We start from the raw sequence: 195,000 nt of genomic DNA on the forward strand, positions 1-195,000 counted from the left end.
CGGCCATCAAGGTGATGGGCATGATGGGTGGTAACGGTGGCGATCTGCAGACCCGCGCCCTGCGCTACCTCTATCCCGAGAAAATCTTCCAGCAGTTCGAAGGCGACAACGCCACCTGGACCCAGTTCGACCCGCGTGTTGACTGGTTGCTGGAGCTGCTGCTCTCTGCCCGCCAGCAGAAGGTGCTGGTGATCTGCTCCGAAGCGGCCACCGCCATCGCGCTGGAAGAGGCGCTGCGCACCCGTGAAGGGATCCGCGGCACCGTATTCCATGAAGGGATGTCCATCCTTGAGCGGGATAAGGCCTCTGCCTATTTTGCGCAAGAGGATGGTGGCGCCCAGGTGCTGCTCTGCTCCGAGATCGGTTCAGAGGGTCGCAACTTCCAGTTTGCCAGTCATCTGGTGCTGTTCGATCTGCCGCTCAACCCGGATCTGCTGGAACAGCGGATCGGTCGACTGGATCGTATCGGTCAGCAGAATACCGTCGAGATCCACGTTCCCTATCTGGAGGGCACCTCCCAGCGCGCCCTGCAGCTCTGGTATCACGATGGCCTGGACGCATTCGAGCAGACCTGCCCGACCGCTCGCCCGGTATTCGAAGCGGTGCGTGACGAGCTGTTCGAGCTGCTGGCCGCCAACACCGGCGATCAGGCGACCCTCGACGCCCTGCTGATCAAGACCCGCGAACTGCACGAGCCACTCAAGGCCCGTCTGGAGCAGGGTCGCGATCGCCTGCTGGAGATCCACTCCAGCGGTGGTGCCGCCGCCCAGCAGCTGGTCGACAAGCTGGCCGCCGAAGATGACGACACCGGCATGATCTCCTTCGCCCTCAAGATGTTCGACGAGATCGGCGTCAATCAGGATGACCGTGGCGAGAACGCGCTGGTGCTGACTCCCGGGGATCACATGCTGGTCTCCAGCTTCCCGGGCCTGCCGCAAGACGGCATGACCATCACCTTCGATCGCAACACCGCCTTGTCGCGGGATGATATGGCGCTGCTCTCCTGGGATCACCCCATGATGCGCGGCGGTATCGACCTGATCCTGGGCTCCGAGATCGGTGCAACCTCGGTAGCACTGCTCAAGAACAAGGCGCTGCCCATCGGCTCCATCCTGCTTGAGCTGATCTACGTTGCCGAGTCTGCGGCCCATCCCCAGCTCTACCGTTTCATGCCGCCGACACCGATCCGTCTGCTGATGGACAAGAACGGCCAGAATCTGGGCGAAAAAGTGGCGTTCGATGCCTTCAACCGCCAGCTGACGCCGGTCAACCGCCACCTTGGCAGCAAGCTGGTGACTGCGTCCCAGCCGGTGATCCACGGTCTGATTGGCAAGGGCCAGGCCATTGCCGAAGAACTGAAGGCCGGGATTGTCGACAAGGCCCGCGCCCAGATGGCGCAGACCCTGCAGCAGGATCTCGATCGTCTGGAAGCGCTCAAGGCAGTCAACCCGAACGTGCGCGACAGCGAACTGGATTATCTGCGCAATCTGCAGGCAGAATTGCACCACCTGATCGATCAGACCCAACTCAAGCTGGATGCCATCCGCTTTATCGTGGTCACCCATAACTGACGCGATACTGAAGAGACATGACCGGCTCATGCTGGATGCCATGCCCTTTATGATTGTGGTTACTCATAACTGATGGGGCTTGCCCCCACCTTCTGATGCGAGACATTTATGTTTGAATACTCACCGCCTCTGGAACCCTGGCTCGATATCCTGTTCAAGGACAAGGACATCATGGTGGTCAACAAGCCCACTGGCCTGCTAAGCGTCCCCGGGCGCGGCCCCGAGAATGAAGACAGCGTCCTGCATCGGGTGAAACAGCAACACCCCAAGGCAGCGGCGGCTCATCGCCTCGACATGTCCACCACTGGCGTCATTGTCATTCCCCTCAATCCCAACTCTCATCGGGAGCTGAGTCGGCAATTTCGCGAGCGGGAGACCGAGAAGCACTACCTCGCCTGGGTGTGGGGCGAGCCGGAGGCAGAGTCGGGACAGGTTGACCTGCCGCTCTGCGTCGACTGGCCCAACCGCCCGAAGCAGAAGGTGGATCACGAGGAGGGGCGTCACGCCCTGACCCTGTGGCAAAAACTGAAGGTGGAGAACGGCAACAGCCTGATCAAGCTGACCCCCATCACAGGTCGCTCGCACCAGCTGCGCGTCCATATGCTGGAGCTGGGGCACCCGATCCTGGGTGACAACCTCTACGCCCATCCGGATGCGCTGGCGGCAGCGCCCCATCTCTACCTGCATGCGGCCAGCCTGACCATCAGCCACCCCCGCAGTGGCGAGCGGATGACCTTCGAGGCGCCGGCCCCCTTTCCGCTCTGATCCGAAGGGATGTGAAGCAAATCGCAGATATAAAAAACGGCAACCTCGGGTTGCCGTTCTTGTTTGTGGTTTAACACATTATGAGCGAGGTGATGGCGGGTTATCCATGTCGCTAGCGACTTCCAGCAACCCCCTGGCTTGCAAGGCATGAGCAGCTCCTTGGCGATCTGCGTCATCCTTGTTCTGGCCCAGTTTGAATTTGCCAACCAGCCGCTCTATCTCGATCTCAATGCCGACGACGGCCTGCACCATGGTTTCCATATATTCTCTCGGCGCATCCGCCATTTTCCATGGGGTCGGTTCTCCGGCCTCATGATGACGAGTCAGATTTGCCAGTAAACGACGGATAAAACGAGCATCATCACGAATTTTGATGCAGCCGTGAGCATGCACCACGCTGTAGTTCCAGGTCGGCACCTGCTTGTGATGATCATGCTTGCTCGGATACCAGCTGGGAGAGATGTAGGCATCGGCAGCCTTGAAGATCACCAGCACGTTGTCCCCATCCCGCACCTCTTGCCAGAGCGGATTGTTGCGTGCGACATGGGCACGCAAGACTCCCTGCCCTCCGGTTTCCTTTGCAAACTCGAATGGCAGATGGTTGGCATCCAGCCCCTGTGAGCCGTGGGTGATCAGAGCTCCTAGCGGATGTGCCTGTATCAGTTGATGCAGGGCCTCGGGGTCATCGGTGGCGAAATGAGGTGGCAGATACATGCAGATTCCTTCTATCGAGCGCTGACATCCATTCAACAACTACAGCCATCCAGTCAGCGGGACAAGCCATTTCGGGCGCAAAAAAAGAGGGCTGGTGCCCTCTCTCTGCGTTAACGGTAATTAGCTGCGCTTTGCCAACCAGGTTTCGGCGGCGGTGAGTGCCGCTTCTACCTCCTCACGGGCAACGCCACCTTTGGCGACCCGCTTGGCGAGGGTCGCTTCCAGCTCCAGATTGGGGTAGACGTCGAACTCGATCACCGGGCTGAAGCGCTGGAATTCGCCGATGGAGAGTTCTTCCAGCGGACGACCCACGCTGATGGCGAATACCACGGTTTCGCCGACGATATGGTGCGCTTCACGGAACGGAATGCCCTTGGCTACCAGATAGTCCGCCAGCTCGGTGGCGTTGGCGTAGCCGCCTTGCGCCGCTGCCATGGTGCGCTCGCCATTGACCTTCAGATCGATCAGCACCAGCGCCGCCATATCGAGGCAGTCGTGCCAGGTGTCGAGGGCATCGAACAGCCCCTCCTTGTCTTCCTGCATGTCCTTGTTGTAGGCCAGCGGCAGCGCCTTGAGGCTCATCAGCATGCCCATCTGGGCGCCGACCACCCGGCCGGTCTTGCCGCGGATCAGCTCCAGTGCATCGGGGTTCTTCTTCTGCGGCATCAGTGAGGAGCCTGAGGTCACCGCATCGGAGAGCTCGACAAAGCCCGCCTCGCCAGTGTTGTAGAAGATGAGATCTTCGGCAAAGCGCGACAGGTGGGTCATGGAGAGGGACGCCACATGCATCAGCTCCACCACGTGATCTCGATCGGAGACCGAATCCAGACTGTTGCGGGTGGCGCCACCAAAGCCCATGTCCAGCGCCAGCGCTTCGCGGTCGATAGCATAGGCGGTGCCCGCCAGCGCGCCACAACCGAGCGGGCTGGTGTCTAGGCGTTTCAGCGCATCCTGCAGGCGGGAGTAGTCCCGCTCGAGCATCTCCACATAGGCCAGCGCCCAGTGAGCGAAGGTGACTGGTTGGGCCCGCTGCAGGTGGGTGTAACCGGGCAGCACCGCGGCCTGATTGGCGCGCGCCGAGGCGACCAGTCCCTGCTGCAGGGCGGTGATGGAGCCGAGCAGCAGCTCGCCCTGCGCCTTGCACCAGAGTTTCAAGTCGGTGGCGACCTGATCGTTGCGCGAGCGGCCGGTGTGCAGCTTCTTGCCGAGATCGCCGACGGCGGCAATCAGCTGGCTCTCGACCCAGGAGTGGATATCTTCGGCGTCCGAGCTCAGTATCTGCTGGGGATCCTGCTGCACCGAGGCGAGCAGCACCTCCATCGCCTGTTGTAGTTTGCCCTGCTCATCGGCAGTCAATACGCCCACTTTCACCAGCGCTTTGGCCCAGGCCATGGATCCCTGAATATCCTGCTCCGCCAAGCGGTAATCGAACCGCAAGGAATCGTTGAACTGCTTGAACCGGCTATCGGCTCCCTGACTGAAGCGTCCACCCCAAAGTGCCATACTGCTCTCCTTGAATGCGTTGTCGGCGGCGCCCTTGCGCCTGCCGTACTGGCGCAGCCCCTTGGCCTGCGCGCAAAAATCTTGCCCTGTATTTTTCTGCATAACAGTGCTGTGGTAAGCGACGCTATTGCCGTTAAACACGTCACATCCAGCAACTACGAACCGCTCCCCTCTCCCTCTGGGAGAGGGCTAGGGTGAGGGTAATTCCCCCTCATCCCCGACCCTTCTCCCCTTTTTCAAGTAAGCGGGAGAAGGGAGAAAATACGTCAGCATCATATTCACACAGCCCCTGTTATCGCACAGCAGCGACCGGGGTGCTGCCGCGCTGCTCACACCCCATTGATACAAGAGGGGGCAATGCCCCCTCTTCGGTACCAGCAGATTAACTCCAGCGGCTTAGCCGTGGGTATGGTCGCCACCGATGGCCTGATGCTGTTCCTTCATGGCGCGGATCCGGCTGGCCAGAGTGTAGAGACGGATAAAGCCTTCGGCATGGCTCTGGTCATACACTTCGTCGGCGCCGAAGGTGGCGAAGTCTTCGGAGTAGAGGCTGTTCGGCGATTTCTTCTGCACCGCGGTGACCTGACCCTTGTACATCTTCAGGATGACTTCACCGTCGAGATCTTCGGCGATGGCGTTGGCAGAGGCGACGATCGCCTTGCACAGCGGAGTGAACCAGCGACCGTCATAGACCAGATGGGAGAACTCGGCACCCAGCTTTTCCCGCCAGGCGCGGGTCGGGCGATCCAGTACCAGCTCTTCCACGGCGCGCAGCGCGGCGACCATCACGGTACCGCCCGGGGTCTCGTAGCAGCCGCGGGACTTCATCCCAACCATCCGGTTTTCGGTGATGTCGATGCGGCCCACGCCGTGCTTGCCGGCACGCTCGTTCAGGGTCATCAGGATCTGGTGCGGGCTGAGCGGCTGGTCGTCAACGGCCACCACCTCACCCTGCGCCACGGTCAGCTTGACGTACTCCGGCTGATCCGGTGCCTGCTCGGCCGGGACGGTCCACTGCCAGACCGCTTCGGACGGCTCGTTCCAGGTGCTCTCCAGCTCGCCACCCTCGGTGGAGATGTGCCAGGCGTTGGCGTCGCGGCTGTAGATCTTCTTCAGGGTCGCCTTGCAGGGGATGCCGCGGGTCTCCAGATAGGCCAGCAGATCTTCCCGGGAGCGCATGTCCCAGATCCGCCACGGGGCGATCACTTTCAGCTGGGGCGCCAGCGCAGCGACCGCACCTTCGAAACGCACCTGATCGTTGCCCTTGCCGGTACAACCGTGGGAGATGGCATCAGCCCCTTCCGCCAGCGCGGCCTCGACCATCGCCTTGGCGATGATCGGGCGGGCCATGGAGGTGCCCAGCAGATAGGTGCCCTCATAGACGGCGCCAGTCTTCAGGGTCGGGTAGACGTACTCTTTGACGAACTCTTCGCGCAGATCCTTGATGATGCACTTGGTGGCGCCGGAGGCGATGGCCTTCTGCTCGATCCCTTCCAGATCGTCGCGCTCCTGACCGACGTCAGCCACGAAGGCGATGATTTCGGCGTCATAGTGCTCTTTCAGCCAGGGAATGATGGCCGAGGTATCCAGTCCACCCGAGTAAGCCAGTACGATCTTGTTGATTCCGCTCATGTTACTTCTCTCCGTGATGATTCGATGATGATTCAATAAAAGGGTCGTGATTCAGGTTGATTGCCGCGTTACTTGCCACCGAGAAGGGTCAGCAACACGGCGTTCTGGATATGCATCCGGTTTTCGGCCTCGTCCATGATGAGGGAGGCGGGGCCATCCATCACCTGCGAGGTGATCTCCAGCTCCCGATGGGCCGGTTGGCAGTGCAGCACATGCTGGATGCCGGTGCGCTCGAGCAAGGCCTGGTTGATCTGATAAGGCATAAAGAGGTCTTTGACCTGCTCCATCGGGGTGTTGTCGCCCATGGAGACCCAGGTATCTGTGTAGGCCACGTCGAACCCTTCGATATCTGCCACGTCATCGCTGATGTGGATGGTTGCCCCCGACTTGGCCGCCAGCGCCTGCGCTTGCAGGAAGATCTGGGTATCCGGGCCGTGGCCTTTCGGGCAGATCAGGGTGACGTCGGTGCCGAGGGTGGCCCCCAGCAGCAGCAGAGAGTGGCTGACGTTGTTGCCATCACCGAGGTAGGCGAGTTTCACCTTCGACAGATCGTCGTAGTGCTCGGCAATGGTCATAAAGTCGGCCAGCCCCTGACAGGGGTGGTAGAGGTTGCACAGGCTGTTCACCACCGGCACTGTGCCGTGCTCCGCCAGCTCGACCAGGGTCTGGTGATCGAACACCCGGGCGACAATGGCATCACACCAGCGCGACAGGTTGGCGGCGAAATCCTTCACCGACTCCCGCTTGCCCAGCGCGCCGTTTTGCTGATCCAGATAGACGCTGTGGCCTCCCAGCTTGGCGATACCGATGTCGAAGGTGACCCGGGTGCGCAGGGAGGGCTTCTCGAACAGGGTGACCACGCTCTTGCCCGCCAGCGCCTGGCTGTACTTCTTCGGGTCGGCCTTGACCGCTTTGCCCAGCGCAATCAGCGCTTCGATCTGGGCTTTGTTCAGATCACTGTCTTTCAGAAGATGTTGCATCGGATGTTCCTTGTTCCGGTGGAGATCAAATGGCTACCTGGGTGCCGACCGCGCCGCCAGCCAGCAGCTTGAGCAGCTGATCCGGGTAGCGCCAGCTGGCGACACAGACCGGCTTGCCGAGGGTCTCGGCGGCGTGCAGAGCCGCTTCAACCTTGACCGCCATGCCATCCGTGATCACCCCTTTCTCCATCAAATCCAGCGCGGTCAGCTTGTCGAGCTGGGGCACCAGCTTGCCCTTGCCATCGAGGATGCCGCTCACATCGGAGAGCATCACCAGATCGGCACCGAGCGCCTCGGCAATGGCGGTGGCCGCCTGATCTGCGTTGACGTTCATCAGCTGCCCCTCGGCGGTGATGCCGATGGAGCTCACTACCGGCAAGAAGCCCTGACCGAGGATGCCCGCTACCAGCGCCGGGTTGCCCGGCTTGCATTCGCCGACCGCGCCGAGATCCGGGTCGAGCTGGGTCACCTGACAGAGGCCGCCATCCGCCAGGCAGAGCCCCACCGCCGGAATGCCGGTGGCGATCGCCTTGGCCATCATCTGCTTGTTGGCAGTGCCCGCCAGCGCCCCGGCAATAAAGGGGATCTGCTCGAACGGGGTTACCCGCAAGCCATTCTTCTTGGTGGAGGTGAGGCCCAGCCCCTTGAGCAGGTCATCCACCAGACAGCCACCGCCGTGCACCAGCACCAGCGGACGGTGCTGATCGTCGAGAAAGGTTTTGAGGGTGGCGAACAGGGCGGTCAGCGCCTCGTCGTTCTCGATAAGGGCGCCGCCCAGCTTGATTACCAACGTCTGTTTGTCCATGTTCGAGATCCTTCCTAAGTCCTTAAATCAGGCCGGTGGCCGGTTCAAATCCAAATTTGATATTTATGCACTGCATGGCTTGCGAGGCGGCGCCCTTGAGCAGGTTGTCGATGGCCGAGACCACCACCAGCATGCTGCCCTGCTGTTGCCAGGCGATGTCGCAGTATGGGGTGCCCGCGACGCCGCGAATGGAGGGCATCTGGCCGGTGAGGCGCACCAGCGACTTGCCTTCGTAAGCCTTGAGGAAGGCCTGATCCACCTGGGTGGGGGTCACACCGTCCGCCAGCTGCACATAGATGGTGGCCAGAATGCCGCGCACATAGTTGCCAAGGTGGGGCTGGAACAGCACCTCCTTGCCGAGGTGGTGGCTGATCTCCGGCTGGTGTCTGTGATTGAAGGTGCCGTAAGGGTTAAGGCTCACTTCGCAGAAGCTGGTGTTGATGGCCGCCTTGCGCCCGGCGCCGGAGACCCCGGAGACGGCGTTGATGATCGGCTGCCACCCCTTGGCAATCAGCCCATCCTGCTGCAGCGGCTTGAGGGCGCACAGCGAGGCGGTCGGGTAGCAACCCGGCACCGCAATCAGCTGGGCGGTAGCGATGGCATCGGCGTTCCACTCGGCCAGGCCATAGACGGCCTGATCCAGCCACTGTTCGCTGTCATGGGTGAAGCCGTAGAAGCTGTCGTAGAAGCCCTGATCCTTGACCCGGAAGGCGCCGGAGAGATCGAACACCGGCAGCCCCTTGGCGAGAAACTTGGGGGCAAGCGTGGCGCTCACTTCGTGGGCGGTGGCCAGCAGCACCAGATCGGCCTGGGTCAGGATCCGGGTCATGCCGTCGTCGTCCAGCGGCAGCAGAGGCTGATCGAGGGCACCGACCCACTGGGGATGCAGGGAAGAGAACCGCTTGTGGGCATCCTGACTGCCGGCCGAGACATAGAGGCCGAACAGTTTGAGTTGTGGATGGTTCTGTACCAGTGCGGCCAGTTCGGCCCCCGCGTAGCCACTGGCACCGACGATAACGGTGTTAAGCATGTTGAATATTCCAAGTCAGAGTTCGAGATTCACAGCATGACGCTGCAGTGCATGGGGTTCGTTCACCCCGGTGCACCGTCTTGATAAAACAAGTGCGGAGGGGCAATTCAGGCGGGTGTGTGTCGTCGGTTATAGATCAGGTGACAGAACATTAACTTTCCCTTACAACTAGAAGCCTTTGTTGATGAGCCAGATATTCAGGTAAAATTACAGAATATTCATGCACTCACTTTGCATTTGTATTTTCTAACAGAAACATTCCGGGGACGCAAGGAGGAGCTGATGGCCAATCTGGATTTTTTTTCACTTTATAAGAATATTATTGCGATTCCCTCTATCAGCAGCACGGATCCCAAGTGGGATCAGAGCAACGAGGCGGTGATCCGGCTGCTGGCCGACTGGTTCGGTCAGCTCGGTTTTCAGTGCGAGGTAACGGCACTCCCCGATCTGCCAGGCAAGTTCAATCTGGTGGCGACGATGGGTCAGGGCGAGGGCGGTCTGCTGCTGGCGGGTCACACCGATACGGTGCCGTTCGATGAGGGGGGCTGGAGCAAGGATCCCTTCAAGGTGACCGAAGAGGGCAACCGCCTCTATGGCCTCGGCACCATCGATATGAAGGGCTTCTTCGCCTTTATCGTCGAGGCGCTGAAAGAGATCGACCTAACCAAGATCAGCAAGCCGCTGCGCATCCTCGCCACCGCTGATGAAGAGACCACCATGGCGGGGGCCCGCGCCATCGCCGCCGCTGCCGAGCTGAAACCCGACTACGCGGTGATTGGCGAGCCGACCGGACTGGTGCCTGTGGTGGCCCACAAGGGCCATATGTCGGAGGCAATCCGCATTACCGGCAAGAGCGGTCACAGCTCGGATCCCGCCAACGGCGTCAACGCGCTGGAGATCATGCACAAGGCGATGGGACAGGTGCTGCGCTTGCAGCAGGATCTGAAAGATCGCTACGCCGATCACCGCTTTGCCGTGCCGCAGCCGACCCTGAACCTCGGTTACATTCAGGGTGGTGACAGCCCGAACCGCATCTGCGGCTGCTGCGAGCTGCATATCGACCTGCGACCCACCCCGCAGGTGGGGCCGATTGAGCTGATGGGGATGCTGAAAGAGGCGCTCTCTCCCATCGAGATCCACCAACCCGGCTGCCTGCATCTGCAACATCTGCACGAGCCCATTCCCGCCTACGCCTGCGCCGACGACTCTGTGCTGGTGCGCGAAGCAGAGAAGGCGAGCGGTCGCGCCGCCGAGTCGGTCAACTACTGCACCGAGGCGCCGTTTATCCAGCAGCTTGGTTGCGAGACCATCGTCATGGGCCCCGGTCATATCACCCAGGCGCATCAGCCGGATGAGTATCTCGACCTCTCCTTCGTCAAGCCGACCACCACAGTGTTGCAACACCTGATCAGACGTTTTTGCCTGTAGCCGCGGCGATGAAAGGGGCGTAAAACTGTAAGTAAGTTACATAACAAGCCGGTTGTGGAGTGGTGATGGAAATACATGTTCTGAATCGGCCTGTTATTTGACCTTGCGCAGACAATCTGGGTAGATTGTCACCCTAAGATGACGGAGCATATGTTGTAATCGCACAACAATAAGTGAGGCTGTCATGCACCCCGGATGGGTGTCAGGCACCAACAAGATAAGGATGTGGAATGAACGAAAAGTACGCCGCACTACGCGCCAACGTAGGTATGCTGGGTCAGCTGCTGGGTAAATCCATCAAGGATCATCAGGGTCAGGCCTTTCTCGACAAGATCGAAACCATTCGCCAATTGGCCAAGTCCTCCCGCAAGGGCAATGAATCAGACCGGGAACGTCTGCTCGATACCCTGCGCACCCTGAGCGATGATGAACTGCTGCCGGTGGCGCGCGCCTTCAGCCAGTTCCTCAATCTGGCCAACGTGGCGGAACAGTTCCACACCATCTCCCGTCGCTGCGAAGAGCAGGTCTGCACCCCGGATCCGCTGGAGCAGATGTTCGACAAGCTGAAAGCCTCCAACCTGTCGCAAGAGGCCATCATTCAGGCCGTGCGCGAGCTGGATATCGATCTGGTGCTGACCGCTCACCCGACCGAGGTGACCCGTCGCACCCTGATCCACAAGCATGTGCAGCTCAACGACTGCCTCGAAGCGCTGGAGCTCTCCGACCTGCTGCCCCGCGAGCGGGACAAGATCCTCAATCGCATCGAGCAGCTCATCAATCAGGCATGGCACACCAACGAGATCCGCGAACAGCGCCCGACCCCGGTCGACGAGGCCAAGTGGGGCTTCGCGGTGGTGGAGAACAGCCTGTGGCCAGCTATTCCCGAATTCATGCGCAATCTGGACGAGCGTCTGCAACACCATCTGGGTGTGCGGCTGCCGCTGGATGCCGCGCCGGTCAAGTTCACCTCCTGGATGGGCGGTGACCGTGACGGCAACCCCTTCGTCACCGCCAAGGTGACTGCCGAAGTGCTGGAGCTGGGCCGCTGGATGGCGGTGAGCCTGTTCTACAAAGACATCAAGGAGCTCACCTCCGAGCTCTCCATGTCCGACTGTACCGACGCCGTGCGCGCTCGCGTTGGCGATCACCCCGAGCCCTACCGCGCGCTGGTGCGCGAGCTGCGTGAAGCGCTGCGAGAAACCAAGGAGCATTTGACCGCCAAGGTGCAGGGCCAGGCGAGCGAGAGTCAGGATCTGGTCAAGACCACCGCCCAGCTGCGCGAGCCGCTGGAGCTCTGCTACCACTCATTGCACGCCTGCGGCATGGGCAACATCGCCGATGGCATGCTGCTGGATGTGCTGCGCAAGGTCGCCTGTTTCGGTATCCATCTGGTCAAGCTTGATATCCGTCAGGATGGCGAGCGTCACGGGCTGGTCTTCTCCGAGCTGACCCGCTATCTGGGGCTGGGTGACTACGCCGAGTGGAGCGAGGATGACAAGCAGGCCTTCCTGCTCAATGAACTGAACTCCCGCCGCCCGCTCATTCCTCACGACTGGGAGCCGAGCGCCGAGGTGCGCGAGACGCTGGATACCTGTCAGGTCATCGCCCAGCACGACCCCGATGCGTTCGGCATCTACATCATCTCCATGGCCGGTGCGCCATCGGACGTGCTGTCGGTGCAACTGTTGCTCAAAGAGGCGGGCTGCAAGTTCCGCATGCCGGTCGCCCCGCTATTTGAAACCCAGGATGACCTGATGGCAGGCACCGCCGTGATGGAGCGTCTGCTCTCGGTGGACTGGTATCGCGGCTACATTCAGGGCCGTCAGTACGTGATGATCGGTTACTCCGACTCCGCCAAGGATGCGGGCATGATGGCCGCTGGCTGGGCCCAGTACGCCGCCATGGAATCCCTGGTGGGGCTGGCCGAAGCCAATAACATCCGCCTCACCCTGTTCCATGGCCGTGGCGGTACCGTCGGTCGTGGTGGTGCGCCTGCCCATCAGGCCATCCTCTCCCAGCCGCCGGGATCCCTGCGCGGCGGTCTGCGTACCACCGAACAGGGGGAGATGATCCGCTTCAAGTTCGGTCTGCCGAAAGTGGCGATCAAGAGTCTGGAGCTCTACACCAGCGCCGTGCTGGAAGGGAACCTGCTGCCACCGCCCAAGCCGAAAGAGTGCTGGCGCGAGGTGATGGAACAGCTGGCCGCCGACTCCTGCGATCACTACCGCAGTATCGTGCGTGGTCATCCGGACTTCGTCCCTTACTTCCGTGCCGCCACCCCGGAGATGGAGCTCGGCAAGCTGCCGCTCGGATCGCGCCCTGCCAAGCGCAAGCCCAACGGCGGCGTCGAGAGCCTGCGCGCCATTCCGTGGATCTTTGCCTGGACCCAGAACCGCCTGATGCTGCCGGCCTGGCTCGGTGCCCACAAGGCGCTGCAACAGGCCATCGACGGCGGCAAGCTGGCGGTGCTGGAAGAGATGAGCGCCCAGTGGCCCTTCTTCCGCACTCGCCTCGAAATGCTGGAGATGGTATTCCTCAAGGCGGACGTCTGGCTCGCCGAGTACTACGACACCCGTCTGGTGCCGCAGGAGCTGTGGGGCCTTGGCAAGCAGTTGCGTCAGGAGCTCGCCGAATCCATCGAGGTGGTGCTGAAACTGAGCCCGCGCGGGGATCTGCTGGAGGATCAGCCCTGGATCAAGGAGTCCATCAAGCTGCGCAACCCCTACACAGACCCGCTCAACGTGCTGCAGGCCGAGCTGCTCAACCGCTCCCGCAACCACCCGGAGACTCTGCACCCCGAGCTGGACAAGGCGCTGATGGTCACCATCGCCGGTATCGCCGCAGGGATGCGTAACACCGGTTGATGGTCGGGGCGATCACGCTCCCCTCAATGACAAAGGGCGCCTCGGCCTGTCTCTTATACACAAATCCCCAAGCATCGCTTGGGGATTTTTTTGAACCTTTTCCCTTCTCCGTGATCTGACTCTTTTGCCATCCCTTATCACGGCTCTAATATGCATCTCACCCAACTCGAACAATGGGCATTCGACCAGTTTGGCCATGCCAATCTCAAGGACCCCAGACGCACTGAACGTCTCGTCAAACTCGCCACCGCCCTTGCTCAACAACCCGGAGATTGCGTGTCACAACTTCCCCTCTCACCCGCCGACATGGAAGGCTCATATCGCTTTATTCGCAACCACCATGTCAATGCCGATGCCATTGCTGATGCAGGCTTTGCCACCACCGCAGCCCTAGCCAGGGACTACGACCTGTTGCTGGCACTGGAAGATACCACGGCCCTGACCTTCAACCATGCCAGCGTCCATGATGAGCTGGGGCACACCAATCAAGGCAGTAGTCGCGCTCTGCTGGCTCACTCCGTCTTGTTGTTTGCTCCGCATAAATCGCAGGTGGTCGGCATGATTGCACAGCGTATCTGGACCCGTGATGTCAGCAAGCGGGGAGAGAGCCACCGGCATGCCACCCGGCCTTACAAGGAGAAAGAGAGTCGCAAGTGGGAGGAGGCATCCGTGGCCTTTGCCGCCCGTCTCGGCACTCAGATGGCCAACGTTATCTCGGTCTGTGACCGGGAAGCGGATATCTACGAATATCTGCATTACAAGCAGAGCAACCAACAACGCTTTGTGGTGCGCTCGATGCAAAGTCGCTGTATCGAAGAGCATGACCACAAGCTCTACGACTATGCCCGGCAGTGCCACTCTGCCGGCACCAAGGTCGTCAAAATACCGCAGCGGGGCGGCAGAAAAGCCAGAGAGGCCGTGCTCGACATCAAGTTTACCAAAGTCACCCTAAAGGCTCCGGCCAACAAGCGTAACGAGCCGGATATCCCGCTCTACTACGTGGGATGCATTGAGCAGGGCGATGCCTCTGACCGGCTGGAGTGGCACCTGCTGACTAGTGAAGCCGTGACCGACGATGCACAGGCCCGCAAGGTTATCGGCTATTACGAGCGGCGCTGGCTTATCGAGGATTATCACAAGGTCTGGAAGAGTGCCGGCACTCGGGTAGAAACCTTAAGGATGCAGAGCATGGATAACCTGAAGCGGATGTGCGTCATCTTGTCGTTTATCGCGGTGCGTCTGTTGCAATTGAGGTTTATCAACGAGGAGTCATCGGCACAGAATCAAAGCTGCGAAACGGTGATAGGCCCGACGGGGTGGAAGCTGCTTTGGCGAAAGGTAGAGAAAACGCCGTTGCCAACCAAGGTGCCGGATATGAGATGGGCGTACCGGAGCCTGGCCAAGCTGGGGGGCTGGAAGGACACTAAACGAACGGGGCGGGCTTCAATAGCGGCATTATGGGAGGGCTGGTTTCGACTCCAGACCCTCCTGGAAGGCTACGAACTGGCGCAGTCTCTTGAGCACCAATAGTTGTGATCAAGAGACAGGCCTCGGCGCCCTTTGTCATCTCTATACGGCCCGCTGGCGCCACCTTGCCGCAAGAATATTGGCCGTCAGGCGTTGTAGCGTTAGGGAATAGTGAATCGCTGGCCTGTCGGTTCGATTAGCACAGCGTAATCGGACGATCGAGCGTCTGTTGTTCCAGCTATTGCTGCGAGTCAACGGCGGCCCTTATCTACGATCTGCGTTGCCCGGACGGTATCTCGCACAAATCAAACGGGGCGACCATCTGGTCGCCCTTTTTGTGTGCATCGGCTTTAGTCGAGCAGGCCGCTGGCGCTCTGGCCCGCCATCAGCAAGCCGATGGCCAGCACGCTGAACCAAACCAGAGTCGCGCTCACCAGCAGGTAGCCGCTGGCGACGAACAGGCCATCCCGTTGCAACATGCCGGTGCAGAGCAGCAGGATGGCCCAGGCAGGCATGGCGTTGGTAAACGGGATGGCGCCCAGGGGCAGCATCAGCAGCAGGGCGGCCAGCATGATCAGCAGGCCGTTGCAGCGGTTGACCGTGCTGCTGCCGGTCAACACCAGCAGGCGCGGGCGGATCACGCGATCGACCCGGGCCAGCAGATCCGCCCCCTTGTGCAGGGTGGGCTTGAGCTGGTCGGCGGCGAAGCGGCGCTCCATCAGCATAGCGGGCAGCCAGGGCACCCGGTTGAGGGTGATGCCGATGCCGATAAAGAGGATCAGCAGGCCGAACGGGGTACTGACGCCGGGGATGGAGACCGGCAGCAGAAAGGGGACGGTGAGCAGCACGCAAAACAGCAACATGCCCTGTTCACCCACCAGCACGAGCATCTGGCGCAGGCTGATATGGCTCTCCTCGATGGCGTGCGCGGTGGCCCGCAGGGTATCCGCGAGGGTGGTTTTGGGGTCGTTGAGTTGCGCGGCAACCATTCCCTGATGTCCTTTTGAGTGGTGATAACGGGCCCCGCTGACCCGATTTGGTGCCAGCATACGTGGTAGAGGTTAACCGTCGATGAATGGTGGCGGGTGGCGCATCGCGGCGGCAGACATGCTGCTCGGGAGTGGCGACGGCGAAGGATAAATCGCGCCATGAAAGTGATCCGGTACAGCCGCCGTTTTTCGGCTACAGCGCCGCCATCTACGTCGAGAAGAGCGACGAGGTGGTGCAACCGGCGCCGTGTTCAGCCTGCTCGATTCACGGCAAGGGCCGCGCTCCGGCAGCTGGAGCCCCTTTTTCATTCACTATGTTGCACTCGTGGCCAGTCCTATCACGCCTCGTTGGTCGTCGGTGTAGCCCACACAGCGCAGTTTCTGCCCGCCTCCTTGGCACCATAGAGTGCCTGATCCACTCGCTTGAACAGCGAGGCCGCCGACTCCTTGGGTTCGCTGATCCCCACTCCGAGGCTGACTGTTAGGGGATGGGCCGGGTTGGAGGCGATGGTGCGGGTCGCCGCAAGCAGGGTGTTGGCCAACTGCTGCAATTCGGCTTTGTTGGCGACGGGCAGCAGCAGGGCAAACTCTTCACCGCCAACGCGGGCCGCCAGCGCCTCGGGCGGGCAGTGCCGTTGCAACAGCTCGCCAAACTGCTGCAACACCCGATCCCCGATATCGTGACCGTAGTTGTCATTGATCACCTTGAAGTGATCGAGATCCAGCAGGATGAGCGCATGCCCCTCCCCCTGCTTCAGAAACAGCTGCTGATGAAAGTAGCGCCGGTTTGGCAGCTGGGTCAGATCGTCGAACAGCGCCTGCTGTCTGAGCTGGGTATTGATGTGGAAGAGGTAGTGCATGGTGCTCAGGATGCCGATGCTGCTGAGCAGGATGCCGCTGGAGCGCAGCAGATCCTCGGCATAGATGGCTAGCCAGAGTGGCTGTGCCACCAGCTCGTCCATGATGTCGACGGTGGCCCCTATGATCCACAACATCAGGCCGCAGGAGAGCAGGCGGTAGGTGTGGGTGGGCAAATGGGCACACTGCACCACCCAGAACAGGAACAGCATGGTGAGTCCGTTGATCACCTCAAAGCCAACGCTGATGACATGGAGGCGAGCGAACGGGAAATGGGGCAGCAGCAACAGATGAAGGGCCATGATGGCCAGCATCACTCCCCCCAGCAGCGCGATGTGGACACGATGCTCCCAGTCAAGATGGCGGTAGTGAGAGAGGCTGATGTAGAGACGATCGAACTGCATGGTGTTCCTCTGATTGGGCCTACCATCACCTTGCACACAAGGGGCTGTGTAATGGTATGCCTTAGTCGGATAACAGGAAACGGCGGGTCTCAGTGTAAACGAACAGGCCTGCAGCACGCGATATCGATGACGCCAGCTTGTGGGCTCGCGCCGGGTTTGCGCCCTTCTGGTGCGCGAACGATAGCCTGCCCTGTCACAGGGCGCCACTGGGCAGGTTAGCGCAGCGAGTGCGCCAAATTGGTGCGCCAATGATGCCATCCGCAGTTAATAACATGATTTAAAAGAATTTAAATTTATGGCCCGCTTTATGCTTTTACCTATCAGACAGTCTCTTGCAGTCATCGGCGGCAGACGCTGTGAACAGGACGTGGCAAGAGAGATCCCCGTGCCGGGCACGGTGTGATTCTGGCGGGTTGCAGCAACACCCTGCGGCTCGCCACAGATTCAATCAGGAAAACGGCGCCGGTCTCGGACCGGTACGACAGGGAAGGAGAGTGCTCTATGGTCAAAAAATGGATGATGGCGGGTCTGACGATGTTGCCTGCCTTGCTGGTTACCCCAAGTTGGGCCGATGAGGTCGCTCAGGTACAGGCTGCGGTGGCACCGGTTGCCACCATGACAATCAACAAGGGGGACAACACCTGGATGCTACTCTCGGCGGCACTGGTGATCCTGATGTCGATCCCCGGTCTCGCCCTCTTCTACGGTGGTCTGGTGCGGGCCAAGAACATGCTAAGTGTGCTGATGCAGGTCTTTACCCTGTTCTGCCTCATCTGCGTGCTTTGGGTGATTTACGGCTATTCGCTGGCCTTTACCGAGGGGGGCAATTTCTACGGCTCCTTCAGCAAGGTGCTGCTCAAGGGGGTGACGCCTGACTCCATCGCTGCCACCTTCAGCAAGGGTGTCGGTATCAGCGAGCTAATCTATGTGGTGTTCCAGGGGGCCTTTGCCGCCATCACCTGCGGCCTCATTGTGGGGGCGTTTGCCGAACGCATCAAGTTCGCCGCCGTGCTGCTCTTCTCGGTGATCTGGTTCACCTTCGCCTACATCCCGCTGGCTCATATGGTGTGGTACTGGGCGGGCCCGGATGCCTATACCAGCGCCGAGGCTGCCGCCACGGCGACCGCGACAGCCGGTTATCTGTTCCAGCATGGTGCGCTGGACTTTGCAGGCGGCACCGTGGTGCACATCAATGCCGCCGTGGCGGGTCTGGTGGGCGCCTATCTGGTGGGCAAGCGTCTGGGCTACGGTCGTGACCCCATGACCCCGCACAGCCTGACCATGACCATGATCGGTGCCTCCCTGCTCTGGTTTGGCTGGTTCGGTTTCAACGCTGGCTCCGCACTGGAAGCCAACGGTATCGCGGCACTCGCCTTTATCAACACCTGGGTGGCACCGGCTGCGGCTGCGCTCTCCTGGACGTTGGCCGAGTGGATGATGAAAGGGCGCCCCTCTCTGCTGGGTGCCGCCTCTGGCGCGGTATCCGGTCTGGTGGTGATCACCCCGGCGGCCGGTTTCGTCGGCGTGGGTGGAGGTCTGATTATGGGTCTGATCAGTGGCGTGGCGGGTCTGTGGGGCGTCCACGGTCTCAAGCGCCTGCTGGGTGCCGATGACAGTCTGGATGTGTTTGGTGTGCACGGGGTGTGCGGCATTCTCGGCGCCCTGCTGACTGGCGTCTTTGCCAGCCCGGATCTGGGCGGCACCGGGGTGTGGGACTATGTCACCAATCAGGTTGCCGAGGGTTACTCCATCCTGGCTCAGGTGAAGATCCAGGCTATCGGGGTGGGTGTCACCCTGCTCTGGTCCGGTGCCGTGGCGGCGATTGCCTTCAAGGCGGTCGACATGCTGGTGGGTCTGCGGGTGAATGGCGATGCCGAGCGGGAAGGGCTGGATGTCACCTCCCACGGCGAGAAGGCTTACAGCATGTAATCCCGAATACCAGACAACAAAAAACCGCCGGGATCGGCGGTTTTTTTATGACTCGAGCGCTGCAAAGCCTGAGTTCACACTCTTAGTTCACGACGGCCACGTTGATGCTGCCATTGCCCTGGGTCATGCGCACCCGCGCGCCCGGGGTGAAGGTGGGGCTGGCTTTCTGCACCACCACGATGGCTTCGCCATTCTCTTTCTTGATCTCCAACTCGACACCGTCGACCTGATTCATCTTGTTGCCGATGGCTTTGCCTGCCGCCGCACCGGCGAGCGCTGCGCCTGCTGCTGCGATATCGCGGCCGGTGCCGCCACCAACAGTGCTGCCAAGCAGGCCGCCGACCACGGCGCCACCAATGGTGCCGAGCAGGGAGTCCTCATCGGCCTGGATTTGCACCGGGCGAGTGGAGACAATGGTGCCGTAGCTGACGGTCTGCACCTGTTTGGCGCGATCTTTGGTGTAGACGTCGCCGGAGTAGGTATCACTGTTGGCACAACCGGTGATGGTGGTCGCGGCCAGCAAGGCAATAAGGGTCATACGCTTCAACATGGTGGGCCTCCTGGGCGGTATGCAATTAGAACGGTCAGGTTGATGAGGGCACTCTACGCCAACCTCATCACACATGAAATCGACAAAATGTAATCAATTATTCGTTCTGTAACTGGTTTTGTCCTTGAATCGCAGCTGTACCTGAGAGTTTTTTAGCCAACACCAGACGCGCCTCAGCGGGGCCGAAATAGTCGGCCACCTCCGCCACCAGTTGGTAGCCGAGCCGGTAATAGAGGCGCTGGGCCGGATTGGCCGGATCAACGGTGAGTCGCAGTTCGCCGATCTGTGGCTGTAGCGCCTGCTGGTTTTCCTCCATCTGGCGCATCATCCGCTCTGCGAGGCCAAAGCCGCGAGCCTCGGGCAGTACGGCCAGCGAGAGCACCCAGCCGTGCGACCGATTCTGACCAAAACCACCCAGTACATAACCCACCAGTTGCCCCTCGTATTCGGCTACCAACAACAGGTCGGGCCACAAATCCATCGCCTGACGGAAAAAGAAGGCGGGATAAACATCGTCGCCAAATACCTTGGCATCGATCTGCCAGATGGCGTGCATGTCGGCGTGGGTGGCGGTGCGTAGCAAAGGTGGGGTGTGGTACATCAGGACTCCATCGACAATAAACGGGTCGGCAAGGGCCGTTGACCTCGGAGTCAACGACAGAACAGGAGTCATAGGGTATCGGCCATCCCCTGCCGGATGCAAGGGAGTGGCGGCAGGGGCCGACTCTGGGGCAATTTGGGGGCGTTGCGCCAATCATCGAGCAGGTGGCGGAAGGTGAGCCAAGGGTGGTGCAGCAACATACGCGGGCCTCACCACATCATCACTGGCTGGTTTTGGGGGTGATACAGGTCAAAGGGGGATGAAAAACAGGGCCCGCAGGCCCTGTGTCATCAGATCAGGCTGGTTGCCTGCGCCAGCCAGGCGAGATCCTCGCCCTCGAGCAGCGGGCTCAGACGGCGGAACACCTCGACGTGGTATTCGTTGATCCAGCGGAACTCGGCCGGGCTCAGCAGGCTGCGGTCGATCAGGCGAGTATCGAACGGCACATAGGTCAGCCGCTCGAAGCCCAGCATCGGCAGCTCGCCACTCTGCTCCAGCTCGCTCACTACCACCAGGTTTTCGCAGCGGATACCAAAACCATCTTCCCGGTAGTAGCCCGGCTCGTTGGAGAGCACCATGCCCGGCTGCAGCGCCACCATGTTCCCTTTCGGGGCGATGCGCTGGGGTCCTTCGTGGACACTCAGGAAGTGGCCGACGCCGTGGCCTGTGCCGTGATCATAGTTGTAGCCGGCCTGCCACAGCGGCATGCGGGCCAGCACATCGAGCTGGATACCGGCAGTGCCACGGGGAAAGCGGGCCTGATCCAGTGCGATATGACCCTGCAGTACCCGGGTAAACATCGCTTTCTGCTCATCGCTCACCTCACCCACCTTGATGGTGCGGGTGATGTCGGTGGTGCCATCCATATACTGGGCGCCGGAGTCCAGCAGATAGAGGCCATCCTGGCCGAACGCACGCGGCACACCATTGGTGTGGTGGTAGTGGCACATGGCGGCATTGGGGCCGAGCGCGGAGATGGTATCGAAGCTCGGCTCGACGTAGTGCGCCTGCTCGCGGCGAAACGCTTCCACCTGATCGGCCAGGGTGCCTTCATCCACCCCCTCGAACTCGCCGGAGGCGACCAGTCGATCCAGCCAGGCGAGGAAGCGGGTCATGGCGACACCATCGCGCAGATGGGCGGCGCGCATGCCGGTCAGCTCGATTTCGTTCTTGCATGCTTTAGGCAGCATGGTCGGATCTTGGCCAGCCACCAGCATAGCGCCCGCCTCTTCCATAATGAGCTGGGTCCAGGCGTTAGCGCTGTCCGGATCGGCCAGCACCTTCTGCTGATCTTCACCGATGCGCTGCAGCACGTCACCCAGCTTGTCGATGGGGTAGACGGAGACGTCTTGGCCAACGTGTTGGGTGAAGGCGAAACAGTCGATTTTGTCGGTGTCGACGAAGAAATCCATGCTGGTATTGGCGTAGAGCACCGCAAAACCCAGCACCACCGGCAGGCGGTCGATGTCGCGGCCACGCAGGTTGAGCAACCAGTTGATGGGCTCGGCCTGGGTCAGCAGTACCGCATCCAGCCCGCGCTTGCGCAGATCGCTCGCCAGCAGTTCACGCTTGGCCTGACTGGACTGGCCCGCCAGCTCCTCGCTATAGAGGATGACCGGGCTCTTGGTCGGCTCGGGGCGATCGCTCCAGTGCTGGTCGATGGGATTTTGCTCGACGCGGATCAGCTCGATACCATGCTCGGCCAGCACGGCGTTGGCACTCTTGTACCAGCTCAGGCTGTGCAGACGGGGATCGAAGCCAACCCGTGAACCTGACGGCAACTGCTCGGCCAACCACTGCACATGGGGATGTTCAATGAGGTGGAGGAATTCAAACAGTGCGGCGGGGGTTTGCATCCGCGCCTGCACCGTGTAGCGACCATCGACAAAGAGGGCTGCCCGCTGGGTCATGATGATGGCGACGCCGGCAGAGCCGTTGAAACCGGTGATCCAGTCAAGCCGCTCGGCATAAGCGGGGATGTACTCGCCGAGGTGCTCATCATCGTGGGGGACGATAAAGGCGTCCAACTCCTGCATGGCCAGCTCGGCCCTGACTTGGGCGACGCGGGTTTCAATAATCTCGAAATGATTCATGTCGTTAGTGCCAGATGGTTGCTATATGAGTGTTCAGTTTTTATGGCCGCTGGCCAGGATCCGCTTGATCGACTGGCCTGCTGCTTCGATATGCTGCCTGAGCAGAACCACCGCCTCGTGCTTGCGCCGGGCGCGGCACAGTTCGAGCAATTGGGCGTGTTCACGCTCCGCCTTGTCCACGCCACCCAGTGCAAACAGCAGCTCGAAGCGGACATAGCGGTCACAGCTCAGATTGATCTGGGCGATGAGATCCAGTGCCTGGGGGCGATCGGCTGCCTGATAGAGGGTGGCGTGAAAGCTGTGGTTCAACTCGGCCCAATGTTCGATCTGGGTGCCTGACTCCAGGGCGTGATCAAACTGGGCGAGGATCGCCTCCGCTTGCGCGAAGGTGGCTTCCGTCATCTTGTCGACGGCGTGAAACAGGGTATCGGCTTCCAGCAGTGCTCGCAAATAAAAGAGCTCTTCGATGGCCGAGGCGTCCAGCATGGTGACCACGGCGCCGCGATGGGCCTCGAACTTCACCAGCCCCTGCGCTTCCAGCTGCATCAGGGCTTCGCGCACCGGAATGCGGCTCACGGCCAGCTCTTTGGCGATGGCATCCTGACGCAAGGGGGCGCCAGCGGGGAACTCCCCACGGAGGATCCGGCCACGGAGGTTTTCCATCACCATCTGGGTTCGGGTCTTGTAGGGTGGGGTCATGGTCGGGTCACGAGTGAGCGTTACAAAATTGTATATTGTATAAAGTTTAGCTGAATCTACCCCGTCAGGACTAGCAAGGCAAGGTTTCGGGGTCTGTCGCGGCGTAGCGGGTAGCGTTCGGGGCTGCCATAAAAAAAATGCCGGTCAGCGTGGCTGACCGGCATGATGTCATGGATACGAAGCGCGACTATTACAGTTGCGGGCCTGCCGCAACCAGACGTTTGCCTTCGTCGTTATCGGTGAAGCGCTCGAAGTTCTTGATGAAACGGCCTGCCAGATCGACGGCCTTGGCATCCCACTCGGCCTTCTCGGCGTAAGTGTCGCGCGGGTCGAGGATCGCCGGGTTCACATCGTGCAGCGCGGTCGGGATCTCCAGATTGAAGATTGGCAGCACCTTGGTCTCGGCCTTCTCGATGGAGCCATCCAGGATGGCATCGATGATGGCGCGGGTATCCTTGATGGAGATGCGCTTGCCGGTGCCGTTCCAGCCGGTGTTGACCAGATAGGCCTCTGCACCTGCCGCTTCCATCCGTTTCACCAGCTCCTGACCGTACTTGGTCGGGTGCAGGGAGAGGAAGGCTGCGCCGAAGCAGGAGGAGAAGGTCGGAGTCGGCTCGGTGATGCCGCGCTCGGTACCGGCCAGTTTGGCGGTGAAGCCAGACAGGAAGTGGTATTTGGTCTGCTCCTTGGTCAGTTTGGAGACCGGGGGCAGCACGCCGAAGGCGTCGGCAGTCAGGAAGATCACCTTGGTGGCGTGACCTGCCTTGGAGACCGGCTTGACGATGTTGTCGATATGATAGATGGGGTAGGAGACGCGGGTGTTCTCGGTCTTGGAGCCATCATCGAAGTCGATGGTGCCATCGGCAGCAACGGTCACGTTCTCCAGCAGCGCATCGCGACGGATGGCGTGGTAGATGTCCGGCTCCGCCTCTTCGGAGAGCTTGATAGTCTTGGCGTAGCAGCCGCCTTCGAAGTTGAACACGCCGTGGTCATCCCAGCCGTGCTCGTCATCGCCGATCAGCTGACGCTTGGGATCGGTGGAGAGGGTGGTCTTGCCGGTGCCGGAGAGGCCGAAGAAGATGGCAACGTCGCCGTCCTGACCCACGTTGGCGGAGCAGTGCATGGAGGCAATGCCGCGCAGGGGCAGGAAGTAGTTCATCATGGAGAACATGCCCTTCTTCATCTCGCCACCGTACCAGGTGCCACCGATGAGCTGCATCTTCTCGGTCATGTTGAAGGCAACAAAGTTCTCGGAGTTGAGACCCTGCTCCTTCCAGTTCGGGTTGGTGCACTTGGCACCGTTCATCACCACGAAGTCAGGCTTGAAGGTTTTCAGCTCTTCATCGCTCGGGCGGATGAACATGTTTTTCACGAAGTGTGCCTGCCAAGCCACCTCGGTGATGATGCGCACGGCCAGACGGGTATCCGGGTTGGCACCGCAAAAACCATCGACCACAAACAGGCGCTTGCCGGAGAGCTGTTTGGTAACCAGCGCCTTCAGATGTGACCATACTTCCGGGGTAATGGCTTTGTTATCGTTTTTACCCTGGTCAGACCACCACACAGTATCCTGGGTAGTGGCATCTTTGACGATATATTTATCTTTCGGGGAGCGACCGGTGAAGATACCGGTGTTGACGTTGACGGCGCCCAGTTCGGTCACCACACCGCGCTCGAACCCTTCCAGGTCAGCACGTGTCTCTTCCGCGAAAAGCTGCTCGTAAGAGGGGTTGCGAACGATTTCTTGGCTGTTTTTGATGCCGTACTGGTCCAGTCCTAATTGTTGGGCCAGGGTGGGTTCTGCCACGATTGTCATTGTATTCTCCTGGGTTCAGAGGTTGGTAGGGTTCTATCTGACGGTCATCCTATCACTTAGGTGGTAGAGTTTAGCGATCGCCATCAAACTTTATAAAATAGGGTATTTTTTTGTTATTAAAGTTAAAGGCGGGTTTTGCCCGCCTTTAATTAGTGTAACTGGTTTGCATCATTGCCGGGAGCCCTGCTGAACAGGGTTTCGACATCGATCCCATTAAATTGGTACTGGGCGCCGCAATAATCACAGTGCATGTCGATCTTGCCGAGCTCCTGCACCATCTCCATTACCTCTTCCTTTTCTATCTGCAACAGGGCCCCTTCGCAGCGCTCGCGGGAGCAGGTGCAGCGGAACTCGACCGCCTGCGGATCGAACACCCGCACCTTGTCCTGATGGTAGAGACGGTAGAGGATCTCTTCTGCCTGCAGGCCGAACAGCTCTTCATCCTTGATGGTGCTGGTGAGCTGGGTCAGGTGATCGAAATCGTTGCTGTGATCCTCGCTCTGGGCGGGCAGCTCCTGCAGCATGATGCCGGCAGCACGCGGTTCGCCTTCATGGTAGCCGGTACGGATCCACAACTTGGTGGCCAGCTGTTCGGAGCGGGCGAAGTAGTGCTCCAGGCAGCCCGCCAGGGTATCGGCGTCCAGCGCGATGATGCCCTGATAGCGCTCGCCCTGCTCCGGGGTGATGGTGATGATCAGCTGGCCGTTGCCAATCAGGCTCTGCAGCTTGCCATCGCTCGGCAGCTCGCCTTCATAGCGGGCCACGCCGCGCAGCTGCTGGTTGTTGTCACCATTGATCACGGCCAGACGCACCGGGCCATCGCCCTGCAGTTGCACTGTGATGGAGCCTTCAAACTTGAGGGTGGCGGTCAGCAGGCTGGTGGCGACCAGCAGTTCGCCCAGCAGTTTTTGCACCTGCACCGGGTAGTTCTGGGCTTCCACTACGTGGCGGTAGGTGTGATCCAGCTGGACCAGCTCGCCACGCACTTCGTACTCTTCAAACAGATAGCGATACAGCAGATCTTGGTTGCTCATCATGTATTCCTGGCTTTTCGGTGAGGTAAATCGGGCGGGCTGGGGTTGCTGCCAGCCCGGTATCAAATCGGGGTCGGTCAGTACTGTTTGACCTTGAGCAACTGGCGTCGCTCCTGCTTGTCGGGGCGGCGCTCGGGGCTGGGGGCAAACTGGCTATTGAAGCGGCGTGCCTCGCTGTTCTCGGCCCGTTTTTTCAGGCTCTCGGCGGTCTCTTCATAGAGCTGCTGGGCCAGCGGGGCCGATTTGCGCTGCTCGCTCAAGGCCAGCACCCGCACTTCCCGTTCGTCCTGTCCCTGCCAGAAGCGGATCAGTGCCCCCACTTCCACCTGTTTGCCCGGTTTGCTGCGCTGACCATTGTAGTGCACCTTGCCCCCGTCTATCTGATCCCGCGCAATGGAGCGGGTCTTGTAGAAACGGGCCGCCCACAGCCACTTGTCGAGACGAACCTCGAGGGCACTTTCCGGATGATTGGCCATGAACCGGCTCCATAACGGGGAAAAGGGGTGGTCGATTATACCAGAGGCGGGCCGCTGGATAGAAACCGGCCGGCAGCGAAGGCGTGCCCCGCTGTTGTCCTGACCACGCAACATATGGGCAGTTTGCTGATTAACAAGGGAAAAGCGGGGGATCTGGCCGTAAGGGGTAGATTGCCTGCCATATGTTGCATAAAAGATGTCGCCCCTCGCGGGGCGCCATCGTTCAGTGCAATTGGCCGGTCAGGTCGGTGATCAGAAGCGATCCTGCGGTTCGACTTTCTTCTCTTCCTTACCTTCGCTGTGGGCGATGGCGGTGCGGATGAGGTCAACCCCGGCACGGATAATCAGCACCCCCATGTTGACCAGCTTGACGCAGACCCACATGAAGGTGATGAGCAGGATCAGCTTGAGCACGGTCTGGAAGGCTTCCAGAAAGTTCTGCTCCAGCTGGGCGGTCAGGCCGTTGGCGCTGGTCATCAGCCAGGTGTAGACCTCGCGCACGAACGGGATGCGGCTTGGCATCTCCAGCACATCCAGTGCGGCAGGGAGCGCCTGGAAGATGACGATGCTGCCGAACAGGATCAAAATGACACCGATGGCGATGCCAAGGAAAAAGCCGAACTGTCTCATGGAGGGCTCCAGCGTTTGCTGCATGACATTGAAGATAGCCGCCAATAGTAGGGAGTGCCCTGCTTCATCGCAATCTTCCATGCACCGCCAGCGCGGTCGGAACGGCAGTGATCCGGCCGCTACCGTTGCCCAACTATCTGATTTCTGGGAGGCTTGTCGCCATTGTGCATAGGGAAAGCAAATTGATGTCGAGAACCCTCCTTTTACTGTTGCTGACGCTGGTTGCCGCTGTGCCTGCGGTGAGTGCCGAACTGGCGGCCCCCACGGCGGCCGCCTGCGCCATCCGCCATCAGGATCAACTGCTGCTGGTGCAGGATCGCATCTCCTCCCGCTACAGCCTGAGCGGCGGTTATATCGATGGCGGCGAGAGCCCGCAGCAGGCGGCGCTGCGCGAGCTGTATGAAGAGACCGGCTTGCACGGCGAAATCGTCGAGGATCTTGGCCGCTGGCAGAAAGCGCAGGTCTTTGCCTGCCGCACCTTGGAACCTATTGTCGCTCAGCAAGACACCGTGTTTGTCTCGATCCTGAAGGCCCCCAATCTGGGGGGCGAAATCCTTAACGCCCGCTTGATCGCGGTGGACAAGCTGCCCCGCGAGCAGCGCCGCTTCCCGGATCAGCTCGACTGGCTGCAAGCCCGACTTGATCAAGTGCCCGAGAGCGAGGTGCACTGGCAGGCCGATTTCGTGGCGCAGGGCAATGCGCTGCATCAGGCCGAGATCCCGCTGATGCTGCGCCTGCAGCAGTGGCTGGGGCCCGATGCGTGGTGGCTGTCGGTCAGCAATCTGTTTGGTTCAGGCGGCTTTCAGCTTGCCCTGATACCTTTGTTGCTCCCACTGCTGGGGTGGTCGCGGCTGCGCCAACTGCTGTTCGCCATGCTCTGGCTTGGGCTGCTGGTGCAAGCGGGCAAGGAGGGGATTGGCTGGCCACGCCCCTTCCATCTGCAACCGCTGCTGGCGGCCCAGAGCGTGCAAGGCTTTGGTATGCCGAGTGGCCATACCGCCTCGGCGCTGCTGTTCTGGGGGGCGCTGCTTGGTTGGCTATGGCCGACCCACCGCTGGCGGGCGATCTCGCTGGCGCTGCTGCTGGCGCTGGTCACCGGTCTGGCGCGGGTCTGGCTTGGGGTGCACTTTATCTCCGACGTGGCGGTTGGGCTGCTGATAGGCGGCTTGCTGCTGGCTGCTCGCCCCTGCTGGCGACTGGATGGGGGTGTGGCAGGCTGGCTGCTACTGATTGCAACCAGCCTGCTGATCGCAGGCTTGGCCCAGTCGGCCCATCTGGCCGGGATTGGGCTGGCAGCATTCGGCCTCTGGCTCGGTGGGCTGGCACCCTTGCCCCGTGACGGTTATTCGCCGCTGTTGACCGGTGGTGTGACGCTGGCGGGGGGCACAGTGATCGGGGCGGGACTGTGGGCGCTGCCACTGTTGACCAGCAGCTCGCTGGCCATTCTGCTTGGTCAGCTATCGCTCTTTTTCGGGCTGGGGCTCTGGTTGAGCGCTGGCCTCTGGTGGATACTCTCTTTCTTGCAATGCGACACACGACCCAAGGGCAACGGCTCTGACAAGGGAACGCTATGAATGTGAAAAAAGTGGATTTGGCCAAGATAACCCTGGGAGTGCTGTTTATCAGCATCCTGATTATCTCCTGTTTCATGGTATTGCAGCCCTTCCTGCCTGCGCTGGTGTGGGCCACCATGATCACCATCGCCACCTGGCCGCTGATGCTGATGATGCAACGGCTGTTGTGGGGCAAGCGTTCACTGGCAGCCCTGTTTATGACGCTGGTGCTGCTGCTGATATTTGTCATCCCGCTCTTTATGGCATTGGCCAATGTGGCGGAGAAGGCGCCGATGCTGATCGAGCTGGGCACCCATATCAGCCACTCACCACCGCCGGAGCTACTCTGGCTGCAACAGATCCCGCTGGTGGGCAGCAAGCTCTATGAGTTCTGGCAGCAAATTCTGGCGAGCGGTGGTCAGGTGCTGTTTGCCAAGCTGGCGCCCTATTTCGGTCAGACAGCCCGCTGGCTGGCCGCTCAGGCCGGTAATCTGGGGCTGCTGTTCGTCCACTTCCTGCTGACGGTCGGTATCTGCGGCCTGCTCTATCACTCCGGTGAAGTGGTGGCGACCGGCATTCGCCGTTTTGCCCAACGGTTGGCAGGCCAACGGGGTGACAATGCCACCGTGCTGGCCTCCCAAGCGATCCGCGCTGTGGCGATGGGGGTGGTGGTGACCGCGCTGGTGCAATCCTCGGTGGCCGGTGTCGGCCTGCTGATTGCCGGTATCCCCTACGCCATGATTTTGGTGGTGGTGATGTTCCTGCTGATCGTTGCCCAGATCGGCCCTTTCCCGGTGCTACTGGCCTGTATCGGCTACCTCTACTGGAGCGGCGACACCACCTGGGGCACCTTCCTGCTGGTGTGGTCACTGATTGCGGGCACCATGGACAACTTCCTGCGCCCGTTCCTGATCAAGCGTGGTGCCGACCTGCCGCTTATCCTGATCCTGGTGGGGGTTATCGGTGGCTTGCTGACCATGGGGATCATCGGTCTGTTTATCGGCCCCGTGGTGCTGGCGGTGGGCTACACCCTGCTGGATGCCTGGATCAAGGAAGATAACCAACCGGCGAGCGACGTCACCCCATCACCCAAGGCTGAGTGAAGATTTCGCCACAAATAGCGAATGCAACGAGCCGCCATCTGCGGCTCTTCTTTTGTTTATGGCAATAGCATCGGGTTGGTTGATGCCGTGGATGCCACGGCAAACAGGATGTTCAGCTTGGTTCCACCAGCGACACTCATCCCTCCGGCTTGCATCCCCCGCGACACAGGCGCAGACTGTTTGGCCTTGTTTTTATGCGATTCGATTCAAGGCAACCATCATGACTCCTGCCATCAATCTACTGAAGAAGCTCAAGATCCCCCATAAACTCTACCCCTACGAGTGCGAGGCCCACGACGATTTCGGCAAACATGCCGCGATCCAGCTCGGGTTGCCGGAGGCGCAGGTATTCAAGACCCTGATCGTCCACCACGACAAGCAGGCAGTGGTCGCCATCGTTCCCTCATCCTGCATGTGCAGCCTGAAGCAGCTGGCCAGGGCGACCGGCCTCAAGAAGGTGGAAATGATGAAGCCGGCGGAAGCCGAGAAGCTGACCGGCTATAAGGTGGGCGGCATCAGTCCGTTGGCCCAGAAGAAGCTGCTGCCCACCGTGCTGGACGAGTCGGCCATGCTGTTTGACGAGATCTTGGTAAGCGGTGGCAAGCGCGGCCTCTCGGTCGGCGTCGCACCGCAGGATATGCTTCGCCTTCTGAAGTGGATCGCCGCGCCTATCGGTGAAGAGTAAGCGGCGAAGCCTGATGCCTGCACACCAGGACGCGCTGCCTCTCGCGGGTGAGCCGCGGTCAGCCATCAAGACTGCGTGGTTCAGCCTTTCAGCCAGCTACGAATGCGGTTGGCATCACCGACCGGGGTGCGTTTGCCCACCGAGTTGAGTAGCACGATGGCGAGCTCGCGGCTGTCCGGTTTGGCGCGCATCACCAGACAACGGCCTGCTTCGTCAGTGAAGCCGGTTTTGGAGAGGCGCACGTCCCAATCCGGGTTTTTCACCAGCGGGTTGGTGTTGTTGAACATCAGGCTGTAGGCGGGGGTGCTGAAGCGCATCTCTCGGTTCTCATCCTGGGTGAACTGGCGGATCAGCGGCTGGCGATAGGCGGCGGCGGCCAGCTTGCCCAGATCCTGAGCGGTGGAGACGTTGCGGGTGGAGAGGCCGGTGGAGTCGTAGAAGTGGCTATTGCGCATCCCGAGCGCTCTGGCCTTGTTGTTCATGGCCCGCACGAAGGCGCTGCGCCCGCCCGGATAGTGACGTGCCAGTGCCGAGGCCATCCGGTTCTCTGACGACATCAGCGCCAGATGCAGGGCATCGCGACGGGTCACCTTGGTGCCCATGCGGATGCGGGAATGAGTGTGTTTGACCCGATCCAGATCGTTCTTGTCGACCGTGATGGTCTGGTTGAGATTCTGTTTGGCATCCAGCACCACCAGCGCGGTCATCAGCTTGGTGAGTGAAGCGATGGGACGTACCTTGGTGGCATTCTTCTGGTAGAGCGTCTTGCCCGTTTTTACATCCACGACCAGGGCGCTGCTTGAGCGTACGTCCAGTTTGGCTGGGTTGGGTGCCGCGCTGACCGCAGGCAATCCCAGCATTCCCATCAACCCGACAACTAGCGCTGCTGCGCGAATCCGACACCACATACAACCGACTCCATTCCCATCCAAAAAAAGGCGCTAGATTCACTCATTTTTACCCCGGCTTGACAAGGGCCGCGCGGGACTATTTCTGATATTTGCGCAAAATAGGCGATCAAAAAAGCCCTCTGGCGAGGGCTTTCGGGTCGGGCGTTGGGCGAGGGATCAATCCCGCGGCTGCGCGGCCTTGCGTTTGCTGATCCAGCGCCAGACCAGCGCCACCATACCACCCACCAGCAGAACCACCGGCAGATAGATGATGATGTTGAAGAACTGGGTCTGGTATTCGGCTGCCAGCTTGGTGTGGCTCAGGTAGTAGCCGGTGCCGACCAGCGGGCAGATCCACATGATGGAGCTGATCAGATTGACGATGAGAAAGCGCCCCTGCGGCAGCTCGGTGGCGCCGACGATATAGGGGTAGGCGGTACGCACGAAGGCGATATAGCGCGCGGTGATCAGGGTAATGATCCCGTACTTGTCCAGCAGGTGATAGACCCTCTGCTGGTGTCGCTCTTCAACATGGGACATCAACCGATGGTAGAGCTGGGTATGGCCGAGGAATCGCCCCTGCATGTAACCGAGCCAGGTGCCGACAAAGGTGGCCATGATCAGCAGCGGGATCACCCCGAGCGACAGCACATCCTGATAGATGAGCACACCGGTGAGGATCAGCAGGCTGTCACCGGGCAGAAAGGCGGTAGGAATGAATCCGTTTTCCAGTACCAGAAACATCAAAATCACACCACAGATCATGAAGGCCATCTTGGGATCGGAAAGGGTGTTCAAATCGTGATTCATAAAGGCGTGAGCCAGTTGGTAAAACTGCTCCATACTTGCAAACTCCGCAGGTTAGCTGGGTTGATCGGTCAAGGGCATGGCGAGCACCTTGTCGATGCGCAGGCCATCCATGTCAACAATTTCCAGTTGCCACTGTTCCAGTGTCACCAGGTCTCCGGTGTGTGGAACACGACCAAGGAGCAGCATGATAAGCCCTCCGAGGGTGTGATAGTGATGTTTTTCTTCTTCTGGTAGACGAACCAGCTCCAGACAGTCCTTCAACTCCGGCAGCGGGATCAGGCCATCGAGCAGCCAGCTGCCGTCGGCGCGCCGGAAAGCCCAGTTGTCACTGCCATCCTCCTGCTGGAAATCCCCCGCCAGCGCCTCCAGCAGATCCTGCTGGGTGACCAGCCCCTGCAATTCGCCATACTCATCCACCACCAGCACCATCTGCTCGCTGTGGGTGCGGAAGTGGTTGAGCAGCTCGACGCCGTTGAGGGTCTCGGGCAGCAGACTGCCCTCCTGGGTCAGGGCCGCCAGATCGATGGGCTCCCCCTTGATATAGGCGTGCAGCACCTTGCTGACGTTGATGATACCCACCAACTCTGACAGGTTGCCATCGCAGACCGGGAAATAGCTGTGGCGATACTCCACCAGTCGCTGCAGGTTGGCCTCCAGCGGCAGCGCCAGATCCAGATAGCGGATATCACTGCGCGGCACCATCAGGGAGGAGAGGCTGCGCTCGTCGAGACGGAACACGTTGCGCAGCATGGTGTGTTCATGATCTTCGATCACCCCGGCTTCCGATCCTTCCACCAGCATGGCGTGGATCTCCTCCTCGGTGACATTGTTACTGCCATTCTGGTTGACCCGCAGCAGCCGCAGGCTGGCATTGGTGGAGGCAGACAGCAGCCAGACGAAAGGGCGAGTCAGGGTGGCGAGTAAGTGCATGGGGCGGGCCATCAGGCAGGCGATGCGCTCGGCATTGAGCTGGCCGAGCCGCTTGGGCACCAGCTCCCCCACCACGATGGAGAGGTAAGTGACCACCACCACCACGATGACGGTGGCGATCAGGCCGCTGCTCTTGGCCGGGAGTCCCCACTCCTGCAACCAGAGCGAGAAAGGCTGGGCAAGTAGCGATTCGCCATAAATACCGTTGAGCAGGCCGATGCTGGTAATGCCGATCTGGACGGCAGAGAGAAAATGGGTCGGATCTTCGCCCAGTTTGAGGGCGATGGCGGCAGAGCGGCTGCCTTCAGAGGCAAGCTTGCCGAGGCGAGCCTTGCGTGCGGTGACGATGGCGATTTCTGACATGGCGAAGACGCCATTAAGCAAAATCAATCCCAGCAGGATCAATATTTCCATACCGCAACAGCACTCCTTGAGTGGATAAGATCGCTGGCAGTGTAATGAATTTGGCGGTGATGCGCTTGTGAAAGCGGGTGATCCGGCTCGCTAATTTGCTGACGAGAGTCCGCTATGGCGAGAAAAGGGGCAAGGATGGAACCAACGAGACGGAGCGCGCGGCGAGGTGGATGCCACGGGATGGAAAAGGGCGGGAAGTCCCGCCCTTGCTCATCACGGTTCAACCAACCCTCATCAGAACTGCTGGAACCAGCGCTGGATCTGGGCCGGATCCTTGCTCTGGGTCAGGGAGAGCATCAGCAGGATGCGGGATTTTTGCGGGTTGAGGGTACCGGAGGCCACGAAGCCGTATTTGGCATCATCGATCTCGGCATCCAGGGTGGTGGCGCCAGTCGGCACGCGGGCGGAACGCACCACCCGGATACCATCCTTGCTCGCCTTGGCCAGGGTATCGAACAGGGTGTGGTAGAGGTTGCCGTTGCCTACCCCGGCGCTGACGATGCCGTCGAACTTGGCATCCATCATCGCCTTGGCCGGCAGATCGGTGGCGTTGGCATAGCTGTAGACGATGCCCACTTGCGGCAGCTTGTCGAGCTTGCTCACGTCAAACGGCGTCTTGCTGGTGTGCTGGCGGGCCGGGCTGCGCTGATAGTCGATCTTGCCGTTGTGAATGTAACCCAGCGGGCCGAAGTTAGGGGAGGCGAAGGTCTGCACGCCGGTGGTGTTGGTCTTGGTGACGTCGCGGGCATCGAGCACTGTATCGTTCATCGCCACCATCACGCCACGGCCCTTGGAGGCGGGATCGGAGGCGGTCACCACGGCGTTGTAGAGGTTCATCGGGCCGTCAGCACTCATGGCGGTGGAGGGGCGCATGGCACCAACCAGCACTACCGGCTTGTCGCTCTTGACGGTCAGATTGAGGAAGTAGGCCGTCTCCTCCATGGTGTCGGTGCCGTGGGTGATGACGATGCCATCTACGTCATCCTTGGCCAGCAGCTCGTTGACCCGCTTGGCCAGTTTGAGCCACACCTCGTCGTTCATGTCCTGGGAGCCGATCTTGACCACCTGCTCACCCTGCACGTCAGCGACGTTCTTCATCTCGGGAACGGCGGCGATCAGGGTTTCGATGGCCACCTTGCCTGCCTCGTAGTTGGACTGGGTGGCCGACTGGCCTGCCCCGGCAATGGTGCCGCCGGTGGCCAGAATATGAACGTTGGGCAGGGCCATCGCCATCGGGGAGAGGGTCAGGCCAACGATGGCGGCGAGCAGGGTCTTGCGGATCGGTAGGGTCATGCTGCAAATCCTTATGGTTGGAATAATTGCAGCAATTTTGCCCATTTAAACAGCAATGTCTGTGATAAAACTCACCAAAATACCGATAAGAACAGATTTTTAACCTGTTTTATACCTCTATGGTGATAAATCAATCTACCTGAAAGCCCTGGGCTTCGATCAGGGCGATCAGCGTCTGTTGGTCGAGAGAGCCCTCCACCCGCGCGGTGCGGCTGGGGAAATCCACCTCGGCAGCGGTGACCTCGGGTCTGGCCAGCAGCGCTTTTTGCAAACTGGCGGCGCAGCCACCACAGGACATGCCGGACACGGTGAGTTCGATGGTCATGGGATACCTCCTCTGTTGATTGACTGTCAGCGTAATGCTGCCGCCTCCGGCAAGGTCAAGCAGTCAGTACATCATGCTCAGATAGTTCATCAGGGTTACTCCCAGCCGATGTGCGGATGAGGTCAGGACATCAACCCCAGGTAGTTCATCAGGGCGGCCCCCAGACTGGTGGTGATCAGCGAGCCCAGCGTGGTGGTGGCGATGATATTGGCGGCCAGCACGCTGTCGCCCCCCATGGCGCGGGTCATCACATAGCTGGCGGCGGCGGTGGGGGTGGAGCTGATTAGGAACAGGATGCCGAGCGCCTGCGGGCTGAAGCCCAGTGCCCAGGCCCCCATCACCAGCAGCACCGGGATGCAGAACAGCCGGTTGGCGGTAGCCCAGCCGGTCAGCAGGGCGCCGCCGCGCAGGGCCTTGAGGTTGAGGCTGGCGCCGGTGCAGAGCAGCGCCAGCGGCAGGGTCATGTTGGCGAAGTAGTTGCCGGTGGTGATCACCAGCTGGGGCAGCTCGATGCCGAGCAGGCCGAACGGCAGGGCCGCCACGATGGCGATGATCAGCGGGTTTTTGGCGATCCCCCTGAGGATCGGCTTGATCCCCTTGCTGCCACCAAGGCTGCGGGTCAGGGTGATCACCGCGAGCACGTTGTAGAGCACGGTGACCGAGCCCACCAGCAGGGCGGCAGCACCGATCCCCTCAGCGCCGTAGGCGTTCTGCACATAGGCCAGCCCCATGATCCCCATGTTGCCGCGAAAGCTACCCTGCACGAAGATGCCGCGCTGGCGCCGCTCGGGGATGAAGCGGGCCGCCAGCAGCTCTAGCAGCAGAAAGCCGGTGAGGGTGCCGAGCAGGCCATAGAGGATGAGCCAGGGGCTCGGCATGGTGGAAAAATCGGTGCGCACCATGCTGAGGAACAAGAGGGCGGGCAGGGTCACCTGGAACACCAGACGGGAGGCAGACTCGACGAAACTGTCGGGCAACAGACCCAGCTGCTTGAGCCAGATGCCAAGCAGCAGCACCACGCAGATGGGGCCTGTAATAGAGAGGGAGAAGTGCAGACTGGCCAGCAGACTCATGATGGATGTCCTGTGCGATAGACGGGGCCCGTGACGGAGAGAGATTGAAGCAGACTGGCCAATAGACCCATGATGCGCGTCCTGTGCGATGGCGAATGGCACGGCGTTCGCCGGGGCCAAAAGGGCATTCTAACGCCATGGGCTTGTATTCACAGGGGTTAATCACAACAATGTGGGCAATTCCACCGCCGAGCCCCTGTGAGCCACTTTATGGACAAAAAACTGACCATCCTCGATATCGCCCGACTCAGTGGCGTCGGCAAGTCGACCGTCTCCCGGGTGCTCAACCAGGACCCCAAGGTGAAGCAGGCTACGCGCGAGCGGGTGGAGCAGGTCATCGCCGAGCACGGCTTCGTGCCGAGCAAATCGGCGCGGGCCATGCGCAGCCAGAGCCAGCAGGTGGTGGGGATCATCGTCTCGCGGCTCGACTCCAGCTCGGAAAACCAGGCGGTGCGCGGCATGCTGGAGACTCTCTACCAGCGCGGCTACGATGCTGTGCTGATGGAGAGCAAGTTCTCCCCCTCCAAGGTGCAGGAGCATCTGGCGGTGCTGGAGCGGCGCGGGGTGGATGGCATTATCCTGTTCGCTTTCAACGATCTCGACTATGCCGCCATGGCGCCGCTGAAAGAGAAGCTGGTGCTGGTCGCCCGCGAATATCCCGGTTTCTCCTCGGTCTGCTTCGACGATGCCGGCGCGGTGTGTACCATGCTGGCGCAGTTGGCAAGCCGTGGTGCCCGCGACATCGCCTATCTGGGGGTGGATGCCTCGGATCTCACCACCGGCCAGCGTCGCCTCGACGCCTATCTCGCTTACTGTGCAGAGCAGGGGTTGCACCCGCGCAGCGCCCTCGGCGATCTCAGCCTGCAGAGCGGCTACCGGCTGGCGGCCGAGCTGCTTACTCCCACCACCCAGGCGCTGGTCTGCGCCAGCGATACCCTCGCTATTGGCGCGGCGAAATACCTGCAGGAGCAGGGGCGTAGCGAGGTGCTGGTGACCGGCCTTGGCAACAACCCCATGCTCAGTTTCCTCTTCCCCAACGCCCTTAGTCTCGATCTGGGCTACAAGGGGGCGGGTGAGCAGGCAGCCCGTCAGCTGCTCGATCAGATCGAGCAGGAGCAGCCGCCACTGGCAACCATAGCCCCCTGCCGAACCCTGTGAGCCCCATCACAACCAGCTGAACAAAAAACGCGCTTTTTGTGACCTTGGCCACGAAATGGGAACGTTCCCATTTTGATCAAGCGAGATTGTCGGCATGCTAAATGGGAACGATACCAAGAATGCTCGGGCCACAAAGAGTGGCCCTCAAGAGCGATGCAGACCACGATTCAATGGCGTCACAGAGGGAAGACCCATGTCCAAGATCAACGCACAGCACCTGGCCACCCTGATCGACAAGATCGGCGGCCAGGAGAACATCGCCACCGTCAGCCACTGCCTGACCCGGTTGCGCTTCGTCCTCAGCGATCCGGCCAAGGCCGACAGCAAGGCCATCGAAACCATCCCGGCGGTGAAGGGGAGCTTCACCCAGGGCGGTCAGTTCCAGGTGGTGATCGGCAACGAGGTAGAGCAGTGGTACAAGGCGCTGACCGAACAGCTCGGCGTCAGCGGCGGCAGCAAGGAGGCCGCCAAGCAGGCGGCGCGCCAGAACATGAATCCGCTGGAGCGGGGCATCTCCCATCTGGCGGAGATCTTCGTGCCGCTGTTGCCCGCCATCATCACCGGCGGTCTGATCCTGGGCTTTCGCAACGTCATCGGCGACATCAAGATGTTCGACGACGGTACTCATACCCTCACCGAGATCAGCCAGTTCTGGGCTCAGGTGCATGCCTTCCTCTGGCTGCTGGGCGAGGCGATCTTCCACTTCCTGCCGGTCGGCGTCTGCTGGTCTGCGGTGAAGAAGATGGGCGGTTCCGAGATCCTGGGTATCGTGCTGGGCATCACGCTGGTGTCGCCGCAGCTGATGAACGCCTATGGCATCGGCCAGCAGAGCCCGGAAGTGTGGGACTTCGGCCTGTTCGTGATCCAGAAGGTGGGTTATCAGGCGCAGGTCATTCCGGCGCTATTGGCGGGTGTATTCCTGGCCTGGGTGGAGACCAACCTCAAGCGGATCATTCCGGCCTATCTCTATCTGGTGATTGTGCCGTTTGTCTCGCTGCTGCTGGCGGTGATCGTGGCTCACGCCTTTATCGGCCCGTTCGGCCGCTGGATTGGTGAGGGCGTCGGCTTCGCTGCCAAGGCGGCCATGACCGGCTCCTTCGCTCCTATCGGTGCCGCCCTGTTCGGATTCCTCTACGCGCCGCTGGTCATAACCGGCATCCACCACACCACCAACGCGGTGGATCTGCAGCTGATGCAGAGCATGGGCGGCACCCCGATTTGGCCGCTGATCGCGCTCTCCAATATCGCGCAGGCTTCTGCCGTGGTGGGTATCATTCTGATTAGCCGCAAGGAGAACGAACGGGAGATCTCGGTGCCTGCCGCCATCTCCGCCTATCTCGGGGTGACCGAACCGGCCATGTACGGTATCAACCTCAAGTACAAGTTCCCCATGCTGTGCGCTATGGTGGGTTCCAGCCTTGCGGCCCTTATCTGCGGTTTCGCCGGGGTGATGGCCAACGGCATCGGAGTAGGCGGCCTGCCGGGCATCCTCTCCATTCAGCCGCAATACTGGGCGGTGTTTGCCATCGCCATGCTGGTCGCCATCGTGGTGCCGGTGGTGCTGACCCTGCTGGTTTACAAGCGCCAGCAAGCGGCCGGCAAGCTGGCCGAAGCCAGCGCCTGAATCTGATTGTCAGGGCGACCCAACGGATCGCCCTCTCCCATTTCAATTTGTGACAAGAGAAAGAGCCATGAGCCAAACACCCTGGTGGCAGAGCGCCGTGATTTACCAGATTTACCCCAAGAGCTTTCAGGATTCCGGCGCCCGTGGCACCGGCGATCTCAAGGGGATCATGGCCCGCCTCGATTACCTCAAGACGCTGGGGGTCGATGCCCTCTGGCTGACCCCGGTTTACGTCTCGCCGCAGGTGGACAACGGCTACGACATCGCCGACTACCTTGCCATCGACCCCGCCTACGGCACCATGGCTGATTTCGAGGCGCTGCTGGCTGCCGCCCACGCGCGCGATATCCGCATCGTGATGGATATTGTGGTCAACCACACCTCCACCGAGCACGCCTGGTTCAAGTCGGCGCTGGGGGACAAGAACAGCCCCTACCGTGACTACTACATCTGGCGCGATCCGGTGGATGGCGGCGTGCCCAACAACTGGCAATCCAAGTTTGGCGGCAGCGCCTGGGAGCTGGATGAGCTCACCGGTCAGTACTACCTGCACCTGTTTGCCCGCGAGCAGGCGGATCTCAACTGGGAAAACCCGGCGGTACGTGCCGAGGTGAAAAACATCATCCACTTCTGGGCCAAGAAGGGAGTGGATGGGTTCCGCCTCGACGTCATCAACCTTATCTCCAAGGATCAGGCGTTCCCGAATGACGAGATAGGCGATGGCCGCCGCTTCTACACCGACGGGCCGCGCATCCACGAATTCCTGCAGGATGTGAGCCGCGACGTGTTTGCCCCGGTGGGAGCCATGACGGTGGGGGAGATGTCCTCTACTTCGCTGGAGCACTGCCAGCGCTATGGCGCGCTCAATGGCTCCGAGCTCTCCATGGTGTTCAACTTCCACCATCTGAAGGTGGATTACCCCAACGGCGACAAGTGGACCAAGGCGCCGTTCGATTTCCTCGAACTCAAGCGTATCTTCAACCACTGGCAGAGCGGCATGCACGGCAAGGGGTGGTCGGCGCTGTTCTGGTGCAACCACGATCAGCCGCGCATCGTCTCCCGTTTCGGCGATGAGGGCGAGCATCGGGTCGTGGCCGCCAAGATGCTGGCCAGCACGCTGCACGGCCTGCAAGGCACCCCCTACATCTATCAGGGGGAGGAGATCGGCATGACCAACCCCGGCTATCAGCGCATCGATGACTATCAGGATGTAGAGAGCCGCAACATCTTCGCTATCAAGCAGGCCGAAGGAGTGAGCGAGGCCGAGATCCTGGCCATTCTCGGTGCCAAGTCCCGCGACAACTCGCGCACCCCGATGCAGTGGAGCGCTGCGCCCAACGCCGGTTTTACCAACGGGACGCCCTGGCTCAAGCCCGCCGCCAACTATTCCGAGATCAATGCCGAGGCGGCGCTGGCCGACCAGCACTCGGTGTTCTGGCACTATCGTGATCTCATTGCGCTGCGCAAGGCGCACCCCATCTTCACTCAGGGGGATTATCAGGAGTTGCTGACGGGGCACCCGCAGATCTGGGCCTATGCCCGCCGCGCCAACGGTCAGACCCTGCTGGTCGTAAGCAACTTCTACGGCGAGCCGGTTGAGTTTGCCTTGCCTGATGAACTGCAAAGCGGGCAAGGTCGGCTGCTGCTCGGCAACTACCCGGATAGCCCGGCCCAACCGCAATCGGCTATGCTGCGCCCTTATGAATCCCTGATCTGGCTGATGGAGTAGGTAATGGAGAAGGTGGTGCGTGGTGCCGAGTGGCAGAAGATGGTTGCGGGGGAGCCTTATGATGCGGGCGATCCCGAGCTGAAAGCGGCGCGCGAGCGCTGCCGCAGGCTCTATCACACCTTCAACACCAGCTGGCAGGAGAAACCGGCGCGGGATGCTTTGCTTCACGAGCTGCTTGGTAGTCGCGGCCAGGAGTGCGCTATCAATCCGCCGTTCTTCTGCGATTATGGTGCCAATATCTTCGTGGGGGAGAACTTCTACGCCAACGTGGGCTGCACCATCCTCGATGTCTGCGAGGTGCACATTGGCGACAACGTGCTGCTGGCGCCCGGGGTACAGATCTACACTGCGGCTCACCCGGTGGCGGTGGCGCCTCGCATCAAGGGGGTGGAGTTCGGCAAGCCGGTGCGGATCGGTCACAACGTCTGGATTGGCGGCTGCACAGTTATCTGCCCCGGCGTCACCATCGGCGATAACAGCGTCATCGGCGCAGGCTCGGTAGTGACCAAGGATGTGCCCGCCAACGTAGTGGCGGCTGGCAACCCCTGCAAGGTGCTGCGGCCGATGACGGCACAAGAGCTTGAAGGGGTCATCTAGCGGTGAACAGGGGCCATGCCTGTTGCGCTATCTAATTGATAAAAAAGCGACTGTCAGATTATTTTGCATTCAGTGCTTATGTTCAGGACCGCTCGGCCGATACTGTTGAGTGCAGGAGGAACCCAATGGATATATCAAGTTCTGCAAATGCGTCGTTTGGTTCTGCGTTGATGGCGGCCAGTCTGGCCAAGAAACAGCAAACTCAAGAGGGCGAAGCTGCGCTGAAGCTGCTGCAAAACGCAGCGCAATCAGCGCCGGTTGCACCGACATCGGCCAACTCTTCTCTGGGAAGCAAGATCGATATTCGCGTCTGACCCTAATGAAAAAGCCCCCATCTCGCGATGGGGGCTTTTTATTGCCGCCACCGTTCACGCACTGGCATTCAGCAGTTTGCCAACCCCCTCCCCCTTGCCATTGGGCAGGATCTGTTTAAAAGCGCCGAGCAGCTGATCGAGATTGAGATCGCTGGCACCAAGGGTGCCCTTGAGGGTATCGAGTTCGCTTTGCAGCGCATCGAGGCGGGTACTCTGGGTGCCGTTGGCCAACTGGCTACAGGCGCTATCGATGGCGGCAGGAAGGGATTGGCCGCTATTCTCCTGCCCCAGAGTCTGCATCAGCTCACCCATAAAGTGGTTGATGGCTGGGCGATTTTGCTCGCTATTGGCATCCTTGATGCCGAGTCGCTGAAACAGACTCTGGACGGTCGGCAGCAGGCGCTCCTCCTGCACGGTTTGCTGCACAGGCTGGGGATTGGCACTGCTGCCGAGCAGCTGACTGCCCAGCTTGAGGGCGATTGAGGCAAGGGGAAGCAGGGTACTGATCATGATATCTCTCCGCGATGGCAGCCCTTGGTGGTGATGTGAGAAGGAATGCATAAGCGGGGCCAGAACGATGAAAAAAACGCCAGCCATAGCCAACTCATTGAGCCGCCCCGCGATTTGAATCGCTGCCTCGTGCTTGGGCATGACCAAAGTGGGCATCAGGAGGGCATCGGGCGGCCAGCAACTGCCGCTGGGGATCAGCGCGGCAAAGGGGCATTGCCGGAGCAAACCGGGAGCGGCGGGATGTCCTTATTCTCCACGCCAGCCATCCCCGCAAGCACACCTTTTTCATTCATGAAACTTATGACCATTAAGAACATGTAAATTTTCTTATCTAACATGTTCGCGCATGATGGCTCCCAAACCGGATTTGCCGTTGCCGCTATGCTGTCCGGCAGCCGCTCCCCCTCGCCTCTTTCGATTCTGGAGTCGTTATGTCACTGATTACCCCCCATATCTCCCCCGAAGTCAGCCAACTGGCCCCCGGCTTTCGCGCCCTGAGCATCACGGTAAAGGCCGCGACCGTGGTTGACCCGAAGGTGGGGGCGCGCGCTCTTGATGAAGCCTGCACCGCCATGCTGAGCGCCGATGTGCCGTGGGCAGAGGCGCACATCGCTGCCTGGGGCGATCTGTTCAGAAAGTTCGGCGCCAAGCCGCAGCGGACTCCCTGCTCCGCCGAGGCCCTGAGAAAACGGGTCGCCCGCGACGGCAACCTGCCAGCCATCGATCCCGTGGTCGATCTATACAACGCCATCAGCATCCGCTACGCCATTCCGGTCGGAGGCGAAAACCTGCTCGCCTATGAGGGGCTGCCGCGACTGGTGGTGGCAGATGGCAGCGAGCTGTTCGATACCATGAAAGGGGGCGAGCCCGCCCACGAATCTCCGGAACCCGGCGAGGTGGTCTGGCGGGATGAAAAGGGGGTCACCTGTCGGCGCTGGAACTGGCGGCAGGGTGTACGTACCCGACTAAGTGTCAATTCGGGCCAGATGTGGTTCATTCTGGAGAGCCTGCCCGAGATGCCGCTGGCTGCCTTGTATGAGGCTGGAGATAAGCTGATTGCAGGACTGAGGGAGATGATGCCGGCAGCGGTGATCGCACAGAGCCTGCTCGGCGATGTTGAGTAAACCGAAGGACGAGCCAACTCGTCACCGATAGATACAGAGAGGGGCGCCGCAGCGCCCCTCTCTCTTTTCACCCTGCTCAGCCCAGCAGCAGATAGAGCTGGTGCGCCGCAACCCCGGCACTCAAGCCGCCGATGGTGTGGGCGACGATGGCGCGGGAGGTGAGGTGGCGATAGCCGAGGGCATCGAGCATGGCGGTGTGGGTGCTTAAAAAGCCGCTCCAGCACATCCCCATGGCGGTAAACACCGCGACCTCGTTACCGGTGATCCACCCCTTGGCGATAAAGGGAGGCACCAGCGACATGGCGGCACCGACCGCACCGAGCGAGGTAGCCGGGAAGGCGACCAGCTCCGGTTGTTGGAAGCCAAACAGCAGGTCAAACAGCCAGCCCACCTTAGCAGCCAGCACCGGCAGCAGCGCAACCCCCTGGAAGGCTTCACCGGTATAACCCTTCTCCCCCGGGCCGAAGGTCAGCAGCATCACGAAAGTGCTGATGATCAGCACCCCGGGGATCACCGCCATCCCCAGCTCCACGCCCGATTTGCCACCATCGAGCAATGAGTTGAGGATCCGCAGCCAGCCGGGGGCAGCCTCTTTGGTCACCCCAACCTTGGAGCCATTGCCCGCTGGTTGCTCATCGATCAGCACTTCCCCCACCAAGGGGCGGATCATCCGCTGCATCAGTCGGGTAGAGACCACCGAGCCCACCAGAGCGCCGAGCAGCCCGATCAGCGCCGCGCTGGCGGTGGATTCACCGCTCGGCAACTGCAGAGTGGCCATAAAGGTGACCACGATCAGCCCCATGCCAAAGGCGGTGCCGAAGTTAGTGAGCGACACCAGTTGCCAGGGGGTGAAGCCTTTGCGAAAGCGGCTGTCCTTGGCGAGGCTGATCACCGCCGGGTTGTCGGAGAAGAAAGTCATCAGCGCCGCCAGCGCGGTGCGGCCGGGCAGACGAAACACCGGCTTCATCAGCGGGGCCAGCAGTACCTCCAGCAGGCGGATCACCCCGAACTCGCTCAACAGCTGGCTCAGGGCGCCGGAGAGCACTGTGATGCCCATGATAAAGAGCACGGTATTGAGCAGCAGCTGGTGGGCGGTATTGAACAGGGTATTGACCATGGCCGAGAGGCCCATCTGGCTGCCGAGGTAACCGAACAGGCTGCCGAGAATAAGCAGCACCAGCACCGGCTCCAGCCAGTCCCGAATAGCGGAAAGTCGCCCCTTTGACTCTATAACTACATGATTTTCCATATCTATCCTGCGGTTCATCTGTGCGTGTGTGGTTGTTTTTATGGTTGTTAACGGGCTGGGCCCAATAGAAAAAAGCCCTTGTCTTGCGACAAGGGCTTTTTGAATTGGCTCCTCCTACTGGACTTGAACCAGTGACATACGGATTAACAGTCCGCCGTTCTACCGACTGAACTAAGGAGGAATTGTACTTCGGAGACCAGATATCGCTATCTCATCAACCTTAATTGGTGCCCAGAGACGGAATCGAACCGCCGACACGGGGATTTTCAATCCCCTGCTCTACCGACTGAGCTATCTGGGCAAATGGTGCCGGCTACCGGAATCGAACTGGTGACCTACTGATTACAAGTCAGTTGCTCTACCTACTGAGCTAAGCCGGCACACTTTAAACCATTGTGCATGAACAAATTTTTATTTCATGGCACCAAAATTGGTGCCCAGAGACGGAATCGAACCGCCGACACGGGGATTTTCAATCCCCTGCTCTACCGACTGAGCTATCTGGGCGTGGGCGCTATTAAACGGATTTTAAGGCGGATGGTCAACGGGAAATTTCACTTTTTGTCTCGTTCGTCTTTTTTTTGCGCAACATCGCCCATTTCTGCCACTTCCTCGGCACAGGCCGCGCCTTTTCGCCCCCAGACTCTGGGTTCCTCTCCCTTGAGCAGGCGGGAGATGTTCTCATGATGGCGGATCAGAATGAGGCAGGAGAGCAGCGAGACTGGCAGGGTATATTCGGGTTTGAGCAGGTAGGTAAAAAGCGGTGTCAGCAGCACGGTAATGATGGAGGCCAGTGAGGAGTAGCCGCTCACCAGCAGCACCAGCAGCCAGGTGCCGATCACGGCCCCCCCCATGGTGAAGCCGATGGGCATCATGGTGCCCAGTGCCGTGGCGACCCCTTTGCCACCGCGAAAATGAAAGAAGATGGGGTACATGTGACCGAGGCAGGCGGCGACCCCGATAAAGCCGAGGTAGACGGGTTTGATCTGCAGATACCAAGCGAGATAGACGGGCACAGTCCCCTTGAGGACATCGAGCAGCAGCACCACCAGCGCCGCCAGCCGACCACCAAGACGCAGCACATTGGTCGCCCCCGGATTGTGGGAGCCATGATCCCGCGGGTCGGGCAGACCACTGCAGCGGGAGACCAGCACAGCACTGGATAGTGACCCCCCCAGGTAGGCCAGAATAATCATCAAAATCGTCAGGGCCGTCATCTTGGTCGTTTTTACCACGATATGAATGGGGTATGATGCGGGCCACATACGCTGGCATGGGCCCATGCCCACCCAGAGCGCCTCGGCAAGCCTGTTGCCCGGCCAGCATCCCTGCGCTGTCATCACAGCCCATCAAGAGTAAAGAAGAAGTACAGTCATGGACAAGGTGTTTATTCGCGGACTCGAAGTTTTGACCACCATAGGTGTATATGAGTGGGAGAAAGGCATTCGCCAGAAGCTCCGTTTTGACCTCGAGATGGGGTTCGACAACCGCCCCGCCGCCGCAACCGACGACATCAATCTGGCACTGGATTATGCCGACCTCTCCAACAAGATTTGCGAGCATGTCAGCGGTAAGGTGGTCGAACTGGTCGAGACCATGGCCGAACAGGTTGCCATGCTGGTGTTGGCCGATGAGCGGGTGCAGTGGGTCAAGGTGACCCTCACCAAGCCGGGCGCCGTGCCCAATGCCGCCGGGGTCGGCGTCGAGATCCTGCGCCATCGCACGCCAGCCGCGAGCAGCAACTGATGACCACCCTCTATATCAGCCTCGGCTCCAACATCGAGCGGGATCGCCATATCCGTGCCGGACTCGATGCGCTGCACGCCGAGTTTGGCGAGCTGCGGGTCTCCCGGGTATTTGAAAGCGAGGCGGTCGGCTTCAACGGCCGCCCCTTCTACAACCTGGTAGTGGCGGCCGACACCGACCTGCCGCTGGCCACCGTCTGCCAGCGACTGCGGGCCATGGAGTTCGCCCACGGCCGCGAGCCAGATGCCAAAAAATTCGCCCCGCGCACCCTGGATCTCGATCTGCTGCTCTATGGCGACCTTGTCTGCGACACCCCGCTGGTGCTGCCGCGCGGTGAAGTGCTCACCAACGCCTTCGTGCTGTGGCCGCTGGCCGAGCTGGCCCCCGCCCTGCGCCACCCCGCCGATGGCCGCACCATGGGCGAGCTGTGGCAAGCCTATGACAAGGCCTCCCAGCAACTGCGCCCCATTCCCTTTCACTGGGAAGCGTGCGAATTGCAGCATCACTGATCCACAAGGGCGCCTCACGGCGCCCTTGTGGTTTATCGCGAAATGAAGAGGGCCCGACCCTGCGAGGCTGGCAGGATAGCGCCCACGACAGGAAAACCCCATGCCACTTGATACCATTCACCATTTCAACTGCCAGCTGCTGGCCGAACTGCCCCACCAGCGCTATGAGCACGAACCCATCCTCGATTACGCTACCGACGAACGGGTCAAGGCCCGCCTCGGCTGGCAGGCGGAGTTCAGCAAGACCCTGTTTCTCAAGTTCAAGGATGGCCGCTTCGCCCTGCTGCTGACCCACAGGGACGGGCGGCTCGACAACAAGGCGGTCAAGGCCGCGCTCGGGGCCAAGCCCTCCATCTGCAGCGCCGAGGAGATGCAGGCGGAGATCGGCTGCCTGCCGGGGGCCGTCTGCCCCTTCCTGCCGCGCGCCGATATTCCGCTACTGGTTGACCCGCAACTGCTCAACCACACCGCCTTCACCTGGACTCCGGGCCACCCGGATCAGACCTTTCTGCTGGCGACCGTGCATCTGGCCGGGGTGCTGGCGCAGCTCCCCTGCGAGGTCAGCTATCTGCCTGCCCCGACGGCGTAGCCCCATCGCGCGCCAGCTGGGCGAAGATCAGTGCCGCCAGCATGGAGAGTAACCCGACGCAGAGGTAGGTAAGGTGGAATCCTGCCAGCCACTGGCCGTTGGCGGCTGAGGTGCCCGCCGAGAAGAGCCCGAGCAGGCTGGCGGCGATCGCCACCCCCAAGCTCATGGAGAGCTGCATCACCACCGAGAGCAGACCGTTGCCGCTGCTGGCCAGGGCCGGGCTCAACTCCCGCAGGGTCAGGGTATTCATGGCGGAGAACTGCAGCGAGTTGATGGCGCCAAAGATCGCCAGCCAGGCAAGCAGGACCCAGTGCGGCAACTGGTTGTCGATCAAGTAGAAGCTGGCGATCATCGCCCCCAGCAACAGGGTGTTGCCGACCAGAATACGGCGATAGCCCACCTTGGGAATCAGCTTGTTCACCAGCGTCTTGGTCAGCATGGCGCCAATCACGGTGGGGATCATGGTCATCCCCGCCTTGCTCGGCGAAAAACCAAGCCCCAGTTGCAGAAACAGCGGGGTGAGGAACGGCATGGCACCGCTGCCGAGGCGGGCAAACAGGTTGCCCCAGATGCCGATAGCGAAGGAGCTGGTTTTGAACAGCGCCAGACTGAACAGCGGCTGCTCCGCATTGGCGGCATAGAGCCAGTAACTCGCCATCGCTGCCAGCCCGAAAATGAGCGCAAACAGCGCCCAACCGGTGGAGATGCTGTGCTCCCCCAACCCCTGCAAGCCGACCGACACCAGTACCATGCCGACACTGAACATCACAAATCCCTGCCAGTCGAAACGGGCGGTCTGTTGGCGCAGCTCCGGCATAAAGTGCCAGCTGGCGAGAAAGCCGAGCAGCCCCACCGGCAGGTTGATGAGAAACACCCAGTGCCAGCTTGCCACCTCCACCAGCCAACCACCGAGCGCCGGCCCCATCAGCGGGCCGAGCAGCCCCGGGATGGTGACGAACGACATCACCCGCAGCAGCTCGTGTTTGTCATAGACCCGCAGCACTGCCAGTCGCCCCACCGGCATCAGCAGCGCACCGCCGATCCCCTGCAACACCCGGGCCGCCACCAGCATGAAAAGGGTGTTGGAGGCGGCGCAGGCGAGCGAGCCCAGCGTAAAGAGCGAGATGGCGGCCAGATAGATGCGGCGGGTGCCGAATCGGTCCGCCAGCCAGCCGGAGGCCGGGATCAGCAACGCCACTGTCAGCATGTAGGCGATGATCACCGACTGCATCTGCAGCGGGCTCTCCCCCAGCGTCTCGGCCATGCTCGGCAGGGCGGTATTGAGGATGGTGGCATCCAGCGCCTGCATAAAGAAACCGACTGCCGCCAGCAGGGGCAACCACTTGCGCTGGGCAGGGGTCACCCCGAGTGAAACTTCCGCCATAACAAACCACCTCCACTTCGGGAATAAAAAAGACCCGCTCTCGTTGTTACGGGCGGGTCATGACAGACATCAGGCGTCCGGTTGGCCGAGCATGGCTTTGAGCCGCTCTTCCAGAGTGGGCTCGGGGGCCTTGAGGGTCGCCATAAAGAGCTGCTCGATACCGGCCTTGTCCTGACTCTTCACGATAAACACCAGTCTGGACTGAGCCTTGCCCTCCGGCCAGTCGCCCAGCGCCTGCAGCGGATAGAGCTGGCCGTGAACGCCGTGGATCACCACCGGCTGGCTCTCCCCTTCCAGCTGCAAGATCCCCTTGAGGCGCAGCAGGGCATCGCCATATTGCGCCTGCACCGCATCGATGGCGGCCAGCAGACGAGAGGGCTTGAGCGGCTCACCGATACGCAAAGAGAAACTCTCGATGCTGCCGTGCTCGAAGTGGGTGGGCGCCGCGGTGCCCACCTTGGCGGCGAACGGTTGCATCTTCGGCTGCATGGGTGACGCCAGCCCCTGCTTGGGGGATTCGGTGCGCAGCCAGGCCAGCAGCTGGCGCACATCGCGCCCCGCTGCCTCATTGTAGGCGCCCAGCTTATCCAGCACCGCTGGCGACAGTTCGCCATTGGTCACCCGCTCGATGGGGGCGGCCGGATTGAGGGCCGCCAGCTGGGCTTCGACCCGCGCCAGTTGCTCGCTATCAACCAAATCGCCCTTGCTCACCACCAGCAGATCCGCCAGCGCTACCTGCTTCACCGCCTCATACTGGGCCGCCAACTGCTGCTCGATATGACCGGCATCCACCACGGTGACGGTGCCATCGAAGCGGTAGCGCTGAGCGATAAAGCCCTCTTCCCTCAACGTGAAGAGCACGGGGGCCGGATCCGCGAGGCCAGTGGTCTCGATAATCAGCCGCTTGAACGGTTTGATCTTGCGCTGAATGGCCTTCATAAACAGCCCCTGCAACGCCTCCACCAGAGAGCCCTGCACCGAGCAGCAGATGCAGCCGGAGTCGAGCAGCATCACCTGCTCATCCACCTGTTGCACCAGATGGTGATCCAGCCCCACCGAGCCGAACTCGTTGATCAGCACTGCGCACTCGCCAAGCTCCGGCTGCTTGACCCAGTGGTTGAGCAGAGTTGTCTTGCCGCTGCCAAGAAAGCCGGTCAGCAGGGTCACAGGGATACGAGTATCTTGCATATCGGTCATGTCAGATCCTTACCGGTTTGCAAACAGGTCGCTGAGCCAGCGGTTTTCAAAGCGGCCATGGGGGTCGAGCTCGGCTTTCAACGCCACGAAGTCGTTCCAGCGCGGCAGCAGGGCCGGGAAGTCGTAGAGATCCATCACCAGATGCTTGCCAAAATGGGGAATACCGCCAAGCGGCACCAGCAGTTGCTGCAACTCGCGCATCTGCTCCATGGAGCCGTTGACGAAGGTGCCGTCCGCCGCCAGATAGACCAGAAAACCGATCCAGCAGACCGACTGATCATAAGCTGCACTGAGCCAGGCCTCTGAAGGGCCGGTGCAGCGCAGGATAAAGGGGTAGTGCAATACGCCCGGGTTGGTCTGCTGCCAGGCCTGCAGGGTCTCCAGTGCCTCGTTCATCCGATGGAGCGGTACCGCCACCTCGCAGTTGATCTGGGGGGCAGGGATCCCCTTGCAGAGGATCTGGTAGACGTTGCCCACCAGATCGGAGGCATCCTTGAAGCGGCGCACCGTCTCGAAGTGCTCCCCCGCCAACGCCTCATCCTTGGTGTCTTTGGCCATCTTCTGCAGGGTGGCGTCGATCGTGGCATTAAGAGCAGCGTTCATGCGGGTGTCGATATCGCCATCAAGCAGCAACGGCTCGCTGCCGCCAGCGCGGTAGCGGGCAACCTCCTCATCGGAGGCGGGATCCACCAGCCAGATGTGGCTCTCGCCGGTCCAGGCAAACCACCAGCTCTTCACAAAGCCGTGCTCGCGGTTGAGCCGCTCGTTGTGCTCCAAGAGGAATGGGTAGTCGGTGGTGAACTTGGTGCAGCGCATGATGCGGTTGGGCACGGTACGCAGTGTGACGTCGAGCAGGATGCCGAGCATCCCCATCCCCATCACGAAGGCGCCGAAGCGCGGATCTGTGCGATCCACCCGGATGATGTCGCCATTGGCCAGCATCAACGTCATCGCCGCCACCGCATCGCACAGGGCAGACTGGTGCAGCCCCTGACCGTGGGTGCCGGTGCTGAGGGCGCCGCCCAGGGTCTGGATGCCGATAACGCCGGGGGATGCGGGCAGCATCCGCTCCATGGCGATCAGCTCGGCGTAGACGGTATCGAGCGGCGTCCCCGCCTGATAGGTCACGGTATCGGCCGTTTTCGCCAACTGGCCGCGTAGGTGGTGCAAGTCCACCAGCAGCGCCTGACTGCCCTCGGCATAGACGCTGTGAATGGGTTCAAAAGAGAGGCCGGAGCCGATAAGGCGCAGCTTGCGCTCGGGGTGTTCCCGCAGCAGCGCCTGCAGCTCATCGCGGGTTTTCGGGCGCCACACCTGATCCAGCGCCCCGAGCGGGTTGGTTCTCGACCAGTTGAACAGCACCTCCCGATTACCGATCGCCTTGATGCTGTGAAATGCCTGGAACTGCACCGTCATACCACCCCTAACACTGGTCGCTTGAGAAAAGAGCGTCAATTCTACCGAAAATCACCGAAAGAGGGACAAAAAAGCGCCCCGGCATCGGCCGGGGCGTGTCAGAGGTATAGGCTACGGCCATGATTGCCGAGCCATTCAGGCTGGGATCCGCCTTATACCGCTTGCTGCAGGATCACCGCATCGGCCTTCTTGGTGTAAGAGGCGATTTCGTTGAAGTTGAGGTAGCGATAGGTATCTGCCGCAGTGGCATCGAGCGCCTTGGCGTATTGCAGGTACTCTGCCACGGTCGGGATCTTGCCGAGGATGGCGGCCACCGCTGCCAGCTCCGCAGAGGCCAGATAGACGTTGGCACCTTTACCCAGACGGTTCGGGAAGTTACGGGTGGAGGTGGAGACCACGGAGGCCCCTTCCGCTACCCGCGCCTGGTTACCCATGCAGAGGGAACAACCCGGGATCTCGATGCGGGCACCGACCCGGCCGAAGATGCCGTAGTAGCCCTCTTCGGTCAGCTGATCCTTGTCCATCTTGGTCGGTGGCGCGATCCACATGCGGGTCGGCAGCTCGCCCTGATACTTCTCGAGCAGTTTGCCGGCGGCGCGGAAGTGACCGATGTTGGTCATGCAGGAGCCAATGAACACCTCATCGATCTTGTCGCCAGCCACGTCGCTCAGCAGACGGGCATCATCCGGATCGTTCGGCGCACAGAGGATCGGCTCCTTGATGGTGGCCAGATCGATCTCGATGATTTCGGCGTACTCGGCATCCTTGTCCGCTTCCATCAGGGTCGGGTTGGCCAGCCACTCTTCCATCCCCTTGATGCGACGGGTGATGGTGCGTACGTCGCCGTAGCCTTCGGAGAGCATCCATTTCAGCATCACGATATTGGACTTCAGATACTCGATGATCGGCTCTTTATCCAGCTTGATGGTGCAACCGGCAGCGGAACGCTCGGCGCTGGCATCTGCCAGCTCGAACGCTTGCTCTACTTTCAGGGTCGGCAGACCTTCGATCTCGAGGATGCGGCCGGAGAAGATGTTCTTCTTGCCCGCTTTCTCGACGGTCAGCAGCCCTTTCTGGATGGCGGCGTAGGGGATGGCATGGACCAGATCACGCAGGGTGATGCCCGGCTGCAGCTCGCCCTTGAAGCGCACCAGCACCGATTCCGGCATGTCCAGCGGCATCACGCCGGTAGCGGCGGCGAACGCCACCAGACCGGAGCCCGCCGGGAAGGAGATGCCGATGGGGAAACGGGTATGGGAGTCACCACCGGTACCCACGGTATCCGGCAGCAGCATGCGGTTCAGCCAGGAGTGGATGACACCGTCACCCGGACGCAGGCTCACACCGCCGCGGTTCATGATGAAGTCCGGCAGGGTGTGGTGGGTCTGCACGTCGATGGGCTTGGGATAGGCCGCGGTGTGGCAGAAGGACTGCATGGTCAGATCGGCGGAGAAGCCGAGGCAGGCCAGATCTTTGAGCTCGTCGCGGGTCATCGGGCCCGTGGTGTCCTGGGAGCCGACCGTGGTCATCTTGGGCTCGCAGTAGGTGCCCGGGCGAATGCCCTTCACGCCGCACGCCTTGCCCACCATCTTCTGGGCCAGGGTGAAGCCCTTGCCGGTGTCGGCGACAGGCTGCGGACGACGGAACACGGTGGAGAACGGCAGACCCAGCGCCTCGCGGGCCTTGTCGGTCAGGCCACGACCGATGATCAGCGGGATACGGCCACCGGCGCGCACTTCGTCGATCAGCACGTCGGTTTTCAGTTCAAACTGCGCCAGCACCTGTTCGGTGCCGTGTTTGCAGATCTTGCCGGCATAGGGGTAGATGTCGATCACATCGCCCATTTCCAGCTTGGAGACGTCCACTTCGATGGGCAGGGCGCCGGCATCTTCCATGGTGTTGAAGAAGATCGGGGCAATCTTGCCACCCAGACAGACACCGCCAGCGCGCTTGTTCGGCACGAATGGAATGTCGTCGCCCATAAACCAGAGCACCGAGTTGGTGGCAGATTTACGGGAAGAGCCGGTACCGACCACGTCACCCACATAGGCCAGCGGGAATCCCTTCTCTTTCAGGGCATCGATGGTCTTGATGGGGCCGACAGCGCCATCCTTGTCGGGGGTGATGCCGGGACGGGCGTTTTTCAGCATCGCCAGGGCGTGCAGCGGAATATCGGGGCGGGACCAGGCATCCGGCGCAGGAGAGAGGTCGTCGGTGTTGGTTTCGCCGGTCACCTTGAACACGGTGACGGTGATCTTCTCGGCCAGCTCCGGGCGCGAGAGGAACCACTCGGCATCGGCCCAGGATTGCATCACCTGTTTGGCGTGAGCATTGCCCGCTTTGGCCTTCTCCTCCACGTCGTGGAAGGAGTCGAACATCAGCAGGGTGTGGGAGAGCCCCTTGGCGGCAAGCGGCGCCAGCGTGGCGTGATCCAGCAGGTCGATCAGCGGCTGAATGTTGTAACCACCCTGCATGGTGCCCAGCAGTTCAACGGCTTCGGCGGAGCTCAGGATGGGAGAGTGGGCTTCGCCCTTGGCGACAGCGGTGAGAAAACCGGCTTTGACATAGGCCGCTTCATCAACACCGGGGGGAATTCGGGAAGACAACAGCTCTTTCAGAAAATCTTGTTCGCCAGCGGGCGGGTTCTTGAGCAATTCAACCAGGGCGGCGACCTGCTCTGCATCCAGAGGTTTGGCAACCACGCCCTCAGCGGCACGTTCTGCGACGTGTTTACGGTATGTTTCAAGCACGACTAATTCCTCTTTGGTCTTTTTTTGGGGTTCGCCCACGCTCGCGGCGATCGTCCTTGCGGGACACCCCGTAGGGTGCTCCCCACTATATAAGTTTTAACGACTAATTAAAATCCAAACCCTGTTTACTTATTCATCACAAAATCGTAACCAACTAAACAGGCAGGCATTTTTTGAAAATTAATTGACTGCCACCAACCAGAGTTAACAAATTGGCATCATTTCAGCATTATTCGAACGTACTGCCCAATTGCAGATAGAAGACGTCATTGCCCCCCTCCGCCATGCCGTAGCCAAGGAACACCGGGCCAAGGAAGCTCTCCACCCCGACATACACCGAACCGGCGGTAAACGAGCTTTCCAGACTGATATCCTCACCCTTGTTCCAGACCCCGCCCTGCTCCAGAGATCCACCCAGATAGAGCGGCATCTTGAGAGCACCGAAGTCATTGTCCGCCACCCGATAGATGTAGCGCAGGCCGCCAAGCAGGCTGTAGCGGCCGCTCAGCTGGTAGCGCTGGAAACCGGAGAGACGGAACAAGCCACCCAGATCCTGAATATGCAGCGGCACCACCTCTTCACTGCCCGAGCCCCCCCCTTCTAGGATCAGGTTGAGGCTATGCCGGTCCCATGACCAGGGCTTGATCATGGAGAGGTGATAGTTCCAGCCTTCACTGCCGCCATCTTCCGGCGTGAGACCCTCCACACTGACGTGGGCGTGGCCCAGTTTCATGTCCCATTTCACCCCCTGATAAGGGAAATAGCGGCTATCCAGATTGTCGTGTTCAAAGCGGACATAGGGGCCCCACGCCATGGCATCCATCTCGAGCCCCTTGACGTTCTTCACATCAATCGTGCCCAGCTGTCCCGTCAGCCCCATCGACAGCCTGCTCCAGGGCTGGCGGTTCCAGCCCACCGCCAGATCCGCGCTGAAGAAGGAGTATTCGGAGTCGAGATAGCTTCTCGCGACCGTCTCGGGATCCGGATTGGGGAAAAACAGGCGACGCAGGGTTTGGTCATAGGCCAGACTCGCCTCACCATAGAAGGTCTGGGAGGGTTCGAGCGGGGTATAGAAGTCGGTCTTGATATGTTTGGCCGTACCCAGTGACGCCTCGGTCAGCCACTCGGCCCCCCACTCGTTGACGTTGGTGAGGGTGTAAGAAGTACCGACGTTGTAGTTGGAGGTGTTCTCGAAGTCATCGGTGAAACCAAACTGGAAGTTGAGGTAGCCCGGCCCCCAGTTCTTCTCGCTGGCATCCACCAGCAGCACGTTCTCCCCATCGCGCTCCTCTACCTCATAGGTGATGCGGTCAAACGACTCAAGGGCATAGAGGCGGCGAATGCCCGCCTCCAGACTCTCGTTGGTTTGCACCTTGTCCGGCCGCACCTTGAGCATGGCGCGCACCGTCTCGTCAGAGAGGCGTGACTTGTTGATGATCTCCACCTTGTCGATGAAGTAGGCGGGCTGGCCACTGCGCTCGGCACGGCGACTCAGCTTCTGGTTGCGATAGGCGTTGTACTGCGCCTTGGTGAGCGACAGCTTATCGAGTTGCAGCGACGCCTTGTCAGCTGCAGCCTCACCCATCTTGATCCCCTCCGGCATGCGGGCAAAGTCGGCGATCCCCATATCGCCAAACTCGGGCACCAGCAGAATATCCTTGGGCCCCATGAGTGCCTTCTGCTTGTCGGTGCCCACCTGGGTCATGTAGGTGGTGAGCTGATCGATCATCGCCAGACCCGACTTGAGGGACTCGCGGGTACGCAGCTTGGCGCCGATATCCACCGCGATCACCACATCGGCCCCCATCGCCTTGGCGACATCGACCGGCATGTTGTTGACGCTACCGCCGTCCGCCAGGATGTGCCCCTCCCACTCCACCGGCTTGAGCGCGCCGGGGATCGACATGGAAGCCTGCATCGCCTTGGCGAGGCTGCCGTGATCCAGCACGAAGGGGGTGACCGTCTCCATATCGGTCGCCATGGCGCGGTAAGGGATGGCCAGATCGTCAAAACTTACCTGCACCGGCAGGTTGGAGGTGGCCCCCCGCAGCAGACTGGCCATGGATTGGCCCTGGAAGAAACCGTCCGGCAGCTGGGTGGTGTCACCATTCACCCCGATGTCGGTGCGCAGCTGATACTGCTCGTTCTGCTGCTTCTTGCGCAGCGACAGCTCGTCGCGACCGACCTTGTCCTGATACCCCTTGTTCCAGTCGATAGCCAGGGTGGTGCGCTCCACCTCCTCGGCGCTGAGCCCCATGGCGTACATCCCGGCCACATAAGAGCCCATGCTGGTACCGACTATGATGTCGACCGGGATGCGCTTCTGCTCCAGCACCTTGAGAATGCCGATATGGGCCGAGCCCTTGGCGCCGCCGCCGCTCAGGACCAGTGCCACCTTGGGGCGGCCACCATCAGCGGCCTGCACCAGCAGCGGCATGGCCGCCAGCATTACCAAAAGCAGACGGGTCCATCCCGCACCTAAGCTGCGCATCATTTTTTCCATATTATTCAGAGGGTCAGTCACCAGGGATGGCCTCTACTATAAGGGGCCGGGCCGTTAGCGCAACCGTCAATCCGCATCCCGAATGGCCAGCTCGTGGGAAGTGCGCGCCGTCGCCCCCGTGAGCGCAAACGTAATCCACAAATAAAGGGCCGCCAGCCTCATGGCCGGGGCTGCGCTGCCGCTAATATGAGCATCGTCAATCCTCCACCTTTTGAGCACGTTTATGCTGGCAACCCTTACTCTCAAACAGAAAATACTGGCCACGGTCACCCTGGCAGTGGTCGTCTCATGCCTGCTGGTAGGCTACTTCAGCCAGCGCTCGGCGCAGCAATTGATAGAAACCCGGATGTTCGAGCAGGAGCTGCCCAACCTGACCCAGCGCATCGGCAAGGAGATCGAGAAGGATCTCACCTCGGTCGCTGGCGCCGCCAGACAACTGGCCAACGATCGCTTCGTGCTGGACTGGGTGGCCCGCGGCATGCCCAAGGAGCAGGAAGCGATCCTGATCAACCAGCTCAAGGACATGGCGGCCCAATACGGGCTGGTCACCGCCTCTTTCGCCGATCGCCAGACCGCCGCCTACTACAACCAGGATGGCTTTCTGCGCAACCTGACGCCGGAGCAGGATGCCTGGTTCTACGGCTACACCAAGAGCCAGCAAGACCTGATGCTCAGCATCTTTCGCGAGAGCAACGGCGAGGTGAAGCTGTTCGTCAACTTCCAGCAGCTTAATGGTCGTGGCCTCGCCGGCCTCGCCAAGTCCCTCGACAGCATGGTCAACATGCTCGCCAACTTCCGCATCGGCGACAGCGGCTTGGTGTTCATGACCGACGCCAGCGGCAAGGTGAAACTGCACCCCGACGCCAGCCGTATCGACCGGGACAGCCTGGCCCAGCTGGCAAGCGGTAGCAGCAATCTGCTGAACAAGCAGCCCTTCGCCGCTACCCACGCCGAGATCGACGGCCAGCCGGTAGTGCTGGCCAGCAGCTATATCCCGCTGCTCGACTGGTATCTGGTGGCCCAGGTGCCGGAGGCTGAGATCTATGCCGAGCTGGACAGCGCCCGCCTGCACATCCTGCTGGTGAGCCTGGCCATCGCAGCCGGCATGGGGCTGCTCGGTATGCTGCTGGCCGGCTCGGTCAGTCGTCCGCTCAACCAACTGGCCAGCCTGTTCAAGGAGCTGGGCAGCGGTGATGGGGATCTCACCCAGCGCCTCAAAGTGGAAGGGCGTGACGAGCTGAGTCAGGTCGCCACCGGCTTCAATAACTTCGTCGCCAAGATCCACGCCTCCATCGAGCAGGTGGCAGAGAACTCCCGCCAGCTCGCTGCCACCGCCAACGAGGTGGCCAACAAGGCGCAGCTGACCCAGCACAACTGTACCGCCCAGCGCGACCGTACCGTGCAGGTGGCCACCGCCATCCACGAGATGGGTGCCACTGTGGGCGAGATCGCCGGTAACGCCTCGCTGGCAGCGGACGTTGCCAAACAGGCCAACAATCAGGCCGATGCGGGGGCCGTGGTAGTGGCGCAGGCGCGCCAAGGCATCGTTGGCCTCTCCGGGGAGATCGAGCAAGTCGCTGGCGTGATCGAGTCGCTGGCGAGCCAGACCGACTCCATCGGCAGCATCCTCGAAACCATCCGCAGCATCTCGGAGCAGACCAACCTGCTGGCACTGAACGCCGCCATCGAGGCCGCGCGCGCCGGTGAGCAGGGTCGCGGCTTCGCCGTGGTGGCAGATGAGGTGCGCAATCTGGCCAACCGCTCCGCCGCCTCCACCACCGAGATCCAGGGAATGATCAACCGCTTGCAGGAGCAGAGTGCCCGCGCCGTCAGCGCCATGGCCCAAGGGCGCAACCAGAGTCTGGAGGTAGTGAGTCAGGCCGATGAGGCCAACGCCGCCCTCGGCCAGATCAGTGCCCACATCACCCAGATCAACGACATGAATATCCAGGTCGCCACCGCCACCGAGGAGCAATCCAGCGTGGTCGGCGAGATCAACCGCAACGTGGAAGATATCAACCAGCTCACAATGGAGACCGCCGATATCGCCCACCAGCTGACCGAATCGAGCCGCAGCCTGCAGCAGCTCTCAGGTCAACTCGACAAGCTGGTCGGCAACTTCCGTCTGTAACCTGTTACTTCCTGTTGATGACTCACCAGAGGGCGCTGCGGCGCCCTCTGTCATAGCCACGGCAAACGGTGACGCACGACCATTCAAATGCCGTTATGCGACCCTCGAAATGCCTCATAATCAGCAAAAGACAGGAGGAGTTATGGGCAAGCTGATCGTAATGATATTGCTGGGGGGAGTGCTCGGCGCCTGCAGCAGCGGGCCGGTGCGGGTGCATGGTGCCGATGTGAGTGTGGACGACACCCGGATCCGGGTCAGCGATGGCAGTGGTGGCGGTTACGGCACCTTCTGTCCACCTGGTCAGGCCAAGAAGGGGCGCTGCTGACCGCCGGGTACCGAAAGACAGACAACAAAAAGCCGCTCATTCGAGCGGCTTTTTTATCCAAGCGGGGAAGAAAATTACTTTTTCTTCTTGGCCTTGGCGTTCGGCAGGTCGGTGATGGAGCCTTCGAACACTTCGGCAGCCAGACCCACGGACTCGTGCAGCGTCGGGTGAGCGTGGATGGTCAGCGCGATATCTTCGGCGTCGGCACCCATCTCGATGGCCAGACCAATTTCACCCAGCAGTTCACCACCGTTGGTGCCGACGATGGCACCACCGATGACACGGCCGCTCTCCTTGTCGAAGATCAGCTTGGTCATGCCGTCAGAGCAGTCGGACGCGATGGCACGACCGGAAGCAGCCCACGGGAAAGTGGCGACTTCGAAGTTCAGGCCCTGTTGCTTGGCTTCCTTCTCGGTCAGACCAACCCATGCCATCTCTGGCTCGGTGTAGGCGATGGACGGGATCACTTTCGGGTCGAAGTAGTGCTTCTTGCCGGCGATCACTTCGGCGGCCACGTGACCTTCGTGGACACCTTTGTGCGCCAGCATCGGCTGACCCACGATGTCACCGATGGCGTGGATGTGGGCCACGTTGGTACGCAGCTGCTTGTCCACCTCGATGAAACCGCGCTCGGTCACGGCAACGCCAGCCTTCTCGGCATCCAGCATCTTGCCGTTCGGCACCCGACCTACGGCAACCAGCACGTTGTCGTAACGAACCGGCTCGGCCGGAGCGTGCTTGCCTTCGTAGGAGACGTACAGGCCGTCTTCGCGCGCTTCAACTGCGGTGACCTTGGTCTCCAGCATGATGTTGAATTTCTTGGCCACACGCTTGGTGTAGATCTTGACGATGTCTTTGTCGGCAGCCGGAACCAGCTGGTCGGCAAATTCCACCACGTCGATCTCGGAACCCAGAGAGGAGTAAACGGTCCCCATCTCCAGACCGATGATGCCACCACCGATAACCAGCAGTTTGCCGGGAACGGTTTTCAGCTCCAGCGCATCGGTAGAGTCCCATACGCGCGGGTCATCATGGGGGATGAACGGCAGCTTCACCGGACGGGAACCGGCCGCGATGATGGCGTTGTCGAAGGTCACTGTGGTCTTGCCCTCTTCCCCGGTCACTTCCAGGGTATTCGGGCCGGTGAACTTGCCGAAGCCGTTCACAACCTGAACTTTGCGCATCTTGGCCATGCCAGCCAGACCGCCGGTCAGCTGGTTGATAACCTTCTCTTTCCACAGACGGATCTTGTCGATGTCGGTCTGCGGCGCACCGAAGACGATGCCGTGCTCGGCCAGCGCCTTGGCTTCTTCAATCACTTTGGCAACGTGCAGCAGCGCCTTGGAGGGAATGCAGCCCACGTTCAGGCAGACGCCACCCAGGGTGGAGTAACGCTCGACGATAATAGTATCCAGACCCAGATCGGCTGCACGGAAAGCAGCGGAATAACCGGCAGGGCCAGCACCCAGTACTACGACCTGGGTTTTGATTTCTTTACTCATCATGACCTCTTTGTCGTTCTTATATCCCCGGACAGCGCAGTCTTATGCCTTTTTTTCCTTGTAAAACAAGAGGCCGCTGCAGCCGCGAAAAAAACGGGGCAAGTTTACGATCATGTTAATGAAATGAGAAGTAAAAAGGGCAGGCTCTGGGCCCGCCCTCTCACTTACAGGACCAGTCGACGAATGTCGGACAGCACGCCGTTCATGGTGGTGATGAAGCGAGCCCCATCGGCACCATCGATCACGCGGTGGTCGTAGCTCAGAGCCAGCGGCAGCATCAGGCGCGGCGCGAACTCTTTACCGTTCCACTTCGGCTTCATCTCGGACTTGGAGACACCGAGGATAGCCACTTCCGGCGCGTTGACGATCGGGGTAAAGCTGGTACCGCCGATGCCACCCAGGCTGGAGATGGTGAAGCAACCGCCCTGCATATCGGCCGCGGTCAGCTTGCCGGCACGAGCCTTCTTGGAGATCTCGGCCAGATCGCGAGAGAGCTCCATGATGCCCTTCTTGTTCACATCGCGCACCACAGGCACCACCAGACCGTTGGGGGTATCGACCGCCACACCGATATGGATGTACTTCTTCATAATCAGCTTGCTGCCATCTTCGGACAGGGAGCTGCAGAAGCGCGGGTGAGCTTCCAGCGCCTTGGCGGCGGCTTTCAGGATGAACACCAGCGGGGTGATCTTCACGTCTGCCTTCTGCTTCTCGAGCATCGCATTCTGCTCTTTGCGGAACGCTTCCAGCTCGGTGGTATCGGCTTCGTCGAACTGGGTGACATGAGGGATCATGACCCAGTTACGGTGCAGGTTCGGACCGGAGATCTTCTGGATGCGGGTCAGTTCGACCTCTTCCACATCACCGAACTTGCTGAAGTCTACCTTCGGCCACGGCAGGACACCCAGACCGTTGCCACCGGCTACGCCGGCAGAGGCAGGAGCGGACTCGGCACGCTTGATGGCATCCTTCACGTAGGCTTGTACGTCTTCTTTGACGATACGGCCCTTGCGACCGGAGGCTTTCACCTTGGCCAGGTTGACGCCAAACTCGCGCGCCAGACGGCGTACTGCCGGAGAGGCGTGTACATAAGCGTCATTGGCAACGAAATCGGTCGCAGCGGCAGCAGCCTGGGCAACCGGAGCCGGAGCAGCGGCAACAGGGGCTGCAGCGACCGGAGCGGCAGCTTGAGCAACCGGCGCGGCAGCAGGGGCAGCGCCAGCCACTTCGAATACCATGATCAGGGAACCGGTGGAGACCTTGTCACCTGCCTTCACCTTGATCTCTTTGACCACACCGGCGAACGGCGCAGGCACTTCCATGGAGGCCTTGTCACCTTCCACGGCGATCAGGGACTGGTCGGCTTCAACCTTGTCACCCACCGCAACCATGATCTCGGTGACTTCCACTTCGTCGCCACCGATATCCGGTACGTTGACCTCTTTGGCCGCAGCGGCAACCGGGGCTGCAGCCACGGGCGCGGCAGCTTGAGCCGGTGCAGCAACGGCAGCAGGCGCAGCGCCAGCCACTTCAAATACCATCACCAGAGAGCCGGTAGAGACCTTGGCACCAGCGGCAACCTTGATCTCGACCACGCGGCCTGCGAACGGTGCCGGTACTTCCATGGAGGCCTTGTCACCTTCCACGGCAATGATGGACTGGTCAGCTTCTACCATGTCGCCCACGGCAACCATGATTTCAGTCACGTCCACTTCGTCGTCACCGATGTCCGGTACGTGCACATCTTTGCGCACGGCAGCGGCAGGTGCGGCGGCCGGAGCAGCAGCAACCGGTGCAGCCACTTCAGCAGGGGCGGCAGCGCCTTCGGCTTCGAAGACCATGATCTGGGAACCGGTGGCAACCTTGTCGCCCACCTTGATCAGGATCTCTTTGACGATACCGGCGGACGGGGCCGGAACTTCCATGGAGGCCTTGTCGCCTTCTACCGCGATGATGGACTGGTCCAGCTCGACCTTGTCACCCACGGCCACCATGATCTCGGTGACTTCAACTTCATCGGCGCCGATATCCGGCACCATAATCTGTTTGGACATTGTGCTTTATCCTCTTGCGTCGATCCGCATGACTGGCTGATGCCGCCACGCACATCTCGCGTTAACCGTTTTAAACCCTGGCAGGGTCGCGCCGCATGACGGCGCGACCCTTGATCCACTTACGCGTACAGCGGGTTGACCTTGTCGGCATCGATGCCGTACTTGGCGATGGCATCGGCCACAACCTGCTTGTCGATCTCGCCGCGCTTGGCCAGTTCGGTCAGGGCAGCAACCACCACGTAGAACTCGTTCACTTCGAAGTGACGACGCAGGTTGGCACGGCTGTCGGAACGGCCGTAACCGTCGGTACCCAGCACGCGGTAGTTCTCGGTCGGAACAAAGGCACGAACCTGATCGGCGAAGGACTTCATGTAGTCAGTCGCAGCGATGGTGGCTTCGGAACCCAGTACCTGAGCGATGTAGGGAACACGCGCCTCAGAGGTCGGGTGCAGCATATTCCAGCGATCCGCGTCCTGACCGTCACGAGCCAGCTCGTTGAAGGAGGTGACGCTGAATACATCGGAACCGATGCCGTACTCGCTGGCCAGGATCTGGGCAGCCTTGCGCACGTGACCCAGGATGGAACCACAACCCAGCAGCTGAACTTTCGCCTTGGCACCGGCGACGGATTCCAGCTTGTAGATACCCTTGCGGATGCCTTCCTCGGCGCCTTCCGGCATGGCCGGCATGGCATAGTTCTCGTTCAGGGTGGTGATGTAGTAGAACACGTTCTCCGGGTTCTCACCGTACATGCGGCGCAAGCCGTCCTGTACGATCACCGCCACTTCATAGGCGTAGGACGGGTCGTAGGAGATGCAGTTCGGGATGGTGTTCGCCAGGATGTGGCTGTGACCATCTTCGTGCTGCAAACCTTCGCCGTTCAGGGTAGTACGACCGGAGGTCGCACCCAGCAGGAAGCCACGGGCTTGCTGGTCACCGGCTGCCCACGCCATGTCGCCGATCCGCTGGAAGCCGAACATGGAGTAGTAGATGTAGAACGGGATCATCGGGCAGTCGTTGGTGCTGTAAGAGGTCGCAGCTGCCAGCCAGGAGGACATGGCGCCCAGCTCGTTGATACCGTCTTGCAGAACCTGACCCTGCTTGTCTTCCTTGTAGTAGGAGACGATGTCGCGGTCTTGCGGGGTGTACTGCTGACCGTGCGGGCTGTAGATACCGATCTGGCGGAACAGACCTTCCATACCGAAGGTACGGGCTTCGTCAGCCAGGATCGGAACGATGCGCTTGCCGATGGACTTGTCTTTCAGCATCACGTTCAGGGAACGCACGAACGCCATGGTGGTGGAGATTTCGCGCGCCTGCTCGCCCAGCAGCGGACCGAAGGCATCCAGTGCCGGGATTTCCAGCTTGGTGGTGCTTTCGCGCAGACGGGTCGGCACATAGCCTTTCAGGGCAGTGCGACGGTCGTGCAGGTATTTGTGCTCGGCAGAACCGGCTTCGATCTTCAGGTAAGGCAGATCGGCCAGTTGCTCGTCGGCCACCGGCAGGTTGAAGCGGTCACGCAGGTGACGCACGGAGTCCAGCTCCATCTTCTTGACCTGGTGAGCGATGTTCTTGCCTTCGGCCGCTTCACCCATGCCGTAACCCTTGATGGTCTTGGCCAGAATAACGGTCGGCTTGCCCTTGGTCTGGGTCGCCTTGTTGAATGCGGCGAACAGTTTGCGAGGATCGTGACCACCGCGGTTCAGAGCGAAGATCTCCTCGTCGGTCATGTCTTTGACCAGCGCGGCAGTTTCCGGATAACGGTTGAAGAAGTGCTCGCGGATGTAGCCACCGTCGCGGGACTTCATGGTCTGGTAGTCACCGTCCACGGTCTCGTTCATCAGCTGGATCAGCTTGCCGGAAGTGTCTTTCTTCAGCAGCTCATCCCACTTGCGACCCCAGATCACCTTGGTCACATCCCAACCGGCGCCAGCGAACAGGCCTTCCAGCTCGTTGATCACCTTGCCGTTACCGACAACCGGACCATCCAGACGCTGCAGGTTGCAGTTAACCACAAACACCAGGTTGTCGAGCTTTTCACGCACGGCAACGGTCAGGGCACCCTTGGCTTCCGGCTCGTCCATCTCGCCATCACCCAGGAAGGCGTAAACAGTCTGCTCGGAGCAATCCTTGATACCACGGTCGGTCAGGTACTTCAGGAAGCGAGCCTGATAGATGGCGGCGATGGGGCCCAGACCCATGGATACGGTCGGGAACTGCCAGAAGTCCGGCATCAGTTTCGGGTGCGGATAGGAAGGGATACCCTTGCCGTCCACTTCCTGACGGAAGTTGTCCAGCTGCTCTTCGGTCAGACGACCTTCAGCGAAGGCGCGAGCATAGATGCCCGGGGAGATGTGACCCTGGAAGTAGACCAGATCGCCACCATCCTTCTCGTTGCGAGCACGGAAGAAGTGGTTGAAGCAGACATCATAGATGGTCGCAGAAGAGGCGAAGGAGGACATGTGACCACCCAGGTCCAGGTCTTTCTTGGACGCGCGCAGCACGATCATCATGGCGTTCCAGCGGATGATGGCGCGAATGCGGCGCTCCATCTCCAGGTCACCCGGGTAGTCCGGCTCGTCGCTGGACGGGATGGTGTTGATGTAATCGCGATTTGCCTTGGCAGCCACGTCTACACCGCTTGCGCGGGCTTTCTCGGCCAACTGTTCAAGGATGAACGATGCGCGTTGCGGACCCTCTTCACGCAGCAGGGATTCCAGAGAGGCAAGCCACTCCAGCGTTTCTATCGGGTCCACATCGTTCTTCAGGATATCAGACATGGCTGGTTCCTATGTTGTTGTGATTGCACGGCATTGCACGACGAAGGGCGCAAGCATTCGACAATAGAGCCTTGTGGGATTAGTTTTCCTGCTGACGGATCCGACGCATGGATCGCTGGATCCGGCTGTCTTCCCTCTGCATATCCAACAAGGTGTCCTCGATAAAGGCCAGATGCTCATGACAAGCTGTTCTGGCCCGCTCCGGAGCCCCCGAAAGAATAGCCTCGATCAGATTCGCGCGATGGCGACGGATCTTGGCTACCACTCCCGGGCGGCGATTCAAAATCTCGTTATTCTGCAGAATGTTCTGCTCGAGCATCGGGCTCATGGCCCGCAGCAGGTGCAGCAGCACCACGTTGTGGGACGCCTCGGCCACCGCCAGATAGAACTGGGTGACAGCTGCCGATTCGGCCACCAGCGAACCCGACTGGCCCGCATCGATGATGGTGGTTTGCACCTGACGAATGCGCTCGAAATCAGATTCTGTTCCCCGCAAGGCCGCGTAGTAGGCACAGATGCCTTCCAGCGCGTGGCGAAACTCCAGCAGGTCATACCGGGCTTCCGGGTGGGTACTGAGCAGTTCAAACAGCGGATCGGCGATCCCCTTGCTCAGGGCATTCTGCACATAGGTGCCGCCGCCCTGACGGCGATAAAGCAACCCGCGCGCCTCCAGCCGCTGGATGGCTTCGCGCAGGGAGGGGCGCGATACCTGAAACTGGATGGCGAGTTCCCGCTCGGGCGGCAATTTCTGCCCCGGTTGCAGGCTGCCTTCCAGAATCATCTGTTCCAGCTCGGCGACAATGGAGTCGGCTAACTTGGGTTGTGTAATCTTGCGATAGGGCATGAGGCTACTTTGTTAAATTGGTATTACCAATTCTATGAATGGGGCGGAAATTAGCAGAGGCCTTTTGAAAAGTCCACCCAAAAGATGATCTGAGTCAAGAATCACCGAGGTCACTTGCGGGGCAAAACAGGGCAAACATGATGTAGCTCATAGAAAATGGTCTGACCAATATTTTTGACTGCGCTCACAAATAACATTTGCGCAACCAGAGACAACAATGGCCTGCCAGATCGGCAAGCCATTGATTTTAAAATCCAAACTCAATTTGAATAATTGCTTTAGCTGTTTAGCAGCTGCCGGTAGTAATCCCACTGAAAACTGACTCCGGGATCCGTCTTGCGCCCCGGTGCGATGTCGCAATGACCGACAATTTTTTCGTGGGTAATCGCCGGATAGCGCGCTGAAATGGCTCGAGTGAGCCCCGCCAGCGCCCGGTACTGGGCCTCGGTATAGGGGGTTTCGTCGGTTCCTTCCAGCTCGATACCGATAGAGAAGTCATTGCATGCCTCTCGCCCCTGCCAGCTCGAGACACCTGCATGCCAGGCGCGCGCGCCAAACGGCACATACTGCACCAGCTCGCCATCGCGGCGGATCAGGCAGTGGGCCGAGACCCGCAACTGATGGATACCGGCAAAATAGGGGTGAGCCTCGGGGTCGAGCCGCCCCATAAAGAGATCGTCGATAAAGGGGCCGCCAAACTCGCCCGGCGGCAGGCTGATGCCATGCACCACCAGCAGGGAGATATCGTCCGGCGCGGCCCGTTCGTTGTGATGGGGAGAAGGCACCCGGCGCGCCTGCAGGCACCAGCCCGCCGGGTCGATAGTCAGATCATCGGATTGCATAAGGCTCCTTGTGGGGCGGGAATGGTGAGTCGTGATTCGGGACCCGGGATTCGGGATTCGGGATTCGGGATTCGATCATTCACGATTCCCGAGTCCCGAATCACCATTCACGAATCACCATTCCCAAATCCCGATTTACCATTCACCTCGCACGCTACCACCAAGCGGGCACGGCGGGCAATGTGATAGGGTATCGCCATCGCCACTACCGGAGCCCCGCCATGTCCCCTTTCACCCGCCAACCACCACCGGGCGGCGCGCCCCGGCTGGCTCGCCGCTTCTGGCTGCTGGCCTGGCTCTCTTTGATGGGCCTGCTGACCCTCTATTTTCACTCCCGCTCGCAACCGAGCGTCACCGCCAGCGGCGAGCTGCTGCTGCGGGCCGACCAGAGCGGCCACTATCGTCTGGCGGGGGCCATCAACGGTCAGCCGGTGCAACTGCTGCTCGATACCGGTGCCACCCGCATCACCATCCCGCAACAGGTTGCCGAGCGGCTCGGCCTGACCGCCCATGGCAGCAGCCAGGTCAATACCGCCGCGGGGCAGATCCGGGTCGGCAACGGCACCATCGAAACGCTGGCGATGGGGCCATTGACCTTGTACGATCTGGCCATCTTTATCAATCCGGCGGCAGACGGTGACGAAGTGCTGGTTGGCATGAACGCCCTCGGTCGGCTGGAGCTGGTTCAAAAAGAGCGGCAGTTGCTGCTCAGACCCTTGCAGGAATAAGAGATGTTTCAACAGGATGTCAGTCGCGCCGTGCGCGCCGCACTACTCGAAGATCTGGGCGATGCCCTCACCACGCTGGACCAACCGGACGCCAGCGCCGATATCACCGCCCAGCTGATCCCGGCCGATCGGCTGGCCAGCGCCCGGGTCATCACCCGCGAAGCCGGCGTATTCTGTGGCCAGCCCTGGGTGGATGAGGTCTTCTTGCAGCTGAAGGCCCAGCTCGGCGGCGAGGTGAAGGTGGAGTGGCAGGTGCAGGATGGCGAAGTGCTCTCCCCCAATCAGGAGCTGTTCCGCCTCCATGGCCCGGCCCGCCTGCTGCTGACCGGCGAGCGCAATGCGCTGAACTTTGTCCAGACCCTCTCCGGCGTTGCTACCCTCACCGCCCGCTATGTGGCCGAGCTGGAAGGCACCGACTGCCGGCTGCTCGACACCCGCAAGACCATCCCTGGCCTGCGCACCGCCCAGAAGTACGCGGTCACCTGCGGCGGCGGCAAGAATCACCGCATCGGCCTCTATGACGCCTATCTGATCAAAGAGAACCATATCCTCGCCTGTGGCGGCATCGCCGAGGCGATTAACGAGGCGCGCCGTCTTAATCCGGGCAAGCCGGTGGAGGTGGAAGTGGAATCGCTGGCCGAGCTGGAACAGGCGCTGGCAGCACACGCCGATATCGTGATGCTCGATAACTTCGAGCTGGCCATGATGCGTGAAGCGGTCGCCATCAATCAGGGCCGCGCCAAGCTCGAAGTCTCCGGCAATGTGACGCTGGATACCCTGGCGGAATTTGCCGCCACCGGCGTCGATTTTATCTCGGTCGGGGCGCTCACCAAGCATCTGCGGGCGCTCGATCTCTCGATGCGTTTTCTCCCTGCCGAGAGCCAACAGTGAACCGAATCACCGGGGCCTGAGCCAATACGCGGGCCAAGCGGATAAACAACTTGCAAAAGGCGCCCTGGGCGCCTTTTCTTTATGCAGGGATCCCTCAGCAAAGGAGTGTAAAGATGGATCCGCTCCCCCCATAGAAAAGAGTCGATAGAAGCCAGTTGTTTTATGATGCCTATCAAATTTTTGCTAAATGACAGAAAAGTGGTTAACAAAGGCAGCAATCTCTGTTGCCACCCCTGACAGCTCGGATAAGATACTGACGTGCGGGTGATTTTCTACCGCCACTTCCCAGGAACCAAGGATAAAAGGACAGTTGAAATGAAAAAACAATCGGGTTTTACCCTTATTGAATTGATGATCGTGGTCGCGATCGTGGCCATTCTGGCGGCGGTGGCACTGCCGGCGTATCAGAACTACACCAAAAAAGCCAAGATGACGGAGTTGGTCTCCGCTTCTGGCGCAGCAAAACTTGCAGTCGAAGTTTGTGTTCAGACAAATGGTGTTACAGCTTGTACCGCTGGTAGCTACGGCATTCCGGGCGCAGCACCTTCTCCTGCCGTTTCTACTGGTGTTGAAACTACAGCTGCAGTCTCTGGCAACCAGTACACAATCACATCTGAAGTAAAAGACACAGCCCTTTCTCCGCTTGCTGCTGGCGATAAATATGTGCTCACAGGCACAGTGCAAAGTACTGGCCAAGTAACATGGGCTGCTGCATGTAAAAACGGCACAACAGACCTTGATTACTGCCCTGCTAAATAAATGACCTCTAGCCCTAATAGCGGCCTGGCGTTAAGCCTGGCCGCCTCTTCACTGATCAGTGAAGAGGAGTCCCAGCGCTATCTAAGCCAGGCCAGGGCCCAGCGCAAACCCTTTGTCACCTTTCTGATTGAGAACAGCATCCTCGACAGCAAGGCGCTGGCCGATTTTTGCGAGCTGGAGTATGGGGTACCTCTGCTGGATCTTGCCGCCTTCGACTTGGCCGAGATCCCGCAGAAGTTCCTCAATCAAAAGCTGATTGAGAAACACCATGTGCTGCCCATCTACACCCAGGGCCACACCCTCTATATCGCCATGTCGGATCCGACCAATGTCTCGGCACTGGAGGATTTCGGCTTCAGCTTCGGCCTGCATACCGAGGCGCTGCTGGTGGAGGAGAACAAGCTCACCGCCGCCATCGGCAAGCTGCTGGAGAGCGAAAACGACGCCCTCGGCATGGATGATATCGACGAAGCGGAGATTTCGGATCTCGAGGTCTCCGACGAGAGCAGCCGGCTTGACGAGAGCGTCAACACCACCGATGATGACGCGCCCATCGTCAAATACATCAACAAGATCCTGATGGATGCCATCAAGCGCGGCGCCTCCGACCTGCACTTCGAACCCTATGAGTTCAAGTATCGGGTGCGCTTTCGCATCGATGGCATTCTGCACGAAATTGCCACCCCGCCGGTCAATCTGGCCAATCGCTTCTCCGCCCGCCTCAAGGTGATGGCGCGGCTCGATATCGCCGAGCGGCGGCTGCCGCAGGATGGCCGCATCAAGCTGAAGCTGTCGCGCACCAAGTCGATGGATATGCGGGTCAACACCCTGCCCACCATGTGGGGGGAGAAGATCGTGATCCGGCTGCTCGACTCCTCGGCGGCGCGGCTCAATATCGAGCAACTCGGCTTTGACGACCGGCAGAAGACACAATACCTGCGGGCGCTGTCGAAGCCACAAGGGATGATCCTGGTCACCGGCCCCACCGGCTCGGGCAAAACGGTGTCGCTCTATACCGGCCTCAATATTCTCAACACCACCGAGGTGAATATCTCCACCGCCGAAGATCCGGTGGAGATCAACCTGCCCGGCGTCAACCAGGTGCAGGTTAACCCCAAGGCGGGGCTGACCTTCGCCAGCGCCCTGCGATCTTTCTTGCGGCAAGACCCGGATGTGGTGATGGTGGGGGAGATCCGCGATCTGGAGACCGCCGAGATCGCCATCAAGGCGGCGCAGACCGGCCACCTGGTGCTCTCCACCCTGCACACCAACTCCGCCGCCGAGACCCTGACCCGGATGATGAACATGGGGGTGCCCGCCTTCAACATCGCCTCCTCGGTGACCCTGATCATGGCCCAGCGGCTGGCCCGCAAACTGTGCGACCACTGCAAGGCGCCTGAAGTGGTGCCGGAAGCCGAATTGCTGGAGCTGGGCTTTACCCCGCAGCAGTTGGCGGCCGGGCTGCGGCTGTTCAAACCGGTCGGGTGCAAGGAGTGTTCGGGCGGCTACAAGGGGCGGGTCGGCATCTACGAAATCATGCTGATGTCGGAAAACATCGCCAAACTGATCATGCAGGGCGCCAACTCGCTGCAAATCGCGGCGATCGCCCAGAAGGAGGGGATGCGGACGCTGCGCACCTCGGGATTGGAGAAGGCCAGACTCGGCGTCACCAGTCTGGCCGAGGTCAACCGGGTCACCACCAACTAATTCGCGTGGCGAAATGGTTGCCGATAATAGTGAATTCGTTGTTCGTTGTTCGTTGTTCGTTGTTCGTAGGTTCGATTAGCGTAGCGTAATCGGACAATCGCGTAATCGGACAATCGCCTAACCGGACAATCGCGTAATCGCGTAACCGGACAGTCGAGTAGATACACAGCTTTGTAGGTTCGATTCACGCCTGGTAATCGGACATCGGTATCATAAGGGCTGACGCCCTACCCCATTGCAGGATGCAAAGATGGCAACCCTAACGAAAAAGAACAATGCCCCCAAGAAAGTGTTCGCCTTCAGCTGGCACGGGGTAAACCGCAAGGGGCAGAAAGTCTCCGGCCAACTGCAGGCCGACAGCATCAACACCGTCAAGAGCGAGCTGCGCAAGCAGGGGGTCAACGTCACCAAGGTGACCAAGAAATCCCAGGGGCTCTTCTCCAAGGGCGGCGCCAAGATCAAACCGATGGATATCGCCATCGTCTCCCGTCAGATCACCACCATGCTCTCCGCTGGCGTACCACTGGTGCAGAGCCTGCAGATCATCGCGCGCAGCCACGAGAAAATCTCGATGCGCGAGCTGATGGGACAGGTTGCCGCCGATGTGGAGACCGGCACCCCCATGTCGGAGGCGCTGCGCCGTCACCCCCGCTACTTTGACGCTCTCTACTGCGATCTGGTGGAAGCGGGGGAGCAATCCGGTGCGCTGGAGACCATCTACGACCGTATCGCCACCTATCGGGAAAAGTCAGAAGCACTCAAGTCGAAGATCAAGAAGGCGATGTTCTACCCCACCATGGTCATTCTGGTGGCCATCGTGGTGACCTCCATCCTGCTGCTGTTCGTCATTCCGCAGTTCGAGGATATCTTCAAGAGCTTTGGCGCCGAGCTGCCGATCTTCACCCAGTTTGTCATCGGCATCTCCCGCTTTATGCAGAACTGGTGGTATGTCTTCTTTGGTGGCACGGCCATTGGCATCTTCCTCTACGTGCGGGCCTGGCGCGCCTCCCAGAAGGTGAGAGACAATACCGACAAGTTTGTGCTGACCATTCCGGTGGTCGGGATGATCCTGCACAAGGCGGCCATGGCCCGTTTTGCCCGCACCCTGTCGACCACCTTCTCCGCCGGTATCCCGCTGGTGGATGCGCTGATCTCGGCGGCTGGCGCCTCCGGTAACTATGTCTATCGCACCGCTGTCATGGCCATCCGCAACGAGGTGGTGGCGGGCATGCAGATCAACGTGGCGATGCGCACCGTCGATCTCTTCCCCGACATGGTGATCCAGATGGTGATGATCGGTGAAGAGTCCGGCGCCATCGATGATATGCTCTCCAAGGTTGCCACCATCTTCGAGCAGGAGGTTGACGATCTGGTCGATGGCCTCACCAGCCTGCTGGAACCCCTCATCATGGTGGTGCTCGGGGTGCTGGTCGGCGGCATGGTTATCGCCATGTACCTGCCCATCTTCAAACTTGGCGACGTGGTGGGGTAGTGAATCGAGAATGCTTAATGCTTAATGCTTAATGCTTAATGCTTAATGCTGAATCGGGATTCGGGATTCGGGATTCGATCATTCACGATTAACGACTCACCATTCACGACTAACGACATTCAACACTCAACACTCAACCGACCTGACAGAGGTTTTTGCCGATGACCATGGTTATCGAGCTGGCGGCCGCGCTGCCCTGGCTCTACTTCTCGCTGGTTTTTCTGTTCTCCCTGATGATCGGCAGCTTCCTCAACGTAGTGATCCACCGCTTGCCCATCATGCTGGAGCGGGAGTGGCAGACCGAGTATCGCAGCTACTTCGCCCCCGATGAGGACACCCCCGCGCCAGAGCGCTACAACCTGATGGTACCGCGCTCTGCATGCCCTCACTGTGGCCACGCCATCACCGCGCTGGAGAACATCCCGCTGCTGAGCTGGCTCTGGCTCAAAGGGCGTTGCCGCGACTGTCAGGCCCCCATCTCGGCCCGCTACCCACTGGTGGAGCTGCTGACCGCCCTGCTCTCGGTGGCTGTTGCCATGGTGGTTACACCGGGTTGGGGCACGCTGGCCGCTCTGCTGCTCACCTGGGTGCTGGTGGCCCTCACCTTTATCGATCTCGACAAGATGTTGCTGCCCGACCAGCTCACCCTGCCACTGCTGTGGGGCGGGCTGCTGTTCAATCTGGCAGGTGGCTTCGTGCCGCTGGCTGATGCCGTAATTGGCGCCATGGCGGGCTATCTGGTGCTCTGGAGCCTCTACTGGGCCTTCAAGCTGCTGACCGGCAAGGAGGGGATGGGCTATGGCGACTTCAAGCTGCTGGCGGCGCTGGGCGCCTGGCTCGGTTGGCAGGCGCTGCCCATTATTCTGCTGCTCTCCTCCCTGGTCGGCGCCGTGATCGGCATCAGCCTGATCACCTTGCAAAAACACCATCAGGGCAAGCCCATCCCCTTCGGCCCCTACCTGGCCATCGCCGGCTGGATCGCCCTGCTGTGGGGCGATACCATCACCCGCTGGTATCTCTCTACCCTGCTCTGAGCAAGAGGCCCCCATGTATGTAGTTGCTATCACCGGTGGTATCGGCAGCGGCAAGACCACTATCGCCAATCAGTTTGCCGCGCTGGGTATCGAGGTGGTGGATGCCGATGTGATCGCCCGCGAGGTCGTTGAGCCGGGCACCCCGGCCCTGGCCGCCATCGCCGATCATTTTGGCCCCGAGGTGATCGATCCGAGCGGTCAACTCGATCGTCGTACCCTGCGCGAGCGGGTCTTCAGCGACCCACAGGCCAAGGCGTGGCTCAATGCCCTGCTGCACCCGCTCATTCGCAGCGAGATGCTGCGCCAGTGTGCCGCGGCTCGCTCACCTTACTGCCTGCTGGTGGTGCCGCTGCTGGTGGAGAACAAACTCACCGGCCTTGCCAACCGGGTGCTGGTGATCGATGTGGACGAAGCCACCCAGATTGAGCGCACCTGCCGCCGGGATGGGGTATCGGCCGAGCAGGCCAAGGCCATCATCGCGGCCCAGGCGAGCCGGTCGGCGCGCCTCGCCGCAGCGGATGATGTCATCGAAAACCACAATGGCGGCGAAATGGCGATTAACATGCGGATTTTGGCGCTGCACAAGACATATCTGGCAATTGCCTCTCAACAAGCCCGCCAAGTGTGAGTACACTAGGCCGGTTTATGACTGGCCAGGATTAGGCATGATTTACGACTTTCCCCTCAATGAAAAAAGCCGGACCTATCTTCGTCTGGAGTCCCTGTTTTCCCAAATCCGCGACAATCTGGAGAGTGAGCAATCCTGGACACATATCGCCTTCTTCAAGGGGCTGTTCGATCTGCAGGAGTTGCTGGAGCGTGGTGATCTGCGTGCCGATCTCATCAAGGATCTGGAGCGGCTGGGCCAGCGTCTGAGCCACTGGGCCAGCCTGCCCGGCGTCGACCTGGTGCAGATTAAACAGATGCAGCAGGAGAGTAGCCAACTCTCTCGCGACCTGCTCAACGCGCCTCGCCCGGGAGCCCGCCTGAAAGAGGATCGCCTGCTCGGCTCCATCCGCCAGCGCTTCTCCATTCCAGGTGGCCTGTGTGCCTTTGATGTGCCGCAGTTGCATCACTGGCTGGGTACCCCGACCATCACCCGTCACCAGCAGATGCAGGACTGGCTGAGCGACATCACCCTGCTGATGAATGCCATTACCTTGCTGCTGCGCCTGTGGCGCGAGTCCGGCGCGTTCAGTGAACAGGTTGCCAACAACGGTTTCTTTCAGGACACCGCCGAGAGCGCCGAGCTTATCCGCATCAGACTGCCGGGCAATCTGCTCTGCTATCCGACCCTGAGCGGCCACAAGAACCGCTTCGCCCTGCGCTTTCTGCCCACCGCAGAACAGCCGATTGGCGATGTGCCGTTCCAGCTCGCCTGCTGCTAAGGAGACATCCAGATGGTCACCAAGGTCAAATGCCCGACTTGCCAAACCGAGTCGGAAATTGGCGTCCGCAACCCTTTACCATTCACTTGCTGCTAAAGAGGCATCCTAAATGGTCACCAAGGTCAAATGCCCGACTTGCCAAACCGAGTTGGAGTGGGGCCCACAGAGTCCGTTCCGCCCCTTCTGCAGCAAGCGCTGCCAGCTGATCGATCTCGGCGAATGGGCTGATGAAGAGAAGCGCATTCCGGGCGAGATCAACCCGGATCTGCTGCCGGAGCCGGAAGAGGGCGATCAGTGGCTATGAGCCAAAGATCACTCATCTCCGTAGCATGAAAAAAAGCGCCCGCGCCATGCCTCGCTCTGATGAGGGGATGGATTCAGGGTTGATTGGGGTATCGGGCGAGACGCAGGTTGGCGCTGAGCATAGCGAAACCCAACCTAAGATTTAGCCAAACATGCGATTTAGCCCAACTTCCGAGATGAACATAAAAAGGGGAACCTCGCGGTTCCCCTTTTTCATGCCTGATCATCTTCCGCTGGTCACAGCATCTGCTTGAGGCGATAGAGCAGATCGAGCGCCTGACGCGGGGTCAGCTCGTCCGGGCGCACCGCTTCCAGCTCTTCCACCACCGGATGGTTCTGCGGGGCGAGAGTCACCGGAGCCGGGCGGCGTTCACCGGCGGCCACCGGGGTGGCGCTCTCCAGCTCGTGCAGTTTGTGCCGGGCCTGCTGGATCACCGATTTCGGTACCCCGGCCAGCGCAGCGACTTGCAGGCCGTAGGAGCGGCTGGCTGCCCCCTCCTGCACCGCATGCATAAAGGCGATGGTGTCGCCGTGCTCCACTGCATCGAGGTGGACGTTGGCCAGCCCGCTCATCAGCTCCGGCAAGCGGGTCAGCTCGAAGTAGTGGGTGGCGAACAGGGTGTAGGCGCCAATCTTGCTCGCCAGCTGCTCGGCGCAGGCCCACGCCAGCGAGAGGCCGTCGTAGGTGCTGGTGCCGCGGCCAATCTCGTCCATCAGCACCAGACTGCGGGCGGTGGCGTTGTTGAGAATATTGGCGGTTTCGGTCATCTCCACCATAAAGGTGGAGCGGCCGGAGGCGAGATCGTCTGACGCCCCGATGCGGGTGAAGATACGGTCGATGGGGCCGATGCGGGCGCTGTCGGCGGGCACGAAGGCGCCGATATGGGCCAGCAGCACGATCAGCGCGGTCTGGCGCATGTAGGTCGATTTACCGCCCATGTTGGGGCCTGTGATGATCAGCATCCGCCGCTCCCGCTCCAGCCGGATCGGGTTGGCGATGAAGGGGTCGGTCATCACCTGCTCCACCACCGGATGGCGGCCCGCTTCGATCAGGATCTGATCCTCATCGATGAGGGTCGGACAGCGGTAGTCGAGAGTCTCGGCCCGCTCGGCCAGATTGGCCAGCACGTCCAGCTCCGCCAGTGCGGCGGCCGATTCTTGCAGATCGCCGAGGTGCGGCAGCAGGGCATCGAGCAGCTCTTCGTAGAGTCGCTTCTCCAGCGCCAGCGCCTGGGCCTGGGCGGTGAGCACCTTGTCCTCGTATTTCTTCAGCTCATCGATGATGTAGCGTTCGTTGTTCTTGAGGGTCTGGCGGCGGATGTAGTGGGCCGGCACCAGATGGCTGTTGGCGCGGCTCACCTCGATATAGAAGCCGTGCACCTTGTTGTAACCCACCTTGAGGGTGTTGATGCCGGTCAGCAGCTTCTCCCGCTCCTCGATGCGGGCGAGGCTGGCGGTGGCGCCGTTGGCCAGATCCCGCAGCTCGTCCAGCTCCTGATTGAAGCCGTCACGGATAACGCCGCCATCGCGGATCAGCACCGGCGGCACCTCCATCACCGCGCGTTCCAGCAGGTCGAGCAGTTCGGGGAAGGTGCTGGCGCGCTCGGCCAGCTGTTGCACCGCTTCGTGCTCGTTATCCGCCAGCAGGCGCTGCAACTCGGGCAACTGGGCAAAGGCCTGACGCAGGCGGGTGAGGTCGCGCGGGCGGGCCGAGCGAAGGGCGAGACGCGCCAGCACCCTCTCCACATCCCCCACCTGACGCAGCAGACTGCCCAGCTCGTCGTAGAGGTTCTGCACGATCAACTCCTTGATGGTGCTCTGGCGGCCTTTCAGGATCACCCGATCGCGGATCGGCTGGTGGATCCAGCGCTTGAGCAGGCGGCTGCCCATGGGGGTGGCGGTGCGATCCAGCACCTCGGCCAGGGTATTCTCATAGCCTCCCGCCAGATTCTGGGTCAGCTCCAGATTGCGGCGGGTGGCGGCATCCATGATGACCGCGTGATCCGGCTGCTCGAGGCGCACGTTGCGGATATGGGGCAGCGCAGTGCGCTGGGTATCCTTGACGTACTGCATCAGGCAACCGGCGGCGCACAGGGCGGTCTCGCTCTTGTCGACGCCAAAGCCCACCAGATCCTGGGTGCCGAACTGCTGGCAGAGCAGCTTGCGAGCGGTGCCCAGCTCAAACTCCCACTCGGGGCGGCGACGCAGGCCGCGGCGACCCTCGACATGGTGCAGAAACTCGAACGATTCGGGATAGAGCAGCTCGGCCGGATTGGTGCGCTGCAGCTCCGCCAGTAAAGTCTCTTCTTTCTCGAACTGATTGATGAAGAAGCGGCCGGAGCCGATGTCCATGGTGCCGAAGCCGAAGCGGCGGCCATCGTGGTAGACGGCGGCGATCAGGTTGTCCTGCCGCTCGCTGAGCAGCGCCTCGTCAGAGACGGTGCCCGGGGTGATGATGCGGATCACCTTGCGCTCCACCGGCCCCTTGCTGGTGGCGGGATCCCCCACCTGTTCGCAGATGGCGGCCGACTCGCCGAGCTGCACCAGCTTGGCCAGATAACCCTCGATGGCATGATAGGGCACGCCTGCCATCGGGATGGGGCTGCCGGCCGACTGGCCGCGCTTGGTCAGGGAGATATCGAGCAGTTGGGAGGCCTTGCGGGCATCGTCATAGAACAGCTCATAGAAGTCGCCCATCCGGTAGAACAGCAGGATCTCCGGGTTCTCGGCCTTGAGGCCAAGGTACTGCTGCATCATGGGCGTGTGTTGCTGTAGATTCTCTATTGTTATCAATGTCGATTCGCCATTAAGTTGCTGTTCTTGCTCTAATATTTTTCTTTATTAAGGCTCGGGGTGGTTCAATTTTTCTCATCCAGGCGCACTGAATCTTGCTTTAAGACGTTGCTTGACGCGTCGGTTCCTGTGATGGTGAACCAGGTTAAAATGACAACCTACGCGCAGGCTCTCATAGCAAAACGATATGAAAGGATGTCAGTGATGAGTGCGCTCCAGAATAGCAAACCGCTTTCTTACAAGGCAATTGAGTCGATGCAGCCAGGAGACATGAAACATCGCGCCTTGCCACGCAGGATCATGGCGGTGGTGTTCTGATGATGTTGTCAAACTGGCTATCGAGGGTGGAGAGATATCCGGCCCGATGGATCGGGCCGGATGGAGGGCTCAGTGGGTACGCAGCAGTCTGCGGGTGAACGGCAGGGCCGCCAGCAGATGATAGGCCAGCAGAGACGACCCCAGCAGCAGCGGCACCTTGGCGATCTCCCACTGGATGGATGCACCCTGCGGGCCAAACATGAAGAGCCAGACCACCAGCATCATGTGCAGACAGTAGATCCCGAGCACTTTGGGAGCCTGGCGCTCCAGCCAGCTGCCCTTGCCCCATTCGGGGTTGGCCAGCAGTAGACCAAACAGACCGAGGGCCCAGGGAAGGGAGCCGAGCAGGAAGTCGTGGCGGGTGAGCGGCACCCCAGCGAAGTGCTGCAGCGCCCAGGCTTCACAGCCATAGAGCGCCACGCCCGCCAGCAGCAGTTGCCAGCCGGTGCTGGCATCCGGTTGCCACTGACGCTGGCGCAGCAGGGCCCCCAGCGCCACAAACAGCAGGGAGAAGAAGGGGCCGTTACGGGTGAGCAGTGGCCACTCGGCGCCCAGTAGCGGTTTGGCATAGGAGCCCCCCAGCAACGCCAGCAGGTAGAGGCCAAGACCCAGCCAGAGAGCGAGCGCTGGCCTGCCAAGCCGGTAGCAGAGTGCCAGCAGGGTCACCGCCATGATCAGGGCTGGCAGGAACCAGAGGTGGATCATGCCGCCCACCAGCCAGCCGTTGAGGGGGTCGGCGAGCTGGAACTGCCACTGCCCGCGCAGGGAGGCCAGATAGCCTTGCTGCACGGCAGCCAGCGGATTGAACGGCACCAGCAGGTAGACCAGACTCCACGCCAGCCAGAGCAGCAGCAAGGGGCGGCAGTAGCGCCAGGCTACGGTCAGCGGCGCCTCGCGAGTCAGTCTCGGCTGCAGAAAGTAACCGGCACAGAGGAAAAACAGCGGCACGGCAAAGCGGCATAGCTGGTTGATGGCGCCGCTCAGCCAGAGCCAGGATCCGCTTCCCCACAGGGTGGGATTGAACGGATTGGCGAAGGGGGAGACGTGAATGGTCATCACGGCCAGAATGGCCAGCACCCGCCCGCACTCGATACTGGAAATACGCATGGTGGCTCGTCGTTACAGGGATGGTAACGGCACGCTAAAACCCTTGCTGGCGACTTACAACCAATTGATTTTATTAGTGTGAATCACGCTGTTGAGTAGTTACGTTTTGTAACTGGATGGCGGAAGGTGTTACCTGTAACGGGAGCAAGCTCCCGTTTTTTGAGCGCGGTCATGGAGAATAAAAAAGGGCCGATTGGCCCTTTTTTGATGCTTTTTGATGGCTACCGGCTCAAGCCAGCAGGCCCTGTAGCCGTGCCACAATCGGGCCATTGGCATCGGGAAAGTGATAGTTGTGCAACTCTGCCACCGGCACCCACAGACACTCCTGCCCCTCCTTACCAAACGGTTCGCCGCTAAAATGGGTCACCTTCCAGATATCGAGCAAGACCTGCTTCTCGGGGTAGTCGTGCTGCAACTCCATGAAGGGAGCACAATCCTGCACCCGGATACCGATCTCTTCCCACAGCTCCCGATCCAGCGCGGTGAGCAGATCCTCGCCCGACTCCACCTTGCCACCGGGAAACTCCCAACGATCCCCCTGATGACGGTCGGAGGAGCGTCTGGCGATGAAGATATCGCCCCGTTCATTCTCGATGACGCCAACCGCCACCCAGATCCGCTTTTTCTGTTCCATCTTGTTACCTTTACACGCTATGCATGACCGGACCGTTAGATGAACCCAACCTCCGGTTGGGTGAGCGGCCGATGATGCCTGATATCCGATTTCCTTTCGTCAAGTGGCGCCACCCCGGTGACTTTGCCACCCTCTGACAAAAACAAGGCGGGCACCGGGCCCGCCTTGTCATGGCATTACGTCGATCAGGTCAACTGACCGTGGCAATGCTTGTACTTCTTGCCGGAGCCACACGGGCAGGGATCGTTGCGACCGATCTTCTGCTCGTCGCGCACAAAGGTGGTGTGACCCTCTTCGCCTGCGGCCTCTTCATCGGCCAGCTGATTCTCTGCCGCGGCGTGGGTGTAGGTACGGGGAGCGGCTTCCGCCTGCTGGCGCTGCTGCTCTTCCATCGCTTCCACATCGCGCTCCTGGACCTGAACCCGGCTCAGGATGCTGACCACATCGCGCTTGAGGGTTTCCAGCATCTGGGTGAACAGATCGAAGGATTCGCGCTTGTACTCCTGCTTGGGGTTCTTCTGGGCGTAACCGCGCAGATGGATGCCCTGACGCAGGTGATCCATGGCCGCCAGATGCTCTTTCCACAGACCATCCAGAGTTTGCAGCATCACTGCTTTCTCGAAGTTGCGCAGCACCTCTTTGCCGACCAGCTCTTCCTTGTGGGCATAGAGCTTGGTGGCTTCATCCAGAATGCGCTCGCGCAACTTCTCTTCATACAGCTTGTCATCTTCCGCCAGCCACTGTTGCAGCGGCAGGTCGAGGGCGAAGTCTGCCCTCAGACGCGTTTCCAGGCCCGGCACGTCCCACATCTCTTCCAGAGACTGGGGCGGGATGTACTCGTCAATCACCGCACCGTACACGTCGTCACGGATAAGATGAATGGTCTCGGAGATGTCGTTGGTATCCAGCAACTCATTGCGCTGCTCGTAGACCACCTTGCGCTGGTCGTTGGCCACGTCGTCAAACTCCAGCAAGCTCTTGCGGATGTCGAAGTTACGACCTTCCACCTTGCGCTGGGCGTTTTCGATCGCCTTGGTGACCCACGGGTGCTCGATGGCTTCGCCCTCTTCCATACCCAGCTTCTTCATCATGCCGGTCACGCGGTCTGAGGCGAAGATCCGCATCAGGGTATCTTCCATGGAGAGGTAGAAACGGGAGGAGCCCGGGTCACCCTGACGACCGGAACGGCCGCGCAGCTGGTTGTCGATACGACGGGATTCGTGACGCTCGGTACCGATAATGTGCAGACCACCGGCGGCCAGCACCTCATCGTGACGCACCTGCCAGGCGGCTTTCAGCTCGGCAATCTGCTCGCTGGTCGGGTTTTCCAGCTTGGCAATCTCTGCCTGCCAGTTGCCGCCCAATACGATGTCGGTACCACGACCGGCCATGTTGGTGGCGATGGTCACCGCGCCAATCTGACCCGCCTGAGCAACGATCTCCGCTTCCATAGCGTGGAACTTGGCGTTCAGCACCTTGTGCGGGATCTTCTCCTTGGTCAGGATGCCGGAGAGCAGCTCGGAGTTCTCGATGGAGACGGTACCCACCAGCACCGGCTGACCACGGGAAACGCAACCGCGAATATCTTCGACGATAGCGGCATACTTCTCATTGGCGGTCAGATAGACCAGATCGCCCATGTCCTTGCGCACCATCGGCTGGTTGGTCGGGATAACCACGGTATCCAGGCCATAAATCTGCTGGAATTCAAAGGCTTCGGTATCTGCAGTACCGGTCATGCCCGCCAGCTTGTTGTAGAGACGGAAGTAGTTCTGGAAGGTGATGGAGGCCAGCGTCTGGTTCTCGTTCTGGATCTTCACCCCTTCCTTCGCTTCAACGGCCTGATGCAGACCATCGGACCAGCGACGACCCGGCATGGTACGGCCGGTGTGCTCGTCGACGATGACGATCTCGTCTTTCTGGACGATGTAGTCCACGTTGCGCTCGAACAGGGTATGGGCGCGCAGACCGGCATTGACGTGGTGCAACAGGCTGATGTTGGAAGCGGAGAACAGGGAGTCGTTCTCGTCCAGCAGCCCCTCTTTCTTGAGCAGCTCTTCCACGAAGATCTGGCCGTTTTCGGTCAGCAGGGCCTGACGGTTCTTCTCGTCCACCGTGTAGTGACCGTCGCCGGTGTACTCTTCAGTGTCTTCCTTGTCCTGCTTGACCAGCAGCGGGATCAGCTTGTTGACGCGAATATAGAGCTCGGAGCTGTCTTCGGCCGGGCCGGAGATAATGAGCGGGGTTCGGGCTTCATCGATAAGCACCGAGTCCACCTCATCCACCAGCGCGTAGTTGAGCGGACGCTGGACGCGCTGCTCCGGCGAGAACGCCATGTTGTCGCGCAGGTAGTCAAAACCGAATTCGTTGTTGGTACCGTAGGTGATGTCGGCGGCATAGGCGTCACGCTTCTGGGACGCATCCATGCCAGGCACGTTGCAGTCGACGGTCATGCCGAGGAAGGCGAACAGCGGACGGTTTGCTTCCGCATCACGCTTGGCCAGGTAGTCGTTAACGGTCACCACGTGCACGCCACGGCCACTCAGGGCGTTCAGATAAGCCGGCAACGTTGCAGTAAGCGTCTTACCTTCACCGGTCTTCATTTCCGCGATGCGGTTGGAGTTCAGCACCATGCCACCGATCAGCTGCACGTCGAAGTGACGCATGCCGAACACCCGCTTGGAGGCTTCACGCACAGTGGCGAACGCTTCCGGCAGCAGCTGCTCCAGGGTCTCGCCCTGCTCGATACGCTGACGGTATTCAGCCGTCTTGGCCTGCAACTCGGCATCGGACAGAGCCTCGAACTGCGGCTCCATGGCATTGATCTGTTTTACAATTTTGCGCAAAGCCTTGAGCGTTCTGTCGTTCCGGCTGCCGATAATCTTGGTAAGCAGTGTGCTAATCATGGGTACCAACTATTTCTGGTTATAAAAGCGTTCCGTCACTGGAACCTGAAAAATAAAACCTAACCCCGGCTGGCACTGAGAAAGCGTGCGGGGTTGACCTGACGACCGTCTTTCAACACTTCGTAATGCAGATGGACCCCGGTCGCGCGACCGGTACGTCCCATCAAGGCAATCTTCTGACCCTGATCAACCAGGGTGCCCACCTCGACCAGCAATCTGGAGTTGTGGGCATAGCGGGTGATCAGGCCATTGCCGTGATTAATCTCCACCATATTGCCAAATTCCGGATGACGGCCCGCCCAGCTGACAATGCCGGGCCCGGTGGCCAGAATCGGGGTGCCGGGTTTGCCACGGAAATCCACCCCCTTGTGCATCTTGGCACGCCCGTTGAACGGATCGACCCGTCCACCAAACCCGGACGAGACCCAGACTCGTTCCTGTTTGACTGGCGTGCCGGAAATAAAACCGGCATCGGTGATATGGTGATTCATGATGAAAGATTCAAGTACCGACAGCTGATCTTCACGGCTGCTGAGTTGCTGGCTAAGGTGCTTCATCGAGGCTTGCAGCTCGTTGAGGTTCACTTCCAGATCTTCATCATAAGAAGGGCCACCCATCGGGGGCAGCTCTTTGAAATTGAACTCGTCGGGATCGAGATCGGCCTGCTCGGTCAATCGTTCGCCGAGGGCATTGAGACGGCCAAGCTGGCCCTGCATGGTGCCTACCTGGGCAGCCAGCATCGCCAACTGTTCACGGGCTTCGTCGCCACTCTGGTCGATGGACTGTTGCTCGGCAACGGCGAGCGCCACTTCCAGCGCCGCCATTTTCTGGTGCCAGCTCTGCCAGAGCCAACCACCACCAAGCGCCAACAGGGAGAAGAGAATACCGCCGACCCAGGCCAGACGTTGTTTGGGCAGGTGCAACTTGCGTCGCTGCTTGCCGTGGAGGATCAGGGTAATGCTCATAGAAATCAGTCTGCTCGGTCAGGTGCGGCCAGGAGCCTGCACGGGAAATAAAACCGGGAGATAATCGGTATTAAAGGATGGAGTAAACAAATGACGGAACGTCGGTGCGGAGAGAGGACCGACGTTCCGTTGCACAGCTATCAGGCCAGAACCAGACCGTTGTCGTAGTATGCGATAGGCGCTTTGTCGCCCTCACCCTCGAAGGTCACCAGTTCCCAAGCCTCCTGCTCAGCCAGCAAGGCACGCAGCAGCTTGTTGTTCAGGGCATGTCCGGTCTTGTAGGCACGGAACTCACCGATGATGCTGCGGTTACACATATAGAGGTCACCGATCGCGTCCAGCATCTTGTGCTTGACGAACTCGTCCTCATAACGCAAACCATCTTCGTTCAGCACCCGATAGTCGTCCAGTACCACGGCGTTTTCCAGGCTTCCGCCCAGCGCCAGGTTCTGGGAACGCAGGTACTCGATATCACGCATGAACCCGAAGGTACGGGCTCGGCTGATCTCTTTCACGAAGGAAGCACCGGAGAAGTCCAGCACGCAACGCTGGTTGCGCCCTGCAAAGACCGGATGCTGGAAATCGATCTCGAGATCCATCTTGAAGCCGTTGCGATAGGGGTGGAATTCCGCCCACTTGTCGCCATCTTCAACCCGGATGCTCTTCTTGATCCGCACAAACTGCTTGGCCGCATTTTGCTCACGGATCCCGACTTCCTGCAGCAGGTAGATAAAGGGATGCGCACTGCCGTCCATCACCGGGATCTCGGGCGCGTCAACCTCGACATAGAGGTTGTCGATACCCATCCCAGCCAGCGCGGCAGAGAGGTGCTCAATGGTAGAGACCCGCACACCAGCTTCGTTGACCAGAGCGGTACAGAGCACGGTATCGCGCACCTGATCGGCATTGGCTGGCAGCTCCACCACAGGATTCAGGTCGGTACGCAAGTAAACGATCCCTGTGTTCACAGGTGCCGGACGGAACGTCATAGTGACTTTCCGACCCGAATGCAGGCCGACACCAGTCGCCTGTACACTCGTTTTCAAGGTTCTTTGTCTAATCATGGGTGTACCCTAAACAGCTTAAAATCCGGACCAGATGGTCGTTGGCAGGCCATCTTAGCACATTCCTTGAACAACAAACAAACAAGAGCCATAAGAGGCTTAGTCAGCTTGCTTGCGCAGGAACGCCGGAATATCCAGGTAATCCGGTTCGCGACGAGCTTGCGGCTCGGCGTTGACCACCTTGGCCGGGGCTTCGTCCATCACGCGGCCTTGCATCATGTCGCTGACCAGCGGTTGACGTACCGGGCGCTCTTGCACCTGGCTGCTCTTGACCAGCGTGATGTCCGGCTTGCGCTCGGCACCGATACCGGTGGCAACCACGGTCACACGCAGTTCGTCGTGCATTTCCGGGTCGATGACGGTACCCACAACAACGGTAGCGTTCTCGGAAGCGAAGGCCTTGACCGCGTTACCCACGGTTTCGAACTCTTCGATGGTCATGTCCATACCGGCGGTGATGTTGACCAGGATGCCACGGGCACCGGCCAGATCCACGTCTTCCAGCAGCGGGCTGGAGATGGCTTTCTCGGCCGCTTCTTCGGCACGGTCATCACCGGAGGCGGAACCGGTACCCATCATGGCGGTACCCATTTCACGCATCACGGTACGCACGTCCGCGAAGTCGACGTTGATCAAGCCCGGACGGGTAATCAGCTCGGCAATGCCCTGTACCGCGCCAAGCAGCACATCGTTGGCCGCCTTGAAGGCGTCCAGCAGGGAAATACCGCGACCCAGCACCTTCAGCAACTTGTCGTTGGGGATGGTGATCAGGGAGTCGACGTTTTTGGAGAGCTCTTCAATACCGTGCGCGGCGAAGCCCATCCGCTTCTTCCCTTCGAAGGAGAACGGCTTGGTGACGACGGCAACGGTCAGGATGCCCATTTCGCGTGCCACTTCGGCCACGATCGGCGCAGCACCGGTACCGGTACCACCACCCATACCGGCGGCGATGAACACCATGTCGGAACCGGTCAGCAGCTCACGCAGCGCTTCCCTGTCTTCCATGGCTGCATCACGACCCACTTCCGGATTGGCTCCGGCCCCCAGACCCTTGGTGATGCCACCGCCGATCTGCAGAGTGGTGTTGGCGCTGGAGTTACGCAGTGCCTGGGCGTCGGTGTTGACAGTAATGAACTCAACGCCTTCGATGTTTTGACGAACCATGTGCTCGACAGCGTTACCGCCGCCGCCACCTACACCGATCACTTTAATGACGGCTTCGTCAGTGTGGCTATCCATAAATTCAAACATGTTGTCTCTCCGCTTTGTTTGCCTGACTCAGCAAAATTCTTAGAACTCGCCACGCAGCCAGTTGCTAACCCGTTTGACCAGGCCACCGACGCTTGCCTTGGCGGCATATTCTTTGTTGCTACCGGTGGTTTGATGGGTGCGGCCATATTGCAGCAACCCGACCGCAGTCGAGTACACCGGTGCCTGCACGTAATCACTCAAACCACGTATGTTCATGGGCTCTCCCACCCGGACCTGGCTTTGGAAGATCTGCTCTGCACACTCCACAATGCCTTCAATCTGGGCAGCGCCGCCGGTCAAGACCACACCGGCTGCCAGCTGATGCTTGACCCCCTGCGCCTTCAACTCGTTCTGTACCCGCACCAGCTCATCATTCACCATGGAGAGCAACTCGGTGTAACGGGGTTCAATCACTTCAGCCAGTGTCTGCCGTTGCAGGCTGCGCGCCGGGCGACCGCCGACACTGGGCACTTCAATATTGTCTTCCTTGCTGACCAGTCGGCCGAGGGCGCAGCCGTAGCGTACCTTGATCGCTTCTGCGTCGAGCGGCGGCGTACCGAAGGCGTAGGCGATGTCGCTGGTGACCGTGCTGCCAGCGTAAGGGATCACCTTGGTGTGGCGCAGGGCGCCGCCGGTAAACAGCGACATATCCATGGTGCCGCCACCGATGTCCACGACACAGACACCCAGCTCCTTCTCGTCTTCAGTCAACACGGCATAGCTGGAGGCCAGCGCGGAGAATATCAGTTGATCCACCCGCAAGCCGACCTTCTCCACACACTTCTCAATGTTGCGGGCCATGTCGTTGTGGCAGGTGATCAAGTGAACCTTGGCCGCCATCCGCACACCGGAGAGCCCCACCGGATTCTTGATCCCTTCCTGATAATCGATGGCGAACTCCTGGGGCAGCACGTGCAGCACGCGCAGCTCGTCGGAGAGGCGAACCGACTTGGCGGTATGGATCACGTTGTCCACATCCTCCTGGGTCACCTCTTCATCGGAGATGGGCACCATACCGGTCTCGTTACGGCAGTCGATATGCTTGCCGGACAACCCCAGATAGACCGAGCTGATCTGGCAATCTGCCATCATCTCGGCCTCTTCCACCGCACGGCGCAGTGACTTGACCACGGAGTCGAGGTCATTGACCCCGCCCTTCTCCATTCCGCGGGAAGCGTGACTGCCCATACCGATGACGTTCAATTCACCGTCCGGCAATACTTCCCCGACCAGAACCGCCACTTTGGTTGTGCCGATATCCAGTCCGACAATCAAATTCCTATCTGCGGTGTTGGTCATGCACGTTCTCTTCGCTCTTCTTCCAGCCAACTGCCATTCCGGTGTCGTATCGAAGATCCACGTAGGCAACTTGCGCACGGGGTTCGATAACCGGGAAGGCATCGATAAACCGCTGCAACCGGAGCGCAATGTCATTGCGTCCCAGGAACAGCTTGATATTGCCATCCAGGGTCAGTTCCCAGGCATGGCGAGGGGTCAAATTCACCCCCTGCAATGTGTATCCCTTGGCAGCGAGTTGCGACTCGTACTGCCGACTCTCTTTCAACACCCGGGCAGCCTGGTCATCTGGCCCTGACAACTGCAACAGCGGCGTCTTGACCCGATCCGGGGCAGTGAATACCTTGCCCTTGGTGTTGACGAAGCGGTTGCCATTCCAGCGCGCCGCTACATCCTGTTCTGTCAGGTAGATCTTGAGTTTGTTCGGCCACTTCTTTCGTACCGAAACCTGAGCTACCCATGGCAGGGCATTGAGCCGTGCCTGCAATTCATTGACATCCAACTCGAAGAAGTTGCGCAGCTCGACGCCATCCAGCACCGCCACCCGCAGCTCTTCGGTTTCCAAATACTGGTGTTGCCCCTGCAGCAACAGCTCGCTCATGGGCAACCGGTTGGCATCTGTCAACCAACCTTTAACATCCAGCGCCGTCCGGTAGCAGCCCCATATCACCAGCAGGAAAAACACTACGCCAGCGATGAAGCTACCCTTGGTGCGCCCCTGTGCCCTTGCCTCCACCCGATCGATCCCCGTGTCACGCGCTAAACCGGCCTTTGACAGACCGGCTCGCCATTATATAGGCCCCGGCTTGGCGGTCAAAATACTCATTGGGCCCTCAGGCGCCAGATTTCATGCTATCTATGCTCAATTTCATCTCTCCGAGACGACGGGCCAGTGCCCCGACGTTCCCGGCACCTTGAGTCAGCACCAAATCCCCCTCGCCAATCAGGTCGGCCAGCACGGCTGGCACGTCATCTGGCGTAGCGACGAAGATGGGTTCCAGGTTACCGCGCGAGCGAATGGAGCGGCACAGTGCCCGTCCATCAGCACCCGGGATCGGCTCCTCACCGGCAGCATAAACCTCCAGCATCACCAGCACATCTACCTTGGAGAGCACATCGGCGAAGTCCTCGTAGAGGTCGCGGGTGCGGGTATAACGGTGCGGCTGGAACACCATCACCAGGCGTTTTTCGGGCCAACCGGCACGGGCGGCGTTGATGGTGACCTTCACTTCACTCGGGTGGTGGCCATAATCGTCCACCAGCATCGCCTTGCCGCAACCCGTTTCAAACTCACCATACTGCTGGAAGCGGCGGCCAACCCCTTCAAATTTGGCCAGCGCAGCGATAATAGCTTCATCACTGACACCATCCTCTGTCGCGACAGCTATCGCCGCTGCGGCGTTCAACGCGTTGTGAATCCCCGGCAAATTGAGGGTGACCTGCAATTCACCCGCCTCTTTACGGCGAACCCGGAAACTGCAGTGGTTGGTGGTCTGGACAAAATCCAGCACCTGCACGTCGGCCTCGTCAGCGAGACCGTAGGTCAGGGTCGGGCGGGCAATCTCCGGCAACATGCCACGGATCACCGGATCATCAATGCAGACCACCGCCAGCCCGTAGAAGGGCAGATTGTGCAGAAACTCGATGAAGGTGGCCTTCAGTTTGGAGAAGTCACCGCCGTAGGTATCCATGTGATCCGCTTCGATGTTGGTCACGATAGAGACCATCGGCTGCAGATGCAGGAAAGAGGCATCGCTCTCATCCGCCTCGGCAATCAGATAGCGGCTGTTACCCAGACGAGCATTGGTCCCGGCGCTGTTGAGCAGACCACCGATGACGAAGGTCGGGTCACGGTCAGCTTCGGCATAGATGCTCGCCACCAGACTGGTGGTGGTGGTCTTGCCGTGGGTACCGGCGATGGCGATGCCATGACGGAAACGCATCAGCTCGGCCAGCATCTCGGCGCGGCGCACCACCGGGATCCGCAGTTCGCGGGCAGCCAGCAGCTCCGGGTTGTCCTGCTTGATGGCGGTAGAGACCACCACCACGCTGGCACCCTCGACGTGCTCGGCACTGTGACCGACGAAGATGTGGGCGCCCAATCCGGCCAACCGCTCGGTCACGGCGTTGCGAGCCAGATCAGAACCCGTTACCTGATACCCTTCGTTGGCAAGCACTTCGGCGATCCCGCCCATACCGGCACCACCGATGCCGATAAAGTGGATGCGACGCACGCGGCGCATTTCGGGGATCACAGTACGCAGTTTTGCCAGTTCAACCTTGGTCATAATCGTCTCTTTAGTCTGCCGCAGGCCATGTGCCGGCAACGCGCGGCTGCACGGCGGCATCAATACATACAGGTACAAGGCTGCCCGGAGTCACCGCTGCAACCTTGCTCATCAATCTTTACCACGCTGCCCTGTTGCGAGCTGTTTGCACTCATCCGCAACCCGCTCGGCCGCATCGGTGATGGCGACGCGGCGCGCCGCTTTCGCCATGTTAAACAGGGTCTCCCTGCGCCCAGCCAGCCAGGTCAAACGCGCCGCCAGTGAGGCGGTGTTCAGCTCGGACTGGGGCAGAAACTCGGCCGCACCGCCGTCGACCAGGGTCAGGGCGTTACGGGTCTGGTGATCATCCACCGCATGGGGCAGCGGCACGAAAATGGCAGCCACACCGGCGGCAGCCACTTCGGAAACGGTCAGCGCACCGGCACGGCAGACCACCAGGTCGGCCCAGGCGTAGGCACTGGCCATATCCTTGATAAATTCGCTCACCTCGGCATGGATGCCGTGCTGGGCATAGGCAGCAGACACTGTCTCGGCATTGCCATTGCCACACTGGTGACGCACGTCAATGGGCACGCCGGCCGTCGCCACCGCAGCAGGCACCTGCTCGTTGAGCACCCGGGCCCCCAGACTGCCGCCGACAATCAGCAGATGCAGCGGCTCACTGCTGCTGCGTAGTTGCGGATCCGGCAGGGCAACCACTTCGGGGCGCACCGGATTACCCACCACGGCGGTACGACGGCTCGGCGCGAAGGCGCCCGGAAATGCCATCAGCACCCGCTTGGCGATACGGGCCAGCAGCTTGTTGGTCATGCCGGCAGCGGCATTCTGCTCATGGAGCAGCAACGGGATACCGGAGAACCAGGCCGCCACACCACCCGGGCCGGAGGCAAAACCGCCCATACCGAGCACCACATCAGGGCGAACGGTTTTGAGTACCTGACGCGCCTGCAGGATCGATTTGACGATGCGATAGGGCGCAACCAGCAGTCGTTTGATGCCGTTGCCACGTACTCCCTGAATATCGATGAAGGAGATGGGATAACCGTGGGCGGGCACCAGCTCCGCCTCCATTCGGTCGGCAGTGCCGAGCCAGTGGACAGTCCAGCCCTGGGCCTTCAGGCGATCGGCCACGGCCAGACCGGGGAACACATGTCCCCCAGTACCACCGGCCATCACCAACAGAGTCTTGCTCACTAAACCTCCCGCACACGCGCCTGGGCTGTCGCCTGACGCAACTCAAAATCGATTCGAATCAACATGCTCACCGCCACCGCCATGATGATGAGACTGGAGCCACCGTAACTCACCAGCGGCAGGGTCAAGCCCTTGGTCGGCATCATGCCGCTGGCTGCGCCGACGTTGACGAAGGTCTGGAAGCTGAACCAGATGCCGATGCCGATGGCCAGATAGCCGTCATAGAGCCGCTCTGCCGCCAGCGCGCGATGCCCCAGCTTGAGCGCCTTGATCGCCAGCGCAAAAATCAGGAACAGGGCGCCCAGCACCCCAACGTAACCCAACTCTTCGCCGAGGATCGCAAACACGAAGTCGGTGTGCGCTTCCGGCAGGTACTCCATCTTCTGGATAGAGTTGCCAAGCCCTTCGCCAAACCAGCTGCCACGACCAAAGGCCATCAGCGACTGGGTCAACTGGTAGCCGCTGCCGAACGGATCGGCCCAGGGGTCCATAAAGGCGGTCACCCGCCGCATCCGGTAAGGCTCGACGATGATCAGCATTACCACGGCACCGACGCCGGCACCGATCAGGGTCACGAACTGGCCCAGCCGGGCACCGGCCAGAAACAGCATCCCGAACGAGGTAACGAACATCACCACGGTGGAACCCAGGTCAGGCTGCAGCAACAACAGGACGGCCAGCACCCCGAACACCGCCAGCGGCTTGAGGAAGCCGAGCCAGGCTTCACGCACCTCGTTCTGGCGCCGCACCAGATAACCCGCCAGATAGACAAACAGCGCCAGCTTACCGAATTCGGCAGGCTGCAGGTTGAACGGGCCGAGCGGCAACCAGCGTACCGCGCCGTTGACGTTGCGCCCCACCAGCAACACCAGCACCAGCATCAGAACGGCCAGCAGCAGCATGGGGCCATTGTGTTCCTGCCAGCGCGCCATCGGCACCTGCAGCACAAACCAGGAGATACCCAGCGCCATCATCAGAAACAGGGCGTGACGCTTCACGAACATGAAGGGATCATCCCCCAGCGCAATCCCTTCGGGGATCGATGCCGAGGCTACGATGACCACCCCAACGGCCATCAGGGAGAGCGCCAGCAGTACCAACTGCCGATCGTAGAGACCGGCAGGACGTGCCGGTAACAGCCAACGCTGCAAGAAGCCTGCGACTGCGCGAAGGGCGTTCATAACGTTTGTACCATCTCGGTGAAGCGATCGCCGCGCACCTCGAACGACTTGAACTGATCGAGGCTGGCACAGGCCGGCGCCAGCAGTACCCAGTCACCAGGCCGGGCATCTGCCGCCGCCTTGGCGACCGCGGCGGCCAGATCGGCCACCCGTTCGGTCTGCTCGCCCAGCGCCAGCAGCACGTCGGCATCCTGACCGAAGCAGTACATGTGATCGATCTGGTTGCCCAGCAGCGCCTGGATGGGGCCAAAATCCTGCCCCTTGCCCTGACCACCGGCCAGCAGCAACAGGCGCCCCTTGACCGACTCGCGCACCCCGGCCACGGCAGCCAGCGTGGCCCCCACGTTGGTGGCCTTGGAGTCGTTGATCCAGCGCACCCCGTTCACCTCGCGCACGAAACGGGCACGATGGGGCAAGCCCTCGAAACGGCGCAGCACGGTGAGCTGGGCCGCGCGGGGAATGCCGACCGCATCGCACAGTGCCATGGCGGCCAGCGCATTGGCCTGATTGTGGGCACCAACGATTTTCATCTCATCCACCGCCAGCAGCGGTTCGCCGTGCAGGGTCAGCCAGTAGCGGCCATCCAGCAGGCAGCGGCCATAGCCATTGCAGTCGAGGCCAAAGCTCTGCCATACCTGACCCACATCGGGCAGGGTCTGAGGGTCGTCGCGATTGACCAGAATGTGTTGCGAATGCTGATGGATCTCCATCTTGGCGGCGCGATAGTCGGCCATACCCTGATAGCGATCCATGTGATCTTCGGAGAGGTTCAGCACCACGGACGCGGCAGCACGCAGGCTGTAAGTGGTCTCGAGCTGGAAGCTGGAGAGCTCCAGCACGCAGAGATCCATCGGCTGCTTGAGCAAGTCCAGCGCCGGTGTGCCGATATTGCCGCCCACACCAACATTAAGTCCGGCTTCAGCCATCATCTCGCCGACCAGGGTGGTGACTGTGCTCTTGCCGTTGGAGCCGGTGATGGCGATGACTGGGGCCTGGGTCTCGCGGACAAACAGTTCGATATCCCCGATGATCTGCACGCCACGCTCGGCGGCGGCTTTCAGTTCGGGGGTCGCCAGCGCGATGCCGGGGCTCACGACGATCATGTGCGCCTGCTTGAGCAGTGCCTCGTCGAGCCCATGGTTCAACGCCACCTCAGGCGGCAGTTGATCCTTGCCGGGCGGGTTGGCGCGGGTATCCATCACCAGTGGCGTCACGCCACGGCCGAGGAAGTAATCGACACAGGAGAGTCCGGTTTTGCCCAATCCGATAATGATGACCATGGCCTTACCTCACCTTCAGGGTGGCAAGACCCAGCAGCACCAGCACCAGGGTAATGATCCAGAAGCGCACAATGACGCGCGGCTCCGGCCAGCCCTTCTTCTCGTAGTGGTGATGGATCGGCGCCATGCGGAAGATCCGCACGCCGCGCAGTTTGTAGGAACCCACCTGCAGGATCACCGAGACGGTCTCCATCACGAAGACGCCGCCCATGATCACCAGCAGAAACTCCTGACGCACCAGCACGGCGATGGTGCCAAGCGCGCCGCCCAGCGCCAGGGAACCGACGTCCCCCATGAAGACCTGGGCTGGATAGGTGTTGAACCAGAGGAAACCCAGACCCGCCCCGACGATGGCGGTACAGACGATCACCAGCTCGGAGGTATAGGGCACATAGGGAATGTGCAGGTAGCTGGCAAAGTTAACGTTACCGGTGGCCCACGCAATGAAGGCAAAACCGCCCGCCACCATTACGGTCGGCATGATGGCCAGGCCGTCGAGACCGTCGGTCAGGTTGACCGCGTTGGAGGTACCGACGATGACAAAGTAGGTCAGCACGATAAACATCAGGCCAAGCTGCGGCATCACATCCTTGAGGAAGGGCACTACCAGCTGGGTCTGACCCTCGTGGGTGGCGGTCGTATAGAGGAACACCGCCACCGCCAGCGCTACCGCAGACTGCCAGAAGTACTTCCAGCGCGCGATCAGGCCGTCGGTATTCTTGCGCACCACCTTGAGGTAATCATCGGCAAAGCCGATGGCTCCGTAGGCGCCAAGCACGAACAGCACCAGCCAGACATAGGGGTTGTCGAGGCGGCACCAGAGCAGCACAGAAGTGAAAATCGCCGCAATGATCATCAGGCCACCCATGGTCGGGGTGCCACGCTTGCTGAGGTGAGACTCGGGACCGTCGTTGCGGATCACCTGACCGAATTTCAGGATCTGCAGGCGGCGGATCAGCCGCGGCCCCATCCAGAGCGCAACCCCCAGTCCGGTGATGATCGACAGGATGGCGCGAAACGTCAGGTAGGAGAAGACGTTGAAGAAGGTGAAGTGCGGGGTGAGCAGTTCGGCCAGCCAGACTAGCATGTGGCTGACTCCTGATGGCCTTTGACCATCTCGACGATATCTTCCATGCGGGAGCCACGGGCCCCCTTGACCAGAATCGACATTTCCTGATGTGTATCTATCATTTGCGCAAGCACTTCAAACAACGACGCCTTGTTATCGAAATGTCGGCCCGCCGCGGCATCTGCGGTGTGGCGACTCTCTTCTCCCACTGTCAGCACGGCATCCAGGCCGCGCTCGCGGGCATGACGGCCAACCCGGGCGTGTTGCTCGGCAGACTCCTCACCCAGTTCCCGCATATCACCGAACACCAGCACCTTGAAGCCGCCCATGGCGGTCAGGGTATCGATGCCCGCCAGCACGGATTCCACGCTGGCATTGTAGGTATCATCCACCAGGGTCAGACCGCCCCAGCGCTGTACACAGAAGCGCCCCTTGACCGGCGCCATCTGCTCCAGCCCCGCCTTGACGGAATCGAGGGATGCGCCGAGGGCCAGACAGCCTGCGGCGGCAGCCAGTGCATTGGCCACGTTGTGGCGACCCGGGATCGCCAGAGTCAGGCTCAGCTCGCCCCGCGGGGTCACCATCACGAACTCGGCACAGCCTTGCTCGTTGAGCGCCATGTCGCGCGCGTGGAACGGCTGGCTCTGATCTTCGATGGAGAAGGCGCAGCGAATGCCGCGTTCGCGCCACTTCGGCCAGAATTCGTTGTCGGCGTTGACGATGGCGGTGCCACCATCACGCAAGCCCTCAAAAATCTCGCTCTTGGCGTGGAACACCCCTTCCAGCGAACCAAAGCCCTCCAGATGAGCCGCGGCCACGTTGTTGATGATGGCGGCATCGGGTTTGGCCAGCGAGGTGGTCCAGGCGATCTCGCCCGGATGGTTGGCACCCAGCTCCATCACTGCGAACTTGTGTTGCGGTTCGAGGCGCAGCAAGGTGAGCGGCACGCCCACCTCATTGTTGAAGTTGCCAGCGGTGGCCAGCACTTCCCCTTCATTGCGCAGGATGGCGGTCGCCATCTCCTTCACCGTGGTCTTGCCACAGCTGCCGGTAATGGCCAGCACTTTCGGATTGAAGCGCTCACGCACCAGCTTGCCGAGACGGCCCAGCCCCTTGAGGCTATCGGCCACCACCAGCTGGGGGATGGCCAGCGGCAATTCACGCTCGACCAGCAAGGCAGAGGCGCCAGCCTGAACAGCCTGCTCGCAAAAATCGTGGGCATCGAAGCGCTCGCCGCGCAGGGCAACGAACAGGGCACCCGCGCCCAGAGTGCGGGTGTCGGTACTGACAGCGGTGATCTCGCCATCGTCACCAATCAGGCGGGCATCGAGTACCTGCGCCAGCTCGGCAAGCCTGAGGGTCATCATGTGAATGACTCCAATAATGTGTGCAAGGCGGCCGCGACGGTTTCCCGGTCGCTGTAGTGCCGCTTGTCGGTTCCAATGATCTGATAATCCTCGTGACCCTTACCGGCCACCAGAATGATGTCCTGTTTGCTCGCCTGACCGATGGCCAGCGCAATAGCCTTGACCCGGTCGTGCTCCACCTGCACCGCAGCAGGATCGCGAAGACCCGCCACCATGTCGGCCATGATCCGGGCCGGCTCCTCGGTACGGGGATTGTCGTCGGTCAGGATCACACGATCCGCATACTGTTCAGCCATGGCAGCCATCATGGGGCGCTTGCCGCGATCGCGATCGCCACCACAGCCAACCAGACACCAGAGCTGGCCTGTGCAGTGCACCCGCAGGGCCTGCAATGCCTTCTCCAGCGCATCCGGGGTGTGGGCGTAATCGACCACAGCCAGCGGCGTATCGCCACCGCCAAAACACTCCATGCGCCCGGTCACCGGCTGCAATTTCGGGGCAGTTGCCAGCAGCTCATCGAAGTCATAGCCGAGTACCAGCATGACTCCCATCGCCGCCAGCACATTGCTGACGTTGAAGCGCCCGAGCAAGGGGGCGGATAATACACCATTCCCCCAGCTGGAGTTAATCTGCGCGCGAAAACCTTGTTGATGAAAATCGAGCTGCCACGCCGTTAATTGACGGCCAAAATGGTGTTCAATCGGGCCATTTACGCTGAAGGCCACCGCAGCCGGGTATTTTTCGAGCCACTTGGCACCCAACTCGTCATCATGGTTGATCACCGCATTCGACTCATCGACCAGCTGCAGCAGCTGCTCCTTGGCGGCGCCATAGGCTTCCATGGTGCCGTGATAGTCGAGGTGATCCCGGCTCAGGTTGGTGAAAACGGCAGCGGCAAACGGCAGTGCGGCAACACGGTGCTGCACCAGACCGTGGCTGGAGACCTCCATCGCCACCAGATCCGCCCCCTGCGCTTGCAGCGCAGCCAGATTGGCTTGCACCTGCACGGCGCTGCCGGTGGTGTTTTCCGCTTCGATCAGATGGCCAAACAGGCCGTTGCCGATGGTGCCCATCACACCTGCCTTGCCACCCAGCAGGGAGCGCCAGTTGGCGACCAGCAACGCAGTAGTGCTCTTGCCATTGGTGCCGGTGATCCCGACCAGCGCCAGTTTTTTGGCTGGTTGATCGTAGAAATAGCCGGAGAGCGCAGAGAGGTGAGCGGGCAGATCCCGCATCCCGATACAGGGAACCGGGGTCGATGGCGGGATAAATTCACCATCCTCCTCAAACACAACAGCGGTCGCCCCCTGAGCCACCGCCTGTTCGATAAACCGTCTGCCATCCACCTGATGGCCACGAATGGCCACGAAGAGAGAACCGGGGCCGACCCGCCGACTATCCAGCTGGATATCGGTCAGGGTGAGCGCCGGCGCCTGGATACCGAAGGGGCGCAGTAATGCATCAAGTACGCGGGACTCATGTGCGCGGGACAAGGGAAGCCTCCGTACGGGCAAGTTTGACGGGCACCGCGGGCGGCACTGCATCTGGACGAATATTGAAGAGCTGCAATACCCCGCCCATGGCCTCGGCAAACGGTGGGGTCGCCACGGCACCGCCATAGTAGGCGCTACCTTTTGGCTCGTTAATCACCACCACCATGACGAAACGGGGGTCACTGGCAGGCGCGAAACCGGCAAACCAGGCCATGTAATCCTTGCCGTAGCCACCGGCAACGGCGACCTTGGCAGTACCACTCTTGCCGCCGACCCGATAGCCCGGGACCTTGGCTTTTGGAATGGCGTTGTCGACCACATACTCCAGCGCCTGCAACATGGCAGAGGCGTTGTTGTGGTCGATCACCTGCTCCCCCTTGGGCGGCTTGGTCACCTTGACGATGGAGAGTGGCACCCGTTTGCCCTTGTTGGCCAGGGTCGCGTAGGCGGAAGCCAGCTGCAGCGGGGTGACCCGCAGGCCATAACCGAACGAGAGGGTCGCCCGCTCGATATCGGACCAGCGGCGACGCTGGGGCAGCATGCCGCTGCTCTCGCCCATCAGCCCGCTGCCGGTATCCATGCCGAAACCGAACATGCTGAGGGTGTTGATCATCTCCTGCGCCGGCATCCGCAGCGCGATGCGCGACATACCGATGTTGGAGGAGTAGCGCAAAATGTCGTAGAGGTTGGTCGCCCGATGGATACTGACGTCCTTGATCTGCTTGGCGCCGATAAAGAGTGGCCCGCCCTGGATGGTATCTTTCCAACTGGTCACACCAGCCTGCAAGGCACTGAGCAAAATCAATGGCTTGACGGTAGAACCCGGCTCGTAGGTATCGGTCACCACCCGGTTGCGTACCCGGAAACTCTGATACTGGCCGCGGTTGTTCGGGTTGTAGGAGGGGGTGTTGACCATGGCGAGCACTTCGCCGCTCTTGATATCCAGCATCACCATGGAGCCGGAGGTCGCCTTGTTCTCGTCGGTTGCCCGCTTGAGCGCGCGGTAGGCCAATGCCTGCACCCGCTGATCGATACTGAGCTGCAGGTCGTTGGCGTTCTTGCCCTCTTTGACGATGCCAAGCCGCTCGATGACCCGTCCCTGCCTGTCCTTGCGCACCCGCATTTCGCCGGGCGTCGCGGTCAGCCACTCGTTGTAACTGCGCTCAATCCCTTCAATACCGCTGCCATCGATGTTGGTCACCCCCACCAGATGGGCGCTGATCTCGCCGGCCGGGTAGAAGCGGCGCGCTTCGGGGCGCAGGTAGATGCCACCCAGCTTGAGACCCTTGATATATTCCGCCACCGCAGGGGTCACCTGACGCTGCAGATAGACGAAGCGCTTGCTGGGGTTGGCGATGCGGTGCTTGAGGGTATTGATGTCGAGCTTGAGCACGGCGGAGAGCGCCAGCCAGGCTCGCTCATTATTGATGGCGCCGGATTCGTGGACGGTCTTGGGATCGGCCCAGACCGCTTCGACCGGTACCGAGACCGCCAGCTGCTCACCATTGCGATCGGTGATCATGCCACGCACCGCCTGAGTGGAGGTGGTACGCAGGGAGCGCATATCCCCCTCCTGACGCAGACGATCCGGATTGATCACCTGGATCCAGGCCAGACGAAGGATCAGACCCACAAACGCGATGCCGATGAACACCGCAAGCGTACGAAAGCGCCACGGATAGATCGATGGCGCTTTGACCGTCGCTTTAGCAGCTTTGGCTGCAACCTTGCGTTTCATGGTTGGGTAATGACCTTTTCGGTGGTCACCAGCGGGCGACCCATCTGCAACTTGTCCATCGCCAGACTCGCCACCCGGGAGTGTTCAGCCAGGGTACCCTGCTCGAGCAGCAGATGGCGCCATTCGATATTGAGGCGGTCCTCTTCTGCCATCAGATCGTTCTGGTCGGCAGTCAGACCACGGGTCATGTTGGTCACCAGAATCACGGCAAACGCGGTCACCAGCACGGCAACCGACAGAAAAATCTGCAATTTGTGCCGCCAGAGATCACTGATGATCTCCTTGGCCAGATGAACACGCTCTTCGCTCATCGTTTACTCCGCCAGCCGCTGCGCAACACGCAGCACCGAACTGCGTGACCGGCTGTTTTCAGATACTTCGTGATCTGAAGGCTTGAGTGCCTTGCCGACCGACTTCAATTTGCGACCGCCAGCCAGCTCGGCCTCGGTCAACGGAATGCCGTAAGGCACTTCCGGCCCCTTCTCGTGCTTGCGGATGAAATGCTTCACCAATCGGTCTTCCAGCGAATGGAAGCTGATCACTGACAGGCGGCCATGGGGTGCCAGCACCTCCAGTGCACCGTTGAGCGCGGTTTCGATCTCGTCCAGCTCGCTGTTGATATAGATGCGAATGGCCTGAAAGCTGCGGGTTGCCGCATGCTTTCCCTTCTCCTTGCTCGGATTGACCCGGGCAATCATCTCCGCCAGCTGACGGGTTCGCACGTAAGGTTCGGTCACGCGGTCGTGCACAATGGCGCGGGCGATCTTCTTGGCAAAACGCTCCTCACCGAAGGTCTTCAGCACCCAGGCAATGTCGTCCACATCGGCCCTGGCCAGCCACTCGGCGGCGCTCTGGCCGGAGGTGGGGTCCATCCGCATATCGAGCGGACCATCTTTCATAAAGCTGAAACCCCGCTCGGCATCATCCAGCTGGGGTGAAGAGACCCCCAGATCCAGCAGGAAGCCATCCACCTTGCCCAACAAACCGCGCTCATCCAGATAGGAGGCGATGCCGGAGAAGGGGCCGTGCACGATTTCGAAACGGGGATCCTGGATCTTGGCCGCTTCGGCGATCGCCTGCGGGTCGCGGTCGATGGCGATCAGGCGGCCATTGGGGCCAAGGTGCTGCAGGATCAGACGAGAATGACCACCACGGCCAAAAGTACCGTCGACGTAAACACCGTCCGGCTTGATGGCCAGACCGTCAACGGCTTCGTGCAGCAGCACTGTGATGTGTTCAGCGGCTTGGGGCATTTATAAAGAGAAATCCTGTAGTCGTGGTGAGCTTGCCCAATCGTCCCCGGGCAGACCCAAGATGTCGTCATTGACCTGTTGTTGCCAGCGGGCTTCATCCCACAACTCAAACTTGTTGAGCTGGCCCACCAGCATGATTTTCTTGTCTAGCCCCGCATGGTTGCGCAGTGGCTGGCTGAGCAGCAGACGACCATTGCCATCCAGCTCGCATTCGGTTGCATGTCCCAGCAGCAGTCGCTGCAAACGGCGCTCTTGCGGATTCATGCTGGAAAGAGTCTTGAGCTTGCGTTCAACCTCTTCCCATTCATTCAGGGGATAAAGCAGCAGACAAGGATGGGCAATATCGATGGTGCAGACCAGCTGGCCGTCGCGCTCGGAGCGCAGCCAATCACGGAATTTGGTCGGAATAGCCAGCCGCCCTTTACTGTCCAGGCTGATGGCATGAGCGCCACGCAACAAATTACAGTCCCTGAAGGTGAGTGACCAGGCAGATTGCCCCTCTATAAACCACTTTGATCCACTTTTCCCCACCTTGAAGTTTAAGGACGTGCAGGGAGCTTTTCAAGCAAGGAGATGTGGCATAGGGAACATATTGACGCAGCGATTGCGGACCGCAGATTGAGTGAGTTGATTTTCCACAAGTTATTTGGCGTTAAACGCTGGTGATTAATTGAAATAAGTGAATTAACTGAGAACATGCACAATATGCGGGTGCGAACAACCAACCAGTCATCCTGTGTCCTGTCGCCATCCATCGCTGCCATTGCACTAAGCACGAAGCTATTCAATTGATTTAAAACATATAATTTCATTCAACATGGTAAGACAAAAATTATCCGACCAACGAAGCCATATTTTCTCATGCATAAAAAAGAGCCCCGCGAAAAATCGCGGGGCTCTTCGGAATGAGGTCGGAGTCGGCCTGTAAGCCGGGTTCTGTACCGGGTTGCCCCGGGTAGCAATCATTCCTCTAGGCCAGCAATCGCTCACTGGCTCAAGCAACCTACCCGCCCCCAACGCGGGCCGCGCCAATAGGGGCCTATTTGGTCTTGCTTCGGGTGGAGTTTACCGTGCCACGAACTGTTGCCAGTCGCGCGGTGCGCTCTTACCGCACCCTTTCACCCTTACCTGATCCCTTGCGGGCCATCGGCGGTTTGCTCTCTGTTGCACTGGTCGTAGGCTCACGCCCCCCAGGCGTTACCTGGCACCCTGCCCTATGAAGCCCGGACTTTCCTCCCCTCCGCCCGTCTGTCCCGAGGGACACAACGACGAAGCAGCGATTGCCCAGCCAACTCCGAGGCGCGGATTATAGCCTTGCGATACGCACGGGGTAAACCGGCAATTCCCGTTTACAGCCATTTATCGCGCTTTGGCCCCCGTTTACGGGCTGAATGCTTGTCGGCACGGCGGAACGCGCTGGCCAGAAAACAGTCTGCTGACCTATTTCACCGGCTCAATAGTGCTCGAGACCGTATTTGTAGAGGGCATTTTTCTTCACACCATGGATCTCGGCGGTCAGGGCGGCCGCTTTTTTCAGTGGCAACTCGGTCACCAGCAGCCCCAAAGTACGGATCGCCTCGGCCGGCAACTCCTCTTCATTCTTAGAGGCGCCAGCCACCACCAGCACGATCTCGCCGCGGCAGCGGTTGTCATCTTCACCGAGCCAGGTCAGCATTTCAGAGGCTGGCAGACCGTGGATCGACTCAAAGGTCTTGGTCAGTTCACGACACACCACCACCTGACGCTCGCCGAGAATGCGAGCAATCGCTTCCACGGTATCCTGCACCCGGCGCGGTGATTCGTAGAACACCAGCGAGCGGGTGTCTTCGATAACGGCTTGCAGACGATCGTCGCGTCCCTTGCTCTTGGCGGGCAAGAAACCTTCAAAGGCAAAGCGATCGGTGGGCAGACCGGCCGCGCTCAGGGCGGTAATGGCGGCGCAGGGGCCGGGCAGCGGCACCACCTTGACCCCGGCGTCGCGACAGCGGGTGACCAAGTGATAACCGGGATCGCTGATAAGCGGGGTGCCGGCATCGGAGACCAGCGCGATACGCTTGCCCTCTTTGATCCGGCCGATCAGCACATCGGCCTTCTGCTGCTCGTTGTGATCGTGCAGGGCGAAGGTTGGCACCGAGATTTGGTAGTGGCTGAGCAGGATGCCGGTATGACGGGTATCTTCGGCTGCCACCAGATCGACACTGCGTAAAATGTCCAATGCACGCTGGGTGATGTCCGCCAGATTGCCGATCGGAGTGGGGACTATATACAGGGTTGGGATGTCACTCATGGGATCTCCGAGTGCCCCGACAATTGTGTCTCCATATTGGCCCGTTTACACTATGGGGAACTTCAACACTGGTCGGGGAATGAACTTGAACCGGGTTACAAAGCAGCTAAGTGTATCACGACTCTTCGGCATCATACTCGCGGCAGTACTGCTCGCCGCCTGTGCGTCGGAGCCCAATCAACCGTCAGGGCAGTCAGGCATGCCCTCTGCGTTCTCCAATCTGACCAAGAATGCCCAGTGGTATCTTGAGCAGGTGGACCCGGCCAAGCCGGCCGAAGCCTTTACCTGGCAAATGCTGGCGGCACGCAGCTACCTGGCGCTGGGTCAGGCCAAACCGGCCTCGGCACTGTTCCAGCAACTGCAGAAGCAGGCAAAGGATCCCGTCCAGAAGACGCAGTTGCAACTGTTGCAAGCCCATCTGTTGCTGGCGCAGGGCCACGCCAATCAGGCGCTGATCCTGTTGGAAGGCAAACCCGAGGTGGTGCTGGATGCCGATACCCAGAAGGATTGGTATCGCCAGCGCGTGGTGCTGCAGCTCGACATCAACAACAAGTTTGGCGCAGCCAAGTCGCTGATTGCACTGGAGCCCTACCTCAATCAGAGCGAGCAGGCGACCAATCATCAGCAGATCTGGTCGTTGCTCAAAAGCATGACCCCCTCCACCCTGCAAGCACTGGAAGAGGCACCGGCCCCTGATGTGACCACCGGTTGGTTGCGACTGGCGGCACTGGTCAACGAGTTTGGCGCCCAGCCGAACCTGCTGGCCCGGCAGCTGGCTGGCTGGAAACGCGACTTCCCCAACCATCCGGCCCAAAAGGATATGCCGGCAGGATTGGGCGATCTGGCGGCCACTGCCAGCACCTCGGTGCAGCAGATCGCGGTGCTACTGCCCCTCTCCGGCAATCTGGAACTGCAGGGCACCGCCATCCGCAACGGTATGCTGATGTCCTACAAGGAGAATCAGGGACAATTTACCCTGAACTTCTACGACACCCAGAGCAAGTCGACCGGCGATCTTTACAAGCAGGCGATTCAGGAAGGGGCAGACATGATCATCGGCCCGCTGCTGAAAGACCGGGTCGAGGAGCTGCTCAAAGCCAATCCGACCGTGCCGGTACTGGCGCTCAACGAGCTGGACCAGCCGGTCGTCAACGACACTACCTACTACTTCTCCCTCTCTGCCGCCGCAGATGCAGCCCAGGCAGCCCAGTACCTCTACACACAGGGCTACCGCAAGCCGCTGCTGATCGCCGCCCAGGGGCGGATCGGTTACAGCAGTATCAAGGCGTTTGAACAGAGCTGGGCCAACCTGAGCCAGGATAAGCCGGTCGTCGCCACCTTCGGTGCCCGCAACGAAGTGCAGGGAATGGTCAAGAATGCCCTCAGCGGCCGCTCTACCGCCCGGGCAGGCGAAGTGGTGCAGCTCTCTGATGCCGCGCCCCGCAGCATCGATGCCGTTTATGTGGTGGCCAACAGCCTGGAAACCCGGATGATCAAGCCCTACGTGGATGTCTCGGTCAATCCGATGGGCAGCCTGCCCATCTACACCAGCGCCCGTGGCTACGACAGCGCCGCCACCGAGGTCGCCACCGAGCTCAACGGCATGCATATCGCCGATATGCCGCTACTGCTTGGCGGTTACGAGAAGCAGCGTGAGCAGATTGCCCTGCTCTGGCCGCAGACCCAGGGTGACCTGCTGCGTCTGTTTGCCATGGGCTACGATGCCGTCAGCCTGGCAGAGAACCTGCAGCAGATGCGCAAGGTGGGCGGCATGCAGCAGGCCGGCATGAGCGGTCAGCTGAGCGTGGATGCCAAGGGCAATATCATACGGATGCTGAGCTGGGGTACTTACCAGAACGGCAAACTGGTCGATGAGAACGCCGTTCAGCAGTTGGAGAAGCCTTCCAATGAAGGAACTATGGAAACGGATGCGCCAGCAGCTACCGAATCTGTTCCCCTCACCAACGAGCAAGGGACAACACTTTGAACACATCGCTGAACGCTGGTTGCAGGCCCGGGGCCTGCAACCGGTAGCTCGCAACTACCGTTGTCGTGGTGGTGAAATAGACCTCATCATGCACCAGGGCCAGACCTTGGTGTTTGTTGAGGTGCGCTACCGTGCCACCGGCAGCCATGGCGGGGCCGCCAGCTCGGTCACCCGCAGCAAACAACACAAGATCATGCTGGCAGCGCGCCACTATTTGAAGCAACATGCCATCAACGAGGCCAACCAGGCCTGCCGATTCGATGTGATTGCGTTCGAGGGCGACCAGCCAGCCTGGATCCAGAACGCATTTTAAGAGGACCCTATGACTGACCGCATCAAAGAGAACTACACCGAAAGCATCCAGACCAAGATAGCCGCCGCCGAGGCGCTGCCGGATGCCATCCATACTGCAGCTCAGATGATCACCATCTGCCTGCTCAATGGCCACAAGGTGCTGGCATGCGGTAACGGTCCTTCTGCCGCATTGGCGCAACTGTTCATCTCCGAGCTGGTCAACTGCTACGAGACCCAGCGCCCCTCCCTGCCCGGCATGGCCCTGACCCCGGATATGGCAACCATCAGCGCCATCGCCACCGACCACGGTTTTGAAGAGGTCTACGCCAAGCAGATCCGCGCACTGGGCCAGCCCGGCGACATTCTGGTGGTCATCACCACCTCCGGCCATAGCCGCAGCCTGATCAAGGCCGCCGAGGCCGCCCTCTCCCGCGATATGACCATTGTGGTGCTGAGCGGGGGTGACGGTGGTGAAATGGCAGGTCTGCTCGGGCCGAATGATGTGGAGATCCGGGTTCCCTCCGCCCGTCGGCCTCGCATTCTGGAAGTGAACCTGTTGACCCTGCACTGCCTGTGTGATCTCATCGACCAGACACTTTTCCCGCAACAGGAAGATTGAAACCATGAAAAAGCACACTATCCTGCTCGGTCTGCTGGTGAGCACCCTGCTGCTGCAAGGCTGCGCAGCCTTGGTCGTTGGCGGCGCCGCAGGGACTGCCAAGGCCTCTGGTGATCGCCGCACGCTGGGCGCGCAGTGGGATGACCAGGCCATCGAGCTGAAAGCAGCCAATCTGCTGGCCGACAACAAACCGCTCAGCGCAGCCAGCAAGATCAGCGTCTACAGCAACAACGGCCGCGTCCTGCTGGTCGGGCAGACACCTTCTGACGTTTACAAGGTTGAGGCGGGCAAAATTGTCAGTCGCATCGAAGGGGTCCGCCACGTCTACAACGAATTGCGCCTCGGCCAGCCAGCCAGCTTCACCACCCGCAGCAATGACTCCTGGATCACCTCCAAGGTGCGGGCAGACATGCTGGGCGCCAAGAACTTCGACAGCGCCAAGGTAAAGGTGGTCACCGAGAACGGCGAAGTATTCCTGATCGGTCTGGTGACGCGTCAAGAGGGGGAACAGGCAGTGCAGATCGCCCGTCACGTCAGCGGCGTGAAGCGCGTGATCAAAGCCTTCGAGTTCGCCCAGAACTAAGCAAACGCGGCATAAAAAACGCAGCCAATCGGCTGCGTTTTTTATTTGATCACCTTCAGGGTCGGACGACCACTTGGACGCGGCGGTTCCGGCTCCGGCTCCACCGGCGCTTCGGCCTGCTCCAGCCAGATATCGTAACCTGGCTCGGGCGGGAACATGGTGCCCACGCCGTTCTCCCGGGCATGGATAGCCAGCACGGCCGCCATCGGGATATAGACCTGCTGGGATACCCCGCCAAAGCGGGCACTGAAGCTGATTGCCTCGTTGTCCATGTGAAATTGCATCACGGCACGGGGCGCGATGTTCAGCACTATCTGCCCATCCTGGGCAAACTGCATCGGAACCATCACATGGGGAATGTTGACGTTGACCACCAGATGGGGGGTCAGGTCATTGTCCAGCAACCAGTCAAAGAACGCCCGTAACAAGTACGGGCGGCTCGGTGTCATTGTCGGTTCCATGCTCATACGCCAGCACGGATCTCGCGTTCGGCTTCGGTCAGGGAAGCCTGGAAGGACTCGCGCTCGAACAGACGAACCATGTAGGCCTTCAGCTCTTTGGCGCCACGACCGTTCAGGTCGATGCCAAGGCTCGGCAGACGCCACAGCAGCGGTGCCATGTAGCAATCCACCAGACCGAACTCTTCGCTCATGAAATAGGGCATTTCACCGAAGATCGGCGCGATGGCCAGCAGGTTGTCACGCAGTTCGTTGCGTGCCGCTTCAGCATCGGTACCAGCCATGATCTTGTCGGCCAGTGAGTACCAGTCCAGCTCGATGCGGTGCATCATCAGACGGCTGTTACCACGGGCAACCGGGTAAACAGGCATCAGGGGAGGATGCGGGAAGCGCTCGTCCAGATACTCCATGATGATGCGCGAGGTGTAGAGTGCCAGCTCACGATCAACCAGGGTCGGTACAGAGTTGTACGGGTTCAGCTCGGCCAGCTCATCCGGCAGATTGGCTGGGTCAACCTGGCAGATATCCACGCTAACACCCTTCTCCGCCAGGACAATACGCACCTGATGGCTGAACATATCGTTGGCACCGGAAAACAGCGTCATTACCGAACGCTTATTGGCAGCTACAGCCATTGAACCCTCCCGTCATTAAAAAGCAGAAACGGCAATGAAGCATCTTGGTCTTCATTGCCGTGCATTATATTACCCGGATCTGGTCGCTTAGTGAACGTCGCGCCAGAATTCCTTCTTCAACAGCACAGTGAAGATGAAGAAGATCACGATGAAGCCAAGCACCCAGAAGCCCATACGTTCACGCTCCTGTTGTACCGGTTCAGCCGAGTAGACCAAGAAGTTTACCAGATCCAGCACCGTCTGATCATACTCTTCGTTATTCATTTCACCATTGCCATCAGATTTGATGCTGACAACCTGATGGGTTTCCACGCCATCGACCATGTGAGTGGCAAACTCGGCACGGGGGGTACCCTGCAACGGCTCCAGTACATGGGGCATGCCCACGGACGGGAATACGGCGTTGTTCACCCCGAACGGACGGGTTTCATCCACGTAGAAGGAGCGCAGGTAGGTGTAGATCCAGTCTGCACCACGCACCCGGGCAACCAGTGTCAGATCGGGCGGCGGCGCACCAAACCACTTGGCAGCATCCTTCTCCGAGACCGAGTTTTCCATCAGGTCACCAATCTTGGCTCCATTGACGATCAGATTGTCAGCCATCAGATCGGCCGGGATCCCCAGATCCTCTGCCACCCGGTTGTAACGCTGGTACTGGGTGCTGTGGCAACCAAAGCAGTAGTTCATGAAGGTGGCGGCGCCACGCTGCAAAGAAGCCTTGTCGCTCAGGTCATAGTTGGCCTTATCCAGATGCACGGATCCGGTATTGGCAAACACCAGTGACGGCAGCAGGGTCAGCACTGCAAATATTATTCTTTTCATTTAAATGTCACCCTCTCCGGCAGCGGCTTGGTGCTTTCGTTCTTGCTATAGAAGAACAGCAGGACGAAGAACCCGAAATAACCCAAGGTACAAATTTGGGCGATCAGCGTCAGAGTCGGCGTCGACGGCAGCACCCCGAGGATACCCAGAATCACGAAGCACACCACAAACTGGGCAATGTTCAGCTTGTGCAGCTTGCTGCGATAGCGCACCGAGCGCACCTTGCAGCGATCCAGCCACGGCAGCAGGAACAGCACCACTATGGAGAGACCCATCATGATGACGCCAAGCAGCTTGTCCGGCACTGCCCGCAAAATGGCGTAGAACGGCGTGAAGTACCACACAGGCGCGATATGCGCCGGGGTTTTCAGCCCGTTGGCCACTTCAAAGTTCGGCTTCTCGAGGAAATAACCCCACATATCCGGCTTGAAGAAGATGATGGCGCAGAAGAAGAACAGGAAGCCTGCCACACCGATCATATCCTTGACGGTGAAGTAAGGGTGGAACGCTACCGCATCGAGCGGCCAGCCGTTTTCATCCTTGTGCTTCTTGATATCGATGCCATCCGGGTTGTTGGAGCCCACCTCATGCAACGCCAGAATGTGCATGGCAACCAGCATCACCAGCACCAGCGGCAACGCGATGACATGCAGCGCGAAGAAGCGGTTCAGGGTCGCACCGGAGATGACATAGTCACCACGGATCCACAGGGTCAGATCGTCACCGATGACCGGAATGGCGCCAAACAGCGAGATGATGACCTGGGCACCCCAGAATGACATCTGGCCCCAGGGCAGCAAGTAGCCCATGAAGGCTTCCGCCATCAGCACCAGGAAGATCAGCATACCGAAGATCCACAGCAGTTCCCGAGGCTTCTGATAAGAGCCATAGATCATGCCGCGGAACATGTGCAGATAGACCACCACAAAGAAGGCGGAGGCGCCAGTGGAGTGCATGTATCGCAGCAGCCAACCGTACTCCACATCGCGCATGATGTACTCCACGGAGGCAAACGCACCTTCCGCAGAGGGGTTGTAGTTCATGGTCAGCCAGATACCGGTGATGATCTGGTTGACCAGCACCAGCATGGCCAGCGAGCCGAAGAAGTACCAGAAGTTCAGGTTCTTCGGTGCCGGATACTTGGCCATATGGTCGTTGTACATGGCCGTGAGCGGGAATCGATAATCGATCCAGCCCATCAGTTTACTCAACATGGTCAGGCCTCCTTGCCATCGGCACCGACCTGGATGGTGGTGTCATTAATGAATTGATAGGGCGGAATGACCAGGTTCAGCGGTGCTGGCACCCCCTGGAACACACGGCCGGCCATGTCGAACTTGGAGCCGTGGCACGGGCAGAAGAAGCCGGACGTGACGCCCTGCACCTGCTCGCCAAAGCTGTCAGGCAGATAGGAAGGTGAACACCCAAGGTGGGTACAAATACCAACTGCGACAAAAATTTCGGGCTTGATCGATCTGTACCCGTTATGGGCATAGTCAGGCTGCTGCGGCTCTTCAGATGAGGGATCCCGCAGCTTGTCATCATGCGCGGCCAAGGCATCCAGCGTCTGTTTGGTGCGTTTCACCACCCAGACAGGCTTGCCTCGCCACTCGACACGGATGAGCTGACCCGGTTCCAACTTGCTGATATCGACTTCAACCGGCGCACCGGCTGCTTTGGCCTTGGCGCTCGGATTCCATGACTTTATAAACGGCACTGCGGTAAACGCAGCTCCTACCCCACCAACGGCAACCGTTGACCAGGTAAGAAATCTGCGGCGACCGGTATCAACTGGCGCATTGCTCATCCAAAAACTCTCCCATGTGGACTCCGCACATTCTTATAGTGTCCCTGTTCCCCATTTTTCCCGTGACAACAGCGGCGGAAGCTGGATTTACAATTGCCACAGAAAACAGGGGAAATTTTAAAGAAAAGATAACAACTTGACAAGAAAGAGCGGTGAGCAATGAAAACAATAAAGAAACAATTTTTTGTCTTTTGTGACGCGTGGTTAGCATTGATGTCGGTAATATTACCAATAAAAAAAGCCTGGCGGTTGCCAGGCTTTTTTGACACTCGAAAGAGTGAGTACCAAAAGCGAATTAACGCTTGGAGTACTGCGGACGCTTACGAGCTTTGTGCAGACCGACTTTCTTACGCTCAACCTTACGGGCATCACGAGTAACAAAGCCAGCTTTACGCAGTTCGGAACGCAGGGTTTCGTCGTACTGCATCAGAGCACGAGTGATACCGTGGCGGATCGCACCAGCTTGACCGGAGATGCCGCCACCGTTAACGGTGATGTACAGGTCCAGTTTCTCGGTCATCTCAACCAGTTCCAGCGGCTGACGAACTACCATGCGGGCAGTCGGACGGCCGAAGTACTGCTCCAGGGAGCGCTGGTTGATTACGATCTTGCCGCTACCCGCTTTGATAAATACGCGAGCAGTGGAGCTTTTGCGACGGCCGGTACCGTAGTATTGATTTTCTGCCATGTTGCCAGTTCCCGATTAGATATCCAGTACTTGAGGTTGCTGAGCAGCATGAGCATGCTCGGCGCCTGCGTAAACTTTCAGTTTACGGAACATGGCACGGCCCAGAGGACCTTTCGGCAGCATGCCTTTGACGGCAGCTTCGATTACCATTTCCGGTTTACGCTGAATCAGCTTGTCGAAGCTGATTGACTTGATACCACCCGGGAAACCGGAGTGAGCGTGGTACATTTTGTCGGTAAATTTCTTACCGGTTACGTGTACCTTCTCAGCGTTTACAACGATGATGTAATCACCGGTGTCAACGTGCGGAGTGTACTCAGCTTTGTGCTTACCACGCAGACGAGCAGCGATCTCGGTTGCGATACGACCCAGAGTTTTACCTTCTGCGTCCACAATGTACCAGTCACGTTTTACGGTTTCTGGCTTGGCAACGAAAGTTTTCATTAAGTTAAACCCAATTACCTGTTACAGACCCAATTGCTTATGGGGGCTCTCCCACAAACAACAAACGATGGCCTACCTGTACCCCTTCGAATACAAGTAAAGCTTAAAGTGTTGCTGTCTTATCGACAGCTGTAACGTGGGCCGGGCGATTATAAGTGAAGTTGCCTTAAATATCACCTGCTAATTTCACTGCCATGAAACCAGCAAATGTCGCCCGGCCCTACCTGCCGCAGATGCCCATCCGACTGGCAGGCGCGGTATTGTGACTAAGGAAGGTGCACTCTGGCAAGGTATTCGTGCGATTGCATTTCCTGAAGCCGTGAAAGACAGCGTTGGAATTCGAAATTCAGCAGCCCTTCGCCGTAGAGTTCTGCCATGGGAACCGCCGCCGACATGATGAGCTTGACGTGCCGTTCATAAAACTCATCGACCATGGCAATGAAGCGGCGAGCCGCGTCATCCGTGCCTGTGCCCATTGGCTGCACATTGGCCAGCAGAACGGTATGGAACAGCCTGGCCAGCTCGATATAGTCGTTCTGGGAGCGGGGAGTACAGCAAAGTTGCTCGAATTCCATATAGAGCACCCCTTCCCCCATCCCGAGCGACGTCAGCTGACGATGATTGACCTCGAACGTCCCCTCGCAAGCCGTGTGACCACCGGTTAATTGTTGAAAATAGTGGTCAAGATTGGCTTTTGCCTGCAAATCCAGCGGGCAGTGATAAATCTCGGCTTGTTCCAGCGTACGCAGGCGATAGTCGATACCGCCATCCACGTTAAGTACCTCGCAATGGCGCTCGATCAGCTCGATAGCTGGTAGAAAACGGGCTCGCTGCAACCCGTTGCGATAAAGATCCTGCGGCGGAAGATTTGAGGTAGCGACCAGCACGACGCCGTGGCCAAACAGCTCCTGAAACAGCGTGCCCAGCAGCATGGCGTCGGTGATGTCGGAGACAAAAAATTCGTCGAAACAGATGATGTCTGTCTCGCTGGCAAGCTTGCTGGCCACCAGTTTGAGGGGATCGGGTTGCCCGCTCAGCCCCTGCAGTTCATCGTGAATGCGGTGCATGAAGCGGTGGAAATGGCTGCGCATCTTGCGCGTCCCCGGCAGGCTGTCGAAAAAAGTATCCATCAGCCAGGTCTTGCCTCGGCCTACTCCGCCCCACATATAGATACCGAGGATCGGCTCCGGCAGCTTGGGCTTTTGCAGCCACCCCAGCAGCCCGCGGGATCTGGTCGGAGTCGGGCGCCGTAGCAAATCCTGATACAGTCGCTCCAGCCTGCTAATGGCCATCCCCTGCGCGGGGTCGGCCACAAAGCCGGGGCGCAGCAGATCCTGCTGGTATTTTTGCTGCGGTGTCATCCTTGAGCGCCTCTCCAAGTCCCTGAATCGAGGACAAAATGGTATCACGGCCTCAGGACGCACGGTATAGTGCCATCAAGGCATGGCGGTTATGACGACCGCATAAACCCACTCTGTTTTAGCTGTAACAAGGAGCATCTATGAGTCTGTTAACTGGGATCCTGCTGGCTGTCGCGGCCTTGATTATCGGTATCGTTCTCGGCCGTTTTTCGGTGCGTAGCCGCGATGCTGGCCGTCTGGAACAGGAACTGAAGAAGGCCCACAAGGAGCTCGAGAGTTATCAGGGCCAGATCAACACCCACTTCGCCGACAGTGCCGCGCTGATGGAACAACTGGCCGAGCAGTATCAGACCCTCTATCGCCACATGGCCGAACAGAGCAAATTCCTGGCCAAGGCGCAGGAACCACTGTTCCGCGAGTCATTGACAGAAGAAGCCCCTACCAATGTGGCAGAGGAGCCGGGTGTTCCGCCTCGCGACTATGCTGGCGCCTCTTCCGGGCTGCTCAAGCAGCCAAACTAGTTCCTCGCGGAACTAATTGGCCAGTCCCGTGGTCTGACCTTGACGATTGCAATGCAACTTTTTCTGGGAGCTGTTTTTCATATGCGTAAACCTCTTTCCATGCTCAGTGTGCTAGCCCTCAGTGTCGGTATCGCCATGTCTGCGGCCCCTGCTCAGGCTGCACTGCCTTCCCTGTTAGGCTCAAATCAGGAGATGCCCAGCCTGGCGCCTGTTCTCGAACAGGTCACCCCGGCGGTGGTCAATATCTCGGTTTCTGGCAAAAAAATTACCCGTCAGCGTCTGCCGGAGCAGTTCAAGTTCTTCTTCGGCCCCAACATGCCCGATGAACAGGTGAGCGAGCAGCCGTTCCAGGCGCTCGGCTCCGGTGTCATCGTCGATGCCAAGAAGGGTTACGTGATCACCAACGCCCACGTGGTTCACGAGGCGGACGAGATCAAGGTCAACCTGAAGGATGGTCGTGAATATGCGGCCAAGAAGATCGGTGAAGACAAGCAATCCGACATCGCCCTGCTGCAAATCAAGGCGGAAGATCTGGTGCAGATCAAGTTCGCCGACTCCGACGAGCTGCGGGTGGGTGACTACGCGCTGGCCATCGGCAACCCGTTTGGTCTGGGTCAGACCGTCACGTCTGGTATCGTCAGCGCGCTGGGTCGCAGCGGCCTCAACATCGAGAATCTGGAGAACTTCATCCAGACCGATGCGGCCATCAACTCCGGTAACTCCGGCGGCGCCCTGCTCAACCTGCGTGGTGAGCTGATCGGTATCAACACCGCGATTCTGGGCCCGAACGGCGGCAACATCGGCATCGGCTTTGCCATCCCCTCCAACATGGTGCGGGATCTGACCGAGCAGATCGTCAAGTACGGTGAAGTGCGCCGCGGCCAGCTGGGGATTACCGGCACCGAGCTCACCTCCGACATCGCCAAAACCTTCGGCTACAACAAGAAGGATGGTGCCTTCGTCAATCAGGTCATGCCTGATTCGGCGGCAGACAAGGCGGGCATCAAGGCCGGTGATATCATCGTCAGCATCGATGGCAAACCGGTTCGCTCCTTCGGTGAGCTGCGCGCCAAGATCGCCACCATGGGCGCTGGCAAGCAGGTCGAACTGGGGCTGATCCGCGATGGCAAGTCTCAAACTGCCAAGGTGACCCTGAAGCAGGCCGATGACAGCGAAGTGCGCGCCAGCGCGCTGCATCCGGCACTGGAAGGGGCCAAGCTGAGCACCACTACCGATCCGGTCTCCGGCGTCGCGGTGGCCGACATTGATCCTAGCTCTCCGGCCGCCGCTTCCGGCCTGCAGAAGGGTGACATCATCATCGGGGTCAACCGCCTGCGCATCAACACCCTGGGCGAGCTGACCAAGGCGCTCAAGAACAAGCCTGACGTGCTGGCGCTCAACATCCAGCGCGGTGACTCCTCGCTCTATCTGGTGATCCGCTAACACTCGGGTTGTTTGCCAACCCCTCTATCACCCGCGGCCTTCACCGCGGGTGATTTTTATCCACCGATAGTGTTATTCTCTGCGCGCAGCCTGTACGGATGAGAATGACATGAAAATTCCCCCTTTAGTCAGTTACTTGGGCAAGTCTGTCGGTTTTGGTTTGACCGTCGCGGCGCTGCTGTTGCTGCTGTTTCCCCATTTTCGCGGTGGTGCCCAACTGCCCGGCATCATCACCAATGCCCGTGAACTGAGTTTCTCCTATGCCGCCCATCGGGCAGGCCCTGCCGTCGTCAACATCTATACCCGCAGCTTTGCCCCCAACCAGGGCAATCAGGGGGAACTGCGCCCGCAGGGGCTGGGTTCCGGCGTCATCATGAACCAGCGCGGCTATGTACTGACCAACTACCATGTCATCGCCGATGCCGACCAGATCATCGTTGCGTTGCAGGATGGCCGGGTCTTCAGCGCCGAGCTGGTCGGCACCGATCAGCTCACCGACCTCGCCGTGCTCTATATCGAGTCAGACAACCTGCCGGTGATCCCGCAGGATCCGGAGCGACTGCCAGAAGTGGGGGATGTGGTGCTCGCCATCGGCAACCCCTACAACGTCGGCCAGACCATCACCCAGGGCATCATCAGCGCGACCGGCCGTACCGGCCTCTCCAGCATGGGGCCCGACAGCAATGGCCGTCAGGATCTGCTGCAAACCGATGCCGCCATCAACGAGGGCAACTCGGGGGGGGCGCTGGTCAACGGCCGTGGCGATCTGGTGGGGATCAACACCGCTACCTATCACCTCAACGGCAATCAGGAGAGCTACGGCATCAGCTTCGCCATCCCCTACCGGCTGGCAAAACGGATCATGGATGAGCTGATCGCCAACGGTCGGGTGATCCGTGGCTACCTCGGGATCTCCAGCGTCGAGATCAACCCCATAGTCGCGCGGATGATGAACCTCGGCGACCTGCGTGGGCTGGTGGTAGAGAGTCTGGATCCCAACGGCCCGGCGGCCAAAGGCGGCCTGCTGCGAGGGGATGTGCTGCTCAAGATCAACGGAGAAGCGATCAGTGGCGTGCGCAGCGCCATGGACAAGATTGTCGAGAGCCGCCCCGGTACCAAGCTGACCATCTCGATATTCCGCTCCGGCAAACCGTTGGAAGTGGTGGTCACCATAGAGGAAGACCTGCGCTATCAGCAGAAAATGGCTAGCGCGAGCGCCGCATCTACCAGCTAAAACGCCGCTCCGGCTGTGGAGCGGCGGCATGCTTGCCACGAGTGAAATGATATTGCTGAGGAGATAATCGCCCGAGACTCGGATTCATCGATACAGCAAGGAGGTCAACTATCTCCTGCTGCCATACTGCGAATCCTGAATGATTGCACAGCAGATCATTGCATTGCGGATGAGCACAAAAACGAGCAGTGACTACTCCTCGTTGAAGCCGGAGGTGAACAACTCCACCACAGCGGCCAGGGCCTCGACCTCTTCGGGGCCCTCAACCTGTACTTCCACCTGCCGCCCTTGCGCAGAATCCAGCATCAGCAGGCCGATGATGCTGTCAGCATCGGCCTCCACGCCCTCTTCATTGCGCAGCAGCACGTGGGCATCGAACCCCTGCACCAGCTCGAACAGCATCATGGCCGGTCTGGCATGAATGCCCAGCTTGTTTTTCACTTCAACCGAGGCGGAAACAGTCATCGGGTCGTCCTATTGGTCCGTCAGGATTGGGGGGCACTCTTGTCGAGTGTGCGGTGGCGGATCTGCACGTTCTTGCCAAGCAAGCGGAACGCGCTGGCCAACCGTTCTGCGATAAAGACCGAGCGGTGCTGACCGCCGGTGCAACCGATGCCGACCGTGAGGTAGCTGCGATTGTTGCGCTCCAGATGGGGCAACCAGGTCAGCAGCATGTTTTCGATCTGCTGGGTAAACAGCATCACGTCAGCCTGCGCCGAGAGGTAGTTGGCGACCGGCTCATCCTTGCCGGTAAACGGCTTGAGCTCGGGGATCCAGTGCGGGTTGGGCAGGAAGCGGGCATCGAACACGAAGTCAGCATCTTTGGGAATGCCGTACTTGAAGCCGAACGACTCGAACACCAGCACCAGTTCGTTCTCTTTCTTGCCAAGCACCCGGGTCTTGATGAGTTCGCTCAGGTCGTGAATGCTGAGGGTGGTGGTGTCGATGCGCAGGTCAGCGGTCGAGGAGATGGGCGCCAGCAGGTGGGTCTCCTCCCGAATCGCCTCATCCAGCGACAGTTTGTTGCGTGACAAAGGGTGCAAGCGGCGGCTCTCGCCATAACGCTTGAGCAGGGTTGCATTATCTGCATCGAAAAAGAAACTGGAAAACTCCACCCGCCCTTCATTCCTCACCTGAGCCAGCAGATTTTCCAGTTTCTCCGGATCGCTCGGCAGGTTGCGCACATCGATACTGACAGCCAGCTTGTCATACTGGCTCTCGACCGAGACAATTAGCTGGGGCAGCAGATTAACCGGCAGGTTGTCCACACAGTAGTAACCCAGATCTTCCAGCACTCGCAGGGCTACCGTTTTACCGGAGCCCGAACGTCCACTTACCACGATTAACTGCATCTTGTTCCCTCACGCCAAAACGGGTGTCGCATCCTTGGCCTGCGGTCAGGCCGAGGTCATGATCTGATAGAGCTCTTCATCGCTGGTTGCCTGACGCAGCTGGCGGCAGACCGCCTTGTCACCCAGCTTGGAAGCCATCAGAGAAAGGGTCTTGAGATGCTGCTTGCACTCGCTTTCAGGCACCAGCAAGGCAAACAGCAGGTCAACCGGTTGATTGTCGATGGCGTCGAAAGGAATAGGGTCGGCAAAGGTCATCAGGATCGCGGTTGGCGGGAACTCATCGTCAATGCGACCGTGGGGGATTGCAATACCGGCACCGATCCCGGTACTGCCCATTTTTTCGCGGGCCAGCAAGCATTCGAACAGCGCCTGGCGGGAGGTGCCAAGGCGTTCGGCGGCCAGCTCGCTGATGATTTCGAGGGCGCGTTTCTTGCTGGTACAAGGGACTGCACTCTTGGTGCAGTCCCGACTCAGTATGTGTTCAAGTTGCATAGTTATTTTTTATTTAACTTATCTTTGTGCTTGATGATCTGCCTGTCCAGCTTGTCGAGCAAGATGTCTATCGCAGCATACATATCGGCATGTTCAGAGTTGGCAAACACTTCGCCACCGCTGACGTGCAATTTGGCTTCCGCTATCTGGTTCAGTTTTTCCACGCTAAGCACCACATGAACATTGTTGATGTGGTCAAAGTGACGCTCGAGTTTGGCAAATTTGTTATTCACATAATCACGCAGAGCTTCGGTGATCTCGACATGGTGTCCGGTCAGGTTAATTTGCATAACATCATCCTTTTGTTTTGCCTAAACCAGGCGTTTGCGCTGATTGGAAGGTGGGATAAACAAGGATTCGCGATACTTAGCGATCGTGCGTCTCGCCACCATAATACCCTGTTCGGCCAGCAAATCCGCGATCTTGCTATCACTTAACGGCTTGGCAGGATTCTCTGCCGTCACCAGCTTCTTGATGAGCGCGCGAATTGCGGTCGATGAGCACTCTCCTCCTCCTTCGGTGTTCACATGGCTGGAGAAAAAAAACTTCAATTCGAAGATACCACGGGGGGTATGCATATACTTCTGGGTCGTCACCCGGGAGATGGTCGACTCATGCATCTCTACCGCTTCGGCGATGTCATTGAGCACCATCGGCTTCATCGCCTCTTCACCATACTCGAAAAAGCCCTGTTGCTGCTCAACAATGCAACTGGCCACTTTCAGCAGGGTGTCATTGCGACTCTCCAGGCTCTTGATGAACCATTTAGCGTCCTGCAAATGGGAGCGGATAAACTGGGTGTCGGTGCTGCTGCGGGCGTTGCGGGCCATGGCGGCATAGGTCTCGTTGACCCGGATGCGGGGAGCGGAGTCGGGATTGAGTTCAACGACCCATTTGCTGCCCTTTTTTATCACGGAGACGTCGGGGATCACGTACTGGGAGTCGCTCTGGATGATGCCGTTGCCGGGGCGCGGCTCCAGCAGCTGGATCAGGTCCAGCACCTCCTTGAGGTCGCTCTCCTTGAGTCGGGTCTTGCGGGCCAGGGTACGATAATCGCGGTTGCCGAGCAGCTCCATGTGCTCGAGGATCACCTCCTTGGCCTCATTGAGCCAGGGGGTCTGAGGATCATACTGCTCCAGCTGGATCAGCAGACACTCCTGCACCGAACGTGCGGCAATGCCGACCGGATCGAAATGCTGCACCCGCTTGAGCACCGCCTCGACCTCATCGAGTTCCACCTCTACGTCATCGCTGGTGACGGCAACCTGGATATCCTCCAGCGCAACGGTCAAATAACCGGATTCATCGATGGCATCGATGATGGCGAGCGCGATGGCGGCATCCACATCGCTGAACGGGGTGAGCCGCATCTGCCACAGCAGGTAATCCTGCAGGTTTTCGGTGGTCTCTCCCTGATAGACGCTATCTTCCCCATCATGGATGGGGCCAGCACTCTGGGCGGTACCGGCGGAGTAGACGTCGTCCCAGGTGGAATCCACCGGCAACTCGTCCGGCATCTGCTCCTGGGCCATGGCATCGCTGGAATCCAGCTGGCTGGCATCAACCGGCGCTTCCGGGCTGGTCTCTTGCGCCTCGCTCTCTTCCTGCTCCAGCAGGGGGTTGTTTTCGAGCGCTTGCTGAATTTCCTGCTGAAGTTCCAGAGTGGAGAGCTGGAGCAGACGAATCGCTTGCTGTAATTGCGGCGTCATGGTCAGGGACTGACCGAGACGCAACTGTAATGTCGGCTTCATCTACGTCGGGATATCCTTATGTTCAGCGAGGCACTCGTCAAAGGAAATGAAGGCATGCCCCCTTACTATAGACTGAATTGATCGCCCAAATAGACGCGCTTGACCTGTTCATCGGCGAGGATGTCAGCCGGTGCACCTTCGGCAATCATCTTGCCATGGCTGACGATATAGGCCTTCTCACATACGTCCAGAGTCTCTCTGACGTTGTGGTCGGTAATCAAGACGCCAAGGCCCCTATCTTTCAGATGCTGAATGATCTTCTTGATGTCTATCACAGAAATCGGATCAACCCCTGCAAAGGGTTCATCCAGCAAAATAAAACGCGGCTCGGCCGCCAGCGCACGGGCGATCTCGACCCGACGGCGCTCACCGCCGGAGAGGCTCTGACCCAGATTGTCGCGAATGTGGGTGATGTTGAACTCTTCCAGCAACTGCTGAACCTTGTCCTCACGCTCCTCGCGGCTCAACCCCTTGCGGGTCTGCATCACCCCCATCAGGTTGTCGAACACCGACAGGCGACGGAAGATGGAAGCCTCCTGCGGCAGGTAACCGATGCCGTTGCGAGCCCGCACATGCATGGGCTGCAGGCTGATGTCCTGATCGTCGATGGTGATGAGACCGGCATCGCGCTGCACCAGCCCGACGATCATGTAAAACGAGGTGGTCTTGCCCGCCCCGTTGGGGCCGAGCAGGCCGACAATCTGGCCGGTGCCTACTTCCAGGCTGACGTCACTCACCACCATGCGGCGCTTGTAGCTCTTTTGCAGGCCCACTGCTTTTAACACTGCCATGGCTTATTTTCCCTACTTCTTCTGGTCGGCGGGCTTGTCGAAATTCTCTACCTGATCCGGCAGGAACACGGTTTTGACCCGCTGGCTCGGGCTCTTGCTCTCGGCAATCATCTTCTGTTTGACGATGTCGTAGCGGATCAGATCGCCATTGACCTGGCTATCTTCCTGCTTGAGCTGACCGTTGCCAGTAATGGTCACCAGCCGGTTCTTCAGTTCGTAACGGATGGTGTTGCCGTGGGCATTGACCGGCTTGCCGTTATCCAGGATCTGGAAGAAGGTGGCGGGTTTGCCGTAGGCAGTCATCACCTCGGCCCCTTTCTCGCCGGAACGGGTCACCACCACCTTGTCAGCCTTGATCTTGATGGTGCCCTGATTGATGGTCACATCCTCTTCGAAGGTGATGCGGTTGTCCTGCATCTCGGCCACCTGCTTGACGGCATCGACGTAGACCTTCTCGGCAAAGTCGGACTCTTTGGCGGTCACTGCACCACACAACAATAGGGCTGCGAGGGCCAGATTAGCGTTTTTCATTGAAATAGATGGCATGGCCTTGATCCAGTAACTCAAAATATTTGCGGTCCAGATGGCCCTTGAGGCCAACCCCTTGGGTCTGGAAATCCCGACCCAGAATGTTCACTTCCCGGTTGCTGCGCACATCCTGTGTCACCAGATCCAGCTCCAGATAGGGGGTATCCAGTGTGGAGATGAAGGAGGTGGGCAGCAGACCATCCAGATGCACCTTATCCCGCAGGATGACGTTGTCGCCGGTGTTGAGCACGCCGGTTTCGGCGGTCACCTTCCACTCGGCGGTACCCTGATCGTCATACATGTAGACCACCGGCTTGTCGAAGGTGGCCTGCTCGAGGATCTGATAATACTCGGCGTAGGTCGACTCCAGCCGCTCGGTGCGCTTGCCGTTGATATCAAAACGGGTGGTCACCAGATCTTTGGCGACAAAATCCGGCTGATAGTTTTCGATTTTGACGGTGCTCTCCGGCACCAGCTCAACCTTGCCCAGCTGCCAGGCAACCAGCGCAACCAGAAACAGCAGGGCAAACAACAGGGTCTGTCTGCTCATACCGAGGCCTCGGGCTGATAATCGTCATGGCCCTGCGCCTGCAAAATGAGGTCACACACCTCGCGCACCGCGCCCATGCCACCGCCAAGCCGGGTCACCATATCGGCACGGCTCAGCACCAGCGGATGGGCATCAGCCACCGCGATACCCAGGCCACAGGCGGCCATCACCGGCAGATCGATGGTGTCATCGCCCATATAGGCGGCCTGTTCAGCAGTCAGCCCCAGCTTGGCCAGCAGCGCTTCGAAGTGAGGCAGCTTTTTATCAGCCCCCTGCACAACATGAGCCACCCCCAGGCTTTTCATCCGATCGCTGACGATACGGGAGTTGCGCCCGGTGATGATGGCGATCTCGATCCCGGCATTGAGCAACGCTCGCATGCCCGCACCATCGCGGGTACAGAAGGTTTTCAGCTCTTCGCCGTTGTTTCCCATGTAGATGAGGCCGTTGGAGAGCACCCCGTCCACATCGCACACCAGCAGGCGGATTTGCGCCGCCTTCTCAAACTGGCTGCGCGTCACCGGACCATAGAGGGTCGGTACGTTTTGCATCAAATGACTCCGGCTTTCAGCAGGTCGTGCATGTTGAAGGCGCCGAGTGGGCGTTTCTCTTCATCCACGACCAGTAATCCGTTGATTTTTCTCGTTTCCATCAGCTTGACGGCTTCCGCAGCCATCATCTCTGGACCTACGGTAACACAGTTGGCCGTCATCACACGGCTGATGGGGGTGTGATGGATATCGATCTGCTGGTCAAGAATGCGGCGCAAGTCGCCATCGGTAAACAGCCCGGCCAGCAGGCCATTGCCATCGACCACCGCCGTCATACCGAGCCCCTTGCGGCTCACTTCCAGCAGCGCCTGGCTGATGGTGGCATCTATCCCCACCCGGGGCAACAGCTCGCCACTGTGCATCAGGTCGCCGACCCGCAGCAACAGACGCTTGCCGAGCGACCCGCCCGGGTGAGAGAGGGCGAAGTCATCGGCGGTAAAACCGCGCGCTTCCAGCAGGGCGACCGCCAGGGCATCGCCCATCACCAGGGTTGCCGTGGTGCTGGAAGTGGGTGCCAGCCCCAGCGGGCAGGCCTCTTTTTCCACCTTGATGCACAGGTGCACGTTGGCCTCTTTGGCCATGGTAGAGGCCGGATTGCCGGTCATGCAGATGAGCGGAATACCACGGCGCTTGAGTACCGGCAGCAGGGCCAGGATTTCGTCGCTCTCGCCGGAGTTGGAGATAGCGATGATAAGGTCGCCGCTGGAGATCATCCCCAGATCGCCGTGACTCGCTTCTCCCGGGTGGAGGAAGAAGGCCGGCGTACCGGTGCTGGCGAGGGTGGCGGCGATCTTGCTACCAATATGACCCGACTTGCCCATGCCGGTGACCACTATCTTGCCACCGCAGCGCAGCACCATCTCGCACGCCTGGTCGAAGGCGTCGTTCAGATACTGATAGAGTCCATCAATGGCTTGCTTTTCTGTGTCCAGCACCGCGCGGGCACTGCGACGAAAATCGAACAGTTCAGACACTTTCTCAGGCTTTACAGACATAAAGGCACAGCTCCGGGCCGAAATTAGCTGCGGGATTATAAAAAAGTCTGCCCGGATAAGCGAATCGGATGGTAAGTCCCGCTCTCAATAACGCTCTTTGTTGCAGAAAACTGTCGTGCAAATGGGCTGGCGGCCTGTTCAATAGTTGTTCCTTGCTGTTGCTTAGACCTAGACTACCCCATAAAATTCGCACCTCATTTACACCGGATGGACAATTGTTTGAACAATGACCTGATCACCATCTCCGATCTGACCTTCAGTCACGGAGATCGGCTGTTGTATGACGGGATCAACCTGACCATTCCTCGTGGCAAGGTGACCGCCGTCATGGGCCCGAGCGGCATCGGTAAAACCACCCTGCTGCGGCTGATCGGTGGCCAGCTCAAACCGGAGTCCGGTCACATTCTGTTTGACGGGGAAGATATCCCCACCCTCTCCCGTTCGCGCCTCTATGAAGTGCGCAAGCGGATGAGCATGCTGTTCCAGAGCGGCGCCCTGTTTACCGGCATGACGGTCTACGACAACGTGGCCTTCCCGTTGCGGGAGCACTCCGGCCTGCCGGAGGAGTTGATCCACACCATCGTCATGATGAAGCTGCAGGCGGTGGGCTTGCGCGGCGCGGCGAAACTGATGCCCTCCGAGCTCTCCGGCGGCATGGCGCGTCGGGCGGCGCTGGCACGGGCCATCGCCCTAGACCCCGACCTCATCATGTATGACGAGCCGTTCGTCGGGCAGGATCCCATCACCATGGCGGTGCTGGTCAAGCTGATTAAAGAGCTGAACAATGCCCTCGGCATCACCTCTGTCATCGTCACCCACGATGTGAAAGAGGTGCTGAGCATCGCCGATTACGCCTACATCATCGCCAATCGCAAGGTGGTGGCGCACGGCACGCCGGATCAGCTGCGCGAGGAGCACAATCCCGAAGTCGAGCAGTTCCTCAAAGGATTGCCCGATGGTCCTGTTCCGTTTCATTTTCCGGCAGGCGATCTGCTACAGGATCTCTGATGTTGATAAGTCAAATAAGCAAGCTGGGGCGGGTCGGAGTGCGGTTTATCAGCTCCATCGGTCGCGCCTCCATCATGTTGTTTCATGCGTTGGCGGGCAAACCCGAGCCGCGCAAGCACTTCCCGCTGCTGATCCAGCAGCTCTATGTGGTGGGCGTGCAGTCGGTGGCCATCATTCTGGTCTCCGGCCTGTTCATCGGCATGGTGCTCTCGTTGCAGGGTTACAACGTATTGAAGGATTTCGGCGCCGAGCAGAGTCTGGGTCCGCTGGTCTCCCTCTCCCTGCTGCGGGAACTGGGGCCGGTGGTCACTGCGCTGTTGTTTGCCGGCCGTGCCGGTTCGGCCCTGACCGCTGAAATTGGCCTGATGAAGGCCACCGAGCAGCTTTCGAGCCTCGAGATGATGGCGGTCGACCCGCTGCGCCGGGTGGTGGCTCCCCGTTTCTGGGCTGGGGTCATCAGCATGCCGCTGCTGGCCTTTATGTTCAGCCTGATCGGCATCTTCGGCGGCAAGCTGGTCGGCGTGGATTGGCTCGGCGTGGACGAAGGGGGCTTCTGGTCTGCCATGCAGGCCTCAGTTGACTGGGGTGAAGACATCATGCAGGGCGCCATCAAGAGCCTGATTTTCGCCCTGGTGGTCACCTGGATTGCGCTCTTTAACGGCTATGATGCCAAGCCGACCTCGGCCGGGATCAGTCAGGCCACGACCCGTACCGTGGTCCACTCATCCCTCGCCGTGCTCGGCCTGGATTTTATACTCACAGCAGTCATGTTTGGATAAGGTAAAGATGAAGTTCAGCAAAGTAGAATTCCTGGTCGGCATCTTCATGCTGGCTGGCATCGGTGCCATTCTGGCGCTGGCCCTGCAAGTGGCCGGTTTGAGCTTCAAACCGGAAGGAGAAACCTATACCCTGCGCGCGCATTTCGATAATATCGGCGGCCTGAAAGTCCGTTCACCGGTCAAGGTCGGCGGCGTGGTGGTGGGTCGGGTCAGCGACATCGTACTGGCCCCGAAAACCCAGGTGCCCGAAGTCACCCTGATGATGCAAAAGAGCGCTGGCGAGTTTGCCGATACCAGCACCCTCTCCATCCTCACCTCCGGTCTGCTCGGCGAGCAGTACATCGGCCTGACCCCCGGCTTCAGCGATGAGGAGATGGGTACCGCCATGCTCAAGGACGGTGACCTGATTGAAGACACCAAATCCGCCATCGTGCTGGAAGATCTGATTGGCAAGTTCCTCTACAGCCAATCCTCCGACAGCAAATCAGACAGCAAGAAGGAGTAACCATGTTCAAGAAAATCGCCCTGCTGCTGGGTCTGATGACCAGCATGCTGTTTTCCCTGACCGCGCAAGCCACCGATGCCACCGATCCCTATGCGCTGGTGGATCAGGCGGCCAAGCAGACCTTCGCCCGCCTGAAGGCCGATCAGGCCCAGGTGAAGAGCAATCCGGATCACCTGCGTGTGATCATCCGCGAAGAGCTGCTACCCTATGTGGACAACCGCTTCGCCGCCTACAAGGTGCTCGGCAACCAGATTAAAGAGACCACCGAAGCGCAGCGCAATGCCTTCGTCGAGGTGTTCACCGAGTACATGGTGAGCTCCTACGCCGATGCGCTGGCCCATTTTGACAAGCAGACCGTCAAGGTTGAGCCAGGCAAAGCCCCGAACGGCAACATCACCGCCGTCAACGTCAGCGTGAAAGAGGCCGGTAAGCCGGACATCTTCCTCGAGTTCAAGCTGCGCAAGAACAGCAAGAGCGGCGAGTGGAAAGCCTTCGACATGGTAGCCGAGGGGATCAGCCTGCTCTCCGCCAAACAGAGCGAGCTGGGTGGCCTCATTCGCCAGAACGGCATCGATGCGGTGATCACCCAGTTGCGCGAACACAACGCCAAGCCGCTGGTACTCAAGAAATGATCCTGAGCGGCGATCTGCAGGCGCCACAGGTCAATGACCTGTGGCAACGCCGCGCCGAATGGTGGCAGGACGACCAGCTCGATCTCGGTGGCGTCACCACCCTCGACTCGGCCGGACTGGCCCTGCTGGTCAAATGGGCCAAAGCCGTATTAGCGCGAGGCGCCACACCGCAACTGGTGGGCGCCTCCAGTGATTTCTATACCCTGGCCAACCTCTACGGGGTGGCCGGGCTGTTGCAGTCAACCCCGCTCACAACTGAGGACACATAATGCAAGTCTCTGAAATTGAATCGATACTCCTTGAGGCGCTGCCATTGTCCGAAGTCCATGTCAAAGGGGACGGTAGTCACTACCAAGTGATCGCCGTCGGTGACATGTTTGATGGCATGAGCCGGGTCAAGAAGCAGCAGGCCATCTATGCCCCGCTGATGGACAAGATCGCCAGCAACGCCATTCACGCCCTCTCCATCAAGGCGTTCACCGACGCCGAGTGGAAACGCGAACGTAAATTCCTATTGCCCTCCTGATTTGGTAACAAAGTAAAAATGGACAAATTCAAAATCGATGGTCGTTGTACTCTCAACGGCGAAGTGACCATCTCCGGCGCCAAAAACGCTGCCCTGCCGATCCTGTTCGCGACCCTGCTCTGTGATGAAGAGGTACACCTCTCCAACGTGCCGCGCCTGAAAGATGTGGGCACCACCATCAAGCTGCTGGAGATGCTGGGCGCGACCACCAAGGTCAACGGCAACGTCACCGTGCTGACCGGTGCGGTGAACAACCACGTCGCCCCCTACGAGCTGGTGAAGACCATGCGCGCCTCCATTCTGGCGCTGGGCCCGCTGGCCGCCCGTTTCGGTGCTGCCGACGTCTCCCTGCCAGGCGGTTGCGCCATCGGTGCCCGTCCGGTCAACCTGCACGTCCATGGCCTGGAGCTGATGGGTGCCAAGATCGCCATCGAAGATGGTTACATCAAGGCCCGTGTCGATGGCCGTCTGAAAGGCGCCCACATCCTGATGGACATGGTCTCTGTCACCGGCACCGAAAATCTGATGATGGCCGCCACCCTGGCGGATGGCCGTACCGTGATCGAAAACGCCGCGCGCGAGCCGGAAGTGGTCGATCTGGCCAACTTCCTCAATACCCTGGGTGCCCAAATTCAGGGCGCGGGCACCGACACCCTGACCATCGATGGTGTCGAGCGTCTGCACGGCGGCAACTACAGCGTCCAACCTGACCGCATCGAAACCGGTACCTTCCTGGTGGGTGCAGCGGTCACCGGCGGCAAGATCACCTGCCGCAAGACAGATCCTTCCCTGCTGGAGGCGGTACTGGTCAAGCTGGAAGAGGCTGGCGCCCTGATTGAGAAGGGTGACGACTGGATCACCCTCGACATGACTGGCCGCACCCTCAAGCCGGTCACCATCAAGACCGCCCCCTATCCGGCCTTCCCGACCGACATGCAGGCCCAGTTCACCGTGCTGAACGCCGTCGCCAAAGGTACCGGCATGGTCACCGAGACCATCTTCGAGAACCGCTTCATGCACGTTCCCGAGCTGGTTCGGATGGGCGCAGACATCGAACTGCAGGGCAATGTTGCTATCTGCCGCGACACCGAGCAACTCAAGGGTGCCCAGGTGATGGCGACCGATCTGCGCGCCTCCGCCAGTCTGGTGCTGGCCGGCTTCGTTGCAGAAGGCTCTACCATCGTCGACCGTATCTATCACATCGACCGTGGCTACGAAGACATCGAGCAGAAGCTGCAGGGTCTGGGTGGCCGCATCGAGCGCATCAAGGGCTGATAACCTCTTGATCGCTGGCCAATAAAAAGGCCCCCTCGCGTTGGCGAGGGGGCCTTTTTCATAACTGCAGTTCCCTTGAGAGGGGGATCAGTGACCCGCCAGCTTCATATTTTCCACCAGCACCGAGCCGGTCTTGAGGCTGGAGCGCTCATCCTCGTCACGGCCCACCGCCACGATATGGCTGAACATCTCGGCCAGATTGCCGGCGATGGTGATCTCCTCGACCGGATAGGCTATTTCGCCATTCTCGACCCAGAAACCGGCAGCGCCGCGGGAGTAGTCGCCATTGACGATATTGACCCCCTGCCCCATCAGCTCGGTCACCAGCAGACCGGTGCCCATCTCTTTCAGCATGCCCTGAAAATCCTGGCCGGTATTGGAAACCTGCCAGTTGTGGATGCCACCGGCGTGACCCGTAGTAGTCAGCCCCAGCTTGCGCGCAGAGTAGGAGGTAAGCAGCCAGCTCATCAGCTCGCCGTTGCGCACTATATCCATGTCGCGAGTCCGCACCCCTTCACCATCGAACGGGGTACTGGCGAGCCCGCCCAGCAGGTGGGGGAACTCCTGAATGGTGAGCCACTCGGGCAGGATCTGCTTGCCCAATTTGTCGAGCAGGAAGCTCGACTTGCGATAGAGGTTGCCGCCGCTGATGGCCATCACCAGATGGCCCCACAGGCCGGAAGCGGTGTCAGGGTGGAACAGCACCGGCGCATGGCGGGTAGAGATCTTGCGGGCGCCGAGGCGCGAGACGGTACGCTCCACCGCCTCATCGGCGATGCGCTGCGGGCTCCAGAGCCCGTCGAGGGTACGGCTGGAGGAGTAGCCGTAATCCCGCTGCATATCGCCATCCTGCTCGCCGATCAGCACACAGCTCAGGGAGTTGCGCGAGGCCGCGTAGCCTTTGACGAAGCCGTGGCTGTTGCCATAGACCTTGATGCCGAGATGGCTGGAGAAACCGGCACCGTCGGAGTGCTTGATGCGGGCATCGCGGCCCAGCGCCAAGCGTTCACACTCGATGGCCAGCTCGATCCCGCGCTGGGGATCCAGCTCGATTTGGTGGCACAGTTGCAGGTCGGGAGCATCCCAGGCCAGCAGCTCGGCGTCCGCCAGACCGGCACAGGCATCCGGCGAGGTATGTCGGGCAATCTCGATGGCCGCTTCGACGGCGGCGCGAATGGCGGGTTTGCTCAGATCGGTGGTCGAGGAGGATCCCTTGCAACCATCGCGATAGACGGCGATGCCGAGGGCACCATCCTTATTGAATTCAATGCTTTCCAGTTCACAACCCCGGGTGTTCACCGACAACCCGGTCTGCTTGCTGATGGATACTTCGGCAAGCCCGGCGCCCAGTCCTTTGGCTATCTCCAGGGCTTCGGCAACCACGGCCTCGAGATGGGCTTGATCCTGGCGGATTTGGTCTTGCTGCTCCACTGCCATTTAAATGAAACCCTATAAATCAATTATTTAAATTACTGCGCAACGTGTTTTTCATACCATGAGGCAGACCGAATAGCATCGCCATTCTACAACACAGCGATCAGCTTGTCGCCACTCTAGCCAGCAGCCTGCGTCCACCTTCTGGACCTACTACAGGCTAAATGTGGAGACCGGGGGCGGAAATGAGCGTTAAATACCCGTTATTCTGATGAACGTAAAACGGCTTTATACGTAAAGGGAACAGCGCCATGAAGAGACAATCATGAGCTTAAATGCGCATCATCCTGAACACGCCATCTGCTCTTTTTTCTCCACCAACAGCCGCTCGTTTTGCCATATCTGGGCGGTGACCTCGACCCGATAGGGGCAACGCAAACCCAACGCTATGTTGCCTGCGACCCTGACCTCCCCTGCCCGCAGCGACAGATTACGACTCTGGCGCTGAGTCGAGCTCCCGGCCGCTCCTTCGCTGCGCACCAGCAATCTGACACTCACCGTCACGTCGTGCTCGCTGAGCAGAGTTGGCGCAAGTGACAGCCCCTGCTCGTTCTGCACCATATTGAGAGACAAGCGGATCGACGAGTCGAGTTCCATTTTGGTTTCCATTGCGCTTGCTGGTGAGGCAACGGGATGAACCAGCATCAGCCCACAGAGCAGCACCAATAAAAGAGGGGCCCGCAGGCCCCTAACTAAGTTCACGGTTACTGACCCTGAGTGACCAGGATCTGGTTGCCTGTTCCGTTCGAGTAGGCATACGCGTAGTTACCGCTGTCGTTCTGGGTCACAGTGACGGTGTTGTTGCTGCCAACGCCATATGCATACGCTTCATTGTTGAGCCCAGTCTGGGTCACGGTCACCTCGTTACCTTGGCCATAGGCGGCCGCATCGCCCCTGTGGCCTTTACCGGACTGGCTGACCGTGGCGATATTGTCGCCACCTGATGCAGATGCCGATCCCACATTGTCATCGCCGGTCTGGCTGACCGTGGCGGTGTTACCGTCTCCACCAGAGGTAACGCCAATTGCATCGTTGCCATCGCCTTCCTGGGTCAGGGTCACCGAGGAGTTGCTACCATACTGACGAGCATAGGCATCGTTGTCATCGCCGGTCTGGGCCACCTCGGTGGTGTTGCCGCTCCCGTCTTGATAAGTGTCTGCGTAGTTGCGGTTACCGTCTTGGGTCACCGTTGCTGCCTCCCCGGTTCCTGCCTGATAACCAACAGCCTGGTTACCCTGATTGTCGGCCGAACCTCGCTGGGTCAGGGTATACTGCCCGTCCTCACCCACCTGCGTGACCTGCGCTACGTTATTTTGGTCGAACTGATCGACGTTAGCCGTATTGCGTGCGCCGCGCTGCACCACGCTGGCACTGGTGCCCTCGGCGGCGACATAACCATAGTTTTCGGTATTCTGATAGACGGTGGCTTTTTGGTCTGCCCCCTCCTGGGTGACCGTGGCCGACGCGCCATCAGACGCGTTCTGATTGACCGTGGCGATATGCCCCCCCTTGCTGGGTGACGGTCGCCTCGGCAAAGTCTGACCAATAGTTGTCAATGGTGGCCTCGTTATGATTTGAAAACTGGTTAATCACCGAGCTGGCTTTATCGGCATTGTTCTGGTCGATGGTTGCCGTGTTGTCGTTGGCATCGCTGCCGACGGCCCCTTGGTTAATCGTGGCGGTAGCGCTGCCATTGTTGATCTGCTGGGTGACGCTTGCACTGTTCCGCTTTCCGTTGGTGTTAATGGTAGCGGTGGAGAGATTGGTATCTCCCGATTGCAGCACTACGCCGCTGTTGCGATTGCCGACCTGAATGGTATTGGCTTTCGAGCTGCCGGTGTTTTCCTGGGTAGTCAACGCATAGTTGTTATTACCATCTTGATAGATATCCGCCCGGTTATCCACACTCGACTCTACCTGCTTAACGGTAGCCTCGTTGGAATTACCATACTGAGTGACAAAAGCGTCGTTACCAGTCGAAGCCGCCCAAGCGGTGCTGGTCGCCAGAAGAACTGCCGAGGCAATAATGGTACGTTTAAACATGATTTCCCTCTCGTGCTAATGGTTGAGCCTAGGCTCAGTTGGTTTGAACGACATTCACTTGCTGATTGGCCCCCATCTGGATGACAGTTGCCGCCAACCCGTTACCGTTTTGCTCGATGCTGGCCTGATTGCCATCACCCAGCTGGATCGCCCGGGCCTGATTGTCTGCCCCTTGCTGACTGATCCAGGCTTCATTGCCGCTGCCTTGCTGCAGTAGCCAAATCCGGTTATTGATGCCCGCCTGATAGAGCTCGGCGCTATTGCCCTCGCCCAGTTGCGCGCCATTGACCCAGTTATCTTCCCCTACTTGGGAGAGCGCCAACTCATTGGCCCAACCCTGTTGCAGCAGGCGCGCCTGATTCAGCTCCCCTTGCTGGGTGAGGCGCAGCTGCTGCTCGCTACCGAGTTGCCACAACAGCGCCTGATCCCCGCCGCTCTGCACACCGGAGTCCAGCTCGCTGGCCATCGCCAGCTCATCGAAGGCGGCAGGCTCTGCGGCGAGCTGCGGGGCGCCCGATATCAGCAGGAAAAAGAGAGCACTCAACCGATGTTTCATCGCGCCATCGCCTTGTTGGAGAACGCTCACAGTATCCCTGTCTGACAAGGGGCTGCCTATCAGGCACTCCGCTGATTCGAGGATGAGAAGCACCACCCGGGCGCTGAGCAGAAAGTCTTAAGTCGTATTCGATAGAGGCCAAAAAAATGCCCTCCATCAGGGAGGGCATTGCGAGAGCGGGAAAACTCAAAGCAGCGGGGCGTTGTCTTGCAGGTACTCTTGCAGGATCGGATTGTCGATATCCCGCTGGTCGGCCAATTGCCACAGATTGTCCCGCACGCCATTGGCAATCAGCCGGATCACCCCGGACTCGATAGCCGACATGACACACATCTGTACCGGTTCATTGGTGCTGAAACCGGCCTCGGCCTCCAACAGGCGCTTGTACTCAACGAAACGGAATACCCCGGCCTGCACCTGTTGCGACAGCACTGTCTTGGAGGTGGTCACACTGTTCAGGATCCGACCGGAACGAATATCGACGGCACGCAGATTGACCGTCACCTGATCGACCCGGTACTCCCCGCTGGCACCGATGCCAAAATACTTGGCACCCGCCCCGCCGGTTCGCACATTGCTGTCATAGGCGACGATCCCCCCCTCGATCAGGATGTTGGCGGCAACCAGCGAGGGCAGTTGATTGGCATTGTTGCCGGGAACATTGGGCTTGTTCTGGGCCGCCCGCACAATCTTGCGCTCGGTCAGCAGGTTCTGCAGCCCCTCCCGCTCCAGCGGTACAAACCATTGGGAATCCCACAAGGCCGTGCTCAGCATGGCCACCCCGCCCTGAGTGACCGCCGTGGAGAAGTTGGATGCCGGTGCGGGCAGGTATTGACCGGTCTGATCGCGAAAGTCATAGACAGCCGCGACAATTTTCCCTTTTGGCTTGGGCAGACTGATCAGCTCCTTGTAAGAGACGGATCGCGGCATCAGTGTCGCCTTTTCATCGGCAACGGGAGAACCGATATGAGTGGCACAGCCGGTTAGGGCAAACAGAATTGCCCCCAAGAGCAGGTTTCGTTTCATATCATCCTCAATCGGCAATCAGGCCATTCACTTCGATCATGGTGGTCTGGTTGGTCACCCGGTCGGTGATCGAGACCACCAGAGTGCCATCTTCATCTACCACATTGATGGCAAAATCGTCGGTCACCAGACTGCCGCTCTGGCTGCCATCCTTGCCGATATCAGCCAGCAGCTGGCTGATCAGGCGGGATTGCAGGTTGGAGGTCAGGCGATCCAGTGCCGAGGTGCCGCTGCTGCTGCCACTGGCGGGATCCTTGTAATCATTCTGCGCATTGGCGGTGCCAAGCAGATGACTGCTGTTGAGAGGGTTACCCCCAAAGCTGGGGTTGACGGGGCGATAGACAAGTTCCGACGCATGGAGCGCTGGCGCTATCAGGACTGCAACTAGCCATAACCGGGCACGCATGAAAAATATCCTTATAGTTCATCATGTTCCAAATCGAAGGTATCCATGAACAGGGTCGCGATCTTCTGCTGTTCGAGGGTCTGCCTGACCTGTGACCAGGCCAGTTTGGCGCTCTGCTCCTGCTGATTGCGGCCGGGAGAGAGCGCGGTTTTAAAAATCACCTTCCGGTTATGGGTGATCCAGATCAGGCTGCCCCATCGGGCAGTCGGGCGCTCATGGATCGTCAGATTTTCTCTGGCATCCGGGTCTTCATCACTACGTAACCGGGTAAATTCGTTATAAAAGCCCTGACCGAAGCGGGTAAAGGTGCGATCCAGTACCAGACCATCCACATCCAGCCGATCACTCTCCTGCTCCGGCTGTACCGACTCCAGCGGCACATCGGCCTCGGCAGCAACAACGGTCGAGCTGCTCCAGACCAGCGCGAAACAGCACGCCAGAACAAGCGCTTTCATCAGTGGGAATCCGATACATCGAGATACTCTTTGGCCCAGCTCACCGCCTGGATCCGGTTCTTCACGTTCAGCTTTTTAAAGACGTTATAGAGGTGGGATTTGACAGTGTGTTCGCTGACAAACAGGCTGTCGGCGATCTCGACATTGGAAGCGCCCGTCATCAGATAGCGGATGATCTCCTGCTCTCTGGCAGTCAGCAGAGTGTCGTTACGCAGCAGGTAACTGTTGCCCTGGCGATAGTATTCAACCAGCTCGCACAGCAGGTGGCGCGGCATCCAGTACTCGCCCAGCAGGATTTTCTGCAACCCGGCGACCAGCCGGTCGAGCGGATCCTGGCGGAAAAACAGACCACAGATCTGCGGCCACATCAGCAGCAGTTCGCGGTCTGTTGTAGTGGGCGCGTTGAGCAACACGGTCGGCGCCATACCAAAACGCTCCGAGATCGCCCAGTTCCAACCCAATGACTGACCGGAGCGAATATAGTCGAGATCGATGAGGAACAGCGTACCGTCACACTGGTTCTCCAGCTGGTTAATCTCGTGGATTAGCTGGACGGGACGGCTCAAATGAGAGATGAGGTATGCAGCAAATGTGTTGGCCTGCACATTATTTTCAGTGACCAGAGCGATCGGGCATGCGGCTTTCATTGTGTCCTCTTCCTTGAACCTGTAAACCACCTAATCTGGCCAACTGAGTCTACCAAGGAGGTATGGGAGCACAATATTAAAAAAGTATGAGAAAGGATCTCAACGAGAACGTAATCGTATGTTTTTATTAAAGTTAAAAAACAACATCCATTCGCCAATCAGTTAGCATAACAGGAATATATGGCAGATATGTGATACCAGACACGCCGGAAACACCTGCAACCCGACCATCGTCACGGCAGGAGCCAGTTGTTACCTTTGGCACATCAAGCCAGTTAAGGATGCTGCCAATCGTTACAACCATGACCGTCACATCTGTCTGTGTGGATGTGCATGACAGTTTTGACAACGTGCAGCGAGTGATCCATCAAGTGGTGCGCAATCGCCAAGGTGAACGGGCCATGGGGCGACCACATTCAACATCTAAATGGATATCACCATAGGTTGAAAGCGTGGATGATGCGCCTCCATGGCGTGGCGATTGACTACTTGAGGGATCATCTGGGTAGGCGCAGGATGCTGGCGCGTTACGGGAAGAGTGTGAATCTCAAAACGTGTTTGCATGAGGCGCTTGGCATCCATGCAATACGTCGTTTATAACAAAAAAAAAAACAGCCCCGACCGAAGTCGGGGCTGTCTGTATGGTGCGCCCGAGAGGATTCGAACCTCTGACCACCTGGTTCGTAGCCAGGTACTCTATCCAGCTGAGCTACGGGCGCTCAAAAACTTTTATGTACTACTTGAAAAATGGTGCGCCCGAGAGGATTCGAACCTCTGACCACCTGGTTCGTAGCCAGGTACTCTATCCAGCTGAGCTACGGGCGCTCACAAACTTTTTTGTACTTCTTGAAAATGGTGCGCCCGAGAGGATTCGAACCTCTGACCACCTGGTTCGTAGCCAGGTACTCTATCCAGCTGAGCTACGGGCGCAAAAATGGCGGAGAAGGGGGGATTCGAACCCCCGATGCGGGTATAAGCCGCATACTCCCTTAGCAGGGGAGCGCCTTCAGCCTCTCGGCCACCTCTCCGTTTGCGGGGCTGATAATACGTCACAGGGATTTTTAGTCAAACACTTTTTTGGATAAAAAAGCGTGTTCGCTCAGTATTTGAGCCAAAGCGTGGAATATTCAAACAATATCGACACTTATCCCGCGCTTTTGCACCTTGCTACACGCTTTTCCTGGCTGTAAAAAACAAAAGGCGACACATAAGGTGTCGCCTTGTCACAGCCAGTAATGCCGCTTAGAAGCCGGATTGGCCCGGCACTTTCTCAGCCTGGATGCGCTGGTAGATCTCTTCGCGGTGCACGGAGACCTCTTTCGGTGCGTTCACACCGATACGAACCTGGTTGCCTTTAACGCCCAGTACGGTGACAGTCACTTCATCACCAATCATCAGGGTTTCCCCAACACGACGAGTCAAAATAAGCATTCGCTTGCTCCTGTATCCTGTTTTGTTTTTATATCGATATGCGACATTATCTTACAAAGATACCGATATGGTAAATGGTTGAAACTAAATCAATCAGCGATTGTTAGCCCAAGGGCTGCTCCTGCGGTGCCTGATCCAACCCGAAAGCCGCGTGCAGGGCGCGCACTGCCAGCTCCAGATACTTCTCGTCAATCACCACCGAGATTTTGATTTCAGAGGTCGAGATCAACTGCATGTTGATCCCCTCCTCGCCCAATACCTTGAACATGGTGCGCGCAACACCGGGATGGTTCCACATGCCGACACCGACAATGGAAACCTTGGCGATCTCGCCATTTCCCTGCACGCAGGAGGCGCCCAATGCAGTGGCGGTCTCCTCCAGCAGTGCCCGGGCGCGGCGGTAGTCGTCACGATTCACCGTGAAGGTGAAGTCGGCGGTGCCATCTCCCAGGGTGTTCTGCACAATCATGTCGACATCGATGTTGGCGTCGCTGATCGGATTCAGGATCTGCGCGGCAACGGTTGGTCTGTCCGGCACGCCCAGAATGGTCAGGCTGGCCTCGTTGCGGTTAAAAGCGATCCCGGATACCAAGGGAGCTTCCATCCTATCACCTCCATATGTGATTAAGGTTCCCTCTCCATCGATAAAGCTCGACAGCACCCGCAGCGGGACGCGGTATTTGCCCGCAAACTCCACCGAGCGGATCTGCAGCACCTTGGCGCCGAGACTGGCCATCTCCAGCATCTCCTCGAAGGTGATGGTGTCGAGACGACGCGCCTTGGGCTCGATGCGCGGATCCGTAGTGTATACCCCATCCACATCGGTAAAGATCTGGCACTCATCGGCCTTGATGGCCGCCGCCACGGCAACCGCCGTGGTGTCCGAGCCACCACGGCCCAGGGTCGTGATGGCGTTATGCTCGTCACGGCCCTGGAAACCGGCGATCACCACCACCTTGCCCGCCCCCAGTTCAGCCTGAACCAGTTCGGTGTCGATGTGGGTGATACGCGCCTTGCCATAGGCAGAATCGGTATGAATCCGTACCTGATCACCGGTCATTGAGACCGCCGGGCAACCGCGTTTGTTCAACGCAATCGCCAGTAACGCTATGGTGACCTGCTCACCGGTGGAGACCAGTACATCCATCTCGCGCCGGTTGGCATCAGGATCCAGCCGCTGGGCCATGCCCAGCAACCGGTTGGTTTCGCCCGACATGGCGGAGACAACCACCACCACGTCGTGTCCCTGGGCGCGGGTCTGCTCGACCCGCTCAGCTACCGCCTCGATCCGCTCCAGTGTGCCGACCGAGGTGCCGCCGTACTTCTGTACATAGAGTGCCACAGATCACCTCGCCCGCTTACAGGCGCTCTTCCAGCCAGGAGTGAACAGATTGCAGCGCCGCAGGCACAGCGTCCGGCTGGGTACCACCCGCCTGAGCCATGTCCGGACGACCACCGCCCTTGCCACCCACCTGCAGGGCAACCAGATTGACCAGCTCTCCAGCCTTGACCTTGCCGGTCAAATCGCTGGTAACACCGGCGATCAGATTGACCTTGTCATCGGCACAGGTTGCCAGCAGCACGACACCGGATTTCATCTGATTCTTCAGCTCGTCCAGCATGCCGCGCAGGGATTTCGGATCAGCTCCTTCCAGCGCTGCAACCAGCACCTTCTGACCGTTGATCTCCACCACCTGGCTCAGCAGGTCGTTACCGGCCTGAGCGGCCAATTTAGCCTTGAGCTGCTCCAGCTCGCGCTCCATCATCTTGGACTTGTCCAGGATCTGGCGCACTTTGCTGCCGATGGAGAACTGATCGCCTTTCACCAGCGCGGCAGCCTCTTCAAACTGTTCGGCCAGCTGGTGTATGAAGTCGATGGCGCCCTTGCCGGTCACCGCTTCGATACGACGCACACCGGCGGCGATACCGCTCTCGGCAATGATCTTGAAGAAGCCGATGTCACCGGTGCGCTTGGCGTGAGTACCGCCGCACAGCTCGGTGGAGTAGTCGCCCATGCGCACAACGCGCACGTCGTCTTCATATTTTTCACCAAACAGCGCCATGGCGCCGGCAGACTTGGCGGCTTCCAGGTCCATCAGCTGGGTGATGATTTCGTGGTTGGCGCGGATCTGGGCGTTGACCAGCTCCTCGACCCGGCGAATGGTCGCCATGGTCATCCCCTCGAAGTGGGAGAAGTCAAAGCGCATGCGCTCGGCCCCCACCAGAGAGCCTTTCTGGGTCACGTGCTCACCCAGCGCCTGACGCAGGGCAGCGTGCAGCAGGTGAGTCACGGAGTGGTTCAGGGCGATGGCTTGGCGACGCTCGCCATCGACCACGGCTTCGACCTCGGCCCCTTTCTCCAGGGTACCCAGCTCCATGTAGCCCTTGTGGATGATCGCCTTGCCCGCTTTAACGGTATCGGTCACGGCAAAGATGCCATCGTCCACTTTCAGGGTTCCGCTATCGCCCACCTGACCACCGGACTCGGCGTAGAAGGGGGTCTGCTCCAGCACGATGACCGCTTCGTCACCGGCGATCAGGCCACTCATCTCTTCGGTGCCCTTGTAGATGCCGACCACGCGGGTACGCTCGCTCAGGCTCTTGTAACCGGTAAACGGGGTCTCGAAGTCGAGCTTGAGCATCTCGTTGTAGTTCACGCCGAAGCTGGAAGCCTCTTTGGCACGAGCACGCTGCTTCTCCATCTCGACGGTGAAGCCCTCTTCATCGATGCTGATGTCACGCTCGCGCACCACGTCCGCAGTCAGATCGGCCGGAAAGCCGTAGGTGTCATACAGCTTGAACACCACCTCGCCCGGCACGACTTTGGCGTCGCCCAGGTTGGCCAGCACATCTTCCAGCAGCAGCAGACCGCGATCCAGGGTGCGGACGAACTGCTCCTCTTCGATACGCAGCACACGCTCGACCAGCGGCAGCTGGGCGATCAGCTCGGCAGCGACATCCTTCATCTGCACTGCCAGCTCGGCGGCCAGTTTGTAGAAGAAGACATCGGTCGCGCCCAGCTTGCGACCGTGACGCACGGCGCGACGGATGATGCGGCGCAGCACATAGCCACGACCTTCGTTGGACGGCATCACGCCATCTGCCACCAGGAAGGCGCAGGAGCGGATGTGGTCAGCGATGACGCGCAGGGACTGGTTGCTCAGATCGGTGGTACCGACGATCTCGGCCGCTTTCTTGATCAGCGCCTGGAAGATGTCGATTTCGTAGTTGGAGTGCACGCCCTGCATGATGGCGGAGATACGCTCCAGACCCATGCCAGTATCCACGGACGGACGGGGCAGCGGTTCCATGGTGCCATCAGCCTGACGGTTGAACTGCATGAACACCACGTTCCAGATCTCGATGAAACGGTCGCCATCTTCTTCCGGTGAGCCGGGACGGCCACCCCAGATGTGATCGCCGTGGTCATAAAAGATCTCGGTGCAGGGACCGCACGGGCCGGTATCACCCATCGCCCAGAAGTTGTCGGAGGCGTATGGGGCGCCCTTGTTATCACCGATGCGAACGATGCGATCGGCCGGGACACCGACCTCTTTTTCCCAGATATCGAATGCTTCATCGTCAGTCGCGTAGACGGTCACCAGCAGGCGATCTTTCGGCAGCTGCAGCACTTCGGTCAGGAAACCCCAAGCAAACTTGATGGCGTCATGCTTGAAGTAGTCGCCAAAACTGAAGTTGCCCAGCATTTCGAAGAAGGTGTGGTGACGGGCGGTATAGCCGACGTTTTCCAGATCATTGTGTTTACCACCGGCACGAACACAACGCTGGGACGTGGTGGCGCGGTTGTAGGCACGCTTCTCGGCGCCAAGAAACACATCCTTGAACTGGTTCATACCCGCGTTGGTAAACAACAGGGTCGGGTCGTTATGCGGTACCAGCGAGCTGGAGGAGACAACCTGGTGTCCCTGGGAACGGAAATACTCGAGAAACGCAGCGCGAATCTCTGACGTGGACATATACATGGAAAATCCTGCTTGATTCGAATACGGACTTTTAACCGCATTAATGTAAGTTTTCTGCAGGGTAAAGTAAAACGGACAGGTCCGCCACGGGCGAAAAAGCGCGCATTAATGGGTACGAAGAGAAAAGGGAGGGTTACCGCCCCGCTACTCTGCGGCCACCTCTTGTAGGGCTGAGATCGCATAACGCGCCTGATCCTGGGTAAAGCCACGACCCAACAGATACTTGAGCCACTTCATCCGCAGCTTGAAATCCGCCAGATCGGCCACCCGGGCACGCCGTTCGAGCAGGGCAAACGCCAGTTCAAACCAGTCCAGCTCCGGCTGATCGAAGGCGGCATCGATCTGCATATCGTCGAGTCCCTTGTGGCGCAGATCGAAGCGGATTTTGATGGGGCCATGGCCCTTGGCTGCACCGGCCCGCACCGCCATGCCACCGTAACGTTCGTCGTTGACCCAGTTGTAACCGCGGCAGTAGTCGACCACCGCCTCGATCACCTCTTCATTGAAACCCTGCTGGCGCAGCCGGTTGGCCAGCTCAGACTCGGCGCTCTCGCGGCGGGCCAGACTGCGCATGGCAAAGGCGCGGGCAGCGGCAAACAGCTCTGCAAAGGAGGGTTCAACGGGTTCAGGGAGAGATTCATCGACCATAAATGACAAGGCCGGGTATCAACCCGGCCTCCTTTACCTTATTCGAACTCTTGTTCGCTTTCGTCTTCAAACTCTTCGGCAGCAGCAGCCACCGGCTTTTCTGCCGGCACGGCGCCGGAGAGCAGCAGCTCGCGCAGGCGCGCTTCCACTTCGCCAGCCATCACCTTGTTCTCGGCGAACAGCTTCATGACGTTGGCCTTGCCCTGACCGATCTTCTCGCCGTTGTAGCTGTACCAGGCACCGGCCTTGTCGATCAGCTTGTGCTTGACGCCCAGGTCAACCAGCTCACCCTCTTTGGAGATACCGGCACCGTAGAAAATCTGGAATTCAGCCTGTTTGAAGGGCGGGGCCACCTTGTTCTTGACCACTTTGACGCGGGTCTCGTTACCGACCACTTCGTCACCTTCCTTGATGGCGCCGATACGACGGATATCGAGACGCACGGAGGCGTAGAACTTGAGCGCGTTACCACCTGTGGTGGTCTCCGGGCTACCGAACATGACGCCAATCTTCATCCGGATCTGGTTGATGAAGATGCACAGGCAGTTGGCGTTCTTGATGTTGGCGGTCAGCTTGCGCAGCGCCTGGGACATCAGACGGGCCTGAAGGCCCACGTGGGAATCACCCATTTCGCCTTCGATTTCCGCTTTCGGGGTCAGGGCCGCCACGGAGTCGACGATGATGACGTCAACGGCGTTGGAGCGAACCAGCATGTCGCAAATTTCCAGCGCCTGTTCACCGGTATCCGGCTGGGAAATCAGCAGGTCGTCAACGTTGACGCCCAGCTTGGCAGCATAGATAGGGTCGAGTGCGTGTTCCGCATCGACGAAGGCACAGGTTTTGCCTTTCTTCTGGGCTTCCGCGATCACCTGCAGGGTGAGGGTGGTTTTACCGGAAGATTCCGGGCCGTAGATCTCGACGATACGGCCACACGGCAGACCGCCGATGCCCAGCGCCACGTCCAGCGAGAGGGAACCGGTAGAGATGGCTTCGATATCCATGGTCTTGCTGTCGCCCAGACGCATGATGGAACCTTTGCCGAACTGCTTTTCAATCTGACCCAGCGCAGCCGCCAGTGCCTTCTGTTTGTTCTGATCCATGCCAATCTCCGCTGGAAATCGTGAGTAAGAAGTGAAGTTGGGCTAAGTATACTGTCTATTCATACAGTATCAAGCCCAATTTATCTGAGCAGGACCAACAGACCCGACAAGGCCTGTCTCACCGCCTGCTGGCGCACCTGTCGGCGATCCCCGTCGAAGCGGGCGAGCAGGGAGTGATGACGGCCATTGTGGTCAGCCCAGGCGAACCAGACGGTGCCTACCGGCTTGCCCTCGGTAGCGCCGCCGGGGCCGGCGATGCCGCTGATGGCCACACTGATGGCGGCCGACGAGTGGGCCAGCGCGCCGCGGGCCATCTCCAGCACCACAGCTTCGCTCACTGCGCCGTGCTGCTCCAGGCTCTCGCTGCTCACCCCCAGCATCTGCTGCTTGGCCTCGTTGGTGTAGGTGACAAACCCGCGATCGAACCAGCCGGAGCTGCCCGCAATGTCGGTGATGGCGCTGGCCACCCCGCCACCAGTACAGGATTCGGCGGTCGCCGCCCGCCAGCCCCGCTGACCGAGGGCCCGTCCCAGCTCGATGGCAAGGTGCTCTATCTCTGCATCCAGTTTCATCACGACGCCTTCTGAATCCGCTCAAGAGGCACATTATGCGATCCCGCTACCGCCGCCCGCAACCTCAGCAGACCGCCACGGCCAGCGCGCTTGCCTGCTGCAATGAGGTGTCGCACCGGTGCCATACTTCAATACTGCAGAGCCGCCGCGCCCGGCACACCACCGCCCCGGGACAGTGGGACGACATAACCCGATCGAATCCCAATCGGCGCAACAGGGATCCGCCACTCGGGGGCTCCATATCCAATGATGGGGGCCTAGGTTGCGGCAGTGGGGGCTTCTCGGCACCTAGCTGAAAGCCTTGCGGGACAACGGTTGGACACTCGGCGGGCCTGTAACGGCGCGGGCTGGTGGCCTGAGGGGGTACTTTTTACCCCCATCTGGACTGATACCCCCAGATGTACCCCCGGCAATGGGGGTATGTCATGAGGCTATGTGATACGACAGGAAATAACAAAAAACCCGCAGAGCCTTAAGCTATGCGGGTTTCAGGTCTGCCGTGATACGGCATGAAACTGTAATATGGTGCCCGGGGTCGGACTCGAACCGACACGGTTATTCACCGGCGGATTTTGAATCCGCTGCGTCTACCGATTTCGCCACCCGGGCAACTGCGAGGGATTATACGAATGGCGCGAGGCCATGCAAGGTGTTTTTCGATTGAACACGCCCGTTTGCTCATTTATTCAACGCCTTGCCGATGCGGGGCCAGTTACATAGAATGCCGCCATCATCTTAATGGAATAAAAACGATGGCCAAGCCTAAAAAAGTCCAACAAAAATCCCCCTCTCCCGCCACTCAGCCATACCCGTCAGCGGGGCTGCTGCGTCGCCTCGGCGCCCTGATCTATGATGCACTGGTCGTAACCTCGCTGCTGATCATCGCTGGCTTTATCGGCATGGGTGTCGCCAAGCTGCTGCTGGTCACCGGCATGGCCAGCGCGCCGGCGGGCGAAGATGCCGTCTGGTTGCTGACAAGCCACCCCCTGAGCCTGATCTATACCCTGTGGCTCGCCTTTGTGATCTGCGGTTTCTACACCTGGTTCTGGACCCGCGCTGGCCAGACCGTCGGCATGCGCGCCTGGCGGCTGCGCATTCAGAACCAAGATGGCAGCCATATCAGCATTACCCAGGCGCTGATCCGTCTCGCCACCGCCGCCTTTGGTCTGGGCAACCTGATGTGCCTGTTCAACCGCCAGCATCCCCGGGCGTTCCAAGATATCTGGGCCGAGTGCGAAGTGATTGTGCTGAGCAAACAGGAAAATCTGGCACTGCTGAACAAGTAATACCGGATCAATGCAATAACGAAAGAGGGCACCAACAGGTGCCCTCTTTGCATTACCACGTGTAAATTACTGCTTGCGACTGAGGATGTAGAAGGAGATGCCGCCAAACAGCAGACTGGGCGCGACAGCCGCCAGGATCGGCGGTACCGCATAGACCAGACTGATGGGGCCAAACACCCGATCACTCACATAGACGGCGAAACCGGTCATGATCCCCATCAGCATCCGCGCCCCCATGCTCACCGAGCGCAGCGGGCCGAAGATGAAGGAGGAGGCCAGCAGGATCATCGCCACCACCGAGAGCGGTGACAGCAGTTTGCGCCACATCTCCAGCTTGTAGCGGCCGGCATCCTGCTTGTTGGCATCGAGATAGCCGATGTAGTCGAGCAGACCGGAGACCGAGAGGTTCTCTGGGTCGATACTCACCACCCCCAGCTGCTTGGGCGTCAACTCTGAGCTCCACTCCATCTTGTCGTGCTGTTCGCTGCGGATCTGCGCCGGGTCGTCGAAGCGGGTAACCTGGGTCTGCTTGAGCAGCCAGTGGTGGCGCTCAAACACCCCCTCCTGCGCCTGCACCACGTCGATCAGCTTGCGCTCGGGGGTGAAGCGATAGAGGGTGATGCCGGTGAGGGCGCCGTCGTTACGCACCCCGTTGATATTGACGAAGTTGTTGCCATCGCGAGCCCACACCCCGTAGGCGGAAACCGTCAGACGACCTTCAGACAGCGCGCCCGCCTTGATGTCATCTGCCATCCGCTTGGCGATGGGGGCCACATACTCCCCCATCAGCCCCACCATGATCATCAGCGGGATCGCCGTCTTGAGCGCCGCCATCACGATACTGATCTTGGAGCGGCCCGCCGCCTGCATCACCACCAACTCTGAGCTGGTCGCCAGCTGACCCAGACCAATCAGGCCACCCAGCAGCGCGGCCAGCGGGAAGAACAGCACCGCCTCCTTGGGCATGGAGAGCAGCACATAGTAGAGGGCGTTGATCATGTCATAGTTGCCGTCACCGACTGACTTGAGCTGCTCCACATACTTGATGAGCCCGGCAAGGCCAACCAGCGTGATTTCACACAGCAGGATCGACATGAAAATGATCCGACCGATATACCTATCGATAATGCCAAACATCAGCAGATGTTCCTCTGTTGCAGCTTCATGCTGATTTGCTCCTGAGGCGCGATACACCGGGTCGACATCAAAATGACCCGATTGTCATATCTATCGAGAATGCCAAACATCAGCAGAAGTTCCTATGTTGCAGCATCACGCTGATTTTCTGTTGAAATAACGGCCCTTCACCCCGTTCCACCAGCTGGTGCCCTGCAGATTGAGGGGCAGGCCGATAAACAGCAGGTAACCGAGTGGCACCAGGAACATCCCCGGCCAGTAGGGCAGCCGACCGCTGTCGATAGACGAACGGGCAGCGCTGAGCAGCAGGAAGTAGGAGAGATAGAGCATGATGGCAGGCAACAGCTTGGCGTAGCGCCCCTGACGGGGGTTGACCCGCGCCAGCGGTACCACCAGCAGGGTGAGCACCGGAATGGATAGGGGTAGCGAGATACGCCACTGCAATTCCGCCATCATGGCGTTGTCCTGGGTACCGAACAGCTCCATGGTCGGCTTGGCCGCCGCCTTGCGATTGGAACGCTCCATCTCCTGCTGGCGGATCACCAGACCATATTCGCGAAAATCGGAGATCTGGAACTGTTTGCCGGAGAAGTTCCCCTCGTAGCGGGAGCCATCCATCAGAGTCAGCCACTGCAGGCCGTTCTCATCGACCGTCACCACCCCTTCGGTCGCCACTACCACCGAGGGAGGGGTGCTCCCCTCCGCCCGCTGCAGCACGAAGATCTTTTGCAGTTTTGAGCCGTTGTCGTTCAAATCCTGGATATAGGCAACCAGACGCCCCTTATCGAGATCCATAAAGCGGCCCGCCTGCAGGAAGGAGATCCCCGGATCGGCCTTGAACTCGTCGATCACCTGATACTCGCGCTCCTTGGCCTGTGGGGCGATCCAGCCGGTGTTGAACGCCGCGACCACAGCCGTCAGCAAAGCCAGCAACATGGCGCTGCGCATCACGAAACGGTGGCTGAAGCCGACCGCATGCATCACTGTCATCTCGCTTTCGGCGTAGAGGCGACCATGGGCAAACAAAATGGCTAAAAAGAGACTGATAGGCAGCATCAACAACGCCATATTGGGCAAGTTGAGCAGCAGCAGGGTGGAGACCAGACGTGTCGGCACCTCGCCATCGGCGGCATCACCGATGATCTTGATAAATTGTTGGCTGACAAAGATAAGCAGCAATACGAATAACACTGCCAGCTGGGTTTTCAGGGTTTCCCTGAACAAATATCGGAAAACGATCACAGTCATTCCCAAGTAAACTTGTGTTTTTAGTCGAATGCCTGAAAAATAGGGCCGTATATTGGATTTTTACCAGTTTAAACTGCGGAGTCTGTGGCTGTTCGCTCCGCCTCTGATACCCCAACAAGCACCGCATTATTCAACAAAAGGTGCCTTTTGTCTTTAGGATGTAGGAGATTCCATGGAGTTCAGTGTAAAGAGTGGCAGTCCAGAGAAGCAACGGAGCGCCTGCGTCGTAGTTGGCGTATTTGAGCCTCGTCGCCTCTCTCCGGTTGCCGAACAACTGGACAAGATCAGCGATGGCTATATCAGTTCGCTGCTGCGCCGTGGCGACCTGGAAGGGAAACCAGGCCAGATGCTGCTGCTGCATCAAGTACCGGGCGTGCTCAGCGAGCGCGTACTGCTGGTCGGCTGCGGCAAGGAGCGGGAACTCGACGAACGCCAGTACAAGCAGATCATCAACAAGACCATCACCACCCTGAACGAAACCGGCTCCATGGAAGCGGTCTGCTTCCTCACCGAGCTGCACGTCAAGGGTCGGGATACCTATTGGAAGGTGCGCCAGGCGGTAGAAACCACCAAGGCGGGCCTCTACAGCTTCGATCAGTTCAAGACCAACAAGGCCGAGCCTCGTCGCCCACTGCGCAAGCTGGTGTTCAACGTGCCGACGCGTCGGGAACTGACCATTGGTGAAAAAGCCATCGCGCACGGTCTGGCCGTGGCCAAGGGTGTGCGGGTCTGCCGCGACGTGGCGAACATGCCGCCCAACGTCTGCAACCCGGCCTATCTGGCTTCCCAGGCCCGTCGTCTGGCCGATGCCTTCGACAACATCACCACCAAGGTGGTGGGCGAGCAGGAGATGGCCGAACTCGGCATGAACTCCTATCTGGCAGTTGCTCGTGGTTCCGATAACGAAGCCATGATGGCCATTATCGAATACAAGGGTCATCCGGATGCCAAGCCCATCGTGCTGGTCGGCAAGGGTCTGACCTTTGACTCCGGCGGCATCTCCATCAAGCCTGCTGACGGCATGGACGAGATGAAGTACGACATGGGTGGCGCCGCCTCCGTGCTCGGTACCATGCATGCGCTGGCCCAGCTGCAGCTGCCGATCAACGTCATCGGTGTGCTGGCTGGCTGCGAGAACATGCCGGGTGGCAACGCCTATCGCCCGGGTGACATCCTCACCTCCATGTCCGGCCAGACCATCGAAGTGCTCAACACCGATGCGGAAGGTCGTCTGGTACTGTGTGATGCGCTGACCTATGTGGACCGCTTCGATCCGGAAACCGTGATCGATGTGGCGACCCTGACCGGTGCCTGCGTCATCGCGCTGGGCCACCACACCTCGGGGCTGCTGGCCAACCACAACCCGCTGGCCCACGAGCTGCTCAACGCCTCCGAGCAGGCGGGTGATCGCGCCTGGCGTCTGCCGCTGTTTGACGAGTATCAGGAGCAGATCGACAGCCCGTTCGCCGACATGGCCAACATCGGCGGTCGTCCGGCCGGGACCATCACCGCGGCCGCCTTCCTGTCACGCTTCACCAAGAAGTACAACTGGGCCCACCTGGATATCGCCGGGACCGCCTGGAAGAGTGGCAAGGACAAAGGCTCCACCGGTCGCCCGGTGCCGTTGCTGACCCAGTTCCTGCTGAACCGGGCTGGCGTGGATATCGAAGAGAAAGAGTAACTTTTTCATCCCTTCTGATGCTTGCATCAAAAGGGATGGCGTTACCCTGAACCACAAGGAAGAGGCCCGCCTCTTCCTTGTTTCATTCTTGAATCAGTGAGCTGCGAACGGGGAACGCCCCGTCAGCCTCATGAGGCGGTCAACAATCCGTCACCGCAAAACGGGATCAACCTGATGAGCCAAGTGACCTTTTACCTGATGAGCGAACAGGATGACGCGCAGGCCTCTGCGGTCGAGCGACTGGCCTGTACCCTGGCGGCCGAGTCTTGGGGCGCGGGCCATATCTACCTGTTGTGCAACGATGAGGCTCAGGCCCTGCGCCTCGACGAACTGCTGTGGCAGCTGCCGCCGGAGCGCTTCGTGCCGCACCAGTTGCAAGGCGAAAGCGGCATGGCCCCGGTGGAGATCGGCTTTCAGCCGCCGAAACGGCGCTACGCCCGCCTCATCAATCTGGCCACTGCGACACCTTTGTTTGCAGGACACTTCGCTCAAGTGGTAGATTTTGTCCCCACTGATGAAACACAAAAGCAGCAAGCCCGCGAGCGCTACAAGCACTATCGCCAGGCAGGCCATACCCTCGAAATGAGGGATCAGCCCGTCCTTGCCGCACCGGATCCGACGCAGCCCTGACTGCAACCAATTGATCCATAAAGAATCAACACCAGACTCCATCCATCCAGATTACGGCGAGACCATGGAAAAGACTTTTAATCACAACGCCATCGAACAGGCGCTCTATCAGCACTGGGAAGCCCAGGGTTACTTCAAGCCCCACGGCGACACCAGCAAAGACTCCTTCTGCATCATGATCCCGCCGCCGAACGTCACCGGCAGCCTGCACATGGGTCACGCCTTCCAGCAAACCCTGATGGATACCCTGATCCGCTACAACCGCATGCAGGGCAAAAACACCCTGTGGCAGGCAGGTACCGACCATGCCGGTATCGCCACCCAGATGGTGGTTGAGCGCAAGATCGCCGCAGAAGAGGGCAAAACTCGCCACGATTACGGCCGTGATGCCTTCATCGACAAGATTTGGCAGTGGAAGGAAGAGTCCGGTGGCACCATCACCCGCCAGATGCGCCGTCTGGGCGACTCCGTGGATTGGGAGCGCGAGCGCTTCACCATGGATGAGGGTCTCTCCGCCGCCGTGCAGGAAGTGTTCGTTCGTCTCTACGAAGATGGCCTGATGTACCGCGGCAAGCGTCTGGTGAACTGGGATCCGAAACTCAACACCGCCATCTCCGATCTGGAAGTGGAAAACCGCGAGATCAAGGGCCACATGTGGCACCTGCGCTATCCGCTGGCCAACGGCGCCAAGACCGCCGAAGGCAAGGATTACCTGATCGTCGCCACCACCCGTCCGGAGACCATGCTGGGCGATACCGCCGTGGCCGTGAACCCGGAAGACCCGCGCTACAAGGCGCTGATCGGCCAGCACATCCTGCTGCCGCTGGTGAACCGTCTGATCCCCATCGTCGCCGACGAACACGCCGACATGGAGAAGGGTACCGGTTGCGTGAAGATCACTCCGGCTCACGACTTCAACGATAACGAAGTGGGCAAGCGCCACAGCCTGCCGATGATCAATATCTTCACTCTGGACGCCCATGTGCGTGCCGAGGCCGAAGTGGTCGACACCAACGGCAACCCGAGCACCGCCTACGACGCCGCCCTACCGGCCGAGTTCGCCGGTCTGGAGCGCTTCGCCGCCCGCAAGGCGATTCTGGCCAAGCTCGAAGAACTGGGTCTGCTGGACGAGATCAAGGATCACGTACTGCAACAGCCGTACGGCGATCGCGGTGGCGTGCCCATCGAGCCGATGCTGACCGACCAGTGGTACGTGCGCGTGGCACCGATGGCCAAGACCGCCATCGAAGCGGTGGAAGATGGCCGCATCCAGTTCGTGCCGAAACAGTACGAAAACATGTACTTCTCCTGGATGCGCGACATTCAGGACTGGTGCGTCTCCCGTCAGCTGTGGTGGGGTCACCGCATCCCGGCATGGTATGACGACGCCGGCAATGTCTACGTGGGCCGTGACGAGGCGGAAGTGCGTGCCAAGCACAGCATCCCGTCCGTGACCACCCTGCGTCAGGACGAAGACGTACTCGACACCTGGTTCAGCTCCGCCCTGTGGACCTTCTCCACTCTGGGCTGGCCGAACAACACCGAGGCACTCAAGACCTTCCACCCGACCGACGTGCTGATGAGCGGCTTCGACATCATCTTCTTCTGGATTGCCCGGATGATCATGATGACCATGCACTTCATCAAGGACGAAAACGGCCAGCCGCAAGTCCCGTTCAAGACCGTCTACATCACCGGTCTGATCCGTGACGAAGAGGGCCAGAAGATGTCCAAGTCCAAGGGCAACGTGCTGGATCCGCTCGATATGATCGACGGCATCTCCTTGGAAGACCTGCTGGAGAAGCGCACCGGCAACATGATGCAGCCGCAGATGGCCGAGAAGATCGGCAAGCGTACCGCCAAACAGTTCCCGGAAGGGATCGAGGCACACGGTACCGACGCCCTGCGCTTCACGCTGGCGGCGCTGGCCTCTACCGGTCGTGACATCAACTGGGACATGAAGCGCCTGGACGGCTACAACAACTTCTGCAACAAGCTGTGGAACGCCTCCCGCTATGTGCTGATGAACACCGAAGATCAGGATTGCGGTTTCTCTTCGCAAGGTAATGGTGGCGAAATGCAGTTCAGTCTGGCGGATCGCTGGATCCAGTCCCAGCTGCAAGTGGCCATCCGTGACTTCCGCACTGCGCTCGATACCTACCGCTTCGACATCGCGGCTGGCGTGCTGTACGAATTTATCTGGAACCAGTTCTGTGACTGGTATCTGGAGCTGACCAAGCCGGTACTGGGCAAGGGTTCCGAGGCCGAGCAGCGCGCTGCCCGCCATACCCTGGTGACCGTGCTGGAAAGCCTGCTGCGTCTGGCACACCCGATCATCCCGTTCATCACCGAGACCATCTGGAAATCGGTCGCGCCGCTGGCTGGCGTACACGCCGACACCATCATGATTCAGGCCTTCCCGGAATTCGACGCCGCCAAGGTGGACGAAGCCGCGATGGCGGATCAGGAGTGGGTGAAGGAGTTCATCGTCAGCATCCGCAACATCCGCGCCGAGATGAACGTGGCGCCGAGCGTGCCCCTCAACGTGCTGCTCCAGTGCGATGCCAAGGATGCCCAGCGCGCCGCTGACAACGAGGCCTTCCTCAAGTCGCTGGCCCGTCTGGAATCCATCCGCGTACTGGCGGACGGTGAAACCGCCCCGCTGTCAGTGAAGAAGCTGATCGGTGCCACCGAGCTGATGATCCCGATGGCTGGTCTCATCGACAAGGATGCCGAGCTGGCCCGTCTGGCCAAAGAGGTTGCCCGTCTGGTGGGCGAGTGCGGCCGTATCGAAGGCAAGCTTGGCAACGAAGCCTTCGTCGCCAAGGCGCCGGAAGCGGTCATCGCCAAAGAGCGCGAGAAGCTGGAAGATTACCGTCTCCAGCTGACCAAGCTGGAAGCCCAGCAGGCCGAGATCGCCGCGCTGTAAGGCAGGCTGTCCGCAGTGTTCAGAAAGCCCCCGACTTCGGGGGCTTTGTTGTTTTTGTCATCTTGGCATATCCCTTGCTCTGAGTTGCTCACTATCCACAACAGTTTGGGAAGGATGAGCGATGAAACGGTGGATCCAACATTTCTATCAACTGAACCGCCTCAATTGGCTGATGGTCTGGTTGTTGCTCTGCTGCAGCATCATTTTGCTGTTTCCGGCCGGGCTGATGAAGGGGGCCGTGAGCCAATGGGCGGCGGATCATGCGGCCTGGCTGGGGGTCGGCATGCTGATCGCCATCTCCTACTTCTGCAGTCAGGGCTTCCTGATCGCCTGGGAGTGGGCGTGCGAAGAGTGGCAGGCGCGCCGTCAGCAGGACCAGCTGGCCCAGATGATCGGCTTCCTCGATTTCAACGAGAAGGCGGTGCTGCGCGAGTTCGTGCTGCAGCGTAAAAGCGTCATAAACTTGCCGATCACCGAGCCCGCCGTCAAAAACCTGATGGATGCCGGCGTCCTCACCTACGCCTACGGCAAGCCAGTGCGGGAGAAGGATGATGAGAACCAGATCCGCGCGCTGATGATCGCCCTGCCCGCCCGACCGCTGCTCACCTACAAGGTGCTGGGACTGTCGCGTGGCAAGATGAGCGACGAGCAGGTGGAGCAGATCATGAACGCCCGTCCCAAGTTCGCCCAGAAGGGATTCCAGCGCTAGACGCCACCCAACCGCCAGATGCACAAGAGCCGGACACTGTCCGGCTCTCTCATTTCTGCGCGATGTTCTGCTCAGCTTTCCCTTCTGCGTTCTACCCCTTGAGGCTGGAGCAGAAGCTCACATCCGCGATTTTGGTCACCGGATCGACGCTGTGATAGAGCTCGAAACAGGGTCGATCATCAAATTCGAAACCGGCCGCCACCACCTCACCGATATGCTGTTGCCAGAGCGCGGGATATTGGGCCGGGTCGGTCACGGTGAAACGTGACTGGCCATAACGGCCACCCGCCAGCGGCTGGATCTCCACATTGCCACTGCCCCTGGTGCTAGCCGGAACGGTGACGCAGATATCGGTGCGGCACTGCTGGGGGGCGGTGATCTCGGGGTTGTCGTGATAGATAAAGATCCACTCCCCTTCGGCCAGCCCCTGCTCGGCCGACCACTGGAAGAGCTGGTCACATACCGGCTCGTAGCCAGTGCCGTAAGGGCCGGTCACCCGGATATAGGCCAGAGTGCGCGGCGCCATCTGTTCGGTCTTCATCGCTTGCCTCCTTTCATGGGAACGGCTTTCAGCATAGCCAGCCTCGCGGGTGGGGGCGTGTCCATTCTTGCTCAGTTGCAATAGTGACGGCTGACGACGCAGCCCCCCGGCGTCATGGCAAACTGCTTGCGAAACGCCTTGGCAAAGGCCTGCGAGCTGGCAAACCAGCAGGTCGTCGACTTCAGCCACCCCCACCACGCTGTCGCTCTCCAGCCGCTGTTGCCACAACCCCAAGGTCGGATAAGGCAGTTGCAGAGTGCCCGCCTGGGCATTGGGCATGGCGTAGAGATCCCGCAAGGCGGGGGCATCGGCGTGTTCGGCATGACGGATAGTAATCCGCATATGAGGCTCCTTCTCGAAACAACCATCATGCATGATCGAAGGCTCGTTGGCTCCCTCCCGCAGTGGCTCAACAGGCAAGGCTCGGCGGAAGCGGCAGACCAGAGATCGCCATCAAGATGGCGCACAACAAAAACGGAGCCGAGGCTCCGTTTTATTCAATGCAGTATCAATCCCGGACGGAACGCGCTTCGCGCTCTTCCCGCTCCCTTGCCAACAAGCGTTTGTACCACCAGCTACTGCGACGACGTTGTGCATTGGAAGAGCGACGAGCCATTTCTTAGGTTCCAGCCAAGAGAAGAAAGGAGCCGCATTATGCGATATGGATCACGGCCATGTCTTTAGCTGGATCAAGAAAAGCCTCACTGACCCACGGAAATCGTCTTCTGATCTTTCGCTCCCCCGGGTGGGGCGGATAGCACCACCGCAGGAGACCGCCAAATCAGCAGGCAGAGCAGTAAATTATTCATGAGAGGGATCCTGTTCCGATGCGGGGCACTCTCGAAGAATCGACCGGCCCCGGGGTTTACTTGACTGACAATCATACGGCCTGCTGGCATTGTGGAACCAATATGGTAGCCTGCCAGCGCCTGCGGGCAGTCTCTCGCTGCCATACGCAAACTGCCGGTGAATTTGTCACTTCCTGACAAAATAGAACCTTATTTATCAAATGCTTATTTGGATATTATCCCAATGCGTATCATGCCGTTGCTCAAGGCGGCCTGCCTGAGCCTGATGTTGTCCGCCTGCGTTGCTCCCCTGCTGATGATGGGCCCCACCAGCCAGCTGATGTGGGCCCTGCTAAAACCGCTGGTCGGCTTTGATCCGAACGAGGTCAATCTGTTCGAACAACCGTTAATCAAGGATCGGATGACCGCCATCCTTGGCCCCAACTATGACAGCACCATGCAGTTGCTCAAGACCGCCAATGAATTGCAGCAAGAGGGTCCGCTGTTTTACCTGGTATCCCGTTATGCACCGGTACCCGATATCGCCAAGCAGGCGGGGATGGTGTGGAACTCGCAAACCAACCAGATGTCGGTATTGCTGCAAAAAGGGGATGGCACCACCCTGACCTTCGGCGAAAATCTGGCGGGCACGGCACCGACCTGGCCAACTGCCATGCAGGGCTGGCAGACCTCCACCAGCCAGCTCACCCCGGCGGCCAATGCCCTGACCGGCGCGGCGACCAGTCAGAGTGGCGCCTCCCCCTTCTCCCTTGGCAGCGCGCTGGGCACAGTGACCCGCGGCGTCACCGGCTCGCTGACCAACAGCGCCAGTCAGGCTATCAGCGGCGCAGCCGCCAACGCCACAGGACAGGCCACCCAAGCGGTGAGCCAAAGCGCGACCGATCTGACCCGCAGTGCAACCACCGCAGTCACTGCGCCAGCCAAACAGGCCGTCAGCAACACTGCCGCCACCGTGACGCAGGAAGCTACCAAGGCCATTGCTGTTCCTGCCAAACAAGCAGTCAGCAGCACTGCTGCCACAGTGGCGCAAGAGGCCACCAAGGCCGTTGCCGCTCCGGCCCAACAGACCGTCAGCAGCGCCGCTGCGACCGCGACGCAAGAAGCTACCAAGGCCGTTGTGGCTCCAGCCAAACAAGCCGTCAGCAGCGCCACTGCAACCGCGACGCAAGAGGCCACCAAGGCCGTTGCTGCTACGGCCAAACAGGCCATCAGCAGCGCCGCTGCGACCGTGACGCAAGAAGCCACCAAGGCTGTTGCCGCTCCGGCCCAACAGGCCGTCAGCAGCGCAGCTGCGACCGTGACGCAAGAGGCCACCAAGGCTGTTACCGCTCCTGCCAAACAGGCCATTAGCAGCGCTACAGCAACCGCGACGCAAGAGGCCAACAAGGCTGTTGCCGCTCCGGCCAAACAGGCCGTCAGCAGTGCCGCCGCTACCGTGACACAAGAGGCAACCAAGGCCGTTGTCGAACCGGCCCGGCAGGCCGTCAGTGCCGCATCCCATACGGCCGGAGAGAGCATTGCCGATGCCGCCAAAGCGGCGGAAGCCAAGGCTCGCGCCAAAGCAGAGGCGGAGATGGAAGCCCTGCTCAAATAAACCGACAGGCCACCGCAAGGTGGCCTGTTTTTTATCCCGCTACCGGATCATGACGTTATGGAAAAGGCCACATAGACTGTTAGGTAACTACCCGCACAAGGAGTGCATCATGCGTCGTCTGCTCCCTGCTCTCGCTTCTCTCGCCCTGTTTATCGCGCTCCCGGCTCCGGCACTTATCTACTATTCGGAACAGAACATGCCGCTCAATGGCCAGGATAAAAATGGTCAGCCTGTGGGGTTGGCGGTCGAGTTGCTGCGCCTGATGTGGCGCGAAATGGGAGAGCCGGAGCAACCCATCCACTTTCTGCCCTGGGCCCGCGGCTGGTATCTACTGACCCAGCAGCAAGAGGCCGTGCTCTTTACCACGGCACATACCAAGGAGCGGGATCCCCACTTCCTCTGGGTCTGCCCCATCAGCCACTCCAGGGTCGCGCTGGTCGGCCGCAAGCAGGATGCCCCCAAAGTGGCCAACAAAGCGGATCTCACCAAGCTGCAGATTGGTGTGATGCAGGCGGATGTCGGGGAGCAGTTGCTACTCAACCGCGGGATCAGCCCTGGCAATATGATGTCGGTAGAGCGCATGGAGCAGGTGGTGCGCCAGCTCATCATGGCGCGCACCGATCTGGTGGCAGGCAACGAGGTGATGTTGCGCCATCAGGCCAAGGAGCTGGGTTTCCCCAGCGAGGATTTTGTCACCGTCGCGATTCTTGAAGAGCAGGACAACTGCTTCGCCTTCAACCTGAGGGCAGACAAACAACAGGTTGCCCGCCTGCAACAGGCGCTGGACAAGGTCAGACAGGGGGATGAATACAAGCAGCTGGTGAAGCGCTACCAGTTGCTCAGTATCCTGCCCGAAACCAATCCCCCCATCCCGCGCCTCGAGTAACCCCGGCCCGCCCTATGGTGGGCTCGTTGTATCTCCCATCGATGAAACGGGGGATGCCTCCATCGGCGCCGTAATGAGGTGGTTCAGAAAGAGATTGAACAGCTCTGCCCGCGAGCCGAGCCGCAACTTGCCATAGAGATGCTTGCGGTGATTCTTCACCGTACCGCTGCCAATCCCGAGCTCCGCGGCAATCGCCTCCGTATCCAGCCCCAGCAGCAGCAACTCCGCCACCTGCCGCTCACGCCGGGTGAGCAGATCCCCCCCAACACTCGCCATCGCCTGCTCCACCGCACTCTTGAGGCTGGCGCTGTCTGGCAGTGCAGTGCTCTGGGCCAGCAACGGCTGACTCTGCCGCCACTGCTGACGACAGAGCGAATGCACCAGCGGGAACAGCTGCTCCAGCCTCGCCAGCTCGCTCTGGCTCAGGGTGCTGCGCTTGTCGAGGCGACCGAGAAACAGCATCAGCGTCAGTCCGTCCCGCACCGGCAGGATCAGCCCCACCTCCTCCTGCCAGCCAGTGGCCTGATAGAAGTGGTGGCGATATTCGGGATCAAGCCGCCCTTGGGAGACCTGCGCCAGGGTCCAGACGCCGGCAGGCAAGCCCTGCTCCAGCGCCTGCATAAAGGGATCCTGACTGAAGTGGCTGGTGAGGTAGCGATCAAACAGCAGAGCCCGCTGATGGTTGAGGTTGTCGTAGAGGTAGACGGGCCGCTGCCCCACCCCGAGCAGCAGGGCGCAATCAAACGCCACCTGTTGCTGGATCAGCCGCACCAGCGCCGCCGGAAAGGCGCTGCTGTGCAGGGCATCGACTACCTCGGTCATGCTGCAGGTCAAGGCATCTGTGGTGAATGGCTGGGTCATGGTGGCACGTTTCCGGTGACGGGGAGCGATTCCCCGCTATGACTGAATGCTAGCACGAGAGTGGCAAAACTGTCTCTCAGGGGACATATCCGCCACCAGCCAGAACGGCGAGGATGACGGCTTTTCCCCCTGCTGTTGGAGAACCCATGATCAACCCCCACCTGCTCGATGAACTGACCGAGCGCGGCCTTGTGGCCCAGAATTCCGACCCCGCGGCCCTGGCCGATCATCTTGCCACCCCGCGCACCGTCTATTGTGGGTTCGATCCCACCGCTTGCAGCCTGCATATCGGTCATCTGGTGCCACTGTTGATGCTGCGCCGCTTCCAGCTGGCGGGCCACACCCCGGTGGCACTGGTGGGCGGGGCGACCGGTCTTATCGGCGATCCCAGCTTCAAGGCGACCGAGCGCAGCCTCAACAGTGCCGATACCGTGCAGGGTTGGGTCGCCAGCCTGTCTGCCCAGATCAGGGCGCTGCTGCCCGCCGATGAGGGCCTGTCGGCCCCGCAACTGGTCAACAATGGCGACTGGATGGGGCAGATGTCCGCCCTCGATTTTCTGCGGGATATCGGCAAGCACTTCTCGGTCAACGCCATGCTGGCGCGGGAATCGGTGCGTCAGCGGCTGGCTCGCCCGGATCAGGGCATCTCGTTCACCGAGTTCTCCTACGCTCTGCTGCAATCCTACGACTTTGCGGTGCTGCACCAGCGGCTCGGTTGCACCCTGCAGATTGGCGGCAACGACCAGTGGGGCAATATCACCAGCGGCATGGATCTCACCCGTCGTCTCCATCAGGCACAGGTGCACGGCATGACCCTGCCCCTTATCACCAAGGCGGACGGCACCAAGTTTGGCAAGACCGAGGGGGGCGCGGTCTGGCTCGATCCGGCGCTCACCTCCCCTTACGCCTTCTACCAGTTCTGGCTCGGCACCGCGGATGAGGATGTCTACCGCTTCCTGCGCTACTACAGCTTTATGTCGCTGAGCGAGATTGATGCACTGGAGGCGGAAGACGCCAAGCGGCAGGGGAGTAAACTGGCCCAGCAGGTGTTGGCGAACGAGCTGACCGAGCTGGTGCACGGCAAGGCGGCGCTGGCGGCGGTGCAGCGCATCAGCGAACTGCTGTTTAGCGGCGATGTGGCCCGCCTCGGCGAGAGCGATCTGGCCCAGCTGGCGCAGGATGGCATGCCGAGCTGCCGTATCGAGGGGGAAACGGATCTGGTGACTCTGCTGGTGGAGAGCGGTCTGGCGAGTTCGAAGCGGGTTGCCCGGGAGTTGCTGGCGGCGGGCGCCATCAGCCTCAACGGCGAGATCCGCCGGGATGAGCCACTGACGGCGGCCGACCGGCTGTTTGGTCGCTACCTGCTGCTGCGCCGGGGCAAGAAGCAGTATCAGCTGGTGGCGTGGCAATAAACCGCAGGGCGGAGAAGCGTCGTCGCCGCAATGAACAGGGGGCCCGCATCTGGGCCCCCTAACTTCATGCTGCAACCGCACTTACAGCGGCTTGTTGGCTCCCGGCAGCGGCTGCCAGGTGAGGCGGGTCACTTGGCTGGCCTGCACCTCGCACTTGAGACTCAGCGCCTGCCACCCCTTCTCCTGACGCAGGGAGACCTCCCCCTCGATCCCCAGCTCGCCAATTTTCAGCTTCTCCGGCTCGAAGATCACCTTGTCGCCGTGGGCGAGCGCCATCAGCCTGTCGTTGCAGAGCCAATGGGCGAGATCAGCCCCTTTCAGCTTGACGTCGCCCTTGGCCGCCTGCTGCTCGGCCGCGCTCGGCACAAACAGCGTGCTCAATTCGGTCGCCCGTTTGGTGAGCCACGCCTGGCGCTGCTGCATGCTCATCTTGCTGACAAACTCGGCAGGCTGGCCCTTCTCGTCCAGCCACTGGGTCAGTTTGCCGCTGTCGTCAAAGGCGAACTGGGCGGTGGGCTCTTTGACCCCGAACAGCTTGCCACCCTTGAAGTAGTAGCGGCTCTCCCCTTCCAGCTTGCCCAGCTCGTTCATGATGGGCACGGCGATGATGATGGGGGCACCATCGATCCAGGCTTTGATATCGATGCCATCGTGGCTGAACAGACGGGTATCGAGGGCGAGCTCGGCCCCCTTCTCCATCAGGGTAAACTGCTCGGCAAGAGACGCGGCCAGAGAAGGGAGGGAGCAGAATCCCAGCGTCAGCGCGATCGCTGTGTTGCGCATTGAGTTGTACATAGCACTCCTGTGATGGGCCATCCGGCCCGTGGTTAACTCTCTGTCAGCCAGGCCCGCAGCCCCTCCCGGTGGCGATCGCTCAGGGGGATGGACTGGCGGGACTGGTAGTCAAAATGGATCAAGGTCGTTTCGGTGGTCACTGCCAGCTCGTCCCCCTGCCAGGCTTCCTGCCAGAGCGTGAAGGAGCTGGAGCCGATGCGGCGGACCCCGGTTTTGATCAATACCTGCTGGCCGTAGAACAGCTCCCGCTTGAACTGCACCGTGTAGCCCGCGATGATCAGATGCCAGTTGTGCACATCCAGCTCGGGGGAGAAGATGCGGAACAGCGGGTCGCGGGCCGATTCAAACCAGACCGCCGGCACCGTGTTGTTGATGTGGCCAAGGGCATCAGTCTCTTGAAAACGGGGTTGGATCTGCATTTCCAGCATGGATATCGACTCCTTGTCGTTGGACCGCGCTCAGGCTAACGCGGCCCGCCTTTGGACTCAAGCTCCCCCGTTGTATCGCCGGCGCCAACGGCCAGCTCCGGGCGCAGCCAGGCGCTGCGAAAATCGAACCAACCGAGTGCCGTCATCCGCACCCCGTGCACGCCGACCCGGCTCTCCAGCGCCAGCCAGTGGTGAAACAGCGGCACGAATCGGCTCTGCTGCTGCACAGTTGCCAGCAGCGCACGCGGCCCCGGCTCCTCGCCGCTGGCACGCCACTGCGTCAATCCCTGCCACAGGGTGCGCTGGCTGCCCCATACCTTGCGCAGCAGCGGGGTGCCCTGCAACCAGGCGTAGGAGGCAAAGGGGCCGGCATGTTCGAGGTTGAGGGTGCCGAGCCAGAGATCTACATCCTCATCCTCGCCACTCACCCAGCGACCGTAATCCAGGGTGCGCACCTCAAGCCGGATCCCCTGTTCGGCCAGCAGGCTGCTCATGGCGTTGGCGCACTCATTGAACTCCAGATGCTGGTTGAAGCAGGCGAGCACCAGTCTTCCCGGCAACTGCGCCGGAGTGGGCAAGGGTGCGGGCAGCGCTTCGCGCCAGTGGGGCAGCAGACCGAGGGCGCTGGTCCAGCCCCGTTGCAACTCGGGGGCGACCCGCCCCATCAGGGCCACCGGATTGAGCAGCTGGCCGAGCCACTGGCGCAGAGCGGGATCCTGCAAGGATCCGGAACGATCGTCCTGCAGCAGGAAATAGCAGCCCGACTCCAGCTCCGACTCGCCGCGCATAGTGCCAAGCTCAGGGCTGTCGCGCCCCAGCTGCAGGTGGGTCTCCAGTCGCTCCGCCAGCTCCGGCAGCATCCAGATGTCGATCTCGTCGAGCAGGGCGCGCAGGCCGAAGTAGTCGTCGAATGCAGTAAGGCAAAGATGCAGCGGATCGTTGGCGGCCACCCGGTAGGGGCCGGTGCCGACCGGTTGCAGGGCAAAGCCCGCCGCCCCCTTGAGCTCCCGCGGCAAGATAGTGGCCACCGGCTCTGCCAGCAGGTGGGGCAGCCAGGGATCCGGGCTGTCCAGATAGAGATCCAGAGTGCGCGGCCAGGGGCTCTCCAGCCGAGCCAGGTGGGCGAACAGCGGGCGATCCCGCAGGGCCAGCAGACTCTCCATCACATCTTCCACCACCAGCTCGCGGCCGTGGTGAAAGCGCACCGCCGGGCGCAGATAGAAGCGCCAGTGACAGGGGCCCAGACACTCCCAGTGGTGGGCGAGATCCCCTTCGATTTCCCCATTTTCCTCATTTCGCCGGGTGAGGCCGTTGAAGATCTGGCGGCTCAGGTGAATTTCGGAGCGGCGCATCGGGCCGGTGGGCAGCAACTGCGGCAGCGGCCGGTAGTAGGGCACCCGCAGGATCTGGCGCCCCTCGCGGGTGGCCTGACCGAGCTGTTCGATCAGCAGCGGGGTGAGCAGATCGAGGCGCTCTTCGGCCAGCCGCACCGCCTGCGCCAACTGGCCCTGACTGAGCAGATCCCGCAAGCGGCGCCGGGTCAGGCTCTCCTGACTGTCGAGCAGGGTTAGCCGGGAGCGTCGCCCCCGCCCCGCCTCCGCCGACCAGCTGAGCCAGCCCTGATCCTGCATCCGCCGCAGCAGCAGGCGGGCGTTGCGTGGGGTGCAGCAGAGCAGATCCGCCACCTCGGCGAGGCTGATCTCCTGATCCTCGCTGCCAAGCAGCTGGGCGAGTCGTTGAAATTGCTGGTAGAGGCGACCGGTCGGCATAAAAGAGGAAATCCTTTTGCTGTATGTCATCAGTTTTTACTTCCGTATTTTAGCTCAATACTGCTGATGAACGTGAGAACCACCGCACAGGAGCACCATAATGAGCCACGCCAACCCCCTCAAACCGAACCGGATCCAGCAGACCTTGCGCCGTTACTTCAAGCGGATCCTGCCGCGCCCGCTGGCGCTCATCGAGGATCCCATGCAGCAGCTCAACCGCCTGATGCAGTGGGATATGAACCAGATCGATGACAAGGAGTATCGCCGTCGCCTCTGAGTACGGCAGGCCTGCCCGCCACTCGGGAGGCGCATCCCCTGCGGGCGACATTGCTTTGCCGGATCTTGCTGTTTACATCGGCCACGGGCCTGATAGATTGGACGTCTATCCATCTATAACTGCCATAAGCAACATCCAACAAGGAGTGTGTGATGAAAGATGCGACCCTGGCCCTGCACCACGGCTTTTCCAGCGACCCCACCACCAAGGCGGTCGCCGTGCCCATCTACCAGACGGTGGCCTACGAATTCGAGAGCGCCCAGCACGGGGCGGATCTGTTCAATCTGGCGGTGCCGGGCAACATCTACACCCGCATCATGAACCCCACCAACGATGTGCTGGAACAGCGAATGGCCGCGCTGGAAGGGGGCATAGCCGCACTGGTGGTCTCTGCAGGTTCCGCCGCCATCACCTACGCCATTCAGGCGCTGACCGCCGCCGGTGACAACATTGTCTCCACGCCCCAGCTCTATGGTGGCACCTACACCCTGTTCGCCCACATGCTGCCGAGTTTCGGGGTCGAGGTGCGCTTCGCCAAGGATGACAGCGCCGAAGCCATCGCCGCCCTCATCGACGACAAGACCAAGGCGGTCTACTGCGAGAGCATCGGCAACCCGGCGGGCAACATCGTCGATCTGGCTGCGCTGGCCAAGGCAGCCCACGCCCGTGGCGTACCGCTCATCGTCGACAACACGGTCGCCACCCCGGTACTCTGCAAGCCCATCGAGCACGGCGCCGACATAGTCGTGCACAGCCTGACCAAATATGTCGGCGGCCACGGCAACTCGCTGGGGGGCGTCATAGTCGACTCGGGCAAGTTCCCCTGGGCGGATCACGCTGAGCGCTTCCCGCAGCTGACCAAACCCGAGCCCTCCTACCACGGGGTGGTCTATACCGAGGCCTTTGGCCCGGCTGCCTTTATCGGGCGTGTGCGTACCGTGCCGCTGCGCAATACCGGCGCGGCGCTGGCGCCGATGAACGCCTTCCTGCTACTGCAAGGGCTGGAGACCCTGAGCCTGCGCATGGAGCGCCACGTGGATAACGCCCTGCGGGTCGCCAACCACCTCAAACATCATCCCAAGGTGGCCTGGGTCAGCTATGCCGGTCTGCCGGGTCACCCGCACTATCTGCTGGCGGAGAAGTACATGGCCGGTCGCCCCTCGGCCATTCTCTCATTCGGTCTGAAGGATGGTTATGAAGCGGGCGTGCGCTTCTACGATGCGCTCAAGATCTTCAAGCGGCTGGTCAACATCGGCGATGCCAAGTCGCTGGCCTGCCACCCAGCCTCCACCACCCATCGCCAGTTGAGCGAGGAGGAGCAGGCCAAGGCTGGGGTGAAACCGGAGATGATCCGGCTGTCGGTCGGGATCGAGGCGATCGAAGACATTCTGGCGGATCTGGATCAGGCGCTGGAGGCCTGAGTCAGGCGTTAAGCGAGCGGGCATCAGCCCGCTCTTTTTTTGCTGCCGGTGAACCGCCCCCCTCGCCCGCTCGTACACCCCATCCTGCCACCGAATCGAGGTCGTTATGATAGTCCTGCACCACCTGAACAAATCCCGCTCCCAACGCATCATCTGGCTGCTCGAAGAGCTGGGCCAACCCTATGAGATCAAGGCGTATCAGCGCGATGCCACCACCTTTCTGGCACCGCCCGAGCTCAAGGCTATTCACCCCCTCGGCAAGTCGCCGGTCATCGAGCTCAACGGCCGGGTGCTGGCGGAATCGGGTGCCATCACCGAGTACCTGATCGCCCGCTACGCCGCCGAACGGCTGGCACCGGCACCAGATAGCCCCGACTATCCTGAATACCTGCAGTGGCTCCACTTTGCCGAGAGCTCCGGCATCCTGCCGCTGCTGCTCGACATGTTCGTGCGCAAGGATGGCAGCCCGATGCGCTTCCTGCCGGACTACGCCAAGGCGGAGTGTGCCAAGGTGCTGGGCTACCTCAATGAGGTACTGGCAACCCGACACTATCTGGTGGGGGATCGCCTCTCCGGCGCCGACATCATGAACTCCTTCCTGGTGGATCTGCTGGCGCAAAGCGGCCGGCTGGCCCACTTCCCGCACCTGCAAGCCTACTGGCAGCGCCTCAACACCCATCCGGCCCGTCAGAAGGCGGTAGAGCTGGAGCGCGAGCTGGATCAGCGCGCCTGACCGAGCGACCACCATGCAAAACGCCCCGACTGTCGGGCAATGCTGTTCACTTAAGCGGAGCCGCATTGCGATCTACCGGAAAGCGGGTCTTTGATATCTTCACCGCCCTGGGTCTCGATGGCCTGGGGCGTTTTTCTATGAACATGACGCCTATGCTCCCCCGCAACTCCGCCAACCTCCGTGGGGTATGGGCTGGCGATATCGCGCCCGCCATCACTGCCATCTGGTTCGCGATGAACTGACAGGCAAACTTGAAGCTCACCTCATTGGGCGCTCGCTGATGAGCTACGGCGGCCTGGCTCGCCTCCCGCCTGACCAGATTGTATCCAAGCAGCAAACCCCACAGTTCCTGATAAACCAAGTCCACTTTCTTGCTTCTCAGTGTGATGGCGTTGTGCTGCATCGCACTTTTGATATCCCGGTATCCCAACTCGATTTCCCAGCGCTCGTGGTACAGGGTCGCCACCTGCGCTGCGCTGAATCGGGTTACGGGCAGGGAGGTAAAGACCGTTTTCTCCTTGCCTGCCACCTCGTAGGTCACTGCGCGAACTTGCCAGTGCGTCGGCAACGCCGGGTTTTTCTTGCGTGCCTGAGGCGAGACCGTCATTTGCAACAGACGGTCACCGTCGCCATAGCGCTCCAGTTCCGTGTATACCAGCCCCTTGCGTTCCGGGATGAGCCAGTGACGGTCGGTGTCTTCGGCCTGAATTCGTAGCAACAGGTCGGCACCGAAGAAACCTTTATCCAGCAGGGTCACCGACTTGTCCGGCAATGAGTGAATGAACTCACTGGCCAGGGGGATTTCCCCTTTGCGATAAGGGCTGATGGCCGCGTTGGCAATGACATGCGAGCGGACATTCATCAGCGTGACCAGCCGCAGCATTGGATAGGGTGTCTGCCGGTTGGTTGACGTGTTACCCGAGCCGAAATGCGCCCTGAGTTCAGGCATATCCTGGGTACGAAACAGGGCTCCATCGATGGCAAAGACCTGTAAACCGTGCCACTGGTCTTCAGGATAACGTTCCCGTCCCCACACATCGGCACACTGCTTGAACAGCCACTCGAGCGGCTGTTTGCCGAGTCGCTGACGGGCTTGAGACAGGGCACTGTCCGCGAGCAAGGCGTCATTGGCCAACCCTTCTGCACAGATATTGAGGCGCCGAGCGACCTCGGAGATGGGCTCATTACGGAAAAAGGCCATCCCCACGACGAGCCACAAGACCATATCAGAAGGTAAGCGGCGTCGGCGGATAGTGGCCTTTTCAGACAAGGCGGCAGCGGCAGTAATCCATTCGTCGGGAATATGGTCGGCAAAAATTGCCAGCCGAGCCAGCATGTCGCCAGATGTCTCAACAACATCGCTCAGGTCGTTTGCAATAGACATAAAAAAATCCGGAACCAGTGATTGGTTCCGGATTGTCCTACAGCAGAAGGATCGGTCAATGGATCCTTAACTGATCAGCATTGCGACTGTCGGGGCGTTTTTGTTATGCAGGCAGAGCGAGGTTTACTTGGTCACTGGCACCTTGTCCCGGCGCGACTTCCACCACCATCTCAAGCGGATCTGGGAGATCAGCATCCCCGCCAGCATCAGGGCGCAACCGGCGACGGCGCGCTCGTCCAGTGTCTCACCCAACAGCAACACGCCACCCACGGCGGCAAACACGGTCTCCAGACTGAGGATGATGGCGGCGTGGGCCGGATGGGCGCCCCGCTGCCCCACCACCTGCAGGGTATAACCGACCCCGACCGACACCAGCCCGGCATAGAGCAGCGCCTGCCAACCGGCCACGGCGCCGCTAACAGTCGGGGTTTCGATAACAAAAGCAGTAGCTAGGCTGAGCAGGCCGCAGACCACGAACTGCACCCCGGCCAGCTTGATGGGGGCAACCCGGTTGGAGTAGTGATCCACCAGCAGCAGGTGAATGGCCCAGAACAGGGCACCGACCACCTGCAACAAGTCGCCAAAGCCGATGGTGAACTCGTCGGTGACGCTCAACACATAGAGACCGGCCAGCGCGATGATGGCGCCGATCCAGGTATTGAGCCCGCTCTTGTGGCGCAGCAGCAGCCCCAGCACGGGCACCAGAATGATGTAGAGCCCGGTGATGAAACCGGCCTTGGCGGCGGTGGTATAGAGCAGCCCGACCTGCTGCAGGGAGGCGGCGCAGAACAGCACCAGCCCGGCCAGCACGCCACCGATCAGCAGTTGGCGATGGTCGCCCGCGACAGCAACAGGTTGTCGGGATTTGAGCCACCAGAGCAGCGGCAGCAGGGAGAGAGCGCCGAGCAGAAAGCGCAGGCCATTGAAGGTATAGGGCCCCATGTGATCCATCCCGAGGCGCTGGGCGACAAAGCCCATACCCCAGATGGTGGCAGCCATCAGCAACATCAGGTTGGAGCGCATGGGATTCTTCCTTAAATCGGCGCGTGACGGGTTATCCGATCCAAGATACCTGCCTCCCTATCCTCTTGTCTTCACTCTTTGTCGCCACGCACTGCGCGGCTGTGCTCCCCACTGCCGCTCACGTTAAAGCTGCGGAGGCTTGGTCAGCACGGCCAGCAGTACCAGATTGCCCCGCAGGACCCAGACCACCCGGAAGTGCTGCCGGATGGAGATCATTGGCGCCTTGCCCAGACGCAGGGCGCGACGCCAGCGATAGAAGAGGCGACTGGGGTAGTCGAGGGAGCCGACAATCAGCAGAAACAGCCCCATCTTGAGACCGTGGGCAGGATGGGCAAAGAGCTCCACCACCGAGCAGGCATGCTCAAGAACCAGCAGACAACCGGTGGCAAAGAGGGAAAAAAGCGCCAGCGCTGCTACGCTATCTGCCAGCAGCAGACGGCGCCCCCGCGCATGTTCAGACCGCGCCGAAAGATCAGATATTCGGCACAGAGGGCCAGGATCAACAGCGCTATGTTGCCGTAATGAGTCATGAAGAGCAGAGCGTGGTTCAGCATCGGAAAAATCTCATTTGCTGCCTTTAGACGAGCAGCACAGCATCATATATGCTGGTGTCACCCGAGCCGAAAAGGATCTGTTCATGTCTCCCGGCAAGCCCAAGAACACCTGGTCTTTGATCACCCGCATGCGGCTGGGCCTCCTCTTGCTCTTTATCCCCGTATTGCTGCTCGGCAGCATCTACTACCTGCATATGGAGCGCACCCTGCGCCACGAGCAGCAACAGAACCTGATTGCTCGCAACACCCAGTATTTCCACACCCTGATCGAACCCTATCTGGCGACACTCAAACGCCAGTTTACGCTGATTTATCAGCAGGTGAATTATCAGGATTTCAGCGGCCCGGAGATCCGCAACGGCGAGCGCTACCTGCAGCAGTGGCAGGCCTATCACAAGGTGATGGAGCTTGATTACGTCTATGTGGGTACCGAACATCACCAGATACTGATCTATCCCTCCTGGCAGGCCGATGAGAAGTTCGATCCCAGAACCCGCCCCTGGTATCTGCTGGCCGCCAGCCATCCCGGACAGATTGTCTGGACCGAACCTTATTACGACTACACCCTGGGTACCCTCACCATGGCACTGGCCCGAGTGATTGAAGACCCTGACGGCAAACGGGTCGGGGTGCTCTCACTGGATACCCAACTCACCCCTCTCGCCAGCTGGCTCAACAGTCGGCACGAGCAGAGTCATCATCTGGGCAAGGGCTATCAGATCCTGCTCAACCATGACGGGCTGGTACTGGCCCATCCGGATCGAGAACAAGTCTTCAAACCGCTCGAACAATCCGGCTGGCTGGCTCGCATGCACGATGAACAGGGATTCTTCCTCGATAACGCCAGCGGCATGATGGTCTCTTACTACCACATCCCCGAGCAGCGCTGGATCCTGCTCAGCATTGAGCCAACCGCCAGCATGCAGCAGGTGATCGATAGCGTCTCTGTCAACGTGCAGCTGATGATTGCCCTCGCCAGCATTCTCTATCTGCTGCTGGCCCTGCTCTGGGCTCGCTACTTCCGCCGCATGCTGGGGGAGATCACCAAGCTGATACGTGCCAGCCGCTCCGGCGGTATCGCCTACAGCGGTAGCCGGATGTTGGAGCTGGCCAAGGTCTATGAAGAGATGGATGCCGCCAGCCAGGACTTTGCCCAGATCCGTCAGCAAGCCAATCAGGACAAGCTTACCGGCCTCTACAATCGCCGCTTTTTCGACGAGTGCCTGCAACAACAGATCAGCAACGGCGCCTCTGTCGGGGTAGTGATGTTCGATCTGGATAATTTCAAGCAGGTCAACGACAACTATGGCCATCAGACCGGCGACATGGTACTCAAACGGACTAGCAAGCTGGGCATGAGCCTGTTCCACGAGTGGGGCTGGTTCTGCCGCTACGGCGGCGAGGAGCTGGTATTGATCTTCCGTTACGGCGAAGAGCAGCCAATACTGCCCTCCCTGCTGGAAGCGTTCCGGCTCGGGGTTGAACAGCTGAAGTGGCGCGAAACCGGCCTCACCATCACCATTAGCGGCGGGGTGGCCTTCAGCCGCACCGGGTTCTCGGCCAAAGAGCTGGTGGAGCTGGCCGACAAGGGGGTCTATCAGGCCAAGCGGGAGGGGAAAAATCGCATCTGCTTCCCGCTGCGCCACGCCCCTCACCAGAGTGCCGAGGAAGAGATTCCCGCCTTTGGCGAGCCCCGGCGACAAACCAACGAGGGGTAGCCACAGCGGCCAGCATCAACCACCACACCGTCAGCAAAAACAAAGAGAGAGGCACCTGCCTCTCTCTTTGTTTTTCGTGCTTCTTGCCGCACGTTAAGCCTGTGTGGCGCGCGATTCAGCGCTGCCACTCCCACACCGGCCAGCCCAGCTCAGAGGCGCACTGGCGTAGCGCAGGGGCCGGATTGACCGCATGAGGATGGCTCACCGCCCGCAGCATGGGCAGATCGTTGTGGGAGTCGCTGTAACCAAAGCTCCCCTGCCAGAGCAGCTCCCGCCTGGCAAACAGCTGGTTGATACGGGCCACCTTGCCTTCGCGAAAACTGAGGGTGCCGCGGGTCTGACCGGTCAGCATCCCCTCCTCCTCATCGAGCAGGATTGCCACACAGTGATCCATCCCCAGCATCTTCGCCATGGGGGCAACCAGATGCTCGCCGGAGGCGGAGATGAGCACCAGCTCGTCGCCCCGCTCCCGATGCCACTCGATACGCGCCAACCCCTCCGGGTAGAGGCGCTCGCGCAGCACCTGCTCGGCAAAGTGGTGACACTGCTGGCTGAGCCACTGGCGCGACTTACCCGCCAGCGGCTGCAGGGTGAAGGCCATGTACTGGTGCATGTCCATCTTGCCCTGATGGTAGAGGGACATCATCCCCTGCTCTTCGGCCACCATGCCCGCCGGGGCCAGCTCCTCGGCCACCATGTACTCCAGCCAGAGGCTGGCAGAATCCCCGGCAATCAGGGTCTCGTCCAGATCAAACAGTGCCAGTGCCATGCGGGCTCCTTGCGGTAACAACGAAAATGAAACGAGGCGTCATGCTACCTCACAGAGTTGATCCCGGGCCACCGCCAGGGTCACGGCACTGCCGGTGGCCAGCAGATCGCCAGCCGAGCGGTTGAGGCAATCCACCGTCAACAGCCCCGCCTCGCACTCCACCTGATAGCGGATCACGTTGCCGAGCAGCTGTTGCTGGCGAACGATGCCGGGCAGGCTGGGCTCGCTGCTGGTCGCCCCGGCGGGCAGCAGGGTGATGGACTCCGGTCGCAGCGCCAGCTTGCCCTGAAAACGGGGGCCGAACAGCGACTTGCCCTGCTCGGCGCCGAGCAGGTTGTAGTTGCCGATAAAGCCCGCCACAAACTCGCTGGCGGGACGGGTATAGATCTGCTCCGGCGTGCCGCTCTGGACGATGGATCCCTTGTTCATCAGGAAGATCCGATCCGACAGGGTGAGCGCCTCCTCCTGATCGTGGGTCACGAAGATGGTGGTGAGTTCGAGGCGCTGCTGGATCTCGCGGATCTGCTGGCGCAGGCTGCGGCGGATACGGGCATCCAGCGCCGAAAGCGGCTCGTCCAGCAGCAGGATCCTTGGCCGCACCACCAAAGCACGAGCCAGCGCCACCCGCTGGCGCTGTCCGCCGGAGAGCTCGGCCGGATAGCGGCGCTCGAAGCCGGTCAGCTCCACCAGCTCCAGCGCCTCCTGCACGCTGGCCGCCAGCTCCCGCCCCGGCTGGGGCTTCATCTTGAGGCCGAAGGCGACGTTGTCCCACACCGTCATGTTGGGGAACAGCGCATAGCTCTGGAACACCATGCCGATGCCGCGCTTCTGGGGCGCCTGCCAGGTGATCTCTTCACCGGCCACCCGCACCTGACCGCCATCCACCGGAGTGAGCCCGGCCAGCGCTCGCAGCAGGGTGGACTTGCCACAGCCAGAGGGGCCGAGCAGGGTCACCAGCTCCCCCTTGCGAATGCCGAATTCGATCCCCTCGAACACTTTGGTGTCGCCATAGGATTTGTGCAGTTGATTCACTTCTAAATGAAACATCTTGGATCACCGATGAAATCTGTTGGCCGCCCAGGTGAGCAGCAGGGTCAGCAGGAAGTAGCTCATCACCAGTGCGCTGGTGAGGTGGCCCGAGGTTGAACGCATGTTGTAGAGGTAGACCTGCAGGGTCTCGTAACGGGTGCCCACCAGCATGTTGGCAAACACGAACTCACCGAGCAGGAAGGAGAGGGAGAGAAACAGCGCCGCCAGTAGCCCCTTGCGCAGGCAGGGGATCACCACCAGCAGGAAGGCGCGGGCGCTGCTTGCCCCCAGCAGGTGGGCGGCATCCATCAGATCTTTCAGCGGTACACCCTGCAGGCTGTTGGCCAGCGCCCGGTACATAAAGGGGAGCACCACGGTGAACCAGGTGCCGATCAGGATCCACGGTGTGCCGATAATGGGCAGAACGCCGTCGGCGTAGATCTGCAGCAGCCCCACTGACGAGACCACAGGTGGCACCGCGAAGGGGAGCAGGATCAGCAGGTTCATCCAGGGATCCAGCTTGGGGAAGTAGTAGGCCACCACCAGCACGGTCGGCACCAGCACCAGAGTGCCCAGCAGCAGGGTGGCGAAGCAGACCAGCAGACTGCGGCCAAACGCCGCGAGAAAGCGCGGGTCGCCCCACAGTTTCAGATACCAGTCGAGGGTGAAGCCATCCGGCAGCAGGGTTGCCCCCCAGCGGGTGGAGATGGAGTAGAGAAACGTGGCCAGCAGCGGCAGCAGCAGGGTGGCAACCAGCCCACCCAGCACCCACTTGGGCCAGCGCGGCGTCAAATCATGCATGTGATTGCCCCTTGTTCACATAGCTCTTTTTCAGCAGCCACTGGTTGGCGGCCGTCACTACCCCCAGCAGCACCATCAGGATCACCGCCAGCGCCGCCGCCATATTGGGCTCGAGGAAGATGTCGCCGGAGACCAGGCTGGCCACCCGGATGGTCACCAGATTGAAGTTGCCGGTAGTGAGGGCGTAGGCAGAGGCATAGGCCCCCACCGCGTTGGCAAACAGGATGATCAGGGTGCCGAGCAGTGCGGGAGTCAGCACCGGCAGCGCCACGTGCCACACATACTGCCCCTTGCTCGCCCCCAGCAGCGCGGCAGCCTGCGGCCACTCATCCTGCAGCGCATCGAAGGCCGGGTAGAGCAGCAGCAGGGCGAGCGGGATCTGGAAGTAGGTGTAGATGAGAATAAGGCCCGACCCCGAGTAGAGGTTGAAGCCGTTGATCAATCCCCAGGATTTCAGCAGCAGGGTCACCGCGCCATTGATGCCGAGAATGATGATGAAGGCGAACGCCAGCGGCACCCCGCTGAAGTTGCTGGTCATGGTGACAAAGGCCAGCAACACCCGCTTGACCCGCTCACCGCTGTGGCGCAGCGCCGCCGCCCCGAGGGTGCCGATGGCAAGCCCCGCCAGACTGGCGATACCGGCGATACGCAGCGAGTTGCCGAACGATTGCAGGTAGAAGGGGGAGCTCAGGATCTCCCGATAGTAGTCGAGGCCCCAGCCATCCGGGGTCTGAAAACTGCCCACCAGCACCCACACCATGGGGGCGAGCTGGAACAGGATCATCAAGAGGACAAAGGGCAGCAGCACCAGCGCGGGCAGCCAGTGGCGGCGCACCTTGTGCTTGGTTGCCACGGGTTGATCCACCAGGATCTCGGTGGTTGCAGGCATCATCAGTGCACCTCGCGCATAAAGGCCGCCTTGAGCAGCGGTGGAGCTACCGGCTTGTCGTGGGGGATGCCCAGCAAATCCGCCATCAGGGCGCAGAGCTGGGTCTGGGCGATCACCACCCCATCCGGCCAGCGCTCGATAAAGGCATCGCCAAACAGCCAGAGCGGCACCGCGCGCTCTTCCGGCAGGGTGCCGCCGTGGCTCAGGTCGTTGTTCATGCCGTGATCCGAGGTGACTACCACCTGATACCCCTCCGCCAGCCACTGGGGCAGCAGATCGGCCAGCAAGCTGTCAATGCGGCGCGCCTGATTGCGGTACTGGCGGGAATCGAGGCCAAACTTGTGGCCTGCATCATCCACCCCCATCGGGTGGATCAGCAGAAAATCGGGGTCATATTGGGTTCTGAGCCATTCCCCATCCATCAGCAGATGGCTGTCGGGATAGTTGTCATCCCAGTAAAAGCAGCCGTGCTGGATGGGCAACTGCTCGTCGTGAGTAAAGCGATCACGGGCCGCCAGCCAGGGGCTGCGGTTGTAGAGTTCGCTCACCCAATGGTAGGCCGCCGCTGCGGTGCGTTTGCCCGCGGCACGGGCCAGATGGAAGATGGAGTCATGCAGACTGAGGCGACTCACCCCGTTGTGGGTGATGCCGCTCACCACCGGCGGCACGCCGGTCAGAATGCACTCGTAGAGGGGTCGGGAGAGAGACGGCAGGGCAGCATTCAGGGTAGTATGCAGGCCCCGCCCCGCCTCCACCATGCCACCGAGGTAGCCCATGGTGTGGGCTACCTCGGCTGCCAGGCCATCCACAAGTACCACTATCACCTTGTGTTGCACTGGATTCCCTTACTGCATGTTGATCATGACGGTTTCTTGCCACTGGCGCGGCAGGGCCTTGGAGCTCTGCTCCCAGGCGGCATGATCCTGCACCGGCTTGGCATTGGCATACTGTTCGGCCGGCAGCAGCTTGGCCTTCACGTCATCCGGCAGGGTCACGTTGCTGCGGATCGGGCGAGCGTAGCCACGGGCCAGGTTGATTTGACCGGCGTCGGAGAGGATGTATTCCCGCGCCAGCTTGGCGGCGTTGGGGTTTTTGGCCCACTTGTTGATGATGGTGGTGTAACCGGCGATGACGGAGCCGTCGCTCGGGATCACTACCTCAAACTTCTTGGGGTCGATCTGGTCGCGGTAGTTAAGGGCGTTGAAGTCCCACAGCACACCCACTTCCACCTCGCCCTTCTCGATGTTGGCGATGGTCGGGTCGTTCAGCGACAGGCGGCCCTGCTTGGCCAGCTGACCGAACAGCTCCAGGGCGGGCTTGAGATTCTTCTCGCTGCCGCCGGTGGCATAGGCCGCCGCCAGCACGCCGTTGTTGGCCTGGGAGGCAACACCCACGTCACCCAGGGTCACCTTGTAATCGCCACCCAGCAGGGATTGCCAGCTGGTGGGGGCGGCCTTGACCAGATCCTTGTTGATCAGGAAGGCGATGGTGCCGGTATAGGCCAGCATCCAGTGACCGTCCGCATCCTTGGCCCAGTTGGGAATATCAGCCCAGGTGGAGGGTTTGTAGGGCTGGGTAACACCCTGCTTGACCGCAACCGGCCCGAAGGCGCCGCCCACGTCACCGATGTCGGCGGTGGCATTGGCCTTCTCGGCGGCGAACTTGGCGATCTCCTGCGCCGAGCTCATGTCGGTATCCTGATGCTTGATGCCGTAGATGCTGCCCAGCTGCTGCCAGGTATCCTTCCAGTTGGCCCAGCTGTCGGGCATGCCGATGCTGTGGAGCTGGCCTTCACCACGGGCGGCCTTCTCGAGATCCGCGATATTGTCGGCTGCATAGCTATTTGTGGCAAACAACGGTTGGCTGATGGCCACCATGGCCAGTGCACTTGCGATCACGCTTTTCATCATCCCATCCCTCTGGACTAGGTCAGTTAAGGTTCGAGAGGGATGCTAGAGGGGAAATATGACGGTGGCGGGGCGCTTTAATGGCAGTTTGATGACAATCACCCTGTCATGACGCTGTCATCCACAGCGGTTACAACTCTGAACCCGAGTGAGGCTGGACTACTCCAGTCATCCGCCTTCTGAATAAGCAACAGGGACAAGAGTGTGACCGAGCCGAGATTGAGCGAGCAGAGAGTGAACGAACAGAGCATGGCCGATGGCCGATCCTCCTCCAAATGCGAACAGATTTGTCAGACCCTGCGCCGCTATATCGGCAGCGGCCAATTGGGGGCCGGGCAGCAGCTACCCGCCGAACGGGCCCTGAGCGAGCGTTTCGCCACCACCCGTATCACCATCAAGGAGGCGCTCTCCAGCCTCGAAGCAGACGGCCTTATCTACCGAGCCGAGCGGCGCGGCTGGTTTGTGGCACCACCCCGCCTCACCTACGATCCCGCCATCCACACCCACTTTCACCAGTGGATCGGCGAGCAGCAGCGCACCGCCGAAACCCGGGTGCTGGCCCACGGCAGCGAGCTTGCCAGCAGCGAACTGTGTCGCTGGATGGGGCTGGAACCCTTCACTCCACTTTATGAGATCCGCCGCCAGCGGCTGATCGACGGTCGCCCTGTGCTTCACGTCAGCCACCACCTGCTGGCGAGCCGCTTTCCCGATATCGCCAGCACGCCGCTGGCCAGCTCCCTCACCGAGCTCTATCAGCAGCGCTATGGCATAGGCCAGGGCGGGGCGAGTCTCGAGATCACTCCCTCGGCAGCGCGGGGCGCCATCGCCCGCGCCCTCAATCTGGCGGAGGGGAGCGCCGTGCTGCGGCTGGTGCGGGTCAACTATGACGAGCGGGGTGGTCTGGTGGATTGCGATATCGAGCACTGGCGGCCAGATGCGATCCGTATCTGTCTCGATACCCGGGCGTTGCAACCGATCGCAGGCAAGCTGCAACAAACCCGGGTCGCCGATTAGGGAAAATATCCAGAGCACTGCCGAGCACAGTGGCGATCCGCATCGGCCTCGATACCCGGGCGCTGCAACCGAACACAGGCAGATCGCATACCGTTCTATTCACGGAATAACCAGACTCCAACACGGCGGATCCCGCAGGATCCGCCGGGATCAGTTGTCGATATTGGGGATCATGTCGTCGAAGCTCTGGTAGCCGCAGTCGGCCAGTTGCAGCGACATGGTGTAGGTCTTGGCGTGCTCCTGCTGGCCGATGGCGGGGCGGTTGAGCTTGATCTCCTGATGCCAATACTCCTTCATCCGGTCGATCAGCGCCATCGCCTCCCCCTCGTTGAGGTGCAGCTGGCAGAGCGCCATATAGTTGTTCGACTTGTGCATGTTCTCCACCAGATACTCCCCCAGCACTGACATTGCCTGCCGTGCCTGCTGACGGGCGAAACGGCTGTGCTGCTCGAAGCTGATCCGCTCGCTGATCAGGAAGTGGTAACTGTTGTCGATACCGAGCTGCAGGATGCCGAGCTTCTCCAGCTTGCGCAGATAGAGGTAGCAAGAGGCATCGGTCAGGCCGTACTCCCGTTTCAGATCGATCAACGTCTTGTCGCGCCAGAAGATATTGGCGAGAAAGGCGTAAAGCCCCGGCTCGTTGTGAAACGCCTCGTCCTGCTCCTGGGTGAAGACGGCGCGGCGGCTCTGGGCATCCTGAGTGCGATCCAGCAACTCCTCGAACGAGAGCCCCACCAGATGGCAGATCTCCAGCAGAGTATCGAACGGCAGCGAGGGTTTATTCATCATCCGTTTCACGGTGGCGATGGAGACGCCCATCGCCTCCGCCAGCGTCTGATAGCGGATCCCCTTGTCGGTCAGGGTCTTCTTCAGGGTGTCGAGAATATTGTTGGCCAGGGTCTGGCTGTAGGTCATGCCACTCTTCCTTGTTATCGCACTTTCATTGCATGGTTATGCCAATTCAGCTTCTGACCTGCTTTTACCTTCAAGGCTCAGATATTGACACCGAAAAAACAGCCAAGAGAAAAAATCGCCGCATACTCCCGTGAGGACAGACCAGTTGAACGTAGAGGTCGCAGAATATGACACCAGACAGTGCATATCTTTCAACCCGCAAACATTTTGCTAGTGCTGCATAGAACATCGCGCATAATCGGAACGTATCGAATTCAAGACCCTTCCTGGTTGAGAAATCGATTGTTTGCTTCCAAATTTTTATCTTTTAAACCGTAAGGTTTTTTCTCTTTCCTGGCATTGGGCGGCGCTGATAGCACCGCCCTTTTCTTTTCCCTGAAATCACTGGGCAGGTCAAGGGGCCCGGCGGCCAATGTGCGCAGATGCAAGCAGATGCAAAAAGGCCGCAGGTTTCACGCCTACGGCCCTTTTTGCTGCTCTTTTTCCGTACTCTGCACCGTTAGCAGATCTGGTCTTTGCCCAGTTGCTTGGCCTGATAGAGCGCCCGATCGGCGCGCACCATCAGGCTCTCCTTCTGCTCCCCCTGCTGATACTCCGCCAGCCCGAAGCTCATGGTAGCGGGAGCGTGGGGGCAGATGGGCTCGCTCGCCATCAATGCCTGCACCTTGCTCGCCACTACCAACGCATCCTCGCGGCCGGTATTGGGCAGCAGCACCATAAACTCGTCACCGCCCCAGCGGGCCAGCAGATCGATCTCGCGGATATGGCGGCGCACCAGCGCTACTATGTTGATCAGGGTCTGATCCCCGGCGTTGTGGCCATAGTAGTCATTGATCTGCTTGAAGTTGTCCACATCCATGGCGATCACCGTAAAAGGCTGATGGAAGCGGCGGGCCCGATCGCACTCCAGCTGCAACGCCCGCTCCAACCGATAACGGTTGGCTGCACCGGTCAGGGCATCGGTCTCTGCCAGCTGACGATTCTCTTCTGCCTTCTGTTGCAGTACTTCGTTGAGTCGCACCAGTTCGGCGGTGCGCTCGGCCACCAGCTGCTCCAGCGACTGATTGTGCCGCTCCAGCTGCTCCAGCAACAACTTGCTGGCGTGGATATCGCGATGGGCGCCGATCATCCGCGCCACAGACCCATCGGGATTGCGCTCAATGATGTGGCCGCAATCCTCAATCCAGAGGTAACTGCCATCGCGGGTGCGGCAACGATACTCGGCGCGATATTCGTGGGTGCTGCCGCTCAGGCAGAGATCGAACTTCGCCATCACCCCAGCCAGGTCGTCGGGGTGGATCACGTTCTCCCAGGTGAAGACGGTATTGCCGAGGGAATGGGGCTCGTAACCCAGCATCCGGTACCAACCTGGGTTGCGATAGACAAAACCGGTATTGGCATGCCAATCCCAGATGCCATCGCTGATCACCTCCAGAATGCCGTGCACCACGGCTTCGCTGACATCCGAGATCCTGATCGTGTCACTGTCCTGCAGCATAGCGGCTATCCCTCTTCTATCCCGCGCCACCACGGGGAATCGCTCTGTTGTCGTGAGGAGTTCACCTTGGCATATCGCCACAAATCTGTCAGCCAGAACCCCACAGCACCACCATTTCCCCGGTTATCGGCCACTCACGACGCAGGCTGAATCAGGGTGGCTATAAGTGTGGCGCAAGCGCGCCCCATTTACCGGATTTAACTCACGATTCAGTCATTTGGGGGATGGGATTATCAGGCGGAGCAAGAGGGGTGACCAAGTACAGCATATTGTGCCAATCCGATCCCCTCACCCTACCCTCTCCCAGAGGGAGAGGGGATCAAGCAGCATCGGGCAGATGGCATTGGCAATCGCGTGTAAATTCGAGATATAGCCACGGGGCCAAACCTCCCTTCTCCCGTTTATTAGAAAAGGAGGAGAAGGGTCGGGGATGAGGGGGAGGAAAAAAGAGATTACGCAGTAAACGTTGGGCTTCGCTACGCTCAACCACAACCTACACCATCGGTAGGTTGGTGCTGAGCCTGCGAAGCCCAACATACTCGATTACCCAATTACGCGATCGTCCGATTACGCTTCGCTAATCGAACCTACACATGCCCGATAAAGCAGTGATGCGAAATATATCAAAAGAAGCCAAATCTCCCTTCTCCCCTTGCGGGAGAAGGGTCGGGGATGAGGGGGAGGAAAAAGAGATTTTACGGTAAACGTTGGGCTTCGCTACGCTCAGCCACAACCTACACCATCGGTAGGTTGGTGCTGAGCCTGCGGAGCCCAACATACGAGATTTACTCATTTAAAGCTTGGATATACACATTATTTAAAATCCCCTCCCAACCTCTGTGCCAATCCGGAATAACGCTCGGTCTTTTTCCGCACCGCTTGGGCCAGCAGGGCACGATCGCCGTAGAGATCGAGCTGCGCCTTGGCGCGGGTGATGCCGGTGTAGACCAGCTCGCGGGTCAGCAGCGGGCTGGGGCTGTCGGGCAGCACCAGCACGGTATGGGCAAACTCCGAACCCTGGGATTTGTGGATGGTCATGGCGTAGACCGTCTCGTGGGGTGGCAAGCGGCTGGGCAACAGGGCACGCAAGGTGCCGTCCGGCTGCTCAAACCATACCTTGAGCCGCCCACTTTCATCGGGCAGGCAGAGCCCCATATCGCCGTTGTAGAGGCCGACCCCGTGGTCGTTGCGCACCACCATCACCGGGCGACCGGCATACCAGTCGCCATCGCGGGCAATGAGGCCAGCCCGTGACAGGGCCAGTTCGAGCCGCTCGTTAAGCCCCAGCACGCCGAACGGGCCATCGCGCAGGGCGCAGAGGATCTGGAAGCTGTTGAATGCCTTGAATACGGCGGCGGGCGCTTCCCCCGCGCGGGCCGCCTTCAGATAGCTGCCGTAACCGGCAACCCCCTGGGCAATCAGGGCATCGTAGGCCTCCCCCGCCCAGGGGTGCAGGCTGATATCGGCGAATCCTGCGCCCCAGACTGATTCCACTGCCGTGGCATCGCCGCTGTTGCAGGCGCATGCCAGCTGGCCGATGCCCGAATGCTGATCAAAGCGCCAGCTCTTGGCCAGCAAACAGAGGCTGTCGCGCACCGGAGCCCCTGCGGGCGAGCCCTGCAAACGGTAGCCGGTCTGGCGGGAGAGCCACTCCGCCTGCGCCGGGCTGATGCCCTGTTCGATAAAGCTGCAGATATCGCCGAGCACGGCCCCCGCCTCCACCGAGGCGAGCTGATCCTTGTCGCCGAGCAGGATCAGGCGGGCGTGGCTTGGCAACGCATCGAGCAGGCGCGCCATCATCGGCAGGTCGACCATGGAGGCCTCATCCACCACCAGCAAGTCAAGGTGCAGCGGGTTGCCCGCGTGGTGGCGGAACTGGCTGCGCCCCGGAATGACCCCGAGCAGCCGGTGCAGTGTGCCCGCTTCGGTGGGGATCGCCTCCACCCACTCGGGGGGCAGATCGAGGGCCTGCAGGGCAGAGCCGATACTCTCGGTGAGGCGCGCCGCCGCCTTGCCGGTGGGGGCCACCAGCCGGATTGCCGGGGCCTTGCCCGCTTGCAGGCCGGTCTCCACCAGAATGGCGAGCAGTTTGGCGACCGTGGTGGTCTTGCCGGTGCCGGGGCCGCCGGAGATCACCGCAAAGGGGCGCGCCGCCGCCGTGGCCGCCGCCAGCTTCTGGCCGTTGCAGCAGAGCGCCTCGGGCACCAGCGCATCCAGCTTGCTCAAGTCGCTCGCCGCCTGCGCACTGGCGAGCAGCGCCTCGATGGCGGGCCAATCCACTTCATTGGGGAACACCAGATCCAGATACTTTTCGATAAAGTGGCGGGCCGAGAAGTCGGGGGCGAGGCGGGCCTTGAGCAGCGCCGCGAACACCAACCCGTAGTCGCGGGCAAACAGCCGCGACAGGGCGGGAGCAATCTCCGGCCATTCGGCGCGTTCACTCAACGCGCGCAGATGGCGGGCCACCCCCAGCTCAAAGTCGTGGTAACGAGTGAGGTAGAGCCGCCCGTGCCACAGCCGCAGCGGCCAGCGCGGGGCGAGCCCCTCATCCTGCTCGGTTCCAACCAAGGGACTAGCCGCAAACAGAGCGGGCCAGCGGGCAGGATCCGCCAGATCAGCCAGCAGATCCCGGCTCTGCTGGGGATCCAGCCCGAACGGGCGCAGGGATCCGGCAGTCAACATTTCAAGCGGCAAACAGACATGACCACGCCCCAGCTCGAAGCAGGTGAGCGCCGCCCCCAGCACCAGCTCGGGGCTGCCGCCAAGGTCTGCCACCAGCCTGGCAAATTGCAGATCCAGCTGGCGGATGCGGCCAGCCAGCGCCAGTGTTTTCAACCGTTCAACCATCATTGTGCTGGTTGCGGTGCTGATCATGATGCCGCTCATGCTTCTACCTCGTTCAATGCTTGGGATCCCGCAGCTGGCAGCTCACTACCTTCGCGAAACAACTTATCCAGCCCCAGCACCAGTTCACGGCTCGGGCGGGTATGGAAAATTCCCCCCTGCGGCATGCCACGCAGGAACAGATAGAAAACGCCGCCAAAATGCTGCTCGAAGTCGTAACCCGGCAGGCGCAGGGTGAGCAGCCGGTGCAGCGCCAGCGAGTAGAGCTGGTATTGCAGGTCGTAGCGGTGCTCGGCCATCGCCCGCTCCAGCGCCGGACGGCTGTAGTCGGCGGGGCTCATGCCGAGGTGGTTCGATTTGTAGTCGAGCAGATACCAGCGCCCCTGCCACTCGAACACCAGGTCGATAAAGCCCTTGAGCATCCCCTGCACGGTGGCAAAGCTGAGCGGCTTGTTGCCCCGCGACAGCGGGTCGTGCTGCTGGCAGAGGGCCGTCAGCGTCAGCGCCGTCACCCGCCCCATGGGCAGGAAGAACTCCAGCTCCACCTGTTTGCGCTCGGGGGCCAGATCCCGCAGCCGCACCGGCTCGCCAAAGCCCGTTTCCAGCGGGGTATCCAGCACCGCTTCGACCTGCTGTTGCAGCACGGGAGCCCAGCTCTCGTCGAAACCGTCTTGCAGCAACAAGCTGGCGATATGCTCTGCCAGCGGCTCGCCAGCGGCACTCTGAAAGTCGATGGTCTCGAACAGGCTGTGCAGCAAGGTGCCGGGACGTGCCCCTTTCGGGAAGGTAAAGATGGAGGGCTGGGGTGCCTCCTCCGGTTGCTCGGAAGCCAATGCAGCCGCCTCGGTGACTACCTCGTCATCGAAACCGGGGTTGGCAAGCACGCCCTTGCTGTGACCGTGGCCCTGCGCCGCCAGCCCGGAGTAGGAGCTGATCCACCAGTCCCGCTCGAGGGAACAGCTAAAGTGGCGCACCTGCGGCTCGCCCAGCAGCTCCTCCTCTGGCGGCAGCGGGGCCGGACGAGTGAGCGAGGGCTCACCGACGGCCACCCCGGGCAGCGCCTGTGCCAGCTCGGTGAGGGCGGTCGCCAGCGTTTGCGCATCCCCCTCTTCCCCCTTTTGCAGCAGGTAGCCGATGGCGGTGTGGTGCAGCTCTGTCTTCTCCGACTTGCCGTTGCCCGAGCGTACCGGGGCCAGCCCCAGCCAGGTGGCGTAGACGCCCCGGGTCAGCGCCACGTAGAGCAGCCGCAAATCTTCGGCGAGGCGCTCCCTGTCCGCTTCGGCGAGCGACGAGTCGGCGCCGGTGAGATCGAGAATGGTGCGATTGCCCGCCTCATCCGCCTCGTGATAGAGCGGGGTCTTGGCGGTTCTGTGGCTGCAGATAAAGGGCAGAAACACCAGCGGATACTCCAGCCCCTTGGATTTGTGGATGGTGACGATCTGCACCAATTTCCGCTCGGATTCGAGGCGCAGTACCTGCTCCGCATCCTGGCCGTTGGGGCGGCTCACCGCCTCCCCCAGCCAGCGCAGCAGGGCATATTCCCCGTCCAGCTCGCTGCTCACCTGTTGCAGCAGCTCGCCGAGATGGAGGAAGTTGGTCAGCCGCCGCTCGCCGTAGGGGCTCGCCAAAAGCGAAGAGGCAAGATTGCGCCGGTGCAGCAGGGCCCGCAGCATCGCCAGCACGCCACGGCGGTGCCAGATCTTGCGGTACTCTATAAACTCCTGCACCGCGCTCTCCCACGCCCGCTCGTCCGAGGCCAGCCCATCGAGTGCTTTGGCATCCAGATCAAACAGGCCGGTGGCGAGCGCCGCCCGCAGGCTGCGCTCCTCGCTCGGGTTCTGGCAGGCGTGCAGGATTAACAGGATCTCGCGCGCTTCCACCTGCTCCAGCACGCTCTCGCGGTTCGACAGATAGACGGAGGCGATGGCGAGGCGCGCCAGCTCCTGCTGCACCAGCTTGCCCTCGGCGCCGGTACGTACCAGCACGGCGATATCCCCGGCCTTCACCGCCTTGTCACCGATCAGCGCCTTGCCCTCGCTGGCCAGGGTCAGCAGGCGGTGGATCTCGGCGGCGGTGGCGCGGGCCATCTTGCTCTGGTAATCCCCCAGATTGAAGGTGGGCTGGCCGGTCAGCTGCCAGCAGTGGAGCACGGGTGCGGTGGCGCCATCGAGCACCAGCGCCTTGCTCTTGCCCTGTGCCTCCACCGGCAGGAAGGGGATATCCGCTTCGTAGATAAAGGGATCCTTGGCCCGCTCGAACAGGCCATTGACCGCCCCCACCAGCGCACTGCTGGAGCGCCAGTTGCGCCCGAGGGTGTAGTGGGCGCTCACATTTCGCCGCGCCTGAATGTAGGTAAAGATGTCGGCGCCGCGAAAGCCGTAGATGGCCTGCTTGGGGTCACCGATCATCAACAGCGCCGTGTCTGTGTGGCCGCCGTAAAGCCGATGGAAGATGCGGTACTGCTGGGGGTCGGTATCCTGAAATTCATCGATCATCGCCACCCGATAAGTGGTGCGAATGCGCTCGCAGAGCCGCTCGCCCAAGCTGGAACCGAGCGCCCCGTCGAGGTCTTTGAGCAGGTCATCGAACGAGAGCTGATGGGCCTGACGCTTGCTCGCCTGCATCCGGCTACGCACTACTTTGGCCGCCCGTTGCAGGATCAGATCGCGAATACCGGGAGGGCTGGCCAGCAGCTGGTCGATCTGGCTGAACAGCGGCAGGGTCGGTAATGCCTTCCCCTTGCTCAGCTTGGCCTCCAGGGTTTCCTGGCCGAAGCGCTCGAGATCCTTGGGCAGCGCGTAGCCGCTCGTCTCGTCCTGTGCCCAGTCGCCTATCTTGGCGAGCCAGCCTTCGTAGTTCTTGCCGGTATAGAGCTTGATTTGCCCTTCTGTCTGGCGGCGGATCTCGTCCGTCTGCGCCAGCCACTCGCTCTTCACCGCTGCGATGCGATTCATGGCCGCCTGATGGCGGGCGGCGAGGGTCTCGTCCCCCAACGCGGGGTGGATCTCCAGCTCACTGTTGTCGAGCCAGCTACCCATCTCCCGCAGCAGGGCGGCGGGACTCGGCCAGAACGTGCGCACGACGCTGGCGAGGGTTTTATCCACCGGATAGAACTCGGCGCGCCAGTAGTCGCTCACCGCCTGCAGCCGAAGCTGGCTGTCGTCGGTGAGAAATTCGGTCTCGAAGAGGGCGCCCGACTCGAAGGCGTTCTGCTTGAGCATCCGCTGGCAGAAGCCGTGGATGGTAAAGACTGCCGCCTCGTCCATCTGCCGCTCGGCGGCCAGCAGGCGGCGGGCCGCCAGCTCGTGATCCTCCACCTCGACCAGCAGCTGGGCCAGCAGGGCATCATTGCTATGGCCGCGCATAAAGGCCAATCGTGCCTCGTGGATGCGGCCGCGGATCCGCCCGCGCAGCTCGGCGGTGGCCGCTTCGGTAAAGGTCACCACCAGGATCTCGGTCACCGAGAGCGGCCGCTCGTGGGCGCTCGGCTGACCGGCATCGGCGCCCTCCTCTATCAGCGGGCCGTGGCCCAGCAGCAGGCGCAGGTAGAGACCGGCGATGGTGTAGGTCTTGCCGGTACCGGCGGAGGCTTCGATCAGTCGTTCACCATGGAGGGGAAAACACAGGGTATTGAGCGGGTTAGCCATGATTACATCATCTCCATGGTGGTCAGCAGCGGGGTCAGGTGTTCGCGGGCCAGCGCCTGCAACTGCCCCAGCACCTCGTCATCGAGTTCGGGGAAGCAGCGGGCGACGTAAACGTCTTGCCCCTCCCCATTGATCATCCAGCCGCCGTTGAAACGGGTGAGGGCCGCCTTGTCGGCCGCCTCCGGCTTGTCGGAATCCTTCTCGATCGCCCTGAGCCAATCCCAGGCGGTGTTGGGGAAGAACGGCAGCGGCCGCTTCATCCCCTGCGCCCAGCACGCCACCAGCGCAGCCAGCTTGGGCCGCGCCTCGTCGGCAGCGAGTACAGGCAGGCGCAGACTCTGTTTGGCATCGAACAACAGGGTGTCGCCGGGGGTGTCGCTGAGGGAGAGGCAGAGGTGCTGGATCCAGCCCAGCAGCAGATCCTTGCCGTTGAAGCTGCCGGGTTTGACCACCAGCAAGCGCCCCTTCTGGGTGTCGATCCACCCTTGCAGCTGGCCCTGAGTGAGAGAGATATCGATCTCCACCGCCTGCTTTTCTGACTCATTGGCAGCAACCCATGGCCGCAGCCGATCCGCCAGCGTGCCCATCTCGGCATCCAGATCGTCCAGCAGCAGGCTGCCGAACCACCCTTGCGGCAACAGGCCGGTGAGCTGTAACCGCTCGCGCCGCGCCGCACTATCACCCTCAGCCAAGTGAGCACCGAGTAGCAGATCTTTCAGCTGATAATGTTGCAGGCCATCCAGTTCGAACGGCTCGCTATCCTCGATGTTGGCTTCGTTCAGCTCAAACCACACCTTGAGGCGGCGGTTAAGGAAATATTTGGTGGGCTGGCGATAGAAGCGCAGCAGCTCCGCCAGCTCCAGCCCCTGCTCCTTGCCCCATTCGGGGGGTAAAGGCAGCTCGCCGCTCTGGAAGTTGGCCGCGCCGCGCACCGGATTGAGAGCGGGCAGCCAGTCGGCGGCGTAGGTAAAGAGGCGCGAACCCGCCTCCGGGTAGAAGTAGTTGCGGCTGTAGGGGGTAAGCGGGTGCGCCACCATCAGGTGGTTGAGCAGCCGCTTGCCGGAGGTTTCGTCGTCGAGGCTCTCATCCCCCGCCAGCACAAAGCCCTGCCGCACATAGTCGATCAGCTCCGCCAGCAGTACCGAGGGCACCTTGTCGCTGTTGTCCTGCGCGCTGAAGCCCTGATAGCTGATATAGAGCCCCTGCTGGGCGCTGAGCAGCGCCTCGAGGAAGAGGTAGCGGTCATCATCACGACGGGAGCGATCCCCGCGCCGCGACGCCACCGCCATCAGGTCGAACCCCATGGGAGCCAAGGTGCGCGGGTAGACGCCATCGTTCATGCCGAGCAGGCAGACCTGCTTGAAGGGGATGGAGCGCATCGGCATCAGGGTGCAGAAGTTGACCTGACCGGCGAGGAAGCGCTGGCTGGAGCGGGACTCCCCCAGCACGCTGCCGAGGTAATCCTGCAGCAGGTCGGCGGTAATAGGCTGCTCGAAGCGGGCCTCGCCGAGCCGGGTCTGCCACTCGGCCAGCTGGCTGCGGATCAGCTGCAGCTGACGCTCTTCATCTTCGTCGGCCAGATAGAAGCGCTCCAGCAGCGCCAGCAGGCAGGCGTTCCACTCGGCCAGCGGCTGCGCCTGTTGCAGGCGGGGAAGAAACTCGGCCAGCGAATCGACGAACCAGGCGAGCTTGCCGAGCGCCAACCCCTGCTGACCCTCGATATCGGCATAAGGCAAAATACCCGCCACCGGCTCACCGTCGCCCATGGCAAAGCCGAGCAGCATGCGGCGCAGACCGAACAGCCAGCTGTTGCCGGACATGGGCGGCAGATCGAAACGGACGGGATAGCTGTCGTCCAGCCCCCAGCGGATACCTGTTTCCTGCACCCAGACCCGCAGCTGGTTGAACTCGTCGTCATCCAGCTCGAAGCGGCGTAGCACGGCGGGCACCTCGAGAATGGCGAGCAGCTCCCCTGCCCCGAAGCGGGCGTTGGGCAGCCTGAGCAGGGCGAGGAAGCTTTGCAGCAGCGGGCTCTCCTGACTCGCCGCCCGATCCGAAACCGCAAACGGGATCTGGCCGCGCGCCCCAAACACCGCCTGAATATAGGGGCCGTAGCTATTCACATCCGGCATCATCACCACCACGTCTTTCGGGGTGAGGGTCGGGTCCTGCTCGAACAGCGCCAGCAGCCGGTCGTGCAGCACCTCGAGTTCGCGCATCGGGCCGTGGCAGGCGTGGATCTGCAAGGATCCTTCCGCCGAGCTGATGGGGCTCTTGTGCTGGCTGCTGTCGAGATCGAACTGACCGGCGCCTCGCTCGGCCAGCTCCAGCACATCCTTCTGGATGGCGCGCAGCAGGCTGACATTGCCCTTGCCATCCACCTCGTCGATATCGACGAAGGCCTCGATTTGCGGCACCTCCAGCTCCATCAGCTGATGCAGGTAGTCGCGCCCCAGCTTGCCCATGGAGGCGAGCAGCGGGTTGGCGGGGCCTTGCAAGGTCTCGATATCGGTACCGGGTTTGAGCTTGTTTTCGAGGCGCGCCAACGTCTTGCGATCCAGCAGATCCCCCCAGTAGTAGCGGCAGGGGTTGGTGACGAACAGGTGCACCTCCACCTCCGACCGGCTGCCGAGGGCCAGCAGCGCCTCCACATAGCGCGGCGGCAGCGCCGAGATGCCGAACACGAATACCCGCTGCGGCAGCTTGCCCGGCAGATCGGCGGTACGCTCCAGCTCGTGGATAAACTCCTCGTAGAGGTTGGCACGGTGGTAGCCACTCGGAGAGAGCGCCAGGGTGCGGGCCACCAGCTCGCGCCACAGCTCGGGCTGCCAATCCTGACCGCTCACCCCGGCCAGTTCGAGCCCCAGCCCTTCCCCCTCTTCCCAACGGGCGATCCAGTCCGGCCGGTAGACCAGATACTGGTCAAAGAGATCCGCTACCTTCTGGCAGAGCTGCCACAGCCGCACTTGCTCGGGATCCCGGGCTGGATCCTCGTCCCCTCCGCCGCCCAGATAGGCGGCGAGCGGGGCAAAGGCGGGGCGATCCAGCAAGGCAGGCAAAATGGTCATCAGCTGCCAGCTCATGGAGCCCTTGTTGTAGGGGCTTATGCGAGGCACGTCCGCCAGTACCTGGGTGAACATCTCCCAGATAAAGCTGGCGGGCAGCGGGAAGTCGATATTGGCGGCGATGCCGAAGGCCTTAGCCAGCTCCAGCTTGAGCCACTGGGCCATGCCCGGGCTCTGCACCAGAATTTGCTCCCGATCGAAGGGGTGAGAGAGGGGCGCCTGCCGGATGCGGCTCACCAGCAGCTCTTTGAGCAGATCCAGCTGATTGGAGTGGTAGAGGGTAAACATGAGCAATTCCCGCCTGTGGATGAGAGGGGGCGAGGGAAAAGGCGAACCATTTCCGTCACTTCATAAGAGAGGGAATTGTCGGGGATCGGGGGATAAGATGCAAAAGGCGCTTGCGGCCAGTGACAGGCAAGAGGCGGAATCATGAGGGGCGCCGCAGATTTGGCCCGTCGCCTCACCGATCCGGAAAACGCAGACAGAAAAAAGCCGGTGCTGTTGCACCGGCCAAAAGGCTTGGAAAACTTGACTCTTCAGGGCATTACCAGTTTTTGCCGAGACGGGCATCCACACTGAAAGCCCCTGCTCCGGCCGCCGCCAGCGCCAGGAAACCACCAGCCACGGAGACGTTCTTCATAAACATCAGCATCTGCATCTGTTCGGCAGGCTGATAGTGGAAAATAAAGGCGGCCATCAGGGTGAAACCGGCCATCAGCACGGAGAGGCTGCGGGTAAAGAGACCCAGCATGATGGCGAGGCCACCGCCCAGCTCAAGCAGGATCACCAGCGGCAGGATAACGCCCGGCACGCCCATCGCTTCCATATAACCCTGAGTACCGGCGTAACCGCCGATCTTGCCCCAGCCCGCCATTACGAACATCAGCGCCAGCAGTACACGACCCGCCAGCAGTGCCAAATCTTTCATCTTGTCCATGTCATATTCCTCATTGGTGTCACATTACCGCTGACTGCTTCAGGGTAGGTCAAATAACAGGGCTTGGCTGGCACTGGTCGCAACCAGCTCCCATCGGTATTCATCACGACTGAGTACCCCGTCGCCGGGTCGGGCAGCCAGACCGTTGGCGGTCAACTCCCCTGAAATCATCTGCAGGTAGCCGTGTCGGCCAGCCAGTGCCCACTCGAGCGTCTCGCCCGGTGCCAGCTCCAGCCGCCATACGCGGGCCTGTTGGCGGATCCGCAGCGATCCCGCCTCGCCATCCGGTGACGCCACCAGCGTCATGCCCGGTCTGGACTCGATCTTCTTCTGCTGATATCCGGGTGGCGTGCCGAACTCGTTCGGCTCGATCCAGATCTGCAACAGGGAGAGCGGATCCGTCTGCGAGGGGTTGTACTCGCTGTGGCGGATCCCGCTGCCTGCGCTCATCAGCTGGAAATCCCCAGCCGGGATCTGCTCGGCATGGCCGAGGCTGTCCTTGTGCTCTATGGTGCCTCGCAGCACGCAGGTGAGGATCTCCATATTGGCGTGAGGGTGAGTGGCGAATCCGCCACCCGGCGCAACCAGATCCTGATTGATCACCCGCAGCACCGAGTGTCCCATCCACTCAGGGTCATAGTAGTGACCGAAGGAGAAACTGTGGCGCGCGTCCAGCCAGCCAAAGTTGGCCTTGCCCCGCGCTTCTGCGGCTCTCAATTGCATCATGGTCTGCTCCTCATCTATCCGGGGTTCGACTTAGCGGTCTTTGCCACTACCGATGCCGAACGGAATGCGATATTCGCTGCTCTGGCCAGCCAGGCTGACGGTCAGGTTGCCATGGGTACGGCTCGGGATCTGCACCTGCTGGGTGCCAGTCAGGTTGGCGTGGACTGATGCCAGCAGATCGCCAGACTCGTCGCGCACTTCCAGCGTCGGATTGGCTTTGCCATCCAGTGCGGCAGTGGCGTTCCAGTTCACAAACAACACGCCCGGAGTGGCGTTGAAGTCTGCCGGTACGGCAGCCTGGGCGAAACCTGTGGTCATCAGGCCTGCAACGGCCAGCATCTTGATTACGTTTTTCATGTTCACTCACTCTCTTGTTTTATATGTCATTGCCAAGGCCTTTTCGGCCAGAATCAATGCATCCATGCAAGAGGTTATTCAAATAGTGTGTTGTTCTTTCACCGACGTCAGACAGACCGATTGGGTGTGTCACAGTGCGGAACTACCCGCATATTTGGCCGCTCGACGTTCCTGCCGAAGCGTTGATTGAATATTAAAGTCACTTGGCCTAACTTGTTAGCGAGATAAACTGGCAAACATATTCAAAAAAATTGAAGGTTAGAAATGGCCAAGGAATCGAATAAGGAACGGGCGCTGACGCTGGAAGCCATCCGGGTGCTGGACGCCATCGACCGCCGCGGCAGCTTTGCGGCGGCGGCCGACGAGCTGGGCAAGGTGCCCTCGGCATTGAGCTATACGGTGCAGAAGCTGGAGGACGAATTGGATGCCATGCTGTTTGACCGCAGCGGCCACCGCACCAAGTTCACCCCGGCAGGACGCATGCTGCTGGAGCGCGGCCGGGTGCTGCTGGAGGCAGCCGAACATCTGGTAGGCGAAACCCGGGCGCTGGCCCGTGGCTGGGAGACCGACATCACAGTCGCCGTCGATGCGCTGGTCCCGGTGCAGGCCCTCTACCCCTTGGTGGAGAAGCTGGCTGAGCAGACCGATACCCGACTGCGGCTGCGGGCCGAGGTACTGGCGGGCAGCTGGGAGTGTCTGGAAGATGGCCGTGCCGACCTGCTGATCTCCACCATCAACCCGGACATCATGATGACCGGCATCAAGCATCAGGTGATTAAGGAAGAGGTGATGCTCTACGTCGCCCATCCCGATCATCCGCTGCATCAGGAGCCGGAGCCGCTGGCCGACGAAACCCTGCGCCGCTACCGCGCCATCGCGGTGGCCGATTCGGCGCTGCGCAAACCGGTACTCACCTATCGCCTGCTGGACAAGCAGCCGCGCCTCACCGTCAGCACCATGACGGAGAAACGCGATGCCCTGCTGGCGGGGATTGGGGTCGGCACCATGCCGCAAAGCTGGATTGAGGAGGACATCCGGGCCGGACGGCTCAAGGTGATCAGCCCCGAATATCGTCATCAGTTGCAGGTGGTGCTGGCCTGGCGGCGCGATACCATGGGCAAGGCCAAAAGCTGGCTGGTACGCGAGATCCCCAAGTTGTTTCAAAATAGTGGCAGCGAATGAGCATCGCGTTGCCAGCGCCATTCGCCATAACAAAAAGAGGGGGAGCAACATGCTCCCCCTCAGACTATTGAAAAACCCCCTAATTTCAGAAAAACAGGGTTTTCTCATCAAGTAAAATCAATGCGTTACGATGACGATTTTGGCTTTGTCAGCAATCTGAGGGGGAGCAACATGCTCCCCCTCTCTCATCTTCGGCACACCTTGTCAGGTATGACTTACTGGTTCGCTTCGGCGAACTGCTTCATCGCTTCGGCGTGCTTGGTCATGCCGGTGGCACGCTCGTTGAGGTTCTTGATGAACTCCGCCTTCTTGGCCGGATCTTCAATGCGGTCATAACGTTTTTGCAGGTTGGCCTGGATCTGCTCCGGGGTCATGTTCTGCATACGGGCCATCTTGTCGTGGCGACCACCGTGGTGTTTGCCACCCATCATGCCGCCGCCGTCCATCGGGCAATCCACCATGGCACCGGGCTGGCCGGTAGGTGTGGCTTCGCTAGCAGCATAAGCGCCCAGCGGCAGGCCAAGGATCAGGGTGGCGGTCAGCAGGGTTTTGGTCAGCTTTTTCATGGTCTATCTCCTGTAGGGATGATTCTGGTTCGGCGCTCTTGCCTTGCCCTCAAGTAAACACCCTATCGGTGTCTGAACTTTGCCAGCATCGCCCTTTTTTGTAGCAGAGTGTGGCATCGTGCGGATCTGGCACACTTTGACACAAACCGCCGGACGGATTTTCGTATACTCGTGCCAACGCCAAGCAGGGGAGGTATTCATGAACCAGGGCAACACCCACATTCTGGTGGTCGACGACCACAGCGAGATCCGCGATCTCTTGAAGCGCTTTCTGGAACAGCATGGCCTGCGGGTCAGCTGCGCCCGGGATGGCAAGGAGATGAAGCGACTGCTGGAGGAGCGGGAGTTCGACCTGCTGGTGCTGGATCTGATGATGCCGGGTGAAGATGGCCTGACCCTCTGCCGCGAGCTGCGGGTCAAATCGAACCTGCCCATCATCATGCTCACTGCCATGGGGGAAGAGACCGACCGCATCATCGGGCTGGAGATGGGGGCCGACGACTATCTGGCCAAGCCCTTCAACCCGCGCGAGCTGCTGGCCCGCATCAAGGCGGTGATGCGCCGCACCCAGGCCGAGACCCCGCCCGCTGCCGAGACCCTGACCCGTGATCTGCGCTTCGATCGCTGGCTGCTCGACGTCAATCGCCGGGAGCTGGTCGATGAGGATGGGGTGGGCCTGAGCCTCTCCACCGCCGAGTTCGATCTGCTCAAGGTGTTTCTGGAACGACCACAGCGGGTGCTGAGCCGGGATCAACTGCTGGACTTGGCCCGTGGCCGCGAGGCGGTGGCCTTCGATCGCGCCATCGATACCCTGGTGAGCCGCCTGCGCCGCAAGCTGGAGCGGGATCCCAAGAATCCGGAGCTGATCAAGACCATCTGGGGTGGTGGCTATATGTTCTCCGCCGACGTGACGCAGGTTTAAGCAGTGGGCACCTTGCGACGACTGTGGGCACGGATGTGGCCCAAGGGGCTGACCGGCCAAATCATTCTGGTGGCGCTGGCGGGGTTGATCCTGATCCAGCTGCTCAGCATCCAGATCTACCGCACGGATCGGGAGGAGGCGCTCGGCTTCGTCAACAGCCGCAACGCCATGCAGCGGATCATCTCTGTGGTCAGGCTACTCTCCCTCTCGCCTCCGTCCCTCTATGATGAGATCCTCAAGGCGAGCCGCAGTGAGACCCTGCTGCTGCGCCTCTCAGACGAGCCACTGCAACCGGACAACCGCAGCCCCCGCTTCGAGCAACTGGTGCGCTCGCGCCTCAACTATCCCCCCGGCCTCGCCGTCGAGATCAGCGCCGAACTGAAAGAGGATATCCAACGCAACAAGGCGTGGGAGCATCACGCCCGCATGATGCGGGATCGCAAGGGACCGCCCCCGCCACGGGATATGCGGCTCTATGGCTCCATTGAACTGCCTCAGGGGGGCTGGCTGCAGTTCAGCTCGCTGGTCGACAAGGAGGCGGGCAGCTGGTCGTGGCAGACCACCCTCAACCTGATGCTGGTCGCCAGTCTGGTGATCGGGCTGATGGTACTGCTGTTTCGCCGTGCCACCCGCCCGCTCAAGCAGCTGGCAGGCAATGCGGAGCGGCTCGGACGGGGCGAGGATATCGAGCCCTTGAAAGAGGAGGGTCCGACCGAGATCCGCGAATCGATTCAGGCCTTCAACCGGATGCACACCCGGCTCGACCGCTTCGTGCAGGACAGAACCCGGATGCTGGCGGCCATCTCCCACGATCTGCGCACCCCCATCACCAGCCTGCGGCTGCGCACCGAGTTTCTGGCCGATGGCGAGGACAAGGAGCGCATCCAGCAGACCCTGCAACAGATGGAGCAGATGCTCGCGGCGACCCTCAGCTTTGCTCGCGAGGAGGGGCAGCAGGAGGCTACCCGCGAGCTGGATCTGGTCAGCCTGCTGGTCAGCCTGTGCGATGACTACGCCGATACCGGCCAGCCGGTCACCTGTCTGGCGGAGGGCAAAGAGGTCTACGCCTGCCGGGCCAACACCCTGCGCCGGGTACTGCAGAACCTGATCGGCAACGCCATCAAATATGCCGGCAGCGCCGAAGTGTCGCTGGAACGCTGCAAGGAAGAGCTGTTGATCCGGGTTTGCGACAACGGCCCGGGGATCGATCCGGCACGGCTGGAGGATGTGTTCAAACCCTTCGTGCGGCTGGACGAGGCGCGCAACACCGAGTCGGGCAGCGTCGGGCTGGGGCTCTCCATCGCTCGCACTCTGGTCCATCAACACGGCGGCGAGCTGACCCTGCTCAACCGGCCTGAAGGCGGATTGGAGGCAAAAATCAGCCTGCCGCTGTAAGTAGTCCCTCTATCCGCATGGGCCAGACTGTTGCCAGAAGGCGCTCTGCTGGTCCGCATCGGTGGCGAGGAGTTTTGCCTGCAGTTGCCGCTGACCACGCAGGCAGAGAGCCGGCTGTGGCCGAGCGCATTTATCAGGAGAGTAACCGGCAAACCCTGCACATCAGCTCAAGTAGCTGAATTGAACATCGAATTACAGGCAAGCCGGGGATTAGTGGTGATAAGGCATAGCCTTGGCTTGAACGCGACTGCGCTGACGCCCCGGCGTCCCAACAAGTGATAAAAGCCAGATAGCAAAAAGGCCTTCCCAATCGGGAAGGCCTTTCAAATTAGTGGCGGAGCGGACGGGACTCGAACCCGCGACCCCCGGCGTGACAGGCCGGTATTCTAACCGACTGAACTACCGCTCCGCATTCGGTTAGCTTGCGCTAAATTGTCTGCCGTTTCAACGAGGTGTCATCCTCTCGGCCAACACCGTGATATTTCACAATGCTGTTTAATTGGGTGCCTGGCAGTGTCCTACTCTCGCATGGCGAATGCCACACTACCATCGGCGCTACCGCGTTTCACTTCTGAGTTCGGCATGGGATCAGGTGGTTCCACGGCGCTATGGCCGCCAGGCAAATTCTTCAATCCAGAAAGCTGACGTGAGTAGTGATGTTGCGCTTGGCTTGTCACTATCACTGAATTAGGTAAGTAGTTCGTTCACTTGCTACAAGGCCCAGAACACTTCTTGGGTGTTGTATGGTTAAGCCTCACGGGTAATTAGTATGGGTTAGCTCAACACGTCGCCGCGCTTACACACCCCACCTATCAACGTTGTGGTCTCCAACGGCCCTTTAGGACCCTCAAGGGGTCAGGGATGACTCATCTCAGGGCTCGCTTCCCGCTTAGATGCTTTCAGCGGTTATCGATTCCGAACTTAGCTACCGGGCAGTGCCACTGGCGTGACAACCCGAACACCAGAGGTTCGTTCACTCCGGTCCTCTCGTACTAGGAGCAACTCCCTTCAATCATCCAACGCCCACGGCAGATAGGGACCGAACTGTCTCACGACGTTCTGAACCCAGCTCGCGTACCACTTTAAATGGCGAACAGCCATACCCTTGGGACCGACTTCAGCCCCAGGATGTGATGAGCCGACATCGAGGTGCCAAACACCGCCGTCGATATGAACTCTTGGGCGGTATCAGCCTGTTATCCCCGGAGTACCTTTTATCCGTTGAGCGATGGCCCTTCCATTCAGAACCACCGGATCACTATGACCTACTTTCGTACCTGCTCGACCTGTCCGTCTCGCAGTTAAGCTGGCTTATGCCATTGCACTAACCTCCTGATGTCCGACCAGGATTAGCCAACCTTCGTGCTCCTCCGTTACTCTTTGGGAGGAGACCGCCCCAGTCAAACTACCCACCAGGCACTGTCCGCGACCCAGATTATGGGCCTGCGTTAGAACATCAAACATACAAGGGTGGTATTTCAAGGTCGGCTCCAGCGCAACTGGCGTCACGCCTTCAAAGCCTCCCACCTATCCTACACATGTAGGTTCAATGTTCAGTGCCAAGCTGTAGTAAAGGTTCACGGGGTCTTTCCGTCTAGCCGCGGGTACACCGCATCTTCACGGCGAATTCGATTTCACTGAGTCTCGGGTGGAGACAGCATGGCCATGGTTACACCATTCGTGCAGGTCGGAACTTACCCGACAAGGAATTTCGCTACCTTAGGACCGTTATAGTTACGGCCGCCGTTTACCGGGGCTTCGATCAAGAGCTTCGCTTGCGCTAACCCCATCAATTAACCTTCCGGCACCGGGCAGGTGTCACACCCTATACGTCCACTTTCGTGTTTGCAGAGTGCTGTGTTTTTGATAAACAGTCCCAGCCATCTGGTCACTGCGACTCCCAACTGCTCCATCCGCAAGGGACTTCACTGTCAAGAGCGAACCTTCTCCCGAAGTTACGGTTCTATTTTGCCTAGTTCCTTCACCCGAGTTCTCTCAAGCGCCTTGGTATTCTCTACCCGACCACCTGTGTCGGTTTGGGGTACGATGACTTGTAATCTGAAGCTTAGAGGCTTTTCCTGGAAGCAGGGCATCAATGGCTTCCGCACCGTAGTGCGTTCGTCTCGTGTCTCAGTGTTGTGTCTCCGGATTTGCCTAGAAACACCACCTACGCACTTTCACCAGGACAACCGTCGCCTGGCCCACCTAGCCTTCTCCGTCCCCCCATCGCAATTACAAGTCGTGCAGGAATATTAACCTGCTTCCCATCGATTACGCCTTTCGGCCTCACCTTAGGGGTCGACTCACCCTGCCCCGATTAACGTTGGACAGGAACCCTTGGTCTTCCGGCGAGGAGGCTTTTCACCCCCTTTATCGTTACTTACGTCAGCATTCGCACTTCTGATATCTCCAGCATACCTCTCGATACACCTTCGCAGACTTACAGAACGCTCCCCTACCACTCACACATAAGTGTGAATCCGCGGCTTCGGTGCCTGGTTTGAGCCCCGTTACATCTTCCGCGCAGGCCGACTCGACTAGTGAGCTATTACGCTTTCTTTAAATGATGGCTGCTTCTAAGCCAACATCCTAGCTGTCTGAGCCTTCCCACATCGTTTCCCACTTAACCAGAACTTTGGGACCTTAGCCGGCGGTCTGGGTTGTTTCCCTCTTCACGACGGACGTTAGCACCCGCCGTGTGTCTCCCGGATAGTACTTACTGGTATTCGGAGTTTGCATGGGGTTGGTAAGTCGGGATGACCCCCTAGCCCAAACAGTGCTCTACCCCCAGTAGTATTCGTCCGAGGCGCTACCTAAATAGCTTTCGGGGAGAACCAGCTATCTCCGAGTTTGATTGGCCTTTCACCCCCAGCCACAGGTCATCCCCTAACTTTGCAACGTTAGTGGGTTCGGTCCTCCAGTTGATGTTACTCAACCTTCAACCTGCCCATGGCTAGATCACCCGGTTTCGGGTCTACACCTTGCAACTAGACGCCCAGTTAAGACTCGGTTTCCCTACGGCTCCCCTATACGGTTAACCTCGCTACAAAATGTAAGTCGCTGACCCATTATACAAAAGGTACGCAGTCACCCCGAAGGGCTCCCACTGCTTGTACGTACACGGTTTCAGGTTCTATTTCACTCCCCTCACAGGGGTTCTTTTCGCCTTTCCCTCACGGTACTGGTTCACTATCGGTCAGTCA

General features: G+C 60.2%; 174 protein-coding genes, 10 tRNA genes, 2 rRNA genes, 1 other RNA gene and 3 pseudogenes (2 of these 190 only partly in view). 60 read left to right on the forward strand and 130 right to left on the reverse strand.

The window, feature by feature from the left end; all coding sequences use genetic code 11:
- Together rapA and rluA are read left to right on the forward strand one after the other, a co-directional pair.
- Positions 1-1,571 carry the 3' portion of an RNA polymerase-associated protein RapA gene (rapA, locus tag NMD14_17510; protein ID XEI32493.1) on the forward strand. The gene continues 1,297 nt to the left of window position 1, outside the view, so 1,571 of the gene's 2,868 nt are visible here — the last part of the coding sequence; its start codon lies beyond the left edge, outside the window; it ends in the stop codon at positions 1,569-1,571.
- Between the two features lie 108 nt (positions 1,572-1,679).
- The gene (gene rluA / locus NMD14_17515) at positions 1,680-2,336 is read left to right on the forward strand and encodes a bifunctional tRNA pseudouridine(32) synthase/23S rRNA pseudouridine(746) synthase RluA (protein ID XEI32494.1); all 657 of its coding nucleotides are present in this window, start codon (positions 1,680-1,682) and stop codon (positions 2,334-2,336) included.
- 78 nt (positions 2,337-2,414) lie between these two features.
- Here the strand turns inward: rluA and NMD14_17520 are convergent, their stop codons facing one another.
- The 6 genes from NMD14_17520 to argC all read right to left on the reverse strand — a co-directional run bounded on the left by NMD14_17520 (position 2,415) and on the right by argC (position 9,000).
- A complete protein-coding gene (locus NMD14_17520; protein ID XEI32495.1) occupies positions 2,415-3,050 on the reverse strand; it encodes an FMN-binding negative transcriptional regulator in 636 nt (211 codons plus the stop codon).
- 120 nt (positions 3,051-3,170) lie between these two features.
- Positions 3,171-4,553: an argininosuccinate lyase gene (gene argH / locus NMD14_17525; protein XEI34791.1), complete on the reverse strand. Its 1,383-nt coding sequence runs from the start codon at positions 4,551-4,553 to the stop codon at positions 3,171-3,173.
- 396 nt (positions 4,554-4,949) lie between these two features.
- Positions 4,950-6,185 (reverse strand): argininosuccinate synthase, encoded by a 1,236-nt coding sequence (locus tag NMD14_17530; GenBank protein ID XEI32496.1) that lies wholly within the window; start codon positions 6,183-6,185, stop codon positions 4,950-4,952.
- 68 nt (positions 6,186-6,253) lie between these two features.
- A complete protein-coding gene (locus NMD14_17535; GenBank protein XEI32497.1) occupies positions 6,254-7,165 on the reverse strand; it encodes an ornithine carbamoyltransferase in 912 nt (303 codons plus the stop codon).
- Between the two features lie 25 nt (positions 7,166-7,190).
- The gene (gene argB / locus NMD14_17540; protein ID XEI32498.1) at positions 7,191-7,970 is read right to left on the reverse strand and encodes an acetylglutamate kinase; all 780 of its coding nucleotides are present in this window, start codon (positions 7,968-7,970) and stop codon (positions 7,191-7,193) included.
- Positions 7,971-7,992: 22 nt separating this feature from the next.
- Positions 7,993-9,000, reverse strand: a complete 1,008-nt coding sequence (gene argC, locus NMD14_17545; protein ID XEI32499.1) for an N-acetyl-gamma-glutamyl-phosphate reductase — start codon at positions 8,998-9,000, stop codon at positions 7,993-7,995.
- Positions 9,001-9,282: 282 nt separating this feature from the next.
- Between argC and argE the strand changes: the two genes are divergently transcribed.
- The 3 genes from argE (at position 9,283) to NMD14_17560 (ending at position 14,822) form a co-directional block, all read left to right on the forward strand.
- Positions 9,283-10,428, forward strand: coding sequence for an acetylornithine deacetylase (gene argE / locus NMD14_17550; protein ID XEI32500.1), 1,146 nt, complete (start codon positions 9,283-9,285; stop codon positions 10,426-10,428).
- 230 nt (positions 10,429-10,658) lie between these two features.
- Entirely contained in the window at positions 10,659-13,292 is a 2,634-nt protein-coding gene (gene ppc / locus NMD14_17555) for a phosphoenolpyruvate carboxylase (protein XEI32501.1), read from the forward strand.
- 150 nt (positions 13,293-13,442) lie between these two features.
- Positions 13,443-14,822 carry an IS4 family transposase gene (locus NMD14_17560; GenBank protein XEI32502.1) on the forward strand — a complete coding sequence of 460 codons (1,380 nt, stop codon included), beginning with the start codon at positions 13,443-13,445 and terminating at the stop codon, positions 14,820-14,822.
- Between the two features lie 287 nt (positions 14,823-15,109).
- On the opposite strand, the gene NMD14_17565 is transcribed toward NMD14_17560, so the two are convergent.
- On the reverse strand, positions 15,110-15,748 hold the full coding sequence (locus NMD14_17565; protein XEI32503.1) for an exopolysaccharide biosynthesis protein: 639 nt from the start codon (positions 15,746-15,748) through the stop codon (positions 15,110-15,112).
- 338 nt (positions 15,749-16,086) lie between these two features.
- On the reverse strand, positions 16,087-17,010 hold the full coding sequence (locus NMD14_17570; GenBank protein ID XEI32504.1) for a GGDEF domain-containing protein: 924 nt from the start codon (positions 17,008-17,010) through the stop codon (positions 16,087-16,089).
- A gap of 501 nt (positions 17,011-17,511) precedes the next feature.
- On the opposite strand from NMD14_17570, the gene amt reads away from it, so the two are divergent.
- The gene (gene amt, locus NMD14_17575; GenBank protein XEI32505.1) at positions 17,512-18,939 is read left to right on the forward strand and encodes an ammonium transporter; all 1,428 of its coding nucleotides are present in this window, start codon (positions 17,512-17,514) and stop codon (positions 18,937-18,939) included.
- 82 nt (positions 18,940-19,021) lie between these two features.
- Here amt and NMD14_17580 read toward each other — a convergent pair whose 3' ends face one another.
- The 9 genes and pseudogenes from NMD14_17580 to NMD14_17620 all read right to left on the reverse strand — a co-directional run bounded on the left by NMD14_17580 (position 19,022) and on the right by NMD14_17620 (position 26,838).
- Positions 19,022-19,489, reverse strand: a complete 468-nt coding sequence (locus NMD14_17580; protein XEI32506.1) for a hypothetical protein — start codon at positions 19,487-19,489, stop codon at positions 19,022-19,024.
- Between the two features lie 97 nt (positions 19,490-19,586).
- Complete coding sequence (locus NMD14_17585; GenBank protein XEI32507.1) at positions 19,587-20,090, reverse strand: GNAT family N-acetyltransferase; 504 nt, start codon at positions 20,088-20,090, stop codon at positions 19,587-19,589.
- A 68-nt stretch (positions 20,091-20,158) separates the two neighbouring features.
- Positions 20,159-20,326: pseudogene (locus NMD14_17590) on the reverse strand (nitrous oxide-stimulated promoter family protein).
- A 54-nt stretch (positions 20,327-20,380) separates the two neighbouring features.
- Entirely contained in the window at positions 20,381-22,183 is a 1,803-nt protein-coding gene (locus tag NMD14_17595) for an aminopeptidase P family protein (protein ID XEI32508.1), read from the reverse strand.
- A gap of 33 nt (positions 22,184-22,216) precedes the next feature.
- Complete coding sequence (locus NMD14_17600) at positions 22,217-22,882, reverse strand: GntR family transcriptional regulator (protein XEI32509.1); 666 nt, start codon at positions 22,880-22,882, stop codon at positions 22,217-22,219.
- Positions 22,883-23,072: 190 nt separating this feature from the next.
- A complete protein-coding gene (pckA, locus tag NMD14_17605; protein XEI32510.1) occupies positions 23,073-24,698 on the reverse strand; it encodes a phosphoenolpyruvate carboxykinase (ATP) in 1,626 nt (541 codons plus the stop codon).
- Between the two features lie 149 nt (positions 24,699-24,847).
- Entirely contained in the window at positions 24,848-25,732 is an 885-nt protein-coding gene (gene hslO, locus NMD14_17610) for an Hsp33 family molecular chaperone HslO (GenBank protein ID XEI32511.1), read from the reverse strand.
- A 77-nt stretch (positions 25,733-25,809) separates the two neighbouring features.
- Positions 25,810-26,208, reverse strand: coding sequence for a ribosome-associated heat shock protein Hsp15 (gene hslR, locus NMD14_17615; GenBank protein ID XEI32512.1), 399 nt, complete (start codon positions 26,206-26,208; stop codon positions 25,810-25,812).
- A 252-nt stretch (positions 26,209-26,460) separates the two neighbouring features.
- Positions 26,461-26,838, reverse strand: a complete 378-nt coding sequence (locus NMD14_17620) for a hypothetical protein (protein ID XEI32513.1) — start codon at positions 26,836-26,838, stop codon at positions 26,461-26,463.
- A gap of 185 nt (positions 26,839-27,023) precedes the next feature.
- On the opposite strand from NMD14_17620, the gene NMD14_17625 reads away from it, so the two are divergent.
- The 3 genes from NMD14_17625 to ybaK all read left to right on the forward strand — a co-directional run bounded on the left by NMD14_17625 (position 27,024) and on the right by ybaK (position 30,179).
- Positions 27,024-28,412 carry a phosphatase PAP2 family protein gene (locus NMD14_17625; protein ID XEI32514.1) on the forward strand — a complete coding sequence of 463 codons (1,389 nt, stop codon included), beginning with the start codon at positions 27,024-27,026 and terminating at the stop codon, positions 28,410-28,412.
- On the forward strand, positions 28,409-29,494 hold the full coding sequence (ydiK, locus tag NMD14_17630) for an AI-2E family transporter YdiK (GenBank protein ID XEI32515.1): 1,086 nt from the start codon (positions 28,409-28,411) through the stop codon (positions 29,492-29,494). Before NMD14_17625 ends, ydiK begins: the two co-directional genes overlap by 4 nt.
- 220 nt (positions 29,495-29,714) lie before the next feature.
- Positions 29,715-30,179, forward strand: a complete 465-nt coding sequence (gene ybaK / locus NMD14_17635; protein XEI32516.1) for a Cys-tRNA(Pro) deacylase — start codon at positions 29,715-29,717, stop codon at positions 30,177-30,179.
- A gap of 80 nt (positions 30,180-30,259) precedes the next feature.
- Here the strand turns inward: ybaK and pbpG are convergent, their stop codons facing one another.
- The 6 genes from pbpG to NMD14_17665 form a co-directional block, all read right to left on the reverse strand.
- A complete protein-coding gene (gene pbpG, locus NMD14_17640; protein XEI32517.1) occupies positions 30,260-31,087 on the reverse strand; it encodes a D-alanyl-D-alanine endopeptidase in 828 nt (275 codons plus the stop codon).
- A gap of 159 nt (positions 31,088-31,246) precedes the next feature.
- Positions 31,247-31,912 (reverse strand): DedA family protein, encoded by a 666-nt coding sequence (locus NMD14_17645; protein XEI32518.1) that lies wholly within the window; start codon positions 31,910-31,912, stop codon positions 31,247-31,249.
- An 18-nt stretch (positions 31,913-31,930) separates the two neighbouring features.
- Positions 31,931-33,223 carry a hemolysin family protein gene (locus NMD14_17650; GenBank protein ID XEI32519.1) on the reverse strand — a complete coding sequence of 431 codons (1,293 nt, stop codon included), beginning with the start codon at positions 33,221-33,223 and terminating at the stop codon, positions 31,931-31,933.
- A 234-nt stretch (positions 33,224-33,457) separates the two neighbouring features.
- Positions 33,458-34,516 (reverse strand): L-asparaginase 2, encoded by a 1,059-nt coding sequence (gene ansB / locus NMD14_17655; GenBank protein XEI32520.1) that lies wholly within the window; start codon positions 34,514-34,516, stop codon positions 33,458-33,460.
- 130 nt (positions 34,517-34,646) lie between these two features.
- Positions 34,647-34,841 (reverse strand): heavy-metal-associated domain-containing protein, encoded by a 195-nt coding sequence (locus tag NMD14_17660; protein ID XEI32521.1) that lies wholly within the window; start codon positions 34,839-34,841, stop codon positions 34,647-34,649.
- Positions 34,842-34,963: 122 nt separating this feature from the next.
- Positions 34,964-35,914 (reverse strand): AEC family transporter, encoded by a 951-nt coding sequence (locus NMD14_17665; GenBank protein ID XEI32522.1) that lies wholly within the window; start codon positions 35,912-35,914, stop codon positions 34,964-34,966.
- Positions 35,915-36,124: 210 nt separating this feature from the next.
- On the opposite strand from NMD14_17665, the gene treR reads away from it, so the two are divergent.
- From treR to NMD14_17690, 5 genes are all read left to right on the forward strand, one after another.
- A complete protein-coding gene (treR, locus tag NMD14_17670; GenBank protein ID XEI32523.1) occupies positions 36,125-37,072 on the forward strand; it encodes a trehalose operon repressor TreR in 948 nt (315 codons plus the stop codon).
- Positions 37,073-37,265: 193 nt separating this feature from the next.
- Entirely contained in the window at positions 37,266-38,696 is a 1,431-nt protein-coding gene (treB, locus tag NMD14_17675) for a PTS trehalose transporter subunit IIBC (protein ID XEI32524.1), read from the forward strand.
- 67 nt (positions 38,697-38,763) lie between these two features.
- The gene (gene treC / locus NMD14_17680) at positions 38,764-40,425 is read left to right on the forward strand and encodes an alpha,alpha-phosphotrehalase (protein ID XEI32525.1); all 1,662 of its coding nucleotides are present in this window, start codon (positions 38,764-38,766) and stop codon (positions 40,423-40,425) included.
- A gap of 3 nt (positions 40,426-40,428) precedes the next feature.
- Positions 40,429-41,022 (forward strand): sugar O-acetyltransferase, encoded by a 594-nt coding sequence (locus NMD14_17685; protein ID XEI32526.1) that lies wholly within the window; start codon positions 40,429-40,431, stop codon positions 41,020-41,022.
- Between the two features lie 125 nt (positions 41,023-41,147).
- A complete protein-coding gene (locus NMD14_17690) occupies positions 41,148-41,336 on the forward strand; it encodes a hypothetical protein (protein ID XEI32527.1) in 189 nt (62 codons plus the stop codon).
- Positions 41,337-41,390: 54 nt separating this feature from the next.
- Here the strand turns inward: NMD14_17690 and NMD14_17695 are convergent, their stop codons facing one another.
- Positions 41,391-41,846 (reverse strand): hypothetical protein, encoded by a 456-nt coding sequence (locus tag NMD14_17695; GenBank protein XEI32528.1) that lies wholly within the window; start codon positions 41,844-41,846, stop codon positions 41,391-41,393.
- A 431-nt stretch (positions 41,847-42,277) separates the two neighbouring features.
- Here NMD14_17695 and NMD14_17700 point away from each other — a divergent pair, with 431 nt between their 5' ends.
- On the forward strand, positions 42,278-42,970 hold the full coding sequence (locus tag NMD14_17700) for a B3/4 domain-containing protein (protein XEI32529.1): 693 nt from the start codon (positions 42,278-42,280) through the stop codon (positions 42,968-42,970).
- A 76-nt stretch (positions 42,971-43,046) separates the two neighbouring features.
- Here NMD14_17700 and NMD14_17705 read toward each other — a convergent pair whose 3' ends face one another.
- The 6 genes from NMD14_17705 to plsY form a co-directional block, all read right to left on the reverse strand.
- The gene (locus NMD14_17705) at positions 43,047-44,219 is read right to left on the reverse strand and encodes a hypothetical protein (GenBank protein XEI32530.1); all 1,173 of its coding nucleotides are present in this window, start codon (positions 44,217-44,219) and stop codon (positions 43,047-43,049) included.
- Between the two features lie 105 nt (positions 44,220-44,324).
- Positions 44,325-44,400 (reverse strand) — tRNA-Asn (locus NMD14_17710).
- A gap of 44 nt (positions 44,401-44,444) precedes the next feature.
- Positions 44,445-44,520, reverse strand: a tRNA-Phe gene (locus tag NMD14_17715).
- 3 nt (positions 44,521-44,523) lie between these two features.
- Positions 44,524-44,599, reverse strand: a tRNA-Thr gene (locus NMD14_17720).
- A 51-nt stretch (positions 44,600-44,650) separates the two neighbouring features.
- Positions 44,651-44,726 (reverse strand) — tRNA-Phe (locus NMD14_17725).
- A gap of 47 nt (positions 44,727-44,773) precedes the next feature.
- Positions 44,774-45,436 (reverse strand): glycerol-3-phosphate 1-O-acyltransferase PlsY, encoded by a 663-nt coding sequence (gene plsY / locus NMD14_17730; protein XEI32531.1) that lies wholly within the window; start codon positions 45,434-45,436, stop codon positions 44,774-44,776.
- A gap of 157 nt (positions 45,437-45,593) precedes the next feature.
- Here plsY and folB point away from each other — a divergent pair, with 157 nt between their 5' ends.
- The 3 genes from folB to NMD14_17745 all read left to right on the forward strand — a co-directional run bounded on the left by folB (position 45,594) and on the right by NMD14_17745 (position 47,063).
- Positions 45,594-45,965 (forward strand): dihydroneopterin aldolase, encoded by a 372-nt coding sequence (gene folB, locus NMD14_17735; GenBank protein XEI32532.1) that lies wholly within the window; start codon positions 45,594-45,596, stop codon positions 45,963-45,965.
- Positions 45,965-46,474, forward strand: a complete 510-nt coding sequence (gene folK, locus NMD14_17740; protein ID XEI32533.1) for a 2-amino-4-hydroxy-6-hydroxymethyldihydropteridine diphosphokinase — start codon at positions 45,965-45,967, stop codon at positions 46,472-46,474. The genes folB and folK overlap by 1 nt, the downstream gene beginning before the upstream one ends.
- Before the next feature lie 100 nt (positions 46,475-46,574).
- Positions 46,575-47,063 carry a YbaK/EbsC family protein gene (locus tag NMD14_17745; GenBank protein XEI32534.1) on the forward strand — a complete coding sequence of 163 codons (489 nt, stop codon included), beginning with the start codon at positions 46,575-46,577 and terminating at the stop codon, positions 47,061-47,063.
- Here the strand turns inward: NMD14_17745 and mdtD are convergent.
- The 5 genes from mdtD to NMD14_17770 all read right to left on the reverse strand — a co-directional run bounded on the left by mdtD (position 47,035) and on the right by NMD14_17770 (position 56,301).
- Positions 47,035-48,447: a multidrug transporter subunit MdtD gene (gene mdtD, locus NMD14_17750; protein ID XEI32535.1), complete on the reverse strand. Its 1,413-nt coding sequence runs from the start codon at positions 48,445-48,447 to the stop codon at positions 47,035-47,037. The two genes, NMD14_17745 and mdtD, sit on opposite strands and share 29 nt — an antisense overlap.
- A 69-nt stretch (positions 48,448-48,516) precedes the next feature.
- The gene (locus NMD14_17755) at positions 48,517-49,644 is read right to left on the reverse strand and encodes a GTP-binding protein (GenBank protein ID XEI32536.1); all 1,128 of its coding nucleotides are present in this window, start codon (positions 49,642-49,644) and stop codon (positions 48,517-48,519) included.
- 9 nt (positions 49,645-49,653) lie between these two features.
- Entirely contained in the window at positions 49,654-51,060 is a 1,407-nt protein-coding gene (locus tag NMD14_17760) for an FAD-binding protein (protein ID XEI32537.1), read from the reverse strand.
- Positions 51,061-51,212: 152 nt separating this feature from the next.
- Positions 51,213-53,810: a bifunctional aconitate hydratase 2/2-methylisocitrate dehydratase gene (gene acnB / locus NMD14_17765; protein XEI32538.1), complete on the reverse strand. Its 2,598-nt coding sequence runs from the start codon at positions 53,808-53,810 to the stop codon at positions 51,213-51,215.
- 229 nt (positions 53,811-54,039) lie between these two features.
- A complete protein-coding gene (locus NMD14_17770) occupies positions 54,040-56,301 on the reverse strand; it encodes a patatin-like phospholipase family protein (GenBank protein XEI32539.1) in 2,262 nt (753 codons plus the stop codon).
- Between the two features lie 235 nt (positions 56,302-56,536).
- On the opposite strand from NMD14_17770, the gene NMD14_17775 reads away from it, so the two are divergent.
- Positions 56,537-58,444: a methyl-accepting chemotaxis protein gene (locus tag NMD14_17775; GenBank protein XEI32540.1), complete on the forward strand. Its 1,908-nt coding sequence runs from the start codon at positions 56,537-56,539 to the stop codon at positions 58,442-58,444.
- A 142-nt stretch (positions 58,445-58,586) separates the two neighbouring features.
- A complete protein-coding gene (locus NMD14_17780) occupies positions 58,587-58,769 on the forward strand; it encodes a hypothetical protein (protein XEI32541.1) in 183 nt (60 codons plus the stop codon).
- Between the two features lie 74 nt (positions 58,770-58,843).
- On the opposite strand, the gene lpdA is transcribed toward NMD14_17780, so the two are convergent.
- The 5 genes from lpdA to ampD form a co-directional block, all read right to left on the reverse strand.
- Positions 58,844-60,271 carry a dihydrolipoyl dehydrogenase gene (gene lpdA / locus NMD14_17785; protein XEI32542.1) on the reverse strand — a complete coding sequence of 476 codons (1,428 nt, stop codon included), beginning with the start codon at positions 60,269-60,271 and terminating at the stop codon, positions 58,844-58,846.
- A 164-nt stretch (positions 60,272-60,435) separates the two neighbouring features.
- Positions 60,436-62,325: a pyruvate dehydrogenase complex dihydrolipoyllysine-residue acetyltransferase gene (aceF, locus tag NMD14_17790; GenBank protein XEI32543.1), complete on the reverse strand. Its 1,890-nt coding sequence runs from the start codon at positions 62,323-62,325 to the stop codon at positions 60,436-60,438.
- A gap of 119 nt (positions 62,326-62,444) precedes the next feature.
- A complete protein-coding gene (gene aceE / locus NMD14_17795) occupies positions 62,445-65,105 on the reverse strand; it encodes a pyruvate dehydrogenase (acetyl-transferring), homodimeric type (protein ID XEI32544.1) in 2,661 nt (886 codons plus the stop codon).
- Positions 65,106-65,184: 79 nt separating this feature from the next.
- Positions 65,185-65,949: a pyruvate dehydrogenase complex transcriptional repressor PdhR gene (pdhR, locus tag NMD14_17800; protein XEI32545.1), complete on the reverse strand. Its 765-nt coding sequence runs from the start codon at positions 65,947-65,949 to the stop codon at positions 65,185-65,187.
- 278 nt (positions 65,950-66,227) lie between these two features.
- Positions 66,228-66,791 carry a 1,6-anhydro-N-acetylmuramyl-L-alanine amidase AmpD gene (ampD, locus tag NMD14_17805; GenBank protein XEI32546.1) on the reverse strand — a complete coding sequence of 188 codons (564 nt, stop codon included), beginning with the start codon at positions 66,789-66,791 and terminating at the stop codon, positions 66,228-66,230.
- Positions 66,792-67,012: 221 nt separating this feature from the next.
- Between ampD and NMD14_17810 the strand changes: the two genes are divergently transcribed.
- From NMD14_17810 to yacG, 9 genes are all read left to right on the forward strand, one after another.
- On the forward strand, positions 67,013-67,519 hold the full coding sequence (locus NMD14_17810) for a retroviral-like aspartic protease family protein (protein XEI32547.1): 507 nt from the start codon (positions 67,013-67,015) through the stop codon (positions 67,517-67,519).
- 3 nt (positions 67,520-67,522) lie between these two features.
- A complete protein-coding gene (nadC, locus tag NMD14_17815; GenBank protein ID XEI32548.1) occupies positions 67,523-68,410 on the forward strand; it encodes a carboxylating nicotinate-nucleotide diphosphorylase in 888 nt (295 codons plus the stop codon).
- 315 nt (positions 68,411-68,725) lie between these two features.
- Complete coding sequence (locus NMD14_17820) at positions 68,726-69,169, forward strand: prepilin-type N-terminal cleavage/methylation domain-containing protein (protein ID XEI32549.1); 444 nt, start codon at positions 68,726-68,728, stop codon at positions 69,167-69,169.
- Complete coding sequence (tapB, locus tag NMD14_17825; protein XEI32550.1) at positions 69,170-70,876, forward strand: PilB family type IVa pilus assembly ATPase TapB; 1,707 nt, start codon at positions 69,170-69,172, stop codon at positions 70,874-70,876. It abuts the gene before it with no gap.
- A 250-nt stretch (positions 70,877-71,126) separates the two neighbouring features.
- Positions 71,127-72,368: a type II secretion system F family protein gene (locus tag NMD14_17830; protein ID XEI32551.1), complete on the forward strand. Its 1,242-nt coding sequence runs from the start codon at positions 71,127-71,129 to the stop codon at positions 72,366-72,368.
- Positions 72,369-72,529: 161 nt separating this feature from the next.
- Positions 72,530-73,402, forward strand: coding sequence for an A24 family peptidase (locus NMD14_17835; GenBank protein XEI32552.1), 873 nt, complete (start codon positions 72,530-72,532; stop codon positions 73,400-73,402).
- A gap of 13 nt (positions 73,403-73,415) precedes the next feature.
- Entirely contained in the window at positions 73,416-74,030 is a 615-nt protein-coding gene (coaE, locus tag NMD14_17840; GenBank protein ID XEI32553.1) for a dephospho-CoA kinase, read from the forward strand.
- A gap of 37 nt (positions 74,031-74,067) precedes the next feature.
- Positions 74,068-74,790, forward strand: coding sequence for a cell division protein ZapD (gene zapD, locus NMD14_17845; protein XEI32554.1), 723 nt, complete (start codon positions 74,068-74,070; stop codon positions 74,788-74,790).
- Between the two features lie 109 nt (positions 74,791-74,899).
- The gene (gene yacG, locus NMD14_17850) at positions 74,900-75,094 is read left to right on the forward strand and encodes a DNA gyrase inhibitor YacG (GenBank protein ID XEI32555.1); all 195 of its coding nucleotides are present in this window, start codon (positions 74,900-74,902) and stop codon (positions 75,092-75,094) included.
- Between the two features lie 236 nt (positions 75,095-75,330).
- On the opposite strand, the gene mutS is transcribed toward yacG, so the two are convergent.
- The 22 genes from mutS to rsmI all read right to left on the reverse strand — a co-directional run bounded on the left by mutS (position 75,331) and on the right by rsmI (position 102,577).
- Positions 75,331-77,886, reverse strand: coding sequence for a DNA mismatch repair protein MutS (mutS, locus tag NMD14_17855; GenBank protein XEI32556.1), 2,556 nt, complete (start codon positions 77,884-77,886; stop codon positions 75,331-75,333).
- Between the two features lie 387 nt (positions 77,887-78,273).
- Positions 78,274-79,311, reverse strand: a complete 1,038-nt coding sequence (locus NMD14_17860) for an acyltransferase family protein (protein XEI32557.1) — start codon at positions 79,309-79,311, stop codon at positions 78,274-78,276.
- Positions 79,312-79,540: 229 nt separating this feature from the next.
- Positions 79,541-79,945, reverse strand: coding sequence for an 8-oxo-dGTP diphosphatase MutT (gene mutT, locus NMD14_17865; GenBank protein ID XEI32558.1), 405 nt, complete (start codon positions 79,943-79,945; stop codon positions 79,541-79,543).
- A gap of 185 nt (positions 79,946-80,130) precedes the next feature.
- Positions 80,131-82,851 (reverse strand): preprotein translocase subunit SecA, encoded by a 2,721-nt coding sequence (gene secA, locus NMD14_17870; protein XEI32559.1) that lies wholly within the window; start codon positions 82,849-82,851, stop codon positions 80,131-80,133.
- Between the two features lie 59 nt (positions 82,852-82,910).
- Positions 82,911-83,816, reverse strand: coding sequence for a M23 family metallopeptidase (locus tag NMD14_17875; GenBank protein ID XEI32560.1), 906 nt, complete (start codon positions 83,814-83,816; stop codon positions 82,911-82,913).
- Between the two features lie 140 nt (positions 83,817-83,956).
- Positions 83,957-84,880, reverse strand: coding sequence for a UDP-3-O-acyl-N-acetylglucosamine deacetylase (lpxC, locus tag NMD14_17880; GenBank protein ID XEI32561.1), 924 nt, complete (start codon positions 84,878-84,880; stop codon positions 83,957-83,959).
- Between the two features lie 99 nt (positions 84,881-84,979).
- Complete coding sequence (gene ftsZ / locus NMD14_17885) at positions 84,980-86,131, reverse strand: cell division protein FtsZ (GenBank protein ID XEI32562.1); 1,152 nt, start codon at positions 86,129-86,131, stop codon at positions 84,980-84,982.
- A 39-nt stretch (positions 86,132-86,170) separates the two neighbouring features.
- Positions 86,171-87,430, reverse strand: a complete 1,260-nt coding sequence (gene ftsA / locus NMD14_17890; GenBank protein XEI32563.1) for a cell division protein FtsA — start codon at positions 87,428-87,430, stop codon at positions 86,171-86,173.
- Entirely contained in the window at positions 87,411-88,163 is a 753-nt protein-coding gene (locus tag NMD14_17895) for a cell division protein FtsQ/DivIB (protein ID XEI32564.1), read from the reverse strand. The genes ftsA and NMD14_17895 overlap by 20 nt, the downstream gene beginning before the upstream one ends.
- Positions 88,164-88,260: 97 nt before the next feature.
- Complete coding sequence (murC, locus tag NMD14_17900; GenBank protein ID XEI32565.1) at positions 88,261-89,715, reverse strand: UDP-N-acetylmuramate--L-alanine ligase; 1,455 nt, start codon at positions 89,713-89,715, stop codon at positions 88,261-88,263.
- 111 nt (positions 89,716-89,826) lie between these two features.
- Entirely contained in the window at positions 89,827-90,909 is a 1,083-nt protein-coding gene (gene murG / locus NMD14_17905) for an undecaprenyldiphospho-muramoylpentapeptide beta-N-acetylglucosaminyltransferase (GenBank protein XEI32566.1), read from the reverse strand.
- Complete coding sequence (ftsW, locus tag NMD14_17910) at positions 90,909-92,090, reverse strand: cell division protein FtsW (protein XEI32567.1); 1,182 nt, start codon at positions 92,088-92,090, stop codon at positions 90,909-90,911. The genes murG and ftsW overlap by 1 nt, the downstream gene beginning before the upstream one ends.
- The gene (gene murD, locus NMD14_17915) at positions 92,087-93,370 is read right to left on the reverse strand and encodes a UDP-N-acetylmuramoyl-L-alanine--D-glutamate ligase (GenBank protein XEI32568.1); all 1,284 of its coding nucleotides are present in this window, start codon (positions 93,368-93,370) and stop codon (positions 92,087-92,089) included. Before murD ends, ftsW begins: the two co-directional genes overlap by 4 nt.
- Before the next feature lie 4 nt (positions 93,371-93,374).
- Positions 93,375-94,457, reverse strand: coding sequence for a phospho-N-acetylmuramoyl-pentapeptide-transferase (gene mraY / locus NMD14_17920; GenBank protein ID XEI32569.1), 1,083 nt, complete (start codon positions 94,455-94,457; stop codon positions 93,375-93,377).
- Complete coding sequence (gene murF / locus NMD14_17925) at positions 94,451-95,806, reverse strand: UDP-N-acetylmuramoyl-tripeptide--D-alanyl-D-alanine ligase (protein XEI32570.1); 1,356 nt, start codon at positions 95,804-95,806, stop codon at positions 94,451-94,453. The genes mraY and murF overlap by 7 nt, the downstream gene beginning before the upstream one ends.
- On the reverse strand, positions 95,803-97,299 hold the full coding sequence (gene murE / locus NMD14_17930; GenBank protein ID XEI32571.1) for a UDP-N-acetylmuramoyl-L-alanyl-D-glutamate--2,6-diaminopimelate ligase: 1,497 nt from the start codon (positions 97,297-97,299) through the stop codon (positions 95,803-95,805). The genes murF and murE overlap by 4 nt, the downstream gene beginning before the upstream one ends.
- The gene (locus tag NMD14_17935) at positions 97,283-99,037 is read right to left on the reverse strand and encodes a penicillin-binding transpeptidase domain-containing protein (protein ID XEI32572.1); all 1,755 of its coding nucleotides are present in this window, start codon (positions 99,035-99,037) and stop codon (positions 97,283-97,285) included. Before NMD14_17935 ends, murE begins: the two co-directional genes overlap by 17 nt.
- Positions 99,034-99,348 carry a cell division protein FtsL gene (ftsL, locus tag NMD14_17940; protein ID XEI32573.1) on the reverse strand — a complete coding sequence of 105 codons (315 nt, stop codon included), beginning with the start codon at positions 99,346-99,348 and terminating at the stop codon, positions 99,034-99,036. The genes NMD14_17935 and ftsL overlap by 4 nt, the downstream gene beginning before the upstream one ends.
- Positions 99,349-99,351: 3 nt before the next feature.
- Complete coding sequence (gene rsmH, locus NMD14_17945) at positions 99,352-100,290, reverse strand: 16S rRNA (cytosine(1402)-N(4))-methyltransferase RsmH (protein ID XEI32574.1); 939 nt, start codon at positions 100,288-100,290, stop codon at positions 99,352-99,354.
- Positions 100,291-100,749, reverse strand: coding sequence for a division/cell wall cluster transcriptional repressor MraZ (mraZ, locus tag NMD14_17950; GenBank protein XEI32575.1), 459 nt, complete (start codon positions 100,747-100,749; stop codon positions 100,291-100,293).
- A 450-nt stretch (positions 100,750-101,199) separates the two neighbouring features.
- Positions 101,200-101,586: RNase P RNA component class A (gene rnpB, locus NMD14_17955), an RNA gene on the reverse strand.
- A 157-nt stretch (positions 101,587-101,743) separates the two neighbouring features.
- On the reverse strand, positions 101,744-102,577 hold the full coding sequence (rsmI, locus tag NMD14_17960; protein ID XEI32576.1) for a 16S rRNA (cytidine(1402)-2'-O)-methyltransferase: 834 nt from the start codon (positions 102,575-102,577) through the stop codon (positions 101,744-101,746).
- A gap of 199 nt (positions 102,578-102,776) precedes the next feature.
- On the opposite strand from rsmI, the gene NMD14_17965 reads away from it, so the two are divergent.
- The 4 genes from NMD14_17965 to dolP are packed head-to-tail and all read left to right on the forward strand — an operon-like array spanning position 102,777 to position 106,060.
- Positions 102,777-104,564, forward strand: a complete 1,788-nt coding sequence (locus NMD14_17965) for a penicillin-binding protein activator (GenBank protein XEI32577.1) — start codon at positions 102,777-102,779, stop codon at positions 104,562-104,564.
- Entirely contained in the window at positions 104,506-104,877 is a 372-nt protein-coding gene (locus NMD14_17970; protein XEI32578.1) for a YraN family protein, read from the forward strand. The genes NMD14_17965 and NMD14_17970 overlap by 59 nt, the downstream gene beginning before the upstream one ends.
- A gap of 9 nt (positions 104,878-104,886) precedes the next feature.
- A complete protein-coding gene (locus tag NMD14_17975; GenBank protein ID XEI32579.1) occupies positions 104,887-105,477 on the forward strand; it encodes an SIS domain-containing protein in 591 nt (196 codons plus the stop codon).
- Between the two features lie 4 nt (positions 105,478-105,481).
- Positions 105,482-106,060 carry a division/outer membrane stress-associated lipid-binding lipoprotein gene (dolP, locus tag NMD14_17980; protein XEI32580.1) on the forward strand — a complete coding sequence of 193 codons (579 nt, stop codon included), beginning with the start codon at positions 105,482-105,484 and terminating at the stop codon, positions 106,058-106,060.
- A gap of 41 nt (positions 106,061-106,101) precedes the next feature.
- Here the strand turns inward: dolP and NMD14_17985 are convergent, their stop codons facing one another.
- The 8 genes from NMD14_17985 to zapE form a co-directional block, all read right to left on the reverse strand.
- Positions 106,102-106,527: a ClpXP protease specificity-enhancing factor gene (locus NMD14_17985; GenBank protein XEI32581.1), complete on the reverse strand. Its 426-nt coding sequence runs from the start codon at positions 106,525-106,527 to the stop codon at positions 106,102-106,104.
- Positions 106,524-107,153, reverse strand: a complete 630-nt coding sequence (gene sspA, locus NMD14_17990) for a stringent starvation protein A (GenBank protein ID XEI32582.1) — start codon at positions 107,151-107,153, stop codon at positions 106,524-106,526. Before sspA ends, NMD14_17985 begins: the two co-directional genes overlap by 4 nt.
- 87 nt (positions 107,154-107,240) lie before the next feature.
- Complete coding sequence (locus NMD14_17995) at positions 107,241-107,975, reverse strand: cytochrome c1 (protein XEI32583.1); 735 nt, start codon at positions 107,973-107,975, stop codon at positions 107,241-107,243.
- Entirely contained in the window at positions 107,972-109,189 is a 1,218-nt protein-coding gene (locus NMD14_18000) for a cytochrome bc complex cytochrome b subunit (GenBank protein XEI32584.1), read from the reverse strand. The genes NMD14_17995 and NMD14_18000 overlap by 4 nt, the downstream gene beginning before the upstream one ends.
- Positions 109,190-109,191: 2 nt before the next feature.
- The gene (gene petA / locus NMD14_18005; GenBank protein XEI32585.1) at positions 109,192-109,782 is read right to left on the reverse strand and encodes a ubiquinol-cytochrome c reductase iron-sulfur subunit; all 591 of its coding nucleotides are present in this window, start codon (positions 109,780-109,782) and stop codon (positions 109,192-109,194) included.
- Positions 109,783-110,077: 295 nt separating this feature from the next.
- The gene (rpsI, locus tag NMD14_18010; protein XEI32586.1) at positions 110,078-110,470 is read right to left on the reverse strand and encodes a 30S ribosomal protein S9; all 393 of its coding nucleotides are present in this window, start codon (positions 110,468-110,470) and stop codon (positions 110,078-110,080) included.
- Positions 110,471-110,485: 15 nt separating this feature from the next.
- A complete protein-coding gene (gene rplM / locus NMD14_18015; GenBank protein XEI32587.1) occupies positions 110,486-110,914 on the reverse strand; it encodes a 50S ribosomal protein L13 in 429 nt (142 codons plus the stop codon).
- A 266-nt stretch (positions 110,915-111,180) separates the two neighbouring features.
- Entirely contained in the window at positions 111,181-112,275 is a 1,095-nt protein-coding gene (gene zapE / locus NMD14_18020; GenBank protein XEI32588.1) for a cell division protein ZapE, read from the reverse strand.
- A 140-nt stretch (positions 112,276-112,415) separates the two neighbouring features.
- On the opposite strand from zapE, the gene NMD14_18025 reads away from it, so the two are divergent.
- The 3 genes from NMD14_18025 to degS all read left to right on the forward strand — a co-directional run bounded on the left by NMD14_18025 (position 112,416) and on the right by degS (position 115,473).
- On the forward strand, positions 112,416-112,796 hold the full coding sequence (locus NMD14_18025) for a YhcB family protein (GenBank protein XEI32589.1): 381 nt from the start codon (positions 112,416-112,418) through the stop codon (positions 112,794-112,796).
- An 81-nt stretch (positions 112,797-112,877) separates the two neighbouring features.
- On the forward strand, positions 112,878-114,239 hold the full coding sequence (locus tag NMD14_18030; protein ID XEI32590.1) for a Do family serine endopeptidase: 1,362 nt from the start codon (positions 112,878-112,880) through the stop codon (positions 114,237-114,239).
- A 109-nt stretch (positions 114,240-114,348) separates the two neighbouring features.
- A complete protein-coding gene (gene degS / locus NMD14_18035; GenBank protein ID XEI32591.1) occupies positions 114,349-115,473 on the forward strand; it encodes an outer membrane-stress sensor serine endopeptidase DegS in 1,125 nt (374 codons plus the stop codon).
- 192 nt (positions 115,474-115,665) lie between these two features.
- Here the strand turns inward: degS and npr are convergent, their stop codons facing one another.
- The 10 genes from npr to NMD14_18085 all read right to left on the reverse strand — a co-directional run bounded on the left by npr (position 115,666) and on the right by NMD14_18085 (position 122,483).
- A complete protein-coding gene (gene npr, locus NMD14_18040; protein ID XEI32592.1) occupies positions 115,666-115,938 on the reverse strand; it encodes a PTS phosphocarrier protein NPr in 273 nt (90 codons plus the stop codon).
- 20 nt (positions 115,939-115,958) lie between these two features.
- A complete protein-coding gene (rapZ, locus tag NMD14_18045) occupies positions 115,959-116,825 on the reverse strand; it encodes an RNase adapter RapZ (protein XEI32593.1) in 867 nt (288 codons plus the stop codon).
- A 45-nt stretch (positions 116,826-116,870) separates the two neighbouring features.
- Positions 116,871-117,317 (reverse strand): PTS IIA-like nitrogen regulatory protein PtsN, encoded by a 447-nt coding sequence (gene ptsN, locus NMD14_18050; protein ID XEI32594.1) that lies wholly within the window; start codon positions 117,315-117,317, stop codon positions 116,871-116,873.
- A gap of 2 nt (positions 117,318-117,319) precedes the next feature.
- Positions 117,320-117,607 (reverse strand): ribosome hibernation promoting factor, encoded by a 288-nt coding sequence (gene hpf / locus NMD14_18055; protein XEI32595.1) that lies wholly within the window; start codon positions 117,605-117,607, stop codon positions 117,320-117,322.
- Between the two features lie 21 nt (positions 117,608-117,628).
- Positions 117,629-119,068, reverse strand: a complete 1,440-nt coding sequence (locus NMD14_18060) for an RNA polymerase factor sigma-54 (GenBank protein ID XEI32596.1) — start codon at positions 119,066-119,068, stop codon at positions 117,629-117,631.
- A gap of 65 nt (positions 119,069-119,133) precedes the next feature.
- A complete protein-coding gene (lptB, locus tag NMD14_18065; GenBank protein XEI32597.1) occupies positions 119,134-119,859 on the reverse strand; it encodes an LPS export ABC transporter ATP-binding protein in 726 nt (241 codons plus the stop codon).
- Positions 119,860-119,871: 12 nt separating this feature from the next.
- Positions 119,872-120,390 (reverse strand): lipopolysaccharide transport periplasmic protein LptA, encoded by a 519-nt coding sequence (gene lptA, locus NMD14_18070; GenBank protein XEI34792.1) that lies wholly within the window; start codon positions 120,388-120,390, stop codon positions 119,872-119,874.
- The gene (gene lptC, locus NMD14_18075; GenBank protein ID XEI32598.1) at positions 120,377-120,937 is read right to left on the reverse strand and encodes an LPS export ABC transporter periplasmic protein LptC; all 561 of its coding nucleotides are present in this window, start codon (positions 120,935-120,937) and stop codon (positions 120,377-120,379) included. Before lptC ends, lptA begins: the two co-directional genes overlap by 14 nt.
- Entirely contained in the window at positions 120,934-121,488 is a 555-nt protein-coding gene (kdsC, locus tag NMD14_18080; protein ID XEI32599.1) for a 3-deoxy-manno-octulosonate-8-phosphatase KdsC, read from the reverse strand. The genes lptC and kdsC overlap by 4 nt, the downstream gene beginning before the upstream one ends.
- Positions 121,488-122,483 (reverse strand): KpsF/GutQ family sugar-phosphate isomerase, encoded by a 996-nt coding sequence (locus tag NMD14_18085; protein XEI32600.1) that lies wholly within the window; start codon positions 122,481-122,483, stop codon positions 121,488-121,490. The genes kdsC and NMD14_18085 overlap by 1 nt, the downstream gene beginning before the upstream one ends.
- 207 nt (positions 122,484-122,690) lie before the next feature.
- On the opposite strand from NMD14_18085, the gene mlaF reads away from it, so the two are divergent.
- The 7 genes from mlaF to murA are packed head-to-tail and all read left to right on the forward strand — an operon-like array spanning position 122,691 to position 127,208.
- On the forward strand, positions 122,691-123,491 hold the full coding sequence (gene mlaF / locus NMD14_18090) for a phospholipid ABC transporter ATP-binding protein MlaF (protein ID XEI32601.1): 801 nt from the start codon (positions 122,691-122,693) through the stop codon (positions 123,489-123,491).
- On the forward strand, positions 123,491-124,270 hold the full coding sequence (gene mlaE, locus NMD14_18095; GenBank protein ID XEI32602.1) for a lipid asymmetry maintenance ABC transporter permease subunit MlaE: 780 nt from the start codon (positions 123,491-123,493) through the stop codon (positions 124,268-124,270). The genes mlaF and mlaE overlap by 1 nt, the downstream gene beginning before the upstream one ends.
- Before the next feature lie 7 nt (positions 124,271-124,277).
- Positions 124,278-124,775, forward strand: a complete 498-nt coding sequence (gene mlaD, locus NMD14_18100; protein ID XEI32603.1) for an outer membrane lipid asymmetry maintenance protein MlaD — start codon at positions 124,278-124,280, stop codon at positions 124,773-124,775.
- 2 nt (positions 124,776-124,777) lie between these two features.
- On the forward strand, positions 124,778-125,407 hold the full coding sequence (mlaC, locus tag NMD14_18105) for a phospholipid-binding protein MlaC (GenBank protein ID XEI32604.1): 630 nt from the start codon (positions 124,778-124,780) through the stop codon (positions 125,405-125,407).
- Entirely contained in the window at positions 125,404-125,676 is a 273-nt protein-coding gene (locus NMD14_18110; protein XEI32605.1) for an STAS domain-containing protein, read from the forward strand. The genes mlaC and NMD14_18110 overlap by 4 nt, the downstream gene beginning before the upstream one ends.
- Complete coding sequence (gene ibaG, locus NMD14_18115) at positions 125,676-125,933, forward strand: BolA family iron metabolism protein IbaG (GenBank protein XEI32606.1); 258 nt, start codon at positions 125,676-125,678, stop codon at positions 125,931-125,933. Before NMD14_18110 ends, ibaG begins: the two co-directional genes overlap by 1 nt.
- Before the next feature lie 18 nt (positions 125,934-125,951).
- Positions 125,952-127,208, forward strand: a complete 1,257-nt coding sequence (murA, locus tag NMD14_18120) for a UDP-N-acetylglucosamine 1-carboxyvinyltransferase (GenBank protein ID XEI32607.1) — start codon at positions 125,952-125,954, stop codon at positions 127,206-127,208.
- Positions 127,209-127,295: 87 nt separating this feature from the next.
- On the opposite strand, the gene pmbA is transcribed toward murA, so the two are convergent.
- From pmbA to NMD14_18165, 9 genes are all read right to left on the reverse strand, one after another.
- Complete coding sequence (gene pmbA, locus NMD14_18125) at positions 127,296-128,639, reverse strand: metalloprotease PmbA (GenBank protein ID XEI34793.1); 1,344 nt, start codon at positions 128,637-128,639, stop codon at positions 127,296-127,298.
- 285 nt (positions 128,640-128,924) lie between these two features.
- A complete protein-coding gene (locus NMD14_18130) occupies positions 128,925-129,251 on the reverse strand; it encodes a hypothetical protein (protein XEI32608.1) in 327 nt (108 codons plus the stop codon).
- Between the two features lie 95 nt (positions 129,252-129,346).
- Entirely contained in the window at positions 129,347-130,198 is an 852-nt protein-coding gene (locus NMD14_18135; GenBank protein XEI32609.1) for a hypothetical protein, read from the reverse strand.
- Complete coding sequence (locus NMD14_18140; protein XEI32610.1) at positions 130,113-130,685, reverse strand: hypothetical protein; 573 nt, start codon at positions 130,683-130,685, stop codon at positions 130,113-130,115. The genes NMD14_18135 and NMD14_18140 overlap by 86 nt, the downstream gene beginning before the upstream one ends.
- Before the next feature lie 34 nt (positions 130,686-130,719).
- Positions 130,720-131,241 (reverse strand): curlin, encoded by a 522-nt coding sequence (locus NMD14_18145; GenBank protein XEI32611.1) that lies wholly within the window; start codon positions 131,239-131,241, stop codon positions 130,720-130,722.
- A 186-nt stretch (positions 131,242-131,427) separates the two neighbouring features.
- On the reverse strand, positions 131,428-132,267 hold the full coding sequence (locus tag NMD14_18150) for a curli production assembly/transport protein CsgG (protein XEI32612.1): 840 nt from the start codon (positions 132,265-132,267) through the stop codon (positions 131,428-131,430).
- Between the two features lie 7 nt (positions 132,268-132,274).
- Entirely contained in the window at positions 132,275-132,673 is a 399-nt protein-coding gene (locus tag NMD14_18155) for a curli assembly protein CsgF (GenBank protein XEI32613.1), read from the reverse strand.
- Between the two features lie 11 nt (positions 132,674-132,684).
- Positions 132,685-133,128: a curli production assembly/transport protein CsgE gene (locus NMD14_18160; GenBank protein ID XEI32614.1), complete on the reverse strand. Its 444-nt coding sequence runs from the start codon at positions 133,126-133,128 to the stop codon at positions 132,685-132,687.
- A complete protein-coding gene (locus NMD14_18165) occupies positions 133,128-133,775 on the reverse strand; it encodes a LuxR C-terminal-related transcriptional regulator (GenBank protein ID XEI32615.1) in 648 nt (215 codons plus the stop codon). The genes NMD14_18160 and NMD14_18165 overlap by 1 nt, the downstream gene beginning before the upstream one ends.
- Before the next feature lie 329 nt (positions 133,776-134,104).
- Between NMD14_18165 and NMD14_18170 the strand changes: the two are divergent.
- Positions 134,105-134,375: pseudogene (locus NMD14_18170) on the forward strand (IS1595 family transposase).
- A 42-nt stretch (positions 134,376-134,417) separates the two neighbouring features.
- On the opposite strand, the gene NMD14_18175 reads toward NMD14_18170, so the two are convergent.
- The 11 genes from NMD14_18175 to NMD14_18225 form a co-directional block, all read right to left on the reverse strand.
- Positions 134,418-134,494, reverse strand: a tRNA-Arg gene (locus NMD14_18175).
- Between the two features lie 29 nt (positions 134,495-134,523).
- Positions 134,524-134,600 (reverse strand) — tRNA-Arg (locus tag NMD14_18180).
- 28 nt (positions 134,601-134,628) lie between these two features.
- Positions 134,629-134,705 (reverse strand) — tRNA-Arg (locus tag NMD14_18185).
- A gap of 5 nt (positions 134,706-134,710) precedes the next feature.
- Positions 134,711-134,803, reverse strand: a tRNA-Ser gene (locus NMD14_18190).
- A gap of 214 nt (positions 134,804-135,017) precedes the next feature.
- A complete protein-coding gene (csrA, locus tag NMD14_18195; protein XEI32616.1) occupies positions 135,018-135,206 on the reverse strand; it encodes a carbon storage regulator CsrA in 189 nt (62 codons plus the stop codon).
- Between the two features lie 103 nt (positions 135,207-135,309).
- Positions 135,310-136,548 (reverse strand): aspartate kinase, encoded by a 1,239-nt coding sequence (locus tag NMD14_18200; protein XEI32617.1) that lies wholly within the window; start codon positions 136,546-136,548, stop codon positions 135,310-135,312.
- A gap of 16 nt (positions 136,549-136,564) precedes the next feature.
- Positions 136,565-139,189 (reverse strand): alanine--tRNA ligase, encoded by a 2,625-nt coding sequence (alaS, locus tag NMD14_18205; protein XEI32618.1) that lies wholly within the window; start codon positions 139,187-139,189, stop codon positions 136,565-136,567.
- 144 nt (positions 139,190-139,333) lie between these two features.
- Positions 139,334-139,837, reverse strand: a complete 504-nt coding sequence (locus tag NMD14_18210; protein ID XEI34794.1) for a recombination regulator RecX — start codon at positions 139,835-139,837, stop codon at positions 139,334-139,336.
- A gap of 38 nt (positions 139,838-139,875) precedes the next feature.
- Entirely contained in the window at positions 139,876-140,937 is a 1,062-nt protein-coding gene (gene recA / locus NMD14_18215; GenBank protein ID XEI32619.1) for a recombinase RecA, read from the reverse strand.
- An 80-nt stretch (positions 140,938-141,017) separates the two neighbouring features.
- Entirely contained in the window at positions 141,018-141,509 is a 492-nt protein-coding gene (pncC, locus tag NMD14_18220; GenBank protein XEI32620.1) for a nicotinamide-nucleotide amidase, read from the reverse strand.
- A 523-nt stretch (positions 141,510-142,032) separates the two neighbouring features.
- Positions 142,033-142,118 (reverse strand) — tRNA-Leu (locus NMD14_18225).
- A 143-nt stretch (positions 142,119-142,261) separates the two neighbouring features.
- Between NMD14_18225 and NMD14_18230 the strand changes: the two genes are divergently transcribed.
- Positions 142,262-142,795, forward strand: coding sequence for an RDD family protein (locus NMD14_18230; protein ID XEI32621.1), 534 nt, complete (start codon positions 142,262-142,264; stop codon positions 142,793-142,795).
- Positions 142,796-142,861: 66 nt separating this feature from the next.
- Here NMD14_18230 and lptG read toward each other — a convergent pair whose 3' ends face one another.
- Both lptG and lptF read right to left on the reverse strand, forming a co-directional pair.
- Positions 142,862-143,932: an LPS export ABC transporter permease LptG gene (lptG, locus tag NMD14_18235; protein XEI32622.1), complete on the reverse strand. Its 1,071-nt coding sequence runs from the start codon at positions 143,930-143,932 to the stop codon at positions 142,862-142,864.
- A gap of 135 nt (positions 143,933-144,067) precedes the next feature.
- A complete protein-coding gene (gene lptF / locus NMD14_18240; GenBank protein ID XEI32623.1) occupies positions 144,068-145,180 on the reverse strand; it encodes an LPS export ABC transporter permease LptF in 1,113 nt (370 codons plus the stop codon).
- 172 nt (positions 145,181-145,352) lie between these two features.
- Here lptF and pepA point away from each other — a divergent pair, with 172 nt between their 5' ends.
- The 4 genes from pepA (at position 145,353) to NMD14_18260 (ending at position 151,129) form a co-directional block, all read left to right on the forward strand.
- On the forward strand, positions 145,353-146,861 hold the full coding sequence (gene pepA, locus NMD14_18245) for a leucyl aminopeptidase (protein ID XEI32624.1): 1,509 nt from the start codon (positions 145,353-145,355) through the stop codon (positions 146,859-146,861).
- Between the two features lie 174 nt (positions 146,862-147,035).
- Entirely contained in the window at positions 147,036-147,491 is a 456-nt protein-coding gene (locus NMD14_18250; protein ID XEI32625.1) for a DNA polymerase III subunit chi, read from the forward strand.
- Between the two features lie 64 nt (positions 147,492-147,555).
- Positions 147,556-150,420: a valine--tRNA ligase gene (locus NMD14_18255; GenBank protein ID XEI32626.1), complete on the forward strand. Its 2,865-nt coding sequence runs from the start codon at positions 147,556-147,558 to the stop codon at positions 150,418-150,420.
- Positions 150,421-150,541: 121 nt separating this feature from the next.
- Positions 150,542-151,129, forward strand: coding sequence for a superinfection exclusion B family protein (locus NMD14_18260; protein ID XEI32627.1), 588 nt, complete (start codon positions 150,542-150,544; stop codon positions 151,127-151,129).
- A 91-nt stretch (positions 151,130-151,220) separates the two neighbouring features.
- Here the strand turns inward: NMD14_18260 and NMD14_18265 are convergent, their stop codons facing one another.
- Both NMD14_18265 and NMD14_18270 read right to left on the reverse strand, forming a co-directional pair.
- On the reverse strand, positions 151,221-151,655 hold the full coding sequence (locus tag NMD14_18265; GenBank protein ID XEI34795.1) for a GyrI-like domain-containing protein: 435 nt from the start codon (positions 151,653-151,655) through the stop codon (positions 151,221-151,223).
- Between the two features lie 177 nt (positions 151,656-151,832).
- Positions 151,833-152,012 (reverse strand): annotated as a pseudogene (locus NMD14_18270) (GNAT family N-acetyltransferase).
- A gap of 690 nt (positions 152,013-152,702) precedes the next feature.
- Here NMD14_18270 and NMD14_18275 point away from each other — a divergent pair.
- Positions 152,703-154,073 (forward strand): hypothetical protein, encoded by a 1,371-nt coding sequence (locus tag NMD14_18275; protein ID XEI32628.1) that lies wholly within the window; start codon positions 152,703-152,705, stop codon positions 154,071-154,073.
- A 109-nt stretch (positions 154,074-154,182) separates the two neighbouring features.
- Positions 154,183-154,959 (forward strand): transporter substrate-binding domain-containing protein, encoded by a 777-nt coding sequence (locus tag NMD14_18280; protein XEI32629.1) that lies wholly within the window; start codon positions 154,183-154,185, stop codon positions 154,957-154,959.
- A 12-nt stretch (positions 154,960-154,971) separates the two neighbouring features.
- On the opposite strand, the gene NMD14_18285 is transcribed toward NMD14_18280, so the two are convergent.
- Complete coding sequence (locus NMD14_18285) at positions 154,972-155,820, reverse strand: helix-turn-helix transcriptional regulator (protein ID XEI32630.1); 849 nt, start codon at positions 155,818-155,820, stop codon at positions 154,972-154,974.
- Between the two features lie 146 nt (positions 155,821-155,966).
- Here NMD14_18285 and tyrS point away from each other — a divergent pair, with 146 nt between their 5' ends.
- Positions 155,967-157,232 carry a tyrosine--tRNA ligase gene (tyrS, locus tag NMD14_18290; protein ID XEI32631.1) on the forward strand — a complete coding sequence of 422 codons (1,266 nt, stop codon included), beginning with the start codon at positions 155,967-155,969 and terminating at the stop codon, positions 157,230-157,232.
- 81 nt (positions 157,233-157,313) lie between these two features.
- Here the strand turns inward: tyrS and NMD14_18295 are convergent, their stop codons facing one another.
- From NMD14_18295 to sgrR, 3 genes are read right to left on the reverse strand one after another with little or no spacing between them, the layout of a single operon-like run.
- Entirely contained in the window at positions 157,314-158,015 is a 702-nt protein-coding gene (locus NMD14_18295; protein ID XEI34796.1) for a hypothetical protein, read from the reverse strand.
- A gap of 44 nt (positions 158,016-158,059) precedes the next feature.
- The gene (locus NMD14_18300) at positions 158,060-158,455 is read right to left on the reverse strand and encodes an acyl-CoA thioesterase (protein XEI32632.1); all 396 of its coding nucleotides are present in this window, start codon (positions 158,453-158,455) and stop codon (positions 158,060-158,062) included.
- A 35-nt stretch (positions 158,456-158,490) separates the two neighbouring features.
- Positions 158,491-160,224 carry an HTH-type transcriptional regulator SgrR gene (sgrR, locus tag NMD14_18305; protein ID XEI32633.1) on the reverse strand — a complete coding sequence of 578 codons (1,734 nt, stop codon included), beginning with the start codon at positions 160,222-160,224 and terminating at the stop codon, positions 158,491-158,493.
- 100 nt (positions 160,225-160,324) lie between these two features.
- Between sgrR and NMD14_18310 the strand changes: the two genes are divergently transcribed.
- The 3 genes from NMD14_18310 to NMD14_18320 all read left to right on the forward strand — a co-directional run bounded on the left by NMD14_18310 (position 160,325) and on the right by NMD14_18320 (position 162,655).
- Entirely contained in the window at positions 160,325-160,501 is a 177-nt protein-coding gene (locus NMD14_18310; GenBank protein XEI32634.1) for a hypothetical protein, read from the forward strand.
- A 152-nt stretch (positions 160,502-160,653) separates the two neighbouring features.
- Positions 160,654-161,922: an aminotransferase class I/II-fold pyridoxal phosphate-dependent enzyme gene (locus tag NMD14_18315; protein ID XEI32635.1), complete on the forward strand. Its 1,269-nt coding sequence runs from the start codon at positions 160,654-160,656 to the stop codon at positions 161,920-161,922.
- A gap of 106 nt (positions 161,923-162,028) precedes the next feature.
- A complete protein-coding gene (locus NMD14_18320; GenBank protein XEI32636.1) occupies positions 162,029-162,655 on the forward strand; it encodes a glutathione S-transferase family protein in 627 nt (208 codons plus the stop codon).
- Positions 162,656-162,701: 46 nt separating this feature from the next.
- Here the strand turns inward: NMD14_18320 and NMD14_18325 are convergent, their stop codons facing one another.
- From NMD14_18325 to NMD14_18340, 4 genes are all read right to left on the reverse strand, one after another.
- Entirely contained in the window at positions 162,702-164,039 is a 1,338-nt protein-coding gene (locus NMD14_18325) for an IS4 family transposase (protein ID XEI32637.1), read from the reverse strand.
- Between the two features lie 123 nt (positions 164,040-164,162).
- Positions 164,163-165,062: a DMT family transporter gene (locus NMD14_18330; GenBank protein XEI32638.1), complete on the reverse strand. Its 900-nt coding sequence runs from the start codon at positions 165,060-165,062 to the stop codon at positions 164,163-164,165.
- 123 nt (positions 165,063-165,185) lie between these two features.
- Positions 165,186-165,470 carry a DUF2214 family protein gene (locus NMD14_18335; protein XEI34797.1) on the reverse strand — a complete coding sequence of 95 codons (285 nt, stop codon included), beginning with the start codon at positions 165,468-165,470 and terminating at the stop codon, positions 165,186-165,188.
- Between the two features lie 5 nt (positions 165,471-165,475).
- On the reverse strand, positions 165,476-165,616 hold the full coding sequence (locus tag NMD14_18340; GenBank protein ID XEI32639.1) for a hypothetical protein: 141 nt from the start codon (positions 165,614-165,616) through the stop codon (positions 165,476-165,478).
- A gap of 83 nt (positions 165,617-165,699) precedes the next feature.
- Here NMD14_18340 and NMD14_18345 point away from each other — a divergent pair, with 83 nt between their 5' ends.
- Positions 165,700-167,334, forward strand: coding sequence for a sensor domain-containing diguanylate cyclase (locus tag NMD14_18345; GenBank protein ID XEI32640.1), 1,635 nt, complete (start codon positions 165,700-165,702; stop codon positions 167,332-167,334).
- Between the two features lie 115 nt (positions 167,335-167,449).
- On the opposite strand, the gene NMD14_18350 is transcribed toward NMD14_18345, so the two are convergent.
- From NMD14_18350 to NMD14_18375, 6 genes are read right to left on the reverse strand one after another with little or no spacing between them, the layout of a single operon-like run.
- On the reverse strand, positions 167,450-168,103 hold the full coding sequence (locus NMD14_18350; GenBank protein XEI32641.1) for an HAD-IB family hydrolase: 654 nt from the start codon (positions 168,101-168,103) through the stop codon (positions 167,450-167,452).
- Between the two features lie 39 nt (positions 168,104-168,142).
- Positions 168,143-169,150, reverse strand: a complete 1,008-nt coding sequence (locus NMD14_18355) for an ABC transporter ATP-binding protein (GenBank protein XEI32642.1) — start codon at positions 169,148-169,150, stop codon at positions 168,143-168,145.
- A gap of 6 nt (positions 169,151-169,156) precedes the next feature.
- Positions 169,157-169,933: an ABC transporter permease subunit gene (locus tag NMD14_18360; protein XEI32643.1), complete on the reverse strand. Its 777-nt coding sequence runs from the start codon at positions 169,931-169,933 to the stop codon at positions 169,157-169,159.
- Positions 169,926-170,825, reverse strand: coding sequence for an ABC transporter permease subunit (locus NMD14_18365; GenBank protein XEI32644.1), 900 nt, complete (start codon positions 170,823-170,825; stop codon positions 169,926-169,928). The genes NMD14_18360 and NMD14_18365 overlap by 8 nt, the downstream gene beginning before the upstream one ends.
- Complete coding sequence (locus tag NMD14_18370) at positions 170,825-171,658, reverse strand: alkaline phosphatase family protein (protein XEI32645.1); 834 nt, start codon at positions 171,656-171,658, stop codon at positions 170,825-170,827. The genes NMD14_18365 and NMD14_18370 overlap by 1 nt, the downstream gene beginning before the upstream one ends.
- A 9-nt stretch (positions 171,659-171,667) precedes the next feature.
- Positions 171,668-172,729: an extracellular solute-binding protein gene (locus NMD14_18375; protein ID XEI32646.1), complete on the reverse strand. Its 1,062-nt coding sequence runs from the start codon at positions 172,727-172,729 to the stop codon at positions 171,668-171,670.
- A 183-nt stretch (positions 172,730-172,912) separates the two neighbouring features.
- Here NMD14_18375 and NMD14_18380 point away from each other — a divergent pair, with 183 nt between their 5' ends.
- On the forward strand, positions 172,913-173,743 hold the full coding sequence (locus NMD14_18380) for a UTRA domain-containing protein (protein XEI34798.1): 831 nt from the start codon (positions 172,913-172,915) through the stop codon (positions 173,741-173,743).
- Between the two features lie 150 nt (positions 173,744-173,893).
- On the opposite strand, the gene NMD14_18385 is transcribed toward NMD14_18380, so the two are convergent.
- The 8 genes from NMD14_18385 to NMD14_18420 form a co-directional block, all read right to left on the reverse strand.
- Positions 173,894-174,658 (reverse strand): helix-turn-helix transcriptional regulator, encoded by a 765-nt coding sequence (locus NMD14_18385; protein XEI32647.1) that lies wholly within the window; start codon positions 174,656-174,658, stop codon positions 173,894-173,896.
- 499 nt (positions 174,659-175,157) lie between these two features.
- Positions 175,158-176,156 (reverse strand): sensor domain-containing diguanylate cyclase, encoded by a 999-nt coding sequence (locus NMD14_18390; protein XEI32648.1) that lies wholly within the window; start codon positions 176,154-176,156, stop codon positions 175,158-175,160.
- A gap of 813 nt (positions 176,157-176,969) precedes the next feature.
- Positions 176,970-179,042: an exodeoxyribonuclease V subunit alpha gene (gene recD, locus NMD14_18395; GenBank protein XEI32649.1), complete on the reverse strand. Its 2,073-nt coding sequence runs from the start codon at positions 179,040-179,042 to the stop codon at positions 176,970-176,972.
- Positions 179,039-182,647 (reverse strand): exodeoxyribonuclease V subunit beta, encoded by a 3,609-nt coding sequence (gene recB, locus NMD14_18400; GenBank protein XEI32650.1) that lies wholly within the window; start codon positions 182,645-182,647, stop codon positions 179,039-179,041. Before recB ends, recD begins: the two co-directional genes overlap by 4 nt.
- Before the next feature lie 2 nt (positions 182,648-182,649).
- Positions 182,650-186,000, reverse strand: a complete 3,351-nt coding sequence (recC, locus tag NMD14_18405) for an exodeoxyribonuclease V subunit gamma (protein XEI32651.1) — start codon at positions 185,998-186,000, stop codon at positions 182,650-182,652.
- A 256-nt stretch (positions 186,001-186,256) separates the two neighbouring features.
- Complete coding sequence (locus NMD14_18410) at positions 186,257-186,649, reverse strand: DoxX family protein (protein XEI32652.1); 393 nt, start codon at positions 186,647-186,649, stop codon at positions 186,257-186,259.
- Between the two features lie 39 nt (positions 186,650-186,688).
- A complete protein-coding gene (locus NMD14_18415; GenBank protein XEI32653.1) occupies positions 186,689-187,375 on the reverse strand; it encodes a pirin family protein in 687 nt (228 codons plus the stop codon).
- A gap of 30 nt (positions 187,376-187,405) precedes the next feature.
- The gene (locus NMD14_18420; GenBank protein ID XEI32654.1) at positions 187,406-187,738 is read right to left on the reverse strand and encodes a hypothetical protein; all 333 of its coding nucleotides are present in this window, start codon (positions 187,736-187,738) and stop codon (positions 187,406-187,408) included.
- A 258-nt stretch (positions 187,739-187,996) separates the two neighbouring features.
- On the opposite strand from NMD14_18420, the gene NMD14_18425 reads away from it, so the two are divergent.
- Positions 187,997-188,914 (forward strand): LysR family transcriptional regulator, encoded by a 918-nt coding sequence (locus NMD14_18425; protein XEI32655.1) that lies wholly within the window; start codon positions 187,997-187,999, stop codon positions 188,912-188,914.
- A 215-nt stretch (positions 188,915-189,129) separates the two neighbouring features.
- Here NMD14_18425 and NMD14_18430 read toward each other — a convergent pair whose 3' ends face one another.
- Positions 189,130-189,480, reverse strand: a complete 351-nt coding sequence (locus NMD14_18430; GenBank protein XEI32656.1) for a hypothetical protein — start codon at positions 189,478-189,480, stop codon at positions 189,130-189,132.
- Positions 189,481-189,679: 199 nt separating this feature from the next.
- Between NMD14_18430 and NMD14_18435 the strand changes: the two genes are divergently transcribed.
- Entirely contained in the window at positions 189,680-190,402 is a 723-nt protein-coding gene (locus tag NMD14_18435) for a response regulator (protein ID XEI32657.1), read from the forward strand.
- Positions 190,403-190,435: 33 nt separating this feature from the next.
- A complete protein-coding gene (locus tag NMD14_18440; protein ID XEI34799.1) occupies positions 190,436-191,797 on the forward strand; it encodes an ATP-binding protein in 1,362 nt (453 codons plus the stop codon).
- Between the two features lie 332 nt (positions 191,798-192,129).
- On the opposite strand, the gene NMD14_18445 is transcribed toward NMD14_18440, so the two are convergent.
- The 3 genes from NMD14_18445 to NMD14_18455 form a co-directional block, all read right to left on the reverse strand.
- A tRNA-Asp gene (locus NMD14_18445) sits at positions 192,130-192,206 on the reverse strand.
- A gap of 96 nt (positions 192,207-192,302) precedes the next feature.
- Positions 192,303-192,417: ribosomal RNA gene (rrf, locus tag NMD14_18450) — 5S ribosomal RNA — on the reverse strand.
- A gap of 123 nt (positions 192,418-192,540) precedes the next feature.
- A 23S ribosomal RNA gene (locus tag NMD14_18455) occupies positions 192,541-195,000 on the reverse strand; it runs 429 nt beyond the window's last position.

The sequence above is a fragment of the Aeromonas veronii genome (assembly GCA_041319085.1).
GTDB lineage: Bacteria > Pseudomonadota > Gammaproteobacteria > Enterobacterales > Aeromonadaceae > Aeromonas > Aeromonas veronii_F.

Excerpts from the sequence above, each read along its gene's own strand:
- NMD14_17570 (XEI32504.1), bottom strand. The coding sequence starts at position 17,010 with ATGCAGTTCGATCGTCTCTACATCAGCCTCTCTCACTACCGCCATCTT.
- recD (XEI32649.1), bottom strand. The coding sequence starts at position 179,042 with ATGAGCGGCATCATGATCAGCACCGCAACCAGCACAATGATGGTTGAA.
- NMD14_18310 (XEI32634.1), top strand. The coding sequence starts at position 160,325 with ATGAGCCACGCCAACCCCCTCAAACCGAACCGGATCCAGCAGACCTTG.
- csrA (XEI32616.1), bottom strand. The coding sequence starts at position 135,206 with ATGCTTATTTTGACTCGTCGTGTTGGGGAAACCCTGATGATTGGTGAT.
- zapD (XEI32554.1), top strand. The coding sequence starts at position 74,068 with ATGATTTACGACTTTCCCCTCAATGAAAAAAGCCGGACCTATCTTCGT.
- NMD14_18260 (XEI32627.1), top strand. The coding sequence starts at position 150,542 with ATGAAACGGTGGATCCAACATTTCTATCAACTGAACCGCCTCAATTGG.
- NMD14_17760 (XEI32537.1), bottom strand. The coding sequence starts at position 51,060 with ATGACGGTGCAGTTCCAGGCATTTCACAGCATCAAGGCGATCGGTAAT.
- NMD14_18365 (XEI32644.1), bottom strand. The coding sequence starts at position 170,825 with ATGATGCCTGCAACCACCGAGATCCTGGTGGATCAACCCGTGGCAACC.
- kdsC (XEI32599.1), bottom strand. The coding sequence starts at position 121,488 with ATGCAAAACGTACCGACCCTCTATGGTCCGGTGACGCGCAGCCAGTTT.
- NMD14_17535 (XEI32497.1), bottom strand. The coding sequence starts at position 7,165 with ATGCAACATCTTCTGAAAGACAGTGATCTGAACAAAGCCCAGATCGAA.
- murC (XEI32565.1), bottom strand. The coding sequence starts at position 89,715 with ATGACCAAGGTTGAACTGGCAAAACTGCGTACTGTGATCCCCGAAATG.
- NMD14_18345 (XEI32640.1), top strand. The coding sequence starts at position 165,700 with ATGTCTCCCGGCAAGCCCAAGAACACCTGGTCTTTGATCACCCGCATG.
- lptC (XEI32598.1), bottom strand. The coding sequence starts at position 120,937 with ATGAGCAGACAGACCCTGTTGTTTGCCCTGCTGTTTCTGGTTGCGCTG.
- NMD14_17530 (XEI32496.1), bottom strand. The coding sequence starts at position 6,185 with ATGAGCGGAATCAACAAGATCGTACTGGCTTACTCGGGTGGACTGGAT.
- NMD14_17650 (XEI32519.1), bottom strand. The coding sequence starts at position 33,223 with ATGGAAATATTGATCCTGCTGGGATTGATTTTGCTTAATGGCGTCTTC.
- NMD14_17665 (XEI32522.1), bottom strand. The coding sequence starts at position 35,914 with ATGAGTCTGCTGGCCAGTCTGCACTTCTCCCTCTCTATTACAGGCCCC.
- NMD14_18250 (XEI32625.1), top strand. The coding sequence starts at position 147,036 with ATGAGCCAAGTGACCTTTTACCTGATGAGCGAACAGGATGACGCGCAG.
- NMD14_17935 (XEI32572.1), bottom strand. The coding sequence starts at position 99,037 with ATGAAACGCAAGGTTGCAGCCAAAGCTGCTAAAGCGACGGTCAAAGCG.
- NMD14_18265 (XEI34795.1), bottom strand. The coding sequence starts at position 151,655 with ATGGCGCCGCGCACTCTGGCCTATATCCGGGTGACCGGCCCTTACGGC.
- secA (XEI32559.1), bottom strand. The coding sequence starts at position 82,851 with ATGATTAGCACACTGCTTACCAAGATTATCGGCAGCCGGAACGACAGA.
- pbpG (XEI32517.1), bottom strand. The coding sequence starts at position 31,087 with ATGTGGTGTCGGATTCGCGCAGCAGCGCTAGTTGTCGGGTTGATGGGA.
- NMD14_18390 (XEI32648.1), bottom strand. The coding sequence starts at position 176,156 with ATGCTGCAGGACAGTGACACGATCAGGATCTCGGATGTCAGCGAAGCC.
- NMD14_17700 (XEI32529.1), top strand. The coding sequence starts at position 42,278 with ATGTCACTGATTACCCCCCATATCTCCCCCGAAGTCAGCCAACTGGCC.
- NMD14_17520 (XEI32495.1), bottom strand. The coding sequence starts at position 3,050 with ATGTATCTGCCACCTCATTTCGCCACCGATGACCCCGAGGCCCTGCAT.
- NMD14_17755 (XEI32536.1), bottom strand. The coding sequence starts at position 49,644 with ATGACCGATATGCAAGATACTCGTATCCCTGTGACCCTGCTGACCGGC.
- argC (XEI32499.1), bottom strand. The coding sequence starts at position 9,000 with ATGCTTAACACCGTTATCGTCGGTGCCAGTGGCTACGCGGGGGCCGAA.
- NMD14_18315 (XEI32635.1), top strand. The coding sequence starts at position 160,654 with ATGAAAGATGCGACCCTGGCCCTGCACCACGGCTTTTCCAGCGACCCC.
- NMD14_18165 (XEI32615.1), bottom strand. The coding sequence starts at position 133,775 with ATGAAAGCCGCATGCCCGATCGCTCTGGTCACTGAAAATAATGTGCAG.
- NMD14_18150 (XEI32612.1), bottom strand. The coding sequence starts at position 132,267 with ATGAAACGAAACCTGCTCTTGGGGGCAATTCTGTTTGCCCTAACCGGC.
- NMD14_18060 (XEI32596.1), bottom strand. The coding sequence starts at position 119,068 with ATGAAGCCGACATTACAGTTGCGTCTCGGTCAGTCCCTGACCATGACG.
- ansB (XEI32520.1), bottom strand. The coding sequence starts at position 34,516 with ATGACCCTACCGATCCGCAAGACCCTGCTCGCCGCCATCGTTGGCCTG.
- NMD14_18025 (XEI32589.1), top strand. The coding sequence starts at position 112,416 with ATGAGTCTGTTAACTGGGATCCTGCTGGCTGTCGCGGCCTTGATTATC.
- pdhR (XEI32545.1), bottom strand. The coding sequence starts at position 65,949 with ATGCCCTATCGCAAGATTACACAACCCAAGTTAGCCGACTCCATTGTC.
- ibaG (XEI32606.1), top strand. The coding sequence starts at position 125,676 with ATGCAAGTCTCTGAAATTGAATCGATACTCCTTGAGGCGCTGCCATTG.
- ydiK (XEI32515.1), top strand. The coding sequence starts at position 28,409 with ATGAATGTGAAAAAAGTGGATTTGGCCAAGATAACCCTGGGAGTGCTG.
- NMD14_18325 (XEI32637.1), bottom strand. The coding sequence starts at position 164,039 with ATGTCTATTGCAAACGACCTGAGCGATGTTGTTGAGACATCTGGCGAC.
- murF (XEI32570.1), bottom strand. The coding sequence starts at position 95,806 with ATGATGACCCTCAGGCTTGCCGAGCTGGCGCAGGTACTCGATGCCCGC.
- lptA (XEI34792.1), bottom strand. The coding sequence starts at position 120,390 with ATGAAAAACGCTAATCTGGCCCTCGCAGCCCTATTGTTGTGTGGTGCA.
- NMD14_17595 (XEI32508.1), bottom strand. The coding sequence starts at position 22,183 with ATGAATCATTTCGAGATTATTGAAACCCGCGTCGCCCAAGTCAGGGCC.
- sspA (XEI32582.1), bottom strand. The coding sequence starts at position 107,153 with ATGGCTGTAGCTGCCAATAAGCGTTCGGTAATGACGCTGTTTTCCGGT.
- murA (XEI32607.1), top strand. The coding sequence starts at position 125,952 with ATGGACAAATTCAAAATCGATGGTCGTTGTACTCTCAACGGCGAAGTG.
- plsY (XEI32531.1), bottom strand. The coding sequence starts at position 45,436 with ATGACGGCCCTGACGATTTTGATGATTATTCTGGCCTACCTGGGGGGG.
- NMD14_18160 (XEI32614.1), bottom strand. The coding sequence starts at position 133,128 with ATGAAAGCGCTTGTTCTGGCGTGCTGTTTCGCGCTGGTCTGGAGCAGC.
- NMD14_18375 (XEI32646.1), bottom strand. The coding sequence starts at position 172,729 with ATGAAAAGCGTGATCGCAAGTGCACTGGCCATGGTGGCCATCAGCCAA.
- NMD14_17970 (XEI32578.1), top strand. The coding sequence starts at position 104,506 with ATGCGCCAGCAGCTACCGAATCTGTTCCCCTCACCAACGAGCAAGGGA.
- NMD14_18430 (XEI32656.1), bottom strand. The coding sequence starts at position 189,480 with ATGAAAAAGCTGACCAAAACCCTGCTGACCGCCACCCTGATCCTTGGC.
- ppc (XEI32501.1), top strand. The coding sequence starts at position 10,659 with ATGAACGAAAAGTACGCCGCACTACGCGCCAACGTAGGTATGCTGGGT.
- alaS (XEI32618.1), bottom strand. The coding sequence starts at position 139,189 with ATGTATATGTCCACGTCAGAGATTCGCGCTGCGTTTCTCGAGTATTTC.
- hpf (XEI32595.1), bottom strand. The coding sequence starts at position 117,607 with ATGCAAATTAACCTGACCGGACACCATGTCGAGATCACCGAAGCTCTG.
- NMD14_17660 (XEI32521.1), bottom strand. The coding sequence starts at position 34,841 with ATGACCATCGAACTCACCGTGTCCGGCATGTCCTGTGGTGGCTGCGCC.
- ybaK (XEI32516.1), top strand. The coding sequence starts at position 29,715 with ATGACTCCTGCCATCAATCTACTGAAGAAGCTCAAGATCCCCCATAAA.
- NMD14_17580 (XEI32506.1), bottom strand. The coding sequence starts at position 19,489 with ATGTTGAAGCGTATGACCCTTATTGCCTTGCTGGCCGCGACCACCATC.
- NMD14_18140 (XEI32610.1), bottom strand. The coding sequence starts at position 130,685 with ATGTTTAAACGTACCATTATTGCCTCGGCAGTTCTTCTGGCGACCAGC.
- NMD14_18280 (XEI32629.1), top strand. The coding sequence starts at position 154,183 with ATGCGTCGTCTGCTCCCTGCTCTCGCTTCTCTCGCCCTGTTTATCGCG.
- rsmI (XEI32576.1), bottom strand. The coding sequence starts at position 102,577 with ATGAGTGACATCCCAACCCTGTATATAGTCCCCACTCCGATCGGCAAT.
- NMD14_17600 (XEI32509.1), bottom strand. The coding sequence starts at position 22,882 with ATGACCCCACCCTACAAGACCCGAACCCAGATGGTGATGGAAAACCTC.
- NMD14_17695 (XEI32528.1), bottom strand. The coding sequence starts at position 41,846 with ATGATCAGTACCCTGCTTCCCCTTGCCTCAATCGCCCTCAAGCTGGGC.
- mraY (XEI32569.1), bottom strand. The coding sequence starts at position 94,457 with ATGCTAGTCTGGCTGGCCGAACTGCTCACCCCGCACTTCACCTTCTTC.
- NMD14_17685 (XEI32526.1), top strand. The coding sequence starts at position 40,429 with ATGGAGAAGGTGGTGCGTGGTGCCGAGTGGCAGAAGATGGTTGCGGGG.
- NMD14_18355 (XEI32642.1), bottom strand. The coding sequence starts at position 169,150 with ATGTTTCATTTAGAAGTGAATCAACTGCACAAATCCTATGGCGACACC.
- NMD14_17745 (XEI32534.1), top strand. The coding sequence starts at position 46,575 with ATGCCACTTGATACCATTCACCATTTCAACTGCCAGCTGCTGGCCGAA.
- tapB (XEI32550.1), top strand. The coding sequence starts at position 69,170 with ATGACCTCTAGCCCTAATAGCGGCCTGGCGTTAAGCCTGGCCGCCTCT.
- rluA (XEI32494.1), top strand. The coding sequence starts at position 1,680 with ATGTTTGAATACTCACCGCCTCTGGAACCCTGGCTCGATATCCTGTTC.
- NMD14_18410 (XEI32652.1), bottom strand. The coding sequence starts at position 186,649 with ATGGACAAGATGAAAGATTTGGCACTGCTGGCGGGTCGTGTACTGCTG.
- lpxC (XEI32561.1), bottom strand. The coding sequence starts at position 84,880 with ATGATTAGACAAAGAACCTTGAAAACGAGTGTACAGGCGACTGGTGTC.
- NMD14_17830 (XEI32551.1), top strand. The coding sequence starts at position 71,127 with ATGGCAACCCTAACGAAAAAGAACAATGCCCCCAAGAAAGTGTTCGCC.
- NMD14_18300 (XEI32632.1), bottom strand. The coding sequence starts at position 158,455 with ATGCTGGAAATGCAGATCCAACCCCGTTTTCAAGAGACTGATGCCCTT.
- NMD14_18295 (XEI34796.1), bottom strand. The coding sequence starts at position 158,015 with ATGCGCAACACAGCGATCGCGCTGACGCTGGGATTCTGCTCCCTCCCT.
- nadC (XEI32548.1), top strand. The coding sequence starts at position 67,523 with ATGTTTCAACAGGATGTCAGTCGCGCCGTGCGCGCCGCACTACTCGAA.
- recB (XEI32650.1), bottom strand. The coding sequence starts at position 182,647 with ATGGCTAACCCGCTCAATACCCTGTGTTTTCCCCTCCATGGTGAACGA.
- treB (XEI32524.1), top strand. The coding sequence starts at position 37,266 with ATGTCCAAGATCAACGCACAGCACCTGGCCACCCTGATCGACAAGATC.
- tyrS (XEI32631.1), top strand. The coding sequence starts at position 155,967 with ATGATCAACCCCCACCTGCTCGATGAACTGACCGAGCGCGGCCTTGTG.
- NMD14_17965 (XEI32577.1), top strand. The coding sequence starts at position 102,777 with ATGCCCTCTGCGTTCTCCAATCTGACCAAGAATGCCCAGTGGTATCTT.
- NMD14_17835 (XEI32552.1), top strand. The coding sequence starts at position 72,530 with ATGACCATGGTTATCGAGCTGGCGGCCGCGCTGCCCTGGCTCTACTTC.
- NMD14_18275 (XEI32628.1), top strand. The coding sequence starts at position 152,703 with ATGCGTATCATGCCGTTGCTCAAGGCGGCCTGCCTGAGCCTGATGTTG.
- pckA (XEI32510.1), bottom strand. The coding sequence starts at position 24,698 with ATGACAATCGTGGCAGAACCCACCCTGGCCCAACAATTAGGACTGGAC.
- NMD14_18340 (XEI32639.1), bottom strand. The coding sequence starts at position 165,616 with ATGCTGAACCACGCTCTGCTCTTCATGACTCATTACGGCAACATAGCG.
- NMD14_18155 (XEI32613.1), bottom strand. The coding sequence starts at position 132,673 with ATGCGTGCCCGGTTATGGCTAGTTGCAGTCCTGATAGCGCCAGCGCTC.
- NMD14_17625 (XEI32514.1), top strand. The coding sequence starts at position 27,024 with ATGTCGAGAACCCTCCTTTTACTGTTGCTGACGCTGGTTGCCGCTGTG.
- NMD14_17780 (XEI32541.1), top strand. The coding sequence starts at position 58,587 with ATGGGCAAGCTGATCGTAATGATATTGCTGGGGGGAGTGCTCGGCGCC.
- zapE (XEI32588.1), bottom strand. The coding sequence starts at position 112,275 with ATGACACCGCAGCAAAAATACCAGCAGGATCTGCTGCGCCCCGGCTTT.
- degS (XEI32591.1), top strand. The coding sequence starts at position 114,349 with ATGAAAATTCCCCCTTTAGTCAGTTACTTGGGCAAGTCTGTCGGTTTT.
- NMD14_18085 (XEI32600.1), bottom strand. The coding sequence starts at position 122,483 with ATGTCTGTAAAGCCTGAGAAAGTGTCTGAACTGTTCGATTTTCGTCGC.
- NMD14_18360 (XEI32643.1), bottom strand. The coding sequence starts at position 169,933 with ATGCATGATTTGACGCCGCGCTGGCCCAAGTGGGTGCTGGGTGGGCTG.
- coaE (XEI32553.1), top strand. The coding sequence starts at position 73,416 with ATGTATGTAGTTGCTATCACCGGTGGTATCGGCAGCGGCAAGACCACT.
- pepA (XEI32624.1), top strand. The coding sequence starts at position 145,353 with ATGGAGTTCAGTGTAAAGAGTGGCAGTCCAGAGAAGCAACGGAGCGCC.
- NMD14_17995 (XEI32583.1), bottom strand. The coding sequence starts at position 107,975 with ATGAAAAGAATAATATTTGCAGTGCTGACCCTGCTGCCGTCACTGGTG.
- rplM (XEI32587.1), bottom strand. The coding sequence starts at position 110,914 with ATGAAAACTTTCGTTGCCAAGCCAGAAACCGTAAAACGTGACTGGTAC.
- rapZ (XEI32593.1), bottom strand. The coding sequence starts at position 116,825 with ATGCAGTTAATCGTGGTAAGTGGACGTTCGGGCTCCGGTAAAACGGTA.
- mdtD (XEI32535.1), bottom strand. The coding sequence starts at position 48,447 with ATGGCGGAAGTTTCACTCGGGGTGACCCCTGCCCAGCGCAAGTGGTTG.
- ftsA (XEI32563.1), bottom strand. The coding sequence starts at position 87,430 with ATGACCAACACCGCAGATAGGAATTTGATTGTCGGACTGGATATCGGC.
- npr (XEI32592.1), bottom strand. The coding sequence starts at position 115,938 with ATGACTGTTTCCGCCTCGGTTGAAGTGAAAAACAAGCTGGGCATTCAT.
- NMD14_18440 (XEI34799.1), top strand. The coding sequence starts at position 190,436 with ATGTGGCCCAAGGGGCTGACCGGCCAAATCATTCTGGTGGCGCTGGCG.
- NMD14_18000 (XEI32584.1), bottom strand. The coding sequence starts at position 109,189 with ATGTTGAGTAAACTGATGGGCTGGATCGATTATCGATTCCCGCTCACG.
- treR (XEI32523.1), top strand. The coding sequence starts at position 36,125 with ATGGACAAAAAACTGACCATCCTCGATATCGCCCGACTCAGTGGCGTC.
- argH (XEI34791.1), bottom strand. The coding sequence starts at position 4,553 with ATGGCACTTTGGGGTGGACGCTTCAGTCAGGGAGCCGATAGCCGGTTC.
- NMD14_17810 (XEI32547.1), top strand. The coding sequence starts at position 67,013 with ATGTCCCCTTTCACCCGCCAACCACCACCGGGCGGCGCGCCCCGGCTG.
- NMD14_17645 (XEI32518.1), bottom strand. The coding sequence starts at position 31,912 with ATGGAGCAGTTTTACCAACTGGCTCACGCCTTTATGAATCACGATTTG.
- NMD14_17860 (XEI32557.1), bottom strand. The coding sequence starts at position 79,311 with ATGCGTATTTCCAGTATCGAGTGCGGGCGGGTGCTGGCCATTCTGGCC.
- NMD14_18110 (XEI32605.1), top strand. The coding sequence starts at position 125,404 with ATGATCCTGAGCGGCGATCTGCAGGCGCCACAGGTCAATGACCTGTGG.
- ampD (XEI32546.1), bottom strand. The coding sequence starts at position 66,791 with ATGCAATCCGATGATCTGACTATCGACCCGGCGGGCTGGTGCCTGCAG.
- NMD14_17770 (XEI32539.1), bottom strand. The coding sequence starts at position 56,301 with ATGCGCAGCTTAGGTGCGGGATGGACCCGTCTGCTTTTGGTAATGCTG.
- lptG (XEI32622.1), bottom strand. The coding sequence starts at position 143,932 with ATGTTTGGCATTATCGATAGGTATATCGGTCGGATCATTTTCATGTCG.
- mutT (XEI32558.1), bottom strand. The coding sequence starts at position 79,945 with ATGGAACAGAAAAAGCGGATCTGGGTGGCGGTTGGCGTCATCGAGAAT.
- NMD14_17620 (XEI32513.1), bottom strand. The coding sequence starts at position 26,838 with ATGAGACAGTTCGGCTTTTTCCTTGGCATCGCCATCGGTGTCATTTTG.
- hslO (XEI32511.1), bottom strand. The coding sequence starts at position 25,732 with ATGAGCAACCAAGATCTGCTGTATCGCTATCTGTTTGAAGAGTACGAA.
- NMD14_18435 (XEI32657.1), top strand. The coding sequence starts at position 189,680 with ATGAACCAGGGCAACACCCACATTCTGGTGGTCGACGACCACAGCGAG.
- NMD14_18425 (XEI32655.1), top strand. The coding sequence starts at position 187,997 with ATGGCCAAGGAATCGAATAAGGAACGGGCGCTGACGCTGGAAGCCATC.
- lpdA (XEI32542.1), bottom strand. The coding sequence starts at position 60,271 with ATGAGTAAAGAAATCAAAACCCAGGTCGTAGTACTGGGTGCTGGCCCT.
- NMD14_18030 (XEI32590.1), top strand. The coding sequence starts at position 112,878 with ATGCGTAAACCTCTTTCCATGCTCAGTGTGCTAGCCCTCAGTGTCGGT.
- mlaD (XEI32603.1), top strand. The coding sequence starts at position 124,278 with ATGAAGTTCAGCAAAGTAGAATTCCTGGTCGGCATCTTCATGCTGGCT.
- NMD14_18415 (XEI32653.1), bottom strand. The coding sequence starts at position 187,375 with ATGATGCAATTGAGAGCCGCAGAAGCGCGGGGCAAGGCCAACTTTGGC.
- argE (XEI32500.1), top strand. The coding sequence starts at position 9,283 with ATGGCCAATCTGGATTTTTTTTCACTTTATAAGAATATTATTGCGATT.
- NMD14_17985 (XEI32581.1), bottom strand. The coding sequence starts at position 106,527 with ATGAGCATGGAACCGACAATGACACCGAGCCGCCCGTACTTGTTACGG.
- aceE (XEI32544.1), bottom strand. The coding sequence starts at position 65,105 with ATGTCTGATATCCTGAAGAACGATGTGGACCCGATAGAAACGCTGGAG.
- NMD14_18320 (XEI32636.1), top strand. The coding sequence starts at position 162,029 with ATGATAGTCCTGCACCACCTGAACAAATCCCGCTCCCAACGCATCATC.
- ftsZ (XEI32562.1), bottom strand. The coding sequence starts at position 86,131 with ATGTTTGAATTTATGGATAGCCACACTGACGAAGCCGTCATTAAAGTG.
- NMD14_17690 (XEI32527.1), top strand. The coding sequence starts at position 41,148 with ATGGATATATCAAGTTCTGCAAATGCGTCGTTTGGTTCTGCGTTGATG.
- ftsL (XEI32573.1), bottom strand. The coding sequence starts at position 99,348 with ATGAGCGAAGAGCGTGTTCATCTGGCCAAGGAGATCATCAGTGATCTC.
- NMD14_18285 (XEI32630.1), bottom strand. The coding sequence starts at position 155,820 with ATGACCCAGCCATTCACCACAGATGCCTTGACCTGCAGCATGACCGAG.
- amt (XEI32505.1), top strand. The coding sequence starts at position 17,512 with ATGGTCAAAAAATGGATGATGGCGGGTCTGACGATGTTGCCTGCCTTG.
- NMD14_17775 (XEI32540.1), top strand. The coding sequence starts at position 56,537 with ATGCTGGCAACCCTTACTCTCAAACAGAAAATACTGGCCACGGTCACC.
- NMD14_17820 (XEI32549.1), top strand. The coding sequence starts at position 68,726 with ATGAAAAAACAATCGGGTTTTACCCTTATTGAATTGATGATCGTGGTC.
- NMD14_18350 (XEI32641.1), bottom strand. The coding sequence starts at position 168,103 with ATGGCACTGGCACTGTTTGATCTGGACGAGACCCTGATTGCCGGGGAT.
- mlaF (XEI32601.1), top strand. The coding sequence starts at position 122,691 with ATGGACAATTGTTTGAACAATGACCTGATCACCATCTCCGATCTGACC.
- aceF (XEI32543.1), bottom strand. The coding sequence starts at position 62,325 with ATGTCCAAACAGATTATGGTGCCGGATATCGGCGCCGATGAAGTTGAA.
- NMD14_18255 (XEI32626.1), top strand. The coding sequence starts at position 147,556 with ATGGAAAAGACTTTTAATCACAACGCCATCGAACAGGCGCTCTATCAG.
- hslR (XEI32512.1), bottom strand. The coding sequence starts at position 26,208 with ATGGCCAATCATCCGGAAAGTGCCCTCGAGGTTCGTCTCGACAAGTGG.
- rsmH (XEI32574.1), bottom strand. The coding sequence starts at position 100,290 with ATGCCCCAAGCCGCTGAACACATCACAGTGCTGCTGCACGAAGCCGTT.
- NMD14_18385 (XEI32647.1), bottom strand. The coding sequence starts at position 174,658 with ATGACCTACAGCCAGACCCTGGCCAACAATATTCTCGACACCCTGAAG.
- folK (XEI32533.1), top strand. The coding sequence starts at position 45,965 with ATGACCACCCTCTATATCAGCCTCGGCTCCAACATCGAGCGGGATCGC.
- NMD14_17585 (XEI32507.1), bottom strand. The coding sequence starts at position 20,090 with ATGTACCACACCCCACCTTTGCTACGCACCGCCACCCACGCCGACATG.
- NMD14_17705 (XEI32530.1), bottom strand. The coding sequence starts at position 44,219 with ATGGAAAATCATGTAGTTATAGAGTCAAAGGGGCGACTTTCCGCTATT.
- dolP (XEI32580.1), top strand. The coding sequence starts at position 105,482 with ATGAAAAAGCACACTATCCTGCTCGGTCTGCTGGTGAGCACCCTGCTG.
- recC (XEI32651.1), bottom strand. The coding sequence starts at position 186,000 with ATGTTTACCCTCTACCACTCCAATCAGCTGGATCTGCTCAAAGAGCTG.
- NMD14_18210 (XEI34794.1), bottom strand. The coding sequence starts at position 139,837 with ATGGTCGATGAATCTCTCCCTGAACCCGTTGAACCCTCCTTTGCAGAG.
- ftsW (XEI32567.1), bottom strand. The coding sequence starts at position 92,090 with ATGAACGCCCTTCGCGCAGTCGCAGGCTTCTTGCAGCGTTGGCTGTTA.
- yacG (XEI32555.1), top strand. The coding sequence starts at position 74,900 with ATGGTCACCAAGGTCAAATGCCCGACTTGCCAAACCGAGTTGGAGTGG.
- sgrR (XEI32633.1), bottom strand. The coding sequence starts at position 160,224 with ATGCCGACCGGTCGCCTCTACCAGCAATTTCAACGACTCGCCCAGCTG.
- NMD14_17875 (XEI32560.1), bottom strand. The coding sequence starts at position 83,816 with ATGAGCATTACCCTGATCCTCCACGGCAAGCAGCGACGCAAGTTGCAC.
- murD (XEI32568.1), bottom strand. The coding sequence starts at position 93,370 with ATGGTCATCATTATCGGATTGGGCAAAACCGGACTCTCCTGTGTCGAT.
- mlaC (XEI32604.1), top strand. The coding sequence starts at position 124,778 with ATGTTCAAGAAAATCGCCCTGCTGCTGGGTCTGATGACCAGCATGCTG.
- folB (XEI32532.1), top strand. The coding sequence starts at position 45,594 with ATGGACAAGGTGTTTATTCGCGGACTCGAAGTTTTGACCACCATAGGT.
- NMD14_17560 (XEI32502.1), top strand. The coding sequence starts at position 13,443 with ATGCATCTCACCCAACTCGAACAATGGGCATTCGACCAGTTTGGCCAT.
- treC (XEI32525.1), top strand. The coding sequence starts at position 38,764 with ATGAGCCAAACACCCTGGTGGCAGAGCGCCGTGATTTACCAGATTTAC.
- NMD14_18230 (XEI32621.1), top strand. The coding sequence starts at position 142,262 with ATGGCCAAGCCTAAAAAAGTCCAACAAAAATCCCCCTCTCCCGCCACT.
- NMD14_18145 (XEI32611.1), bottom strand. The coding sequence starts at position 131,241 with ATGAAACATCGGTTGAGTGCTCTCTTTTTCCTGCTGATATCGGGCGCC.
- mlaE (XEI32602.1), top strand. The coding sequence starts at position 123,491 with ATGTTGATAAGTCAAATAAGCAAGCTGGGGCGGGTCGGAGTGCGGTTT.
- rpsI (XEI32586.1), bottom strand. The coding sequence starts at position 110,470 with ATGGCAGAAAATCAATACTACGGTACCGGCCGTCGCAAAAGCTCCACT.
- lptB (XEI32597.1), bottom strand. The coding sequence starts at position 119,859 with ATGGCAGTGTTAAAAGCAGTGGGCCTGCAAAAGAGCTACAAGCGCCGC.
- lptF (XEI32623.1), bottom strand. The coding sequence starts at position 145,180 with ATGACTGTGATCGTTTTCCGATATTTGTTCAGGGAAACCCTGAAAACC.
- argB (XEI32498.1), bottom strand. The coding sequence starts at position 7,970 with ATGGACAAACAGACGTTGGTAATCAAGCTGGGCGGCGCCCTTATCGAG.
- recA (XEI32619.1), bottom strand. The coding sequence starts at position 140,937 with ATGGATCAGAACAAACAGAAGGCACTGGCGGCTGCGCTGGGTCAGATT.
- NMD14_18330 (XEI32638.1), bottom strand. The coding sequence starts at position 165,062 with ATGCGCTCCAACCTGATGTTGCTGATGGCTGCCACCATCTGGGGTATG.
- petA (XEI32585.1), bottom strand. The coding sequence starts at position 109,782 with ATGAGCAATGCGCCAGTTGATACCGGTCGCCGCAGATTTCTTACCTGG.
- pncC (XEI32620.1), bottom strand. The coding sequence starts at position 141,509 with ATGAAACTGGATGCAGAGATAGAGCACCTTGCCATCGAGCTGGGACGG.
- ptsN (XEI32594.1), bottom strand. The coding sequence starts at position 117,317 with ATGCAACTTGAACACATACTGAGTCGGGACTGCACCAAGAGTGCAGTC.
- NMD14_17565 (XEI32503.1), bottom strand. The coding sequence starts at position 15,748 with ATGGTTGCCGCGCAACTCAACGACCCCAAAACCACCCTCGCGGATACC.
- NMD14_17975 (XEI32579.1), top strand. The coding sequence starts at position 104,887 with ATGACTGACCGCATCAAAGAGAACTACACCGAAAGCATCCAGACCAAG.
- NMD14_18130 (XEI32608.1), bottom strand. The coding sequence starts at position 129,251 with ATGGAAACCAAAATGGAACTCGACTCGTCGATCCGCTTGTCTCTCAAT.